Here is a 224505-nt window from a genome sequence, read left to right as displayed (position 1 = left end):
GGTGCTCGCCCGGGGAAGCGAGCGCTCGCGGCGGGTCGCGGAGCACTACGGGGTGCCGCTCTACACCGAGGTGGACGCCGTCCCCAAGGACGTGGAGGCGTGCGCCGTGGTGGTCGGCGCCGGGATCAACGGCGGCCCCGGCGCCCGCATCGCCCGGGAACTGATGGCGCGCGGTCACCATGTACTCCAGGAACACCCCCTGCACAAGGATGAGTTGGCCGAGTGTCTGCGGGCCGCCCGCGCCCACCAGGTGGTCTACCGGGTGAACACCCACTACCCGCACGTGGAACCGGTGCGCCGGTTCATCGCCACCGCGCGGCGGCTGCTGGCCCGCCAGCGGGCCCTGCACATCGACGCCGTCTGCTCCTTCCAGGTGCTGTACACCACCTTCGACATCCTCGGCCGCGCCCTGGGCGCGGTCCGCCCGTACATATTGGGCACCCTTTCCCAACTACCGTTGGGCGCAGCGCAGTTGACGGACTCGCCTGCGGTGTACCGGAGCCTGGACGGGGTGATCGGCGGTGTGCCGCTCACGCTGCGGCTCCAGAACGACATGGATCCGGGCGACCCCGACAACCACATCCATCTCTTCCACCGGATCACCCTGCACACCGAGGGCGGCCACCTCACGCTCGCCAACACCCACGGCCCGCTGCTGTGGAGCCCCCGGCCGCACATGCCGCAGGACATCCGCACCACCGTCGGGCTCGCCGAGTCGGCGGCGCCCCATTTCGCCTTCCCCAGCACGGCGCCCCTCGGCCCCGCGGCCGCGCCGGACCACCGGGGCATCCTGGGCGAGCTGTGGCCGCAGGCCGCCGCACGGGCGCTCGGGGCGCTGCGGGCGGCCGTCGCGGCGCGCGAGGACCCCGCCGGGGACGGCCAGTACCACCTGGCCCTGTGCCGGCTCACCGCCGAGGCCACCGACCGGTTCGGGCCCGTGCGGCTGCACCGGGGCAGCCCGCCCGAGGTGCTGTCCGCCGCCTCGATCGACGCGGGGCCCGGCGAACCGTGGAGCCGCCCGTGAACAGGCCGCCGCACGCGGACACCCCCTACCGCACCTGGTTCCGCTGCTACTGGCCCCGGCCGGGAGCACGCCGACGCCTCGTGCTCTTTCCGCACGGCGGCGGCTCCGCCAGCTTCTACCGGCCGCTCGCCAAACGCATGCCGCCGTGGGTGGAGCCGCTGATCGTCCAGTACCCCGGGCGCGAGGACCGGCTCGAAGATCCGCACATCGACGACATGGACCGTCTGGTGGCGCGCGTCACCGAGGCGCTGCTGCCCGCCTTCGACCGCGAGGTGTTGTTCTTCGGCCACAGCATGGGCGCGGCCGTCGCGCACGAGACGGCGGCCCGCCTGGAGGCCCGCCACGGCGTGGGCCCTTCGCTGCTCGGCGTCTCCGGCCGTCCGGCGCCCCGCTTCCACAAGCCCGGCGACAAGCACCTCGACGACGCGGCGCTGTGGTACGAACTGTCGCGGCTCGGCGCGACCCCGCCCGCGCTCCTGGGCAACGCCCAGGTCCGCAAGGTCGTGCTGCCGACCCTGCGCGCCGACTACCGGCTCGTCGAGCGGTACCGTCCGCGGCCCGACACCCGGGTGAGCTGCGCCGTCGCCGCCTGCCTGGGCGACAAGGACCCCGAGGTCACCGAGGAGGAGGCGCGGGCCTGGGCCGAGGTGAGCGGCGGCCCCTTCGCCTTCCGCCTCTTCGAGGGGGACCACTTCTACCTCCGCGGCCAGGAAGAGGCCCTCGCCGCCTGGCTGTTGACCACCGCCGACAGGGAGAGCCCATGATCGTCCGACCCAAGGTCGACGCGTACGCCGAGGCGTACTCGACCGGCGAACCCCCCTGGCTGACCGCGCTCGCCGAGGAGACCCGGAAGGTCTGCGCCGTGCCGCAGATGATGGTCGGGCCGATGGAGGGCCGCTTCCTGGCGATGCTGGTGTACATGCTGCGCCCGCGCCGGGTCCTGGAGATCGGCACGTTCACCGGCTATTCGGCCCTGTCGATGGCGGCCCAACTCCCGCCGGACGCACACCTGGTGACCTGTGAGATCGATCCCGTGCACGCCGAGATCGCCCGCCGGCACATCGCCGCGTCCCCCTGGGCGGACCGGGTGGAGGTGCGCGAAGGCCCGGCGCTGTCCCAACTCGCCTCCATCGAGGGGCCGTTGGACTTCGTCTTCCTCGACGCCGACAAGACCGGCTACAGCGCCTACTACGACGGGGTGCTGCCGCTGCTCGCGGAGCGGGGGGTGATCGCGGCGGACAACGTGCTCCAGTTCGGCGGGGTGGCCAACCCGCTCGACCAGAACGAGGACACCGTCGCGCTGCGCGCCTTCAACGAGAAGGTCCGCGACGACCCGAGGGTCGAACAGGTCGTCCTCACCGTCCGGGAAGGCATCACGCTCATCCGGCGCGTGTAGGAGGCGTGATGCGTGCGGGGCGGGCGCGTGTACAGGGCGGGCGATGGGTGCGGGGCGGACGATGGGTGCGGGGCGCCCGGACGTGTGCGGGGCGCGCGGCGCGGTGGGCCGGGTTCTTTTCGGCCACTGAAAGAAATCCGCTCCCCCTTCCGGCGGCCCCCTAGCGTAGGGCGCGACGGCACGTCCGCGGACCGCCTCTCCCCCGTGGTCCTGCCCGCCGGAGCGCACGTCGAGGGGCCGCCCGTCCACGGATCGAGAAAGTGGGCCACACGTCCATGAGCCTGCACGGAAAGAGCATGGTGGTCACCGGCGCCGGCACCGGCATCGGACGGGCCGTCGCCCGCGCCCTCCTGGCCGCCGGAGCGTCGGTGACGCTGGTGGGGCGCAGGGCGGGACCGCTCGGCGAGGCGGCGGACACCGAGGGCGGCGAGCGGGCTCTGGTGCACCCCGCCGACATCGGCGACGCGTCGGGGGCGCGGGCCGCGGTCGAGGCCGCCGTGGAGCGGTTCGGCGCGGTGGACGGGCTGGTCAACAACGCGGGCCTGGCCCGGTTCGCGCCGATCGAGAGGGCGGACCTCGCCGATCTGACGGCCATGCTCGACGTCAACCTCCTGGGCCCCGTCCGTCTCATCCGCGCGGCGCTGCCCCAGCTGCGCGAGCGGGAGGGCGCCGTCGTCAACGTCTCCTCGGTGGGCGGGGCGCTCGCGATGCCGGGCCGCGCCCTGTACGGGGCGACGAAGGCGGCGCTCAACAGTCTGACCCGCTCCCTCGCGCGCGAACTCGCCCCGCACGTACGGGTCAACGCGGTGCTGCCCGGCCCGGTGGACACCCCGATGTACGGGGACCTGGGCCTGGACGCGCAGGGCACCGACGACCTGATCGCGGGCCTGGTCGAGGCCACCCCACTGGGCCGCTTCGGCCGGCCCGAGGAGATCGCGGGCTGGGTGTGCAATCTGCTGGACCCGGAAACCTCGGGCTGGGTCACCGGTGCGCTGGTCGCCATCGACGGGGGACGTAGCGCGTGATCACCGAATCGGAAAACGGCGACGCGGAAGGAATCAGGCACATGGAAACCGCTGACAACACCACCACCGAGACAGTCATCGAGGAAAGCACCATCTACACGCGCGAGGAATTCCGCACCATCGACGTGGGCGCCATCATGCGCGACGGCCACCCCGACATCTCCGACGGTGACCGCCTCATCGTCGACCGGGTCGCCGCCCGGCGTGCGGAACTGGGCAGGCCGCTCACCGTCATGGACGTGGGCTCCGGCTCGGGCGTGCTCGCCGCGATGATCGCCGACCGACTGCCGGACTGCCGCGTCATCGCCAACGACGTGGCCCGCAACCCGCTGGAGCAGGCCCGGGACCGCCTCGCGGACCGGCCGCACGCCGAGGTGTTCGGCTCCCCCTTCGAGCAGTGGCAGGAGCCGCTCGACGTCATGATCTCCTGGGGCAGTCACCACCACCTGCCGCACAACCACCTCGCGCACGCCCGCGAACTCCTGGGCGGGGACGGCCTGTTGATACTGGGCGACGAGTTCTGTCCGGAGTACTGCACACCCGAGGACGCCGCACGGCTCAAGTCCGCGGAGGTCATCGAACTGGGCGGTGGGTATCTGCTCGCCAGCGACGAGGAAATAGCCGCCTATCGCAAGGACGGGTCGATCCCCGAGTGGTCGCGCGCGCTGGAGGACCGCCGCCGCAAGACGCTGTGGAACTGGTACAAGTTCGTCATCGACTACGCCATCGAGCGCGACAACTGGATGGTGGCGATCGCCGAGATGCAGATCACCAAGGACGACGTCGTCACCGCCTTCGAGGAGGAGCACAAGCTCTCCCCTCTGATCGTGGAGCACGAACTCGCCGTCAACGGCTTCCGGCAGCGCGCCAAGCACGTCATCGGCGACCGCGAGCCCGCGCTCCAGAGCTTCTTCGTCTACGAGTTCCTCGTCGACTCCGAGGCGGCGCGTCCCACCCCCGGTCAGGGGCGGTCGTGAACGCCGTGTCCCGGGCCGGCACCATCCCGTCCTCGTGTCTGCACGAGGTGTTCCGCTCCGCCGAGGAGCGGGAGCGGACCACGGGCCGGCCCGTCATCAAACTCCATGTCGGGGAGCCCTACTTCAAGCCTCCGCGCGAGGTGGCCGAGGCCACCGCGGAGGCCGTGCGCTCGGGCCGCACCGCCTACACCTCCGCGGAGGGGATGCCCGCGCTGCGCGAGGCGCTGGCCGTCAAGCTGGAGGTGGAGAACGGCCACCGCACCTCGCCCGACCACATCTTCGTGACCCCCGGCTCCTGTCAGGGCCTGGCCGCCCTGATGCAGTCCCTGGCCGGTCCCGGTGACGAACTGCTGCTGCCGGAGCTGCACTGGCCGATCCACCTCCAGCAGTGTCTGCTCGCCGGGTTCCGCCCCGTGTTCTATCCGCTGGGCCCGCACTTTCGTCCCACCGCCGAGGGCATCCGGGCGGCCCTGACCCCCCGGACCCGGGCGGTCCTGATCAACTCGCCCGCCAACCCGACCGGCGCCGTCCTCGCCGTGGACGAGATGGCGGCGATCCTCGCCGTGGCCCAGGAGCACGACCTCCAGATCATCAGCGACGAGGCGTACGAGCACTTCGTCTACGACGGCGAGCACACCTCGTTCGCGTCCCTGGAACGCTCTCTGGCGGAGCACGAGCGCCGGGTCTCCTCGACGTTCTCCTTCTCCAAGAGCCTGGCCATGACGGGGTACCGGCTCGGCTATGTGGTCACCCCGCACCGCCGAGCCGCCGACGCCATGCGGGTGGTTCAGGAGGCGAGCCTGGTCAGTCCGTCGACGCCGGTGCAGTACGCGGGCCTGACGGCGCTCAAAGCACGCGACAGCGCGGTCACCAATGCGGCGCTGGTCCGCGCCAACCGGGACCGGGCCCTGCCCGCCCTGCGGGAGGCGGGGCTGCTGGCCGAACTGCCCCAGGGCGGCTGGTACGCGGTCCTGGACGTCGCCGGGGTCTGCGACGACGCGGCCGGCTTCGTGCGGGGCCTGCTCGAACGGTACGACGTGGGCCTGGCGCCGGCCGCCGGATTCGCGCTGCGGCCGGTGGTCTCCGCGTCGGGCCGGACCCTGTCCGCCGAACCGGCGGCGCAGGCGAGGACCCTGGTGCGCCTGGCGTTCTGCGGCGACCCCGAGGAGCTGGACACCGGGGTCGAGCGCCTCCTCGCGTACACCGCGGATCACGGGGCGAGCGGCGGGCACCCATGAGCTCGTCCGACTACGCGCGCTACCTCGCCCTGGACGACCTGCTCGGCCTTCAGCGTCCGCTCTATCCGGCGGGCCGGGATCCGGCCGTCGAGGCGGCCGAGCGCTTCTTCATCGTGGCGCACCAGACGAGTGAACTGTGGCTCGCGCAGGCCGCGTTGGACATCGACGCCGCGGTGGACGCCCTCGCGGAGGCGGACGGCTCGCCGGAGTGGGACGGTCCCGAGCGCGCCCTGGAACACCTGGGCCGGGTGACCGGCATGGTCCGCGTCCTGGACGAGACCGTACGGCTTCTGGAGCGCCTGCCCCTCCAGCACTTCGCCGCGTTCCGACGCCATCTGGGCACGGCCAGCGGCGCCCAGTCGCGGGGCTTCCACGCCCTGGACGACCGGTTGGGCACCGCGTCCGACGGCGGCACGAGCCCCCTGTACAGCGCCTATCTGAAGGCGCTGGCGGCGGGCGCGACGCGCGTGGAGGAGGTGTGCGAGCGGGGGGCGGCGGGCGCCGGCGTCCACCACCGCGTGGCCGAGGCCCTGCTCGACCTCGGCTATGCGTTCTGGCGCTGGAAGATCACCCATCTGTCCCTGGTGGACCGCACGGTGGGCGGCCTGCGCGGCACCGGTGGCTCCACGGGCCTGTCCTATCTGGCGGCCCGGGTGCGCATGCCGTTCCCGGAGCTGCGTGCGGCGCGGGAGGAACGGCACACCCTTCAGGAGTAGCTCCGCCCCGCACCTCCCGGAGCGCGGACCGCGCCGTCCGGCTCGCGCTCCGGGGCCCGTGCACCCGAACCGGCGTCACCGGGTGCGTCACCGGCCAAACCTGTCAGGCTCAGGGCCCGCAGCATGGCGGGCAGGTCCCAGTGGTCGTACTCGGACCGGGCGACCAGCGATTCCACCAGTTGGGGCGTCAGTTCGTACCGTTCGGCCCGGTCCAGAACGTCCTGCGGGCCGCCCTCACCGTCCTGGCCGCTCTCCCCGTCCTCGCCGAGGTCGAGGGTCTCCAGGACGTCGTCGCGGTCGACGAAGCGGCTCATCCCGCAGTCCAGGCCGTCGTCGTCGAGGCCCTGCGGATAGGGGGCACGCGACCAGGCGCCGTTCTCGTACCAGTAGACGCAGCCGAGTTCATAGCCCTCGATCAGATCGCGGAGCCTGGCGAACGGCAGCCACTGCGGGGCGCCGGCCAGCATGTCGATCGGGGGTTTGTGCCATTTGACGTCGCTGGACTCGTCCTCGCCGTAGAGCACGAAGCGGCCCTCGCCCATGTCGGTCAGCGTCCACGCCGTACAGCCGCAGTCGTCGACGTGCAGACCGCCACCGTCGATCCAGGTGCCCGTGCGGTGCACGAACGGCAGCTCCTCGTTCTCGGTCGACGCCTCAAGGACCGCGAGCAGGCCCCACCGCGCCCAGAGCGTCTTCGGGCCCGGCAGATCACCGGGCAGGCCCGGACGGTGCATCGTCACTGTTTCCCCCTTGCTGCCCCCGTGAGAAGAGCGCCTGAGAAGCGCGTCTTCCTGTGCTCGGCCGAGCCTAGCGGGCGGGTCCGACAGTCCCGCCGGGGCGCCGAGGAGACCACACATCGGCGGCCCTTCCCCGTTCCGGTCCGGGTCCTCCGTACGGCGCAGTCCGGCGCGCCCCGGCGGGGGCGGCCACCTTGACTGAGGGCGTGGACACTGATTCGAAGCCCTCTGGCGCCGCGTACCGAAACCTGGTGATGGCGACGGTCGGGTTCACGCTGACGTTCTGGGCGTGGGACCTGATCGCCCCCTTGGCAGGCGATTACAAGGACCGGCTGCACCTCAGCTCACTCCAACAGTCGTTGCTGGTCGCCGTCCCGGTGCTCGTCGGGTCGCTCGGGCGGATCCCGGTGGGTGCGCTGACCGACCGCTACGGCGCGAAGCTGATGTTCCCGCTGATGTCGGCGCTCACCATCGTGCCGGTACTGCTCCTGATCCCGGCACGCGACAGCTACGGCCTGATGCTGGTGATCGGCTTTCTGCTGGGGCTCGGCGGCACGACCTTCGCGATCGGCATCCCCCTGGTCAACTCCTGGTTCCCCCCGCACAAGCGGGGCCTCGCACTCGGCGTGTTCGGCATGGGCATGGGCGGGGTGGCGCTCTCGGGATATCTGACGCCCCGCATCGCCAAGCACGGCTATCACGTCCCCTTCCTCGTGGTGGCGATCGCCCTCGCCGTGTACGCGGTGCTCGCCGCGCTCCTGATCACGGACCGCCCCGACCGGCCCGTCCCCACGGCGACGCTGGGCTCCCGGCTCGGCCGGGCGGGACGGCTCCGGGTGACGTGGGAGCTGTCCGCGTTGTACGCGATCGGGTTCGGCGGGATCGTCGCGTTCGGCGTGTATCTGCCCACCTACCTCAAGACCTGGTACGCCCTGTCGCCGACCGACGCGGGCTCCAAGGCGGCGGGGTTCGCGCTGGCCACGGTCCTCTTCCGCCCGATCGGCGGCTGGCTCTCGGACCGCGTCCACCCCGCGCTCGTCACGGCCGGGGCGCTGCTCGCGGTCGCCCTGCTCGCCATCGTGCAGGCCTTCGACCCCCCGCTGTACCCGGGCGGCACCACGGCCCTGCTGTGCATGGGCGCCGGTCTGGGAACGGCCAGTGGCAGTGTCTTCGCCCTGGTCTCCCAGGTCACCCCCCAGCCCCAGGTGGGCAGTGTGACCGGCATCGTGGGGGCGATGGGCGGCCTCGGTGGCTTTGTGCCGCCGCTGGTCATGGGGGCGATCTACAGCGCCAAGGACTCGTACTCGATCGGCTTCATGCTCCTGTCCGATCTGGCCCTCGCGGGGTGTGTCTACGCCTTCGCCCGGATGCGCACGAGCCGTCCGCCGTCCGAGGCGCCGCCGGTCAAGTCGCCCCAGACTCAAGCGAGTTCGGAGGGCAGCGGCCTGCTGTGAACGATGTCGAGGCCGGACACCGCCCGCGTCAGCACCACATACAGCCGGTGCAGGCCGCGTTCCTCGGACGCGGCGATCTCGGCCGGTTCGACGGCCACCACATGGTCGTATTCGAGCCCCTTGGCCAGGGTCGCGGGCAGGAGGGCGACCCGGGCCGCGCCGCTCGCGTCGAAGCCGGCGGCGGCGAGGGCCGCTCTCAGGGCGGGCACCTCGTGGTCGGCCGCGATGACGCCCACCGATCCCTCCCCGCGCAGCGCGGCCCGCACCGCTTCGACCACCTCGGCGGCGAGACCTTCGGGGGTCGCGGCGAGCCGGTGGCTCAACCGGCCGTCCCCGCGCAGGGACCGGCCGGGCGGCACGTCCACGTCGAGGGCGGGAAGCAGCCGGTTGGCCAGCTCCACGATCGCGGCCGGCACCCTGAAGCCCGTGGTCAGCGGCACCACGACGGCGTCCGGCTTGCCCAGATGGGCCAGTTGACGCCGCCAGTCGCGGGCCGCCCACGGTGTGGTGCCCTGGGCCAGGTCGCCGAGCACGGTCAGCGAGCCGAACACGGCCCGTCGGGCGATGGCCCGGCACTGCATCGGCGACAGGTCCTGCGCCTCGTCGACGACGATGTGCCCATAACCTTCCGGGTGTTCGATCAGGCCGGACACCTCGTCGAGCAGGATCAGATCGGCCGCCGACCACCGCGCGGACTTCCAGGAGCGCGGGGGCCCCGCCCACAACAGCGCCTGCTGCTCGGCGCCGTCCAGTACGCCCTCGGCGGCCGAGGCGAGCGCCTCGGGGTCCGTCAGCAGGTCGGCCAGCACCTCCTCGGGCTTGACCCGGGGCCACACCGTGTCGACGTACTCCGTCACCGGACGCGCCCTGGTGATCTTCTGGAGCCAGGTGTTGTTCATGGGCCCGGCCCGGCGCTCCGCCTGGAGCTGGATCGCCCGGACCGCCCGGCTGCGCACCCGCTCCCGCCCGATGGCGTAGGGCGGCGCCTCGGCGCGTACCGACGCCACGATCGAGGCCAGCTCGTCGCGTGAGACCCGCCAGGTCATCGAACCCTCGCGCAGCGCAAGGGAGTTGACGGGGTGTGCGACGCGCCCGTACAGCGCGCGGCGCAGCACCTCGGCCATGCGGGCGTCATGTTTGACGCGCGCGGTCTCCGGCGCGTCGACCGCCCGTACCTCGCGGCCCCGGGTCCCGCGCGCGACCTCCTCGTCCACGGTGGACTGGCGGATGCCGCTCTCGCCGAGCGCGGGCAGGACTTCGCAGACGTAGGACAGGAAGGTGCGGTTGGGACCGAGCACCAGGAGGCCGCGCCGCTGGAGGCGTTGGGGGTGGGTGTAGAGGAGGTACGCCGCCCGGTGCAGGCCGACGGCGGTCTTGCCGGTGCCGGGGGCGCCCTGCACGCAGATGGACCGGGCGAGCTCGGAGCGTACGAGGTCGTCCTGCTCGGGCTGGATGGTGGCCGCGATGTCCCGCATGGGCCCGACGCGGGGGCGCTCGATCTCCCCCGCGAGGATCGCACTGGTCCTATGCGCCTCCCCCGCCGTCAGGCGCTCGTCCTCCAGGCCGGTCAGGTCCTCGGCGGCCCCAAGGCTTCCCCTCGCCCAGCCGAAGCGTCGACGGACCTCGACGCCCTGGGGGTCGCGGGCGCTCGCCTGATAGAAGCGGCGCGAGACGGGGGCGCGCCAGTCGACGACCAGGGGCGGGGCAAAGGGGTGCTCGCTGATGCGCCGACGGCCGATGTGATAGCTCTGCCCGGCGTGGTCGGCGTCGGCACACGCGTCGAAGTCGAGCCGCCCGAAGAACAGCGGGCCCTGCGGCATGTCCCTCAACTCCTTGGCCCAGCTGCGGAGTTGATAGCCCAGCACCTCGGCGTCCGCGCCGGAGGCGAACGCGTTCTCACCGTTGACGACGCGCTCGTCGGCGCCCTCGGTCATCGCGGCGAGGGCCGCGCGGCAGGCGTCGTGATGGGCCCGCTCCTGAGCGAGCTGCCGAGCGAGCTCCCGGTCGGGCTTCGGGCCGAGCTCCCGGTCGGGCTTCGGGCCGAGCTCCCTGCCGAGCTCCCTGCCGGGCTTCGGGTCGAGCTCCTTGCCGAGTTCCCGGTCGAGTGACGTCATACCGACCAGGATAACGTAACCGGGTTACATTCTTTACTCGGTAACGAACTCGAAGGCCCCCCGGTGAACCGCTCCGGGGCGGGTGGCGCCCACCGCCTTCACGCCACCTCCCCGTACTCGCGCCCCAGCCCCCGCGCCAGTTGCCCGAACGCCTGATCCGCCGCGGCCACCGCTTCCTCGTACAGCGCCCGCGCGCTCTCGCCCCGGGCGATCCGGTTCCAGTTCTCCTCCGCCAGGATCCGCTGCACGGCGATGATCTGGCCGGCCGCGACGCGCGCGCCGACGCCCTCGCCGAGCTCGGCGGCGAGCGCCTCCTCGGACCTGCCCTGATACCCGTGGAGACGCGCCACCAGGCTCGGCGTGCCGTACAGCAGGGCGTGATAGGCGCGTACCCGCGGGTCGTCGCAGAGCCCGGTCACCGGGTCCCGGCGCTCAAGGCCCTCGCGGAAGCGGGCGCGCAGGGCGGGCAGCGGAGCGACTCCGGCGGCGCGCCCGGCGGCGACGACGCGGGCCGCCTCGTCCTCGTGGTCGGCGAACCGGTGCAGCACGAGGTCTTCCTTGGTGGGGAAGTAGCGAAAGAGGGTCGGCTTGGAGATCCCGGCGGCGGCCGCGACCTCCGCGACGGAGACCTTGTCGAAGCCCCGCTCCAGGAACAACCCGATCGCGGCCTCCGACACCGCCGCGAACGTCTGCCGCCTCTTGCGCTCCCGCAACCCCATCTCACTGCTCATGCCGCGAGCCTACGGGGCGGCACATGCGGCACGCGCCCGGTCAGATGCGCCAGGCGCGGATGCGGTCGGCGGCCTGGTAGACGCTCACCTTGCCGGCCTGGATGTCGCGGACGAGGTCGACCATCGCGCCGTACGGAGGGTCGATGCCCTCCCCCGAGGCGTACATGTAGGCGGCCGTCACCTGGCAGGCGTACAGGCTGTTGCGGTGGGGCAGCGGTTGCAGGCGGACGAGGGTGTGCAGCAGGGCCGCCGCCCGCCAGGAGGGCTCGGGGTCGGCGGTCGCGGGGCGCGGAATGCGGGTCTTGTGCCGGGCGACGGCCGCGACGAGGGCGGAGTAGTCGGCGACGCTCACGTCTTCGGGGACAGCCTGCTCCTGGACGTCCAGGAGCCACGGGACGTCGATGTAGAGGACCATCAGGCGGCGTCCACCCCCTCGTTGCGCGCGCTCGGTGGCGCCTCGTCCGGGAAGGCCTCGTCGAACTCGGCCCGCTGGTGTTCGCCCCAGGAGAGCGCGTAGCGGACGAATTGCAGGCGCTGCTGCTCGCGCAGGGGCAGGTCGTGGACGTACTGCTTGAGGGACTTCCCGTCGGCGGCCGCGGCGGCCCGGACCGCTTCGAGTTCCTCGTCGGTGAAGGTGATGTTCAAGGACGGCATGGATCGATGGTACCTAGTTGGTACCTGCTCGGCCATGGGGCGTCGGCGCGGGACCGCGGGCGGCGCGTCCGGTGGGAGGGCGGGGTCGGGCGGGACGGCGGGGTCCGGCGCGTCCGGTCACATTCGCGCGCCGTGATCCGTCAGTGCGATGACAGCGACAAACAAGCATTGATTGATGAGCGGGAGATGGTCATGCAGACACGTTCGATCACCACGCGGGTTCCGATGGGGCCGCGGATGTCCGAGGACCCGGGGCAGCTCGTTCCGGAGCTGGCCGAAGTGTCGGCCGCGCTGTTCAGGGTCACCGGCAACGGCTCTGTGCCGCGCTCCACGATCAGCCTGGTCCAGCTGCGCGCGGGCCAGATCGTGGGCAGCACCTATCTGACCGTGCTGCACACCGGCTTCCTGCGCAAGGCCGGGGAGTCGGAGGAGCGGATCACCTCGGTGGTGTCCTGGCAGGACTCCCCGTACTTCACCGAAGCCGAACGCGCCGCGCTGGCGCTCGTGGAGGCCGTGCTCCAGCCCGCCGCACAGGGCGAGCGGGTCCCGGACGAGCTGTACGCGCTGGCGGCCGAGCACTACGAGCCCAAGGCGCTGGCCACCTTGATGTTCGCCATCGGCCAGGTCAACTTCTTCCTGGCCGTCGCCCTCATCGCCAAGCCGGTCCCCGGCCGCGCATTCAGCGACCCCTGGAACTGACCCCCCTCCCCCCGGGGCCGGGTCGGCCGGGCCCGGGGGCTTCACGTCGAGACCCTCTTGGACGACCTTTCCCGACGCGAACATCGGGACGAAGGGTCTTCCGCGCAATTGCCCGGCATCGCAACGCATCAGCCCCGGCGCTGATCGCCTGCCTCGCAGACATACAGGCGAGGCCCGCCCATCGGCGCCTCGCCGAAGCCCCGCACCACGACGGCCACGCGCGTATGCGGGCGACGGCTTGCGAAGGAACGGCTCCCCCAACTGCGCAGCCACCGTGAGCCGTTGACATACTCCGGCCCATGGAGACGAGTACGGGGGCGGATGTGGGACGGCTCGGCCGAGAGGTGGGCGGAGGCGGCGTGGGTCGCGACGCGCGGTGGGTGCTGCGGCGCGCGGAACCCGCCGATGTGGAGCGGATCGTGGAGATCCGGGCGGTGGTGATGCGTCCGGACCTGGAGCGGCTGGGGCGCTTCGATGCGCACCGCGTCCGCCAGCGGTTCCGGGACGCCTTCTCCCCCGCGCACACCTCGGTCGTCGTGGCCGACGGTGCCGTCGCGGGCTGCGTGGCCCTGCGCGCGGCCGAGGACGGCTACTGGCTGGAGCACTTCTATCTGGCCCCGGCGCTCCAGGGCCGCGGGGTCGGTTCAGCCGTCCTGCGGACGGTACTGGGGCGGGCCGACGCGGACGGCATGCCCGTCCGCCTGAACGTCCTGCGCGGCAGCGCCGCCCAACGGCTGTACGAGCGCCACGGGTTCACCCTCCAGGCACAGGATCCCGTCGACGTGTTCATGGTCCGCGAGCCGAGCGTGGAGCCCCACCGGGCTCCTGGGCCGACCGTGCCCGCTTCGGCTTCGGCTTCGGCTTCGGCTTCGGCTTCGGCTTCGGCTTCGGCTTCGGCTTCGGTGTCGCGGAGGCTCCCGGCATGATGGACGATTGGCGAACGGATCGCATCGCCAGTGCTCTGCGCGGTGAAAACCCCACCGTTCTGCGGCGGTTGAGGGCGGGCTTCGCGGTGATCGGAGACGTGCAGTTCCTGCCGGGCTACTCGGTGCTCCTGGTGGACGACCCCCGGGTGCAACGGCTCTCCGAGATGGCGAAGCCGAAGCGACGGGACTTCCTGGCCGACCTGGACGTACTCGGTGAAGCCGTCGAGCACGCCTGCCGCCGGCTCGACCCGGCCTTTCGCCGGGTGAACCTGGAGATCCTCGGCAACACCGACGGGTTCCTCCACGCCCATGTGTGGCCCCGCTTCGACTGGGAGCCCGCCGAGTTGGTGCGCGTTCCGGTGTGGCTCTACCCGCACGAGAACTGGAGCGACCCGCGCCACGCCCTGTCCCCGCGCCACGACGCGCTGCGCGCGGCGATCACCGCGCAATTGGACCGGTTGTCCGCGCTCGATTGACGCTGTCCCACCGCGCGCGACGGAGCCCGCCGCCCCGTCACTTGCGACCCACGCCTCCCGGCCCTGAGAGCGCACGTCCAAGCCGGTCCGGCGCGCTTGTCCACCCGCGCGGCGCCGCCCTACCGTGCTGCCGTGGATCTCTTCGTACGCTCCTGGGCCGCGCTACGCGCCGCGGTCGCCGGGCTCGCGGACCGGGACTTCGAGCATCCGTCCGGCTGCGCGGGCTGGCTCATGCGGGACCTCGTGTGCCATCTGGTCATCGACGCCCAGGACGTCCTGATCACCCTCGTCACCCCGGCCGAGACGGAGCCGACCGTGGACGCGGTGACGTACTGGCACGTCGGGAACGAACCGCCGGCCGGTGACGACCCGCTCGACGCGCTGACCGTCCGGCTGGCCGCCGCGTACGAGCAACCGGGGCTGCTGGCCTTCCATTTGGACGACGTCGGCTCCGCGGCGGGGAGGGCGGCCGAGCTCGCCGACCCGGACGCCCGTGTGCGTACCCAGGGCCAGGTCCTCACCGCGCGTGACTACCTCACCGCCTACGTCCTGGAGTGGACCCTGCACCACCTCGACCTGAGCGGCCCGCTCCCGCACGTACCCGGGCCGCCCGCCGAAGGTCTGGCGCGCTCGCGCACGCTGCTGGAAGCGATCGCCGAGGCCGAGTTCCCGGCCTCGTTCACCGATACCGACGCCCTGCTGATCGGCACCGGACGCCGGGCGCCCACCCCCGGGGAGACCGCGGAGCTCGGAACGCTCGCCGCCAGGCTGCCTCTCGTCCTCGGCTGACGCCCGCCTCACGGCGCCGGGGCAGCATCCTCAACTCGCCCTCGGCGTACGGTTGTTCAGGCCAGCTTGGCCAGCAACAGGTCGACGTCCCGTGTCGACAGCTCGACGCCGAAGACGTCGGCCAGCACCTTGGGCACCTCGTTCGGTTCCAACTCCCGGGTCTCGGGGAACCCTGCGACGCCGGGCCGGATCGTGGTCAGCCGGCGGTTGTCCAGGAGGTGCAGCCGGTCGGGGTGCACGCGCTGGAGGCAGAGGCGGTCGCTGAAGGGCGAGTGCGGGCTGGAGGCGCCGTAGTGGTTGCTCACCTTGAGGTCGACCGGGTACTGCCGGTGGAGGGTGAAGGTGTGCCGGACCATCCACCCGTCGGCCGTCTGCTCGGTCCCCTCGCGCTGGTCCGCGGGCTGGTACAGCGCCCACCCCGTCTCGCCGGGCGTGACCTCCTGGCGGCGCAGCCGATACGGCCACACCGCGTCCGTGACATCCGTGGCGTCGGTCAGCTCGATGGGTTCCAGCGGGCTCGCACCGAAGCCGACGTCGCTCAGCCAGCGCCTTCCCTCCAGCTCGACGATCGCCATCGCGTGCGTCTCCGGCCGGATGGTGGGAGAACCCATGCTGACCCGGCCCTGGACGACGAAGAACTCGAAGCCGAGGCGTTCGAGGGCCGCGGCGTAGAGGGTGACGTGCTCGAAACAGGTGCCCCCGCGGGCGTTGCCGACCATCTTCGCCTGGACCGACTCCAGGTCCAGCGGACGGTACTTGCGCAGCACCGCCTCGACGTTCTCCCAGCGTACGGAGAGCACATGGGCCCGGTGCAGCGCGCGGAGCGTTGCCAGGGTGGGGGTGCGGTCGCCTCGGTGGCCGAGGTGGGCCAGATAGGCGTCGAGGTCGAGGGCGTCGCCGTTCCACATGAAATGGGCCTCCATATGTGTTGTCGTGTGGCGTCGAGTGGCGTCATGCGTCGTCGTGTGGCTTCACGCCGAGCGTGCGTCATCCGTGCCCTTCCCAGCGATCTCGCCGGCGGAGCTATTCCTTTCCTGTCCCCGGCCCCGGCCCCGGCCCCGATCCCGGTCCCGCGGACCGTGCCCGCCCCAAAACCCGTTTTCGTCCGCGGACCGTGCGGGGCTGGTCGCGCAGTTCCCCGCGCCCCTAAACCCTCTCGAACCTACGGACCGCGGTCGCTTCTCGCGCAGTTCCTCGCGCCCCTAAAAGCCCTTCGGTCTGCGGACCGTGCGGGGCTGGTCGCGCAGTTCCCCGCGCCCCTAACCACTCGGTGCTGGCCAGCATCGGCCAACCTCAGCCTGTCCGGCGATTGAGGACGAGCGCCCTTAAGGCGCGATACGGGGTCTGGGGCGGAGCCCCAGGAGGCCGGGGCCATCCAACCCCCTGCACGGGCGGGTGGGTGGGCGAACCCGCGGGGTCTGGGGCGGAGCCCCGGGAAGGCCGAGGGGACGAGCCCGCCGCACCGGGGAGGGGAAGCCGGACACGGCCGGGCTCGCTCCTTCAGCGTGCGCCTCGATTGCCCTTCCGCCAAGGGGATTTGACGACGATGTGTGAGGAAAACCTTCCGATCCGGGGCTGCGGTAGGGCAGTCTGAAGGGTGGGGCCCTTGTGGTCACGCAGAGCGACGGGCCCGGTTGCCCTCGCGGACCAAGGGACCTGACCACGCGGCAAAGTCCCAGGTCCGCAAGCTTGGCCGGGGGGTCATGGCCGCCGACGCGAGGCGCTGAAAGGCTCCCGGGTATGAAGGTCCTTCCGCGGCTGCATAAAGCCGTCCTGTTGAACTCGGCGCTCGGTGCAGTGCTCATCGCGGCCGTGGGCGGTGCGTACGCGGTGGTGGCGACCTCCGACAGCGACACGCCCCGGCGCACGGCCACCCGTACGGCCGCCGTCTCCACGGGAAAGGTGCAGGCGACCGTCGCCGGGGCCGGGCTGCTGGCGTCCCCGAGCGACGCCGGTGTCAACTTCACCACCGGTGGGCAACTGACCCGGGTCGAAGTCAAGCCCGGTGACAAGGTCACCAAGGGACAGCTGCTGGCGAAGGTCGACGACAAGACGGCGCGCGAGGCGGTCACACAGGCGAAGACGGCCCTGGCCGCCGCCAAGGCGAACCTCGCGAGTGTGCAGGCGGGTCAGCCGGCCAGCCCGCCGGCCACTCCCAACACCAACCCCTCGGGCAAGTCGAGCGCGCCCGCGTCCCCCACACCCAAGCCCACGCCCACTCCCCCGGTGTCGCCCACCCCCACGCCCTCCGCCACCACCACTCCCACGCCGACGCCCAAGTCGCTGACCGGGGCCGCGGCCGAGCAGTCGACCGACGAGGGCTCCGCCATCCGCATGGAGCCCGTCGCGCACACCGCCGTTGACCCCAATCTCCTCATCCAGGCCCAGGCGCAGGTCGCCCAGGCGCAGAGCACCCTGGACGCCGCCCAGCGCGCCCTCGAAGGGACCGTGCTGACCGCTCCGGTCGACGGCACGGTCGCCTCGGTGGGCGCCACCGTCGGACAAACGGTGATCGGCACGACATACGCCTCCGGAGCGGGTACGCCTCCGGGCGCGCCGGCTCCCGCCGCCTCCAACGCCCCTGCCCCGGGCGGCAGTTCGGCGGCGCCCAGTGGGTTCATCGTGCTCACCAACCCGACCGGGATGCAGGTGAAGGCCAATGTCTCGGAGGCCGACGCGCTCCGGCTCAAGCCGGGCCAGGCGGCCACCGTCACGCTGACCGCGCAGTCCACCACCACGCTGAACGCGAAGGTGCTGTCGGTCGGCACGCTCGCCGTGAACGGCCCGGCCGGCAGCGGCGCCGCCGGGCAGTACCTGGTGACCCTGGACATCATGGGCCCGACGACGGATCTCCACACGGGGCAGGGCGTCAGTGTGCAGATCGTCGCGGGCGAGGCGTCCGACGCGTTGTTCGTGCCGACGGCGGCGCTGATCGGCTCCGGTGCCAAGCGCACCGTGACGGTGGTCGCGGCCGACGGCACCGCGCACTCCGCGCAGGTGACGGTGGGCGTCGAGTCCGACACCAACACCCAGATCACCAGCGGCCTGACGCAGGGTCAGAAGGTGCGGATCACCACCGTCGCGCCTTGATTTCGGGGCGACTTGACGAGGGCGGGCCGTGCGGGCCCGCTCGTGGCGCCCGGCACACCCGCCGGGCCCGCACCATCCATCAGGACAAGGGAGTACCGAAGACATGGTCCGAGACCGTGACGCGTTCACCAAGACCGACGGCCAGGACCCCGATCCCGCGACCGTCGCCGCACCCGCTCTGAACACGGCCCCGTCCGCGCCCCGGGAACAGGGCGCCGCCACGGCGTCCCCCGTCGTGGACACCGCCGTGCGGCCGACACCGCCGTCGGGCGCGCACGTCCCGGGTGCGACCCCCGCCGAGCGTCGCACCGTGCCGTGGCGTCAACTGCCGTGGCTGACGCTGCTGTTGGCGGTCGGCATCGTGGCGGCGCTGGCCTTCATCGCCGGCGTACTGGTGGAGCAGCACCACCTTCAGTAGGCGGTCGCTGTCACGCCCGGGGCGTCAGGGCGCGATGGGCAGGCGGCGCTTGTGCTCGGTGAGGCGGTAGCGGTTGACGATGGTCTCCACGGCCCGCCCGTCCACCGGCTTGCCCTCCAGGAAGTCGTCGATGTCGTCGTAGGTCACGCCCAGCGCGTCCTCGTCGGCCTTGCCCGGGGCGAGGGTCTCCAGGTCGGCGGTCGGGACCTTCCACACCAGCTCGGAGGGCGCGCCCAGGGCGTCGGCGACGGCCCGCACCCGGCGCTTGGTGAGGCCGGTCAGCGGGACGAGGTCGGCGGCGCCATCGCCGAACTTGGTGAAGAAGCCGGAGACCGCCTCGGCGGCGTGGTCGGTGCCGACGACCAGGCCTTGATGGGCGCCGGCCACCGCGTACTGGGCGATCATGCGCTGGCGGGCCTTGATGTTGCCCTGCACGAAGTCCTGGTGGGCCTCGTCGCGGAAGGCCACATCGGCGGCCACGCAGGCCTGGAGCGCGGCGTCGCTGGCGGGCTTGATGTCCACGGTCAGCACGTGGTCGGGCTGGATGAAGGAGAGCGCGAGCTGTGCGTCGTGCTCGTCGGCCTGGACGCCGTAGGGCAGCCGCATGGCGTAGAAGCGGGCCTCGTGGCCGGCCGCCCGGGCCCGCTCGACGGCGAGCTGGCACAGTCGCCCGGCGGTCGTGGAGTCGACGCCGCCGCTGATGCCGAGGACCAGGCAGCGCAGACCGGTGGAGGTCAGCCGCTCGGCGAGGAAGGCCACCCGGCGTTCGATCTCCCGCTCGGCCTCGAAGGTCTCGGCGACCTCCAGCTCCCGGGCGATCTCCTGCTGAAGGGCGATGGACGCCGGCTCGCTCACGTCTGCTCCTTGTTCCGTTCGACCATGTGCTGTCGTCCCCAGCGTAACCAAGCCGGATCCGTCCGACCGCTCGGGCTCGCGACCGCCGTCCCCGCGGCGACCTGCGGCGGGACCCGTCCTCACCGCTCGGCGTCGGCCCTGTGCCGCTCCCGCAGGACGGCCGCGATCCGGCGGCACCAGTCCCGGTGCTCGCGCTCGAAGGCCAGACCGCGCAGACATGTCAGATACGGTCCGATGCGCTCGCCGTGGAGCAGGAAGTCGTCCTCGTCCCGATCGCCCCTCAACTGCCGTAGCAGCGCGCCCAGTAGCTCGATCTTCGCGTCGGCTGCCGCCGCCCGCTCTTCGAGCTGGCCGATCACCGGAGCGGTCCCGATGCGGTCGGCGGCCTGGACCTTGACGAGCAGGTCGTCCCGGATGAACGAGGGCTTGGCCGTGGCCGCAGCGAACGTCTCCAGCTCGGCGCGGCCGGCGTCGGTGACGTGGAAGAGGCGTTTGTTGGGCCGGGTCTCCTGGACCACCTGACGTCCGGCGACCAGACCGTCCTTCTCCAGTTTGGCGAGCTCGGCGTAGAGCTGCTGGGGCAGGGCGTGCCAGAAGTTCGCCACGCCGATGTCGAAGGCCTTGGCCAGCTGGTAGCCGCTGAACTCGCCGTCCAGCAGCGCCGCCAGCACCGCGTGTCGCAGAGCCATCGAAGCCCCCTTCCTTTTCCTCGCGTGCCGCTGCATCATACTCAAGAATCTGAGTAGTCACTTTGTTGAGTATGAATATGAGGAGGGGTCATGGAAACTGCCGAACGCTTCCGCGCCGCCGTGGAAAAGCGCGATGTGTCCGCGCTGGAAGGCCTGTTCACCGAGGACGTCCGGCTCTACAGCCCGGTGAAGTTCGTCCCCTTCGAGGGCCGGGCCATGGTGCTCGGCCTCTTCGGGGTCCTGGTGCGCGTCTTCGAGGACCTGCGCTACCTCGGCCGGCTCGACGGTGCTGCCGAGACGAGCGCCGACGGCGAGGAGGCGCCCTCGGTGGTCCTGCCGTTCCGCGCGACGGTGGCCGGGAAGCAGATCCACGGCATCGACCTGCTCCAGTTCGACGAGGCGGGCCTGATCAAGGAGTTCACCGTGATGGTCCGCCCCCAGTCCGCGGTGCACGCCCTGGGCCAGGCGGTACTGGCCGGCCTGGTCGCGGACGACCTCGCGCCGGCACCCGCCGAAGGCTAGGCGCCCGTAACGCCGCAACGGTGCGGGGCGGCCGCTAGAGGGGTTGGCGATCCCCCGGGTGGGCCGTCCCGGGCCGCGCGGTCCGGCGTCCCGGATGCCTCGCGCCGAGATGCCGGAGGAGGTGAGCTGTACGAGGGTGGGTACCGCGGTCAGGCCGCTGACCCGCCCGGATCGAGGAGGTCGTGCACGGTGGAAGCAAGACACGGCCGACAGGAACGCCGCCCGGGGCTCGTCACCCGGGTCTTCGGCCACGGCGTGACGGACTCCCATGTGACGCTGCGGGTCAACGACGCCGAGCACCGGGTGGAGCTGGAGCACTGCGCCACCCTTCTGGAGGTACTCCGCGAGAACTTGGGTCTGACCGCCTCGAGGAAGGGCTGCGACGACGGTCGGTGCGGCGAGTGCACGGTGCTGCTCGACGGACGGCGGGTCAACAGCTGTCTGCTGCTGGCCGTCGCCCAGGAGGGACGGGAGATCGTCACCGTGGAGGGCCTGGTGGCGGCGGATGCCGACGACGACCGTCACCCGTTGCGCCGGGCCGTCGTGGACCGGGATGTGGTCCAGTGCGCGTACTGCGCCCCCGATCAGCACCGCTCTGCCGCCGCCGGGTCCGCCGGCGCCCCTTCCGGGCCGTCCTCCGTCGTCACCGACATCGACCTGCCGCCGGACGCGCCGGTGCGGCTGACCGCCGCCGAGGTACGGGACCGCCTGAGCGGGAATCTGTGCCGGTGCGGGGCCTACCCGAGCGGCGCCGAAGCCGTACAGGATGTGATCGTGTGAAGCCAGTCGCCTATGTACGACCGCGGAACCTGGCGGAGGCGGCCGCCGCCCACGGGGGACGGCCGGAGGCCCGCTATCTGGGCGGCGGCACCAACCTCGTCGACCTGATGCGACTCGGCGTCGAGCGTCCCGACCTGCTGGTCGACATCACCCGGCTTCCCCTGGACGCGATCGAGGAGCAGCCGGACGGCTCGGTACGGGTCGGGGCGACCGTGCGCAACAGCGACCTCGCCACCCATCCTGCCCTGCGGGACCGCTATCCCGTGCTGCCGCAGGCGCTGCTCAGCGGTGCCTCGGGGCAGTTGCGCAACATGGCGACCACCGCGGGCAATCTGCTCCAGCGCACCCGGTGCGGCTATTTCCAGGACCTGTCGAGGCCCTGCAACAAGCGGGTGCCGGGGAGCGGGTGCGGCGCGATCGAGGGCGTGAACCGCGAGCACGCCGTCTTCGGCCACTCCTCGCTCTGTGTGGCGACGCATCCGTCCGACCTGGCGGTGGCGCTGGCGGCGCTCGACGCGCTGGTCGAGCTGGAGGGCCCCGGCGGCACCCGCGCCGTCCCGGTGACCGAGTTCTACCGGCTGCCGCAGGACAGACCCGAGGTGGACACCGTGATGCGGCCGGGCGAAATCGTCACGGCCGTGGTGGTGCCGTCCGCGCCCGAAGGCTCCGTCTCGCGCTACCGCAAGGCCCGGGACCGGGCGGGCCACACCTTCGCGCTGGCCTCGGTCGCCGCGCTGGTGCATCTGGAGCGCGGGGTGGTGCGCGAGGTCGCCCTCGCCTTCGGCGGCCTGGCGCACCGGCCGTGGCGGGCCCGGCGGACGGAGGCCGCGCTGCTCGGCACCGCCCCGACCGCCGAGACGATCGAGCGGGCCGTGGACGCCGAGCTGGCCGACGCGGTCCCGCTGCGCCACAACGCGTACAAGGTGGAGCTGGCCCGAGGCCTGGCCCGCGAGGTACTCGAATCCCTCGCCCAGGTCCGTCCTGCTGGGCGTTAGCGGATACCGGTGACGCGGGACGAGGGGTGTGAAGGCTCATGGACGGCATCCGGCCACCCTTGGATGTGCCACGTGTGGGGCGCGTGGAGCGGGGCACCAGAGCGGCACATCAAGAACATCGTGACCGTGTCGACTGGAGGGTCCCACCCATGTTGATGGCGCATCCGGCAGTGCTCCGCGATCTGCTCGACGAGTACGAGGCGCTGCTCGTGCTGAATGCCGCCGAGGGTGACGAGGCGACGCGACAGCGGCTGGACGACGTGACGTACACCCTGTGCGTGTCGACGGGCACCAGGGACATCGATGCCGCCGTCATCGCCGCCCGCCACCGGCTGCCCGGCGCCCGCACCTTCGACGACTCCGTCCTCACGGCCTGAGATCACTCGGCCCGCGCGGCCGGAACGCCCCGGCGCTCGCGTCCTGAAGTGCCGTGGCACACAAGGGTGTTGCTCCCCGCTGGCGCCGGGCGTGAGTCCCGGCGACGGAGCCCGGGCATCTTTCCCCGGGCTCCGTCTCGCTCCCGTAGGGTGCCGGGATGCATGCGATGGGAGAGGGTTCCGAGCCGACCGCGTCACCGGCGCCCTTCACGAGTAAGCGGCGGGGGCGGAGCCGGCCGGGGCCGGGGGAGCCGACGGACTTCGACGCGGTCCAGCGGTTGATGTGGGCGGGACGGGCGCAGGCGTACGCGTCCAGCTTCGCCGGGGTCTGCGCCCACCCGGTCCCCCAACTGCTCGACGCGGCCCGGGTGGGCGCCGGGGTGCGGGTACTGGACGTGGGCACCGGTACGGGGACGGTCGCCGAGGCGGCCTGCGCGCGGGGCGCCGGGGTGACGGGCGTGGACGCCGAGGTGGACATGGTTGACTGGGCGGCGCGCGCGGTTCCCCAGGCCGCCATCCAGCTCGCCGTACTCCCCCAACTCCCCTTCGCGGATGGCTTCTTCGACGCTGTCACGGCGAACTTCGTCCTCGACCACGTCGGCCGGCCGGGCGCCGCGATCGCCGAGCTGCGTCGGGTGGTGCGTCCGGGCGGCCGGATCGCGGTGACGCTCTGGGCCGTGCCCGAAGCGGCGGGGCAGTCCCTGCTGGGCCGGGCCGTGCGGGCCGCGGGCGTAACCCTGCCATCCGGACTGTCGGCGCCCGCCGCCGAGGACGACTTCCCCCGCACCGTGCCCGGCCTGGCCGGGCTGCTCACCTCGTCCGGCCTGCGCGATGTCACCTGCGAACCGGTCCACTGGGAGCACCGCGTCCCAGCCGACACGTGGTGGGCAGGGGCGGCCGCGGGCCTCGGCACGGTCGGGCAGGTCGTAGCGAGTCGGCCCGAGCGGATCCGCGCCGAGATCCGGCGCCACTTCGACCTGCTCAGTGCCGAATTCACCATCGGGCGTGGGGAGTTGGCCCTGCCCCACTCCGCCCTCCTCGCGTGCGGTCACCGCTGAGTGTCCCGCGCCCGCCCCCCTCGGGACGGTTGCCCGAGTGGGCCGCCGCCACGCCCCGATCCTGCCCCGCCCCGATGCCGCGCCGACCCGGCCCCGGGGGCAGTCGTCGGCACGATCCCGTCCGTGCGCGTCCCCTTGCGGGCCGGCCCATGATCGACTGGTGACGTCCGAAACCCGGGCATAGGGTCGAACGGTGGACGTGACCGTCCACCGTCCCTCTGGTGAGGGCAGGACCACCATGACCAGTTCGCAGCCGGCACCGAAGGTCGAGACCGCGCCCCCCAGTGGCGGGGGCGGTGGCAACGGGATCGCGCTCCTGGTCATCGCCGCCTGTCAGCTGATGGTGGTCCTCGACATCACCATCGTGAACATCGCGCTCCCCCACATCCAGAGCGCCCTGCACTTCTCCACCACGAGTCTGGCCTGGGTGGTGAGCGCATACACCCTCACCTTCGGCGGGCTGCTGTTGCTCGGCGGCCGGGCCGGTGACATCCTCGGCCGGCGCCGGGTGTTCATGTGCGGTGTGCTGCTGTTCGCGCTGGCCTCCCTGTTCGGCGGGCTGTCGCAGAACGCCGGGCAGTTGCTCGCGGCGCGCGCCGTTCAGGGTGTCGGCGGCGCGATCGCCTCGCCGACCGCCCTGGCGTTGATCACCACCACGTTCACCGAGGGCCCCGCGCGCAACCGGGCGTTCGGTGTCTTCGCCGCGGTCTCGGCGGGCGGCAGCGCGATCGGTCTGCTGGCGGGCGGCGTGCTGGTGGAGTGGCTCGACTGGCGCTGGGTGCTCTTCGTGAACGTGCCGATCGCCGTGCTGATCCTGCTGGCCACCCCCCGGCACATCAAGGAGTCCGAACGGCACGCGGGCCATTTCGACATCGCGGGCGCCACGACCTCCACCCTCGGCATGGTCGCGCTGGTCTACGGCTTCATCCGGGCCGCCCAGGAAGGCTGGCGCGATCCGTTCACGCTGGGGTCGTTCGCCGCCGCGGTGGTGCTCCTGTCCGCCTTCGTCCTGGTGGAACGGCGCTCTCAGCAGCCGATCACCCCGCTGCACATGTTCGCCGACCGCAACCGCGCGGGCACCTACGGCATGATGCTGAGCCTCTCGGCCGCGATCTTCGGCATGTTCTTCTTCCTCACCCTGTTCGTGCAGGACGTCCTCGGCTTCTCGGCCCTCCAGGCGGGTCTCGCCTTCCTCCCGGTCAGCGCGATCATCGCCGTGGGTGCGGGCCTGACCTCCCAACTCCTGCCGAAATACGGGCCCAAACCCTTCATGGTGACCGGTGCGATCCTCGCCGCCGGCGGTTTGTCCTGGCTCACCCAGACGGACATCCACTCCACCTATCCCGGCAGCATCCTGGGCCCGCTCCTCGTCTTCGGCCTGGGCATGGGTCTCAACTTCGTCTCCCTGACGCTGATGGCGGTCTCCGGCGTCCCGCCGCACGAGGCGGGCGCCGCGTCCGGCATGCTCAACGTGACCCAGCAGGTCGGCGGTTCGCTTGGCCTGTCCATCCTGGTCACCGTGTTCGGCACGGCCGGCCGCAACGAGGCACGGGATCAGATCCCCAAGTTCCTGGGCCAGGCCGACCCGGCGCAGCGCCTGATGTTTCGGCGCACGGGTCAACTACCCCGGCCGTGGAGCGACCAGGTGCTGACCTCGGGGGTGTCCATGGCCTTCGTGGTGGCCGCGATCTTCGCCGTGATCGCCGCGCTGATCGCCGTCCTGGCCATTCAGGTGCGCCCCTCGGATCTGGAACGCCTTCAGGGCGCGGGGCCCCCACACTCCTAGGTTCCACTCCCAACAGGCCATATGCGTACGGCACATGGCGTCCCGCCCCATGGAACGTGGGTGCACTGTGGGGCGCCGGGGCGCGTGACCGCACGCCGTTTTCCGCTGCTTCGCGCCGGGTTCCCCACCGTGGCCGAGGGGGAGGATGTTCGGGATCCGGGGACTACGAGGGTCGCCCGGCCGCCGGACTCCGCATGGAGGTGCCCCACCGTGAGCACGAAGCTTCCGTCGCGTACGGGAAAAGCCCCCGGTGCCTGGCCGTTGTTGGGCCACGCATGGCAACTCCACTCCCGCCCGCTGGAGTTCCTGTCCTCCCTGCCCGCCTACGGGGATCTCGTACGGATCGGTATGGGCCCGTGGCCCGCGTACGTGGTGTGTGAACCGGAAGCGGCGCACCGCATGCTCACCGACTCCCGCACCTTCGACAAGGGCGGCCCCTTCTTCGACAAGGCCCGTGTGCTCTTCGGCAGCAGCCTGCCCATGGCGGGCTGGCAGGAGCACCGGTGGCAGCGCCGGCAGATGCAGCCCGCCTTCCAGAGCGACCGGATCGAGAAGTACGCCGTGGTCATGGGCGAGGAGGTCGACCGGATGACCACGCGGTGGCGGCCCGGTCTGCGCCTGGACGTGACCGATGCGCTGACCACCCTGACGCTGCGCATCGTCACCCGTAGCGTGCTCGGCGCCGAGGCGCAGGACGAGGCCGTGGCCGAGGTCCAGCAGAGCCTGCACACCGTGATCGACGGGATCTACCAGCGGGTGATGCTGCCCCTCGGCCCGCTCTACCGGCTGCCCACGGCCGCCAACCGCCGCTACCGCCGCGCCTGCGACCGGCTGCACCACGCCATCGACGGCATCATCGCCGCACGCCGGGCGGCGCCGGGCGGCGACGATCTGGTCTCCATGCTGCTCACCGCGACCAACGACGACACCGGCGCTCCGATGTCCGATGTGGACATCCGTGACCAGCTCATGGTCATGATCGGCGCCGGGTTCGAAACCACCGCCAACAGCCTGGCGTTCGCCCTGTGGCTGCTGAGCCAGCACCCCGACGTCGAGGCGCGGGTGCACGACGAGGTCGACGCGACCCTCGCCGGGCGCACCGCCACCACCGCCGACCTCGACGGCCTGATCCACACCCGGCGTGTCATCAACGAGGTCCTGCGTCTGTATCCGGCGGGCTGGTTCTTCACCCGCGTCACGACCACCGACACCACGCTGGCCGGCCGCCAACTCCCCAAGGGCACCGCCCTGTTGTACAGCGCCTACCTGCTCCAGCGCCGCCCCGAGCTGTTCCCCGACCCCGAACGCTTCGACCCCGACCGTTGGGACACCCGCCCCGCCGAGTCCCTTCCGCGGGGTACTCATGTCCCCTTCGGCGGCGGCAACCGCAAGTGCATCGGCGACCAGTTCGCCCTCATCGAGATGACGCTCGCGCTCGCCACGGTGTGCGCTCGCTGGCGTTTGGTGCCCGACCCCGGCAGCACCATGACCGTACGGGTCCGCGGCACCCTCGGCCCCGGCCCCCTGACCATGACGTGCCAACCCCGGGGCAAGTCCGCGGAAGGCTGAGCCGGCCAGGGCGGGGGTCCGGTCGCGGGCGGGGTGAGCGTGTGCCCGCGCCGGGAGGAACCATGAGGTGTGCATGCCGCGTCCACCCCTGTGGTCACGTCATCCGCCGTTCCCAGGAGGGAAACACACATGGTCCACCCGGGCAGTACGCCTGTGCCCAGCCAACCCCGCAGGAGAGGGGGCTGCCTCCCCGCACTGGTGATTCTCCTGGTCATCCTGGGCCTCGGCTTCGGGGCGTCCAAGTTCTTCGGAAGTGACGGCAAGAAGTCCTCGTCGTCCTCCTCGTCCTCGTCGTCGTCCCATGACAAGGGCGAGTGGAAGGTGGGCGACTGCGGAGGGCCCGACCCCGATGACGCGCCCAACGGCTACAAGGCGTTCGACTGCGGCGCGTCGGGCGCCACGTTCAAGGCCCTCGACATCCAGGCCGCGAGCTTCATGCCGGACTCCATCCAGTGCCCGGGCGGCACCGACCTCATCATCCAGGTGAGCATCAGTTACGGCAGCAGCAAGAGCAAGGGCGGCGGCATCCCGTCCAAGACGGTGTGTGGGCGCAACCTGTCCGCCAACCACCCCGGTGATCCCGGCGCCGGAGGCGGTCAGTTGGTCAAGGGTGACTGTGTCACGTCCACGGCCAAGGAGGTCTCCTGCGCCTCCTCGGGTTCGGGCGCCTACAAGGTGCTGGACCTGACGAAGCAGACTTCGCAGTGCCCGTCGGGGACGACCGAGCCCATGCGTCTGACCATGGCCATCGGCCGGCCCTACGACGTGATCTGTGCCGCGAAGCAGTAGCCGACCGGGCCGGGACACCCGCGTCCTAGGTGAGTCGTAGCGGTAGCGAGAGCAGTCCGCGGTGGCGGGGGTTGGCCTGCCACCGCGCCTCGTGGTCCTCGCTCAGACGCAGACCGGGGTGGCGGGTCAGCAGGTGACTGAAGGCGATCTCGGCCTGGAGACGGGCGAGCGGTGCACCTAGGCAGTGGTGGATGCCGTGGCCGAATGCGAGATGCCGGGCGGCGTCCGCACGGCGGATGTCGAACCGGTCGGGTTCGGCGAACACACCGGGATCGCGGTTGGCCCCGAGGAGCGAGATCTGCACGAACTCGCCTTCCCGCACGGTCGCTTCGCCGACGCCGACAGGCTCGGCGGCGTAGCGCAGCGAGGCCAGGGCGGAGGGGGATTCATAGCGCAGGATCTCTTCGACGGCACCGGGCATGAGCGTCATGTCGGCCTGGAGCGCCGCGAGTTGCTCCGGGTGGGTGAGGAGCGCGTGGACGCCGTTGGCGATCAGGTTGACGGTGGTCTGGTGACCGGCGATCACCAGGAGGAAAGCCATCGACGTGATCTCGTCCTCGCTGAGCGCCTCCTCGCCCTCCGTGCCTTCCGCACCCTCATCGCCTGCCGCGACCAGCGCGGACAGCAGCCCGTCGTCGGGCTGTTCGCGTTTGAGGGCGAGGAGCGCCCGCAGATACGTGAGCATGGACTCGGCGGTGAACACCGACACCTCGCCGTCGCCCTGGCCGCCGTCGAGGGTGTTGCCCCGCACCCGCAGCACCTCGTGGTCGGCGTCGGAGGCGCCGAAGAGGTCGAACATGACGGCCATCGGCAGCGGCAGGGCGAACTCGCTGATCAGTTCGACCTCGTCGCGCCCCTCCCAGGCGTCGAGGAGACCCGTCACCCGGGCTTCGATCAGGGGGCGCAGGGCCGCCGTGCGGCGGGCGGTGAACGCCTTCTGGACGAGTTTGCGCAGCCGGGTGTGGTGCGGCGGGTCGGAGTTGAGCATATGCGCGAACAGGGCGCTGCCGGGACCCCGGGTGAGCCCGGTGTGCCGCCCGAACCTCTCCACCGCCCCGCCCTTGGCGAGCCTTGGGTCGGCGAGGAGGCGTTTCGCCTCCGCGTGGGAGGTGACGACCCACCCCTCGACCGGCGCGGGCCCGGGATACCGGACCTGGCGCGTCCCGCCCTCCTCGCGCCACCGGCGGTAGACAGCGTGCGGGTGGTCGAAGAACGACGCGTCGGGGGTCTCGACGTCAGCCATGGCGGACCTTGCTCCGATGGCCCAGGTGGACGGTCTTGACGCCGAGCAGCCCCACCAGGGGTACCTCGGCGGTTCGCTGGCCCGGGGCCACCACAAGTCCGGTACGGCGTATGTGGTCGAGGAGGAGCTCGGCCAGGGGCATCACCATGTGGCGACCCCAGCAGCGCTCCGAGACATGTCCGAAGGGCATATATCCGGGGGTGTTGTCCGGGTCGAGCCCTTCCCAGCGCTCGGGCCGGAACTCGTTCGGCGCCTCCCACAGGGCGGGGTCGCGGTGGGTGAGCAACGGCAGCATCAGGATGTCGTCCTCGTGCCCGATGCGGTCGTCGATCGCCGGATATTCGGCGGATCGGTTGCGCAGGAGGTTCCACGACGGGGGCAGCAGACGCATCGCCTCGTAGAGGATGTCGCGGTTGCTCGCGTCGTCGGCGAACGGGGCGCCGAGCCACAGGGCGTTGGCGACGAGGGTGGAGACGGTGAAGCAGACGGGCGCGGCCGCGCGGCGGTAGATGCCCATGGCGTAGCGCCGGTCGTGGTAGGTGCCCGCCTCGGCGAACAGGTTGGCCAGGTGGGTCAGTTGGGGCCCCGGGGCGGGCCGCCGGGGCAGGGCCGCCCCGGCCACGATGGTGGTCCAGGTGAGCCGGGGGTCGATCTCCAGCGTGCGCGACATGAGGATGCGCAGCCGGTACGGGTCGTCGCGCAGGACGAGGCGGCTCAGGAACCGGTGGCCGGTGATCGGCCAGGGCCCCGACAGATCGGTGGTGTCGGGGAGGGGGTCCGGCTGCTCCAGGGCGGCGCGCACGTCCTTGCCGATCGTGCGCATCACCGACGACGCCTCCGCCTTGGAGATCGACCGGCCGTGCAGGGGCTTGAAGGTCGGGCGTTCGGTCTCCGTCGCCCGGCGCGCACTCAGGATGCGGTCGGAGAGTTCCGCGCCGGCGATGCCGATGGTGTCGGGTTCGAGGCGGACGAGATCCTTGCCGAGGTGTTCGTCGAGGAGAGCCTGTAGTCGGGGGGCGAAAACCGTGGTGCGCCTGGTGCGGGTCATGGCGGATGGCATACGAAGAGCTCCGGAAATGAAATGCGGAGGGCCCGCACACGCGGCTGACCGGAATTCAGTCGGTTTGCTTTGTGTGCGGGCCCAGGATTGGCCTTCGACTTAGTACCAGAAGTACCAGGCGGCCTGCTTCAGGCTCGGCTCGCTCTTCGATCCACGGGTACGCAGTGCGGCAATGATCTTCGCCATCGTCAATCCCTTCCTCTCACGGATATACGGAATGAACTGCCGGACGGGACACGCCAATTCACTCACCTTGGGGGTGTGTGGAAAGTGTGTAACCGGCCGTTGAGAGGAAGTGAAGCTGGCCACGACAAGCGTTGTCAATGGTTCCGCATTCGTTTGTCCCTGTGAGTTCTTGAGTTCATGTGGAGCCCTTCGAAACATTCATTGTGGCGATTCGGGAAGGCCTGCCCGAACGGTCATGGGCCATTGCCCGGGCATACCTTTCGGGGCCGATACGCGACCTGCTAGCAACGCGGCCCTTCGGCAAGGCAATGCGGTGGCGCGGTGCTCGGAGGCGCTCCGGGCGCGGCGGCGCCGGACGGACCCTCTATCGTCGGGGAAACCGCGATCATCCGCGGCCGCCGGACGAACCAGGGACCGGTGGCCCCCGACACAGGAGAGTGCGACACCATGGTGAGCGACAGAGCCGATGTGACCGTGGCCGAACGATTTCTCGGCGCCTTCGGCTCCCACGACTGGGAGTCCCTCCGTACGGTCCTGGCGCCCGATCTCGTCTGGAGCATGCCCGGCACCGGATCCATCTCCGGCACCATCCACGGCGTCGACGCCGCCATCGACCGGCTTCGGACCATCGCCGCCCGGGGCTTGAACACCGAGCTGCTCCACGTCCTGACGGGCGCGAACGGCGTCACCCTGTCGCTGCACAACACCGCGCGCGACGCCGACGGCCGCACGCTCGACGAACATCTGGCGACCGTGCTCACCCTCCGCGAGGGGAAGGTCGCCGCGATCGACAGCTATGTCTCCGACGTGGACGGCATGAGCGGCTTCTTCAACTAGGCAGTGGCTCCGCATCACGCCGACCGGGCCCGGGGGGACCATGAACACCAGCACTGAACCACCCAGCAGGCCAAGGACGTTGCAGGCCGGCCACGTGGTCGCGATCGGGGCGCTGCTGTCTGCGGCCGCCCTCGTGGAACGGGTGCCGCGGTTCGCCTCCGGGCACCGGTATCTGCTGTGCCACACCTCGTCGACCCTGGACCATCTGACTCTCGCCGCTCTCGCCCTGGTGCTGGCGGCGGGCGTGGCGGCCCTGGCCGGCGCGATCATGATGCAGGCGAAGGACACCCACGGCGCGGCCCTTCCCGTGGTGTGGCTCGTCGTCGTGGTCGTCCTGGTGGTGGCGGCGGACGGGGTCGACGCCCATGGCGAGGCGATTGCGGCACACCTGTCGGCCACACCGTTCACCGAAGGCGCCTGTAACTATGTTCCGCAGGACTATGTAGCGACGCCGGGCTGGTTCTTCTGGTAGCCGGCCGTGGCCCGTACCCCGTGGACCGGGTCAGGACCACACTCCTCGGCGGCCCTCAGGTGATCAGGCGCGGAGCGCGGCCAGCAGCATCGGCAGGGAGCGACGCAACTCCCGTTGCCAGTACGGCCAATCATGGTGTCCCGGCCCATAGAAGTCGGTGACGGCCGGGCTGCCGAGGGCACGCAGCCGGGCGGCGAGGGCCTGGTTCTGCCGCTCCAGGTAGGTCTCGCCCGGATCCGTCGTGCCGGGCGGATCGTAGGGTCCGGCCCGGCCGTCCCCGCAGGACAGGAAGACGGGAAGCCCGCGCAGCGGGCCGGCCCGGAGAGTGGGGTCGTGCGCGGCCCACACCGCGCGCTGCTCGGCCGGGTCTCCCCAGATGGCGTACGGGTCGACGCCCGCGCCCCGGTCGAGGTCCAGGAACCAGTCGGGGCCGAACCCGCCGGGCACCTGGAGCAGCGGATGCACGGTGCCGCTGTAGGACGCGACCGCCCGGAAGAACCCCGGGTGGCGCGCCGCGTACAGCAGTGCGCCGAAGCCTCCCATCGACAGACCCGCCGCCACTCGGCGCTCGCCCGCACCATAGCCCCGTTCGACGATCTGTCGGACCTCGCCGAGATGGAACTCCTCCCAGCGGGGAGCGCCGCCCCTGCCGTAGTTCCACCAGTCGCTGTACCAGCCCGCCGCGCCGGCCTCTGGCATGACCACCAACACCTGGCGTAGCGCCGGGAGTTGGGCCACATCACTGTAGGTCGTCCAGTCGGCGTAGCCGCCACAGCAGCCGTGCAGCAGCCACAGCACCGGCCACGCGTGCCGTCCCGGTGACCAGCCGTCCGGGGTGAGCAGACGCACCTGGGCAATCGACCCCAGGGCCGGGGACTGGATGGTCAGATCCATTTCGCGCGGTCCGAGGCGCCGCTCCGCGACCACCCGGGCCCCGTCGTCGGCGCGTACGGGCCGGTCCCACGCGCCGGCCGGGCCCATGGTGAAGGCTCCGGCCAACAGGGTGAGCAGAAGGACCATGACACACGTGATGATCGACGGGCGACGCATCGCGACCCCTTTGTCCTATGGGTGAGGCCCACATGTGGTGAAGCCACATGTGGGCCAGCATGCACCCTTCGGACCGCCCGGTCTCAGAGCGACAGCCGGGAGACCTCGCTGCTCACCCTCGGCGCCGGCACCGGGCGCCCGGCACGCGGTCTCGGGGGTACGGGTCGGGTCGGGCCCCGGCGGGCGACGGAGGTGATGAGTTCCCGCAGCTGTTCCACATAGCGGTGGATGTTCTTGTGTGCGATCGCCGTGTCCGGGTAGCGGATGGCGAGTTGCAGCCCGCCGTGCAGGCGGGTGAACCACGCGCACACCTGGTCCCCGTAGGACACCCTGAGCAGGGCGTAGGCATGGAGCTCGTCCCACTGCCGGGCCCCGGGGATGTCGCGCGCGTCGACGAACGACACGATCGAGTAGAGGTCGGGGGAGGTGGGGCGGAAGTCCGAGCCGAGCAGCCGCAGCACACGGGCGATCGGCAGATGGGCGAGCGCCTTGTTCGCCCGCAGGGCGCCGTGGACCATCGTCAGCGCGTCGTCGAAGCCCAGCGCCTGGGCCACCGGGATCTCGATGGGGGCCCCGCCGACGTACCAGCCCACCGAGTCCGCCCACCGGGACTTCGCCCTGGTGTGGAGCGGCACCACCGTGCGGTAGACCGGTTCGCCCCCGATGTCGTGGACGATGAGGCTGGTGGCCGCCAGGATGCCCACCTGGCCGCCGCCGAAGGGCCGGCAGTACGCCGAGAAGGCGGCGGCGTCCGCGTCGTCCACGAGCGTTTCGTACATGAGCTTCTGCTCGGGCAGTCTGCCTCCGGGTTCGAGGCCGAGGTCGACCGGGAAGGCCGGCAGTCGGCCGTCGCAGCGGGCGATGAACTCCCGCCAGCGCGCCACGATCGCGTGGGTGTCGTCGACCTGGTCGGCGCTGGCCCGCTCGATCTCGCAGAAGTCGACATAGCTGCCGACCGGTGTCGCCTCCTCGCCGCCCCCGGCCGCCCGCGCCGAGTACAGCTCGTGGATCTCGGAGGGGATGCGCTGGATCGAGTACGCGTCGACGTTGCTGTGGTCGAAGGCCATGTACACGCTGGTGGAGTCCGGCCGGACGACCGCGGTGTACAGGAAGTTCGGCCAGCCCAGCGCGTCCGCCGCCACATCGAAACGGTCCTGCAAGTGGTGGCTCAGTTCTTCCGCGTCGGGGAAGTCGCCCACGACTTCGCGCCGCAGTGCCACGGCGTCCGGCGCGGCGGTGAAGCGGCGCATGTCGTCGTCGACCCAGCGGAAGCCGCTGCGGAGCGTCTCGTGCCGGACCGTCCAGGTCCGCAGCGCCCCTTCCAGGACGTCGAGATCGACGGGCCCGGGGATGTCGAAGGCGGCGCCCAGCCACGTCGGCACGAACAGTCCGTCCTCGCGCACGGACCGGGCGGTGCGGATATGTGATTCCTGCACATAGGCAGGGGGGCGTGAGTCGTCGGGCTGGTTGGTCGCGGCCTCGACCATGGCGGGATCCAGGCTCCACTCGACCAAACGTCCGGGACGGACCTCACAGCCGTGAATGTCGGTGATTCGCACGGGAGTTTTCCATTCACAAGCTGTTGGGGAACACGGGCGAGCGGCGGGCCGCAGGGGCTGGTCCGGCCGGGCGGGAAGGCCCGCCGCCGGTCTGCCACAGCACCTCACGGCGGTCGGCCGAGCAGGGCGAGCGGCCCGGAGAAGCGCTGGCATGGTGAGGCATCCCGCCGAATCCTTCGGATTCCTCGATCACAACGCCCTTACGTGGGGCGCCCGTTCGCGACATCACGGGGCGGGGGGCGGTCGCCGTGCACCGCAACCCAGGAAATACGGTCATGTGGTGACCAACGCGAGACGTGCGCTCCGGGCACGCGAAACCACCCCATCGAGTCGGATGCGCCCGCCCCACACGCCACCGTGCGCCGTGCGCGACGAAGCCGCCCCCTGCCGTCGACCTAGGGGGCGGCTCTTCTGAACTCGCCGTATCAGCACGGGTTTTGAGGCCCGCCGCGATCGACAACCGACTGTTCGTATCGCGTGATCGTGGTCCGATCGAGGCGTCAGCCCGCTGTGGGGAGCGCCGGGTTGGAGGTCGACGGCGCGCCGACCGCGGGCGGGTCGACGAGTGGCTTGGTCGCCGGCTTCGGCTGCGGCGAGTCCGCCTTGGTCATGTCGGCGATCTGCTTGAGGAGGGTGGCCACCTCGGCCTTGGCGGCCGCCACGTCCGCGGCCGCGTCCTTCTTCTCGTCCGCGACCATCTGGTTGACGTCCTTCAGGATCGCCGCCACTTCGCTCTTGACACCCGCGGCGTCATCGTCCCCGGCCCGTCCGTCCACCACCTCGCGTCCCGCCCCGGGGGCGGACTCGACGGGCGGCCGGTCGGCGGCGAAGGCGGGGGCCGCGGTAGCTGCGGCGAGTGCGCCGCACAGGGCGATCGCGACGGCGGTGGCACTACGGCGCATGATCGCGCTCCTCACGTTCGACGGCATCCAAGTCGCCCCCCACTCTCGATCCACTCTTCGCCACCCACGCCCGGAGGGCCAGCGGGGCCTTCCGAACGAGTGAGGCGGACCTGACGCAGCGTCGGAGAGCACGTACTGGGGGCGCCCCACATATGCGGATCGCCTTCATGGAGGATTGACCCATGGGTGAACTGGTGGAACGCGTCGACGAACAGGATCGTGTGCTCGGTGTGGTCGAGCGGGGCGATGCGGTACGCCAGGGCTGGCTGTACCGGATGGCCATGGTGCTGTGCCGCGATGCGGAGGGCCGCTATCTGGTGCACCGGCGCCCGGAGTCCGCCGCACGGTTCCCCGGCCAGTACAGCTGGCTGGTGGCCGGGGCCGTGGGGGTGGGCGAGTCCTACGAGGAAGCGGCTCGCCGGGAGCTTCGCGAGGAACTGGGGGTGGACGCACCGGTTCGCCCCCTGTTCACGTTCCTGTGCGACGGCGAGCTCAGCCCTTACTGGTTCGCGGTGTACGAGGCGGTCGTGACGGAGACGGACATCGTGGCGGACGCGTCGGAGGTCGCCTGGCACGGCTGGCTGAGCGGCGACCGGCTGAGGGAGGCCATGGCGAACTGGCCGTTCGTCTCCGACAGCCGGGACGCCTACACCCGCTACCTCGCTCTCGGCTCGCCGCCCGACTCACCCGGCTCGTTCGACTCACCCGGCTCGCAAGGCCAAGGGGTCAGGAGCGATTGACCCGGCCGGCCACCGCATGGCCGATCAGGAGGTAGACCACGGCAGGCATGCCGTAGTTGACGATCGTGCGCCAGGTGTCGGACTTGATGGTGAACATGTCTCGCGACCAGCCCGAGAGCCAGTCCGCCGCGTGACGGACCCACGAGACGATGTCGTTCGCCGTGTTGGCGTTGACCAGGAAGAAGGCGATCCAGAGGATCAGGATCAGGGCCATGACATCGGCGATGACGAGGATGCCGGTCGCGGCGGGATTACCGCCATAGCGCCTGGGCATGTCCAACTCCTTGTCTGTACGGGCGGGTTGAGGATCTGGGGTGTGGATGCGCGGTGCGCCCCGGGGGCGCCGTCAGGGCGCCCTCCGGGGCTCGGGGGGTGTGGGGCTTCACAGGCTGAGCAGACGTTCCGCGAGCCGGCGGTACTCCCGCAGAGCCATGCGCAGATCCTCCGTGGCCGCGTCGCCGGACGTCTCCTGCCAGGACGCGCGCAGGGTGCCGCGCCGCTGTTCGAGAGTTTCGAGGACCCGCTCGGTGAGGGCGTCGACCGTCGAGGCGGCTTCCTCGACCGCCGAACGGGGCTCGTCCACGAACCCGCCGACCGCGTGCTGAAGCCTGAGCTGCAACTTCTCGCGCTCCTGGGGCGGCAGAACGGCGTCGTTTCCGGCCGACCCGCCCGGTTCCGAGCCGGCGCCCGGCACCGCGTGATCGGAGAGGTGCCGCCCGGGCTCGGCCGATTCGGACGCCGACCGCCCAGCCACCGGCTGATCGGACGTCCGCAGCTCGGGCACGACGCCCTCGGAGTGCGGCGCGTCGGACAGCGGCGACTCGGTCGCCGACCGCCCCGACACGGATCGTTCGGACACGGACGGTTCGGACAAGGACCGTTCGGTCACCGGCCGACCCGATACAGGGGGCTCGGACAGCGGCCGTTCGGACCCGGGTGCCTCCGGCACGGACCCCGCGGACCCGGGCCGCTCGGACGCGGCCCGTCCCTGCGCGGGCCGCTCGGACACCGAGGGCTCGTCAAGGGGCCGGCCCCCGACGGCACGCTCGTTCGCGGGCCGTTCCGGCGTGGCGCGGCCGGTCAGGGGCTGCTCGGCCAGGGGCTGATCGTGAAGGGGACGCTCGGTCTCGTCGTGAAGGGGACGCTCGGGCTGGGTCATGACTGGCTCCCTCGGGCGATGTCGCTGTGCTGCGTGTCGGTGTGGGACGCGTGTCGGCCGCCGCGTGCCCCGAGGCGTCCGGCCTTGTCGCCGCGGCGCTCGCCGGACAGGACCGCGAAGAACTCATGGGCCTGTACGAGCGTCTCGCGGAGTTCCTCGGTGCTGGACCTGCGCCCGTCGGCACCCTGCGCCACGCCGCGAATCCGGCGGTAGCTGTCGAGGTGATGGGGGTGGTGCACCGAGAGGGCGGCCAGCTGCTCCTCGGAGGAGCCGGCCGGGAAGCCGCGCTCCTGCGCGAGCCGGCCGAGCAGAGCCTCGGCGTCGGCGACCGCGCGCGTCGGCGAATCCACGAACTCCTCCTGGATCCGGGCCCATTCGGCGGCGTACCGGCGGCGGTCCTCCGCGGACGGGGCCTCCACCTTCAGGTCGCCGTAGCGGCGGACCCGCTCGTCAAGGTCCTTCTCGGCGGCCTTGACGTCGCCATGGTGCTGGGCGACGGTCCGGTCGTACTCGGGTCCGAAACGGCTGCGCAGTCCCCGCCCGCGGCGCGCGACGAGCACGCCGAGAGCCACTGCCACGACAACGATCACCACGACCGCTATCAGGATGATGAGGACACCACTGGACATGGCCTGCCTTTCCGTCGGTGAACGGCCCCGCACTCTGGGCTGTACCTCTGCGAGTACGCGCGAAGCGGCCGAATAAACGCGCCAATGACGGAATGTCCGCGCACAGCCGCTCGGCTTCGTTCACCCCATCGGGTCACGGGATTTCCCCTTCGGCCCGACCCCGGAGACGCTGCTAGGGAGACAAACCCTCACACACAGGAGGAATCGTGCGTATCCGTACCGCACTCGCTGCAACCGTCCTGGCCGCCACCGCCGTCATAGGCACGGCCGGCGCCGCCGCCGCCGACCCCAACCCGCCGGAGGCCACCGGCGTGGCCCAGAACTCCCCGGGTGTGCTCTCCGGCGACGTCGTCCAGGTCCCCATCGACCTTGGTCTCAACGTGTGCGGCGACACCATCGACATCATCGGGCTGCTCAACCCGGCCTCCAACAACGCCTGCGGCATCAAGCAGTAGTAGTCCGCCGCACCCGTCCCACGTCTGCGCCCCGGAGCCGATCCCTGGCTCCGGGGCGCAGGCGCGCCGTCCCCGCAGGTCAGGAAGGGGATTGACCCGGCGACGACGCACTGTCAGGGTCTGGCCCATGCCCACTTTCTCCGCGCCCGACGGAACCCCGCTCGCCTACCGGGTCACCGGCGAGGGTCGCCCTTTGATCTGCCTGCCCGGAGGCCCGATGCAGGCCTCCGCATACCTGGGGGACCTCGGCGGTCTCGCGGCCGACCGGCAGCTGGTGATGCTGGACCTGCGGGGCACCGGCCGGTCCGCGGCGCCCCAGGACCCCGCTTCCTACCGCTGCGACCGTCTCGTCGACGATGTGACCGCGCTGCGCGGCCACCTCGGCCTGGACCGGGTGGAGCTGCTCGCTCATTCCGCGGGCGCGAATCTCGCGGTGTCGTACGCCGCCCGGCATCCGGAAACCGTAACCAGGCTGGTCCTGGTCACTCCGAGCGTCTTCGCCGTCGGGCTCACGATCGACGGGGAGCTGCGCCGCGAGATGGCACGGCTCCGCAAGGACGAACCCTGGTTCCCCACGGCTTTCGAGGCGCTTCAGGAGATCACGTCGGGCCGGGCGACGGACGAGGCCTGGCAGGCGATCTCGCCCTTCTTCCACGGTCGTTGGGACGAGCGGGCACAGGCGCACCAGGCCGCCGGGGACCAGCAGAAGAACCACGAGGCGGCGGCCGTCTTCGGCGCGGAGGGAGCCTTCGACCCGGAGGCCACCCGGGCGGCGCTCGCCGCGTTCGAGGCGCCGGTGCTGCTGCTCGCCGGGGAGGTGGACATGGCGGCGCCGCCTCGCACGCTCGCCGCGTTCGCCCAGCTGTTCCCCAACGCCGAACTGGCCGTACAGCAGGGCGCCGGCCACTACCCCTGGCTCGACGACCCGGACGCGTTCGCCGCCACCGTCACGGCGTTCCTCGGCTAGCGGAGTCGGCCGGGACCGCGGCGGCTTCCTGGGCAGGCTCCGGTTCAGCCGACGCCCGGTCGCGGGGTGGACGCGGCCCTGGGCATGGCCGGCAGTGGGCCGCGCGCCCGCTCCAGGAGATCCTCGGGGGTGGCCGCAGCCATCCGCTTGCGCGCCGCGAAGATCAACTCGCGGGTGGTGTCGAGTAGTTGGGCCGCTGTCATGAGGTCGGCACGAGCCGGACGCGTCGGGCCTCGACGGAGCTCCTCACGGCGGATGGTGAGGGTGAGGTGGACGGAGAGGCCCTCGTCGCCGGTCGCGGTGTGGGGCGCGCCGCGCGGCACATAAAGGACGTCGCCCGCGCCGATGACGGTGTCCAGCGCCGGTTCGCCCGGCCCGGGCATCGGGCCCGGCCGCCGGGGCACGGTGTCCAGCGCGGGCTCGCCCGGCCCGGGCATCGGGCCCGCCTGCCGGGGGCCCTCGGGCGGGACGGCGTACACCGTCCATTCCTTGCGGCCCGCGAGCTGCACGACCAGGACATCGGCGTCGTCGCGGTGCTCAGCGGGCCCGCGGTGTTCCGCCATGGTCGCGACGCAGAACGCTTCCGTCGCGCGCCGCAGGTCCTGTGAGACGAGTGCGGTCAGGGCGCCCGCCGAGGCGTTCCACTGGTCGAGTCGGGGCAACAGCAGCGTCGCCCCCTCGGCGAGCAGGGCCATGATCTGCTCGGGGTCGGCGAAGCCCTGCTCGTGTCCGCCCGCGGCGCCGGGGGCGGGGCCGAACTCCGACGCCGGCACCGTCTCGCCCTCCCGCGCCATCTCGACGTACGGCGTCCGCATCAGACCGCCGCTCAGCGCCCCGGTCAACTCGCGCAGCGTGGGCACCTCTTGGGGCAGCACGGCGGGGGTGAACACCTGGGGTAGCCCTCGACGGCATGCCTCGAAGAACAGCCCGGGCTCCCCCACGAGCCGGTCCAGCACTGCCCAACCCATCGTCTCTCCCCAGGTCCGGGGCGGTACGGCACCGCCTCGCACCCGAACCTACGGGAGCCGCAGCGGGTGGGTCCCCGGACGGCAGGGCAGTGTCTGTGGCCGCGACGCCCTCGACATTGCCCTGGAGATCATTGACCCCTTCGAAGGTCGTGATCCGGGCGAACGTTGACCTCCAGCGAGGTTGAGGTCGTACGTTCCTCGCATGAGTATGGAAGCCACCGCGTGGACACAGCTCCACAACGTCATGAACGCCCAGCAGGACAAGCGTCCCTTCAACCGCGCCACGCTGGGCCGGATCGCCGCGTTCGCCCGCCCGCACCGGCGCCGCATCGCCCTGTTCCTGGTCCTGAGCGTGGCCACCGCGCTGCTCGCGGTGGCCACACCCCTGCTCGCCGGGCGGGTGGTGGACGCGATCGTCGCGCGCAAGGAGAGCGGGACCGTCACCCGGCTCGCCCTGCTCATCGCCGCGATCGCCGTCGCGGAGGCGGCGCTCGGCATCGTGAGCCGGTGGCTGTCCTCGACGCTCGGCGAGGGGCTGATCCTCGATCTGCGGACCGCCGTCTTCGACCATGTGCAGCGGATGCCGGTCGCGTTCTTCACCCGCACCCGCACCGGCGCGCTCGTGAGCCGCCTCAACAACGACGTGATCGGGGCGCAGCGGGCGTTCAGCAACACGCTGTCCGGTGTGGTCAGCAACCTCGTCACGCTGCTGCTCACCCTCGCGGTGATGCTCGGCATCTCCTGGCAGATCACGCTGCTCGCCCTGGTCCTGCTGCCGGTGTTCGTGCTGCCCGCGCGCCGGATGGGCACCCGGATGGCGCGTCTCCAGCGGGAGGCCGCCGAGCACAACGCGGCGATGGGCACCCGGATGACCGAGCGGTTCTCGGCACCCGGGGCGACCCTGATCAAACTGTTCGGGCGGCCCGCCGACGAGTCCGCCGAGTTCGCCGCCCGAGCCGGCCGGGTGCGTGACATCGGCGTCCGTACGGCGATGGCGCAGTCGGCGTTCATCACCGCGCTCACCCTCGTCTCCGCCCTGGCGCTCGCCCTGGTCTACGGACTCGGCGGCTACTACGCGCTGCGCGGCACCCTCGAAGCGGGCTCGGTCGTCTCGCTCGCGCTGCTTCTGACCCGGCTCTACGCGCCGCTGACCTCGCTGGCCGGGGCGCGCGTGGAGGTGATGAGCGCGCTGGTCAGTTTCGAGCGGGTCTTCGAGGTGCTCGACCTGAAGCCGCTCATCGCGGAGAAGCCGGACGCGCGCGAGGTGCCCGATGGGCCGGTGTCGGTGGAGTTCCACGATGTGCGGTTCGGCTATCCGTCCGCCGACAAGGTGTCCCTGGCCTCCCTGGAGGAGGTCTCCAGCCTCGACACCCGGGGCGGCACCGAGGTGTTGCACGGCGTCTCCTTCCGGGCCGAGCCCGGACAGATGGTGGCCCTCGTCGGGTCGTCGGGCGCGGGCAAGTCGACGGTGGCCCAGCTCCTGCCCCGGCTGTACGACGCCGACGGGGGCACGGTGCGTCTGGGCGGCATCGACGTACGGGACCTGACCGCCGACTCGATCCGGGACACCATCGGCATGGTCACCCAGGACGGCCACCTCTTCCACGAGTCGGTCCGCGCCAATCTGCTGCTCGCCCGCCCGGACGCGGACGAGGAACACCTGTGGGACGCGCTGCGGCGCGCCCGTCTGGACGCTCTGGTCGCGTCGCTGCCCGACGGGCTCGACACGGTGGTCGGCGAGCGCGGCTACCGGCTCTCGGGCGGCGAGCGCCAGCGTCTGACCATCGCCCGGCTGCTCCTCGCCCGCCAGCGCGTCGTCATCCTCGACGAGGCCACCGCCCACCTGGACAACACGTCGGAGGCGGCGGTCCAGGAGGCGCTCAGCGAGGCGCTGGAGGGCCGTACCGCGGTGGTGATCGCACACCGGCTCTCCACGGTGCGTTCCGCCGATCTCATCCTGGTGGTGGAGGACGGCCACATCGTGGAGCGCGGCACCCACGACGAACTGCTCCAACTCGGCGGCCGCTACGAGGAGTTGTACCGCACCCAGTTCGAGCGGCCCGGCGGGGCGCCCGCGCTCGGCTGACCTCGCGAGGCGGTGGGAGACGGGTGGTGGTCAGTCGTCGGCGCCGAGCAGACGTTCGGCGCCGGCGACGGCGCGCAGGGTTCCCCGAAGCGCGCCGAGGGACATCTCGCGCAGCTCGGTCCGCGAGAACGTCTCGTTCGTCAGCCAGTCCACGCACAGCGCGCGGACGAAGACCAGCCATGCGCCCAGGGCGGCGCGGACCGTGTCCCGGGCCGGGCCTCGAAGGCCGGTCGCGTCGAGCACGCGGCGGCTCAGCTCGGCCAGTTCGTCGGTGATGATCCCCTGGATCACCGGGTCGCCGGCGAGGACCCGGTTGGCGGCCAGCACGGTGTTGCGGTTCGCGGCGAAGTAGTCGAAGTGGACATCGAGCCCGGCGGAGAGCTGCGCGCGCAGGGACCGCGTCGGGTCGATGGGCGTTCCGTCGAGCAACCGGTCCGAGGCCTGCCGGTAGACGGCGGCGAACAGGGCCTGCTTGTTGGGGAAGTAGCGGTAGAGCAACGCCCGGGAGACACCGGCCTGTTCGGCCACCTCCTCCATCAGTACGTCGTGGTACGGCTTCGCCGCGAACAGGCGGGCTCCGGTGTCGAGCAGCTCCGTGCGGCGCTCCTCGGGGGTCAGCCTGCGGCGTGCGGTCATGGCCGTCACGTTACTTGACGTGTGTCTACTGGCGATCCTATGGTCGCATTAGTAGACACATGCCTACTAAGGCGAAGGGGGACCCACCATGGCCCGGCTCCTCAAGTGGCTTTCCTGGGCGATGGGCGTCACCGATGTGGTGATCGGCGCCGCACATCTCCTCATCGGTATGGGGACGGTGCCCGGCGCGGGCTCACCGGGGCCGACGGTGGACAGCCTGATGCGGTTCTTCGGCGCGATCTTCCTCGGGTACGGACTGGCCTGGATCTGGGTGGCGCGGCAAACGCCGATCCCTTCCAGGATGGTGCGGGCGCTGGCCGGAATATTCTTCCTCGGAGGCGCGTCCAGGCTTCTGTCGTGGGCCTCGCTCGGCCGTCCGGACTGGTTCCAGATCGTCCTGATGGGCCTCGAACTCGCCCTGCCGCCGCTCTACTTCTGGCTGTCGACTGCCGACGAGCGCGACACGGCGGCCCGGCGTCGGAGCGCCGAGGAGACGGGGCGCGGGACGGGCCGCCCGACGCCCTGAGGGCGCCTGCGCAAAGACGCGTCCCGCGAGGGAACGGATCGCGCCGGATCGCGGTCTAGCTCCATGCGCACCCCCGAGGCGGTGCGGCTGGACGACGGCCACGCCGCCGCGTCCGGCAGAGCCGTTCGCAGAGAGTGTTCTGGACCCATGGGCCTGACGAGTACCACCACTGTGGCTGTGGCCGTGTGCTGCACGATGCTGGGGATCGCCCTCGTCGTCTGGCAGTGGCCACGACTGTCGGGCCTCGGATGGCGGCCGGTCCTCGGGCGGGTGGGCCTGCTGTGCGCGGTCCAGTTGCTGCTCTTCTCCACCGTGGGCCTCGCGGCCAACAAGTCGTTCCTCTTCTACGGTTCGTGGGCCGACCTGTTCGGCCGGCAGGACGGCGTCGGGGTGCTGGGCGCGGAGTCGGCCGTGAGCCCCGGAGTGAAAGTGGCGGGCAAGCAGAAGGTCGATGTGCCGGGCGCCGGGAAGCCCAGCATCGGCGGCGAGGTCCAGAAGGTGTCGGTGCAGGGAGAGCGGTCCCGGATAGTCACTCCGGCCTACGTCTATCTGCCGCCGGAGTACTTCCAGAAGGGGTACGAGACGAAGTCCTTCCCCGTGACGGTGGTGCTGACGGGCTTCCCCGGCACCGCCGAGAACCTCATCAAGGGGCTGCACTACCCCAAGACCGCGTGGACGCTGTCCAAGCAGCACAAGACGCAGCCGATGATCCTGGTGATGATGCGGCCCACCATCGCCCCGCCGCGCAACACCCAGTGCATCGACATCCCCGGCGGCCCCCAGACGGAGACGTTCTTCGCGGACGATCTGCGCAAGGCGATCTCGGGTACGTACCGGGTCGGCACGAAACCGCGCAACTGGGGCTTCATCGGCGACTCGACGGGCGGCTACTGCGCCCTGAAGATCGCCCTGCACCACCCGGAGGCGTACGCGGCCGGGGTCGGACTCTCCGCCGACTACAAGCCCGAGGTCGACCTCCAGTCCGGCGACCTCTTCCACGGGAACAGACACGAGGAGAAGCGCTCGGACCTGCTGTGGAGCCTCGATCATCTGCCCCAGGGGAACTCGTCCTTCCTGGTCACGACGTCGAAGCAGGGCGAGAGCAACCTCAAGGAGACCCAGAAGTTCATCGCGAAGGTCAAGAAACCCGCCCACGTCTCCTCGATCACGCTGGCGTCCGGCGGCCACAACTTCAACACCTGGCTGCGTGAGATCCCGCCCTCTCTGGAATGGCTGAGCGCCCGGCTCGACGCGAACTGAGCCGCCACCCCCGGGACGAAAACCAACCTGCCCCACGGGCCCAAGTCGCCTATGGTCGACGTGATTTCCTTCCGGGCCATGGCCTGGCCGGGACCAGGACGACGATGTGGAGGACGACGGTGCGCTACCGCGAATTGGGACGCAGCGGGCTTTCGGTGTCCGAGATCGGTTACGGCGCCTGGGGCATCGGCGCGTCCAGCTGGGTGGGTGCCACCGAGGACGAGTCCCTGCGCGCCCTGCACCGGGCCATCGACCTGGGCGTGAACTTCATCGACACCGCGCGCGGCTACGGCGAGAGCGAGCGGATCGTGGGCCGCGTCGTGCGCGAGCGGTCCACGGCCTCCGGGGACACGGTCCGCGTGGCCACCAAGGTGGCGCCGAAGAACGGCGTCTGGCCGGCCCTCGACGGCATCGACCCCGCGCAGGCCTTCCCCGGCGCGCACATCCGCGAAAGCCTGGAGACCAGTCTGCGCGCGAGCGGCCTGGATTACTTCGACGTCTTGCAGCTCCACGTCTGGAACGACGAGTGGGTGGGGCGCGGCGACTGGCTGGAGACCGTCGCCGACCTCAAACAGGAGGGCAAGATCGGCCTGTTCGGCGTCTCCGTCAACGACCACCGCCCCGACACCGCGCTGGCGCTCGTGCGCAGCGGCGCCGTGGACAGCGTGCAGGTCATCTACAACATCTTCGACCAGTCGCCCGCCGACGAACTGTTTCCCGCCTGCGAGGAGCACGGCGTCGGCGTCATCGTGCGGGTGGCCCTCGACGAGGGTGGCCTCACCGGCCGGATCACCGCCGACACGACGTTCCCCGAGGGCGACTGGCGCAACCGCTACTTCCGGGGCGACCGCCCGGCCCAGGTGGAGCGGCGGGTCGCCGCGATCGTCGCCGACCTGGGCATCGCCCCGGACGAGATCGCGGAGACCGCGCTGCGTTTCGTGCTGAGCAACCCGGCGGTGTCCACCGTCATCCCGGGCATGCGCGACGTCGCCAATGTAGAGCGCAACACGGCGCTCAGTGACGGCCGTGCGCTGAGCGCCGACCGGCTCGCCGTGCTGGCCGGGCACCGCTGGCAGCGCAACTTCTACTCCTGACCGCGCGACGGGACCGGGCCCCGGCGGGGACGGCCCGCCGGGCGCCCGACCGCGTGGCGCTACGGCGCCGAAGCGGGCCGATCCCCAAGAGGGGGGATCGCCCCGGCGGATCGACCCCGGGTCACCCCTTCCGGATCTGGACGTGCTTGATGTTCACGGGGAGCGTGGGGTACCCGTCGCCGGGGCCGTTCTGGTCGTCCTCGCCACCCGCCGCGATCTTCTTCAGGACGTCGAGCCCGGACGTGACGCGGCCGAAGGGCGTGTAGGCGGGCGAGAGCTTGGTGTCCTTCCAGACGAAGAAGAACTGGCTGCCGTTGGTGTTCGGGCCGGCGTTGGCCATCGCCACCGTGCCCGCCGGATAGGTCGCGCCGGTGAGGTTCTCGTCCGGGAAGGAGTACCCGGGGCCGCCGCTGCCCGTGCCGGTCGGGTCGCCGCACTGAAGGACGTAAAGCCGGGCGGTGGTGAGCCGGTGGCAGTGCGAACCGTCGAAGTAGTGCTTCTCGGCGAGGAACCGGAAGGAGTTGGTGGTGCAGGGGGCCTTGTCGGTCAGCGCCTTGAAGGTGATGGCGCCCTGGCTGGTGCGCAGCGTGGCGCTGAAGGGCCGGGCGGCCTTGACCGGGTCGAAGTCCGGTATCCCCTTGTAGTTGTCGGCGGGAACGGCCGGGGTGTAGGCGCAGGCGGCGGCCGGCTGCGCCGGGGTCGTGACGGCGGCCGGGCCTGCCGGGGTCGTGGTGCCTGCCCGCGCGGCCGGGGCCGCCGCACCCGCCTGGGTCGCCGTGACGAGCGGGAGCAGGACGGCGGCGGCGAGCAACGCGCCTTGTCTACGGAGCACTTGAGGGGCTTCCTTCCGGAGGAACGGGCGTGACATGGCCGCAACATCCTGCCCCGCCCGCCGACCCCGTATGCACCCATGGGCACCTCCGCACCCCTCGCCCCTGTACACCCCGAGGCACACCCCCGGGCGGTCGGCCACTCATCCGATCGGAACATCAACTGCCTTGAGATGTCCGGAAGTTACTCCATTCGTGTGGAACGGATCGCCGTCGCCATCGCTCCTACAGGGCGCACATCCCAAAGGGAACGAAGGGGAACAGCATGTACGTATCTGGCATGCGCAGGATGGTCTCGGCGTGCGCGATCGCGGCACTCGCCGGATCGGGGATCCTGCTCACGGCGGGCGGGGCCTCGGCGGCGGACCCGACGCCCGTCCCGGGCCCGGCCCAGCAGACTGCCCCCGCCGCGCCGACGGCGGAGCCCCAGGGCAAGGTCGTCGCCAACGGCGGCCTGTGGGTCCACCAGGAGGCGACCACCGCCTCCCAGCGGCTCAATCTGCTGCCCCAGGGCACGGTGGCCGCGCTGAAGTGCAAGAAGACCGGCCAGAACGTGGACGGCAACAAGCTCTGGTACAAGCTCGGAGCGGGCAAGCCCGGCTGGGTCAGCGCCCGCTATGTGCAGAACCTGTCGCCCGTGCCGTACTGCAAGTGAGCTGACGCGTCCGTGGTCGTCAACGGCCGTTCGTACGGCGGCCGTTGACCACCCGGCACGCTACTCCGAAGACCTCTCCGGCCGGGCCACGGCCCGCTCCGACCGGTCCGTGCGACGCCCGGTGACGAGCCAGGCGCTGGTGCGCAGCCGCACCGCCCCGTCGCTCTCGTGGGCCCGCAGGATCGCGGTGAGCCGTCGGCGGGCCCGCTCCCGACTCTCCTCGTCGACCTGGCTGAGGAGATGCCGCCCGGGGCCCGAGCCGAGCAGAAACCCGGCGGCGTCCTCGGCGTCGCGGCCCCAGATCCCGTACGCCCGAGCGGCCACCACCTCGACCTCCTCGAACCCGGCGGCCGAAAGCGTCGCGCGGGCGGCGTCCGGGTCCGCCAGGGAGAACATGCCCGGAGCGCCCGGGGTGCCGAGGCCGCCGATGGGCAGAAGGTCACGGAGCGCGGCCAGCGCCTGGAGCCATTCATTGCCTTCGGGCTCCCCCGAGCACAGGAACGCCACGCGGCCACCTGGCTTCAGTGCCCGAGCGATGTGGGTGAAGGCGGCCACGGGGTCGGCGAAGAACATCACCCCGAACCTGCTGATCGCGACGTCATAGGTGTCCGCCGGAAGCTCATGGACCTGGGCATCGCCCTGCTCGAAGCGGACGTGGGCCAGACCCTCGCGGCGGGCCGACTCCCGGGCCCGTGCCAGCATGGGCGCCGACAGGTCCAGGCCCAGCACCTCACCTCGGCAAACGCGACACCCCGCCTGCCGTGTCGTACTCCCCGATCCGCAGCCCACGTCCAGAACGCGGTCGTGCTCCCCGAGGGCCGCGGTGGTGAGCAGCAGGTCGTCGAACCCCCCGTTCACCGCGTCCCAGCGTTCCTGGTTCTGGGCCCAGTGCTCCCCTTCGTAACCGTTCCAGGACTGCGCCTGTTCGGTGTTGACGACCGTGCTCATAGGACTTCCCCCTACTGGAAACAGCACCAGGACGCCTAGAATGGGCGCCTGCCCAAACAGTATGGGCGGACACCCAAACCAACAACCCCCTTGCTTGCCAGCGGAGTTGGCGGCGCGGGTCGAGGCGTCACTCGACACCACTCACCCACTCGACCAAGGAGGCCCATGTCACCGCGTGGGGTTGCGATTCCCGATGTTCGCGAGCGGCTCTTCGACGCGGCGGTACGCGTCCTGTCCCGTGAGGGCCCGGCCGCCCTGACCAGCAGGGCCGTCACCGCCGAGGCGGGCTGCGCCAAGGGCATGCTGCACACGCACTTCGACGGGCTGGACGAGTTCGTCGCCGAGCTGGTGCTGGACCGGCTCGCCCGCTGCGCCCGGGAGGCCGCGGAGTTGCCCGGACTCGCCGGCCGCTCCACCGTCGCCGCCAACCTCGGTGAGCTCGCCCTGGCCCTGCTCACCTCGCTCGATCCCACCGTGGCGGGTCTGGCCCTGAGCCGCCCGGCCACCTCCGAGCGCATTCGCCGGGCGCTGGCGGCGGGGGCCCCGGGATTCACCGCGATCCAGGATTCGATCACGGACTACCTCGACGCGGAGGCCCGGCTCGGGCGGCTCACGGGCGACGCGGACACCTCCGCGATCGCCCTAGCCCTGGTCGGCACGCTCCACCACCTGGTGATGACCGCCTGGCCCGACGCCCCCGACCCCCGGGATCAGGCCCGACGACTGGTCGCCCTGCTCGTCGGGGCGCACACGGGCCACGTCCGGGGGACGGAGGACTCCTAGCGGGGTCGATGCACCGGGCGTGGCCGTGGGGGCGGGGGCCGCACTTTGTTTCCCCCAAGTTTCCTCCCGGCCCCTGTCTACATACGGCTACCCGCCAGTAGTGTGTGGCCGCGCGACCGTGCCCGAGGGCCGGCGCGCCATCAACTGCCAGTGTTACCAGGGGGATACCCATGCGCGGAATGAGCCGCCGTCAGTTCGTTTCCAGAATGTCCGCCGCGGCGGCGGGCGCCGCCCTGTGGTCGGCGGCGGCACAGGACCGGGCGCTGGCCGCCACCTCCGCACGGGCCGTACGGATCGGCGGGACCACCCTCGAACAGGCCGCGACCCCGGTCGGCGCCGGCGCGTACAAGCGTCTGGTGGCCGGGCCGGGCTGGCCGCTCGTGGTGCGCGGCGAGCTGGCCGCCGGAAGCACGAGCCGGGACGACCGCCGGGCCGGGCTCGCCTCCTTCGTCCAGTTCACCGATCTGCACCTGGCGGACACCGAGTCGCCGGTCCGCTTCGAGTATCTGGCCCAGTACAACGACAGCGCGCACCGCCCGCAGGAGACCCTCACCGTGCGCGGCGCCTCGTCGCTGGTCGAGCGGGTCAACTCGGTGCGCCAGGGCCCGTACACGGGACTGCCGTTCGGCATGGTGATGGCGACCGGTGACAACACCGACAACCACGAACTCATCGAGCTGGACTGGTACTTGACCGTCATGAGCGGCGGCCGCATCACCCCGAGCAGTGGTGACGTCGCGCGCTATGAGGGTGTGCAGAACTCCGGTAGCGCGGACTACTGGAACCCGGAGCTGTCCTTCCAGGACACCTACAAGGCCAAGGGCCTGCCGCAGATACCGGGCTTCCTGGCGGGGGCGGTACGCCCCTTCGACGCGCCGGGCCTCAGCGTGCCCTGGTATACGACCGTCGGCAACCACGACGACAGCATCGAGGGCAGCCTGCCCGACCTCGGCCTGCTCAACGACCTGTACACCGGTGACCGCAAGATCGAGGGCTGTGACGACGCCACGGCGGCGAAGCTCGCCTACGCCCTGCGCCACAACCCGGCCCAAGCGGCGCTGCTGCTCGCCCAGTTGCTCGGCAACGGCGGCGCCATCCGCAAGGTCACCCCGGACGAGCGCCGCCGGCCGTTCACTCCCGCCGAGTTCGCCAAGGCGCACCTCAACCCCGCGTACGCCGGTGCCGGTCCGGTCGGTCACGGCTTCACCTCGGACGCGGCGAGCAGCGGGCACCTGTACTACACGTTCCCGCTCGCGGGCGGGGTGCTCGGGATCAGCCTGGACACCACCAACCGGGCCGGATTCGCGGACGGTTCGCTCGGTACCGCGCAGCTCAAGTGGCTCGAATCCGTGCTCAAGTCGCACAGCAGCCGCTGGTACGACAGCGACGGGCATGTGGTGCGTGGAGGATCGACGGATTCGCTGATCGTTCTGTTCAGCCACCACACGAGCACCACGATGGGCAATCTGCTGCCCGACCCGTACCACCCGTTCGAGGGGCGGCACGACGGGAACGAGCTGGTCTCGCTGCTCCAGCGCTACCCGAACGTGGTGGCCTGGGTCAACGGTCACACCCACGAGAACCGGATCACCCCGCACGGCCACGCGGTCCCCGAGCGTGCCTTCTGGGAGATCAACACCGCGTCCCACATCGACTATCCGCAGCACGCGCGCATCATCGAGCTGGCCGACAACGGGGACGGCACCCTGTCCCTTTTCACCACGCTCATCGAGTCCGCGGCGCCCTACCGGACGGACTTCGCCGACACCTCCGACCGGGGCCTGGCGGCCCTGTACCGCGAGCTGTCCTACAACGACCCCTACGCCACCCCGGCCGCGCGGCTCGGCTCCTCCGCCGACCACAACACCGAGCTCCTCCTGGCCCACCCGGGCAAGTAGGCCCCGGCGCCGTCCGGCCGCTCCACGGGCGGACGGCGCGAAGGCACAACTCCCTTGGCCACAAGGCCAGTTGGCGCCCATCGGCGGCCGGGATCGCCAGCCGCGAGCGTCCAGTTTCGACCTGGACACCGCCCTCGGGCCGCTGTCATGGTGAGGGCAGAAGTCGCGAGCCGGACTCCTCGCCGGCAAGAGCCACTCCGTCCGCTCGGCCGACCACACCCCCACCCACCGCTCCCGGTGCGCAGCATCACCGGCAGGGCGGCCGTCGCGGGAGCTCCAGGCCGCCCACGCCGCCACCGGGAAGGCGCCCGGCGAGTGGGACGACGGGGTCCCTGGTACTCCCCCCACCAGGCGGCGCCCCGCCCCGCTCGCCGGGCTCACCTCGCGAAAAAACAGGTGCGGGCCCCGCTGTCCGCCCACTACCGTGGACGGCATGAAGGTCACCATCAGCAGCAGCGTCATGACCGCGCGAGCGACCAGCTCGCCGGTTGCCGCCGCCTGACCTCATTCACCTCTCCCCCGGCGACCGGAAACGGCCCGCCGGTTGGACCGTCGGATTCTCGTACGTGGCTGCCGCTCCGCGCCGCTCCCGTACCGGAGCCCCCTTCGCGTTCCGTGCTCGCGGTCCTTTTCCGGCTGCCCCACAGCCAAAGGATCCGCAGTCATGGAGACCGAGCACGTCGTCCGTACCTTCGTCGAGTACTTCGAGAGCCGGGGGCACCGGCGCATCACCGGCTCGTCGCTGTTGTCGCCGCCCGGTGACCCCGTCCTGTTCACCACCTCGGGCATGCATCCCCTCACGCCGTATCTGGAGGGGCGCCCGCACCCGCTCGGCCGACGCCTGGTGAACGTCCAACGCTGCCTGCGCACCACCGACCTGGACGAGGTCGGCGACGACAGCCATCTCACGGTCTTCGAGATGCTCGGCACCTGGCCGCTCGGGGACTACGGCAGCTCGCAGAGTCTGCGCTGGGGCCATGACCTGCTGGTCGACGGCTTCGGCGTCGATCCCGGGCTGCTGTACGCCACGGTCTTCGGCGGCGACGAACACGCCGGCCCGGACACCCAGTCCCTGCGGACCTGGCAGGAGCTGGGGGTGCCGGTCGAGTTGACCACCGAGGAGAACTGGTGGTCCAACGGGCCCACCGGCCCCTGCGGCCCGGACTCGGAAATCTTCCTCTGGACCGGTGACAACCCGCCGCACTCCACCCCGACCCGCGACGAGCGCTGGGTGGAGGTGTGGAACCACGTGATGATGCGCCACCGGCGCGGCGACGACGGCACCCTGACCCCGCTGCCCCGGCCGAACATCGACACCGGGCTCGGCCTGGAACGGCTCGCCGCCGTCCTCCAGGGCAAGCGGTCGGTCTTCGAGACCGACCTGTTCGAACCGTGGACGAGCACCGTGCCCTCGCTGTGGCCGCTGGACGAACCGTCCCTGCGTCTGGTCTGCGACCATCTGCGCTCCGCCGTCGTCGTGATCGGCGACGGAGTGCTGCCGTCCCATACCGGGCGCGGATACGTCCTGCGGCGGCTGGTGCGCCGGGTGCTCACCGCTCTGTGGCGGATCGACCCGTCCCGCACGCTCGGGGACCTCCCCGAGGAACTCGTCGGGCACACGCTGGACCACTTCGGCCAGAGCGGGGAAAGGGCCGGGATCCGCGGCGTACTCCTCGATGAGGAACTGCGCTTTGCCCGGCTCCTGGAACGGGGACGCCGCGTGCTGTCCCGGCCGCGCTTCTCCGGGCCGCTCGACGAAGACGACCTGCGCCATCTGCACGACACCCACGGGCTGCCCCGTGAGCTCGTGCTGGGGCTGCGCGCCGAGGGGCCGGGGGCCGAGTCCTGAGCTCCGACCGCCGGTCGGCGCGGCGCGCACCGAGCGCCCGTCGGCCCGCGGCCCGGGCCCGCGCGACCTCCTCACAACGGCCGAAACCGTCCTACCGCCGGCACGGACCTTAGACTCGGCGGATGGCTAAGTACTTCGACGTGCACCCCGAGAACCCTCAGCGGCGCACCATCAGCAGCGTGGCCGACAGCATCCGTTCCGGCGCGCTCGTCGCCTATCCGACGGACTCCTGCTACGCGCTCGGATGCCAGCTGGGCAGCCGTGACGGCATCAACCGGATCAGGTCGATTCGCGAGCTCGACGACCGCCACCACTTCACCCTGGTGTGCGAGAACTTCGCCCAGCTGGGCCAGTTCGTCCAGATCGACAACGACGTGTTCCGCGCCATCAAGGCGGCCACGCCCGGCAGTTACACCTTCATCCTGCCCGCCACCCGCGAAGTGCCCAAGCAGCTGCTGCATCCGAAGAAGAAGACGGTCGGCGTACGGATCCCGGATCACGCCGTGGTGCAGGCCCTGCTCGCCGAGCTCGGCGAGCCGCTCCTCTCCAGCACCCTGCTGCTCCCCGACGAGGCCGAGCCGATGACACAGGGCTGGGAGATCAAGGAGCGCCTCGACCACGTGGTGGACGCCGTACTGGACTCCGGGGACTGCGGCACCGAACCGACCACCGTCATCGACTTCTCGGGCGGCGAGCTGGAGATCGTACGCCGGGGCGCGGGCGACACCTCGCGCTTCGAGTAACGCCCGCGCCCACGGGCATCCGTCCGCCGCGACTTCGGTCACGGGCCGGGGCGCGGCTCCCGTCACCGCACGTCAGTCGCGGCGGGGGCCGATGACGCCGCTCCCGTCCTGCACGGTGATCGCCTGGGCGGGGCAGGAGTCGGCGATGTCCAGGATGCGCTCGTCCGGTTCGAGCGGGTCCGCGACCACCCGGGCGTGCTCGGCATCGAGCGCGAACACGTCGGGGGCGGCCCCGGCACACATGCCCGAGGCCAGACACAGACGCGGGTCCACCCGTACGGTCCAGGTCATGGCGCTCACCACGCGACCGGCATGACGCGCGGGCCCCGGACCAGCATCTCGGACTTCCAGGTGATGTCGCCGGCCAGTCGCAGACCGGGGAAGCGGGCGAGGAGTCCGTTCAGCGCCTCCTGGAGTTCCAGCCGGGCCAGCGGGGCGCCCAGGCAGTGGTGGACCCCGTGGCCGAAACCGAGGTGCTGGTTGCCTTCTCGGGCGATGTCGAGCACACCGGGGGCGGTGAAGCGCAGCGCGTCGCGGTTGGCGGCGCCGGTCGCGACCAGGACCGGGGTGCCGGCCCTGACCAGGGTGCCGCCCACCTCGACGTCCTCGGTGGCGTACCGCGCCTGGCCCGCCCCGCTGCCCAGCGGCACGAAGCGCAGCAGTTCCTCCACCGCGTTCGCGACGAGTTCCGGGTGCGCCCTGAGCTGGGCGAGCTGCTCGGGGTGGTCGAGGAGGGTGAGGGTGAAGTTGGGGATCTGGGATGCGGTGGTCTCGTGTCCGGCCACCAGGACCGCCACGCACAGGTCGACGAGTTCGAGCTCGGTGAGGCGGTCGCCGCCGTCGCGGGCCTCGATGAGCGCGGTCATCAGGTCGTCCTGCGGCTCCTGCCGGTGCAGGGCGATCAACTCGCCCATGTAGGCGCGCAGTTCCTCGCGGTTGGCCTCGAACTCGGCGGCGGTGAGCGAGCTCGTGGACAGCGCCGCGTCGCTCCACACACGGAAGCGCGGCCGGTCCTCCGCGGGCACCCCGAGCAGTCGGCAGATCACCGCGACCGGCAGCGGCAGCGCGTAGGCGTCCACCAGGTCGACCGGCGGGCCGGCCTCTTCCATGGCGTCGAGGAGTCCCGCCGTGAGCTCGCGGACCTGCGGGCGCAGCTTCTCCACCTGACGGACGGTGAACGCCCGCGCCACCAGCGAGCGCAGCCGGGTGTGGTCCGGCGGGTCCATCCCGAGGATCCCGCTGGCGGTGCGCCCCTCGGACTGCCGCGGCTCGTCGTGTTCGGCGCCCGCCGCCCGGCTGAAGCGCTGGTCACCGAGGACGAGCCGGGCGTCGGCATAGCGCGTGACCAGCCAAGCCGGTTCGCCGTAGGGCAGCTGGACGCGTAACAGGCCCGGCAGGGCGCGTACGCGCTCGTACTCGTCGGCGAGCTGGATCCCGTCGGAGGTGTTGAAGGGATAGCTGAGGGGTGTGATGTCGGTGCCGGTGCGCTTGTCGGGGTCGGTGTCCGTGTACCTGTCGGTGTCAGTGTCGGCTGTTGTCACTGCGGCCTCCCGGATGTAAGCAGCTGCTTACAACGGTAGGGACGACCCCAGGGGCGGTCAACGGCGCATTGTGGCCGTTATCCTGACGGGCCGTCTGAGAGGACCGACCCCATGCCAGAAGACTCCGAATCGTCCGCCGGTGAGCGCCGCCGCGATGCCGGAGCCACCCGCCGGCGGCTGCTCGACGCGGCCCGGGACCTGTTCGCGGAACGCGGCTACGAAGGGGCGACGGTCCGCGAGATCGCCGAGCGGGCGGGCGTCAACCAGGCTTTGCTGTTCCGGTACTTCGGGTCCAAGCAGGGGCTGTTGACGGAGGTCGTGGCAGAAGGCGGTCTGGAACGCTTCCGGGCCACGCCCCCCGAGGAGCTCTTCGAGACCGCACTCCGCTCAATGCTGACGAGCAGCGCGGAGGGCGCGGACCGCACCCTGGAGGTCTACTTGCGCTCCATCGGGCGCGGCGACGAGGCGACCGGGACCCTGCGGGAGCTGGGTGAGCGGTACCAGCGCGCCCTGGCCGAGCTCTCCGGGGCCAAGGACGGCGCGCTGCGCGCGGACCTGGCCATGGCCTGGCTGCTCGGCATCGGCCTCATGCGCACGGTCGTGGCGCGCGAGCCGCTGGCCAGCGCGGACCCGGACACCGTCTGCCGGCTGGTGGTGGGCACGGTCGACCACCTCTGGTCCACGCCGGAGCGGGAAGCGCCGTAGGTGTCAACTGGCCTGTTTGCCGGGCTGGTTGACTTCTCGTCATGTTCAGGTGGGTGCGGCGCGGGAGGGGCGGGGCCCTCGCCGGGGGCCGGAACGTTGTCGATCTCCGGCCCCCGGATGGGGCGGGGGTCATTCCTCGATCCGTACCGCGCCGTACGGGGCGGCGGGGGTCAATCCTCGATCCGTACGGCGCCTGACGGGCAGAGGCCGCCGGCCTGGCGGCCGGCCGGGCGCTGGGACGGCTCGGGCTCGGGCGTGAGCACGTCGACGAGGCCGTCGTCGTCCTGGTCGAAGACGCCGGGCGCGGTCAGTGCGCACGATCCGGCGCCGACGCAGACGTCACGGTCGGCGGACACCCGCAGGGGCCTTCCTTCCTCGCCGGTCACCAGGTGACCGGCAGCTCGTTGACGCCCTGGATCGTCGTGCCCGGACGCAGGGTGAGCCGCTCCACGGGGACGGCGAGGCGCAAGGTCGGGATACGGTCGAACAAGGCGGTGAGGATGACTTCGAGTTCCAGGCGGGCCAGGTTCTGGCCGAGGCACTGATGCACCCCGAAGCCGAAGGACAGATGGTGGCGTGCCGTACGGTGCACATCGAGGGAGTCAGGGTCCTCGAAGACCGAACCGTCCCGATTGGCAAGGGAGTTGACGACCAGCACACCCTCGCCCGCGCGGATGTGCTGCCCGTCGATCTCGATGTCCGCCGTGGCCACGCGACCGCCCGCGATGTCGGCGATCGCGAGGTAGCGCAGGAGTTCTTCGACGGCGTTGGGCACCAGCGTCGGATCGGCCCTCAGGGCGGCGTGCTGATCGGGGTGTTCCAGCAGGGTGATCACGCCGAGCGAGGTCATCGAGGCGGTGGTCTCGTGACCGGCGACGAGCAGTAGCAGGGCGGTCGAGACCAGTTCCTCGCGGTCGATCTCTCCGGCGGCCAACTGCCGTGCCACCAGGGCGTTCAGGAGGCCGGGGCCCGGCTCCGTCCGCATCCTCGTGATGAGGCCGTCCAGGTAGTGGTTCAGGTCGTCGCGAGCGGCGATCGCGGCGCTCGCGTCCGCCGACTGCACCAAGCGCCTGCTCGCGTCCTGGAAGAAGTCGTGGGCCGCGTACGGGACGCCGAGCAGTTCGCAGATCACCATGGAGGGGACGGGCAGAGCGAACTGGGCGACCAAGTCGGCGGGCGGCCCTCCGGCGAGCATCTCGTCGATGAAACCGTGCACGATGCGCTCGACGTCCGGCCGCATGCTCTTGATCCGCTTCACGGTGAACTCGCTGATCATCATGCGTCGGCGGGTGCCGTGCTCGGGCGGGTCCATGCCGATGAACGACGGGCGACCGTCGCGGAAGGCCTTGAACCGGGGGATTGTGGCCGGGAATTGGTCGTGGGTGCGGTCGGAGGACAACCGGGGATCGGCGAGTAACTTACGCGCGGCCTCGTGCTTGGTCACCACCCAGGCCCGTCGGCCGTCGAAGAGGGTCACGGCGCGCAGGGCGCCGGGATTGTCGCGTAACTCGCTGTAGAGCTGCGGCAGTTGGTAGGGGCAGGTGCGGTCGGCCGGGAAGGCGGGAGCCTCGCCCGTCTGCAACGACGCGGCGGTGTCGGTCGCTTCGGTCGCTTCGGCCGTATTGGTCGCTTCGGTCGCTTCGGCCGTATTGGTCGCTTCGGCCGTATTGGTCGCTTCGGTCGTATGGGTCATCGAATCCATCGGATCCCTCGAAACCTCAGACGTAAAGAACGGACTGTTCTCTAATTGGGAGGCTAGGCTGCCCTCTTGGAGAGCGCAACGGCCCCTGTCGGACACACTCGGGAGGCATGGGTGCCCAACAGCACCGGCCCGGCCACCGAACCACCCCTTGACCACCGCAAAGGTCCCCGGCGCCGTGGCGAGGAGCTGGAAAGCGCCATTTTGCGGGCGACCCTGGATGAGCTCACCGAGGTGGGCTACTCCGCGCTGACCATGGAGCGGGTGGCCGCCCGCGCCCGTACCGGTAAGGCCGCCGTCTACCGGCGCTGGCCCAGCCGGGCCCAACTGGTGCTTGATGCCTGCAAGTTGGGCGACCTGTCCGCCGTCGACCTGCCCGACACCGGTCGACTCCGCAGCGATGTGCTGGCCCTGCTGCGGCACATGGCGGCCATCATGGCCAGCCCGCTCGGCGACATCATGCGCGGGCTCCTCGGGGAGATGTCCCGCGATCCCGAACTGGCCGAACTGATCCGGGAGCGGGTCCACGCCGTCCGTCCGTCGACGGTCCACGTCATCCTGGAACGGGCCGTCGAGCGCGGGGAGATCGAGCGGTGGGTCCTCACGTCGCGCCGGGCCACGGTCGCGACCGACCTGCTGCGCAATCAGTTCCTGCTGTTCGGCGCGCCCGTGGCGGACGACGTCATCGTGGACATCGTCGACGACGTCTACCTGCCGCTGGTCCTGAGTCCGGCACCTGTCTTGACCCGGGGCCCGGACCCTGCGCCCGCCCCGGCCCTTGGCGCCGGCGTTGGCGTTGGTCCCGGCGCGGGCGCGGGGCCGGCGGGGCCGGGTCCCGGAAACGGGGTCCGGAGACGGGGTCCGGCGGCGGGGTCCGGCGGGCGGGACGGTCGCCGGACCCCGTCGTGATTCCGGTCAGCGCAGGCGGTCGACCATCTTGTTCATCTGCTCGATCTCGGCGTTCTGTGCCGCGATGACGTTACCGGCGAGCTTCTTCGCCTCGGCGTTGCTGCCGTTCTTCTGCTCGTCCTTGGCCATGGTGACCGCGCCTTGGTGGTGGCCGATCATCAGCTGGGCGAACTTCTTGTCGAAGTCCTTGCCCTTGGCGGACTTGAGGGCGCTCATGTCCTGGTCGGACATCATCCCGGCCATGCCGGACGAACCGTGGTGCATCCCCGGCATGTCCCCCATCGACGAGGAGGGGGCGGGCAGCGGCTTGCCCCAGGACTTGAGCCAGCCCCGCATGGTGGCGATCTCCGGGTCCTGGGCCTTCTCGATCGCCGTGGCCAGGGTCTTGACCTCGGAGTCGGCGGCCCGGCCGTCGGCGAGGCGTGCCATTTCGATCGCCTGCTGGTGGTGCGGGATCATCTGCTGGGCGAACGCCACGTCGGCGTCGTTGAACGTGCCGGTGGCGGACGGAGCGCCCGAGGACGCGGCGCTGCTCGCGCCATGGTTCATGGTCGGGGTGGCCGAGTCGTCGGACCGCGATCCGCCGGAGGATCCGCAGGCCGCCAGCGTGAGGGTGAGGGCGACGGCGGTACTGACGGCCGCGAGGGAGTGGCGGCGGGTAGCCGACGTCGAGGCAGCGGCAGTGTGGGCAACAGACATGTGTGGGTTCTTTCCATGGAGGCGCACCCCTTCCGGGCGCGCGCGAACGGGCGGGACACTTCGCCGACCCGGCCGCCGGAGGGCCGAGTCGGGGCGCCCGTCACGTCCGCGCGATGCACACCTCTAGGAGCAGCTGTCTACCGGCACGAGGGGGACCGCGCCGGGCCACGTCGCGCAGCGCCGCACGACGACCCGCGAGCCCCCATACGACGACAACCACCAGGCCGAGGACGGCGAACAACCCGGCTGCGGTCAGCGGCAGGCGATCCCTGGCGGGGGTGGACACACAGCGTTCGCCCCCCATGGAGGAGACGACAGGGCCGGCGTGCACCAGACCCCGCTCGCCCCGCATATCGGCATGACCCATATTCATGGGTGCACTCATGGGACTCATGGGCGCGCTCATGGGTTCCGCAACCGTCGTCTCGCCGTGGCAGCCCGCGGCGGCACTCGCCGGAGCACCATGCATGGCGAACAGCCCGAACAGGACGGCACACAGCACGAGGAGGCGGGAGAGTCCCGCCCCACACGTCCGCCTACGGTCCACGCTCGCCCTCGGCCTTCTCTCACGCGTACGACCCGGATGGTTCCTAGACTCGTCCGACTTGCACGGTTCCTACGCCTTGTGTGCTCGGGCCCGACCATACCCCCACCGGGTTTGTTGCGGGCGACCGCGCCTCGGCATGGCGAGCTTGCGCCGTTCGTTCGCCTACGGCGTTTCGGGCCGCGTTCCCGAACCCGCTGACCACACCGAAGTAGCCAGGTCAGTGGTGGAATTTGGGTTGGTCCGCCACAAGGGTGAGCTATGTTTTGAGCACACATGGCACGAGAAGGAGGCCGTCCGGTGTCTTCGGGGCAGCAGGTACGCGCCCAGTCGGCCGCGATCACGCCGAGCGGGGAGCCCTCGGACCACGAGCGTTTGCCGGCCGACCGGGTCCGGGCGCTGTTCGACGGTCATCGCCTCTCCCCCGGGCAGCGGCGCATCGCCCAGTACCTCATCGATCACCTCACCGACGCCGTCTTCCTCTCGATCACCGAGCTCGCCGAGCGGGTGGGCGTCAGCCAGCCGTCGGTGACCCGGTTCGCCACCTCCCTCGGGTACAGCGGCTATCCGGCGCTGCGTGACGTCCTCCAGCCGATCGCCCTGAGCGCGGTCGCGGCCACTCCCGAGGGCCGAGAGGCGAGCCGCCACAACGAGCTCCAGGCGGCGGTGGACGCCGAGATCGAGAACCTGGAACATGTGCGCCGGCTGGTCGCCAACACCACCCAAGTCCTGGAGATCGGCCGCGAACTGGCCGCCTCGGTGCCGCTGACCGTCCTCGGGCTGCGAATCTCCGTCTCGCTCGCGGAGTACTTCGCGTACGCGGCCCGGCGCATCCACCCCGATGTGCGACTGGTGACGCGCGGCGGAAGCGTCGCCTATGACGCGTTGCTCCAGTCCCGTTCGGCGGGCGGCACCTGGGTGCTGGCCTTCGCCATGCCCCGGCACGCCAAGGAGACGCTGGCCGCGATGCGCACCGCTCGCAGCGCCGGACTCCGGATCGCACTGATCACGGACACCACGCTCGGCCCGCTCGTCGACGAGGCCGATGTCGCCCTGGCCGCGGGCACCGGGTCTCGCCTGGTGTTCGACTCGTACGCGGCGCCGAGCGTTCTGGCCGCCGCGCTGCTCCAGGCCATGGCCGACGCGGATCCGGAGCGGACCCAGGCGCGGCTGGAGGAGTACGAGCAGGCCGCCGACAAGCACGGCTTCTTCCTCTAGGGCTCGTCCCAGCGCGGCCCGGACACCCGTCGGCCCCATTACCCCGTCTGACCTGCCCATGAGCGGGTCGGGCGGCTTTCCCGTTTCCTCCGTGGGGGCCGGATTCGTCCGGTCGATCGCGCAAGATCTTCACACCGTAACAGCGTATGAATTTTTTCATACCCTTGTTTACTCAACGGTATATATGTTTACTGAGCCGTGGCGGCCATCGATCTCCCCCATGCCAAGGAGAGCGACCCCAGTCCCTCTGCGAACGGACCGCCGGCGTGGCGCCCCCTCCTCACGTCGCGCCGGCTGTCCGATCCAGGCTGTTGGATCCGATGGAACGCCCATGGCGGCCTCGGCTAACCCCTGAGCCGGGGCCGCCCCCACCTCTCGGTCAAAGTTCGACAACCATCGGAAGCGACGAGAATGTCCCCTACGGCCCCCACCACCACGCTCAGCCCGGACTGGCCCTGCCAGGTCAAACCACCCGGGACTCGTGACTGGGAGCGCACCGCCACCCGTTGGCTGCGCGACCTGCTGCCGGCCCGCTACGCCGGCTACTCACCCCTGATCCGGCACCACGTCCTGTTGGCCCGGCACGCACAGATCCAGGTGCAGCACGAGATCCGCGCCGTGCGCGTCGCCCTCCAGACCAGCCGCGCCGAACTACCTCCCCTGGGTGTGGCACCGGCCGTCATCGAGAACACCATCAGGATGTACGCGATGGAACTCGAACAGCTGGGCCGACTGGCCCGGGGAATCCGCCTCATCATGGAGGCGCTGACCGACGAAGGCCCCACCCCGCGCAGGACCTCCGTACAGCGAAGGTGACGCGGACGGCAGCGCCCGGCGGGGCGCCCGTGGGCCGGAATGCGATCTATCGGGGTGCGTGCGAGCGTGGAGGTGGCTCAACCTCCGACCTGCCCAGCAGGGGGCGACCACAATGAGTAAGAAACAGACCCGCCAGAACCGGGGAGCGCGCACCGGCGGCCACGACCGGAGCGCCACCCCCGAGGCCACGGAGCAGACGAAGACCTCCACGGCGCCGACCACATCTCAGGCGGCCCATCCTGCTCCGGAGGTCTCCCACAAGCGGTCACCGAAGTTCGGTCACAACTAGCCACTGAATCGGCGTTGTTATAGAGAGCTGCTGGAGCGGCCATAGGGAGCCGACACATATGCGGCCACCCCACTGCCCCAACTACTCGCCCCGTGCGAGCAGTTGGGGCTCCCCCGTCCTCGCCCTGGCACCGTGACACTGTGACACCCTGACCGTTACACCGTCAGAACTCGGAGTTGTCCGCCCAGCGCTTAAGCAGGTCCTCGTCGCCTGAGGTCGCGAAGGCATCGGCGCTGTGGTCGAGGCGTCCGTACATGAGCAGGAGCAGATCGGCGGCGCCACCTTCGACGGTCGCGTCCGCCGTCTCCGTACCCCCCGAACCGTCCGTCAGGTACGGGTCGAGGCCGAAGCCGTCGGGGCGCAGACGGACCAGCCAGTCACCGGCCCGGTCGGCGCACCGGAACCGGATCGTTTCGCCGTGCCCGCGCAGGTGGGCGGTCTTGGGGGCGAAGGAGACGGCGAACGGCAGGTTGACCAGGAACTCGTCCACTCCGTCGGCGGCGAGTGCGGGGTCGATCTCGGGCCGAAGGCCCAGGGCGAGTTCGGCGTCGACGCGGTGCATCAGCGTCTCGAACAGCATCCGCCGCATCCAGAACCGGGCGTGGGGATCGGCGCCCCACACCCACATGGGGGCATCCGGATCGATGTCGGCGAACGCGTGGCGTGCCACCTGTGCGGAGCTGGTCAGCCAAGCGGGGTAGCCGTCGTCGCCGGCCGGCAGTTCAAGTGCGGCGTCGCGGCTCAGCGGCCGCTCCTGAACGCGCTCCCGCAGCAGCCAGGAGAACATGCGCTGCACGCTCCCGGTGTGCCGGATCAGGTCGACGAGGCTCCAGCCGGGACAGCTCGGTACCGGTGTCGCCAGGTCCGCACCCTCGACGACGGCCACGAATCGCGCGGTCTCCGCCAGCACCGCGTCGCAGTGGGTCGCCGGGGCGGACGCCCAGCGCGACCCATACGAACCGGGCCCCTCCCCGGTCCCACCCCTGGCCACGCCTCCGGCCTCGTTTCCGGTCTCGTTTCCGGCCCCGTTGTTGTCCTCACCCATGTTGTCCTCGCCCATGTCGACACCCCTGCCCATGTGGTTGCGTCCTGAAGTGGTCCCTGTGACCTCTGTCCGGGATCAGTCTGCGCTGCGGCTCGGTCCCTCGTGGCCCCGGGCTCCACCCCCGATGCGGGGAGGTCCAGATGACGCGGGGAGGTTCAGAGGTTGCTGTCCAGGAACGTCTGCAACGCGGGTCCGTCCATGACACCCGTCTCCGAGGCCGCCACCTCCCCCGCTTTGAGAAGGACGACCGTGGGAGCGCCCGTGACGCCGTAGCGCCGCACGGGTTCCGGGCAGCGGGTCATATCGACCTTGACGGCGGTGAGACGCCCCGCGTATCGCTCGGCCGCCTCGCTCACGACGGCGTCCATCTTCTTGCACGCGTCGACGGCCTTGGGCCAGGTTCCGACGAAGAGGACCAGCACCGGGCCGTCGGCCACGGTGAGGATGAAATCGAACTCCTCGTTCTCCAGCGGTTGGTGAACCCTGCGGGCCATGTTGCTGCTCCTCGTGTTCCGATCCGTACGCCGACGACCGCGACGAGCAGTACTCCGCTCGGCACCGCCACTCCATGATGACCTCCCTCCGCGACCTGCGGTGACGCGCATGCCCGGCCGTCCGGCGAGGTGCGCCGCGTGGGGGCCGAGCGGGCGGATACTGGCGGCGTTTCCGTACCCCGCGCGTCCGAGGAGCCGGTCATGGTCCTGCCTGCCCCGTCCCACCAGCGTCCGTCCGGAACCCTGGCCCGTCGTTCGGTGCTGCTCGGGGCGGCGGCCTGGTGTGTGGGGGCCACCGGGTGCTCGGGCGGGACGGCGTCGCCGCCGCCGGGCACCACGTCGTCCGCGTTCGGCTCGCGGACGCCGGGCGCCGCGACCTCCTCCGCCCCGGGCTCTGCGGCGACCACCAGTACCCCCTCCGCCTCCGACGCATCGGCTTCCGCGAGCCCCGGCGGCGCGCTCCCCCGGGCTCGGCAGTGGCATCCAGGCCCGGGCGAGATCCAGCCCGAGGTCAAGCTCGCGGCGGTGCGGCTCGTCGAGGCGCTCGGTACGTGGTCCCCGGGGCAGGGCACCGAGCGTGCCGCCGCCGGCCGGGTCGCGGCGCTGGGCATCTCCGCTGCGTCGGCGGCCCAACTGGCAGCGCAGGCAGGTTCGTTGAGACCCTCTGCGGATGCGGCGGTGGTCCGGGTGATCGATGCCCAGTACGGCGGGATCCTGTCCGACACGGCGAGCGTGCTGGTCGTCTGCGACCAGCCCACCCTGATGGGTGCCGCCGTCCGGCCCGGTGGCACCACCGTCGACGTACGGCTCGGCCGCACCTCCGACGGCTGGGAGGTCACCGACCTGCACCCGGCGGCCCCGGGCCCCGCCGTGGCACTGGGGCCGACGGCGCGGGAGGTTCTCGCCCAGTCCCGGATCGAGCTGCCACCCGCCTCGGTCGCCGACATCCGCAGCGGCGCCGTGCACGACAGTGTGCTGCGCGCGATGCTCCAACTGGCGGGCACTTACCGGCTGTCGGTCAGCGTGGTGCGCTCCGGGCATCCGATGGACGTGTTCGGCACCGATCGCCCCAGCGACCACCCACTGGGCCGGGCTTTCGATGTGTGGCGCATCGACGGCCACGCCGTCGTCGACCCGGCGACCTCCCGCACCCTGATCACCGCGTTCATGCGGGCGGCGGCCGCAGCGGGGTCGTACAACGTCGGCGGCCCGGTCCAGCTCACGGGCGGCGCCACGACGAACCAGTTCTTCTCCGACGACACACATCACGACCACGTACATGTGGGCTTCACCGCGTGACGGGGCGACGGGCTTCGCCGTCAGGGCCGTTGTAGGTGCTCCACACAACACCGCCGGCGCCAACACGGTTTCCCCACCTGTACGCGAGAGTCCCGGACGCGCCTTCAGGCAGTCGTCGTCAGGACATCGCCACGGTCAGCAGGAACGCCGAGTCCTCCAGGGCTTCCACCGTGTGGGGCGTGGCGGGCACCGCCAGGAGGTCTCCGTGCCGGCCCTCCCAGGTGTCCGCCCCCGCGACGAGCCGGATCCGTCCCGTCCACACCAGCAGCGTGGCCTCGCCCCCGTGGTCGTGTTCGCCGAGTGTGTTCCCCTCGATCAGTGCCATGACCGTCTGCCGCAGTGCGCGCTCATGCCCGCCGATCACCGTGGTCGCGCTGCGTCCCGCCTCGGCGGTGCGGGCGGCGTTGAGCTGGGCGCGGACGATTGCTTCCAGGGAGAACTTCTCCATGCCGTGGTCTCACTTCCCTCTGCGAACGTGTCCCGGGAGTGCCGTGCCGCGCGGGCCGCAGCACCATGGGGGTGTACCACGCCGACCCTGACAGAACCATGTGGCGGCGGCACGCCAGGACGCGCCGGAAGGCGGCGGTTCGGGCCGGGATCGGTGGGAACCGTCGCCGCCCGCCACCGGCAACCGATCCGCCGCCCCACCATTTCCTGTACCGCCCGACGCCGGTCCACGTGTCAGGGCGCCTCGGTCCCGAGGCCGTGGGCCAGGGCCGACGCGGTCTGGGCGATCACCGCGTTGTCCACGGCGGCGTCGGCCGTCGTGTGGTTGGTGTAGATCGCGAGGATCACGGGGTGGCCCGACTTCGGCCAGGCCACGGCGATGTCATGGGCGGACCCATAGGCGTCGGTGGTGCCGGTCTTGTCACCCACCGTCCAGTCCTGGGGCAGGCCGGCCCGGATGCGTTCGCCGCCGGTGACGGTGGCCCGCAGCCAACTGTTCAGGCGATCCCGGTCGGCCGGAACGAGGGCGCTGCCCAGCGAGGTCCACGCGAGATCGCGGCCCATGGCGGCGGGGGTCGTGGTGTCACGCCGCTCGCCGGGCTTCCAGTCGTTCAACTCCGGCTCCCAGCGGTCGAGTCGGGAGATGGGGTCGCCGAGCGAGCGGTAGTAGTGGGTCATGCCCAGAGGGCCGCCGATCTGGTGGAGCAGGAGATTTCCGGCGGTGTTGTCGCTCCGGGTGATGGCCGCGTGGCAGAGGTCAGCGACCGTCATTCCCTTCTCGCCCTGTCCGGCGGTGACGGGCGAATTGGCGACCTCCTCGCCCGCCTTCCAATGGACGACCCTCTCCATCAGCCCGGGCTCCACATGGCGCGCCTTGTCGAGGACGGCCGCGCACACCATGGCCTTGAAGGTGGACAGGGAGGGGAACGTCTCGTGACCCCGGTAGCTGACGGCCCGTCCGGTCACCGTGTCGACGGCGTACGCGCCGATGCGTACATCGTGGGCCGCTTCCAGACGCCTCAGCTCGTCCGCCACACCTTGTGTGTCACCTACATGTGTGCCACCTCCATGTGTGCTACCCCCATGGAGCGACCCCGGCGCCGTTGAGGTGGTGACGGTCGGCCGGTCGTGGGCCTCGGCCGCCTGCGCGGTGGAAGCGGTGCCGGTGGTGAGCACCGTGAGGGCGATGAGTGCCGCGGACCAGGTCGTGCGGGAGCGGCGCGGGAACGCAAGGTGTGTCGTGTTGTCTCGCATGGCCCCAGCAGAACAGCCGGGGCCCACCGCCGTCCAAGACCCCTGCGGGGAACATGGTCATAGCGAACTGCCTATGGCGCCTGCTCGGAGGAGGTGCAGCCCGGGTGGGAGTCCACCACATGTGGCCACCACATAGGACCCCACAGGGCCCACATAGGGCCGGTCAACATAGGGCGGGGAAGGGGCTTCGCCGTGTGGTGTGTTCGCCCGTGGTGCCCAAGGCCCGCGTCCATCAGCCGTTTTCCCTTCCCGTCGCCGCGCCCGGCGGCCAGGCGTGCTTCTGCGCCCCACCGCGATCGCCGTATGGTGAGGCGTCAGATATGTCTCCGTAGAGGGGAATTGATGGTGCCCAGGACCAGGATCTTCCGACATGCCGTCGGCTTCGGGGCCGCCCTCCTGCTGTCCGGCGGCCTGAGTCCGACGGCGTACGCCGCAGGCACCCCCACGGCCCCCAGATCGGACGCGGCCGGGCTCGGCGCCTACTGGACCGCCGCTCGGTTGACGGCCGCCCGGCCCGCCGACGCCAGCGCCAGCGTCGGCACCGGCACCGGCACCGGCACCGGCACCGGCACCGGCAAAGCCACGGGCAGAGGTACGCATGACACCCCGGGGGCAACCGACGCCTCCCCCAGCGGGGACGGCCCGCGCCCGGGTGAGTCCATCCCCCCGAGCCGGAGCTTCGACGGCATCCCGCAAGCGGGCACCTTCTTCTGGACGGACGCCTCGGGAGATGGACGCACCTGTAGCGGTTCCGTGGTCCGCAGCCCCGGCCGGGATCTGGTGCTGAGTGCCGGGCACTGCCTGAAGGGATACTCGGGCGACTCTCCCCGGCGTCACCTGGGGTTCGTGCCGCAATACCACGACGGGCTCACACCGTTCGGCATCTTTCCCGTGCGGGACAACGGCGTGTACGTCTCGCAGGAGTACTACGACCGGGGTGAACACGCGGGCGCCGCCTATGACTTCGGGTTCGCGGTCACCGAACCCAACGAGGACGGACAGCGGCTGGAGGACGCGGTCGGCGGGGTGCATCTGCTGACCGGGTCTGGGTACTCCCACTCCTCGGTGCGCATGATCGGCTATCCCGGCGGCGCGCAGAAGCCGCTGGAGTGCCGGAGCCGGACCACCAAGTGGGTCAGCGACGATCCGGTGGACCCCGGCGTCTTCGAACGGGTCGCCTGCGACGGGTTCGTGGGCGGCACCAGTGGCGGGCCCATGCTGGTGCCGTGGTCGGGCGGCGGATGGGCGGTCGTCGGAGTCATCGGCGGCTATCACACGGGCGGCAACACCTCGCAGATCTCGTACAGCGCGTACTTCGACACGGCCACTAAGGCGTTGTACGACGCCGCGACCACCGGCGCCCCTCCGGCCGGCCCGGATCCCCGTTGACCATGGTGGTCTCCACGCACTGAGGCGCACGTGTTCCGCGACGGTGCGGTCGGCCACTGCCGGCCGCACCGCAACGATGGCGAACCCACTTCAAGGATTGCGCAATCGTGGAACCGTAGCCGCGTGCCGGGCGTTGTATTCCGACGACGGAACCGGCACAACCACGGAGGAACGACATGGGCGTGAGCCTGGGCAAGGGCGGAAATGTCTCGCTGAGCAAGGAAGCTCCCGGCCTTGCGGCCGTCACGGTGGGCCTGGGCTGGGACGTGCGCACCACCACCGGCACGGACCACGACCTCGACGCCAGCGCGCTGCTGTGCAACGAGAGCGGCAGGGTGCTCTCCGACAGCCACTTCGTCTTCTACAACAACCTGACCAGCCCGGACGGTTCGGTGCGCCACACCGGTGACAACCTCACCGGTGAGGGCGAGGGGGACGACGAGACGATCCACATCGACCTCACCACCGTCCCGGGGCCCGTCGCGAAGATCGTCTTTCCGGTCTCCATCCACGACGCGCAGGCCCGGGGCCAGAACTTCGGCCAGGTGCGCAACGCCTACATCCGCGTCATCAACCAGTCGGGCGGTGCCGAACTGGCCCGCTACGACCTCAGCGAGGACGCCTCGACCGAGACCGCGATGGTGTTCGGGGAGCTCTACCGGCACGGCGCCGAGTGGAAGTTCCGCGCCGTCGGCCAGGGTTACGCCTCGGGGCTGGCCGGCATCGCCTCGGACTACGGCGTCAACGTCTGATCCAGGGCGCGCACTTGGGGCCAACACGGTGCGGGGCGACAGCGGCACCCGCACCGTGTTGGCGGCGCGTCAGCACGTCAGGATGCGTGCACGTCGGCGGGTCGGTCCGTGGGCTCGTCCCGTCAGCACGCCTTGACGTGCCAGGCCGGAGCGAAGTTGTAATTGCCGTTGTACCAGTTGTTGTCGGGGTCGGTGTCGGTGTCGGTGTCGGTGTCGGGGTCGGTGTCGGTGTCGGTGTCGACCAGCGTGTTGTAGTTGCGGTCCTGGATCAGGGCGTGGGCGCCGCCGGTGTTGTCGTTGATCCAGGAACCCACGCCGTCCCAGTTGTTGAGGTGGTATTCGACGCAGTGGTACATCCGGAACATGGTTCCGGTGTAGTTCGCGCCGGTGTAGATGCAGAAATAGCCGGGTGTGCAGCCTTCGTTCGGGCTGATGCCCGCGACCCCGGACACACTGGCGCCGTTGTTGTCGTGCGGTCCGGCGGAGACGACGCCGGAGGCGGCGGCGACGAATCGGCGAGGGGCATATCGGCTGTCCCGAAACAACCGATCGGAGCTTTTCTCCGGAATCCCCGGGAGATCGTTGACGTCCGCCATCGGCACGGCGCCTGCGGACGGGGCCGCGTTGTTCTGTCGTACGGGGAGACTGGGAAAAGGGGGAGATGGGGGAAGGGAAAGGAGGCGCGGGTGCGGCGGAATCGGCTGTGCGAAACGGCCAGCTCCATCCGGACCGTCGCGGCGGTGCTGGCGTGATGCCCACCTCGGGCCGCCGGGCATTGTCCGATCATCACGGTTGTCGCGCGAGCGGGTGACGCCGCCGTCGGCCGCCTCGCCTGACACCGCGATCCCGGCTACGAAGAAATCGCACGCTCTCCCCCGCCGCCCGCCATCCACACCCACCGCCCACTCCCCCTTGGAGGCGCCCCGCCATGGAGTGGTTCTCGTCGTCGGCGTACTGGCTCGGCCGACTGGTGTTCCAGCGCTCGCTCGCCGCCGTCTATGTGGTGGCGTTCACTGCGGCGGCCCTACAGTTCCGGGCACTCATCGGGGAGCGAGGGATGCTGCCCGTGCCCGAGTTCGTGCGGCGCGTGCCCTTCCGCGCGGCGCCGAGCCTGTTCCAACTGCGGTACTCCGACCGGCTGTTCGCGGTGTGCGCCTGGGCCGGTGCGCTGCTTGCCGCAGCCGTCGTGGCGGGCGCCGCCGACGCCGTGCCGCTGTGGGCGGCGATGGGACTCTGGGCGGTGCTGTGGGCGCTGTATCTGTCGATCGTCAACGTGGGCCAGACCTGGTACGGCTTCGGCTGGGAGTCGCTGCTCCTGGAGACCGGGTTCCTCGCCGTCTTCCTGGGGAACGACGAGGTCGCCCCGCCGGTGGTCCTGCTGTGGCTGCTCCGCTGGGTGCTGTTCCGCGTGGAGTTCGGCGCCGGACTCATCAAGATGCGCGGCGACGCGTGCTGGCGCGACCTGACCTGCCTGTACTACCACCATGAGACCCAGCCGATGCCCGGCCCGCTCAGCTGGTTCTTCCACCATCTGCCCAAGCCCGTCCACCGGGTGGAGGTCGCGGCCAACCACTTCGTCCAACTCGTCGTGCCCGTCGCCCTGTTCACGCCTCAGCCGGTGGCGAGCGTCGCCGCTTCCCTGATCATCTGCACCCAGTTGTGGCTGGTGCTTTCGGGGAACTTCGCCTGGCTCAACTGGCTGACCATCGTCCTCGCCGCCTCCGCCCTGGACGGCTCACTCGTGGCCACTCCTCCGTCGCTGCCGAGCCCCGCGCTCTGGTACCGGATCGTGGTCCTCATCGTCGCCGCGCTGATCCTGGCCCTCAGCTATCGGCCGGCCCGCAATCTCCTCTCCCGGGGACAGCGGATGAACACGACGTACGAGCCGCTGCATCTGGTGAACTCCTACGGGGCCTTCGGGAGCGTCACACGCATCCGGCACGAGGTCGTCATCGAGGGAACGGCGGACGCGCACATCACGGAGTCGACGGTCTGGCGGGAGTACGAATTCCACGGAAAGCCGGGCGATGTGCGGCGCCTGCCACGGCAGTTCGCGCCCTACCATCTGCGCCTCGACTGGCTTCTCTGGTTTCTCGCGCTCTCGCCGTCCTACGGCTATTCCTGGTTCAGTGCCTTCGTCGAACGGCTCCTGGACCACGACCGGGACACGCTGCGTCTGGTGCGGCACAATCCGTTCCCCGACGCTCCGCCGGTCTTCATTCGCGCCCGCGTCTGGCGCTACCGCTTCACCACGTGGCACGAACTGCGCACGACGGGGGCATGGTGGCACCGGGAGGCGCCGCGCGAATTCCTTCCGCCGACGACCCTGCGCTGACACCCGCCCCCGTCAGTCCGCGCGGGCCGCGCGGCCGGGCTCAGCGGATGATCTGGTCGCCGTCCGGTACGTCCCGCACGGTGACGAGCGGGCGGGGGCGACCCAGGCCGTCGGCCACCGCGCGAGCGAGGCCCTCCACGTCCTGGCCTGCGGGGACCGGCACCGGGTCCGCGTCGCCGTAGCTCTCGATCGCCTTGACGAAATAGCTCGGATGCCAGGCGCCGACCGCCCCCCTGACCTCGATCGCAAGCACCGGCCGGCCACCGACGCGGGCTTTCAGGGCGGGCAGTATCCGGTCGGAACGCAGTTCGCCGGGCACCTGGAACAGACTGGCATGTGCCCCGACCAGGCCGCCCCCGCGCAGCCGTACCGTCAAGGTGAGGCAGCTGGTCACACTCGGATACGTGAGGACGCCGCCCGGAGCCACCTCCTTGACCTGTCCCTCGGAAACGGTGGCTTCGAGGGGAGCCCTGGGGCTGTGCACCACGCTTTCGGCGGCACGGGTGTGTCCGGCCGACATGGGCCCCGGTGTCTGCGCCTGTGCGGACGGCCCCGCCCCGAGTTCCAGAGCGATCAGCGCCGCCGCGAGCATCGGCGCGGCCACCGCGACGGCCCGGCGCGCCGATGACCGTCCGGCGCGGACGCGGTGGTCGAGCCGGCTGGGGTGGGCGGTGGGACGGTGAGACTGCTCGGGGAACACATGAACTCCTGCTCGTGCTGGTGGGACGGGGCCGGTTCGACCCGGCGCGGAACGGCGGGTCGCGCACCATGGACGTGCTGGGCGCGACGACCGCCGTACCGCGCGGCTTGCTTACGCGCCCGACGGAGCGATCATCTCAGCGAGGACCGTATGCAGGTCTTCGCCGGGAGCCGGGCGCAGCGCCGTCGCGAGGCGGTCCGCGCGGTAGTGCCAGGGGTGGTCGAGGTCCTGGTGCACTTCTTCGCCGAACGTGACGACGCTGTCGCTGCCGAGCAGCGTCACCAGTTCGGCGGTCAGGTCGGACCAGGCCACATGTCCGCCGACCGCGTTGGCCACGCCGTGGACGGGCGCGTCGAGGCAGGAGGTCACGGCGCGGGCCAGGGCGGCCGCGTGGACCCAGGGCGCCCCGTACCAGTCACGGCCCCCGGCGCCGGACGCGGGCAGTGCGATGGGGCGCCCGGTGAGGGCGGCCTGGTACAGCAACCCCGTTGCACCCCAGCGCAGTTGATCGCGGAGGCGGTCGTGGGCTCCCCATACGATGGGTGAGCGCACGGCGCTCGCGCCACCCCGGCCTTCGGTGCCCGCCGCGCTCAACAGGAGCCGCTCGCAGTCGAGTTTGGCCTGTCCGTACGGGCTCACCGGGGCCTGCGACGCGGATTCCTCGGCGACCTGGGAGCCGGCCGGCCGGCCATAGGCGTCGACGCTGCTGACGAAGACGAAGGGGCCGCCGCGCCAGGCCTCGACCATGGCCCTCATCGCGGCGACATCGACCTCGGGGCGGGTGAAGGTGCAGGCGGCGTGGATCACGGCGTCCGCGCTCTCCACGGCCGCGCGCAGACTGTCCAGGTCGCCGAGGTCGCCCTCGATCACCTCGATGCCGTCGCCGCCGACCAGGTGCGCCGACTCCGGTCGGGTCAGGGCCAGCACCGGCCTTCCCTGGGCGGCCAGTTCGCGCAGGACGAACGCCCCGACGCCGCCCGTGCCGCCGGTCACCAGGACGGTGCCCTCGCGTGTGCGGCGCGGTCGCACGGCCGTGGCCGACGCCGTGACGGCCGTGGCCCGCTGCACCGCGCGGGTGTCGAGGAGGGCCGCGATGGCGCGGGGCGTACGGGTCTGCATGATGTCGAGGCCGACCAGCGGCAGGGTGAGCGAGGCGCGCAGACGTTCGGCGAGCTGGACGGCGGCCAGGGAGTGTCCGCCGAGCGCGAAGAAGTCGTCGTCCGGGCCGGGCCGCCGGTCGAGCAGCCCGGCGAAGGCCTCCGTCACCGCTTCGATGTGGCGGCTCTTGGGCGCGGCGGGGGTCGGGGAGACGGGCAGCCGTGTGTGATCGACGGAGCCGTCGGCGGTGCGCGGCATCCTGTCGAGCAGGACGACGGCGGCCGGGACGAGGTCGCGCTGGAGCACCGTGCGCAGATGGGCGCGGAGCTGGACGGGCGAGGGTCCGCCGGTGCGGTTCAGGACCGCGTAGGCCACCAGGGGGCCGCCCGCCGGATCCGGCACATGGGCGTCGGCCGTCTCGGGGTGGGCCAGCAGGCGGAGTTCGGCAGGGTGGGCCGAGGCGGACCGCGGCTCGGCGAGGCGGCCGGGCAGTTGGGAGAGGCGCAGCGCGGGCTCGGCCGCGACGGCGGTGAGCAGTTCGGCGAAGGAGTCGGCCAGGGCGCGGCCCGTCTCCTCGTCGAGGGCGGCCCGCCCGTGCTGGACGAGGCTCGCGGGGGTGTCCGTGTCGAGCAGTCCGAGGGTCAGGTCGAACTTGGCTTCCCCGACGCCGACTTCGACGTAACGTGCCTCAAGTCCCGCCAGGCGCAGGGCGGTCTGTTCGCCCACGATGTCCGAGGTGACCCGCAGGAGCGGGGTGCCGTCGTCGCCGCGCGCGCCGCTGCCGAGGCGTTCCAGGATGAGGTCGAACGGGACGTCGCGGTGCTGCTGCGCGTCGAGGAGTGCGTCGCGTACGCGCTCGACGAGGGTGGTGAACTCGGGGTCGCCGGACAGGTCGACGCGTACCGGAAGGGTGTTGACGCACAGGCCCACCAGGCCGCGCATCGCCGGCCCCTCGCGGTGGGTGGCGGCGCAGCCGATGACGAGGTCCAGTTCGCCGGTGAGGCGGTGCAGCGCGGCGAACGCGGCGGCCAGGTTCACCGTGAAGGCGGTCGCGCGGTGCTGCTTGCCGAGCTCGCGGAGGGCGGGCAGGACGAATGCGCCGAGCTCGGTGGTGCGGGTCGCCGCCGGGTGTTCGGCGATGTCGGCGGGAGGGGTCGCGGGCCGGGGCAGGCGCGGCGGAGTGGCTCCGGCGAGACGTCGGGTCCAGTGGTTGAGACCGTCTTCCAGGCCGGCCGCGTCGGCGTGCTCGCGGCGCGCGAAGTCCGCGTACTGGGGCGGCTCGGTCAGCGCGGCGGGGCGGCCTTCCACGAAGCTCTCGTACAGCGCGGTGAGTTCCTGTGCGACGGTGTCCAACGACCCGCCGTCGATGGCTATGTGATGGAACGTCAGAAGCACCGTGTGGTCCTGTGGTGCGTGGCGCAGGACCAGGGCGCGCGGGAGCGTGCTTTCGGCGAGGTCGAACGGGCGGCGGGCCTCGCCGGTCAGGAGGGCGTCGCCGTCGTCCGGTGTGTCGATGACCGTGATGGTGATCCGGTCGGGTGCGGGCAGGGGTTCCTGGTAGGGCTCCTCGCCCTCGCGGCCGTAGCGGGTGCGCAGGATCTCGTGGCGGCGTACCAGCTCGGTGAGTGCGGAGCTCAGGGCGTCGAGGTCGAGCGGGCCGCGCAGCCGGGTCGCGAACGGCACGCTGTACTGGGCGCCGCCGCGGCCGAGGCGTTCCATCAGCCACATGCGGCGCTGGGCGTGGGTGAGCGGAGCGGGGCCGGCGGGGCGGGGGGCCGTGGGCTCCGGGGTGGAGCGGCCGGCGGCGCGGGCGCGGGCCCGGCGCAGCAGCTCCTGCTGGAGGGCGGCGGAGGTGTCAGTGGCGGCCATCGGTGTCCTCGGTCGCGTCGGGGTGCAGATCGGTGTGGGTGGCGAGCAGGGCGCGCTCGACGAGGGCGGCGTGTCCGGCCACCGTGGGGGCGGCGAAGAAGTCGGCGAGCGACAGCTCCACGCCGAGGTCCTCCCGCAGGTCATCGGCGACGACGAGGGCGAGCAGGGAGTGGCCGCCGAGGTCGAGGAAGTCGGCGTCGGGCCGGGTCACCTCACAGCCGAGCGAGCGGCTCCACACCTCGGCGACGGCCTGCTGGAGCGGGGTGAGCGGTTCGGCGGCGCCCTTGGTCTCGGCGGCCGTGGCGAGGTCCGCGAGGGCCCGGCGGTCGACCTTGCCGGAGGTGGTGAGGGGCAGCCGCTCGACGACGGTCAGCTCGTCCGGGACCAGGTGCGCGGGCAGGACGGCGGTGAGACGGGCCAGGAGCGCCTCGGGGCGGGGCACCGGGCCGGGGCCTGCCACCACATAGGCGGCCAGGCGGGCGTCGTCGGGGGTGGGGCGGCGTACGGTGACGGCCGCGTCGTCCAGCTCCGGCTGCTCGCGCAGGGCGTGCTCGATCTCGCCGGGTTCGATGCGGAAACCGCGCACCTTGACCTGGTCGTCGGTGCGGCCGTGGAAGTCGAGGACGCCGTCGGGGCGGGCCGAGACGAGGTCGCCGGTGCGGTAGAGACGGCCGAGGGCGGGGTGGTCGACGAAGCGTTCGGCGGTCAACTCGGGCCGCCCGGTGTATCCGTGGGCCAGGCGGGTGCCGCCGATCCACAGTTCGCCGCGGGCGCCGTCGGCGACGGTCGAGCCCGCCTCGTCGAGGATGTGGGCGGTGGCTCCGGCCACGGGCCGGCCGATGGGCACCGGCCCTTCGCAGTCGGCGTCGCTGACGCGGTGGGCGGTGGCGAAGGTGGTGGTTTCGGTCGGGCCGTAGCCGTTGACCAGTTCCACCCACGGGAAGGCGCGGAGCACGGCGCGGGCGTGCTGGGAGGCCATCGCCTCGCCGCCGACGACGACGGTGCGCAGCAGGGAGAAGACGCGTGAGCGGCGGGTGGCGAGCTGGTGGAAGAGGGCGGTGGTGAAGAACGCCACGGTGACGCCGTGCCGTCCCACCTCCTTGGCGAGGTCTTCGAACGAGGGCCGCTCGGTGGTGCACACCACGACGGCCGCGCCGTTGGCGAGCGCCGACCACACTTCGAACGTCGAGCCGTCGAAGGTGGCCGGGGAGTGCAGAAGCACCCGGTCGCGTGCGGTGACGGTGACGTAGTCCGGGTCGGTGACGAGCTCGGCGATGGCGCCGTGGCGGATCGCGACGCCCTTGGGGCGGCCGGTGGAGCCGGAGGTGAACATGACGAACGCAACGTCGTCAGGGCCGGGGCCGTCGCCGGTGGTCTCCACGTCGGCGAGCTGTTCGTCGGCGGGCAGGGCGAGGACGGCGCCGGTCGGACCGGCCGCTTCGAGGAGCTTGCTGTCGCCGACGGTCAAGGTGGCGCCCGAGTCTTCGAGCATGGCCGCCGTACGGGGACGGGGGTGCGCGGGGTCGAGCGGTACGCAGGCGGCGCCGGCCCACCACAGGGCGAGCTGGGCGACCACGGTCCTGGCCGAGCGCGGCATCAGGAGCGCCACGGAGTCCCCGGCGCGTACGCCCCGGTCCTGGAGGTGGGCGGCGAGGCGGCGGGCGGCGGAGGCGAGTTGCGCGTACGTCAGGGTGGTGTCGCCGTCCGCCACCGCGAGGGCGTGCGGGGTGCGTTCGGCGTGCCGCGCCACCAGGGCGGGCAGTCCGGTCGGTACCACGGTCACGGTCGTTTCCTTCCGGTCGTCGAACAGGGGCCGCGAAGTCGTCACGTCAGGGCCTCGCGGTGTGCGCGGTGGTGCGGCGCCTGCCGAGTACGGCGGCGATCGCCCTGAGGTCGGGCTGGCGGAGCAACTCCGGTGCCCGCAGGCGTACTTGGGTCGCCTTCTCCAGAGCTTCGAGGAGCCGGGCCGCGAGGATGGAGGTGCCTCCGGCGTCGGTGAAGTTGTCCTCCAGGGTGGTCTCGGGGCGGCCGAGCAGGTCGCGTACCGAGGTGAGGACGAGGAGTTCGTCGGGGCTCGCGCCCTCGGGCAGGGCGGCCTCGGCCGCGGGGTTCGCGGGGGACTCCTCGGCGTGCTTCACCAGGGCGGGGCGGTCCACCTTGCCGTTGGCGTCGAGGGGGAAGGCGTCGACGACGCGTACGGCCGAGGGGACGGCCTGCTCGGGGAGCCAGGCGCGTACGGCGGTGAGGAGGTCGTCCGGGTCGGGGGTGGCGCCGGCCGCGGGCAGTACGTACGCGACGAGCCGGGCGCGGCCCTCGGCGTCCCGGGGGGCGGTGACGACGGCGCTGCGGACGGCCGGGTCGTGCTCGAACGCGGCCTCGACCTCGGCGGGTTCGATGCGCACGCCGCTGATCTTGACCTGGTCGTCGAGACGGCCTAGGAACTCAAGGCGGCCGTCGTCGAGCATGCGTACCCGGTCGCCGGTGCGGTACATGCGGTCCAGGTCGGGCAGGCCGGCCGGCGGCGGGGTGAAGCGGCGTGCGGTCAGCTCGGGGTCGAGGTAGCCGAGGGCCAGGCAGGTGCCGCCGATGCGCAGTTCGCCGTCGGTGCCGCGCGGCAGGACGGTGCCGTCGGTGTCGGTGACGGCGACGGTCGCGCCCGCGACGGGAAGGCCGATGGGCGGTGCGGCGTCCACGTTCACGTCCGGGTCGGACGGTCGCATGGCGTGGGTGGTGGTGACCACGGTGGCTTCGGCGGGGCCGTAGGCGTTGTGGACGGTGGCGGTCACATCGGGGCCGGGGCGGCGCCGCATCCGGTCGCCGCCGACCATGAGGTGGCGCACCAACAGGTCCTGGGGCCAGGGTCGGTCCAGGAGCGGTTCGACCATGGGGGTGGCCGCTACGGCGAGGGTGACCTCGGCCTCGCGCCACCAGTCGGTGAGGGCCGCCGGGTCCCAGCGGACCTCGTCGGGGGCGGGTATGAGCGCGGCGCCGGAGGTCAGGCCGCCCCACAGCTCCAGCAGGTGCGGATCGAAGGCGACGCCGATGAGGAGGGACTGGCGGTCGCCGGGGGCGATCCCGGTCTCGGCGCGGTACCAGTCGAGGAGGGTGGCGAGGGCGGGTTCGGCGACGGCGACCGCCTTGGGGCGGCCGGTGGAGCCGGAGGTGAGCACGGCGTACAGGGCCTCGGGCGGCGCGGTGCGGGCGCCCGGCGCGACGGCCCCGAAGGAGGCGACGACGCGGGCGGCGGCGTTCGCTCCCTCGGCCGGAAGTGTCAACTCGACCTGCTCAGCCGCCACTTGACGCTGCGGCAGCAGTTCCGGGTCGCCGATGAGGCAGACGACGCCGATGTCCTCGGTGACGGCGTCGATGCGGCGCTCTCCCGGGCGGGGGCCGAGCGGCAGATAGACCGCGCCGACGCGGGCCAGGGCGACCGCGGTGACCACCAGGGCCGCCGAGCGGTCCAGACAGACGCCGACGAGCTCGCCGGGCCGCACCCGGCCGGCCAGTGCTTCGGCGACGGACGTGGCCGCCTCGTCGAGCTGCGCATAGCTCCAGCGCTGCTCGCCGTCGATGACCGCGGGGGCGTCGGGCGTGGTGCGCACCCACTCCTCGAAGCGGGCCAGCACGGTGGGTTCGGCGGCGCCGGTCAGGGGTGCGCCGTGCAGGACGCTGGGGGCGGCACTGGCGGGCTCGGTGTTCTGACGGTCCATCAACTGCTCGGTCATCACGACTCCTTCGGCGTGGTGAGGGCGGGGGTGGCGGTTGCTGCGAGGGCGCGGGCCTGGTCGGCGAGGACCGGGTGCTGGAAGAGCAGGCGCAGCGAGGGGCGCTCGCCCAGACGCGGCTCAAGCCAGGCCGCCAACTGGGCGGCGAGCAGCGAGTGTCCGCCGATGTGGAAGAAGTGCGAGCTCTCCTCGAAGCGGTCGTGTCCCAGCACCTCGCGCCAGCCTTCCGCGAGCAGCACGACGGCCGGGTCGTCCGAGAGGCCGGGGTCGCTCATCGGCGCGGCTTCCTCGACGGGGGCGGCCGGGGTCAGCTCGGCGGCGAGGCGGGCCAGGGCGGTCCGGTTGGGCTTGCCGCCGGCCAGCGTCGGCATGCTGTCGAGGAGGACCCAGCGGCTCGGCACAAGGGCGCCGGGCAGGCGGCGGCTCAGCTCGGCGTGCAGGGCCTGCTCGTCCCACTCCTCGACCTCGTCGGCGCGTTCGCGGAAGGCGACCAGACGCGGGCCGCCGCCGGACTCCCTGTCGAGGACGACGGCGCAGGAGCGGCCGCCAAGCGCGGCGGAGGCCGCGGTCTCGACCTCTTCGAGCTCGATGCGGTAGCCGCGCAGCTTGATCTGGTTGTCCCGGCGGCCGAGGAAGCGCAGCAGTCCGTCCTCGCCGCGGTAGCCGAGGTCACCGGTGAGGTAGACGCGTTCGCCGCCGAGGGCCTCGACGGTGACGAAGCGGGCGGCGGTGGCCTCCGGGTTGCCGACGTAGCCTTCGGCCAACCCGGCCCCGGCGATGGCGAGTTCGCCGACCGCGCCGGTGGGGAGCGGGCGCAGGCTCTCGTCGAGGATGTGGATTCGCTCGCCGGGCAGTTCGCCGCCGAGGGGGATCTCGGCGCCTTCGACGAGGCTTTCCGGAGTGATCTCGTGGACGGTGGAGCTGATGGCGGCCTCGGTCACTCCGTACACGTTCAGCACCGAGAACCGGGGGCCGGTGGGGGTGTCGGTGTCGGTGTCGGCGGCCGTGTCGGTGAAGAAGGCGCGCATCACGTCGGCCGGGATGCGTTCGCCGCCGAGCACGAGCAGGCGCGGCGTCCAGCGGCCCTGGGTGAGGACGGGCAGCAGGTCCTCACGGGTGGCGAGGAAGTAGCTGGTGGGCAGGTTGGCCACGGTGACCCGGGCCGCGCCGAGCGTCTGCGCCAGCTCCCCGCCGGTGGGCACGTCCTGCTCGGGTACGACGAGGCAGGCGCCCGCGTACAGCGAGGGCAGCACCTCTTCGAGAGCGACGTCGAACGACGGCTGGGCGAACAGGAGCACCCGGTCCCCCGCCGCGAGGCCGAACCTTTCGGCCGTGCCGGTCAGATGGTTGACCAACGCCTCGCGCCCGACGGCGACCGCCTTGGGTATGCCGGTGGAGCCGGAGGTGTGGATGACGTATGCCGCGCCCGGCACGATGTCCGCGTCGCGGGCGGCGGGCAGGGTGGGGGCGTCGACGTCCGCGTGGGGCAGGGCCTCGGGGACGCGTACCGCGCTGCCGCGGGTGGTGAGGACGAGCGCGGGGGCCAGCCGTTCGAGCAGGAGCTCGAGCCGGGCGGCGGGGTCGGACGGCGACAGCGGGCAGTACACCGCTCCGGTGCGCAGACAGGCGAGCAGGGTCACCACCGAATCGACGCCGCGCGGCAGCACCGCGGCTACGGGTTGGCCGGCCCGCACCCCGGCGGCCAGCATCCGCTCGGTGAGCGAGGTGACCTGGGCGTCCAGGTCGCCGTAGGTGAGCCGGCGGGCGCCGATGAGCAGGGCGGGCAGGGAGGGGTCCTGGGCGGCGGCCGGGTCGAGCGGGTCGCGGCCCGGGGCGACGGCGACCGGGGGCGCCGCCTGCTGGGGCGCGGCGGGCAGGGCGAGGTCGGCGAGGGGGGTGGCGGGCGCGTCGAGATAGGCGCGCAGCAGGTCGAGGAAGCGCTCGGCGAGCAGCTTGGCCACGTCCTCGCCGAACAGGTCGGCGTCGTAGTCCCACACGAGGGTCATGCCGGCCGCGCCGTGGCGCAGGCTCACTCCGCGCCGGTCGTCGGGGAGCAGCACCACATCGAGGTCGAAGCGGGTGGTGCCGGTGTTGAACCCCTCGAAGAGGGTGACGTCGAGGCCGGGTACGTCCAGTTCGGGCAGGGGCGCGTCGTGGGCGCTGAACATGACGCTGAACAGCGGGTTGTCGGCGCCCGACGTGTGCAGCCCGAGCGCGCGGGTCAGCTCCTGGACCGGCACCTCCTGGTGGGGCAGCGCACGGATGAGGGTGTCGGTCACCTCGTCCATGGTGTCCTCGGCCGGGGCCGTCGCATCCAGGTCGAGCCGGAGCGGAATGGTGTTGACGAACATGCCGACGGCGTCCTCGAAGCCGCGCGGCCGGTTTCCGACGGCGGTGCCCACCACCATCTGGCTGCGTCCACTGTGGCGCCGCAACATTTCCGCGAAGAGACCGAGGAGGGTGGCGAACGGTGTGAGGCCGCGTTCGCGGGTGTGGGCGCGCAGCCGCTCAGCGAGGTCCGCGCCGATCGACTGGCGCAGCTGGCCGCCGTGGTGGCGCCGCCGAGCGCCGGGCCGGGTGAGACCGGGCAGCGGCATGTCGTACGAGGCGTCGCGCAGCGTCCGGGCCCAGTACTCCAGGCTCGCGCTCAGCTCCTCGGCCCGTACGTCGTCGGCGCGGGCGCGCACATGGTCGGCGTACGAGCTGGGAGTGCCCAACTCGAGCTTCTCACCCAGCACTTGGGCCCGGTAGACGCTGAAGACGTCCTTCAGGAGGATCGCGAACGAGTGGCCGTCGTGGATCAGGTGGTGTTCCACGTGGATGAGCCGGTGCTGGTCCTCGGCGAGTTTGACGAGGGTCCAGCGCAGCAGGGGCGCGTCGAAGGTGTCGAGGGGGGTCTCCGCCTCCAGGCGCAGCAGCTTCTCGAAGGCGGCCTCGGGGTCGGCTTCCCAGGTGACGTCCACGGTGCGCAGGCGCGGCGGACACACCTCGGCCACCCGCTGGCCCGGCATCGCGCCGGCCACGGCGACGAGTTCGAGCCGCAGCCCGGGGTGGCGGGCGAGCGTCGCGGCGAGGCCGCTGCGCAGGGCGTCGACGTCGAGGGTGCCCCACAGGTCGAGCGAGGCGGTGAAGTTGTAGGCGCGGCTGCCCGGCTGCACTTGCTCGTGCAGCCAGACGATCTCCTGCGAGGAGGAGAGGGGGAGCATGGGCGGTCCCTTGGGTTGTCGGGGCGGGTGGCGCGGAACGCGGTCGTGCGCCCGCACGGCGGCGTGCCGGCCGGTCCGCGGATCGCGCGGCTCGGCCGGATGCTGGGGAGTTCGGGGTACGCGGTGACGGGTCGTCGTCCGCGTGCGGCGGGGGTGGGTCTAGCGGGCCTGGGCCTCTGCGGGCAGCGCCGCGCACAGCGCCGCGAAGGCGGACTCGGCCGCGTCGTCGTCGAGGACGGTGCGGTCCCACACCATGCGGAGGTGGAGTTCGGGCCCCTGGGTGGCGGCCACCGCGAAGGGGGCGCGGACCTGTCGGCCGCCGATGTGCACTTCGCGGCCGGTGGTCCCGTCGAGGTCGAGGGGGGCGCGGTGGCGGGCGTCGTCCACGGTGAGCAGGCCGTCGAGCCGGCCGGACCAGGCGGAGCCGCCCGCGCGGGCCGCCCGCACCACTTCGTCGAAGGGGGTGTCGGCGCGGTCCAGGTCGTCCCACCAGTCGGTGGCCGTGACGTCCGGCGAGACGGGGCCGCGGGTGTCGGCCGGGAAGACCACGGTGTTGAGGAAGCAGCCGAGTACCTGCTCGGCGCCGGACGGGCGCCCTCCCCACGGATAGCCGATGGGCGATACGGGTCCGCTCCCGTACAGGGCGGCGGCCGCGGCGCGGCAGGCGTCGAGCAGCGCGGGGAAGGGGACTACCCCGGCGGGCGAGGGGATCCTCAACTCCGCTGCACCGCTGGGCAATCCGGCGGCGATGGAGCGGGTCCCGGGCGGCGGGGCCTGTTCGTGGGCGGTGCGCAGCCGTTCTGCCCAGTACGCGAGGGTCCGGGGTGAGGCGGCGCGGTCCTCGGCGCCGAGCTGACGCAGGACGGCGCCCCGGTAGGCGGCGAGTTCGGTGGCGGCCTCGGCGGGCGACACGTCGTCCGGCCCCCGGCGGTCGCGGTAGGCGGCGCCGAGTTCCTCGACGATGCGGGCGAGCGACTGGCCGTCGCAGGCGGTGTGGTCCAGGACGACGGCGAGCAGTTCCTCCTGGGCCCCGGGGCCGTCGTGGGCGAGGAACAGGCGCAGCGGCGGCCCGTTCGGCGCCCAGCGCGCGAGCACCCGGCGCAGCGCGTCCCGCGCGCTCTCGCCCGGCGCGCCGGGTATGTGCTCCAGCGGTACGCCGGCCGCGTCCGGCCGCAGGACGGGGGTGCCGCGTACGACGCACGGCTGGGAGCGCAGCACGGGGTGGCGGGCGGCGAGATGGTTGGCGGCGGCGCGCAGCCGTGCCGCGTCGACGGTTCCGCGCGGGAACGCGAAGAACATCGGGACGATGTCCGCCCGCCCCGCCGGGTCCAGGGAGCGTACGAGCAGGAAGCGCCGCTGGGCCCCGGTGACGGGCAGCAGCGCGGCCGCCGGGTCACCCGCGCCGAGGCGCTGGTAGCGGGCCAGATACTGGCCCGTGATGCTGGGGAGCACGTGATCCTCTCTCGGGTCGGAAACACTCGGCGTGGGGGGCGGCCGTGAACGGGCGGACGGTCGAGGGGGGGTTGACCGGGTACCGGGTAAGGGGGTCAGGCGACGGGGACGCTCTCGCCGTGTCCGGGCGCCGCGTCGTGTCCGGGCGCCGCGTCCTGCCGTACGTCGTCCTCGGGGTGCGCGGTCTCGGGGTGCGCGGTCTCGGGGTGCGCGGTCTCGGGGTGCGCGGTCTCGGGCAGGTCGCGCATGCGGCGCAGCGAGGAGAGCAGCAGCGGCAGGGGCACCACTAGGAAGCCGATGGCACAGATCCACAGCGCGGCGCGGGCGCCCGAGGCCTCGGCGACGGCGCCGCCGACGAGCGCGCCGAGCGGCAGGGTGCCCCACATGAGGAAGCGCAGCGTGGCGTTCATGCGCCCCAACAGGCGTGGCGGGCACAGGGTTTGACGGAAGCTCACCTGGGCGACGTTGTAGACCACGGCGCCGAAGAAGACCACGCCGGAGGCGAGCGCGAACAGGGCCGCGGCCGCGCCCTTGCCGGACAGCGGCCACAGCAGCGCGAACGGCCCGGACACCACGGCGGAGAGCCAGATGATGCGGGCCTGGCCGAAGCTACGGGCCAGCCGGCCCGCGCAGAGCGCGCCGGCGAGTCCGCCCACGGCCGAGGCGGAGAGCATCACGCCGACCGCGGCGGGCGCCAGGTCCAGGACCCGGACCAGGAAGACGGTCTGGGTGGCCATCAGCATGGCGGTGAAGAAGTTGCCGAGGCCGGTGGCGCCGGCGATGACGCGCAGCAGCGGATGGCCGAGGACGAAGCGCAGGCCTTCCCCGACCTCCTTGCGCAGGGAGGCGCCGGGGACCGGTTCGGGCTTGTCCTCGGGACGGCGGATGGCGAGCAGGAACAGGGCGGACACGGCGTAGCCGATGGCGTCGGCCACGATGGCCAGATGGGCGCCGACGAGCTGAACGAGCCCGCCGCCCAGGCCCGGCCCCGCCACCTGCGCCGAGGACCGTACCGTCTCCAGCGCGCCGTTCCCGGCCACCAGGTGCTCCCGGGGCAGGAGTTGGGGCAGATAGCTCTGGTGGGCCACGTCGAAGAAGACGCTCGCGACGCCCACGACCAGGGCCACCACATACAGCTGGGCCATGGTCAGCGCGTCCGCCGCCGCGGCGAGCGGGACGCTGGCCATGGCCAGACAGCGCACCACGTCGGCGCGGATCATCAGCGACAGCTTGCGCATCCGGTCGACCCAGGCGCCTGCGGGCAGTCCGATGAGCAGGAACGCGGCGGTCTCGGCGGCGGTGAGCAGTCCCACTTGGAAGGCGGGGGCCTTGAGTTCGAGCACGGCCACCAGGGGCAGTGCGACCAGGGTGACCTGGGCACCCACCTGTCCGGCCGCGGCTCCGGCGAGCAGCAGGCGGAAATCGCGCATACGGAGCGGACCACCGGAAGCGGCCTGGGACGAAGGGGACATGCACGAGACCTTCACCTCGCGCCGATCAGGAGTCAAAACAAACAGGACACTTTCGGTCGTTTCTTGTGCCATTCTGTCAATGGATCAAGAGAATCATCGGCCAGATCCGGGCAACGACCGCATGAATTGCTGGTGTTGAGGCCTGTGGACACAGGACTCCACCCCGCGCGAGGCGAAGGTTTTTGGGGGGACAGCGCACCCCCGGACCCCATGAATGCAGGTATGTCCGAAACTCACCGCTCCCACACTTGCGGACGCAACCTCAGGCGCTCTCAGCCGTCGGGGGTGGCGGGCCGGGCCTCGATCAGTCCTGCGCGGACAGCAGATTTACCTGGCGCCGGTCGGTGGCGAGGATCGCGGGCAGCGGCAGCCAACCGTGCTTGTCCAGCCGCACGAGGGTCGCCTGGACGTCGGTGGGGCCGGGCGCGATGGACACACCGGAGAGCTTTCCCTGGTTGCTCCAGGCGTGCGGGGCGCCATCGCACTGGGCCACGGTGCTCTGGAGGCCGTACCGCACGGAGCCCGTGTCGGCCGTGCCCTTCCCGACCGAGCTCGACACGAAGACCGGGCCGGTCGCCGATGACGCCGGACAGCTGTAGGTGCCGGTGAGGGTGACGGTGCCGGACGGGGAGACCTTCCCTGCCGGGTCGGCAGTGATGATGGGGCCCGTGGCGGCCGGGGTGGCGGGGGCCGGGGTCGAAGGGCCGGGTGCCGTGACGACCGCGGCGGGAACCGGGGTCGTCGGGCCGGGGGCCGCCCCGGCGGGGCCCGGTGCCGGGCCGAGCAGGGCTCCGGCGGCGGCGACGGCCCCGGCGGCGACAAGAGTTGCGCGCATCGGCAGATCTCTCCTTCATCCGTACGTTCGCGAGGTGCCGCGACGTTCCTGTGGTGCCGCGAGCGTCGCTGAGTGCACTTCGGCGCTCGCGTCCCAAGCAATACCGTGGCGGCGCCCGGGCACCGGGGATTCACCCCCGGTCGGTGGCGTGTCCGTCACGGTGGTGCGGCTGGTGCGGTAGCGGCCCGCCGGGTGCTCGGGTGACTGCTGGGACCGGGGTTTCCGGGCGCTTCTGGGTGTGACCGAAAGAGGGCCCCTCACCGGGAACCGCGGGGGCCGCGAGCCGGGCATGCTGGTGCCCCCGGCCGTTTTTCCGTGCCGCCCGGCGGCGCCCGGACAGGATGGGAGCGTCATTTTGCGCACCGTAGGCGTGGAAGAGGAACTGCTCCTGGTCGACCCGCACACCGGGCATCCCTGTGCCCTCTCCTCGGAGGTTCTGGCCCGCTTGGCCAAGTGCGCGGCCGCGGGAGGCGGTGCGTCCAGGGAGACCTTCGCGGGTGAACTCCAGGGCCAGCAGCTGGAGTTCGGCACCCGGCCGCAGACCGACATGGACGAACTCGGCGCGGAGATACTGCGCTGGCGCCGCGAGGCGGCCCGGCACGCGCTGGAGGCCGGGGCGGCGGTGGCCGCGCTCGCCACCTCACCGCTGCCCGCCCAGCCCGCCATCAACGTGAGCCATCGCTACCAGTGGATGGAGAAGCAGTTCGGCCTGACGACCCAGGAACAACTCACCTGCGGTTGCCATGTGCATGTGTCGGCCGCATCGGACGACGAAGGGGTCGCGGTCGTGGACCGGATCCAGCCGTGGCTGCCCGTCCTGACCGCGCTGAGCGGCAACTCACCGTACTGGCAGGGCAATGACACCCTGTACAGCAGTTATCGCAGCCGGGTGTGGGGGCGGTGGCCCATGTCCGGGCCGACCGGGGTCTTCGGCTCGGCCGAGCGCTACCACGCCCAGGTCGACTCCATGGTGACCAGTGGTGTGGTGCGCGACCGGGGCATGATCTATTTCGACGCCCGGCTCTCCCACCGCTATCCCACCGTGGAGATCCGCGTCGCGGACGTGTGTCTGGAGGCCACCACCACCCTGCTGGTGGCATGCCTGGGGCGCGCCCTGGTCGAGACCGCCGCCCGTGACTGGCGCGCCGGACGGCCGCCCCTGACCCACGGGGTGCAGCTGTTGCGCCTCGCCGCGTGGCGGGCCGCGCGCTCGGGCCTGGAGGGCGACCTGTTGCATCCACTGACCATGCGGCCCGCCCCCGCACCCACCGTCGTGCGCGCCCTGTTCGACCATGTACGGGAGGCCCTTGAGGACAGTGGGGACCTCGTCTGGGCCCGCAAGACGACCGCGGAACTGCTCGCCCACGGCAACGGCGCCCTCGTCCAGCGCGCCTTGTTCGCCCGGACCGGAAGCCTGAGCAGTGTGGTCGCGGCATGTGTGCGCCGCACAGTGGGCGAGCGCGAACTCCGGTATATGACACCGGAGTGACGTTCGCTGTACAGGGTGTCCCCACCTACATCCGATAGCACATAGGCGCGAGGGTGTGGGGTGTGTGCACACACCCCACACGCAACGACACGTATCTCAGGGTGGGACCTCACTCCATGTGCTCAACAAGGCCGTTGTATCGACCTGAAGCACCTTTCGCGGTCTCATCTACTGTCAAGTGGGTGCCCCCGCACACAGGAGGCGCGTAACATCCCGCAACAATCACGTACGCACACGCCCCGGAGGAACGACTCGTGCCGGACAGCACCACACTCCAGTCCCAGTACGCCGCCCAGATCCAGAGCGATCTGGACAGCAACGTCGCCGAACGCGAACAGATCGCCGCCCAAATCAGCGCGCTCCAGGAGCAGTTGAGCGTCCTGGAGAGCAACCACGCCCTGCTGGCCTCCATGCACCAGGCGATCGGCAGCCCCGCCGCGCCCACGCCCGCCAGGGCCAAGGGCAACGCCAAGCCGCAGGTCAACACCGCCAAGAACACCGGGAAGAAGACCGCCGAGGCCTCGGCCCCGCGCGTCCCGCAGGCGCGCAAGGCGGCCAAGTCCGCGGGCCGCGTCACGAAGAAGCAGTCGCAACCGGCCGTCAAGGCGAAGGCGTCCACGGGCGCGCCCACCCTGCGGGACCTCGTCGCGGCCCACCTCGCGCAGAGCGGTGAGCCGCGCTCGGCGGCCGAGATCACGGCGGGTCTCACCGAGGCACACCCGCAACGCACCGTCGCCGGCACCGTGGTACGCAACACCCTGGAAAACCTCGTGGCCAAGGGGCAGGCACAGCGCACCCGGCAGAATCGGTCCGTCTTCTACACGGCTCCCGACGGCGCCGACACCGCCGGGCCGTCCAAGGAGGCGGCGGGCGCCGACGTCAAGAAGGGGGAGGACGCGGCCACCCCCGTCACCACCGCCTGACCGTTCCGCGGCCCGTCACACGGCGCAGGATCGGCAGGACCGCTCGAAGCCACCCTCCGGAGAGGTGACACGGCAGCCCCGTGCCTCACACCACAGGGCTGCAATCCGGGTGACCCCAGCCCCCGTCGCGCTTCATGATGGGTGTGCCGGCGGCATAGGGCTGCCCGCAGGGGCAGCGCCCGGGGAACTTCGCCTTGATGGTGCGCGGGGTGCCCGAGCCGGCCGACCTGGTGGTGGACGCCGCCTTCTTCACGGGGGCGGACCTGGCGCGCGTCGCGGTGGCGCGAGCCGGTGCCGGCACCGGCAACTCCTGGTCGCCCAGGGCCGTACCGGCCGCTCGCTGGCTGGTGGCCGCGTCGCTCGCGGCCTGGTCCGCGATCGCGTTCAGCGGGTCGCCACCCACCTGGTGCGCGGGCACATAGACGAACTCCACATCACGTTCCATGAGCAACTCATCGATGCGCTCGACGAGTTCACGGTTGGCGACGGGCTTTCCGGCGGCGGTCTTCCAGCCGTTGCGCTTCCAGCCGGGCAGCCACTGGGTGACCGCCTTCATGGCGTACTGGGAATCCATCCGCACCTGCATACGGGTGCCGGGGTCGACGGCTTCGAGGAGGCGTTCCAGGGCGGTGAGCTCGCCGACATTGTTGGTGGCGGTACCGAGCGGTCCCGCACCCCAGCGCTCCGGCCGCCCCTGAGGATCGGCGATCACCCAGGCCCATCCCGCGGGGCCGGGATTGCCCTTGGACGCACCATCACAGGCGGCAACAACAACACGATCAGACATCGCGCCATCATCCCACCGCCGTTCCCCCACCAGAAATCCCCTCCGTATCGGCCGCCCCTCACGACCCGACATGCGCGGCGGGCAGCGGAGCCGAGCCGTCGTCGTGGGCCGACGCACCGAGGAACAGGGCCGCGCCGAAGCCCATCGCGGCGAAGAACAGGCCCACACAGGTGATGACCACCATCACCCCGCCGAACAGGCAGGACACCACCCCCACACCGGCCGGCGCCTCGTCCGCGATCGCGCGGTCGGGGCGCTGCGGGAGATAGCGCACGGGAACGAGGTCGCCTGCCACGAACGGCCGTCGCGACGACACCCTGGCCCGGACGTCGTACCCGTCGGCCGTACGGAATCCGACGATGAGGTGACGCTGGCTGTGGGTGAACCCGTTGGAGTGGTGGTGTCGCGACACATAGGTCTCCAGGCAACGGGCCTGTGCCATCAGGCCTTCGCGCAGGGTGCGTCTGTACGTCGACATGGTGCGGACCGACCAGACCAGCAGCCAGATCCCGACGCCGGCGAACAGCAGCCCCACACATCCGAAGACCACCCCGAAGGCCCCACCCGCAGCGAACATGCCCCATCCCCCCGTGCGAGCCCGATGGCCCCTTGAACCCCCACACACCTGCCGGTGCCCTCGGGGAAGATGCACGGCGACTCCCGTCGGTTCCCGCGCGACGGACACCTCGGCCGTGGCCGAACCACCTCCGCACCCCCACCCCACCCCCGGCCATCACGCTTCGTAATCATTCGACGCGCGATGTGTGAGGGGTCATGTCACCGTGAAGGAGTTCGATCCCCCCACACGCAGGAGTGAATCTCCATGGGCAAGGCCGAGAAGATCCGGGACAAGGCGCAGCAGGCTGCCGAGCGGACCAGGGCGATGGCGTCGGAGGAGCGGGAGCGCCGCTCCGCTCGCCCCGACGAGTCCGGCATGCGCCGCCCGGCGCAGGACCAGCAGGAGCGTATGGAGCAGGAGATGCGTGACGCCGGGACCGACCGCGGCTGACCCCGCACCCGGCACGGCACGGCACGACACAGGAGCCGGGGCGCTCACCCTCCAGGGGTGAACGCCCCGGCTCTGACGCGTCGCCCTGGCGCCCGCCCCGCACCCCGCGCGAGCCACCCCTCGCGCACACCCGCACCCCGCGCGAGCCAACCCCCCACCCCGCACCCCCGCCCTCCGGGGCAGCCGGGGCGGGGGTCACCCGCGCTCCGCCCCCTCGGGGGTCTCGCGGGTGCGGGTCCAGTGCAGGAGGGTGTCCATCGGCCAGGTCGTGATGACGCGCTCGGGCGGGACGCCGCACTCCTCGGCGCGGGCGCAGCCGTAGATCTGCCAGTCCAGCTGGCCGGGGGCGTGGGCGTCGGTGTCGATGGAGAACAGGACGCCCGCCTCGACGGCCCGGCTCAGGAGGCGGCGCGGTGGGTCGAGGCGCTCCGGGCGGCTGTTGATCTCCACGGCGGTGCCGGCGTCGGCGCAGGCGGCGAAGACGGCGTCCGCGTCGAACGCGGACTCGGGCCGCCCCCGGCCGGTGACCAGACGGCCGGTGCAGTGGCCGAGGACGTCGGCCAGCGGGTTGCTGACGGCCGCGACCATGCGCCGGGTCATCGCGGCGGCGTCCATGCGGAGCTTGGAGTGGACCGAGACGACCACGACGTCCAACTGGTCGAGCAGCTCGTCGTCCTGGTCGAGGGAGCCGTCGTCGAGGATGTCGCACTCGATGCCGGTGAGCAGGGTGAACGGCGCCCAGCGTTCGTTGAGTTCGGCCACCACCTTCAGCTGCTCGCGCAGCCGCTCGGCGCTCAGGCCGTTTGCGACGGTGAGGCGGGGCGAGTGGTCGGTGAGGACGGCCCACTCATGTCCGAGCTCGGCCGCGGTGCTGCCCATGTCGTCGATGGTGCTGCCGCCGTCCGACCAGTCGGAGTGCAGATGGCAGTCGCCGACCAGCGCGGCCCGCAGGCTCTCGCCTCCCACGGCGAGCGGCGCCGCGGCCTCCAGCTCCGACTCCAGGCGCTGGAGGTATCCGGGCACCTCGTCGGCGAGCGCCTCGCGCACCACGGTGGCGGTCTTCGGGCCGATCCCCTTGAGCGATTCGAGCCGGCCGTCCACCGCCGCGCGGGCCGCGAGCTCGTCCGGCGGCATGTCCTTGATCACCGCGGCGGCGGTTCGGAAGGCCTGGACGCGATAGGTGGCGCCCCGGCTCCGTTCGAGCAGGAAGGCGATTCGTCTCAGGGCCGCTACCGGATCCATGGACACCTCCTGCGCAAGCGCCCCTGCGGGCGGGGCGGACGGCCGCTCTCCCAGCTTCTCTCAGCCCCGCCCCGCCCGCAGGCTCTCGGACCCGAGCGGGGCCGTCCTCGTTTTGAGCCCGGTTGGCGGTCATGTCGGGGCGGCCCATGCGCAGGCCCGGGCCCTAGCCTCGCCAGAGTGCTTATGCGAAGAGATGCGCACGGGCGCCCTGGGCCCGTGGCGGGGTTCCGCGCCGTGCTGGGGGCGGTGCTGCTGGGCGTCCTCACCTGCGGGGTGACGCTCTCCTGGCCGGGCGCGCCCACAGCCTCCTCGTCCGCCTCCCTCTCCCCGCTCCCGCAGGGCCCCGGCGCCGCGAGAACCGGCGCCCCGGCCCCGCAGCCACCGGCCGCCGGCCCACAAGGAGCGTCCGCCGCGCATTACCTCGGCGGCCTCGACGGCGCCGGGACGGACGGGGCGGGCCGCCCCCGCACCGGCCCGGAGCGGTCGGCCGCCTGTGCGGTGGAGCAGCGCCGCCCCGACCCGCACGATCTGCGCTCCGCGTGCTCCTACCCGGTGGTCGGGGTGTTTCTGAGGCCCGGGGGCCGGCAGTCCTGCACGGCCGCCGTCGTGGACAGCAGACACGGCGATCTGCTGGTGACGGCGGCGCACTGCCTTCCGCTGGACGGGGCCACGTTCGCACCCGGCTATCACGACGGGCTCACCCCTCGGGGCGAGTGGCCGGTCCTCGCCGCGCTGGCGGACCCGCGGTACGCCGAGGCCCGCAAGGGTGCCGAGAACTGGCCGTACGACTGGGCCTTCGTGCGGGTGGCGCGGGTCGGCGGCAGGAGCGTCCAGGAGGCCGTGGGCTCCGCGTTCCGCGTCCCCGCGCACCCCGAGCGGCTCGCCGCCGACCTCAGCCGGGTCACGCTCATCGGGTATCCGCACGACCGGCCGGGCCAGCACACCTGCACGGTGGACGCGCAGCCCGCGTACAACGACTTCCGTCAAGCCCGGTGCGCGGGCTTCTCCACCGGGGTGTCGGGCAGTCCCTGGGTGATCTCGGCGCAGGACGGCGCGGGTCTCGTGGTCGGGGTGCTCGGCGGTGCCGAACGGGGCGGTGGCTTCGCCGACGACATCTCGTACACCGCACGCTTCGACGCGGGGCTCAGCGCGCTGTTCGAGACGGCGCAAGGGGCCGGACCCCGCGATGTCACGCTCGCCCCCTGACGATGCGCCAAACTTGACGGTGCGTCAGATGCCGTGTGTCCTCACCCTGACGCAAAGGGCCGGGCCGCCCGTCGGGGGATTCGACGGGCGACCCGGTGCTTCAGCGCGGTGCCGGGGTCAGCACTCGCGCAGGCCGGGGGCCGGGTCCTGGCCGGTGCGTACGCTCACGGCGGGGACGTTGCCCCAGGCGCCGTTGTCGAGCTGCGTCCAGTACCAGATGTCGTTGCCGCCCTGGTGCGGGTCGCCGTGGCCCCAGCACACGAACCAGTTGAACCCCGTGTCCAGCGTGCCGCGGGTCGCCGAACGGTAGGAGCGGTCGGCGTAGCCCTTCGCGCCGACCGCGTTGCCGCAGTACAGCCGGCCGTCCGAGCGGACCCCGCACTCGGCGGCGGGCTTGGCGGGTGCGGCCGCGGCGAGGGGCAGTCCGGTCGCGGTGAGACCGGCCGTCAGCGCGGTGGCGGAGAGGAACAGGGCGATCTTCTTGCGTGCGTTCACTGCGAACTCCTGCTTTTGTTTGGGTAGTTGGGCTGGTAGGGCTGGGCCCGGTCGGTCAGGCGCAGGTGGGGACGCCGTCGAGCCAGGCCGGCCCCTGGATGTAGATGTTGGTGATCCACGCCTGGTAGTCGGGCAGGTAGGACCAGGCGTCGTTGCGGTAGCCGTCGGCCTCGACGAGCTGGGCGTGCTTCTGGCAGCCGACCTTGACCCGGGTGGGCCCAGCGAACTTGCTGACCCGGGCGCTCGTGGTGGACGGCTCGACGTGCGTCCACACATCGGTGCCCCAGGTGGAGAACGTGCCGCTCGGCGCCGGACTCCCGCCGATGCGTACGGCGCCGTTGTAGTCGCCCCCGAGCCGTACGTCGCTGACCATCACATGGGTGCCGGACTGGCGGGCCTCTACCATCTTGCCCGCGCCCAGATAGACGGCGATGTGGTGGATGGAGTTGGCCCCTCCCCATCCCAGCAGGTCGCCGGGGAGCAGCGGCCCGGTGCCCTGGCCGGCGCCGAACCGGGCGGTGACGCGCGAGGAGTGGTACTGGCTGTTGGCGGTGCCGTTCAGGATGTCCTCGCCCGTGGCCTGGGCGTAGGCGTAGCGGACCAGACCCGAGCAGTCGAAGCCGCGCCGCTCGGGGTCGTGGTTGCTGGCGGGGTCGGTGGGGTCGACCTGGCCGTAGGTGGCGCCGGGTTGCGGTCCGTGGCCGCCGCCCCAGCTGTACCAGACGCCGAGTTGGGAGCAGGCGGCGCGGACCGCTGCCTCGGCCGCCGCCGAGGCGCCGGGGGCCAGGACGTCGCAGCCGCCGGCGGCCGCCGCGGTGCGAAGGGCCGTCCCGGACGAGGGGGCGGCGGAGGAGAGTGGGGCGGACGGCAGGACGGCGCAGGCGGCCACCAGGCCTGCCGCGGCGAAGGTCCGCCGCGCTCGGGCAAGGGTGTGGTGCATGTGAGTGTTCCCCGTTTCGTCGTACGTGTGCCGGAGCACTGCCCGGCGGACGCGGCGCGTTCCGGTGTGAAGCCGGCTGGTCCGCCGCGGTGTTCCGAGACTGGCCGTCGCGTCGGGGTGCTGTCGAGGACCCGGGTGTCTCCTGTACCGGCGGGAAACGGGAAACACCTGGGAAACACCGCGTCGGCGCAGCTCAGTCGGTGTCCGGGCAGAGGGGCCGATACGGCAGGTCGGGCAGCAGGCGGGCCCAGCGGTCGCGTCCCGTGTCGCCCAACAGGCGGCACACCTGGCCCTGTTGGCGGGGCACATCGGTGTTCCACAGCCGTACGGTGCCGTCGTTGCTGCTGCTCGCCAGGGTGCCGGGGAGGCCGGGGTCGAAGGTGACGCCCCAGACGGCGCCGGTGTGTCCGCTGAGGGTGGCGATGTGTTCGGCGCGGGACGGTTTCCACAGGCGTACGGTCTGGTCGCTTCCGCTGCTCGCGAGGGTCTCGCCGTCGGGGCTGAAGGCGACCGCCCGCACCGAGCCACTGTGCCCGGCGAGGACGCCGGCGGCGGTGACGCGCGCCGGGTCCCACAGGCGTACGGTCCCGTCGTTGCCGCCGCTGGCCAGGGTGCGGCCGTCGGGGGCGAAGGCGACGGAGCGCACCGAGCCGGTGTGGCCGCGCAGGACGGCGCGCGCGCCGTGGCCCGTGGCACGCACGTCCCACAGACGGACCGTCAGATCGTCGCTTCCGGTGGCCAGGGTGCGACCGTCCGGGCTGAAGGCGACGGTGTTGACGAAGTCCTCGTGGCCCTGGAGCGTGGCGTAGGGGCGCCGCGTGGCGACGTCCCAGAGGGTAGCGGTGCGGTCGGCGCTGGCCGAGGCGAGGAGGCGTCCGTCGGGTGAGAAGGCGACCGCGAACACCGAACCGTCGTGGCCGGTCAGGGTCGCTTGGAGGTGGCCGCTCGCGACGTCCCAGAGTCTGACGGTGCGATCGGCGCCGGCCGAGGCGAGGAGGCGTCCGTCGGGCGAGAAGGCCACCGCGAACACGGAGCCGTCGTGGCCGGTCAACGTGGTGCGCAGCCGGTGGTGGGGCACGTCCCACAGCCGTACGGTGCGGTCGGCCTGCGCCGAGGCGAGCAGGCCCCCGTCGGGCGAGAAGGCCGACTGCCACGCCTCGGTGAACGGCCTTGCGGTGAGCGCCGAGCGGCCCAGGTCCCACAGCACCACGGACTGGTCGAAGCCGCCGGTCGCCAGGCGTTCGTCGGGTCCGGCGGCGACGGCGAGGACGTAATCGGTGTGGCCGGAAAGGGTGGCGACCAGCCGGTGGTTGACGGCGTCCCACAGCTTGACGGTGCCGTCGCCGCCGGCGCTGATGACGGTGTCCCCGGCCCGGGTGAAGGCGACGGCGTTGACGTCGTCGCTGTGCCCGGTCAGGATCGCGCGCACCGACGCGTCGGGCAGGTTCCACAGCCGTACGGTGCGGTCCGCGGCGCCCGACGCGAGGGTGTGGCCGTCGGGGCTGAAGGCGACGCCGAGCACCTGGTCGCTGTGGCCGGCCAGGACCATCGGGGGGCCGCTGCCCGCGACGTCCCAGACCCGTACGGTGCGGTCGGCGGAGGCGGAGGCCACGCTGCGTCCGTCGGGGCTGAAGGCCACCGCCATGACCGCGTCGCCGTGTCCGGGCAGCACGGCGCGGGCGGTGGCCTCGGAGACGTTCCACAGCCGTACGGTGTGGTCGGTTCCGCCCGATACGAGGGTGTGGCCGTCCGGGCTGAACGCCACGGACCGTACGGCGCCTTGGTGTCCGGGCAGGGTGGCGGTCAGATGGCGGGTGGTCGCGTTCCACAGCCGTACGGTGCCGTCGGCGCCCGCCGTCGCGAGGCGGGTGCCGTCCGCGCTGTAGGCGAGGGAGGTGACCGCTCCGGTGTGGCCGGTCAGGGTGGCGGTGACGCGGTGGCTCGCGGTGTCCCACAGCTTCACGGTCGCGTCGGAGCTCGCCGAGGCCAGCGTCTTGCCATCGGGGCTGAAGGCCACCGCGTTGACGGGCCCGGTGTGGTCGCGCAGCCGTCCGTCGAAGTACTGGGCCTGGGTGCTGAGCAGGGCGCCGCGTGCCTGCGGGGTGCGGTCGGTGCGGTACGCGTCGGCGGCGAGCAGCATCGAGGCCTCCGGTTGCCCGGCCGCGAGGGCGCCGGAGCGTACGGCGAGGGCCTGCGACTGGGCGGTGCGGCTCTCTTGCAGGGCTCGCCGGCTCTGCTGGAAGGCGAGTGCCCCGGCCGTCACCGCGAGCGCGAGCAGTCCGGCCAGGGTGACGAGCAGGGTGCGGCGGATGCGGATCTGGCGTCGCGCGCCGCGCAGTCCGCGCCCTTCCTCCGCCTCGCACGCAGCAATGAACTCCCGCTCCTGCGGCCCGAGTTGACCGATGTGCTGGGCGTGCCGCGCGTGGTCGCGGACGGCGGCGAGCCGGCTGCCGCGGTAGAGCAGGCTCGGATCTCGCCCCGCCCGCACCCACTGGGTGGCCGCGTCGGAGACCTCTTGGCGCAGTACCAGGCCGGAGCGGTCGGCGTCGATCCAGCCGCGCAGCCGGGGCCAGGCGTGCAGGAGTGCCTCATGGGTGATCTCCACCGTTTCGCTGCCCGCGGTCACCAGACGGGCCCGTACGAAGGCGTCGAGGGCCCGGGTGGCGGGCTCGGGGTCGCCCAACTGCCGGATCAGGAACTCGCGTTCGACGGGTTTGCGGGTCTGGGCGGTGTCGTCCGCGACATGGACGAGGCGTACCAGGAGCCGGCGCGCCGCCAGTTGTTCTGCTGGATCGAGTCGTCCGTAGACGGATTCGGCGGTGCGGGCGACGGCGCCGTGGATGCCGCCCGTCGTCTCGTAGCCGGCCACGGTCAGGGTGCGGCTGGTGCGCTGCTGCCAGGTGACGAGCAGGGCGTGGGCGAGCAGCGGGAGCGAGCCGACGGAGGCCGCCGAGTCGGTGCCGAGATCCCTCAACAGGAGCTCCACCAGGCCGGGTTCGAGGCTGAGTCCCGCTCGTTCGGCGGGTCCTGTGATGGCTTGGCGCAGTTGGGCGTTGGACATCGGACCGAGGGCGAACAGGCCGTGGGTGAAGACCTCCACGAGCCGGGGGTGGTCCAGGCAGCGGCCGCAGAAGTCGGCGCGCAGACCGACCACGACGACGGTGCGCGCGGTGGTGCCGTCGGCGGCGCGGGCGGTGGCCAGGGTGTGGAGCACGGCGACGAAGTCACGGCGCTCGCGGTCGTTCTCGCAGAGGGTGAAGGCCTCCTCGAACTGGTCGACCAGCAGGACGAGGCCGCCCTGGCCGCCTCGCTCGGTGGACGCGTCGAGCAAGGCGGCGGGGCGTCGCACCAGCGCCTCGGGGGTGATCTCCGCGCCCGCCGAGCCGAGCACGTCGGCCGCGCAGCGCAGGAGTTCCTTGAGCGGGTGGGCGGTCGGGGTGCACACGACGACGGGCCACAGGCCGGAGCCGGGTACGGGCAGGGCGCCGCGGCGCAGTGCGGGCAGCAGCCCGGCCTGAAGGAGCGAGGACTTTCCGGCGCCGGAGGGGGCGACGACGGCCAGCGGCCCGCGGCCCATGCGTTCGGCGAGCCGACCCGCGAGTTCGGCCGTCGCGCTTTCGCGGCCGTAGAACCACTCGGCGTCCTGGGGGCCGTAGGCGGCGAGTCCCCGATAGGGGCACAGGGCCGACTCGGCGGGGCCGCCCTGAGCGGTGCGGGGCGCGGGGACGTTCGCCGGTTCGGGGACCAGGCGCAGGAGGGCGCCTCCCGCGTCGAGGGCGTCGTCGCAGCGGCGGGCCACGTCGAGGGTGGGGGGCTTGCTGCCGTTCTCGATCTTGCTGAGGTATCCCTTGCTGTAGTGGATCGAGCGGGCCAGTCCGGTGAGGGATACCTTGCGCAGGCCTCGCAGGCGCCGCAGCTCGGCTGCGAATCCGTCGGCCGTTTCGTCGTCCGTTGGCACGCCACCTACCTTTCCGTGACGGGCGGTGCGTACGCCGGAAAAGGATGAACTTCGTCCGGTTCCGGTCACCAACGGACGTACCCGCCGGGTTCGTTCGACAAGCCGGTGATACGTGCCCCGGCGCCGCACGGAACACGGGCGGGCGAGGCAACCTTTCCGTTCGATCTCGCATCTGGGCCGGTAAGTGCGGACGTTGGACACCTTTTGGCCACTCGGATGACCGTTGATTGTTAAATCTGGGTTCCGGGAGCACGGAATTCGATCATCCCTCTTTACATGTTCATGCCAGACATAGCAGGGTTCCGGCCGGGACCTCATGGTCCCCGCGGTGCACAACAGCACCGTGCGTACGGGTGGTTGTTGAGCCGACCGCCCCCGCACCACTAAGGACCCCCCACCGTGCGTACACCCCACATACGCAGCCTGGCGATAGCCCTGGCCGTCACCACGGCCGTCACCATCAGCGCGGGAGGCGGGGCCACGGCCTTCGCCGCACCCGCCGCTCCGGGGGCCACCGCCCCCGCCGCCACCGCCGGTTTCCAGCCGGTGATCGACGCGGCCCGCGCCGCGGCCCTCGCCCACGCCTCGGCGACCGGCGTCGGCACGGACGACACGCTTCAGGCCACCGACGTGCTGGTCGACCCGGACGGCAAGCAGCACGTCCGCTTCGTCCGCTCGCACCGCGGCCTCCCGGTCCTCGGCGGAGACCTGGTCATCCACCTCGACAAGAGATCCGGCTACGCCAGTGTGACCCGGGCGCTGCGCGGCCAGGTCGACGTCGCCGGCACCGCCGCCAAGCTGACGGCCGGACAGGCCCAGGCCAAGGCCGCCGCCACCGCCAAGGGCACCGCGGGCGCCGCCCAGCTCGTGGTGGACGCCCGCGCCGGACACTCGGCGCTCGCCTACCGGATCCAGGTGACGGACAGCGCCACCACCGAGTCCGGCAGCCGCGTCGTCGTCGTCGACGCGGCGACCGGGACCGTCCTCAGCAACACCCCGGCCGACGACTCCTTCCTGTCGCCGCGGGTGCAGGACAAGCTCCGCAAGAGCGGCCAGAAGCTGAGCCCCGCCCTGGGCACCGCCTCCCCGCCCCCTTCGCCTCCTCCCGGGCGACCGGCTTCCCGGCGGCGGCGAACGGCACCGGCGCGTCCCTGTTCGTGGGCAGCGTGCCGCTGACCACCACGCAGACCGCGACGAGCGCGTTCACCCTCAAGGACCCCAGCCGCGGCCAGACCGAGACCCGCGACGCCGGCAACAAGCAGTTGGAGAAGTTCTCCGGCGGCAAGGCGTTCACCAGCACCACCAACCGCTGGGGCACCGGCAAGGCGACCAACCGCGCCACCGCCGCCGTCGACGCGCAGTACGGGATCGTCAGCACCCTGGACTTCTACAAGAAGACCCTGGGCCGCAACGGCATCAAGAACGACGGGGCCGGCGCCCACGCGCTGGTGCACTTCGGCACCAACGTCGGCAACGCCTTCTGGGACTCCGACTGCGGCTGCATGCTGTACGGCGACGGTGACGGACAGACCTTCGCCCAGCCCTTGGTCGTCCTCGACGTCACCGGCCACGAGCTCACCCACGGCGTCGTGGACGCGACGGCCAACCTCCAGCCGACCCGCGTCGACGCCGACGACAACCAGTTCGGCGAGCCCGGCTCGCTGAACGAGTCGCTGGCCGACATCTTCGGCAGCGCCGTCGAGTTCGCGACCAACAACCCCAACAACCCGCCCAACTACCTGATGGGCGAGAAGCTCGGCCTCCAGCAGACGTTCCTGCGCCGCCTGGACAAGCCCTCCCTCGACAAGCTGGAGGGCACGGTCGACTACTGGTCGAAGGCGTCGTACGACACCGAGGTCCACGCCGGCTCCGGCGTCTCCTCGCACGCGTACTACCTGCTGGCCGAGGGCAGCGGCAAGAAGACCATCAACAACGTGGCCTACGACTCGCCGACCTACGACGGCTCCACCGTGGCCGGCATCGGCCGGGACAAGGCGACGGCGATCTTCTACCGGGCGCTCACCCGGTACATGGTCTCCACGACCGACTTCCACGACGCCCGCACCGCCACGCTGAGCGCGGCGGCCGACCTCTACGGCGCGAGCAGCACCGAGTACGCGACCGTGAACAAGGCCTGGGCCGCGGTCAATGTGACGCCGGCGAACGCCCCTGCCCGTAGCTGATCGAGTACGCCGCTGTCGCCCCGCGACCGTGGGGCGGCAGCGGCATGTCCCGGTACTACGGCACCAGGGTGTCGAGCGGCGTCATCACCACGTCGCTGGTGGGACGCGACAGGTGCAGTGCCGTGTGGAAGTGGCCGTCGCACTCCTTGCCCTCGGGGTCGAGGCCGGCCGCGACCACCGCGTCGATGGCATAGCGCCGTTCGCCCTCGTCGGTGAAGCGACGCTGGGGGTAGGTGGGCGCGGCCCGCTCGGTGGCGAGGCCGAACGCGGCGAGGCAGTCACCGACGCTCGTGTACGAGGTGGTGCGCAGGACGAAGGCGGCGACCCACACGGGCCCGCGCGCCGCCGAGAGCAACGGCCTGAAGGTGCGGTGCGACAGAAAGCTGGAGCCGCCCGTGACGGTGATCAGACGGGCGTCCCGCACCGCCCGCCGCAGGGCGGGCCCGGGCGGAGCCGACTCCAGGTTCTCGGCGAACCCGTCCGCGAGCAGCCCGACGGCACGCCCGTAGGCGACGGCCCTGGCCGCGGTGTCGAGCCCGATGACACGGGCCGGGTCCCGGCGGCGCCGCGCGGCGAAGAACTCCCGGTCCCAGTCGATCAGTTGGGACGTGCTCATCGCGGCGGCCTCGCGGGAGGTGTAGCGGTCGTACAGGTCCTCCAGGGTCACGTCGTGGTTCAGCAGGGCCGCGTTGATCCCGTACGAACAGCACAGGTCGAGCACGGTCAGGGGCGTCGTGGCCGGGCCGGTCGACAGCGCCTGTTTCAGTCGGCGGAAGATGTGCTGGGCGTGGCCGGGTGTGCGGTAGGCGAGCGGGCCCAGGGCCCGGAAGTAGGCCCGGGGGTCGGGCTGGTCGTAGATCGCGTCGAACCGGGCCATCGCCTGTGCGGCGGGGGCGTCCGCCACCTCCACCCCCACGGACGCCGCCGAACCGGTCGGCTGGTCTTCGCTCATCGCGTACCCGTCCCCTCTCACTCCTTCGCCGGCCCCCCGCCCGAGCATGGGGACGACAACGGCACTTGGGAACACGGCCCATTCGAATCAGGCCACCCCCAACTGGGCTTTGCCCACCGCCTGTTGCGGTCGGTTCGGAGACGCTCTCCCTCCCGTGGAGCGCCTCGGGTCACACTGGGCCCATGACCGCCCACGACCCCGGTGAACTGCCGGAACCCGATGACACAGCGGAACCGAACCGTCCGGACGCCGCCCCCTGGACGCCGGCCGGCCCCCCGCCGCCCACCCCGGACCAAAGACAGCCGCCACCGGCCCAGTTCGGCTACGATCCGGCGGCCCCGGGACCGGCTCAGGTTCCGGGACCGACGTCGGGACCGACACAGGGCCCCGCGCCCATACCCCCTTACCCCCAGCCCCAGCCCCAGCCCCAGCCCCAGCCGGGCGCATACGGAACTCCCTTACAGCCGGGCGCCTTTGGACCGCCCGCGCAACCGGGGACGTATGGGACACCGGGGCAGCCGGGAACCTACGGAACACCGGGGCAACCAGGACCCTACGGCGCTCCCGCGCAACCCGGGCCCTCCACAACTCCGGTGCAACCGGGTCCCTTTGGCACTCCCGCGCAACCAGGCCCTTACGCGCCACCAGGGCAACCGGGGCCCTATGGATACCCGCATGGACACCCGCAGCACCCGGAGGCCTTTACGCCCGCTGGGCAGCAGCCGGGGCCCTACAGCGCGCCCGGGCCCCCTCAGCCGGGGACGTATGCAACTCCCCATCAACCGGGCGCCTTTGGGCCCCCCGCGCAGCCAGGGACCTACGGGACGCCGGGGCAGCCGGGGATCTACGGCGCTTCCGGGCAGCCTTCCGCTCCCCCGGGCTCCCTACCGCCCCCGCCCTCCCGCGGCGGACTGCTCGGGGGCAACCGCCGGGTGATCCTCGCCGCCGTGGTGGCGGGACTTCTGGTGGTGGGCGGCGGGGTGTACTTCGCGGTCACCGGCCACAAGGGCGGGTCGCCGACCGCGGCGCCCCACGCCTCGCCCACCCCGTCAGGTCCGTCCGATTCGCCGACCGTCGACCAGGGCGACGGCAAGGGCACCGGTATAGGCGGCGGGGACTACGACCCCAACGCGAACATCAAGGCGGGCGAGGCGCGCGTCTGGCTCAACGAGAACGAAACCCCGCTCACCCAGAGCGGCGCCGAGCAGTACGGGCCCTGGCCGGTCGGTGACGTCATGGCCAGGGCGCTGTACAAGGAGGTCGCCGGGTACGGCGCGGCCGACGGCAAACAGCGCTGGAAGGTCACCTTCGACACCCCCCTGTGCGGTGTGCCGCGCGCCCCCTCCGCGCAGAACAAGCTGGTCGTCGGCCTCCTGGAGAACAACAACAAGGGCGCTCACTGCACCATCCTCCAGCAGGTCGACCTCGCCACCGGCAAGGCCGGCTGGAAGACCGTCAGGACCGAGGACCGCCGGGGCACTGCGGCGCTCACCCTTCAGATGGCGATCACGGGCGACACCGTCGCCATGGCGTGGGCGGGCGGCGCGACCGGGTTCTCAGTCGTCGACGGCCACAAGCTGTACGACGTCCAGAAGAGCGGCGGATGCTCCTCGCAGGCCTTCGCCGGAGGGACCCGGCTGATCAGTGCGGGCTACTGCTTCAACGGGGCCGATCCCCACGATCAGCCGGGCGACCTGCTCCAGGAACTCGACCCGGCGACGGGCAAACCCAAGTGGAGCTACCAGTACGACAAGAGCTGGCGCATCGGCCAGGTCCTCTCGGTGGATCCGCTGGTGGTGACCGCGCTGCCGCACGAAGGCAAGACGTGGAAGATCCTGGTCTTCGCCGCGGACGGAAAGCTCCGCTCCCAGACCGAGCCCAAGTTCCAGCTTCCCGGCGTGTGCAGCGGTTTCGGCCAGAGCGTGGACCGGCTCCAGGACTGCTACGGCGCGGTGGCCGACGCCCAGACCCTGTACCTCGCGGGCGACGGCAACGAGACCGACGTGACCAAAGAGGCCGACGGAACCCAGATCGTCGCCGTGGATCTGAACACCGGCAAGGAGAAGTGGCGCGCGAGCCCGCCCCAGACCCGCGAGGTGCGCCCGCTCGCCATCGAGGACGGCAAGCTCGTGGTGTATCTGCACGCCGGCCACGACCTGCCCGCGGCGGTCGCGAGCGTGGCGCCGACGGGCGGCGCCCCGCAGGTGCTGCTCCAGAGCCCGCAGGCCGCGTCGGGAGCCGAAAGGTATTTCTTCTTCCCCCGGCTCGCCTGGTCCGGCGGTCGTGTGTTCGTGCTCAGCACGCTCGTGAAGACCCCGAAGGCCGGCGACAGTTCGCACGCGGCGCTGTCCTTCGGCAAGTGACCCTGCCACCCGAAACGTGATCCGCCCCTTTGTGGTCCGGACCGGACCACAAAGGGGCGGATGCCGTTGGGTTCAGCGGCGCGGGGCCGTGGCCGGGGCGAGGTCCTGTGTGCGCGGCAGCGGTGCGGCCGGGGCGGCGGGCCCGGCCGTCCGCTCCCCCGTCCCCGCGGGGCACAGCGCCTGCAACGCGAATGCGTTGAGCGCCGCATCTATGGGGCTGGGCTCCAACTTCCCGTCAGTGCCAACTTTCTGATACTTCATCAAGTTGTACGTCAGGGCCAGCTGGCGTTTGCCGTCCACACTGGACAACACGTTGGCGCCCGCCCCGAAGACCGCTCCGTCATGACCCCAGAACCGTCCGCACGGCAGCTCCACGACGTAGATGCCGAGGCCGTAGTTCATCACGGTCGTCCCGGCGTCATCGAGGACGGGGACCGTGGTCTGCATCTCGTGGAGCTGGGCCGCGGGCAGGAGCCGGCCCCGCAGGAGCTTGCGGTAGAAGTCCTCGAGGTCGGCGGTGGTGGAGACCAGCGCGCCCGCGGTCCCGGCCCATGACATGTCGTACACGCTGTAGTCGCGCGGCGGATCGATCAGCCCGTAGAACGACTCGTACATCCTGGGGTGGGGGCCGGCGATTCGGGGCGAGCGCGGGAAGTAGGTGTCGCGCAGGCCCGCCTTCTGGATGACCGCGCGCGTGATGTAGGCCTCGGCGTCCTCGCCCGTGACCTTCCGGATCAGCATTCCGGCGATGACGTAGTTGGTGTTGGAGTACGACCACTTCTCACCCGGCCGGCCGGTGGGCGCCGCATCGAGGCCGAGGCGGGCCAACTCCTCCGGGGAAAAGCGCCGGAAGCGGTTGTCGTCCAGGCTCTTGGTCGACGACTGCCCCAGGGAGGGGAACGCGCCCAGGACGTAGTCACCTATGCCGCTGGTGTGATTGAGCAGCATCCGTACCGTGATGGCCCGCCCTCGTTCGCCGGGCACGGTCTCGGGCAGATAGCGGCCGATCGGGGCGTCCAGGTCGATGCGCTCCTTGGCCACCTGCTGGAGCACGGCCACCGAGGTGAACGCCTTGGTGACACTGCCCACGCGGTACTGGAGATTGGGTCGCATGGGGCGCCCGGTGCCGATGTCGGCGACCCCTGTGGCACCCAGCCACCGCTGTTCGCCGTCCCGGACCGCCGCGTTGGCTCCGTACATGCCCGCCGTGTGCACCGCGTCGAGCGAGGCACCGAGGGCCTTGCGGTCCAGGCCGCCCGAGATGGCGGCCGCGGATTCGGCGGCGGAAGCGGCGGCGGGTGTGGGAGAGGGTGCGGCCTGGGCCGGCACCACCGTCACCAGCAGCGCCGCGGCCAGTGCGGCGGTGGTGCCGGCGAGGCGTGCGCGTCGGTGGTCCGGGCGCAACAAGAACATGGAGGTCTTCCCTTCGATGGGCGAGCCGTGCTGGGTGGGCGGTGCTTGGTGGGCGGACGGTCATCAACTCTCGCAAGGGCCCGACCCGGGCAGATCATCCCGGGGGACGATCCTGCTCCTGGCGCGCTGCGCCGAACGGACGAGCCACTCTCGGCCACAGCAGCGGACGGCGACGGACGGCAGCTACGTATGTGTCCCGGCCCGGGTGGACGACGCTGCCCGGCGGCCCACCCCCTTCGGCGGGCACTCCGCATGCGTCGGAGTGGTAGCGGTGACAGTGTCGAAGAGCCGGGCCCCACCCGGCTTCCGCGGCCGGGCGGCCGGGCGCGGGCCCGAGACGGAAGAGGAGCCACCTGTGCGCCATCACATCGTTGCCGAGCAACTCCCCGATGGAGTGACCCTGAAGGAATGGCACATGGTCCGGGGTGAGGAGCAACAGTCCATGTGTGGACGCGACGTGGCCGAGGGCGCGGCCGAACTGCCCGACGACGCCTGGGGCACGGACAGCGCGCACCCGTTCTGCCACACCTGCGGCGCCCTGTATCTGCGGGAAGTTCCCTAAGGCCTGTCCTGCCGTGGCGGGCGGCGTCATCGACAGACCGCCCGCCGTCACGTCAACTCCCTGCAAATAGGGCCCTGTTGGGGACCTACGTCTCGTGCCGGGGCCCCCACCCCCCGCCTGCCGTCCCGCTCGCGGCTCCGTAACCTGGAGTCCCGCCGCCGAGAAGGGACATCGCATGACCGGACCTGCCCGCGCACCCGAGATCCGTACCACCTCAGGCACCGTCCGAGGACGCATGGAGGACGGTACGGCCGTCTTCCGTGGCATCCCGTTCGCCCAGCCGCCGGTCGGTCCGCTGCACCTGGCGCCACCCGTGCCCGCCCTGCCGTGGGACGGGGTGCGCGAGGCGGTCTCGTTCGGGCCCACTCCCCCGCAGTCCCTCGCCCTGGGGTTCGGCGCCGGGCCCGAGAACACGAGCGGCTCGGACGAGTGGCTCACCGTGAACGTGTGGTCCCCGGACCCGGGCACGACGGCCCGGCTGCCCGTCCTGGTGTGGATATACGGCGGCGCCTACCTCGTCGGGACGGCCGAGGGCCCCACCTACGAGGGCGCCGCGCTGGCCCGCCGGGGCACGGTCGTGGTGACCTTCAGCCACCGGGTGGGCGCCGAGGGGTACGGCCACTTCGAAGGCGCGGTGCCCAACCGGGCGCTCCTCGACCAGGTCGCCGCCCTGGAGTGGGTACGGGACAACATCGCGGCGTTCGGCGGCGACCCGGACCGGGTGACCGTGTTCGGCGAGTCGGCGGGCGCGGGTGCGATCGCCGCGCTGCTCGCGATGCCCCGGGCCGCGGGTCTGTTCCGGCGCGCGGTGGCGCAGAGCGTGCCGGGGTCGGTCTTCAGCCCGGCGCTCGCCTCGGACGTCGGGGCGGGCGTGGCCGCGGAACTCGGCCTGCCGGCCACCCTGGAGGCGCTGGCACCCGTGGCTCCCGCGGCGCTGCGGGACGCGGCGGACGCGGTGCTCGGCAAGATCACGCAGTACGGGGAGCGGTGGGGCCGCATCGCCCACGCGCACCTGCCGTTCTCGCCGGTGGTCGACGGAGAGGTGCTGCCGTCCTCGCCCTGGGAGGCGCTGCGGGCCGGGCACGGCCGTGACGTCGACCTGATCGCGGGGTACAACCGGGACGAGGCGCGGCTGTTCACGGTGATGTCGGGCCGCTACGGAAAGATCACCCAGGAGGAGGCCGACACCGCGCTGTCGCGGTTCGCGCCCGGCGGCGAGGGCGCGGCGGCCTATCGGGCGTCCTTCCCCGAGGCCGACCCGACCACGATGCAGGACCTCGTCCTGTCGGACTGGCTGTTCCGGATGCCGAGCCTGCGTCTCGCCGAGGCGCACACCGCGGGTGGCGGCACCTCGTACGCCTATGAACTCGCTTGGCCGGCGCCCGCGTTCGGCGGGGTCCTCGGTGCCTGTCACGGCCTGGATGTGCCGCTGGTGTTCGGGACGCTGCGCGGCGGGATCGCCACGATGCTGCTCGGCGAGGAGCCCTCGGCCGAGGCGGAGGCCGTGTCGGAGGCGATGGGCGGGGCGTGGACCGCGTTCGCGGCGCACGGCGACCCCGGCTGGGCGGCCTACCGGACCGGCGAACGGCTGATGCGCGTGTTCGCGGCGGAGCCGCACACCCGACCCTGCCCCCAGGAGGCCTCGCGCCGGATCTGGGCCCAACACGACTTCTCCGCCATGGAGTTGGTCCCGGGCGCGGGTCCCGTGCATACGGCCTGAACACGTCCTGCCGCCGGGGCGCGCCGCGTCTGATCAAGTCCGCCGACGGGCGGGCCGTTGCGGAGAGTATGTCCGGTGAACGCCGGGTACTCGCGTCCGGCAGATGTGTTTCGGCTCGCGGCGGCAGGAGGCAGTTCATGAGCGATACGGTGCGGGGCCCGGAGCCAGGGCAGCGAACCATCACCACATCCGTACCGGCCAGGCTGGACCGATTGCCCTGGTCACGCTGGCACTGGATGATCGTGATCGGCCTCGGCACCGTGTGGATCCTGGACGGTCTCGAGGTCACCGTCGTCGGGAACATCGCGAGCCGGCTCTCGGAGCACGGCAGCGGCCTTGCGATCACCGACGCCCAGGTCACCGGCCTCGGCGCGGCACTGTATGTGGGGGGCGCCTGTACGGGGGCGCTGTTCTTCGGCTGGCTGACCGACCGGTTCGGGCGCAAGAAGCTGTTCCTGGTCACCCTCGCGGTCTATCTCGCCGCGACCGCCATGACGGCGCTGTCCTTCAGCGCGTGGTGGTTCTTCCTGTTCCGGTTCTTCACCGGCTTCGGGATCGGCGGAGAGTACGCGGCCATCAACTCGGCCATCGACGAGCTGATCCCGAGCAAGTACCGCGGCCGGGTGGACCTCATCATCAACGGGAGCTACTGGCTCGGCGCGATGGGCGGGGCCCTGCTCTCGGTGCTCGCCCTCAACACGGACATCCTGCCGAAGGACATCGGCTGGCGGCTCACCTTCGCGCTCGGGGTGGTGCTCGGCCTGGTGATCCTGCTGGTGCGCCGGCACGTGCCGGAGAGTCCTCGCTGGATGTTCATCCATGGGCAGGAGGAGGGCGCGGAGCGGTTGCTCGAGGATGTGGAGCACACGGTGGAGGAGGAGACCGGCAAGCGGCTTCCCGAGCCGGGGAGCTCCATCACCATCGAGCAGCGCACGAGCGTGGGATTCCTGGAGATCGCCCGCACGTTGTTCCGCTCGTACCCGAAGCGGGCCGTGCTCGGTTTCGCCCTGTTCATCGGGCAGGCGTTCCTCTACAACGCGATCACGTTCGGGTTCAGCTCGATCCTGGTGAAGTTCTTCGACGTGCCGAGCGGGACCACCGGCTACTTCTTCGCCGTGATCGCCTTCGGCAACTTCCTGGGTCCGCTCCTCCTCGGCAAGCTCTTCGACACCGTGGGCCGGCGCAAGATGATCGCCGGGACGTATGTCCTTTCGGGACTTCTGCTCTTCGTCACCGCGTGGTTCTTCGCCCAGGGCTGGCTCAACGCGACGACCATGACGGCGTGTTGGTGTGTGGTGCTGTTCTTCGCCTCGGCGGGCGCCAGCTCCGCGTATCTGACGGTGAGTGAGATCTTCCCGATGGAGACCCGGGCGATGGCGATCGCCTTCTTCTACGCCATCGGGACGGCCGCGGGCGGCATCTCGGGCCCGCTGGTCTTCTCGGCGCTGACCTCCAGCGGTGTGGTGGGGGATGCCGTGCTCGCCTTCAGTGTGGGCGCGGCCCTGATGACGGCGGCCGGGGTGGTGGCGGCGTTCCTCGCGATCGACGCGGAGGGCAAGTCCCTGGAGGACATCGCCGCCCCGCTCTCCTCGCGTCGTTCGGCGGCGGGCGAGGGCACGACCACGTCGGAAGCGCCGGCGACCTGAGGGGTGGCCGCTCCCGCTCAGGCGGGGCGGCCGACCCTCTCCCCAGCGGGCGGTGTGCGCAAGCCACTGCCCGCTTTTTGCTGCCCGCTCGGCGGCCCCGCGTACCGGCCCACGCGGGTCCGACGGAGGTCCCAGGCAGGTCCCACGCGGGGTCCGCGGGCTCCGCGCGGGGTCCACGAGCAGGCGCGCCCGGCCCTCGCCGACCCTCGCCGCGCCCGCACCACATGCCTTATGACACATCCGCATTGCGGGCCACTATCACGAGCGTTATAGTCTCTAACTAACGGCACTGCACATAACAAAGAGCCGGGCGGAGCGCCGTCCGGATGTGAGGGGAATCGTCATGGCACACACGGACAGCAACCTGCATGTGGTCCTCGGCTCGGGTCCGGCCGGCACCGCGCTCGCCACGGAGCTCGCCCGCCGGGGCCACCCGGTCCGCCTCGTCGACCGCACGGCAACTGGCGCTGCGATAGCGGGAGTTGACCGGATGAAGGGTGACGTCTCGACCCACGAGGGGGCCGCCGCCGCCCTCCGGGGGGCCGGCGTCGTCTACCACTGCGTCAATGTCGCCTACCACCTCCAGCTCGACGTCGTGCCGCGCATCCAGCGGGCGGTGCTGGGCGCCGTCGAGGAGGCGGGCGCGCGCCTGGTCGTACTCGACACGCTTTACCCGTACGGCACCACCCACGGGGATGCCATGACCGAGGACACCCCGTGGCGCGCCACCAGCCTCAAGGGCAGAATGCGCGCCGAGCTCGACGAGAACTACCTCGCCGCACACCGCGAGGGGCGCGTTTCGGTGGTGCTCGGCCGGTCCGCCGACTTCGTCGGCCCCGGGGTCATGAACTCCACGCTCGGCGCGGCCGTCTTCCCCGGGGCGCTGACCGGCGACGAGGTGTTGACCCTGGGCGACATCGACCTGCCGCACAGCTATACGGACATCCGCGCGGTGGCCGCCGGGCTCGCCACGCTCGGCGAGAGCCCGCGCGGCGACGGCCGGGTGTGGCACCTTCCCACCGCGCCGGCCCTGACCACCCGTGAGGTGCTGGGGATGATCGAGGCGCGGGTCGGCCGGCCGCTGAAGGTCGTCACCCTGGACGAGCCGCGCCCCTTCGGCCCGTTCGACCAGGTCTTCATGGACGCGTACGCCGAGATGTTCTACCAGCACACCGAGCCGCAGATCATGCTCTCGGGCGCCTTCGAGGCCGCGTTCGGCGCCACGCCCATCGCCATGGCGGACACCCTCGACGACACCCTCGGGTGGTACCGGAGCCTGCTGGCCCACCGCGCCTGAGCGCGACCCGGTGGTCGCCATCGACCCGCGGTACTACTCGATGACGATCTCGAAGGGGATGTTGCCGCGGGTGGCCTTGGAGTACGGGCAGGCGGCGTGGGTGAGCTCGACGAGCTTCGCGCCGCTGTCGCCCTCCAGGTGCTCGGGCAGCTCGACGCGCATGACGACACCGATGCCGAAGCCGCCGTCGGACGGGTCCTTGCCTATGCCGACCTCCGCGGTCACCGAGACGTCCTTGACATCGAGCTTCAGCTGGCGGGCGACCGACCCCATCGCGCTGGCGAAGCAGGCCGCGTACCCGGCGGCGAAGAGCTGCTCGGGGTTGGTGCCCTGGCCGTTGCCGCCGAGGGCCGGCGGGAAGGCGAGCGGCAGGTCGAGCTGGCCGTCGGAGCTGACGGTGCGGCCTTCGCGGCCGTTGGCGGTCGCCACTGCGGTGTAAAGCGCGTCCATGGGATCGGTTCCTCTCATATCCATCCGTACGGGGTCGGTGCGGCTCCGTACGGGGAAGCCTCGGCTTGCCCGGAGCAACTCTGGCACACAATTAAGTTGTGCACAACTAAATGGCGTGAGTGCTAGCCTGGAACGCATGGTGACCACGCCCTCCGCCCGCCCGCACGACGAGGACTATCTGCGGCTCGACCTCCAGCTCTGCTTCTCGTTGCACGCGGCTTCGCGCGCCTTCAACGGCGTCTACCGCACGCTCCTGAAGGACCTGGGTCTCACCTATCCGCAGTACCTGGTGATGCTGACGCTGTGGGAGCACGGCGAGCTGCCGGTCAAGAGCATCGGCGAGAAGCTGCGGCTCGACTCGGGGACGCTGTCACCCCTGCTCAAGCGCCTGGAGTCGGCGGGCTTCGTCGAGCGCCGGCGCAGCCGGGCCGACGAGCGCTCCGTCACCATCCGCCTCACCGAACAGGGCACGGCCCTGCGGGAGCGCGCGCTGGCGGTGCCGCACCACATCGCGCGAGCCGTCAATCTCCCTCCGGAGGACTTCCACGCCTTGCGCACCCTCCTGGCCACGCTCACGGAGGGCCTCGACACCGCGGCGGCGACACACCCATCGTCGGACCACTAGCCATGTGCGCGGGCCCTATGTGCCCTCACCACGGGGAAGGGTTGCCCCGCCCGACAGGGCTCACCTGCGCATCCTGCACACTTGCGGCGTGAACAGCGCAGAGCTCGGGAGGCAGCACATGGCTCGTCCGGTCACCATCGTCACTGGCGGCAGTCGCGGGATCGGCGCGGCGACCTGCGTCCGGCTCGCGGCCGACGGGCACGACCTGGCCCTCGGCTACGTCAGCAACGAGGGGGCCGCACACGAGGTGGCCGATCAGGTGCGCGCGGCCGGGGCCCGGTGCGTCACCGTGCGGGCCGACACCTCCCAAGAGGCCGACGTGGAGCGGCTGTTCGACACCGCGGCGGCGGAACTGGGGCCCGTCACCGGCCTGGTCAACAACGCCGGTGTCACGGGTCCGCTCGGCCGTCTCGCCGATGCCCGTACGGAGGACCTGCGCCGGGTGGTCGACGTCAACCTCCTCGGCTATCTGCTGTGCTGCCGACGGGCCGCCCGTGACATGGCGGCCGCCGGCGGGGGCGCCATCGTCAACATCTCCTCGGGAGCGGCCACGCTCGGCAGCCCCGGGGAGTATGTCCACTACGCCGCGTCCAAGGCGGCCACCGACGCCCTGACGATCGGGCTCTCCAAGGAACTCGGCCAGGACCGCATCCGCGTCAACGCGGTCGCCCCGGGCCTCATCGACACCGATATGCACGCCACGATGGGCGATCCCGAACGCCCGGCCAGGATGGCCCCGGCCATCCCGCTCGGCCGTGCCGGCGAGGCGTCCGAGGTCGCCGCCGCCGTCGCCTGGCTCCTGTCGCCCGACGCCTCGTACACAAGCGGTGCGATCCTTCGCGTGGCCGGCGGGCGGTGACACGGCGGCCCACGCCGCGCTCGACAGCGTGCGGTGGGGGCCAGCATCCTGAGGATGGAGGGGGTGGTCGGATGAGTGAGGTTGCGGAGCCGTTCGAAGCGGCCACGGGGGACGGGCCCCTGGCGGTCGGCGCGGGCCGGACGGCCGCCGTGCGCACCGCCTTCGAGGGGCTGTTGAACATCCGGCGGGTCATGGACGTCTCGGGCCCCGCGCAGTGGGAGCGGCTCAGGCCGGTGCGGGCGGTCGCGCTCGCCCTGGAGGCCGCGGGTCTCCCGGCGTCCGCCGTCGACGGGCAGGGCGAGCGATGTGCCACCGGTTACCGCGTCAGCGCCGTCGAGGGGGCCCGCGCCGTCCGCGTGGAGTGGCTCGGGCCGCCGGGCAGTGGCGCCGAGTACGCGGCCAACGAGGAGCTGCGGCGGTGTGCCGCGGCTCCGGCCGCTGGGATGGGTGGCGCTGGAGTACCGCGGACCGCGCCGTCACCACTATCTGGAGGTCGAACCGGCGCAGTGAGCCACCCCGGTTCGCGGGGCGCCCCCGCTCCCGCTAGAGTGCGATGCTTGTTCGAATGTCGAGGGGCGACGGGGGAAGCGTGAGCGCGCAACTACGGGAGACCGCAGGCGAGTTGGCGGATTTGTTGTGGCGGGAGCACACGCTCTACCGCGAGCGCTCGGGCACGGTGGTCATCCGGGGCTCGCACGTCGAACGCTGGATCAGCCTCTCCCCCACCGGCGGCCAGGACCAGGTCCTGATCCGCGCGGGCCGCATCCTGGACGGGGGCACCACCGCCCCGGCCCGCTCGGAGACGGTGGCCGACCTCACCGGCGGCCGGCACGAACTCGCCGCCGTCTGCCGCAGGTTGCTCGCGGAGACCGCCGTGGGCGCCGCGTCCGGCGGCGCCCCCAGACCGTCGAGACCCGGCAGGGAGAAGAGGGGCACGACGAGACGGCCGAGGAAGCCCGCGCGCGGCGGCCGGCACACCGGCCCGGCGTCCTGGCTGATCATCCTCGGCCTGCTCACCGTGGTCGCCCTCTGCGCCCGCGCCGTGGTGGCGGCGCTGTAGGAATCGGCGAACGGGGCGGTGGGGCCGCCCCGTTCACACGGCCTCCGCCTCGATGATCGAGGGCAGCGACGGCGTCCGAAGGATGCGGTGGAGCCGGAACCCGGACCGGGTGAGCAGCCCCTCGAACTCCGCGGCCGTACGCTCCCTGCCGCGCACCATCATCAGCATGATCATGTCCAGCTCGACGGCGGGGTGCGGGTCGCCGTTGTCGGGCAGGACCGCGTCCACGACGAGCAGCCGCTTGCCCGGGACCGCCGCCGCCCGGATCGCGGCGAGAATGCGCAGGCAGTCCACGTCGTCCCAGTCGTGCAGGATGTTCTTGAGCAGATAGAGATCGCCGCCGGACGGTACCTCCGTGAAGAAGTCACCGCCCGCCACGCTCCAGCGTCCGCGCAGGTCCCCGGTGTCGAGTACATGGTCGCGGACGGTCTCGGGGCGGTCGAACAGCACGCCCGTCAGGGCGGGTTGGCGGCCGAGGACCGCCCGCAGGAGCCCTCCCCGCCCGCCGCCCACGTCGATCACCGTGCCCCGGGCGGGAAAGGCGTAGCTCCCCGCGATGAGGTCGACGACCCGGCCCGACTGCGCGGCCATCGCGGCGTCGAAGAGCTCCCGCGCCTCGGGCGAGGCCGCGAGGTGTCCGAAGAAGGGGAGCCCGTGGGTCTCCTCGAAGGGCGTCGCCCCGGTCCTCACCGTGTCCGGGATGCCGTCGGCGGAGCGGCGGAGCATGTCGCCGGTGAGGAACAGGGCCGCCGCGTGCTGCGATCCGGCGACGTCCGTACGCAGCGGCCGGCCCGCCTCGGTCAGGCCGAAGGCGCCCTTCTCGTCCTGGGTGAACAGCCCGTGCATGGTGAGCAGGCGCAGCACCCGGCGCAGCGCGTCCGCGTGCAGCCCGCAGTCCTCGGCGAGTTGCTCGGCGGTGCGGGCCCCTCCCGCCAGCCGGTCCGCGACGCGGTGCACCGCCACCGCCCGGACCGAGGCCGAATAGATGTGTCCGTACACCAGCTGGTTGAGCAGCGGGCGGCTGAGGGGGTCGGTGGGGGCCGTCGTGGAATCCGAGCTGGTCGCCAACGGTTGCTCCTGTCGTCACGCGAGGATGCCCGCGTCACCGTGAAGGTCTGCCGTCCCATCGTGGCAGCGCGCGCCGCGCGGGGGTATGGATGCGCGTCGGGGGCGGGGGACGTCAAGTCGGCTTCCGGTCAAGCCGGTCCCGGCCGTGGAACGGCCGGCCCCGATCGGCCCGTCGGCGGCGCCCGCCTGCTACAAAGGGCCTTCGATCTCTCTCCGCGGACCCTGAGGATGGCGCCATGCGTGGCGATGTGCTGGACCGGCTCGGCGCCGGCAAGTATCTGCTCGTCACGACCTACAAGAAGGACGGCACGGGCGTCCCCACCCCGGTGTGGGTGGTGCGGGACGAGGACGCCCTGGTGATCTGGACGGTGGCGGACTCCTGGAAGGTCAAACGCATCCGCAACCGGCCCGAGGTGCTGGTCGGCCCCTGCGACGTGCGCGGCAACCCCACCGGCGAGCAGCACCGGGCGACCGCGGTGATCTGCGACGCTGCCGCCGCCGAGGCCTGCCGGGCGCTGCTGCGCCGCAAGTACGGGGTGCTCGGACGGCTCACCCTGCTCGGCAGCCGGCTGCGGCGCGGCACGACCGGCACGGTGGCCGTCCGGATCACCCTGGACGACTGACCGGCGGCGGGCTAGGGACCCGAGACCAGGTCGGCCACGTTGGTCGCGGAGTTGGAGGGGCCACCGCGGTCGTTGATGACGTGGTTGATGGTGCCGGTGCCGCCGAGGGAGACCGTCACCATGTCGTGGAAGCGGACTCCGGAGGACGCGGGCGCCTCGAAGGCCCGCTCGGCCACCACCGAGGGGTTGGCGTTGAAGAAGCAGTAACTGCCGAGCCCCCACGCCTCGTGACTGGTCACCCCGCTCGCCACCTTGTAGGCGTCATAGCCGCGGGTCGAGCCGTTCATCCAGGAGCTCTGGCCCGGCGGGTCGTACGGCATCTCGTTCTGGAAGAAGTAGGTGCGGCCTCCGTTGCCGTTCCATATGACCTGATGCTGCTGGTAGTGCTCGACGAACAACCCGTACATCGTGACGGCGGTGCCGTTCACGATCAGGCCGTTGGCGGCGGTGTTGCTGGTCCAGCCGACGCCGCTGCCGTGGTCGGCGCGCCACAGCCACATGTGGTCGCCGATGACGTCGGAGCTGTTGACGACGAGGCTCTGGGTGGCCTTGCCCACCCCCGCGCCGCCGATGCGGAAGAACACGTCGTGCAGCGAGGTCGGGTCGGTGGTGTGCCGGGCGCCCGCTCCGCTCGGTCCGACCCGCATCAGGGTCGGGGAGTTGGTGGTGCCCGCGTCGATGAGGAGTCCGGCCACGTTCACACCGTCGACGTCGGCGACGTCCAGCGCGGTGATGCCGTTGTCCGGGACCAGCGTGGCGAGGCCGAGCCCGAGGACCACGGTGTCCGCCCGGGTCACGTTCAGGGTCTGGTCGAGGTGGTAGACGCCGGGCGTGAACAGCAGGTTCTTGCCCTGGGCGAGCGCCTGGTTGATGTCCGTGGCCGAGGCGCCCGGCTTCACGATGAAGAAGGTGTCGATGCCCAGGGAGCTGCCGGGCTGGTTTCCGCCCGCCCAGGTGGTGCCCTGGGTATTGGTCCGCACGGCCGGCACGAACACCTTGTAGGCGCCCGCGCCGTCCACGTACAGGAAGGGCTTCTCGCGGGTCACCGGTGACTGGGCGACCGTCGTGTAGGGCGGGTTGGGGAAGGTGTTGGCCGGCGCGTTGACGTCGCCCACGAACACCATGTTCCAGTTGGAGCCGCTCCAGCTGCCCCACTGGGTGTTGCGCGACAGCCACTGCTGCTGGGAACCGGAGCGTACTTGTCCGTCGATCTTCGAGTCGGCGATGAACCCGCCGCTCGACCAGCCCCCGTCGTCGAGCTGGAGGTCACCGCGTATGTGCATGCGGCGGTAGGGAGCGGCCTGGGAGACGGCCCAACGGTCGCTGCCGCCGGTGGGGTTGACGGACAGGTTCTCGGCCGAGCGCCAGAAGTTCTGCGTGGCGTTGCCCTGGAACCAGTCGGCCTCGGCGTGCACGGCGCCGTTGATGGTGACGTCGTCCGGTGAGAGGCCGAGGCCGGCGACCTGGGTGTAGAAACCCACGTTGGCGTCGGCGCTGTAGGTGCCGGGCTTGAAGAGCAGGGCGTAGCGCTCCGTGCCGAACTGGTTCTTCTCCTGTCGGGCGAAGACCTGGTTGAGCCTGCCCTGGATGGTGGAGGCCGACATCGACGGGTCGAAGACGGTCACATTGGGCCCGAAGTCCGGTGTGCCCGACGGCGGTTGGGGGTTGTCGACACCGCCGAGGCTGAAGGACTGGGCACGGGTTCCGTTGCAGGCGTACTGCTGAAGCCGGGCGCCGTCGGCCGTCGAGGCGCCCGGCACGTCCAGGCACTTGCCGCTGTTGCGGTTCACGAAGTGGTAGGCGCCGCCGGCCTCCTGGACGGGCAGCCACTGCTGGTTGGCTCCGCCGCCGTACGTCCACAGCTGGACCGGGGCGGCATCGGCCGTGGAGACGTCGGTGACGTCCCACGTCTTGCTCGCGTCGTTGCGGTTGGCGACGCGGACGTATCCGTCGCCGAGCGGCTGGAACTGCCACTGCTGTGCGGTGCTCGCGTTGCAGGCGTACTGCTGGACGGCCGTGCCGTCGGCGGTGCCGGCGGCGGCCGCGTCCACGCATTTGCCGCTGTTCCCGGCGGCCACGGCGACCCATCCCGTGGGCAGCTCGGCGGCGTGCGCGGCCGGGGCGAGGGCGGCCGCGGAGACGAGGGAGGCGAGCAGGGCGCCCAGGGCGAGCAACGGGGTGGGCCGGGCGGCACGATGCTCGGGCCTGAGCCGGGCGGAAGGTCCAGATGTTCGCATACGTCTCTCCTGTTCCGCGGGGTGAACGCGGCAAGTGGGGGGTGTACGGGAGGAGTTACGAGGGGTGGGAGGGGCGCCATCAATGACGCAAGGGGTTCACGCCTTTCTTCAAGGTGTGAAGTTAGGAGGGCCCGGCGAGCCCGTCAAGGGTTCAGGTACGGAAGAAGTTCGGGTACGCGCCCGCGGCGGCTGGTAGCTTGACGCGTCCGGAAAGCGCGTCGCAAGGGGACGATCAGCAGTGCACAGCTTCTCGCGTACCACCGCCCTCGCCTCCGTGGGGCTCGCCGTCTCCCTTGTCCTCGCGGGGTGCAGCAGCGGCGGTTCCGACCGGGCGTCGGACAAGCCGTCGGGAACGGCGTCGACGCCGGCGTCGGGCACGGCGTCGACGGGCAGCGGGTCAACGGCCGGAACGCCGGCCGCGCCCGGCGCCTCAACTCCCGCTCACGGCAAGGGGGGCGGCGCCGCGTCGGGGTCCACGGGCGGCGGGATCGACGGGGAGTGGGTCGCCGTCACCCAGGGCAAGCCGGTGGCCCTCGTCATCAAGGGAAGGACCGCGTCCGTGCTCGGCGAGCACCTGTGCAGCGGAACGGCGAACAGCGCCGCCGGTACGGCGACGCTGCGACTGACCTGCCCCGACAAGAACACCACCCGCACCAAGGGCACGGCCAAACTCAACGGGGCCAAGCTGGAGGTCAGTTGGGACGGCTTCGGCAAGGACGAGTTCAGCCGGAACACGACGACCGGCTGACACCGTCCCCGCCTTCGCCCGGGCCGCCCGGGCTCACGCGTCGGTGAGCTGCGGGCTCACGCGTCGGTGAGCTGCGCCTCCAGGTCCGCGTCCAGGGCCTGAACCCGTGGGCGCGGCACGGGAGTCGCGAGCGACTCCCCCAGCGCCTGGTCCAGGTCGCGCCACAGGTCCTCGGCGTCCTCCAGGCCGACCGACATCCGCAGCAGCCGGTCGCTGACCCCGCTGGAGGTGCGGTCGTCCTCGGGCACGATGCGGTGGCTGATCGAGGCGGGGTGCTGGATGAGGGTGTCGACGCTGCCGAGGCTGACGGCGGGGGTGATCAGCCGGACCCGGGCGATCACCTCGTGCGGATCGGCGAGCGTCTCGAACGCCACCATGGCGCCGCCCACCTTCGGGTAGTGGACGCGCAGCACCCGGGGGTCCTCGGCCAGCCGCGCCGCGAGGCCGGCGGCGGTCGTCGACGCGGCGCGCACCCGGACGGGCAGGGTGGCGAGTCCGCGCAGCAGCAGATAGCCGGCCAGCGGGTGCAGGACGCCACCGGTGGCGAAGCGGATCTGGCGCAGTCTGCGGGCGAACGCCTCGTCGCAGGCGACGACTCCGCCGAGGACGTCCCCGTGTCCGCCCAGGTACTTGGTCGCGCTGTGCAGCACCAGACGGGCGCCGCTCTCCACCGGGCGTTGCAGCACGGGTGTGGCGAAGGTGTTGTCGACAAGCAGCGGAACCGTTCCGCAGGCCTCGGCGAGCGCCGCGAGATCCACCTCCGCGAGGGTGGGGTTGGCGGGGCTCTCCACCATGACGAGAGCGGTGTCGGGACGCAGCGCGTCCGCGACGCCCTCGGGATCGGCCCAGGTGACCTCGGTGCCCAGGAGCCCGGCGGTCAGAAGGTGGTCGCTGCACCCGTACAGGGGGCGCACCGCGACCACATGGCGGCGGCCCGTGGCGTGCTGGGCGAGGAGCACGGCGGAGAGCGCGGCCATGCCGCTGGCGAAGGCGACGGCGGACTCGGTGCCCTCCAGCTGGGCCAGAGCCGTTTCGAAGCGGGCGACGGTGGGGTTGCCGAGCCGGCCGTAGACCGGCGGCCCCTCGGGGGCCTCGCCGGTGGCGGCGAAGGCGTCGATCCGGGCGGCTTCGCCCCTGCTGTCGTACGAGGGGTAGGTGGTGGACAGGTCGATCGGCGGGGCGTGCAGACCGAGGCCGGCGAGGTCTTCGCGGCCCGCGTGCACGGCGAGGGTGTCCACGGCTCTGGCGTCCACGGTGGTGGTGTCGGCGTCCATGCGTCCACTGTGAACACTCGACGGGCACCGGGCGCCGTACTCCGTGTTACGTTCGGGCCATGGCCGAATCCGTCGTACTGGACCCGGTGGATCTGCACATTTTGCGGCTCCTGCAAAACGATGCCCGCGCGACCTACCGCGATCTGGCCGCCGAGGTCGGTGTGGCTCCCTCGACCTGTCTGGACCGGGTCGCACGTCTGCGGCGCGCCGGGGTCATCCTGGGCTATCAGCTGCGCGTCGATCCCGCGAAGCTGGGCCGGGGGCTCCAGGCGCTGCTCTCGGTGCAGGTGCGCCCGCACCGGCGGGATCTGATCGGCCCGTTCGTGGAGCGGGTCAGGGCGCTGCCGGAGTCCCGGTCGCTCTTCCATCTGACCGGGCCCGACGACTATCTGGTGCATGTGACCGTCGCGGACACGGCGGACCTTCAGCGGCTGGTCCTGGACGAGTTCACCTCGCGGCCGGAGGTGGCCCGGGTGGAGACCCGGCTGATCTTCCAGCAGTGGGACTGCGGTCCGCTGCTGCCCCCGGCCTAGCCGCCGAACCGGGCCGGCCCCGGGCCCTGTTGGGGCGCCGGGAGCCGGTCGGCGGGGGTCAGCGCGCGTCGGCCTTGAGGAGGTCGGCGCACTTCTCGCCGATCGCCATGGTGGTGATGCACGGGTTGACCGTGACGAGTTCCGGCATGACCGAACCGTCACAGACCCGCAGTCCGTCGATGCCCTTGACCCGCAGCCGCGCGTCGACGGGCGCCATGGCGTCGTCGTCGGCGCCCATCTTCACCGTGGACGCGGGGTGGTAGACGGTGTTGTGGGTCTTGCGGATGTAGTCGAGCAGCTCGTCGTCGGTGCGTACGTCCGGGCCCGGGGCGAGTTCGGCGCCCGCCCAGCCGCTGAGCGCCGGCTGCGCCGCGATCTCGCGGGCCAGCTTCAGGCCGTACGTCATGACCCGCTCGTCGTGCTCGTGGGTGAAGTAGCGCGGGTCGACCATCGGCTTGTCGCGGTAGTCGCGGGTGCGCAGCCGTACCGTTCCGCGCGACTTGGCCTGCGTCACGTTGGGGGTGAGGCAGAACGCGTTCTCGGTGGTGGGGTAGCCGTACCGCGCGGTGTTCATGTCGAACGGCACCTGGCCGTAGTGGAACATCAAGTCGGGGCGTTCCAGGCCGGGTCGGGTGTCGGCGAAGATGCCGATCTCCCACCACTGGGTGGAGGCCGTCGTCATGGGCTGCTTGGCCTCCCACATGATGACGCCCTCGGGGTGGTCCTGGAGGTTCTCGCCGACGCCGGGGGCGTCCACCAGGACGTCCACGCCCACCTCGCGCAGATGGGCGGCGGGTCCGATGCCCGACAGCATGAGCAGCTTGGGGGTGTCGATCGAGCCGCAGGACACGATGACTTCGCGCCGGGCGGTCACCGTGCGGGTGTGGATGAGGTCCGGGTCGAGGTACTCGGCGCCGGTGCAGCGGCGGTTGCCGTCGATGAGGAGCTTCTTGGCGCGCACCCCGGTGCGGACGACGAGGTTGGGCCGCTTGTCCATCACGGGGTGGAGGTAGGCCACCGAGGACGACTGGCGGATGTTGTTCTCGTCGGAGTTGATCTGGAACCAGTTGGCACCCCGCACCACGGTCTTGCCGGTGTTGAACTGCGTGGTGGGGATGCCCTGTTGGGCACAGGCTTCGAGCAGGGCGGCGCCGCACGGGTCGGCCGACTTGACGTTGCGGATCTTCACCGGGCCGCTGCGGCCGTGGTGGTCGCCGGGGGCGTCGTTGGTCTCCAGGCGCTGGTAGAGCGGGAAGATGTCGGCCGCGCCCCAGCCGGTACAGCCCGCCGCCTCCCAGGCGTCGAGGTCTTCGGCGGGCGCCCAGAACGCGATGCAGGAGTTGTGCGAGGAGCAGCCGCCCAGCACCTTGGCGCGGGCGTGGCGCATGAAGCTGTTGCCGTGGGACTGCGGCTCCACGGGGTAGTCCCAGTCGTAGCCGGACTCCAACAGGCCCATCCAGCGGTCGAGTTGGAGGATGTTGTCGTCGCCGACGTCGGAGGGGCCGGCCTCCAGGACGCACACCGTCACCGAGGGGTCCTCGCTGAGCCGGGCCGCGACCACGTTGCCCGCCGTGCCGCCGCCGACCACGACGTAGTCGAACTCCTCGGTGCGGGCGGGGGTTTCAGTGGGCTGTGTGGACTGTGTCGGCATGGGTCTGCGACTCACTTTCGTTCTCCGATGCGGCGTGGCTCGACAGGACGCCGGTCTTGTGGCGCTGGACGAACCAGTAGTAGGCGAAGCCGCCGAGCAGGACGGCTCCGACGAACAGGAAGGCGCCCCAGCGCAGGTACCAGTGGTAGGGGGCGGTGGCGTTGTAGACCTCGGCGCGCGGCCAGGCGAGGTTGACGGTCATCGCGCCGCCCCACAGCACGCCGAGGATGTTCACCGGCAGGCCCCAGCGCCCGAGCGAGAACTTGCCGTCGCCGGCCGGGGTCCACGTGCCGCGCAGCCGCGCGACCAGCATGGGACCGGTGACCAGCAGATAGGCCACGTAGATCATGATGATGCCGATGCTGGTGACCACCGAGAAGATCTGCGGCTGGCGGATGTTCACCAGCAGGATCGCGAGGGCCAGGACGCCGATGACGACGGCGGGCAGCACCGGGGTCTGGAAGCGCGGGCTGACCTTGGCCATCAGGGAGGCGGCCGGCAGGTTGTTGTCCCGGGACATCGCGAACGCGAGGCGGATGGCCGCGGTGTGCACGGCGAGCGCGCAGACGGTGACCGCGATCAGGACGCACCAGAGCATCAACTTGCCGCCGGTGTCGCCCAGTACGTCGAGGACGACGTACTGGAGGCCGTCGCTGGTGATGCCCTTGCCGTCGAGGCTGCTGACGCTCATCAGGGCGAGGATCAGGATCAGTCCACCGAGCACGAACGAGGCGAGGAGCGCCCGCAGGATGGCGCGCGGCGCGTTGCGGGACGGGTCGACGGACTCCTCGCCGAGGGAGGCGGCCGTGTCGAAGCCGTACATCACATAGGCGGAGGCGAGCGCGGCGGTGAGGAAGGCGCCCATGTAGCCGAAGCCGCCGCTGCCGCCGTGGCCGTGGGTGTCGAGGACGACGGAGGGGCCCCGCACGACGTGGACGGCGAAGAGGACGATCAGGACGACGGTGGCGACGAGTTCGAGGAAGACGCCGGCGGTGTTGATGCGTGCCATCAGCTTGACGCCGAAGGCGTTGACCAGGGTGGTGAAGAGGATGAGCACCGCGGCGAGGATCACGGCGTTGGTGGCGACGTCGTAGGTGCCGGTGCCGTCGCCGACGATCTGGAAGACCTTGGAGATCTGCGGCAGGGTCGCCTGGTAGGCGAGGGCCACCGCGGCGATCGACACGATCGAGGCGATCAGCATCATCCAGCCGGCCAGCCAGCCGACATGCGGGCCGCCGAGCTTCTTGGCCCAGTTGTAGACCGAGCCCGCCACCGGGTACTTGGCCGCGAGTTCGGCGAAGCACAGGGCGACCATCAGCTGGCCGACGAAGACCAGCGGCCAGGACCACCAGTAGGCGGGGCCGCCGAAGCCGAAGCCGAAGTAGAACAGCTGGAAGGTGCCGGTGAGGATCGAGATGTAGCTGATGCCGGCGGCGAAGGTGTGGAAGTTGCCGAGGGTGCGCTTGAGTTCAGGTCTGTAACCGAACTCCCGGAGATCGTCGTCATCCTTCGTCATGCTCATGACCAGACTCCAAGTAGGCAGGGATGCAGGAGGGGCACGGTGCGGTGACCGGCCGTCCCGGGAGGGCGGCCGGTCGTGAAATCAGCCGGTCAGCTCTCGAACCACCGCTGGGGTCCGGGGGCGGTGTTGCGCCAGATGTGCTTGGTCTCCTGGTACTCGGCCAGGCCCGCGGGTCCGAGCTCGCGCCCCGTCCCGGACTGCTTGTAACCACCCCACTCGGCCTGCGGGACATACGGATGGAAGTCGTTGATCCATACGGTGCCGAGCCGCAGCCCGGCCGCGACGCGCCGGGCCCTGGCCTCGTCGGTGGTCCACACCGCGCCGGCCAGTCCGTAGACGGTGTCGTTGGCCAGGCGCACGGCCTGGTCCTCGTCGGTGAAGCGCTCGACGGTCAGGACCGGCCCGAAGGACTCGTCCCGCACGACGCTCATATCGGCCCGGCACTCGTCCAGGATGGTCGGCGGGTAGTAGTAACCGCCTTGCAGATCAGGCGAGTTGGGGCGCTCGCCACCGCAGCGCAGCACGGCGCCCTCGGCGATTCCTGCGGCGACGTACGCCTCGACCTTGTCGCGGTGGGCGGCGGAGATCAGCGGTCCGGTCTCGGCGCGGTCGTCGAAGGGGCCGCCGAGTCGGATCAGCCGGGCGCGGCGCACGAGTTCGTCCACGAACCGGTCGTGCAGCGCGTCCTCCACCAGGAGCCGGGTGCCGGCCGAGCAGACCTGCCCGGAGTGCAGGAACACGGCGGTGAGCGCGTTGTCCACGGCGGCGTCGAAGCCCGCCTCGGTCACGGCGACGTCGGCGAAGACGACGTTGGGGTTCTTGCCGCCGAGTTCGAGGGCGACCTTCTTCACGGTGGGCGCCGCGGCCGCCATGATGCGGCGGCCGGTCACCAGGCCGCCGGTGAAGGAGACGAGGTCGACGTCGGGGTGCTCGGCGAGCGGCGCGCCCGCCTCGGCGCCCGCGCCGAGCACCAGGTTGGCGACGCCCGCCGGGAGTCCCGCCTCGTCCAGGAGCTTCATGAGGTGAACGGCGGTGTGCGGGGTGAGTTCGCTGGGCTTGAGGACGAAGGTGTTGCCCGCACCGATCGCCGGGGCGACCTTCCAGGCGGTCTGGAGCAGCGGGTAGTTCCATGGCGTGATCAGCCCGCAGACACCGACCGGCTCGTGGACGACGCGGCTGTCGACGACGGGGTTTCCGGTGTCCACGACACGCCCCGCGCCCTGTGCGGCGACGAGGGTGGCGAAGTAGCGGAAGCAGTTGGCGATGTCGTCCATGTCGTAGCGGGACTCCACCAGGCGCTTGCCGGTGTCCAGGGATTCGGCGCGCGCGAGGAGTTCCTTGTCGCGGACGAGCAGTTCGGCGACGCGCAGCAGAAGCGCACCGCGCTCGGCCGGGGCCGTCCTCGGCCACGGTCCGTGGTCGAAGGCGGCTCGGGCCGCGGCGATGGCGGCGGCGGTGTCCTTGGGGCCCGCTTCGTCGACGGTGGCGACCGGGGTGCCGTCGGCGGGACACCGGATCTCACGGGTCCGCCCGTCGACGGCGGCTTTCCACTGGCCGTCGATGAAGAGTTCGGGCATGTTTCGGATCCTCCGATGCGGTGCTGGGAAAGGGCCATCGACGCCCCTTCCCCGGTATGCGGGGAACATGCCGAAAAAGTCACGCGAGGTGACGGGTGTCACTTTCCGTGGTTTACGCAGGTCAAAGAGGTGCGACTGGTAACCGTCGGTCACGGTTGATCAACTGGTGACTCGTGCGGGGCTCTTCACGTACGGAATGTGAGACCGCTCCGCCCGTTCGGGACCACTTGTGCATACTGACGCGTCTCTGATCGATCACCTCCACGATTGATCACTTCCAATCCCCGCGGGAGCAGCCATGGTTGACCGGGCCATCAGCACAAGGGCCGCCTTCAGGACGGTCGTCGAAGTCGGCCCGGACGCGCTGGACCGGGTGCGGGCCACCGAGGCGGCCCTTCAGGAGGCGATCGCGCCCGCCGTGGGCGACTTCGACTTCGCGGCCGTGCGGTCGGCGGCCCGGGCCCTGCCGAACAGCACCGTCGTCAAGATCATCCCCGGCTTCGGCCTCCAGGAGACCGCGCCCCTCCAGGTCATGGTCCTCACCCTGAAGCAGGCCGTGCGCCAGGCCCTGGTCGAACCCTTCGCCAACCCCGCCTTCTGGGAGAAGGCGGATGCCGCGCTGGCCGGGGTGTTCATCGGCCTCGACGCACAGGAGGGGGCGCCGCACCTCTCCTTCCAGGACGGCACGGACGGCACGGACTGCACCCGCTACTTCGCGCACCTCCTCTTCGCCCTCCAGGACGAGGAGACGGGCCCCCGGCTGTGTGTCGTCGCCTTCCGGGTCGAGGTGACCGTGGCCCTCGACCGGGCGAGGCTCCTGTCGCTGGGCGCCGAGGACACCGCGGGGGTCACGATCCGCCTCGACGCGATCAGCGTGCGCCAGGAGCTCGCCCCGGCCCTCTGAGGCCGTCCCTCACACGGGCAGCGCCCAGGTCTGGTTGGCCTGGTGATCGCCGCAGTTCCAGGTGTCGATCCTGGTGCCGCTCGCCGTGCCACCGCCGTACACGTCGAGACACAGACCGGATCCGGCGTTGACCAGCATGCCGTCCCGGTCGCTGGTCCAGCGCTGGCCGTCCGCGCCCGTGCAGGACGACAGGACGGCGGGGCTCCCGGCACGGGAACCGCTCGCCGTCAGACACTTGCCGAGCGCCCGTACGGTGGAGTCGTCGGCCAGGCTCCAGCGCTGGTTGGCACGGGCGGTGCAGGGCCGGAGGGCCACCGGGGTGCCGTCGGCGGTATCGCCGTTGGACACGTCCGCGCAGTTGGCGCCGTTGCCGGTCAACTGCCCGGTGGGCACGGCGGGAGCGCAGTCGGCGTCCGGGGTGAGCCGCCAGATCGCGGTGCCATGGGCCGCGATGGTCGCGGTGAGCGCCGTGGACGTGGTCGAACGCGCCCCGGTCCACAGGTTCTTGGCGCTCACCGTGCAGCCCGGAAGGCCGATCGAGGCGAGGCTCGTGGTCACGCTCCGGGCCGAGGAGGACCGGTTCAGCACCGCGACGGCACGGTCGTCGCCCGCGAGCGGACGGGCCAGGACATCGGTGGTGCCGTTGGTGGCGACCACCCCGGCCTGGCGCCCCAGACGGTCCTGGTCGACCGCGAGCAGCCCGTCGTTGGACAGGGCCGCGAGCCCGGCCGGGGTGAGGGCGGCCACGTCGGAGGAGAGGATCATCGGGGCGGCCATCATCGACCAGAGCGCCACCTGGCTGCGCGACTCCTCCGCGGTCAGACCGGGGTCGCCGGCCAGCAGGAAGTCCGGGTCGTTCCAGTTGCCGGGCCCGGCGTAACGGCCGATCCAACGGTTGTAGCCGTAGTTGTGCAGCACGCTCGCCCAGCGGCTCGCATCGGGCTTGCGCGGGTCGTACACCACGATGTCCGTGCCCTCGCGCCAGAGCTGGCCGTCCTGGCCCACCCACGAGAGCACCGAGAACCAGTCCCGGGTGCCCCACTCCTGGTCCGGCTGGAAGTAGGCGGGCGCCGACTCGGAGAAGACGATGTCCCGCCCGGAGTCCCGCAGCGCCGCGGCCTGGGTGTCGTACGCCTGGCGGTAGGCGGCTTCCTTGGTCTGGCCCGGGGCGACGTACATGTTGCAGCCGTCGAGTTTGAGGTAGTCGACGCCCCAGGACACGAACGTGTCGGTGTCCTGGGCGAAGTGGTCGGGGCCGCCGCCCTGGGGCCGGCCGCTGCCGGGATATCCCTCGCAGGTGGCCGAGCCCGCGTCCTCGTAGATGCCGAACTTCAGCCCGCGCGCGTGCAGATAGGACCCGAGCCACGCCATGCCGTGCGGGAAGCGCACCGGGTCCGCCACGAGAGCGCCCGCGCCGTCACGGCTCTTGGCCATCCAGCAGTCGTCGACGGTGACCGTGTCGTAGCCCTTGGCGGCGAGGCCCGAGGAGACCAGCGCGTCGGCGTTGCGCACCACGGTCCGTTCGTTGATGTCGCACATGTAGTGCGCCCAGTTGTTCCAGCCCATGGGTGGCGTGACGGCGAGCGGCCGGCTGTGGGCAACGGCCTCGGTCGTCGCCCGGGCTCCGGCGGCGAGAGCTCCGGTCGCGGTCAGCGGGACGGCCAGGAAGGCGGCCAGCAGAGCGACGAGTCTCCGGCGCCGGGTAGGAAGTGACGGCACGACAGATTCCTTTCCTGGCCCGGCCGTTCGCGGCCCGGGCGGGATGCGTAGGAGGCAGGGAAGGTGCCGATTCCCGCCGGCGTGAGCCTGCCGGGGGGCACCCGCCAGTGCAGTACTGACGCTCGTTCTTGTCAATGGCTCCCATCGGACGAGCAGAAACAAGCATCCGCCCCCGCCCGCGCCGGGCCCGGGATTGCCACGGCGTGTCCGCGCGGGGCGGAAAACGTTGGCGGGGTCCTGCGCCTTCTGGCAGGGTCCCGCTCGTGACTCACAGCGACGACATAGAGATCAGCACCCTCGCCGAGCGGCCCGAACTGGCCACCCGCGTCTACGACATCGACGACACCTGGCCGGAGTTCATCGCCCGGGACCTGGTCGGCTACGCCCTGCTCGCCCGGGTCCCCGAGGATTTTCCGCAGTACTGCGTGATCGCCACCGAAGGGGGCCGGGTGGTCGCCCGGGGCTTCAGCGTCCCGTTCAACGCGGCGCTCGAAGGACGTGAGGAGATGCCGGAGCGTGGCTGGGACCAGGTCCTGGCGTGGGCGTTCGACGACCACCGGCGCGGCCGACCCGTGACCACGGCGAGCGCCCTGGAGATCACCATCGACATCGCTCACCTGGGGCGCGGCCTCTCCTACCGGATGCTGGCCGCCATGCGCGAGGCGGTCGGCCGCCAGGGGCTCGCCGCTCTGGTCGCGCCGGTACGGCCGACGGCCAAACACCTGCGGCCCCGGCTGCCCATGGCCGAGTACCTGCGCGAGGTCAGGGACGACGGGCTGCCCGCCGATCCCTGGTTGCGGGTCCACGTCAAGGCGGGCGGCACGATCGAGAAGGCGGCCCCCGCCTCCATGACGGTGAGCGGGACCCCGGCCGAGTGGCGCCGCTGGACCGGCCTCCCCTTCGACCGGGACGGCGAGATCGAGGTCCCCGCGGCCCTGGTCCCGGTGGAGTGCGACACCCGCCATGACCGGGTGAGCTATGTGGAACCCAATGTCTGGGTACGTCATGGACTGCGCCCCTGAGGGAAGGGCGCCGCTCGTAGGGCGGGCGGTTCGCGGGGCGGGCGGAGGATGGAGGGGTGGACGGCGGGGCCCGCACGGTCCTTGCCGAAGCGGATCGGTCACTTTCAGAAGATTTGTAAGACAAATCCGGAACCTTTTGCCCCTTCGCGCCCATCAGCCCTGGTGGAACGAACAGGCATGCCCTTGGGCCACAGAACCACCCGGAGCGATCGCAATGACCCACCCCAGCCACGGGGCCTACCAGTCTCGGGGCCACCGCCGGGCCAGGCGCGCCAAGCGCTGGATACTCGGCGTGGTCGCCGTCACCGTGCTCGGCCTGATCGCGTGGCCCGTCCTGAACTACTTCGACGTCTTCTCCGACAAGGGCGACGCGATCAGCTTCGGGCAGGACGGCGGCGGGGGCGACAAGCCCGGCGGCGACAAGGGCAGGGCGGCCAACTCCAAGGTGCTCATGCCGACCGGTCCCGAGGCCAAGTTCACCGTGGCCGGCACGGTTCCCGAGAACGGCACCAAGATCGCCGTGACGACCCTGGAAGGCAAGAAGTCCGGCTTCACGGGCAAGGTCTGGGTCTGGGTCCCGCCGGAGTACAAGGACCCCAAGTACGCCAAGAGCGGCTTCCCCGTGATGGTCGCGCTGCCCGGCGGCGCCGGATACCCCTCCAACTACTGGATGGGCACGGACCTCAAGCTGGAGGCGAGCATCTCCCAGTGGTCCAAGGAGGGCAAGAGCCTCCCCTTCATCCTGGCGATGCCGATCCTCAACCCCCATCCGGACACGGGCGGCCTGTACTGGGACGCCAGTGACATTCCCGGCCAGCCCAAGATGGGCACCTGGCTCACCGAGGACGTTCCCGACCTCATCAAGGCCAACTTCCGTACGGTCAAGTCCCGTGACGGCTGGGCGTTCATGGGCTCCTCGACCGGAGGGTTCGCCGGCCTCAAGAGCGTGTTGCAGAAGCCCGGCCAGTTCAAGGCCGTCATCGCCTCCGGCCCCGACATCGTTCCCGACTCCCGGCTGTGGGCGGGGCACGACAAGGAAAAGGCGGAGAACAACCCAAACCTCCTCGCCCAGAAGCTGATCGCCGCGAAGAGCCCCGACGTCTATTTGGCCTTCCAGGTCGGCACCGTGGGTTCCGACGCGCAGGCCAAGCCGAAGATCGAGGAGTTCATCGCCAAGTACAGCAAGGGCCCGGTCAAGACGAAGCTCAGCGTCATCCAGGGCGGCGGCCACAACGCCAAGACCTATGTGCCGAACATGGCCAACGGCGGACTCATCCAGTGGATCAGCGAGCACATGCAGGGGCCCGAACCCGCCTCCGAGCCCGCCTCCTGAACCGCCCCGCGTACGCCGCGTCCTTCGGATGCAGGAATGCCGTCGAACACCGAGCGGGGCCCCCGGTGATCCGCGCCGCCGGGAACTACCGTTCGTCGGGCAGGTCGTGACTCCACGCGGCGGGCGCGTGGGTGAGGTACGAACGAAGGAGCGCGCGTGGGGAATTCAGCGGTCGGCGCGGACGGCGGCGCTCGGGCCGACGGCGAGGGCTCCGGCGAGCCGCGCCGTTCCCGGCCGGCCCGGCACCGCTCGTTCTGGAAGGAGCTGCCGATCCTCGTCGTGGTCGCGCTGGTGCTCGCGCTGCTCATCAAGACGTTCCTGGTGCAGGCGTTCTCCATCCCGTCCGAGTCCATGCAGAACACGCTCCAGCCCGGCGACCGCGTACTCGTCGACAAACTGACCCCGTGGTTCGGCTCGGAGCCCGAGCGCGGCGAGGTCGTCGTCTTCCACGATCCCGACAACTGGCTTGCCGGGGAGCCCACTTCACACCCGAACGCCGTCCAGAAGGCGCTGTCGTTCATCGGTGTCCTGCCCTCGGCCGACGAGCACGACCTGATCAAGCGGGTCATCGGCGTGGGCGGCGACACCGTGGAGTGCAAGGGCTCTGGCCCCCTGCTGCTCAACGGCAAGCCGCTCGCCGAACCGTATGTCTTCCCCGGGAACACGCCCTGCACCGACGACACCCGGGGCGGTCGGTTCAAGGTCACCGTCCCCGCGGGCAAGCTGTGGATGATGGGCGACCACCGGCAGGACTCGGAGGACTCCCGCTACCACCAGGCCGACAAGAACCACGGGTTCGTCCCGGTCGACCAGGCCGTCGGCCGCGCCTTCGTGATCGCCTGGCCCCTGTCGCGCTGGGCGACACTGCCCGTCCCGGACGCCTTCGACCGGGCCGGGATCAACACGGCGGCCGCCCTCGGACCGGATGCGCTCGCCCTGGTGGGCGCGGTGCCCGCGGCGCTGTGGCGGCGTCGGCGCGAGGTGGCCCGCGGAGTGTGACGCTCAGCCGCTGTGGGGTGCCCGCGCGGGGCGGCCCGCCGAGGGTGAGGCTCAGCGGCCCGGTGGCCGGGACGGCGGAGCGGACGCGGCCGGTGTCGACCCGCGCCCGGAACCGACCCTGCCCGGATCGGCCGACGGCGCCGAGGAGTTGGGGACCGGCCCCGCACCGGGTGTCCTGGAGCGGTGGACGGAGGGCGTACGGCTGGGGGCCGCGGGGGGCTCTGCCGGAGCCGGCGTCGGCGGGACGAAGGTGGGCGGGCCCGGCGTCGGCGGGGGCTGGACCGGGCCGGGCGAGCCGGCCGGCAGCGGGCGCTGTACGTCGGGCCCGGGGGCCAGGGTGAACCAGCCGGCCGCGATGGCCGCGGCCGTGGCCAGGGCGGCCAGCGGCAGGGCGAACCGGCGTCGGCGCAGCCGGGCCAGCGGGGCGCGGCGCAGCGGCGGGCCCGGCGGGGCGGCAGGGCGCAGGTCGCCGGGCGCGATGCTGTCCGCGCGGGCGGCCAGCGCGCCGCGCAGCCGCCGCTCGACCGGGCGCTCGGGGATGCCGGGCCCGTTCCCGTGGCCGCTCATGCCCGTTCCTCCAGGATCTTCTCCAGCGAGTCGAGGGCCCGGCTCGCGATGGACTTCACCGAGCCCCGGCTGATGCCGAGGGTGGTGGCGATCTCCGCCTCCGTGAGGTCGCTCCAGTACCGCAGGACGAGCACCTCGCGCCGACGTACCGTCAACTGCCCGAGGGCGGCGAGGACTTCACGGTGCTCCTCGTCGAGGACGACGCGTTCCTCCGCCGAGGGCGCGTCCGGTTCGTGGGGCGGGGTGTAGCCGCGGGCGGTGCGGCGTCGGCGCAGCACCGAGCGCGCGGCGTTGACGACGGCGGTGCGCAGATAGGCGAGGGCGTTGTCGATCTCCTCGACGCGCTCGCCGTGGCGTCGGTACAGGGCGGTGAAGGCATCCTGGACGACGTCCTCGGCGGTCGCCCGGTCGTCGACCAGCATGACGGCGAGACGCACCAGGGCGAGCCGGTGGGCGTGGTAGAGCTCGCTGACGGTCGGCGGCCCCGCATCGGGTTCGTACACGCCGGTGAACGCGCTCGGCCGACCGGGCGCCGGTGGTCGTGTGCGCAGGGCTCGGGGTTCGATCCGGCCACGGCGCAACAGCCCGCGCCACCAGGGGGCGAGCGGGCGGGGGCGAAGAGGGCCGGGCAGGGTGCGACGGTGTGCTCCATCAGTTCCTCGGGTACCGCGGGCGTGGCCCCGCTCCTCCTGCGAGGGGCGGGGTCCTTGAGTGCCCGAGTGCTCAGTTCTGCCGCTGCCGCCGCCGGACGGCGTAGAGGGCGCCGACGCCCGTCAGGATGAGCGCGCCGGCTCCGACGCCCATCGCGGTGTTGGTCGTGGACGAACCAGTATGGGCGAGCTCCTTCTGATCGGCGGGGGCGGCGGCGGGCTCGGCGGACGGGGCGCTCGCCTCGGGCCGCGTCGCAGGACCCTCGGTCGGCGGGGCGCTCGCCTCGGGGCGCGCGGTCGGGGGCGCGGGCCGGGTGCTCTTGCCCGAGCGTTTGACCGGCGAGGAGGGGGCGGAGCTCGGCTCGGCCACGACGGTCGCGCCCCGGGGCGCCGCGCTCGGTTCGTCGGCGTACGCGGTGCCGGCGAGCGCGGGGACGGCGAGGGCGAGGAGCAGACCGGTCGCCGTCGCGACGCCGGCGAGGGTCCGGGGGCGGCGGGAGACGGGGTGGTCGGGACGGTGCTGGGGGACGGTCACGTTGTGCTTCTCCACGGTCGACGGGAAGGCGCGGTCCATGCGCCTTCACCCTTGACGACGCCCGGCCGGCCCCGGGGTTGCCGCCGGTCCGGAAAAACTTCCGGGCCCCGGCGGACCCCGGATGCCGACGGCGTCTCGCCGGGGCCGCACACACGCCCCTGAGGAACCCTCGTCCCCGGGGGCCGTCGCGTTCCGGGAGGCTCAGCAGGCCCCCTCGTCCTGCCACACCCCCCACTCGCCCGTGGTCCCCGGCTCCTCGTTCTGCGTCCACCACTTGGCCTTCCACTGGTGGCCGCGGTGGGAGACCTCGTTGCCCTGGGTGTACACCGCGCCGGAGCTCCAGGCCGCCGCCGCGCAGGTGCCGCCGGGCGCGGAGGGCGTCGGCGAGGAGGGCGTCGGGGACGAGGGCGGGGGCGAGTCGGGCGGGGTCGCTCCGGCGAACCGCACCGAGTACTTGGCGAAGTCCCAGGCCGCCTGGGGAACGCTGCTGCACGTCCCGGACGTCCTGCCGTTGTTGTCGGGCGGGGTGCACTGGCGGTCCCGGTTGAGGGACCAGAAGGTGAAGCGCGCCATGCCGTGGCTGGTGGTGTAGTCGAGCACACTCTGGAAGTCGCTCTGGGTGAAGTACTCCCCCGAGTCGCTGCGTCCGTTCATCCCGGAGAAGCCCTCGTGGGCGTAGGCGGTCGCGGCGGACCAGCCGAACGTGGACTGGAGTACGGAGTTGAACGCGGTCAGCGCGGCCGTCTGGGCGGCGGCGCCGCTGAACCCGCCGTCGAACGGCATGATCGAGAAGTTGTCCGGCACGAAGCCCTGGGTCTTGGCCTCGTTCAGCATCTGCTTGCCGAACCAGCCGGTGCCGTCGGCGGTCCCGGCCGTGGTCACCGACACATACAGGCCGGGGTTGTTCTGCTGGAGGATCTTGGCGGCGCCGATCTCGTGGGAGATGGCGGCGGTGTTCTCGTACTCCGGCTCCTCCAGGTCGAAGTCGATCGCCTTGAGCTGGTACTTGGTGATGACCTGCTGGTACGCGGCGGCCGTGGAGGCCGCGTCGGAGCAGTTCTGGCCGAGCTTGGTGCCGCCGTAGCCGCCGACGGAGACCGAGACGTCACCGCCCTTGGCGCGGATGGAGGAGATGATCGCGGCGACCGCGGTGTCCGAGGAGACGGGCGCCGTGCCGCCCCAACTCGGGCTGCACCCACCGCCGTTGGGGGCGAGGACGAAGGCGAGCTGGAAGGCCTTGAGCCCGGTGGCGTCCATGATGGCGGTGGCGCTGGGCGGGTCGTTGTCCAGGGGCATCAGATAGGGCGCGGCGGCGTACCAGCGGCTGCCGAGCCCCGCCGCGTTCGCCGGGGCGCCGGAGGCCTGGCCCGCGACGAGGGCGGTGAGCCCGGCCGCGGCCAGCGCGGCACTGGCGGCGCCGCAGAGGAGAGCACGAAGTGGCTTCATGTCGGGGTCTCCTGGGGGTGGGAGGGGCTCCCAGAATTGGCCGGTGGCCGGAACACGTCAACGACTTGGACTAGACCATTGCCTTCCCTTGAACAAAGGGAACCGGCCCCCGAGAACAGATCCGGCCACAAGGGGCGGACGGTCCGGTCCGGCCGCCGCGACACGCGCCCTGTAGGCCGGACGGCACAAGCCGACCTGCGCGATGTCCGTTCTGTTCCTACGGTGGCTGAATGGTCATCAGATCCGGATTCCGCTCCATGGCAGCACTGACCGCCACCGCCGCCATCGGTCTGTGCTGCCTCGCTCCGGCGCCCGACAGCTCCGCCTCGGCGACCCAGGCGGGTCCCTCGGGGGGCGAGCAGGTCAGTCTGCGGCCGGGCGCGCCCGCCCTTCCGGGTGACGTCTCCGCCCTGGCGTACGTGGTCGCGGACGCCCGCACCGGCAAGGTGCTCGCCGCCCGCAACGCCCATCGCAAGCTGCCTCCGGCGAGCACCCTCAAGACGCTGTTCGCGGTCACCGCCCTGCCCCACCTGCGCGCCGAGGACCGGCACACCGTCTCCGAACAGGATCTGGCCGGCATCGGCCCGGGCAGCAGTCTGGTGGGCGTAGAGCCCGGGCACACCTATCAGGTGTCCGACCTGTGGCGCGGGGTCTTCCTCAGCTCGGGCAACGACGCCGTGCACGTACTGGCCGCCCTGAACGGCGGCTGGGAGGAGACGGCGGCCCAGATGCAGGCCAAGGCCCGCCGGCTCGGCGCCCTGGACACCGAGGTCGTCTCGCCCGACGGCTACGACACCCCGGGCCAGGTCTCCTCGGCGTTCGACCTCGCGGTGTTCGGCCGGGCGGGCCTGGCCCGCCCGGACTTCGCCGAGTACTGCTCGACCGCCTGGGCGCAGTTCCCCGGCGGGGGCGGCTCGTACGGCATCGTGAACACCAACCGGCTGCTCTCGGGCGCCAACGGGATCGCCCGCTATCCGGGGATCGTCGGAATCAAGAACGGCTATACGAGCAATGCGGGCAACACCTTGATCGCGGCCGCGAAACAGGGTGAGCGCACCCTCCTTGTGACCGTCATGAATCCGCAGGCCGGCGGCGGTTACGCGGTCTACGAGGAGGCCCGCACGCTGCTCGACTGGGGTTTCAAGGCCTGGGACAACGTCGACGCGGTGGGCTCATTGGAGCCGGTGCGGGCCACCAAGTCGCCCACCCGCCAGGCGCAGATCCAGGCGCATGTCGCGGCGGTCAGGCCCGAGGCGGCGGACGAGGGCGCGCCCGGCTGGTCGCTGACGAGTTCGGTGGCCGGGGGCCTCGCGGCGGCGGGAACGCTCTTCCTGCTGGTACGCCGCCGCACGATCCGGGGTCGAAGGGAGCGCAAGCGCCCGACGGAGTGAGCCCGCGCCGCGTCCCGGTCACCGCGGCGCCGGGGGCCTTTGTCCGGCGGCCGGTCCGGTGAGCGCCGGAGGTCCTGAGGGGGCGGCCGCTTGGGCGAGCGCCGTGCGAAGTCCGGCGAGCAGGGCCCGGCCCGCCGGGCCCGCGGGGCCTTGGGTGCGCCAGGCGAGGGCGATGCGGCCGCGCGGTTCCGGGTCGGTGATCCGCAGGATCCGCAGGCCCGGCGGGGCGTCGGCGCCGGGTGCGGGAAGGACGGCCACGCCGAGGCCGCGCGCGGCGAGCCGGGCCAGGAGCTGGGGCGAGGCGGCCTCGAAGGCGACGCGCGGGCGGATTCCGGCCTGCGCGCAGGCCCCGTCGAGGACCGCGCGGATCCCGCTGCCGCGCGGCAGGCCGATGAGCGGGCGGCTCGCCAGTTCGGCGAGCGTGACCTCGGTGCGGCCGGGGGTGAGCAGGGGGTCGCCCTCGGCGACGGCCGCCACCAGGGGCTCGTCGACCACCACGTCGAGCGAGAGGCCCACCGGGAGCGCCTCGTGCGCGAGGCCGATCAGGGCGATGTCGAGCCGGCCCGCGAGCAGCGCCGCCCGCATCCGGTCCGAGGTGTCCTCGGTGAGCGTGATCTCGACCTCGGGGTGGGCGTCGTGGAAGTCGGCGAGCGCCAGTGCGATGTCGAAGTCCTGGGTGACGGCGCCGGAGACCACGCCGATCGTGACGTGTCCGCGCAGCAGTCCGCTGAACTCGTCCACGGTGTCGCGCACCGCCTCGACGGCGGCGAGCGCGGCCCGCGCGTGCGGCAGTACCGCCTCGCCCGCCTCGGTGGGGGTGATCGAGCCGCCGGCGCGGTCGAGCAGGCGCTGGCCGAGCTCGCGCTCCAACTGGCGGATCTGCGCGCTGACGCCGGGCTGGGCCACATGCAGACGGGCCGCGGCCCGGGTGAAGTTGGCCTCCTCCACCACGGCGACGAAGTACCGCAGCTGTCGAAGCTCCATGCCGGGATCCTAGCCCCGCGAAGATCGAATCCCGGGACCCGCTCCGGGTGCCCCGCCGAGTCCGCGCGAACTGACCAGTCCTCAATTCGGCCTAAGATTCCCAGAATTCGTTTTGCGATTGCCTTGAATTCGACCTCACACCCGACATCATGCCTTTCTTTTGGCCGACCTTGGCGGGCGCGGCGACCTGCGTGTCCATGCGCCCGCCTGCGCCGACACGGCTTCGGTACGTGACTACATGTGACCGAATGTGTCCGGTTCGTTGCGCGGAGAGGTTCAGAGCGGTAGAGACTCCTGTTCGTTCTCCGGAATCCAACCCCAGGAGTGTTCGAAATGCGGAAGATCGCAGCAGTCAGTGCCGTCACCGTCGCCCTGTTGGCGAACGGTCTCGTCGGCACCGGGCTCGGCAGTGCGACCGCGGCCCCGGCCGGCGCGATGAAGCCGATGAGCCTCTACCCGCCGTCGGCGCTGGTGATCAGCGTCGAGCCCGGAACCGGCAACGAGGGTGCCTCCGTGCAGCGCGCGGTCACCCTCAACTGCACCCCCACCCCCTCCGGCACCCACCCGGCACCCGCCGCCGCGTGTGCCGAACTCCGCGGCGTCCAGGGCAACTTCAGTGCTCTCGCCGCGAGCGGAGGCCCCCGTCTGTGTACGAAGATCTGGCAGCCGGTCACCGTCCGGGCGGACGGCGTGTGGAACGGCCAGCGGATCAACTACGTACAGACCTACGCCAACTCCTGCATGAAGGCCGCCGGTTCCGAGGCTGTCTTCAACTTCTAGGCGGCTCCCGCCGGGACGGCCTCAACGCGCCGTCCACCGTGCCGGGTTCGCCTGAAGGGCGAGCGCACCGGCATCACGCGCGGCCGATCCGGCCGCGGGGGGTGACAGGAGGAATCCACCTCGTGTTACTTGACATGTCTTCGTCGCTTCACTCGGCGATGACAGCGTCCTGACGGAGTGTCACCCCCCTAGGAGGACCCGTGTCGGATCCCCGGCCCAGACGATTCACCCCCCGGCCGCGCACCACCCTGCTCGGCGCGCTCGCCGCTTGCCTCGCCCTCGCCTCGGCGGGCGCCGGCGGCAGCGCGTCCGCGGCGGGGCCCGAGACCCTGCCCCTGTCCGGGGCCACCGTCTCCGGACTGCACAACACCTACGACCCGGCCGCCTTCCCCTATCTGGCCCGGGCCCTCGACACCGGCACCTCGATGATCGAGCTCGACGTGTGGGACGACTTCATCACCAAGGAGTGGAAGGTCAGCCACTCCAACCCGCTGGGCAACAGCAACAACTGCGTCAACGCCACCACCCCCGCCCAGCTCTACACCGGCGGTGCGAACAAGAACCTGGAGAGCTGTCTGGACGACATACGCGTCTGGCTCTCCGCCCACCCCGGCCATCCGCCGCTCGTCGTCAAGCTGGAGATGAAGGCCGGGTTCCAGGCCACGTACGGCATGGGTCCCGACAAGCTCGACCAGACGATCGCCGACCATCTGGGCCCGGCGGTCTTCCGCCCGGCCGATCTGCTCGCCAAGCCGGGCGGCGGTCAGTACGCCACGCTCGACGAGGCGGCGAACGCGGGCAACTGGCCGAGCCGTGAGGCACTCGCGGGCAAGGTGATGCTCGAAGTGATCCCCGGCACGGTCGAGGAGGGCAACCCCACCGACACGCTGTGGACGGACGTCGAGTACGCGCGCCATCTGCGCGACCTCGCGGCGGCGGGCCGTACGGCGCGGGCCCAGGTCTTCCCCGCCGTCCACAACGCCCAGGCGGGGGACCCCCGTTCACGATACGCCGATGCCTCGATCCGCCCGTGGTTCGTGGTCTTCGACGGCGACGCGGCGACGTATCTGAACGGCACGGTCGACACCGCCTGGTACGACACCCACCACTATTTCCTGGTCATGACCGACGCCCAGAACGTGGCGCCGGCCCTCGACGACAAGAACCCGTCACCGGCGGACGCCCGGGCCCGGGTGGCCCGGCTCGCCGCCGCCCACGCCAGTGTGGCCTCGAACGACTGGAACGCCCTCCCCGAGATCCAGTCGCTCGTGCTGCCCCGCGGCGTGGGCTGACGGCTGGGCCGGCCGGGGTGGCCCCCGGCCGGCCCGCCTTCCGGCAAGGAACCGCGAGAGGGTGGCCGAAATAGGGCCAGGAACAAGGCAGTTGAAGGCGGCCGGCGCGCCAAGGCTCCTGACTGCTCATCAGCTCTCCGGGTCGCCGAACCACTCGCTGACGGCCGCCTCGAACGCCGGGCGGTCCGGTGTGCGACCGTCCGCCCAGACGACCACGCCGTCGGGCCGGACCAGCACGGCGCCGAGCCCGAGGTCGTTCCGGGCCGCGCCGGCCACGTACCGCAGCCGGCTCTCCCGGTTCTTCGCCGCGGGCCGCAGGGATTGCTCGGCACTGAAGTCGAGCACCACGCCACGACCGTCGCCCATCAGGTCGCCCAGGCGGCTGCCGTCCTCCAGGTGGAGGTCCGGCGCGTCCCGGCCGACCAGCGGATGCTCACCGCCCAGGTCGTAGCGGATCCACGCTCCCGATATCCGCTCGAACACATAGGTCGTCCCGTCGCGGGTGCCGATCAGATCGCGCACCACGCCCTGGACCGCCTGGGCGTACGGGCCCGGTCGCATCACCGCCACCTGGGCGCGCGACCAGTCGAGCACCGCCGCGCCGACGGGACGGCGCTCGCGGGTGTAGGTGTCGAGGAGCCCCTGCGGCGCGTGTCCGCGCACGGTCGCCGCGAGCTTCCAGCCCAGGTTCATGGCGTCGCCGATGCCGAGGTTGAGTCCCTGCCCGCCGAGCGGGGAGTGGATGTGGGCGGCGTCCCCCGCGAGCAGCACGCGTCCTTGCCGGTAGGTCGTCGCCTGCATGGCCCGATCGGTGAAGGTGGTCGCGAGCTGGACCTCGCTCAGCGTCACATCGGTGCCCGAGACACGGCGCAGTACCGACTGGAGGTGGTCGAGGGTGGGCTGCCGCGAGCGGTCGAAGGCGCCGCCGTCGAAGTCCATCATGGCGAGGTGTCCCGGCAGGAGCCGGAGGTACATGCCCTGCGGCGTCAGATGGAATCCGAAGTCCAGCTTCTCCGGGACGGCGACGGTGACCTGCATCGAGTAGCCGGTGAACTGCGGCTCGGTTCCCTCGAATGGGAAGCCGGCGAGCTTGCGCACCGTGCTGCGTCCGCCGTCACAGCCAACGAGCCAGCGCGCCGGATACGTGTGTCCGCCGGCGTGGGCCACCGCGCCCCGCTCGTTCTGGGTCACGTCCGTGACCGCGACCCCGTACCGGATGTCCACCCCGAGCCCGGACGCCCGCTCGGACAGCACCGTCTCGACCGCTTCGAGGTGGGTCCGCAGACTCCGCGGCGCCGGGCTGGGCAGCCAATAGGGCAGCGAGTCGACGTCGATCCGGGCCGGGTCGAGCATCATGCCCGCGAAGTGGCCCGCCCCGCGCAGGGGCGAGGCGGTGGGAGCGCCGGGATCCTCGGACATGCCGGAGGCGGACAGCAGTTGGGGTAACAGCCCCCGGCGGTAGAAGGCCCCGACCGACGCCCCGGACAGGCCCCTCATCCCGAACGGCTCGGCCTTGAACGGGGATTGGGGTTGGGGCTCGCGCTCCAGCACCAGGACCGAACAGCCCGCGAGGCCGAGCTCGCAAGCGAGGAACAGACCGACCGGGCCGGCCCCAACGATCACTACGTCATGCATGAGAGTTCCCTTCACAGCGCGGCCGGGTGGGCACCCGGCCGGACCTCTCCCACGGTGCCGAGCCCCACCGACACCGCGCCGACAGCGCCCGACAGAGCGCCGACACCCAGGCCTTGCCCCCTCGATCGCTCCTGGTAGCGCCCTGCGTCGGGGGTGTTCACCAACGCCCGCACCCGGGAGGACGGACGGGCGTTTCCGGTCACCTTTTCCGCGTGAGGCCGGACACATGGGACACGTCAACGCAACAAGATCTTCACGCTACTGGCATATTTCAGGGAGAATCTTCACGCCCGGCCCGCTGACGCGGCCCCGCCGACAAGATCCCCGTCATTGAACACTGCACTTCGAATCTGGACATGTCCGCATAGCGGCCAACCAATTGCCCGCCCCTTCTTGCGAACCGCCCCCTGCCGGTAGGGATGGAGGCGCACAGCTTCGCCGGGCAGCACGGCCGTGACCAGGCCGGTCGACTGTTTCCCGGTGCTCGCGTGCGCGCCAACCGACCGCACCACCCTGGGGATTGCGATGCCTCGACCGTCCGAACCGTCCCGACCCACCCGCCGCCAGGCCATCGGCGTCACCGCCGGCACCCTCACCGCACTCGCCCTCGCGAGCAGCGCCCACGCCGCCCCCCTGAGCACCCGCCCCGCCTCGGACGCGGCGCACGACGCGCCCGAGGCCTTCGACGAGGTCTTCCAGGGGCGCCGCATACAGGGCCTGCCCGGCGCCGGGCACATGCATCACGGCGGCGGCTACTCCGTGCGGATAGACGGCCAAGAACTGCATGTGATGCGGAACGCCGACGGCACCTGGATCAGCGTCGTGAACCACTACGAGACGTTCGCCACGCCCCGCGCCGTCGCGCGTGCCGCCGTGGTCGAGCTCCAGGGCGCCGCCCTGGTCCCCCTCGTCTGATCCGCACGCCGCCGCCCCGCCCGTATCCAGCCCAACCAGGAGCACAGCCATGGCCGTTCGCAAGAACCAGGCGGACCTCACCGCCGCCGAGAAGCGCCGTCTGATCGACGCGCTGCTCCAGCTGAAGCGCGACGGACGGTACGACACCTTCGTGCGTACCCACAACGCCTTCATCATGAGCGACACCGACACCGGCGACCGGGTCGGCCACCGCTCGCCGTCCTTCCTGCCGTGGCACCGCAGATTCCTCATCGAGTTCGAGCAGGCCCTCCAGTCCGTCGACGCGTCGGTCACCGTGCCGTACTGGGACTGGACGGTCGACCGCACCCCGGCCGCCAGCCTGTGGGCGGCCGACTTCCTCGGCGGCACCGGGCGCAGCCGCGACGGCCAGGTGATGGACGGTCCGTTCGCGTTCGAGGCGGCCAACTGGCCGGTCAACGTCCGTGTGGACGGCCGCACTTATCTGCGCCGCGCGCTCGGCGCCGCCGTCGCCCAGCTGCCGACCCGAGCCGAGGTCGACGGCGTCCTCGCCATGGCGACGTACGACATGGCGCCCTGGAACAGCGCATCCGACGGCTTCCGCAACCATCTGGAGGGCTGGCGCGGGGTCAATCTGCACAACCGCGTCCACGTCTGGGTCGGCGGCCAGATGGCGACGGGGGCCTCGCCCAACGACCCGGTGTTCTGGATGCACCACGCGTTCGTCGACAAGCTCTGGTCGCAGTGGCAGGCCAGGCACCCGCGCTCGCCGTATCTGCCGGCGGCGGGGACGCGGGACGTGGTCGATCTGCACGACACGATGCGGCCGTGGAACAACGTGACCCCGGCGGACATGCTCGACCACACCCGCTACTACACCTACGACACGGCGGCCTAGCCGCCGATCCGCGCCGCCGCCCGCGTGCTCAGCTCGGGCGGCGGCCCCATGCGGAGATCATGGGCGAGGTCGCCAGGTCGAGGCGGCCGGCGGCGACGCTCGCCAGATGGCGCTCGATCTCCTCGTCGTCCGCCAGTCCCCGCTCGACGAGTTGGTCCCTGACCTGGCGCACGGTCGCCGCTTCGAGGACCGCGCCGGCCGGCGAGGTGACCGGGAAGTACGCGTCGGCCTCCACCTCCTCAAGGCCCAACTCCCTTAGCAGGCGCGGGAGTTTGCGACCGTAGGACAGATCGGCGCCGCGTTCGGCGAGGAGTTCCCTGAAGCCCCGGCGCAGCCGGTTGGCGCGTTCCTGTTCGGGGCCGTACTCGTCGGGGCAGAGCAGCGGCTGGAGCGCGGGGTCGGCGTCCTCGACGAACAGGACGCCGCCGGGGCGCAGCGCCGCGGCCATGGTGCGCAGGGCGCGGTCCCGGTCGCCGACATGGACCAGGACCAGACGCGCGTGGACGAAGTCGAAGGTGCCCGAAGGCGCCTCGTCCCGGCCGACGTCGTGCCGCCGGACCTCGACGCAGTCCGGCAGCGTGACCCCGCCGAGCCATCCGGTGTCGAGGTCGGTGGCGAGCACCCGCTCCTCGGGCCCCACCCGCCTGGCCAGGCCGAGCGGCACGGACGGGCCGCCGGCGCCCACCTCCCACACCTGTTGCCCGGCGCCGAGGCCCAGGGCGTCGAGGTGGCGGAACGTCGAGCCGTCGAAGAGGGCGGAGAGGGCCTCGAAGCGCTCGCCCGCCTCGGTCCGCCGGTTGTCCAGGAGGTATCCGTTGTCCTCGGTCATGATCCTCATCATGGCAGCGGCCGACCCTTCGGGCCCGGCGGCGTGTGGCGAGTGGCACATGTGGCCCCGTGTGAGAACGAACCTGCGCCGCATGACATCTTTCCCCGGGGCCCCCGCGCGCTCCACGGAACGTCATTCGCATCGGGCAGGGAAACAGGAGCTGAACACACGTGCCGGCCATCAGTCAGAGGATGCATCTGATCCTGCTCTCCGCCTGGACCGCGCTCTGGTTCGCCGTCGTGGAACCCAACGGCGGCTTTTCCTGGCACTATCTGCGGGCCGGCGGCGAGCTCATCTACCAGGGCCCCTCCGGTGACGGCACCGGCGGACTCAACCTATACGCCCACCACCCCGAGCTCCAGATGGGTCCCGTCAGCTTCCTGACGGCGGGACTGTTCAACCCGTTCCCCGAGCGGACCGGCCAGTTCCTCGCGGCGCTCCTGATGTCGGTGCTCGGCCTGGTGATCGTGGTGCTCGCCGGGCGCAGCGCCGCCTGGTACTTCCTGGGCACCGGCACCAACCACCAGCGGCTGCGGCAGCGGGTCCTGATCGCGGGGCTCGCCTTCATCCCCATGTGGATCGAGGTGTCGGTGCGCTTCGGCCATCTCGACGACGTCCTCGCCCTGTTCTTCACCGCGCTCGCGGTGCGCTCGGTGACCCGTGACAGTGCGGTGGGCACCGGGGTGTGGCTGGCGCTCGCGATGGATTCCAAGCCGACGGCGGTGACGTTCGCCGCGCTGCTCTTCGCGCTGCCCCGCCACCAGTGGTTGCGGGCGGGGCTGTGGTGTGCCGCGGTGCTCGCCGTCGCCTGGGCGCCGTTCTTCCTCAGCAACCCGCACTCGATGTCGGCCGCCGGTTTCGCGATACCCAACCAGCCCGCGTCCGCGCTGCGCTGGCTGGGGGTGGCCGACGCGGAGACACCGGGTTGGGACCGGCCCGCGCAGGCGGCGCTCGGCCTGCTGCTCGGGGCCGTCGCGGTGTGGCGGGGGCGGTGGGCCGCGGTGGTGCTGCTCGGCGCGAACGCGCGGATCGTCCTGGACCCCAGCGTCTACACGTACTACACGGCGTCCGTGCTGCTCGGCACCCTGCTGTGGGATGTGATCGGGCAGCGCAGACTGGTCCCGTGGTGGAGCTGGCTGGCCCTGCTGACGTTGTACGGGAGCGTGTTCGCGGTGCCGCACGACGCGGCGCGGGGCCTGATCCGGCTGGCCTTCGTGCTCGTGTCCACGGCGTACGTCCTGCTGTGGCCGCAGCGCGACAGGACCCGTGACCGCAGACGAAGGCAGCGCTCTCCGTCCGTCGCCGGGTGACGGAGGGCCGCACCGGCCGGTGCGTCGACGACCGGACGCCCGCGGGCCACGCCGACGGACCGTCAGATGGCGGGCGGCGTCGCGTGAGACGCTGGCCGGGACCGCACCGCCAGACCTGCGAAGAGGGTCCCCCATGACTCGTCAGACGCGTACGGCCCAGGAGATCATCGCGGCGACCTCCGCGGACCTCGCCCCCTCGGCGGACGACAACCGCCTCGTGCCGCTCGTCGAGGCCGGCACGGCGCCACGGGCCGCACTCGCCCAACTCGCCCTGGAGCAGCGCCACATCATCGCCGCCGACCGCCGCGCCTTCACGCACCTGGCCGAACGCTCGGGCCGCGGCACGGCGTGCGCGGAGTTCTTCGGCATGCTCGCCGAGGGCGAGGCGCTGGCGCTCGAACGGCTCGGGGCGTACGAGAGCGCCTGCGGGCTCACGCCGGAAACCATCGGGCAGTACCGGCCCGCGGCGGGCTGTCAGGCCTATCCGGCGTATGTGGCGTGGCTGGCGCTGAACGGGGAGCCGCCGGGCGTGGCGCTTGCCCTGACCGCCAACTTCGCTGCCTGGGGCGGCTCTTGCTCTCGCCTGGCCGTGGCGCTGCGGGCCCGGTACGGCTTCGACGACGAGGCGTGCGGCTTCTTCGACTTCTTCGCGTCGCCCGCCCCGGAACTGGAGCGCAGGGCGGTGGCGGCCGTCGCCAGCGGCTCGGACGACGAGCACGGTGAGGGCGTGGGCGGCGGCGCGCACTACGGCCGGCTGCTCCAGAGGTACGAGTCGATGTTCTGGAACACCCTCGCGCCCTGACGGCCGGGCGGGTGGCGATGGGCGCCGGGCCGCGCGTCGTCACCCCTGGGCCACCTTCGGGGTGGCACACGTACCACCCCCGATCGGGGTGGTGGCGGGATCGAGACGGGGGGTGGGGGCGGTGGACGATCGATACGACCGACGCACCACCGGGAAAACGAATCCCAACGGGGAGACAGATCCATGCAGTTGTTCAGGAAGCCGGCCCGATGGGCCGCGGCCGTCGCGTGCGGGCTGCTCGCCACCGCGGCGCTGCCCGGCACGGCGGCGAGCGCCGCCACCACCGCCACCGCGTCCGTGCCCGACCGCTACCGCCTCCAGCACCTCGACTGGCAGCCGTGCGTGTCCACCACCTTGGAGTGCGCCACCATGGCCGTGCCCCGGGACTGGTACCACCCGAGCGCCGGGCCCGGCCTCAGCATCCAGGTGTCGCGGCACCGGGCGACCGACCCGGCCACGAAGCGTGGCGTGCTCATGATGGCGGCGGGCGGGCCCGGCTCGTCCGGGTACAAGCGCCCGGCGAACCTGGCCCGCCTGAGCCCCAAACTCGCGGCCGCCTACGACATCGTCAGCTTCGACCAGCGCGGGGTCGGGGCCAGCACCAACGTGGTCTGCTCGGACCAGGCCACGGTCGACGCCTTCTTCTCCAGCGGCGATCTGCGGGACCGCTCGGCACCCGCGATCCGTGCCACGTTCGACCGGGCCCGTGACTTCGTGGCGGACTGCGAGCGCCACTCGGGCGGGCTGCTGCCGTACATCACCTCCGACCAGGCGGTGCACGACATGGACCTGTACCGCGCGCTGCTCGGCGCGGACAAAATCTCCTACTACGGGCCCTCCTACGCCACCGTCCTCGGGGCGTACTACGCGACCGAGTTCCCGCGCCGCGTCGAGCGGGTCGTGCTGGACAGCACGGTGGACTTGACGCGCGGCTGGGAGGCGTTCCTGGTGGGCCAGCCGCTCAGCTTCCAGCGCCGGTTCGAGGGCGACTTCCTGCCGTGGCTGGCGAAGAACGACGCGACCTACCACCAGGGCCGCACCCCCGCCGAGGCCAAGGCGTCCTACGAGCGGCTGCGGGCCGCGCTGCGCGACCATCCGCTCGACCTGGAAGGCACCCGCGTCACGCCGAACCACCTGGACGCCGCGGCCACGAACGCGGTGTACAACGCCGGCCGGGGGTTCCCGCACTTCGCCGCGATGATGGGTCTGCTGGAGAACCCCGACGGCGCGTCCGAGGAGGCGAGGAAGGACGCCGTCGAGGACTTGCAGCCGGTCATGAGCGCGCCCTACTTCGCCGACTTCTCCGCCGTCACGTGCGGCGACACGCCGTGGAAGCGGGACCGTCGCTACTGGGTGGAGAAGAGCGCCGAGGCGACCCGCACCAACCCCCTTGCCGGGGCACGGGAGTTGACGTTCGCGGCGGTCTGCGCGAACTGGCCGCGCAGCGGCGCACCGCGGATCGAGGTGACCGGCAAGGGGTTGCCGCCCGTCCTGATGCTCAACTCCACGATGGATCCCGCGACGTACTACGAGGGGGCGCTGCGGGTCCACCGCGGTCTCGCGGGCTCGCGTCTGGTCACCGTGGACGACGGGGACCACGGGCAGTTCCAGACGGGCAACGCGTGTGCGGACGCCCACGTCGAGAACTACCTCCTGGACGGCGTCCTGCCACCCAAGGACACCACCTGCCCGGGCGTCCCCCTCCCGGCCCCCACCACCCGCGGCTGAGACGAGCCCCCTAGCCCACTCGACCCCGGCCCGCGCAGTTCCCCGCGCCCCTAACTACTCGGTGCGGGCCAGTGCAGGCCACCTCAGCCTGTCCGGCGATTGAGGACGAGCGCCCTTAAGGCGCGAACGGGGTGTGGGGCGGAGCCCCAGGGCCTTCGGCTGCGGACCGTGCGTGGCTGGTCGCGCAGTTCCCCGCGCCCCTAGGAGCTGTCCGGTCGATCACAGAGCTCCTCAAGGGGATGGACCTGCCATGCGAGGGGTGTCATGATCACGCTGGCGTCGGGCGTGGGCCCGACCCTGCAGGGAGCGACCGTGAAGCTGTACCTCGCCATACCTCTTGTGCTGATGGCGTTGCTCATCGCAGCCTCCGGCATTGCTGCCGTTTCCCGTGGATGGGTGCTCCCCATGAACCGGCGCCATGTCCGTGCTCCCCAGCTCTACGGCTGGGGGCAGCTCGTGGTGGCCTTCGCGCTGTGCTGGCAGCTGGTGTTCGGACTGGTGATCAGCGACTCCGGCACGCGACCGACAGGGACGCTGATCGGTGGCGTGATTCTCCTGGTTGGCCTCGTAGTCATGATGGTTGGCCAGCTCGCCGGTGGGAACGGCAAGGGCAGGAACACACCGTAGGTCTCGCCCGGGCACTCATGTTCGGAGCCAGATGACGAGGGCTGCTGCGGTTGCGGTTCCGAGGAAGACGTAGCCGCGCTTGTCGTAGCGGGTGGCCACGGCTCTGGCGTGCTTGAGCCGGTTGATCGCCCGTTCGACGGTGTTGCGTTTCTTGTACCGTTCTTCATCGAAGCCAGGTGGCCGTCCGCCGCATGACCCTTTGCGCAGGCGGGCGGCCTGGCTGTCGGTCTTCTCCGGAATCGTGTGCCGGATGCCCCGGCGCCGCAGGTACTCGCGGCACGGGCCGTTGCTGTAACCCTTGTCCGCCGCGAGGCTGTCAGGCTTCCTGCGCGGCCTGCCCGACCCGATCCGCGGGACGCGGATCTTCTCCAACACGGGCTTGAACTGCGTGCAGTCCGCCCGCTGTCCCGGTGTGACGATGAGGGAAAGCGGGCGGCAGCGGCCGTCTGCGCTCAGGTGGAGCTTGGTGGTGAACCCGCCCCGCGAGCGGCCCAGGCCCTCACCTCCTGCACCACCTCCACCAGGCGGGCGACGAGGCTCTGCCACGGCGTTTCGCCCTGGTGTTCTGCCGCTGCGTCCCCCTTTGAGGCGGGAGCCGGCGGTGGTTCGGTGCGGGCGCCAGCGGCGTGCTGATGCGCCCGCACGATGGTGGAGTCAACCGAGATGTCCCAGTCGATCTCTCCGACCGCATCGGCCTCGGCCTGGACCTGCTGGAGCAGGCGTTCCCAGGTTCCGTCGGCCGACCACATGCGGTGGCGTTCATAGACCGTCTTCCACGGGCCGAACCGTTCGGGCAGGTCACGCCACTGAACGCCGGTCCGCACCCGGTGCAGAATCCCGTCGATCACCTGCCGATGGTCCCGCCACCTGCCACAACGCCTGTTGCTGACCGGAAGGAACGGTCGCAGCCGTTCCCACTCGGCATCCGTCAAATCGCCCCGCCCCATGTCCACATCAACGACACAGGCGCGGAGTAGTCACATGATCGACCGGACAGCTCCTAGCCGTGCCGGCGCTGGGGCACCTTCGGGCCGTCCGGCGATCGGGGGTGCACAGGCGTTTACCCTGGGGGGTGAACGCTTGTGCACCCCGGTCCGCGTCGCCGTCGTACGGAGAGCCATGCCCCCAGCGATACCCCCACCCCGCCCCCACCCCTTCGTCGCGGTCCTCGCGTTCTGCGGCGTCGTCGTGGCCGTCATGCAGACGCTGGTGGTGCCGCTGCTCCCGCACGTCCCCGCCCTCACCGGCAGCACTCCGGCCGCGGCGAGCTGGCTGGTCACGGTCACGCTGCTGACCGGCGCGGTCTTCACACCCGTGCTCGGCCGGGCCGGTGACATGTACGGCAAGCGGCGCCTGCTGATCGGCTCGCTGGGGGTGCTGACGGCCGGCTCGGTGATGTGCGCGGTCAGCTCCCACATCGGCGTGCTGATCGCCGGCCGCGCCCTGCAAGGCGCCGCACTCGCGGTGATCCCGCTGGGCATCAGCATCATGCGGGACGAGCTGCCGCCCGCGAAGGTCCTCTCCTCGGTCGCCCTGATGAGTTCGACCCTGGGCATCGGCGCGGCCATCGGCCTGCCCGTCGCGGCCCTGGTCGTGGAGCACTTCGACTGGCACACGATGTTCTGGGCGTCGGCGGTCCTGGGGATCCTCGACATCGCCCTGGTGCTGTGGTGCGTACCCGAATCGACGATGCGCTCACGCGGCAGGTTCGACGTCCTGGGCACGCTCGGCCTGTCGACGGCGCTGGTCGCCGTGCTGCTCGCCATCACCCAGGGCGCGGACTGGGGCTGGACCTCGCCGCGCACCCTCGGCCTGCTCGGCGCGGCCGTGGTGATCTGGCCCCTGTGGGGTGCCTACGAACTGCGCACCCGTTCCCCGCTGGTGGACCTGCGCGTCTCGGCGCGGCCCGCGGTGCTGCTGACCAATGTGGCGGCCCTCTTGATCGGGTTCGCCTTCTACGGCAACTCGCTGGTCACCGCGCAGATGGTGCAGGAGCCGAGGACCACCGGGTACGGTCTCGGCGCCTCCATCGTGGTCAGCGGCCTCTGTCTGCTGCCGGGCGGTCTCGCGATGGTGGCGCTCTCCCCGGTGTCGGCCAAGATCTCGGCGAAGTACGGCCCGAAGGCGACGCTCGCCCTCGCCGCGGCCATCATGGTGGTGGGCTACGGGGTGCGCTTCTTCACCAGCCACAGCCTTCCCCTGATCATCGCGGGGGCCACGGTGGTGGCCTGCGGCACCGCGATCGCGTACTCGGCGCTGCCAGCCCTCGTGATGCGCGCGGTGCCGGTGAGTGAGACGGGCGCCGCCAACGGGCTCAACACCCTGATGCGCTCGGTCGGCCAGGCCTGTTGCAGCGCGGTGGTCGCCGCGGTGCTCGCCTCCCTCACCTTCCAGGCCGGCGGCCGCACCGCCCCGACCCTGCACGCCTATCTCCTGGTGTTCCTCATCGCCGGGGGCGCGGCGCTCGCCGCACTCGTGGCGACCCTGTGCCTGCCGGGCGGCGCGGAGCCCGGCACCGGTAGCGTCGAGCCGGAACGCGCCGCGGGCGCGACGGGACGCACCACGGCCGAGGAGAGCGCATGACGGAGCGGCGGGCCGCCGGTGCCGACACCGGGACGGGTCGGGACGCGATCGTGCGGGCGGCGCGGCGGGCGTTCACGCTGCGCCCCTACGCGGAGGTCACGATGCGTTCGATCGCCGCCGACGCGGGGGTCAGCGCCTCGCTCATCGTCAAGCGGTTCGGCAGCAAGGAGCGGCTGTTCCACACGGTCGCGGACTTCGGGCCCGCCGCCGACGCGCTCTTCGCCGCTCCGCTGGAGGAGATGGGGCGGCACCTGGTCCTGACGATGGTGCGGATGCGGCGCGAGGACCAGGGCGATCCGTTGCTGCGGGCGGTCTTCTCGCTGGGCAACGTGGACGAACGGACCCTGCTGCGGGAGCGGTTCCGCGAGCAGGTCACGTCCCGACTGGCCGGTCAACTGCGCGGCGGGGACAGCGAGTTGAGGGCCGAATTGATCGCCGGTCTGCTGCTGGGCCTGGGCGCCACTCTCAGTCTGCACCGGCCGGGCGCCGGGGAACGCGCCACGCCCGAGCAGCTGGCGGATCTCTACGCGCCGGCTGTGCAGCGTCTGATCACCGGCTCCGAGGACTGACCGGAACCGGACGTTCTCACCCGTCGTGCACGGTGACGGCCCCCACGGGACAGGCCCGGGCGGCCTCGCGGACCAGGGGGTCGCCCGCTCCGTCCTCGCGTCCGGGCAGCAGTTCGCTGAACCCGTCGTCATCCTGGGTGAAGACGGCGGGCGCGGTCAGCGCGCACTGACCCGCTCCGATGCAGACGTCCTTGTCGATGCTGATCCGCATGCGCGGCTCCTTCACTTCGGTTGGCCGCCCGCTACCAGGCGACGGGGAGCTCGACCATTCCCTGGATGGTGTCGCCGGGCTTGAACGGGATCTCCTGCGCGGGCACGGCGAGGCGCAGATCGGGCAGCCGGTCGAAGAGGGAGCGCAGCGCGATCTCCATCTCCGCCCGCGCCAGGTTCTGGCCGAGACACTGGTGGATGCCGAAGCCGAACGCGACGTGGTGACGGCTGGAGCGGTGCCAGTCGATCCGGTCGGGTTCCTCGTAACTGGCGTTGTCGCGGTTGATGACCGAGGTCGAGAAGACCACGCCCTCGTCGGCCCGGATGGTCTCGCCGCCGATCTCGATGTCCTCCAGGGCGACCCGTAGCATCCCGTCGGCGATCGACAGGAAGCGGAGCAGTTCCTCGACCGCGGCGGGCATCAGGGCCGCGTCCGAGCGCAGTTCGGCGAGCCGCTCCGGGTGCTGGAGAAGCGTGAAGGTGCCCAGCGAAATCATGTTGGCCGTCGTCTCATGGCCGGCGACCAGCAGGATCGTCGCGAAGTCCACCAACTCCTGCTGATCCAGGGCGCCTTGGTTCAGGCGTTGCTCGATGAGTTCGTCGAGCAGGCCGTCGCCGCGCTCCTTCTTCTTGCGGTCGATGAGCCGGACGAAATAGTTCTCCAGCTCTTCGAGGGCCGCCTCGACGTCCGCGGACTCCGGCCCGCGCAGCAGCCTGCGGGACTGGCCCTCGAAGAACTCGTGGTCCTCGTAGGGGACGCCGAGGAGCGCGCAGATCACCATCGACGGCACCGGCAGCGCGAACGCGCTGACCAGATCGACGGGCGGGCCCTGCGCGACCATGTCGTCCAGGAGCCGGTCGACGGTCTCCTGGATCCGGGGCCGCAGCGAGGCGGTGCGCTTGAGCGTGAAGCTGGGGATCAGCATGCGGCGCTGCGTGGCGTGGACGGGGTCGTCGACGCCGAGGAGCGCGGTCCTGCGCCGGGTGACGCCGGCGAACCGGGCCGTCGGCGACGGGAAGGCCTCGTTCTCGCGGTTGGAGGAGAGCCGGGGGTCGGCCAGCAGGGCGCGCGCCTCGGCGAGCCCGGTGACCATCCACACGGTCCGGCCGTCGTAGAGGCTGACGCGGGCCAGCGGGCGCTCGTCGCGCAGTGGCTGATAGGCGGCGGGTGGCTGGTAGGGGCAGCTGCGGTCCTGCGGGAAGACGACGCTGCCGTTGTCGGTGACGGTGTGGTCCGTGGTGACGCCGGTGATGTTGCCTGTCATGTAGACCTCGCAAGCGAAGGGTTCCGTCTTGCCGATCTCCACTACATGCCTCAGGCACCTATGCCGTCTACGCGTTCTTCGGCCTATTCCGTCCTTTGGGCGAGCGAGTGCGGGCCCGGTGCGGGGACCGCCGGACGGCGGGGCTAGCGTGTGGGCGGCCCGTCGTACGTCACGGGCCGGTGAGGAGACCGAGCCGATGTCCACCCCGACGCCCGGCGGCCCCGCGGCCGATCTGCCCGAGCTGACGACACAGCGACTGCTCACGGTGTGGCAGCCGGACGCGGCGGCCCTGCTGCTCATCGTCGTCCTGGGCGGCCTGTACGCCTGGGGCGTGCTGCGCCTGGCCCGGCGGGGCGAGCCCTGGCCGGTGGCGCGCGTCGCGGCCTTCGCGGTCCTGGGCCTGGGCGGCCTGGCGGTCGCCACGATGTCGGCGCTCGCGGTGTACGACACCGAACTGTTCTGGCCGGCCGCCGTACAGAACGTCCTGCTCGACCTGATCGCACCGCTCGGCCTCGCGCTCGGCGACCCGCTGCGGCTCGCGGCGCTCGCCCTGCCCGGGCGCGGCGCGAGCCGGCTGCGGGGCGCGATGAGCGGACGTCTGGTCCGCTTCCTCACCTTCCCCCTGGTCAGCACGGGTTTGGTGCTGACCACCGAGCTCTGTGTGTACTTCACCCCGTACTTCGAGACCGCGCTGCGGTACGGCCCCCTGCACGAGCTGATGTACCTCCATCTGCTGCTCGCGGGAAGCCTGTTCGTGCTGCCGATGCTCACCCGCGAACAGACGCTGCCCGCCTGGTGCAGCCATCCGGTGCGGGCCGCGCTCGTCTTCCTCGACGGCCTGATCGACGCGGTACCGGGCATCGTCGTCATGACCCACGGCACCCTGATCGCGGGCGCCTGGTATCTGCACCACGCGCCCGCCTGGGCCCCGGACGTCCTGCGCGACCAGCAGCTCGGCGGCGGCGCGATGGTCACCATCGCGGAGCTGGTGTCGCTGCCGTTCCTCCTTGCCATCCTGGTCCAGTGGTCCCGGGCCGACCGCGCCCAGCGCACGGTGCTCGACCGCCGTCTCGACCGGGAACTGACTCCGGCCGCCCCCGTGGAGGGACGGCCGGAGACCGCGGAACTCGTGCGGCCGTGGTGGGAGACCGACGGCGGGACGGTCGGTCAGCGGATGCGCCGACAGCCCCCCGGGAGCTGACCCGTCAGTGCCGGTCGCGGCGCCTGCGCAGCCGGCTCACGATGAACCAGATGACGAAGATGACGAGCGCGATGAAGAGGACCACCAGGATCAGCAGCACGATCCCGGCCTTCTTGAAGAAGCCGCCCTTCTTCTTTTTCTTGGACTTCTTGGACTTCATGGCCTTCGACGCCGTGACGCCGGACGTGGCCGCGACGGTGTGCTGCCCGGCCTGGGCCGCCGCCTGAGTGGCGCCGCCCAACTCGCTTGCGGGCGCGGCCTGTTGGGCCGTTGCGGCCGTGGCGACGGCGGCGCGCGGCGCGGCCTCGGCCGCCACCGGTCCCGCCGCGAGCGAGGCGCCGAGCACCAGGGCGAGCAGGACGGCCGCCCTGCGCAGCGGGCCCGGGCCGGTCTTCGACGTACGGGTGGAACGTGGTTCATGCATGGTGGGTCATCCCCCAAGGACGCTCGGTGCGGCGGACCTGCCGCAGGCTGTCTGTATCTGTTACCCGTCAGGCGGTTCGTACGCGCCGGGAGCCGTGCCGGTCAGTGGTGCACCGCGACGCCCGCCGTGGTCTCCACCTCGATGAGCGAGGCGCTGTGCCGTTCCGCCTCGAAGGCGGCGTGGCCGCCGCGCAGGCCGAACAGGCGCTTGACGAGCAGGATGTAGAGGACCGCGAGGATGTTGAGCGTCAGCGTGGCGATCTTCACCCAGCTGATCTTCTCGGTGAGTTCGTAGATCTCCAGCGGCAGGAACATCGCCGTGGCGACGACGGTGAGGTACTCGGCCCAGCGCTTGGCGCGCCACAGCCCGACGGCCTCGACGATCTCGATCAGCGCGTACACGAGCAGCGCCACCGCGACGATCACCAGCGTGGAGTGCTTGTAGTCGAAGGTCTTCTGGACGGTGCCCACGACCGGCGAGTGGTCCAGGTCGTAATGGAAGTGGCGGAAGACCGGCCGGAACACGTCGAGGTACTCGTCGAAGAACCGGCGCACCGCGTCCTGGCTGTTGCTGAACTTCCACACCGCGATCGCCACGAGCACGATGAACACGCCGCGCACGGCCCGCTCCACGGCCAGGAAGCGCAGGATGAACAGATCGCGCAGCACCTTGCCGCGCGGCACCAGCGGCGCCTCGTCGGCGGGGCCGGATCCGTGCGGCGCGCCCAGGGCGAAGTCACCGCAGCGCAGACAGCGCCAGGCCTCGCCGAGACCGGTGTCGGCGCGCAGCCGCTCGCGCAACACGTCCTCCTGCGGCGCGTACGTCACATGGCCGCGGCGCGCGCAGGTGCGCCGGTCCCAGTCGATCTTCATGCTCGTCCTCCCGTGAGGCCCGCGGGGCGGGCCGATGTGCTCACTGGGACCGTAGTGGACCCTTGTCGTGGACGTGCCACGGGGTCGCGTCCGTTGCGTAACGCCTGCGCGCGCCGACAAACGCCCCGGTCTCCTCGTGGATCCGGGCCGTCGCGGCGCGCTGCCGGGGGTCGAGGAGGCGAGAATGCGCCGATGAGCTCCGCGATCACTACTCCCTCCGCCGCCCGGGCCGACGAACGGTTCCTCCTGGTCCTCTCGGCGGCGTCCGGGGCCACCGACGCGTTCGCCTTCCTCTGCTTGGGAAAGGTGTTCGCCGGAGTGATGACCGGCAACCTCGTCCTGGTCGGCGCGTCGGTGGGCGCCGGGGACCACGACGTGGTGCCGCGCGCCCTGACCGCCCTCGTCGGATACGGGCTCGGCACGGCGGGGGCGGCCCGCGTCGCCGCGCGCTGGTCACCGCGTCCCCTGCTCGCGGCCCAGACGGCCCTGCTCGCCCTCGCGGCGGTCGGCTGGGGCCTGGGGTTCGGGCGTTCGCTCGGCTCACAGGTGGTGCTGCTGCTCGCGGCGGCGCTCGCGATGGGGGTGCAGGCGCGGGCCTGGTCCGCGCCGACCACGTACTTCACCGGTACGGTCACCGGGCTCGCGGGACGGCTCGCCAACCGGGAGGCGCGGCACCAGGACCGCTGGGTGGCGGGGCGGCTGGCGGCCGTCGTGGCGGGGGCGGCCGTCACCGCCCTGCTCGTCCAGTGCTGCTCGCGGGCCGGAGGCGGTGCCGGGGTCGCGCTGTGTCTGGTGGCGTTCGCGCTGCTGCCCCGGCGGTGAGCCGATGCGCATATGCCGGATGCCGGGCCCCGCTCAGGGACGCCGAAACCGGTCGCCGTTGGCATATGTCACGAGCACCACCGTATCGAGTGTTGCCAAATCCCTTACGGGGCATCGCTCCCTGTGCAAGAGTCGTAACCGGTCCACTTCGCCAGACCAGGCTCTACCGCGGTCGCATCGGAGAACGTCATGCCGTCCCATCTGTTCGCGGACCGTCCCGCTCCCCAACCGCCCGAGCGGGGCACGGTCGACGCACTGATCACGCAGACCCGCAGGCTGCGCGGGGGCGTGGACGCGGTGCGCCGCGACGCCTTCGTGGACGACGACGACGCCCAGGCCCGCTGGCAGCGCGCTCTGTGCGATCTGGCGGTCCATCAACTCGACGACCTGGGCGCGCACTTGGACCAGTTGCGCGACGGTCCGACCGCCGAGGAACAGGACGCGACGACGCTCGCCGTCGAGAGCTCCTTCGGCAATGGCCCGGACGCCCCCGGCCCGCTCAGCCGGGTCGGCAGCGCCGAGTGGAATCTGCTCACCGACGCGGTGAGCTGGTCCGAGGAGCTCTTCCAGATCTTCGGCCGCTCCCCCGAGAGCGGCGGCATGTCGCTCGACGAACTGCCCACCATGGTGGTCGACGAGGACCAGGCCCTGCTCACCACGATGGTGACGGGCGCCCTGGTGGACGGCAGGCCCATCGACGGCGAGTTCCGCATCGTGCGGCCCGACAGCACGATCACCACGCTCCACATGATGGGCGAGCCGGTGCTCGACGCCGACGGCTGCACCGCTTCGATGTGGGCCGTGCTGCGCGATGTGAGCGAGCTGCGGCGCAGCCAGCGCGCCGTGCGGGAGAGCCGCGACCGCCTCCAGCGCCAGCGCCGGATCGCGCGGACCGAGCACCGTCTCGCGGTCGAGTTGCAGGAGGCCGTGCTGCCGCCGTGGCGCGGCTCCCTCAGGCTCCCGCACGGCGGCCCCGGCGCGCTCGACATCGCCGCGCACTATCTGCCGTCCTCGGCCAGCGACCTCATCGGCGGCGGCTGGTACGACGCGCTCGAACTCCCGGGTGGCGCCTCCTTACTGACCGTCGGCGATCTGACGGGCCACGGAGTGACGGCGACCGGCGGCATGGCGATGCTGCTCGGTGCGCTGCGCGGCATGGCCGTCGCGGGCATCGGGCCCGGCCCCCTGATGGGACATCTCAACCAGCTCCTGGAAACGACCGTGCAGCCCGCCCTGGGCAGCGCGGTCTGTTGCCGTTACGAGCCCGCCCGGCGCAGGCTCGTCTGGTCCGGGGCCGGCCACCCAGCCCCGCTGCTGTTCCGCGGCGGGACGGGACGGGCGCTCGGCGCATCGGGCGGGGTCCTGCTCGGCGCCACGCACGGGGCCGCCTACGACCAGGCCGAGGCCACCTTGCACGCGGGCGATCTGCTCGTCCTGCACACCGACGGACTGACCCGGCGCGCCGCCTGCGACGACGGCGACCAGCGCCGACTGCTCGCACTCGCCCCGCTCTTCGACGGTGGCCGTACAGCCCAGGACTGCGTACGGATGATCGTCGAGGAGTTCGGCGAGCACGAGCGTGAGGACGACGCCTGTGTGCTGGTGGCCCGTATCGGGTCCTGACGCCCGGGGCTTCGCACACACAGGCCTACTGGCTACTGGCTTACTGGCACAGGCCTCGTGAGCAACCGCCGGCCGCAAGGGCCGGACTTCTAGATGTCCGCGACCCGGCTCCGCTTCACCGGCGCCTGAGGCAGGGCCAGTTGGATCTCCTCCCGCAGATCCTGGATCTTGCCGTACCCGGCGTACTGACTGGTGAGCCGGTACATCTCGCGCAGCCGGTCCCAGGTGCGGTGCGAGGAGGTCTCCCCCATCGACACCAGCGCCAGGCGGGCATAGCGGTCCGCCTGTTCGGGGTCGTCGGCGATGAAGCAGGCCGAGGCCAGCGAGATGTAGTCGAAGATCTTCGAGCGTTGACGGCCGCCCACCCGCAGCTCCAGGGCCTGTTTGGCGTGGTGCTGCGCGATGGTGGCCGCGGCGGGATCGTGCTCGGCCAGCGTACGGAAGGCCAGCGCCTGCATGCCGTGCAGATCCGCCTCGTCGAACATCTGCATCCAACTGGGCGGCGGCACATCGCCCTTGTCGGAGACGAAGAGTTCCTCCGCCTCACCGAGCGTGCGCCGCATCGCCTGGCCGCGCCCCAGCGACGCCTGCGCCCAGGCCTCGATGGTGTGCAGCATGGCCCGGGTGCGCGGCAGGGTCTCCTCGCCCGAGCCGGACTTGGCGAGCTTCATGAGGTCGAGGGCCTCGCCTGGCCGGCCCAGGTGGACCATCTGGCGGGCGGCCCGGGAGAGGGCTTCGCCGGCGCGGGGGCGGTCGCCGCCCTCACGGGCCGCGTGGGCGGCGATGACGAAGTACTTCTGGGCGGTCGGCTCCAGGCCGATGTCGTGCGACATCCAGCCCGCGAGGACGGCCAGATTGGCGGCGACGCCCCACAGGCGCCGCTGGAGGTGGTCGGGGTGGCGGTAGGCGAGCATGCCGCCCACCTCGTTGAGCTGGCCCACCACCGCCTTGCGCTGGAGTCCGCCACCCCGGGAGGCGTCCCAGGCGCGGAAGACGTCGACGGAGCGCTCCAGCGCGTCGATCTCCTGCGATCCGATGGGGGCGGCCTCATAGCGGTCGAACCCGGCGGGATCGGCGTGCAGGGGGTCGTGGAGGCGGGGGGCGTCGGCCGAGAGTACGGGGTCGGTGTGCAGCCAGTCGTGCATGGCGCTGCTGAGTACTGAGCCGGTGGCGAGCGCGGCGCCCGCGCCCACCAGACCGCGTCGGTTGAGCATGAGGTCCATTCCCGTGAATTCGGTGAGGACCGCTGCCGTCCGTTCGGGCGCCCACGGAACGCCGTCCGGATTCTTGGGATTCCTGACGTCGTTCCGCTTTCCAGCGCGCCCGTGCCGGTCGAACCCGAGGTCCTCGATGGTCACGACACGGCCGAGCCGCTCGGTGAACAGCGCCGCCAGCACCCGGGGCACCGGATCGCGCGGGGTCTCCCCCATGTCGATCCAACGCCTCACCCGCGAGGTGTCGGTAGCCAGTTGGGGGTGGCCCATGGCCGCCGCCTGCCGGTTCACCATTCTCGCGAGTTCACCCTTGGACCATCCGGCGAGGCCGAACAGGTCGTTCAGGCGGGTGTTGGGTTGTCCGCTCACGTCAAGCCCCCAGGTTCTCGGCTGAGTTGACAGTAATCCCCTGTCAGATGCGGCGCGACTATTCGCCAGGGTTCGCCAGGGCACGCCAGATGGTGTGCCACCCGCGGCCGGGTGTCAGGTAAGAGAGCGCCACCCCGACCCGGGGGCCGGACCTCATTCCCCAGGGTGCGGCTCGGCCACCGGGGCGGGTAGCGCACGCAACTTGTCGGCACACGAAGGGATCTGTCACCCCCATGTACACAGCATCGTCCTCCGTGTCCACGCCGCCCCGGCCGCACCGACCTCTGGGAGCGGGTGGCGGACCGTATCTGGACCCCACCCACGCGGGATCGGCCTACGGCGCGAGCCGGATGCCGCGCCGATCCGGAACGGGCACGCAGCCGCTGAGCGGAAGAATCGACCTCTCCGGCCCCCAGGGCGCCCAACTGCGCATCGCGATCGCCTCGGTGCAGCGGATCTGTCCCGAGTTCAACCCGGTGCAGGTGTTGCGGCACAGCGGACGCTCCGTGCTGATCGTCGGCACGACAGGACGGACGACGGCCGTCGCCAAGTGTTTACTGGACCACTCGCCGGCCTGGGCCGAGCGGTTCCGGCACGAAATAGCTGCATATCGCGCGTTCGTCCGGCATCGTCCGCCGGTACGGGTGCCGCGACTGATCGCCGCCGACCCCGACAACTGCACCCTGGTGATCGAGCGGATGCCGGGCCGGGCCGCGGCCCTCACCCGACATCCCGTCGAGGCTCCGCCGCGTGCCGATGTCCGGGCCGCCCTCGGTGCGATCGCCCGCGTCAACGCCTGGCGGCCGCCTGCCGAGATGTTCGGCAGGCCCCTGGACTACGCGCCACGCATCAGCCGCTACCACGAGCTCGGCCTGTTCACCGACCGGGATCTGAGTGACCTTCAGAAGCTGGTGCACGGTCTGGCCCTCTCGGGCCGGGTCGACTGGCAGTTCTCGCACGGCGACGCGCTCCTGTCCAACATCCTGCTCTCGCCCACCGGCCCGGTCCTGGTCGACTGGGAGCACGCGGGCTGGTATCTGCCGGGATACGACCTGGCGACGCTGTGGGCGGTGCTCGGGGAGGCCCCGATGGAGCGGCGGCGGATCAGCCAGGCCGCCCAGCTGGCGGGGCCCGCGTCGCGGGACGCGTTCCTGGTGAACCTGATGCTCGTACTGACCCGGGAGATCCGGACGTACGAGACGGCGGTGCAGCGCACCATGCGTGACGCGGCGCCGGCGAGCGCGGCGCAGAACCCGCCGGGCGTGCCGTCCGCGGGGGAACAGCAGCGGCTGCTGCTGCGCAGGCTGCACGACGACTGCGCGCTGGCGCGGCGTGCCGTGCGGGCGGCGGTCGGCACCCGCTGACGACCGGTCCGAGGGGGAAGCGCGCCGCGCGCCCAGTGCCGACACACTGGGCGCGCGGCGCGCTGTCATGCGGCTAGCGCGCGCGGACGACGTCCACGTCGGAGGCCTTGACGAAGGCGATCCGGTGGCCGATCTGCACCGTCACATAGCGGATGCTGCCGGGGAAGTACGTGTGGTCGTAGGGGTATGACGAGTCGATGGTGGGGGCGTAGAAGTAGCCGGAGGGTGTCGGCGCTCCGCCGGGGTAGGACTGGCCGGCCTTGATGGTGTAGGCGAGCGGGGTGCTCACCCGCGGGGCCGTGAAGTCACCCGGGTAGTCACCGGCCGCCGGATAGGCGGTTCCGTAGACCGGCACATCGGTGAGGCCCGGCTTGGGGCGTACGACATAGCCCGCGGTCGGGGTGGTGGTGCGGGTGTGGGCGGGGCTCTGGAACCAGGCCTCCTGCCCGTACCACCAGATCGCGGTCCAGCCGGGCCTGCGTTCGGCCACCACGGCCTGCTGAGCGGCGCTGATCTTGCTGCCCCAGTCGTTGGCGCAGTTGGTTCCGGGCGTGCCCGGCGGGTGGAGCCCGGGGTCGGCGAACAGCGGGGCGTCGGTGGAGGGTTGGGTGTACAGCGGGACCGCGCTGGAGGGCGCCGCGGGCAGGTCCACGTTCTTCTCGCAGTCCCGGAAGGCCTGGAGGTTCTTCTTGAACACCGGGTCCACGGTGACCAGTTGACCGCCGGGGCGACCGGTCTGCTGGGTGGGCCGGCCCAGCAGGGACATGAAGTGGTTCCAGTCCCAGTAAGGCCCCGGATCCCAGTGCATGCCCGCCGTGCCGGCCGCGGTGGTGGGCGGCACGTTGTCGTGGCCCAGGATGTGCTGGCGGTCGAGCGGGATGTCGTACTTGGCGGCGAGGTAGCGCACCAGCGCCGCCGTCGAGCGGTACATCTCCGGGGTGTACCAAGCGGCGCCGGCGGTGGCGTAGCCCTCCTGCTCGATGCCGATGGAGTCGGAGTTGATGTACCAGTTGCCGGCCTGCCAGGCGACGTCCTTGGTCTTCACCATCTGGGTGACGTGCCCGTCGCTCGACCGCACCACGTAGTGCGCGGAGGCGGCCCGCTTAGGGTCCTGGAAGATCTTCAGGGTGGTCGCGAAGGTCTCCTCGGTGTCGTGCAGGACGATGTACTTGATCTTGTTGGTGCCCGGGCGGTCCGAGACGTCGTAATTGCCGTACGTCTTCTTGTCGGCGGGATCGCCGGTCTGCTGGTAGGCCGCCGGAACCCAGTCGCAGGTGAGGGTGCGGGGGCACTCGGTGTCCGGCCCCGCCGCGCTCGCCGGGGAGGCGGGGGCCAGGGCGAGGCCCAGGGCGCCGGCCGTCGCCGCCGCGAGCGCGAGTCTGATCCTCTGCTTGGACGTCATGGACAGCCCTTCTTGCCGGGGTGCGGTGGGTTCTCTCGCCGTGCGACGCGTCGGTCCGCGCGGGGACACACTGTGACCCAGAATGACGCTTCGTCAAGTAGTCGTCGCACAAAGCGACTTGTGTCAGTGGACGAGACCTCTGGCGGGGCGCCCGACCTGCCGTTGGCGCGAGGGGTCAACGGCCGCCGGGGCGGGCCCGGTTGACGGCTCGGGACATGAAGCGGTTTGGGACATGAGGCGGCTCGGGACACGAAACGGCCCGGCACCTCGGACGGAAGGTGCCGGGCCGTGGGGCCGATCGCCGGTGTGCCGCTCAGCCCTGCTGGAAGAGCTCCGCGGGCAGCGGCTTCAGCAGGGCATACAGGTCATCGGTGATGGGCCGGTCCCAACTGGCGATCGTGACCAGGACGTTGTCGCTGCGGTCGAACTGCACGCAGGAGATGCGGCTTTCGGAGAGCTTGAGGCGGCGCACGATCAGCAGGTTGTCGCCCTGCATCACCGGCATGTCCTCGGAGCCGACGACCTCGATCGACTCGTCGTTCTCCAGCGCCACCAGGAGCTGCGCCACCTCGAAGGGGACCTGGCCCTCGGCCATCTCGCGGGCCGGGGATCCCTCCGGCAGATTGCCGATGATCATCGCGGGGCCACGGCCGCCGAACAGGTCGTAGCGCAGGAAGACACCCTGGCAGCTGCCGTCGGGGGCGGGCAGCAGACCGGCACCCAGGTTGCCGGGCCAGTCACCCGGGTCCATGGCCAGGACATCGAAGTCCGGGCCCGCGGGAGTGGCGGCGCTGCGGCGGCGGAGGAAGGACATGCCGTCAATGGTACGTGCCCGCGGCGCCCCGCCGGAGCCGGGCCCGGGGCCCTGGGCGGGTCGACGCGGAGCGCGGCCCCGGCCCCCCCCCTGCCGTGTGGCTCGGGGGGCCGGGGCCGGGTGGCGTGGCCTCAGGGACCGGGGACGCCCCGGACGCCGGAGCCCCGCGTCTGGTGGGGCAGCAGCCCGGCCAGACCGCCGCGGTCGGTGCCCAGCTTGCGGAAGGCGCCGGAGAGCAGGAGCTCCACGGTGCGCTCCTTGATGCCGAGGTCTTCCGCGATGCGCCGGTTCTCCCAGCCCTGGGCGGCCCGCTCTGCCACCGCCTTCTCCTGCGAGGTCAGCGAGTCCGAGTCCACGGCCCGCAGCTGGAGCGGGCGCAGACCGGAGGCGGCGAGTTCCTCGCGGGCCCGCGCCGCCAGCGCGTCGGCCCCGCACAGCGCGGCGCTCTCCAGGCCGCGCATCAGGAGGTCCGCGGCGTCCTGGGGCAGCCCGGCGCGGCTGAGCATCGCGCCGTGGTCGATCAGGGCCTGCGCCAGCTCGTAGGCGGCCGGGGACCGTTCGAGTTGCCGGACGGCCTCGGACATCAGGGACAGGCTGTCGGCGCCGGAGGCGACCTTCGCCGCCGCGTGCAGGGCTCGGCCGATGGCGCCGGGGGTGCCGAAGCGACGGGCGATCTCGACCCCTTCCTGCGCGATCTCGGCGGCCTCGCCGGGGTCGGTGTGGGCGATCGTCTGGGCCAGGAGCGGCCGCCACGGGCACCACATGGGGTTGCGCATCCCGCGCGGTTCGAGCCGGCGACCGACCGCGCGCAGCCGCTCCTCGGCGTCGGTGCGCAGCCCCCGGGCGAGCAGGAGTTCGCTGTAGACGGTCTCGGAGTCGGGGTAGACGACGGCGTTGGGAACGACCTGGCCGTAGTTGTAGGCGTCGGACAGTTCCTGCGCCTCCTGCACCCGGCCGCGGGCGAGCAGGATCTCGATGAGGATGCCGAGCGCGAACCACTGGGCGGGGATCTGCTGGCCGACCCGGTCGGCGATGCGCAGGCCGCTGTGGACGAGGTCCTCGGCCTCGGCGAGCCGGCCGCGGTGGAACTTGATGTAGCCCAGCAGCGTCAGGCCGAAGGAGAGGTGGGCGCCGCGCCAGCCCTTGCGCTCGCAGTCGGCGATGCCCTGGGTGAACAGTTCGTCGGCCCGGCCGGGCTGGTCGCAGTACATGAAGGTGAGCGCGACCAGGACGGGCACCTCGAAGCCCCAGTTGTCGTCGGTCCAGGGCAGCCCGCCCTCCAGCGCCTCCTCGGCGTAGCGAAGGGCGGTCTCGGCGGGCTCGCCGCGCACCATCGCGTCCCAGGCGCGCAGGCCCAGGATGTAGCGCTCGGCCTTGCCCCGGACGGTGAGGTGCTCGGCGAGCCGGGCCAGGCTGCGCGAGCGGGTCGGCGAGTCCTCCTCGTCGGCGCGGAACGCGTTCCACTGGAACGTCTCGGCCTGCATGCGGAGCCGGGTGCGGGCGTTGGAGGAGTGTTTGGCCTCGGCGGCCACGAGGGCGGCGGCCTCCGCCATGCGGTCGGTGTGGGCCAGTGCCTGGGCGAGCCGGTAGGTGACGGATTCGCGCAGTTCCGGGGCGAGTTCGGGTTCTTCGAGGGCGGCCCTGAGGTGGTTGACGGTGGTGGCGGGCTCGTTCAGGAGCGCCGAGCAGCCCAGTTCGTAGAGCACCTCGGCGCGTTCTTCGAGCGCGGGTGGTTCGCGCAGGGCGCGGGACAGACAGCGCCGGGCCGCGTCGGGGGCGCCGGCGCGCAGGTAGTCGCGGGCGGCGGAGCGCAGTTGGCGGACGGCCCAGCGGTCGTTGTCGGGATGCATTTCCAGGATGTGCCGGGCCGCGGCGGTGGCGCCGAGTCCGGCCTCGGTGACCGCGAAGGCGGCCTGACCGTGCATCGCGACCCGCATGGCCGCGGGGATGGCCCGGTAGACGGCGGTGCCGACGAGTGGGTGGAAGAAGTCGAGCCGGTTGGAGCCCTCGGTCGGCCCGGCCAGGATGCGGGCGTCGCGCAGCCGCTCGACGGCGTCGGCCATCTCCTCGGCGCCCAGTCCGGCGACGCCGGCCGCCATCTCCCGGTCGGCGTCGGTGCCGAGCACGGCGACGGCCCAGGTGAGCCGTACCGCGGAGGGGCCGAGTCGCTCCAGGCGCTCGATGAGTCCGCTGCCGCGTACGGCGGAGGCCAGTTCGCGCAGTTCGCCGGCGTTGGCGTACTGCGGCTTGATGCCTCGGTCACGGATCCTGGCGACGAGTTCGACGGCCTCGTAGGGGTTGCCCGCGGTCAGCGCCCAGCATTCGCGGGCGAACAGTTCGTCGCCGCCGTCGCCGAGCACGCCGCGCACCAGGTCGCTGACGGCGGCCGGGGTGAACGGTGACAGGTCGAGCGGGCGCGAGCCGTGCCGCATGGCGAGCCGGCGGAACTCGGCGGCGTGGCGCGGGAGTTCCTCGGGTCGGTAGGCGACGACGATCAGCAGGGGCAGATCGCCGGCGCGCAGCGCGAACGAGCTGAGCCAGGCGAGGGTCTCCTCGTCCGCCCAGTGCGCGTCGTCGACCACCAGCACCACGGGCGCGTACTGGACGGCGAAGCGGGTGACGAGCCAGTCGAGGCCGTCCCGCACGCCCTGGGGGTCGGGCGAGACCCCGCTCTGTCCCGCGACCAGGCCGACGGCGGGTGCGACGATGTCGTACCAACTGCCCAGTATCTTGCGGTGTTCGGCCTCGCTGGTCGCGGCCAGCACCGGTTGTACGAGCTGGCGTACGACGTGGAAGGCGACGCCCTCCTCCTGCTCGCTGCCGCGGGCGGCCAGCAGGGTGCAGCCACGGGCGGCGGCTTTGCGCCGCACTTCGGCCACGAGGGTGGTCTTGCCCAGGCCGGCCGATCCGGCGATGGCGAGCAGGCCGCCGTTGGCAGCGCTCCCCTCTCCGGCGCGGCGCTCCGCCCCGACCTCTCGTCTCCGCCACAGCGGTTCCCCTTCTGGCAGTAGCACCGAGCCTACGCCCCGGACACGTACCGTGACATGAATAACCTACTTCCGTCTTCTCCTTGACTCGTTAAGTTGGCTGAATTCATGGGCGGTTGGGCTCGGATTGTCCCCGAGGGGCGCCAGGAGGGACCACGTACGCCCCCGGTGCGCTGTCGGGCTCCGGCGTGATGCGACTGGTCACCGGCCCACCTCCCCTTGATGATTGAACGACGTACGGAGTACTAAGGAGGCGGTGCCGTATGGGCAGCACTGGCAGAGTCCGGTCGGCCCGGACGCGGACGGGGCTCGTCGACATTCCCTTTCCGGCTCGTCGGCATCCCCGGCACGAGCTGGCCCGGCGGCACACGCTGGACTGGCTGTACGAGTTCGGCATGTTGGCCGGAGAGCAGGCGACGGCCGAATACGACGCGATGGGCCTGGAACGGCTGATGGCGTACTTCTATCCGGACGCCTCGGACGCGCATCTCGCCCTGGCGACGGACCTCAACGCCTGGTTCTTCGTCTTCGACGACCAGTTCGACGGGCCGCTCGGGAAGCGGCCCGACGTGGTGGTGCGTCAGATCGATACGGTCTTGCGCACCATGAGCGACGAGCCGCCGGTGCCGGGCGAAGCCACGAACCGGCTGGCCGAAAGTTTTCGTGATCTGTGGCAGCGGGTGACCGCGGGCACCCCGCTCCTGTGGCAGGACCGCTTCCGGGCGCACTGGCGCGAGTATCTGACGGCATATCACTGGGAGGCCCTGAACCGGACCCGCAACGGCACGTTGACCCTGCCTCTCTTCCTACGCGGCCGCCGGGACTCCATAGGGGTGCAGCCCTGTCTCGACCTGGTGGAGCGCTGCGGGGGTTACACGCTGCCCAGGGAGTTGCACGAGGGGGCGCCGCTGGCCGAGATGCGGGTGATCACCGCCGATGTGGTGATCTTCGTCAACGACATGGTGTCCGTGGACAAGGAGCTGGCGGCGGGCGATGTGAACAACAGCGTCATCATTCTGTTACGGCAGGAGATGTGCTCCGTCGATCAGGCGGTGCGCCGGGTGGCCGCCATGGCCAACTCCCGGATCGCACGCTTCCAGGAGCTGACGGTCGAGCTCGCCGCGCAGCTCGACACGACCGAGCTTCCCGAGCGAGTGCGGGCCCAGGTGGACGATTACGTCGACGGCATGCGCGCCCTGATGAGCGGGAACCTGGCCTGGTCCCTGGAGACGGCGCGGTACGGCGAGGCGGGCATCGCCGCGGTCAGCGAGGGCCGTCAGCGGCCGTGGGCCCAACTCTTCCCCGAGCAGGCTTCCGGGGAGCGCGAGGGCGCGTAGAGGCCGGCAGTGCGCGCGTCCGGGCCGCCACCGCGCGGTGGCGGAACCGGAGGCGCGCACCGCCGTGCTCCGGCCCGGCTAGGTCAGGTCGAACTCGCCGTCACGCGCGTTGATCACGAAGGCCCGCCATTCGGCGGGACTGAAGATCAGGGGTGGGCTGCCGGGGCTGGCGCTGTTGCGCATGGCGATGAAGCCTTCGACGAAGGCGATCTGGACATCTCCCGCCCCCTGACTGCTCGACCGCCATTCGGCCTTGCTGAGATCGAGCTCCGGCTTCTCCCAGCCGGAACGGGTGTGCCCCGCAAGGGTCCCCAAGGTGTGCTGGGTGGTGATGGTGGTGTCGGCCACGTCCGTGCTCCTCCCCGGTGCTGTCGTCCGGGGGCCACACTAGCGATCGCGCGGGGGGACGGACAGGCCGCGGAAGCGGTACCGGGCCCGCCCCTCGCCCGGTGTCCTCAACGGGCGGGTGGTTCGGCGCCGACCAGCCACATCGCGAAGAACTGGGATCCGCCACCATAGGCGTGGCCGAGCGCCTTGCGGGCCCCCGCCACCTGGTGTTCCCCGGCCAGACCGCGCACCTGGAGGGCGGCCTCGGCGAAGCGGATCATGCCGGAGGCGCCGATGGGGTTGGTGGACAGGACGCCGCCCGAGGGGTTGACGGGCAGGTCGCCGTCCAGTTCGGTGACGCCGGCCTCGGTGAGCTTCCAGCCCTCGCCCTCGGCGGCGAAGCCCAGGTTCTCCAGCCACATCGGCTCGTACCAGGAGAACGGGACGTACATCTCGACGGCGTCGATCTCGCGGCGCGGGTCGGCGATGCCCGCCTGCCGGTAGACGTCGGCCGCGCAGTCCTTGCCCGCCTGGGGCGACACGAAGTCCTTGCCGGCGAACAGGGTCGGCTCGCTGCGCATGGCGCCGCCGTGGACCCAGGCCGCGGGGCGGGGCGAACGGGCGGCGCCCGCCCGGTCGGTGAGGACCATCGCGCAGGCCCCGTCGGAGGACGGGCAGGTCTCGGAGTAGCGGATCGGGTCCCACAGCATGGGTGAGGCCTGCACCTTCTCCAGGGTGATGTCGTGCTCGTGCAGATGGGCGTAGGGGTTCTTGAGGGCGTTGCGCCGATCCTTGTACGCGACGAGGGAGCCCACGGTGTCGGGGGCGCCGGTGCGCCGCATATAGGCCCGTACGTGGGGCGCGAAGAACCCGCCGGCGCCCGCGAGCAGCGGCTGGGTGAAGGGCACGGGCAGGGACAGGCCCCACATGGCGTTGGACTCGGACTGCTTCTCGAAGGCGAGGGTGAGCACCGTGCGGTGGACGCGGGCGGCGACCAGGTTGGAGGCGACGAGGGCGGTCGAGCCGCCGACGGAGCCCGCCGTGTGCACCCGCAGCATGGGCTTGCCGACCGCGCCGAGGGCGTCGGCGAGGTAGAGCTCGGGCATCATGACGCCCTCGAAGAAGTCGGGCGCCTTGCCGATGACGACGGCGTCGATGTCGGCCCACGTCAACTCGGCGTCTTCGAGGGCTCGTTGGGCGGCCTCGCGGACGAGTCCGGCGATGGACACGTCGTGCCGGGCGGCCACGTGCTTGGTCTGGCCGACGCCGACGACGGCCACGGGTTCCTTGCTCATGACTCCCCCTCCAGGACGGCGACCAGGTTCTGTTGCAGGCAGGGGCCGGACGTGGCGTGCGCGAGTGCACGGTCGGAGTCGCCTCTGTGGATGCGGGCGGCGGCTTCGCCGAGCCGCAGCAGCCCGGCGGCCATCACGGGGTTCGCCGCGAGCGCGCCTCCGGACGGGTTGACGCTGACGTCCTCGCCGAGCCGTAGCGCCTTGCGCAGGACCACCTCCTGCGAGGTGAAGGGCGCGTGCAACTCGGCGGTGTCCACCGGCCGTTCGAAGAAACCGGCCCGTTCGGCGGCGAGGCGGGTGGACGGCGAGTCGGTGAGGTCGCGCACGCCGAGGCTGTGGGCCTCGATGCGGTGGTCCATGCCGCGGATCCAGGCGGGCCGCGCGCACAGGTCGCGCGCCCGGTCCCCGGCCGCGAGGATCACGGCGGCCGCGCCGTCCCCGATGGGCGGGCAGTCCCCGGTGCGCAGCGGACGCACCACGTACTCGCCCTGGGCACGCGAACCACGCACCTGCGCATGGGAGTTGGCGGTGGCAGCGGCCCGGCTGCGCCCGGCGATCGAGGCGAGCGCCGTCTCGTCGGTGTCGCCCGCGTCGATGAGGGCCTGCGCCTGGAGGGCGGCGAGCGAGACGGAGTCGGGCCACAGGGGCGCCACGTAGTAGGGGTCGAGCTGACGGGTCAGCACATCGCGCACCTCACCGGGCGAGGACTTGCCGTATCCGTAGACGAGCGCGGTGTCGGCCTCGCCGGTGAGGATCTTCACCCAGGCCTCGTACAGGGCCCAGGCCCCGTCCATCTCCACGTGCGATTCGGAGATGGGCGGCCAGGCTCCGACGCCGTCGAGCGCCATGGTGAAGGAGAAGGCGCGTCCGGCGAGGTAGTCGCTGGAGCCGGAGCAGGTGAAGCCGATGTCGCTGGTCTTGAGGCCGGTCGCGTCGAGGACCTGGTGCAGCACCGGCATGAGGAGTTCGACCTCGGACAGCTCGTCGGTGCGGCGCCGGTGGTCGCTCTGCGCGAAGGCGACGATCGCCACGTCCCGGCCGGGTCCGGTGGGCGCCATCAGATCAGCTCCTTGTACGTCTCGTAGTCGGCGTCGGGTTCGCCGGTGGGCCGGTAGTGGTCGGGGTAGCGGCCGCCCTCGCTCCACACCGGTTCGACCCGCAGCCCCATCCGCACCTGGTCGTACGGGATTCCGCCGATCCGCCCGTGCAGGGCGAGGCCGGCGCCGTCGAGCGCGATGTGCGCGTAGACGTAGGGCACTTCGATGTCGAGGTTCTTCGCCTTGATGTTGACGATGCAGTACGTGGTGACGGTCCCGGCCGGCCCGACCTCGACCCGCTCCTCGGTGGCGACCCCGCAGGTCGGGCAGGCGCCGCGCGGCGGAACGTACACCTTGCGGCAGTCCGGGCAGCGCTCGCCGACGGTCTTCCGGGCGGACAGCGCGTTGATGTACGCGGACTGGGCGCGGCCGGGGCTGTAGGTGTAGTCGAGCCGGGCGGGCGCGACGATGCCGGTGACGGCGTCTTCGAACTCCCCGCTGTGACCGCAGGGTTGGGCCTCCTCCCCACCGTCGTCCGGTTCGAAGCAGGCGATGTCCGTGATGGCGCCCGTGCGGTCCTGCGCCCAGCGGACGCGGACCCGCATCCCACTGTGCACGGCGTCGGGCCCCGGCGCGTCCAGGGCGTGCAGGAGCGAGGTGTCGGCCCCGTCCAGCTTGACGAGCACCCAGGCGAAGGGCCGCTCCAGGGGCTGGCCGCGGCGCGGGGCCGGGTTCCAGGCCCAGGTGGTCACGGTGCCGGCGGGCGCGACCTCGACGAGCTCGCGGATCTCCTCCGCGGTGACGGGGTCGTACTCGACGGGCGGCACGAGCACCCGCCCGTCCCCCGTCCGCACCCCGAGCACGACCCGCTCGCGCAGCCCCGTAAGGAAGGCACTCTGAACGGGCCCGAGGGACCGGGTGAACGGAAACTCAACAACAAGCGGCGCACGCAACACCTCGGTCGCGGCAGATCCTGCCATGATCCAACTCCTAAATTCGGGGCCACCTACAGCCCGTCCGGCGGTTTGGGCCTTCGAGTCGGCTGGGGCCACCTACAACTCGTCCGTCGTCTGGGCCCTCGGGCCGACTGGGGCCACCTACAGCCCGTCCGGCGTTTGAGGACGAGCGCCGTCAAGGCGCGAACGGGGTCCGGGGCGGAGCCCCGGGATCGACCACCGGCCCGCACCCGACCGAGCCCCCGGAGGGTTTCGGGAAGGGGCGGGGTGGGGAATCCTCACCCCCGCCGAAACACAGGCACCCGCTTCGCGGCAAACGCCGCCGCCCCCTCCTTCGCATCCTCCGTCGCGAACACCGGCCACCCCCGCTCCAACTCCAGCGCCAGCCCCTCCGCCTCCCCCATGGACGCCGTGGCGTACACACACTCCTTGACCGCCTCCACCGCCAACGGCCCACACGCGTTGATCTCCGAGGCGATCCGAAGGGCCACGTCGAGCGCCGTACCGTCCGGCACCACCCGCCCGATCAGCCCGATCCGCACGGCCTCCTCGGCGCTGTACGGCCGCCCCGTGAGCAGCATCTCCAGGGCGTGGGTCCGCGGGATCTGCCGCTGGAGCCGCACCGTGGACCCCCCGATGGGAAAGAGCCCGCGCTTCACCTCGAAGAGCCCGAACGTCGCCCCGGCCCCGGCGACGCGGATGTCGGTGCCCTGGAGGATCTCGGTGCCCCCGGCCACGCAGTACCCCTCGACCGCGGCGATCACCGGTTTGCGGGGGCGGTGGTGGCGCAGCATCGCCTTCCAGTGCAGATCGGGGTCGGCGGTGAGGCGGTCCCGGTAGTGGTCGCCCGCCATGCCCCCGCCCGCGAGGGCCTTGAGGTCCATGCCCGCGCAGAAGTCGCCGCCCGCGCCGGTGAGGACGATCGAGCGGATCGAGTCGTCGGCGTCGGCCTCCAGCCAGCCGTCGTAGAGCCCCACCAACAGCGGAAGCGAGAGCGCGTTCTTCGCTTCCGGCCGGTTGAGGGTGAGCACCAGCGTGGCGCCTTCGCGCTGCACGGTGAGGTGTTCCGTACCACCCATTGCCGTCCTCCCGTCTCAAGACCTAGAACAGGTTGCAGTAGGGGAGGTGCCAGTTCAATAGTTTTCTGACAGTCAGTCAGATTTCTTCGGCGACGCCCTTCCCAGTTCTGCGCGGCTTTGCTCTGATGACCCCCAGTCAGTCGGGGCCGGTGTCAGGAGGAATGGTGGAGTACAACCTTGCCGACCTGTTCGAGTCCGTCGTCGACGTGGTCCCGGACCGCGAAGCCCTCGTCTACCTCGACCATCCCGGAACGGGCGCCGAACGCAGGTTGACCTACCGCCAGTTGGACACGGCGGCCAACCGGCTCGCGCACCACCTGATCGACGCGGGGCTCAAGCCCGGCGAGCACCTGGGCCTGCACCTCTACAACGGCGTCGAGTACCTCCAGACCGTCCTGGCCGCGCTGAAGGCGCGCCTGGTCCCGGTCAACGTCAACTACCGTTATGTGGAAGAGGAGTTGGCCTATCTTTATCAGGACGCGGATCTCGCGGCGCTGGTGTTCGACACCGAGTTCTCCCCCCGGGTGGCGGGCGCGCTCACGCAGGCCCGAAAGCTGCGGCATCTGATCCGGGTGGGGGCCGCCGAGGGCGGGGCGGGGGCCGTCGAGGACGGTGTGGGGTCGGCCGAGGGCGGCGCGGGGTCGGCCGAGGGCGGCGCGGGGTCGGCCGAGGGCGGCGCGAGGGTCGCCGGGGCGGTCGCCTTCACCGAGGCCGAGGCGTCGGGATCACCCGAGCGGGGCTTCGGGCCGCGCTCCGGTGACGACCTGTTCATCATCTACACCGGCGGCACCACCGGCTTGCCGAAGGGCGTGATGTGGCGTCAGGAAGACCTGTTCTTCGCCGGGTTGTTCGGCGGCGACCCGGCGGGCGAGCCGGTGAAACGGCCCGAGGAACTGGCCGAGCGGGTCGCCAAGGGCGGCGCGGGCCTGACCTTCTTCCCCGCTCCCCCGCTGATGCACGGCACCTCGACGCTCACCTCGTTCGTCGCCTTCGACTACGGCCAGCGGGTGGTCATCCACCGCAAGTACGTGCCCGAGGAGGTGCTCCGTACGATCGAGAAGGAGAAGGTGACCAGTGTGTCCCTGGTGGGCGACGCGATGCTGCGGCCACTGATCGACGCCCTGCACGGTCCGCTCAAGGGGACCGACCTCTCCTCGCTGTTCAGCGTCTCCTCGTCCGGTGCGATCATGTCGCAGACGGTCCGCGACCAGCTTCAGGAGCTGGTTCCGGGCGCGCTGATCCTCAACAACTTCGGCTCCTCCGAGTCGGGTTCCAACGGCAAGGCGACCGACGACTCGGGTCCGGAGAAGGGCTTCCGTCTGGAGGTCAACGACCGTACCCGGGTGGTGGATCCGGTGACGCACGAGATGGTGGCGGTCGGCGAGCCGGGGCGGCTGGCCCAGCGCGGACATGTGCCGCTCGGCTACTACAACGACCCGGTGAAGACCGCCGAGACCTTCTTCCAGCGGGGCACCGAACGCTGGGTGCTGCTCGGCGACATGGCGACCGTGGACGAGGACGGCATCGTCACGGTCCTCGGGCGCGGCTCGCAGTGCATCAACACCGGCGGCGAGAAGGTCTACCCGGAGGAGGTCGAGCAGGCCCTCAAGTCGCATCCGGACGTGTACGACGCGCTGGTGGCCGGGGTGCCCGACCCCACCTGGGGCAGCCATGTGGCGGCAGTGGTCCAGGTCCGTGCCGGTGCGGCGCGGCCCACGCTCGAAACGATCCAGACGCACTGCCGCACCCGGCTGGCCGGTTACAAGGTGCCGCGCCAACTGGTGATCGCCCCCGCCATCCAGCGCTCACCGAGCGGGAAGGCGGACTACCGCTGGGCGCGGTCGGTCGCCTGTGAGGCGGACACCGAAGAAGGGGGCGGAGCGGCGCTCACTTGATGCCGAACGCGTCGAGCGCGTCCAGGAAGGCGGCGGGCCGCTCGGTGTGCACGAGATGGCCCGCGTCGATGGTGACGAGGCGGGCGTCCGGTATGCGCGAGGCCATCCAGGCCACCTTCTTCTGGTCGACATGGCTGGTCGGGCCGCCCGCCACGACCAGGGTGGGGACCGCGATGGCGGCGAACCGGCCGCGCCACGACGGGTCGGGGTCGTTCAACTGGGCGTCGATCGCGGGCACCACGGCCCAGTCGAAGCCGAGCTCACCGGCGGGGCGCTCCATGGGACCGCGCGGCGGCTTCAGGGGGAAGAGCGGCGGGGTCTCCTCCAGGACGAGACGGCCGATGAAGCCGGGCTCGTCCTCGGCGAGCAGCGCCGCGGCCGCGCCGCCCATGGAATGAGCCACCAAGTCAGCCCCGTTCAGGCCGAGTTGGGTGAGGAAGCCACGGAGGTCGTCGCGGAAAGCCTCGAAGGAGTAGCCGCCCGGCCAGTCGCTCAGGCCGTGGCCGCGCAGGTCGAGGGCGTACACCCGGCGGGTGGCCGCGAGCCGTTCGGCGATCACCTCCCAGTCCCGGCTGTCGCCGCCCCGGCCGTGCACGAGGACCACGGGCGGCGCCCACTCGTCACCCCGGACGCGGTAGGCGAGCCGCACCCCGTCGACGGTGACCGTGCGGACGTCCGGGTCGAGGAAGGCGGCCACGGTACGGGTGAAGGCGCCCGGGTCGTCGAGCCAGGGGAAGTGACCGGAAGACGGCTGGACTTGGAGCTGTCCGTCGGCGAAGCAGGCCGCGGCCCTGGCCGCCAGCTCCGGGCAGGGGCCGCCGTCCCACTCACCGGCCAGCACGAGGACCGGGGCGTCGAGTTGGGCCATGGCGGCACGGGTGGCCGCGGGGTCGAAGGCGCCGTCGCTCCAGAAGACGTCCGCCGCCGCGTCGTTGCACTGCCGCTCAGCGGCGTCCGCGTGCGCCTTGGCCGCCGCGTCCCACCGGCCGTAGAGGAGCGCCTCGTACTCCGCCTGCGGCGGCTGCCCGGCGAGCTCCGCCGCGTAGGCCGCGTACGCCTCCTCGAACCACGGCTCGTCCTTGCGCAGCCGGGCCGCGGCGAGCCGCTCCTCGGGCGTCGGCGGCATACCGAGGGCCCAGGGGGTCGGGGTGATCAGCGCGAGGCGGGCAACCCGGTCGGGGTGGGCGGCCGCGTACAGCATCGCCAGGTTGCTGCCCGCCGAGTGGCCGAGCAGATCGATCCGGTCGAGGCCCAGGTGGGCGCGGAGCGCCTCGATGTCGGCCACCTGCCGGTCGCAGCGGTAGGACGAGGGGTCGTCCGGTATCTCCGAGTCGCCCGTGCCGCGCAGATCGAGCAGGACCAGCCGGCGGTGGGCGGCGAGGCCGCCCAGCTCTCCGAGGTACTGCGAGGCGCGCATCGCGCCGCCCGGCACGCAGAGCAGGGGTTCGCCCGTGCCTCGCAGATGGTAGGCGAGTCGGGTTCCGTCGTACGTCGTGAACTTCGGCATGACTGCGATCCTCACAGCCGTCCGCCGGGCGCGGCAACGCCTTTCGCTCACGGCGCGATCTTGGACCGGCGATCGGTCCGAGGGTTCGTCGCGGGTTGTCCACAGGCCTTGACGCACCCCTGGGGCTGGTGAATTACTGATCCGGGAACAGATCGACCGAATGATCGGTCGTCCGATTTCGTCACCCTTCGCGGGTGGGGCGAGGACGGGAGCGCACCCATGGCAGCTGAGCTGGACGAGGCCGAGCGGCTGAGCCGGCCGGAGCTCCAGGCCCTTCAGCTCGAGCGGCTGCGGGCCTCGCTGCGCCATGCCTACGACAACGTGGCGTTCTACCGGGAGGCCTTCGACAAGGCGGGGGTCCGCCCACAGGACTGTCACTCGCTCGCCGATCTGGCCCGCTTCCCCTTCACCGCGAAGTCGGATCTGCGCGACCACTACCCGTTCGGGATGTTCGCGGTCCCCGAGAGCGAGATCCGCCGCATCCACGCCTCCAGCGGCACCACGGGCCGGCCGACCGTCGTCGGCTACACCCAGCGTGACCTGGACACCTGGGCGGACGTGGTGGCCCGGTCGATCCGCGCCGCGGGCGGACGCCCCGGCCACAAGGTGCATGTGGCGTACGGATACGGCCTGTTCACCGGCGGGCTCGGCGCGCACTACGGGGCCGAGCGACTGGGCTGCACGGTGATCCCCGCCTCCGGCGGCATGACGGCCCGTCAGGTGCAGCTCATCCAGGACTTCCGCCCCGAGATCATCATGGTGACGCCGTCCTACATGCTGACGCTGCTCGACGAATTCGAGCGGCAGGGCGTCGATCCGCGCTCCACCTCGCTCGAGGTCGGCATCTTCGGCGCCGAGCCGTGGACCGAGGAGATGCGCCGCGAGATCGAGGAGCGGTTCGCGATCGACGCGGTCGACATCTACGGGCTCTCCGAGGTGATGGGCCCCGGTGTCGCGCAGGAATGCGTGGAGACCAAGGACGGGCTGCACATCTGGGAGGACCACTTCTATCCGGAGATCGTGGATCCGCTCACCGGTGAGGTGCTGCCGGACGGAGAGCGGGGCGAGCTGGTCTTCACCTCGCTCACCAAGGAAGCGATGCCGGTGATCCGTTACCGGACGCGGGACTTGACGCGGCTTCTGCCCGGCACGGCCCGGATCTTTCGGCGGATGGAGAAGGTGACCGGGCGCAGCGACGACCTGATCATTCTGCGCGGGGTGAATCTCTTCCCCACCCAGGTCGAGGAGATCGTGCTGCGCACGCCCGGCGTCGCCCCGCACTTCCAGCTCAGGCTGACCCGGCAGGGCCGGCTCGACGCGCTGACGGTACGGGTGGAGGCGCGGGCGGGCCTGGCGCCGGAGCAGCGCGAGGCGGCTGCCCGCTCGATCGTCGCGGCGGTCAAGGACGGCATCGGGGTCTCGGTGGAGGTGGAGGTCGTCGACCCCGAGACCATCGAGCGTTCGGTGGGCAAGTTCAAACGCATCGTCGACCTGCGGCAGGAGAGGAGTTGACAGAGGTGGGGACCTCCGGAGACCTCAACTCCCTTGCCTCGCCCGGGTGTTCAGGCGAACCGGCGCAGTTCGCGCTTGAGGATCTTTCCGCTGGCGTTCCGGGGCAGTTCGTCCACGAACCGCACCCGTTTGGGGGTCTTGAAGCCGGCCAGTGACCGGCGGGCGTGGTCGATGAGTGCGGCCTCGCTCACCTCGCCCCGCCGTACGACGAACGCGGTGACCGCCTCGATCCAGCGCTCGTCGGGCAGCCCCACCACGGCGGCCTCGGCGACGGCCGGATGCGTGTACAGCACGTCCTCGACCTGGCGCGAGGCGATCAGTACGCCGCCGGAGTTGATGACGTCCTTCACCCGGTCGACGACGGTGAAGTAGCCCTCGGCGTCGCGCACCGCGAGGTCCCCGGAGTGGAACCATCCGTCGCGGAAGGCCTCCTCGGTCTCGGCGGGCTTGTCCCAGTAGCCCTCGCACAACTGCGGTGAGCGGTAGACGACTTCGCCCGCCGTGCCGTCGGGGACCTCTTGGCCGCTCTCGTCGACGACCCTCGCCTCGACGAAGAGGACGGGCCGCCCGCACGAGTCGAGCCGCCCCTCGTGCTCGTCGGGGCCGAGCACCGTGGCCAGCGGGCCGATCTCGCTCTGCCCGAAACAGTTGTAGAAGGCGAGCCTCGGCAGCCGTTCGCGCAGCCGCTCCAGGACCGGCACCGGCATGATCGAGGCCCCGTAGTAGGCCTTGCGCAATCCGCTCAGGTCCCGGGTGGCGAACTCGCGATGACCGGCGAGCGCGATCCACACCGTGGGCGGCGCGAACAGCGAGTCGGCGCGGCCCGCCTCCACCAGGTCGAAGATCCGGCCGGCGTCGGGCGCGTCCAGGACGGTGTTCTCGGCGCCCACCGCGAGGTAGGGCAGCAGAAAGACGTGCATCTGCGCCGAGTGGTAGAGCGGCAGGGTGTGGACGGGCCGGTCCGAGGCGCGCAGGTCGAGCGCCGTGATGGCGGAGACATACGCGTGGACGAGCGCCCGGTGGGTCATCATCGCGCCCTTGGGCAGCGCGGTGGTGCCGGAGGTGTAGAGCAGTTGCACCAGGTCGTGCCGGTCACCGTCGCCCTCGTACGGGACCGGCTCGGCCAGCGCGGCGAGCAGCGAGCCCGCGCCCTCGCGCAGGGGGTGCGATGCGAAGCGCGCGGGCACCTGCTCGGCGAGCGCGGGGTCGGCGAGGACGAGGGACGCGCCGGACTGTTCCAGGATGTACACCAGGTCGTCCCCGGTGAGGTGCTGGTTGATCGGCACATGGACGAACCCGGCGCGGGAGCAGGCGAGGAACGCGATGAGGTAGGCGTCCGAGTTGTGGCCGTAGGCGGCGACCCGGTCGCCCTTGTGGAGCCCCAGGGCGGTCAGGAAGGCGGCCGCGGTGGAGACGGCCTCGTCCAGTTCGGCATAGCTCCAGGAGCGCTCCGCGTAGCGCAGGGCGGTGCGGCCGGGGGTGCGCCGGGCGCTGCGGCGCACGATGCCGTCGACGGTGCTGCTGCGTACCTCGTCCATGGCTGGATCCTGGGCGGCCGGGAGGCCGAGGTCAAGCCTCGTCACATCGCGCGCTCGTGGCCCTCCCAGTACGGTGCGCGCAACCGCCGCTTGTACAGCTTGCCGTTCGGGTCGCGGGGCATCGTCGCGATGAAGTCGAGGGTCTTGGGGCGTTTGTACGCGGCCAGCCGGTCCGCGCAGTGGGCGAGTATCTCCGCGGCGAGGTCCTCGTCCGCGGCATGGCCCTCGGCCACCTCGACGACGGCCTTGACCTCCTCTCCCCAGTCGGCGTGCGGGATGCCGAAGGCGGCGGCGTCCGCGACGGCCGGATGGGTCAACAGGGCGGCCTCGATCTCGGCCGGGTAGATGTTGACGCCACCGGAGATGATCATGTCGATCTTGCGGTCGCGCAGGAAGAGATAGCCGTCCTCGTCGAGGTAGCCGAGGTCGCCGACGGTGAAGAAGTCGCCGATGCGGTTCTTCCTGGTCTTGCCCTCGTCCTTGTGGTAGCTGAAGCCGCCGGTCGACATCTTCATGTACACCGTGCCGAGCTCCCCGGGCGGCAGCTGGTTGCCGTCGTCGTCGAAGACCGCCAACTCGCTGATGGGCCAGGCCCTTCCGACGGTGCCGGGCTTCTTCAGCCACTCCTCGGCGGTGGCAAACGCGCCGCCTCCCTCGCTCGCCGCGTAGTACTCCTCCACGCAGCTCCCCCACCAGTCGATCATGGCGCGTTTGACGTGGTCGGGGCAGGGCGCGGCGCCGTGGATGGCGTGCCGCATCGACGACACGTCGTAGCGCGCCTTCACCTCGTCGGGCAACGAAAGGAGCCGGTGGAACTGGGTCGGCACCATGTGCGTGTGGGTGCAGGCCTGTTGGTCGATGAGGCGCAGCATCTCCTCGGGCGTCCACTTGTCCATGAGGACGACGCGGTGCCCGATGTGGAGCGAGGCGCCCGCGAATTGGAGCACGGCCGTGTGGTAGAGCGGCGAGCACACGAGGTGGACGTTGTCGTCGAACGGCTTGATGCCGAAGATGGCGAGGAAACCGCCGAGATAGGTCTCCTCCGGGAGCTTCCCGGGCAGCGGGCGCCGGATGCCGCGCGGGCGCCCCGTGGTGCCCGAGGTGTAGTTCATGACCCAGCCCAGCGTGCGGTCGGCGGGGACCGACTCGGGCTGTGTGTCCAGGAGTTGGGCGTACGGAGTGAAGCCGGGCACCGTGCCGACGGCATAGCGGTGGGAGGCGGGCACGCCGGCCTCGTCGGCGGCGGCGGTGGCCGCGTCCGCGAACCGTTCGTGTGCGATGAGCACCTTGGCGCCGGAGTCGGCGACGATCCACGCGATCTCCGGGCCGACCAGATGGTGGTTGACCGGCACGAGGTAGAACCCGGCCTGGGACGCGGCGAGGTAGGCGGTGAAGAACTCGACGCCGTTGGGCAGCACCACGGCGAACGCGTCGCCGCGCTCCAGGCCGGCGGCCCGCAGCCCGTGGACGAGTTGGTTGACGGCGGCGTGCAGACGGCCCGCGGTCCACTCCTCGCCGTCCGGGGCGAGCAGGACGGGCCGGTCGGGGTCGGCGGTGGCCTGGGCCCAGAAACCGTTGGGCGGCTGGTTCATCGGGCGTCCCTCCCGGCGATGCGGTTGATGCGGTCGACGGCGCGCTCGAAGCCCCGCGTCAGCTCGTCGAAGGTGTCCTGGACGCTGCGTTCGGCGGTCATCTTCCCCACGATCTGGCCTACAGGTGTGCCGAGCAGCGGTTCGACCTCGTACTTCTGGATGCGCGAGACGGCCTCGGCGACGAGGAGGCCCTGGAGCGGCATGGGCAGGGTGCCGGGTCCCGCCGGGTCGTCCCAGGCGTCGGTCCACTCGGTGCGCAGTTGGCGGGCGGGCTTGCCGGTGAGGGCCCGGGAGCGGACGGTGTCGCCCGAGCCCGCCGCGAGAAGTTTGCGGGTCAGCGCGCGGGAGTGGAGTTCGGCCTCGGTGGTGGTGAGCCAGAGCGAGCCGAGCCAGACGCCCTGGGCGCCGAGCGCGAGCCCGGCGGCGATCTGCTCGCCACTGCCGATGCCCCCGGCCGCGAGCACCGGCAAGGGGCCGACGGCGTCCACGACTTCGGGGACCAGCACCATGGTGGCGATCTCCCCGGTGTGGCCGCCGGCCTCGTAGCCCTGGGCGACGACGACGTCGATGCCCGCCTCGGCGTGGTGACGGGCGTGGCGGGCGCTGCCGGCGAGCGCGGCCACCGGCACACCCCGGTCGTGGGCGCGCTCGATGACGTCGGCGGGGGGCGAACCGAGCGCGTTGGCGAGCAGCTTGATCGGATAGTCGAAGGCGACGTCGAGCTGGTTGCGGGCCACCTGTTCCATCCAGCCGGTGATGCGCCAGCCCGAGGCCTCTCCCCCGGCGAGCTCGGGCACGCCGTGCTTGGCCAGGGTCTCGCGCACGAAACGCCGGTGCGTCTCGGGGATCATGGCCTCGATCTCGGCCTCGCCGGCCCCCTCGACCTTCTTGGCGGGCATCACCACGTCGAGGCCGTAGGGCAGGCCTTCGGTGTGCTCCTGCATCCAGTCGAGATCACGGGCCAGGTCGTCCGGGGCCGTGTAGCGGACCGCGCCGAGCACGCCGAATCCGCCGGCCCGGGTGATGGCCGCGGCCACCGCCGGAAACGGCGTGAAGCCGAAGACGGCGTGCTCCACTCCCAGTTTCTTGCTCAGCTCCGTCTGCATGGGGCGCAGGATGCCGCAGCAGGAGCGACGAGGGAAGAGATTTTCTGATGCTGCGTCAGTTTCTTTGCGCCACGCCCTCGGCGCCCCCGACGGATCATTGACACGGCCAGTACCGGGGAAGAAAGTTTCCGATGATCGATGTGATCACGAAAGATACTTTCACCGCGTCGGGCGGCGCGTCAGGAAGAGGTGCGAGCCGATGGCCGCGGAAGTCCCGGGCATGAGCAGACGACGACTGGCCGGTGCGGCCGTGGTGCTGGGAGGCGTGCTGATGGGGGGCTCGATGCCGGGGACGGCGACGGCGGACGAGCGGGGACGCACGCTGCGGCACGGCCGGGCCGAGCGGGCCGGACTGCTGCCCGAGCATCTGGACCGTCTGGTCGAGGAGGCCGAGCGCTACCTCGGCCCCTCTCCCCGGCACCCCTGGTACGCGAGCGCCGTGCTGCTCGCGGGGCGCGGCGACACGGTGGCGCTGCACCGGGCGATCGGCAGCGCGGTGCGCTACGAGAGGTACGACGAGCAGAGCGACCGGGCCGTGGAGCTGCCGCCCCAGGACCGGATCGCGGCGAGCGAGGACACGGTGTACGACCTCGCCTCCCTCTCCAAACTGTTCACCTCGCTGCTCGCCGTCCAGCAGATCGAGCGGGGCGCGCTGGCCCTGGACCGCCCCGTCGCCGCGTATCTGCCCGAGTTCGGCGCGGCGGGCAAACAGGCCGTCACCGTACGGCAGTTGCTCACCCACACCTCCGGGTTCCGCTCCTGGATCCCGCTGTACGGGGCGCCGACCCGCGAGGCGAAGCTGAGGCTCATCTGGAACGAGGCCCCGGCCGCCGTGCCCGGCAGCGCCTACCTCTACTCCGATCTGAATCTGATCTCGCTCCAGCTGGTCCTGGAGAGGATCACCGGGCGCCCGCTGGACGTACTGCTCCACGACGAGATCACCGCTCCGCTCGGGATGCGCAGCACCCGCTACAACCCGCCCGCGTCCTGGAAGCCGAGGATCGCCGCGACCGAGGACGCCCGAAGGCCGTGGTCGGGGCTCGACCGGGGCCTGGTGTGGGGCGAGGTCCACGACGAGAACGCGTACTGCCTCGGCGGGGTGGCCGGTCATGCCGGGGTGTTCTCGTGCGCCTGGGACCTCGCGGTCCTCGCCCGGACCCTGTTGAACGGCGGTGTCTACGGGCGGGCCAGGATCCTGAACCCCGCCTCCGTGGGGCTGCTGTTCACCGACCTCAACTCGGCCTTCCCCGGCCACGAGCACGGCCTGGGCTTCGAGCTGTACCAGCACTGGTACATGGGCGCGATGGCCACCCCGCGCAGCGCCGGGCACACGGGGTTCACCGGCACCAGCATCGTCATCGACCCCGGCACCGACACCTTCCTCGTGCTGCTCGCCAACTCCGTGCACCCGGTCCGCACCTGGCGCTCCGGCTCGGCGCCCCGGGTGGCCGCGGGCGACGCCCTCGCCCGCGCGGTCCCGGTACGCCCCGCTCACGGCGGGGAGTCCTGGTTCGCCGGCATGGCGCGCGGGACCACCGCCACTCTCACCCTGCCCCGCACTCCCGCGGCCGCCAGGCTCCGCCTGAGCTGCGCGCTGTGGTGGGACACCGAGCCGGGCGTGGGCACCGTCACCTTGGAGGCCTCGGCGGGGCCCGAAGGGGCCTGGCGGGCCGTGCCGTTCAGGACCGCGCTCCCCGGGGAGACGGCCGTGGAGCACCCCGCGGGATCGGTGACGGGATGGTCCGGCCGGGTCTGGCACGAGGTCGACGCGGATCTGGGCGACCGGCCCGCGGGACCGGTGCGGCTGCGCTGGCGGTACACCACCGGCCCCCTGTACGTCGGCCGTGGGGTGTATGTGGACGGGCTGCGGATCGTCGAGGACGGCCGGGTCCTCTTCGACGAGTCCCGGCCGCACGACGCCGCCCGGATCGAGGCGGCGGGCTGGACACGCTCCCCGAACTGAGCCTGCCGAAGCAGCAGTTGAGGGCGGCGGTCGCTCACCGACCGAGCACGGCCATCGCCGCGTTGTGGCCGGGGATGCCGCTCACACCGCCGCCGCGCACCGCGCCCGCCCCGCACAGCAGCACGTTCGGATGGCTCGTCTCGACCCCCCAGCGGCCCGTGGACTCGTCGCCGTAGGGGAAGGCGAGTGCGCCGTGGAAGATGTGGCCGCCGGGCAGCCGCAGATCGCGCTCCAGGTCCAGGGGCGTCTTCGCCTCGATGCAGGGGCGGCCGTCGGCGTCCCGTGCCAGACAGTCGGCGAGCGGTTCGTCGAGGTGGGCGTCGAGTTGGGCGAGGGTGGCGGAGAGCAGCAGTTCGCGCGCCTTGTCGTTGTCGCCGGCGAACAGCCGGGCCGGAGTGTGCAGACCGAACAGGGTGAGGGTCTGGTAGCCCCGGCGGGCGAGGTCGGGGCCGAGGATCGAGGGGTCGGTCAGGGAGTGGCAGTAGATCTCCGAGGGCGGTGCGCCGGGCAGCTCGCCGCGCGCGGCCTCGGCGTAGGCGGTCGCCAACTGGCCGTATCCCTCGGCGATGTGGAAGGTTCCGGCGAAGGCCTCCCTCGGGTCCACCGCGGTGTCCCGGAGCCGGGGCAGCCGTGTGAGCAGCATGTTGACCTTCAGCTGGGCGCCCTCCGCGGGCTCGGGCGGCGCGGAGCCGGTGAGGTCGGCGAGGGCTCGCGGGGAGGCGTTCACCAGGACGTGCCGGGCGGCCACGGTGCCGGAGGTGTCGCCGGTGACATAGCCGACCTCCGCCTCGGTCCCGTCGGTGCGGATCGCGGTCACCTCGTGCCCGGTGACAATCTCCGCTCCGGCCGATCGAGCCGCCCCGGCGAGTGCGTCGGTGAGGGCGCCCATGCCGCCGACGGGGACGTCCCAGTCCCCGGTTCCCTGGCCGATCACGTGGTAGAGGAAGCAGCGGTTCTGGGCGAGCGAGGGGTCGTGGGCGTCGGCGAAGGTGCCGATCAGGGCGTCCGTGAGTACGACGCCGCGCACCAGGTCGTCGCTGAAGCGTTCCTCGACGGCGACGCCGATGGGCTCCTCGAACAGCATCCGCCACGCGGCGTCGTCGCTCACCCGCGCCCGCAGCGCGGCGGCGCTGGGCAGCGGCTCGGTCAGCGTGGGGAAGACCCGCTCGGCCACCTGCCGCGTCGTGTCGTAGAAACTCTGCCAGGCGGTGAACTCCGCATCCGATCCGGTCAGTTGACGAAACGACGCGGCGGTGCGCTCCCGCCCGCCGCCGACCAGGAGCCCGCCGGGACGTCCTTCGCGCAGGGTCGGCGTGTACGAGGACACGGTGCGTTTGCGGACCGCGAAGTCCAGCGCGAGATCGTCGACGATCTTCTTCGGCAGCAGCGAGACGAGGTAGGAGTAGCGCGAGAGCCGGGCGTCCACCCCCGCGAAGGGCCGAGTGGACACGGCCGCACCACCGGTACGGCCAAGCCGTTCGAGCACCAGGACGGACTTGCCGGCCCGAGCGAGATAGGCGGCGGCAACCAGGCCGTTGTGGCCCCCGCCGACGATGACGACGTCATACAGCTCACGATCGAACGCTCTACGCAGCCCCATACCCCTTGATAACACGCCCCCGCCCACGTCCGGGCCGGGTTTCCAGGGCGCCGGCAGGTTTCAGGGGGTTCAGGGGCGCGGGGAACTGCGCAAGGCGGTCCACTCTCGGGTGAGGCCCGCGGCGGGGTCGGCCGGGTCGGCCGGAGAAGGGACCCGGGCCGCCTTGTGCCCGGCGGTCATCCCCTTCGTCCAGGCCGGGAGCCGGGCCGCACGCGGCGCCACCGGCACCGAACCACCAAGGGAACCCCCCGCAGCCCGCCCCGCGGCAAGCCGCGCCGACAACTCCCCCGCGTCGTAAGGACGTTGGCCCGGATCCTTGGACAGCAGGTCGAGCACCACGCGATCGAGGAACCCGGGAAGCTCGGCACGGTGCTCGCGCGGCGGAAGGGGCTCGGTGTCGCGGTGCCCGACGAGCACCGCCCAGGTGTCGTCCAGGTCGAACGGTGGCGCCCCGGTGGAGAGTTCGTACAGCACACAGCCGAGCGAGTACAGATCGCTGCGGTGGTCGACCTCGTCGCCGCCGATCTGCTCCGGCGACATGTAGTGCGGGGTGCCCATGGCGATGCCGGTGCCGGTGAGCCCGCTCGTGAGGTCGATGTCGGCGCCGAGGCGGGCGATGCCGAAGTCACAGATCTTCACGGTGCCGTCGTCGAGCCGCATGATGTTCGCGGGCTTCAAGTCTCGGTGCACGATGCCCTGTTGATGGGTGTAGGCGAGGGCCGCCGCGACCTGCTCGGCGATGTCCACGACGTCCGCCACCGGCAGCGGCCGCCGCTCGTTGTCGTCGAGGCACTCGCAGAGGTTGCGGCCTTCCAGCAGTTCCATCACGAGATAGAGCCCGCCCTCGTACTCCCCGAAGTCGTGGACGACGGTCACCCCGCGGTGCTGGAGCGCGGCCGCCAGCCGGGCCTCGCGCCGGAAGCGCTCCCTGAGGACCCGGGCGAAGGACTCCTCGTGGCCCGGGGCCGGCGGCTTGAGCAGCTTGATCGCGACCCGGCGCTCCAGCGACTCGTCGCGGGCCCGCCACACCTCGCCCATGCCGCCGCGCCCGATCACGTCGAGCAGCCGGTAGCGGCCGTGGATCAGCCTGGTCTCCGCCATCTGGTGCCGTCGCCCCCGTCACTGACCCGCCCTGCCCGGCCCCACCAGTATGGCCGCCCTTCAGCGGAGTGTGTACGGCGCGGGTCGGGCCTGGGGCCCGAGCCGGGCGACCGCCTTCAGGATGTGCCGGGGCGGGAGCTGCCAGCGCACGGTCGGGGGAATGCGGCGCAGCGCCGTTCCCGCCAGGGTCAGACGGCGGTCCACGGTCCCCGCCGCGGGGGCGGGCCTGCCGTAGAGCTCGTGGGCGTACGGGGGCAGTGAGGCGTAGGCGAGGGCGGCCACGCGCCGCCACACCAGCGCACGCGCCGGGACCAGCAGGGGGCGGACGGGCGGGCGGCGCAGGAAGTCGTCGACGGCCCGGGCGTCGGAGGTGGCCGCGAGACGGGATCGTATGGAGTCGAAGTAGGCGGCGAGCTCGGCGACGGTTCCGGGCACGCCGGCCGGGTCGAGCCCCACCAGGCGGGCGTCCACCCGGTGCTCGCCGACGTATCGGTCCGCCTGGGCGTCGTCGAGACGGAATCCGGAGCGCCGGACGACGCCGAGGTAACTGTCGATCTCGGCGCAGTGCACCCACAGGAGCAGCTCGGGGTCGTCGATCCCGAACCGCTCCCCCGTCTCGGGGTCGTCCGCCTTGAGCCGGGCGTGGATCCGCCGCACCCGGGCGCCGGCCTGTTCGGCGGCCTCCTTCGTGCCGTACGAGAGCGTCCCGACGAAATCGGCCGTACGCATCAGGCGGCCCCAGGCGTCCTGGCGGAAGTCGGAGTTCTGCATGACCCCGCGCACGGCCCGTGGGTGCAGTGCCTGGAGGTAGAGCGCGCGGACGCCCGCGATCCACATCATGGGGTCGCTGTGCAGCTGCCAGGTGACCGAGTCGGGCCCGAAGTACCCCGGGTCGGCGTCCGTCATCCGCCACCTCCAGTGAGCGTGCGCTCAGCGCCGGGCGCGCCTGCCGAAAAGGCTAGTCGCCGCTTCCCGCCGGGGGTACGGGTCGGAGGGACCGGGTGTCCGATCAGGACAACGGGCGGCTGCCGCGCGGTGACCGCGGCCTAACGCCGGACCCGTGGCATCCCCAGTCCGATCCAGGCGATGATCTCCCGCTGGATCTCGTTGTTGCCGCCGCCGAAGGTGAAGATCACGGCGGAGCGGTAGCCGCGTTCGAGTTCGCCGTGCAGGACGGTGTGGGCGGAGCCCTCCTTCATCGGGGCGGCCGCCGCCACGACCTCCATGAGGCTGGCGTAGGCGTCCCGGCGCGCCTCCGAGCCGTACACCTTGACGGCGGAGGCGTCCTGCGGGGTGAGGGTGCCCTCCTGGACGGCGTTGACCATCTGCCAGTTGAGGAGCTTCATCGCGTCCAGGCGGGCGTGGGTGCGGGCGAGGTTCTTGCGGACCCAGCCGAGGTCGATGACGCGGCGGCCGTCGGCGAGCTTGGTGTCCGCCGCCCAGCGCTGCACGTCGTGCAGGGCGCGGATCGCCATGGTGCCGTGCGCGGCCAGGGTGACCCGCTCGTGGTTCAGCTGGTTGGTGATCAGCCGCCAGCCCTTGTTCTCCTCGCCGACGCGGCGCGTGGCGGGCACCCGGATGTTCTCGTAATAGCTGGCCGTGGTGTCGTGCGAGGCGAGGGTGTTGATGAGGGTGCAGCCGTAGCCGGGGTCGGACGTCGGCACGAGCAGCATGGTGATGCCCTTGTGCGCGGGGGCGTCCGGGTCGGTGCGCACGGCGAGCCACACCCAGTCGGCGGTGTCTCCGTTGGTGGTCCAGATCTTCTGACCGTTCACCGTGTACGTGCCGGTGGCCTCGTCGCCCTCGCGCACCGCCCGGGTCTTCAGGGCCGCGAGGTCGGTGCCGGCGTCGGGTTCGCTGTAGCCGATGGCGAAGTCGATCTCGCCGGAGAGGATCTTCGGCAGGAAGTACGCCTTCTGCTCGTCCGTGCCGAACCGCATGATCGTCGGGCCGACGGTGTTCAGCGCCATGAGCGGCAGGGGGACGCCCGCCTGGGCGGCCTCGTCGAAGAAGATGAACTGTTCCATGGGGCTGAGGCCGCGTCCGCCGTACTCCGTGGGCCATCCCACCCCCAGCCAGCCGTCCCGGCCGAGCCGGCGCACGGTCTCGCGGTAGAACCGCTTCTGCGCGGCCGGGTCGGGGTACCGGGCGTGGACGTCGTCCGGCACCAGGTCGGCGAAGTAGGTCCGCAGCTCGGTGCGCAACTGCTGCTGCTCAGGCGTGTATTCGAGGTGCACGGCCCCTCCAGGACGGTCGCGGTACGGCGGCGCACACAGTAGAACGTGTTCCAAGAATCCGGAAGAGAAGCACCGACCTCGCCGACCCACGCCCGCCGACCCTGCCCGCCGGGCACCGACCCCCGGGCCCCCGCTCGGCGCCGCGCGGATCGCGTCTGCCCCGCCCGCGCCGCCCGGGGGCGGAGGGGGCGAGTGGGCCGGATGCGGTCCGGGTAGACGGGGGCGAGAATGGTGCATTACCGGACGAACGTAGGAGGCGGCATGAACGACCTGTCCGATTCCAGTCAGCACGAGCCCGTGACCCCCGACGCCCTGCTGCACACGGGAGCGGGGGGCGACATCACCGCGGAGGACCTGGTGCTCGCGTCCGGGCGGGACATCAATCCGCAGAACCTGGCCTGGGCCGAGCGCAAGCTGGCCGCCGAGGGTCCCGCCGCCCTCGACAAGCTGCTGCCGTAAGGGCGCCCGTCGAGCGGGGTCCCGCGACGGCGCGCCCGGCGCCGCGCGGGCCTGTCCCGTGCCGCGCCGGGGTGCGAGTGCGCCCGTTCGGGTCCCCCTTCAGGCGGTGAGGCGGACCTGGCGCAGGAAGGCCGCGTTGTCGGGCGTGTGCCGGAGCTTGTCGAGCAGAGGCTGGAGCGCGCCCTGCGCGTCCTGGTGGTGCAGCGCCCGGCGCAGTCCACGCACCGCGCTCAACTCCCCCGGGCCGAGCAGGAGTTCCTCGCGCCGGGTGCCGGAGCTCGCGATGTCGACGGCGGGGAAGAGGCGCTTGTCGGCGAGGGCGCGATGCAGGCAGAGCTCCATGTTGCCGGTGCTCTTGAGCTCCTCGAAGAAGTAGTCGTCGGCGCGCGATCCGGTGTCCACCAGAGCGGTCGCGAGGACGGTGAGGGAGCCGCCCTCCTCGGTGAGCCGCGCGGCGCCGAAGAATTGCTTGGGTCCCCGCAGCGCCGCCGCGTCGACGCCGCCGCTCAGCGTTCGCCCGCCGGGTCCTGCCGCGTTGTTGTGGGCGCGGCACAGCCGGGTGAGCGAGTCGAGGAGCAGGACGACGTCCTGCCCCTGCTCGACCAGGCGCTTGGCGCGTTCGATGGCGAGCTCGGCGAGGGCGATGTGCTCTTTGGGCGGCCGGTCGAAGGTCGAGGCGAGCACCTCGCCGCGGACCGAGCGCCGCATGTCGGTGACCTCCTCGGGCCGCTCGTCGACCAGGAGCACCATGAGGTGGCACTCGGGATGGTTCTCGGCGACGGCCTGGGCCAACTCCTTGAGCAGGACGGTCTTTCCGGTCTTCGGCGGGGCGACGATCAGACCCCGCTGGCCCTTGCCGATGGGTGCCAGAAGGTCGATGACACGGGTGGTGAGCCGGTCGGCACGGGTCTCCAGACGCAGCCGTTCACGTGGGTGCAGCGGGGTGAGGTCGGCGAAGTGCGGTCGGTGGCGCAGCGCTTGGGCCGGGCGGCCGTTGACCCGTACGACGTGTTCGGGGGTCGGGCCTTCGCATTCGACGAAGTCGCCGCTGCGCAGGGCGAGTTGACGGATGAGTGCGGGCGGGATGTGCGTGTCGCCCGGGGACGGGGCGTATCCGGTGGTCCGGATTCTGCCCTGTCCGCCCGTGAGGTCGAGGACGCCGGCGAGCGGGGCCTGGGCGGGGTGGTCGTGGTGGATGGCGGGTTTTTCGAGCGTGCTCAGCACAGGGGGGTCCCTTCGCGCGACGGGGCGCAGGAGAAGTCCGGGCCGTACAGCGGCCGGGAGGGGAACAGCGGGCGTCGCGCTGGAGGCGGCGCCGGGAGGGAACGAGCACGGACGCCGCGAAGAAGGGGCGTACACACGTGCTGTCCGCAGAGTAGCACCCCTGGCGCCCGGCGGTCCCGAAGGATGCTGGACGCCCCAACCGATTCCCCTCAACTCTCCCTGCACGGAGCTGACTTGACCCGCACCGTCGTCGGGGCCTCTCCCTACACCCTGCGCCCCTCGTCGCCGCGCTCCTCGAAGACCTCGCGCGCCGCGGCGATGCCGTTGAGGGCGGCCGGGAAGCCGGCGTACCCCGCCATCTGTGTGATGACCTCGACGACCTCCTCGCGGCTGCCGCCCACATTGAGCAGTCCGTTGATGTGGACGCGCAGTTGCGGGGCGGCCGTGCCCAGCGCGGTGCACATGGCGACGGAGGCCAGTTCACGTGACTTGAGGTCGAGTCCCGGGCGGGAGTAGACGTCTCCGAAGGCGAACTCGACGATGTAGCGCGTCAGATCGGGCGCGATGTCCCGCATCGAGGCGACGACCTGGTCACCGGCGTGCCCGTCGACCTCGGCGAGCTTGGCGAGCCCCCGCTCGTACCGGTCGCCCGGCAGCGGCTCGGAGTCGACCGGGGTGGCGGTGACGTCCGGGCGGCGCTCGAAGACCTCGCGGGCGGCGCCGATGCCGTTGAGGGCGGCGGGGAAGCCCGCGTACACGGCGGTGTGGATCAGGATCTCGACCACCTCGGCCGGGCTGACCCCGACATTGAGCGCGCCGTCGATGTGGAAGCGCAACTGGGGGGCCGCGTTGCCCATGGCGGCCAGCGCGCCGACGGTGGCGATCTGCCGCTCGCGCAGGGTGAGTCCAGGGCGGGACAGGACGTCGCCGTAGCCGAAGGCGACGGTCATGTGCCCGAGGTCGGGGGCGATGTCGGCCAGGCTGTCCAGGACCGCCGGGTGCTCCTGGCCGCCGACGGTACGCAGCAGGGCGAGGCCCCGCTCGAACCGCTCATCGCTGGTCTCGCTGCCGGAGGAGTGGGGGGACGCGTGGTGTACGTGCTCTGCGCTGTTCATGCGACAGACGCTACGAGTTGGAGTGTGCTCCAGCACAAGCGGGTCCCCCGCATCCGGCGCGCGCCCGGCGGCCGTCTCACGTCGCCGCCCGCGCCCTGCTCGCCGTGGCGCCCGCCACCAGGGCGGCCCGCGCGGTGCGGGCTCGCTGGGCGATCTCGTCCTGGGGTTCGGCGGGGCTGTAGACCACCAGCGCCCGTTCCGCCTTGTCGAGGAGGAGGGCGTCGGGCGCGGCCGCGGTCTCCCCGTCGTACGCGAGGGTGTTGACGGCTTCCAGGCCGGTGATCCGGATCGAGCGGACGCGTTCGGCCCGGTAGACGTGGGAGCGGCGCAGCGCGCCGGCGAGGGCGGAGACGACGAGGCGGGTGCGGGCGAGGCGGGCTTCGGCGTCGACGGTGCGTACGTCCAGGACTCCTTCGTCGAGGCGCGGCCGGTGCGAAGGGGCGAGCCCGTCGGGCTGGTAGTGGCCGTTGCCGGCGAAGAGCAGCCACAGCGCACGCGGCCGGCCGTCCAGCCGGAGGCGTACGGGATCGGCGGTGCGCAGCGTCCGGATGAGGGCGATGGCGGCGGCCGGCCACTTGCCGATCCGGCTCTCCAGGCCTTCGCGCGTGCGCACCAGGTCGGGGTAGAGCCCGATGCTGAACGTGTTGAGGAAGGCGGCGACGTCCTGGCCCGCCCCGTCGCGGACGCGGGCGAAGTCGACGCGGATCGCCTCGCCGTGTTCGAGGGCGTACGCGGTGTCCTCGAAGGCGGCGACGCCCGCGTCGAGGGCGAAGTGGTTGAGGGTGCCGCCGGGGAACACGGCGAGGGCGAGCCCGGCGCGGGCGGCACGTTCGCAGGCCGCGTTCACCGTGCCGTCGCCGCCGCACACCCCGAGCACCTTGGCGTTCCGGCCCGCTCGGTCGACGGCGTCGTCGAGCAGGTCGCCCAGGTCCTGGCCCGGTCCGAGTTCGAGGATCTCGGCCTCGGGCAGCAGCAGCCTCAGATGGTCGCGGGCGGGCAGCCGGCCCGGAACTCCTTTGCCGGAGCCGCGGTTGAGGGCGACCACGAGGCCCTGGCCGCGCGACAGTTCGGCCGCCGCGACCCGCGTGTGCAGGGAGTGCGGGGGCCGGGGCCGGGGCGGCCACCAGTAGCAGGTGACCGCGGCGGCGGCCATGCCGAGCGCGCAGCCGGCGAGCACGTCACCCGGGTAGTGCACGCCGACGTAGACGCGGGAGAACGCCACGGCGGCGGCGAGCGGCCCCACCAGCGCCCCGTACCGGGTGGACTCCAGGGCGACCCCGGTGGCGAAGGCGGCGGCCGACGCGGAGTGGCCGGAGGGGAAGGAGGTGGTGATCGGCGCCTTGGTCAGGCGCCGCACCAGCGGGACCGCGTCGATCACCGGGCGTTGGCGCCGGGTGGCGTACTTCGCGACGGTGTTGGTGGTGAGCGAGGCGAGCGCCAGGGCGCCGATTCCGCGCCGGGCGGCCCGGCGGGCGGCGGGGCCGCCGGCCACCGCGAGCACGCCCGCGGCGGCGAACCAGAGCCGTCCGTGGTTGGCGGCGCGACTGAGCCGGGGCAGCACCTCGTCGGCTCCGGCGAGCCGCGCGGTGGCCACCCGCTCGAACCAGCGGCGGTCGATCGTCCCCATCCGTGACATCGGTGGCATCGGTGACATGCCCCCTGCCTAGCCCGGATGGCGAGCCGCCGCCCGCCGGGTTCACCCGGACGGGCGGCCCCGGCGGACGGCGGCGACCAGGGTCGGCACATGGCTGTGGTCGACGTCCTTGGCCGCGGTGAGCAGGGTGATGGTGCGGTCCTTGGCCAGCTCGACGAGCCGGTCGAGCGCCCGGGCCTGTTCGGCCCCGGTCAGCTCGGCCTCGTACCGCTCCTGGAACTCGGCGAAGCGTGAGCGGTCCTCGTGGTACCAGCGGCGCAGTTCCGTCGAGGGGGTGAGCTCCTTGGGCCACTCGTCGACGGCGGCGCGGTCCTTGGACAGGCCCCTCGGCCAGAGCCGGTCCACCAGGACACGCAAACCGTCGGCCTCTTCGGGCGGGTCGTAGACGCGGCGGACCCGCGGGGTGTGTCGTGCCGGCATCGTTGCCTCCTCGGGGTGGCGTCCGCGCTGTTGTCTCGCCCGCCCACCCTGTCAACAGCCCGCGGGTCGCGCGACCGTGCGCCGTGCGCCGTACGCCGTGCACGAGAGCGGCCCCGTTCAAGCGGAGCCGCCGTCGCACACGGGCGGGTTTCAGACGCCCACCGCCTCCTCGATCTCCTCTTCCTCCTGCTCGTCGACGGACTCCGCCGGCGAGGGAGCGATGGCGGGGGCGGCCGGAGCAGGTGTCCGGCGGCGTTCGACGGCGGTCGCGATCGCCATGACCGCGAGACCCAGGACCAGCCAGCCGGCGAGCACCCACACGTCGCGGGCGAGGTCGTGGCCGCCGAAGTAGACCAGCTCGCGGATTCCTTCGAGGAGGCCGGCGCCGTTCCAGAAGGCGTGCAGGCCGGCGAAGAAGCCGTTTTGCAGCTCGGGCCTGAAGAGGCCGCCGGAGCTCGTGAAGTTGAGCATCACGAACAGGACCATCACGGCGAGCGTGGTCCAGCGCTTGAGGAAGGTGTGCAGCCCCACGCCGAGGAAGAGGATGCCCGCCGAGTACAGCCAGGACATCGCCCACACGCCCCACAGGCCGTGGTCGACCAGGTGGAACAGCGGTCCCGCGAAGGCCACGCCGATCAGGGAGACCGCGAACGAGACCCCGGTCACGAGCGCCACCCTGGTGCGCGCGGCGAGCCCGGCCCCGGCGGCGCCGAGCACGGCGACGGAGGCGTACGAGCCGATGCTGACGGCGATGAGCAGGAAGAAGATGCCCGAGCCCGTCGGGTCGCCGGAGACCGGCGGGACGACATCGGTGACCTTCAGGGGGACGCCCTGGGCGGTGGCCACCGGGGTGAAGACCTTCTCGACCGCCGTGGCGCTCATGTCCGATCCGGCGGAGGCGACGACGAGCTCGGGGGTCTTGGCGTCCAGGACGTACGCGCCGGTGATGTCCCGGTCCTTGAGCTGGTGGACGGCGGTGGCGCGGTCGGGGAGCGTGCGGACGTCGAGCGCGTCGCCCGCCTTGTCCTTCACCGTCTGCGCGAACACCTTCGCCTCGGGGCCCGCTCCGACGACCGCGACCGGCAGATGGTGCGGCTCGGGGGTGACGAACGCGCCGAGGTAGGCGAGTCCCATGCCGAGGCACATCAACAGGGGGGTGACGAGGTGGGTGAGGACGTGCCGCAGCGCGGGGTTCGACGGCGCCGTACGCGCGTCGCCGGGCGCGGCGACCCGGCCGGCCTTGTGGCCTCCGGACATGACAGGACCCTTCTGATCGGACGCACCGCCGGGAGCGGCCCCGCCCAATGGTTGGCTTTTACAACTCCAATAGGTTGTACTCTACAAGCATCTCGTCGCGGAAGCCACCCGGGCGAAGCCGCCTCGGTGGCGACCGGCCCCCGGCCGCGTTGAGATGGGGCCATGAGGCGCGAGGTGGAGCGGTGGTGGGCGGAGCTGCCCCCGGCGGCCGGCGCGGCCGTGATGGCCACCGCGATCATCTCCATCGGGCTGCGCCTGACCGGCCACGAGGCGCTCTCGCTCGCGGCGCTGATCGTGGCGGGGGCGCTGTGGCTGCTGCTCGCCTGCGACTTCGTCGCGCGCCTTTTCACCAACCGGCGCCGATGGTCGGGCGAGGCGGACACCCCGGCCGCACTCACCGCCGTCGCCGCGACCACGGTGCTCGGCACCCGGCTCTCGGCACTGGGGGCGCACGGCCCGGCCCTGGCCCTGCTCGCACTCGCCGCGGCGCTGTGGCCGGGGCTCCTGGTCGCGGTCGTACGCCACTGGCGGCGCCCGATGCCCGGCGCGGCCTTCCTGGTGTGTGTCGCCACCCAGGGCCTGGGCGTGCTCGCCGCGACCCTGTCACTGGCGGGCGAGGGCGACCGGCTGGGCTGGGCCGCCCTGGTCGCGCTCGGCCTCGGCCTCGTCCTGTAGGTCGAGGCGCTGGTCCGGTTCGACGTCGGCGAGATCGTCGCGGGCGCGGGCGACCAGTGGATCGGCGCCGGGGCGTTGGCCATCTCGGCGCTCGCCGCCTCGAAGCTGGCGCTCTCCCCGCTGTGGACCGGCGCCGCACACCAGGCGCTGCGCACGGCCACCCTGGTCCTGCTCGGGCTGAACCTCGCCGGGTGCGCGGTGCTGCTGGTCGCGGAGGTGGGCCGACCGCGTCCGGGGTACGACATCCGGCGCTGGTCCACGGTCTTCCCGCTCGGCATGACGGCGGTCGCGGCGCTGTCCACCGCGACCGCCACCGGGGTCGGCCCGCTGCGCACGCTCGGCGAGGTCGTGCTGTGGATCACGGTCGCCGCCTGGCTGCTCACGCTCGCCGGGTTCGCCCGCCGGCACGCCCAACTACCCGGCAGGATCGGCTAGTTGGCACCCCGTCGCGCGGTGCGCACCCGGCGGACCAGGTCGGCGGCGGCGCCCGGCCACTCTGGGTGCTCGAAGGTGAAGCCCGCGTCCAGGAGGCGGCCGGGCACCACGCGGCGGCTCTTGAGGAGCAGCTCGGTGTCCGAGCGCAGGGCGAACGCGCCGAGTTCGGCCATCCACTTCCTCGCGGGCAGCCCCACGGGGACGCCCCGGGCGCGGCGCAGCGCGCGCATGAAGGCGCGCTGCGGCAGCGGGCCCGGCGCGGCCAGGTTGACCGGTCCGGTGAGGTCGTCGCGCTCGACGAGGAACTCCACCGCCCGGACGAAGTCGCGGTCGTGGATCCAGGACACGTACTGCGCGCCGCCCGCGACCGGGCCGCCGAGCCCGAGCCGGGCGAGCTTCAGGAGCACGTCGAAGACGCCGGCGCGGTCGGGGCTCATCACCATCGCGGAACGCAGGGCGACCTTGCGGGTGTCCGGGGTGCGGGCCTGCTCCTGTGCCGCTTCCCACGCCTTGGCGATCTCGACGCTGAAACCCCAGTACCCCGGAACGTCCGGCTCGGCGCCGCCCACGACTCCACTCGCCTCGTCGTTGGCCGCGTCGAAGCGGTGGGCGTACACGGTCGCGGTGCTCATCTGGAGCCATACCTTCGGCGGTCGCGCGGCGGCCTCGATCGCCTCGCCGACGACGCGGGCGGAGCGTACCCGCGAGTCCATCATGGCCCGCAGATTGGTCTCGGTGTAGCGGCAGCTCACGCTGCGGCCGGCCAGGTTGATGACGACATCGCTGCCGTCCACGACGTCCGCCCACGGACCGAGCGTCTCGCCGTCCCAGGCCACTTCTCGCTCGCCGCGCGGGCTGCGCGTGAGGATGGCGACCTCATGTCCCGCGGCGGTCAGCGCCCGGTCCAACACCGTGCCGACCTGCCCCGTTCCGCCGGGAATCACTATCTTCATTGCGCCCCCTCGATGTGGAAGCGACCCTACCGCAGGGACTTGAACGCGTTCAAAGTGATCTGGCGCTCACCCGGGTGGCTGGCGTGCGGTGGTGCCGGGCGGCGGACCGAGCCGAGACTGGGGACGGCTGCCGGATCGCACCGAGCGGCGTACGAGCCACCGGTCGCGACCCAGGAGGTAGCCGTGGTCGACAGCGAGGCATGGGGGGACGAGGTCTACCAGCCCGACGGCTCCGAGGTCCAGGACGACGAGGGCCTTCTCGGCGCCGAGGACACTCTGGACGACGGGCCCCCGGACCCCCTCGACGTCGGCTACTCCCCGCCGGATCGGCCCTGGGCCGTGGAAAGCACCGGGGTGACGGCCGCCGAGCGGCTGCGCGGCGACAGCCTGGAGCAGCGCCTGGCCACCGAGGTCCCCGAGGCGGCCGCGGCCGAGGGCGACGGCATCGGCGACACCTGGGACACCGACGGCGAGCCGCGCGACAACGAGGTCGGCGGCGCCCGCGCCGGGCGCCTCGTGGCCCCCGACGAGGGCGCCCACCCCGACGACGAGACCCGGCTGCTCGCCACCGACGTGGGCATCGACGGGGCCGCCGCCTCGGCGGAGGAGGCGGCCATGCACATCGTCGACGAGGACGACACCGCAGACCTCGACGGCTTCGAGGACCCCGCCGGCACCGAATCCGGCGACACCCGCTGACCGACCACCCGGAGCCCCCATGCAGCGCGACAAGCAACCCCCGTACCAGCCGGTCGTCTTCCGTGACCGGGCGGCCGGATTCGCCTTCCTCACCCGCTCGACCGCGACCAGCGACGAGACCATCGACTGGGACGATGGGAACACCTATCCGGTCATCGACGTGGAGATCTCCGCGGAGAGCCACCCCTTCTACACCGGCAAGGCCCGGACGGTGGACACGGAGGGCCGGATCGCCCGGTTCGAGCGGCGTTACGAGGGCAAGGAGTGAGCCCATCGCCCCCCCCACACTCCCCCTGGGCCGTTCCGGTTCGAAGCGGGGGCGCGAAAAAAGGGGCGCGGCAACCACAGCCGGGCTGTTAGCTTCAGCGGCATGAAGCGTGCGGCTGTGCAGTGGACGACGACGCCGGAGAGTGTCCCGGCGCGCTGACAGCTGTGTACGTCAAAGCCCCGGGGCCGAGTGGCCCCGGGGCTTTTCCGTGCGGTCACTCGTCCCCCAGAGACCGCGAGGAGCCCCCCGTGCACGACCACCGCCGACTCGGCCGCGAACTCGACCTGTTCGACACCGACCCGCTGATGGGAGCGGGACTGCCCTACTGGCTGCCGAACGGCGCGGCCGTGCGGCACGCCCTGGAGGAGTACGTGCGCGAGACCGAACGCCTGGCCGGATACCGGCACGTGTACTCGCCGGTGCTCGGCAAGCGGGAGCTGTACGAGATCTCCGGGCACTGGTCGCACTACAGCGAGGACATGTTCCCGCCGATGGAGCTGGGCGCCGAACAGGTCGTGCTGCGCCCCAGCCTGTGCCCCCACCACGCCCTGATCTACCGCTCCCGCGCCCACAGCTACCGCGAACTGCCGCTGCGCATGGCCGAGTTGGGCGGCATGTACCGATCCGAACCGTCCGGCGTGCTCGGCGGCCTGACCCGGGTGCGGGCGATCCAGCTCAATGACGCCCACGTCTTCTGCACCCTGGACCAGGCCGCCGAGGAGGCGCGGGCCGCCCTCGATCTGATCGGCCGCGCGTACGAAGCGCTGGGCATCCGCCCGGCCCGCTACCGGCTCTCGCTGCCAGGCTCCGGCGACAAGTACGTCGCGGACGCCGGCATGTGGGAGCGGGCCGCCGCCCTGCTGACCGAGGTCCTCGATGCCAGTGGGGTGCCGTACGAGGCGGTCGAGGGCGAGGCCGCGTTCTACGGGCCGAAGATCGATGTGCAGATCGCCGACGCCTCGGGCCGCGAGGCCACCTTGTCCACCGTGCAGATCGACTTCCACCAGCCGGAGCAATTCGATCTGCACTACATCGGCCCGGACGGCGCCCGGCACCGTCCGGTGATGGTCCACCGCAGCATCATCGGCAGCATGGAACGCGCCGTCGCCCACCTCATCGAGCTCCACGGTGGCGCCTTCCCGGCCTGGCTCGCGCCCGTCCAACTGGTGGTCGCGCCCGTCTCGGACGCACAGGTCGAGGCCGGGGCCGCATTGGTGGAGCGGGCCCTGGCCGAGGGTCTGCGCGCGGAGCTCGCCGGCCCCGAACAGGGCTCCCTCGGCGCTCGCATCCGGGCGGCCCGCCTCGTCCCGTACCAGGCGGTGATCGGCGCCCGGGAGGACGCGGCGGGCGAGGTGGCCCTGCGGTTGCGCGACGGCCGCCACCCGGCGGCGCTGGCGACCGCCGAGCTCCTGCGGCGCGTCGGTGCGCTCGTGTCGTCCCGCAGCGCCCAACTCTGGGACCACCAGGGTGAGTTGGCGGCCAGCGGCTGAGTTCCGGCACCCTCCGGACGCTCATTGGGCGGCCCCGGTCCGCGCCGCGCGGGCAGGCGCGGGATCCGGGCCGCCACCTCTGCTCGGAGCGGGAGCGGGTGGCCGCCGCGCCCGCTCAGATGCTCGCCCCTGGGCCTCCTGCGCGAACGGATGCCACCCGCACCGGGGAACGCGCCGGGCATCTCGGCGGATGCCCCATGGCGGGCCGCGCCGCGGCGGGGGCGGCCTGGCACCCTCGGCGGACGTCGATCCGAGCCGTCGTGAGGAAGTGCCCATGCGCCGCCGCACCGCCCTGTCCACCGTCGCCACCACCCTGTGCGGGGCGCTCGCCCTCGCCCTGCCCGCCCCCGCGGCGCAGGCTCGCGCGGCCGGGCCCGTCACCGTCTACGGGCATCGCGGGGCCGCGGCCTACGCTCCGGAGAACACCCTCAGTTCCGTACAGCGGGCCGCCGACCTCGGGGCCCACTGGGTCGAGAACGACGTCCAGCGCACCCGCGACGGCGCGCTCGTCGTCATCCACGACACCACCCTGGAACGCACCACCGACGCCAAGCGGCGCTACCCCGGACGGTCGCCCTGGTCGGTCGGCTCGTTCACCCTGGCCGAGATCAAGACCCTGGACGCGGGCGGCTGGTTCGCGCCCCGCTTCCGCGGCGAGCGCGTCCCCACGCTCGCGGAGTATCTGCGCCGACTCGACCGCACGGGCCAGGGACTGCTCCTGGAACTCAAACGGCCGGAGCTGTACCCGGGCATCGAGGGCCAGACCCTGCGCGCCCTGGCCCGGGCCGGCTGGCTCGACGGGCCGCACATCGCCCGGCGCCTGGTCGTGCAGAGCTTCAGCGCCCCCGCGCTGCGCACCACCCACCGGCTGCGCCCCGCGGTGCGCACCGGCTTCCTCGGCAACCCGCCGGTCTCACAGCTCAAGCGGTACGCCGCGTTCGCCGACCAGATCAACCCCGAGCAGCGGACGGTGACGTCCGCGTACGTCAAGGCCGTTCACGCCACCCCCGGACCGCACCGGGCCCCGATGCGCGTGAACGCCTGGACCGTCGACAGCGGGCCGGCCGCCGCCCGGCTCGTCGGGCTCGGCGTGAACGGCGTCATCACCAACCGCCCGGACGTCATCGCGAAGGCGACCCGGCGGATCCGGCCCGGGACGGCCTGATGCCCCACCACCGGACATGCGGGACGGCCTGATGCCCCACCACCGGACATGATCGGGAGCGTCGCGTGATACTGGGGCCGTCGCACTTCGCACGTCTCGCCCTGGAGGTCATGGTGAACATGCTCATCAACGTGCCCGAGACAGTCGTGGCCGACGCGCTGCGCGGGATCGCCGCCGCGCATCCCTCGCTCACGGTGGACGTCGAGAACCGGGTGGTGGTCCGGCGGGACGCGCCGGTGGCAGGGCAGGTGGGCCTCGTCTCGGGCGGCGGCTCGGGCCACGAGCCCCTGCACGCCGGGTTCGTGGGGCCGGGGATGCTGTCCGCGGCGTGCCCCGGCGAGGTGTTCACCTCGCCGGTGCCGGACCAGATGGTGCGGGCGGCGGCGGCCGTTGACGGCGGCGCCGGGGTGCTGTTCGTCGTCAAGAACTACACGGGCGACGTCCTGAACTTCGACATGGCGGCCGAGCTCGCCGAGGACGAGGGCGTCGTCATCGCCAAGGTGCTGGTCGACGACGACGTCGCGGTGAACGACAGCCTGTACACGGCGGGGCGGCGCGGCACCGGGGCGACGCTGTTCGTGGAGAAGATCGCCGGAGCGGCCGCCGCGGAGGGCGCCCCGCTGGAGCGGGTCGAGGCGATCGCCCGGCAGGTGAACGCGAGCGCACGCAGTTTCGGGGTCGCGCTGACCGCGTGCACCACCCCCGCCAAAGGCAGCCCTACCTTTGAACTCCCGCCCGGCGAGCTGGAGTTGGGGGTGGGCATTCACGGCGAGCCGGGGCGCGAGCGGCGGGCGATGATGACGTCGCGAGAGATCGCCGACTACGCCGTACAGGTCGTCCTGGACGAGCTGCGCCCCACCAGCCCCGTACTGCTCCTGGTCAACGGCATGGGGGCCACGCCCCTGCTCGAACTGTACGGATTCAACGCCGAGGTGCACCGGGTGCTGGCCGAGCGGGGCGTGCCGGTGGCCCGTACCCTCGTCGGTAACTACGTGACCTCGCTGGACATGGCGGGCTGCTCGGTGACGCTCTGTCAGGTCGACGAGGAGCTGCTGCGGCTGTGGGACGCCCCGGTCGACACGCCCGCGCTGCGCTGGGGTCGCTGAACCGATGCCTGAGGGAGGGCCTGTGCTCGACGCCGCGTTCATGTGCCGCTGGATGTCCGTCACCGCCGCCGCGGTGGACCGGGAGGCGGCCCGCCTTACCGACCTCGACTCGGCGATCGGAGACGCCGACCACGGAGCCAATCTGCGGCGCGGCTTCACCACCGTGACCGAGGTGCTCACCAAGGAGACGCCGGACACTCCGGGGGCCGTACTCGCCCTCGCCGGACGGCAGTTGATCTCCACGGTCGGCGGCGCCTCCGGCCCCTTGTACGGGACGCTGCTGCGGCGCGCGGGCAAGGCGCTCGGCGACGCCACCGAGGTCGACAGGGAGCGGCTGGCCGAGGCGCTCGGCGCCGGGGTCGCCGCGGTCGCGCAGCTGGGCGGGGCGGCCGCCGGGGACAAGACGATGCTGGACGCGCTGCTGCCCGCGGTCGAGGCGCTCGGCGCGTCGTTCGCGGCGGCGGCCGAGGCGGCCGACGCGGGTGCGCTCGCGACCGTACCGCTACGGGCCCGCAAGGGGCGGGCCAGCTATCTCGGAGAGCGCTCGGTGGGCCATCAGGATCCGGGGGCGACCTCGGCGGCCCTGCTGATGGGCGCCCTCGCGGAGGCCGCCGCGTGAGCGGGGAGCCCCTGGTGGGGGTGGTGCTGGTGTCGCACAGCGCGGCGGTGGCGGAGTCCGTGGCCGAGCTGGCGCGGGGGCTCGCGGGCGGCGGCGCCCAGGCCCCCTCGCCCCCGCCGGCGGCCTGCCCGACGGGGGCCTCGGCACGAGCGAGGAGCGCATCGTACGGGCCGCGCGGTCCGTGGACCGGGGCGCCGGTGTGGCCGTCCTGGTGGACCTGGGCAGCGCGGTCCTCACGGTCAAGGCCCTGCTCGCCGAGGGCGACGAACTCCCCACCGGCACGCGGCTGTTGGACGCGCCGTTCGTGGAGGGGGCGGTGGCGGCGGTGGTGAGTGCGTCGGCGGGGGCGGGGCTTGAGGCGGTGGTCGCGGCGGCGGCGGAAGCCAGAACCTACCGCAAGACCTAGCAGCCCCGCGCAGTTCCCCGCGCCCCTGAATCCCCGGCCGCCTGCGGCCCGTGCCCACTTCTCGCGCAGCTCCCCGCGCCCCTGAAAACCCGTTTTCGGCTGCCAGCCGTGCGTGGCTGGTCGCGCAGTTCCCCGCGCCCCTAAATGCCTCGGCCGGGTGCGGGCCGTGCCCGCTTCTCGCGCAGTTCCTCGCGCCCCTGGAAACCCGCATTCGTCCGCGGACCGTGCGGGGCTGGTCGCGCAGTTCCCCGCGCCCCTTAACCACTCGGTGCGGGGGCACCTTCAGCCCGTCATGGGGGTCCCCCCTGGCCCTTAAGGCCTTGGGGGAGATTGAGGACGAGCGCCCTTAAGGCGCGAACGGGGTCTGGGGCGGAGCCCCAGGGGCCGGGGCCATCCAACCCTGCGCCTACGGGCGGGAGGGTGGGCAAACGCGTCGGGGTCTGGGGCGGAGCCCCAGGGGGGGCCGGAACCAACCAGCCCGCTGCACGGGCGGGTGGGTGGGCAAAGGGCCTCGGGGTCTGGGGCGGAGCCCCAGGGGGCCGGGGCCAGCCAACCCCCGTCATGGGCGGGTGGGCGGGAGAACCGGGGCTGGGGCGGAGCCCCGCCGGGTGGGGTCCGGTGTCGGGCTAAGGGGCGCGGAGCCATTATGAAGGCATGAGTGCCTTCAACGACATCGGCGGCACCACCCCGCCCCACCTCCCCCACCTCCCCGAGGACTGGACCCGCTGCCTCGCAGTCGTGGCCCACCCCGACGACATCGAGTACGGCACCGCCTCGGCCGTGGCCCGCTGGACCGCCCAGGGCAAACAGGTCGGCTACCTCCTCGCCACCCGCGGCGAAGCCGGCATCGACGGCATCCACCCCGACCGCGCCGCGCCGCTGCGCGAGGCGGAGGAGCGGGCCGGCGCACGCGAGGTCGGCGTGAGCGACGTGGAGTTCCTCGGCCACAGGGACGGTGTCGTCGCGTACGGGACCGAACTGCGCCGCGACATCGTCCGCGCCATCCGCCGCTTCCGGCCCGACGTGATGGTCTCGGGCGCGTACACGATCCGGATGATCGGCGGCCTCGTCAACCAGGCCGACCACCGGGCCGTGGGGCTCGCGGCACTGGATGCCGCCCGGGACGCCGGGAACCGCTGGATCTTCCCGGAGCTCGCCGACGAGGGCCTCGAACCATGGCCCGGCGTGCGCTTCGTAGCCTTCGCCGGCCCGGAGCGTCCCACCCACGGCGTGGACGTGACCGGCGAGCCCCTTGAGCGGGGTATCGCCTCGCTGACCGCGCACGCCGAGTACACCAAGGGGCTGGGCGCGGAGGCCGGCAACTTCGAGCCGCGCCCCTTCCTGACCTGGATCGCGCGCTCCTCGGGACCGGCGCTCGGCGTGGAGGCCGCCGTCCTGTTCGACGTGCACCAGCTCGCCCCCGAGGGGCCACCGCCCTGGGTGTGAGCGCCGCCTCAGTGTTATGCAACTTGTTGCATAACCGGGGTGGGCTGGTCTACAACGGGAGCCGACGACATCGCACCCGGAGGCGCCCCCATGACCGCGTACCCCCATCTGCTGAGCCCCCTGGACCTCGGGTTCACCACACTGCCCAACCGGGTGCTGATGGGCTCGATGCACGTCGGCCTGGAGGAAGCCGAGAACGGCTTCGAACGGATGGCCGCGTTCTACGCCGAGCGGGCCCGCGGCGGCGTCGGCCTCATCGTCACCGGCGGCATCGCCCCGAACGACGCGGGCCGCCCCTACCCCGGCGGCGCCCGCCTGACCACCGAGGCGGAGGCCGCCCAGCACCGCGTCGTGACCGAGGCGGTGCACCGCGAGGGCGGCCGGATCGCGATGCAGATCCTGCACTTCGGCCGGTACGCCTACCACGAGGACCTGGTGGCCCCGAGCGCGCTCCAGGCCCCCATCAGCCCCTTCGTCCCGAACGCCCTCAGCGACGACGAGGTCGAGGCGACCGTCGAGGACTTCGTGCGGGCGGCCGGTCTCGCGCGGGACGCGGGCTACGACGGCGTCGAGATCATGGGCTCCGAGGGCTATCTGATCAACGAGTTCATCGTGGGCGCCACCAACCGGCGCACCGATCGCTGGGGCGGCTCGTACGAGAACCGGATGCGCTTCCCGGTGAAGATCGTGCGCCGCACGCGCGAGCGCCTGGGCCCGGACTTCATCATCATCTACCGGCTCTCGATGCTCGACCTCGTGCCCGGTGGCTCGACCCTCGACGAGGTCGTCACCCTCGCGCGGGCGGTCGAGTCGGCCGGGGCGACGATCATCAACACCGGCATCGGCTGGCACGAGGCCCGCATCCCCACGATCGCGACCTCGGTTCCCCGCGGCGCCTACACCTGGGTGACCCAGAAGCTGATGGGGTCGGTGTCGATCCCGCTGATCACCAGCAATCGCATCAACACCCCCGACGTGGCCGAGCAGTTGCTCGCCGAGGGCCGGGCGGACATGGTGTCGATGGCGCGTCCCTTCCTCGCCGACCCGGAGTTCGTCGCGAAGGCGCGCGCGGGCCGCGCCGAGACCATCAACACCTGCATCGGCTGCAACCAGGCCTGTCTGGACCACACGTTCAGCGGCAGGATCACCTCCTGCCTGGTCAACCCGCGCGCCTGTCACGAGACCGAGCTGGTGCTGTCCCCCACCCGGCTCCGCAAGCGGCTCGCCGTGGTCGGCGCGGGCCCGGCCGGGCTCGCCTTCGCCGTGTCGGCGGCCGGGCGCGGCCACGCCGTCACCCTCTTCGACGCGGCCGACCGCATCGGCGGCCAGCTCAACATCGCCAAGCGGGTGCCGGGCAAGGAGGAGTTCGACGAGACGCTGCGCTACTACCGTACGCAGCTCGAACTCCTGGGTGTGGACGTCCGGTTGAACACCGAGGTGACGGCCGCCAACCTGAGCGACGGCGCGTACGACGAGATCGTGATCGCGACCGGCGTCACCCCGCGCACCCCCGAGATCCCCGGCTCGGACCACCCGAGCGTGGTCAGCTACCTCGATGTGCTGCGCGACGGGGCGCCGGTCGGCGAGCGGGTCGCGGTGGTCGGCGCCGGTGGCATCGGCTTCGACGTCGCCGAGTTCCTCACCGACGGGGGCGACGCGGCGAGCCTGGATCCCGAGACGTACTTCCGGCAGTGGGGCGTGGACACCACGTACGGCGAGCGCGGTGGGCTCCGCGGGGCCGAGCGGCCCAAGCCGCCGCGCCAGGTGCACCTGCTCCAGCGCAAGACGACGAAGGTCGGCGCGGGGCTCGGCAAGACCACGGGCTGGATCCACCGCACCGAGCTCAAGCACCGCGGCGTCACCATGGTCCCGGGCGTGCGCTACGACCGGATCGACGACGAGGGCCTGCACATCACCGTGGACGGCGTCTCCTCCGTGCTGCCCGTCGACACGGTCGTGCTGTGCGCGGGTCAGGAGTCGCGGCGCGGCCTGTACGAGGAGCTGAGCGCGTCCGGCGCGACGGTGCATCTGATCGGCGGCGCCGACGTGGCCGCCGAGCTGGACGCCAAGCGCGCCATCGACCAGGGCACCCGCCTCGCCGCGGCACTCTGAGCCGGTCCGAACCTAGGATGCGGTCATGTCCCTCCCGCACGCGATCTTGACCGCCCTGCTGGAAAAGCCCTCATCGGGGCTTGAGCTGACACGCCGCTTCGACAAGTCGATCGGCTACTTCTGGTCGGCGACGCATCAGCAGATCTATCGCGAGCTGGGCAAGCTGGAGCAGCGGGGCCTCATTCGCGCGCTGCCCGGCGCCGCTCCGGCCCGTGGGCAGAAGAAGCGGTACGAGGTGCTGCCCGCGGGCCGGGCCGAGCTCGCCCAGTGGGCGGCGGCCGGGCAGGACCCCAAGCCGATGCGGGACCCCCTGCTGGTGCGGATGCGGGCGGCGGCGGTGATCGGCACCGGGGGCCTGCGGGCCGAACTGGAGCGCCATCTCGCCCTGCACCGCGCCCAGTTGGCGACGTACAGCGGGATCGAGTCGAAGGACTTCCCGCCGGGCCGGAACGGCGAGAACCAGGACGGGGAGAACGGGCACGGCGAGGACCGGAACGGCGAGCAGGACCGGCTGCGCCATCTCGTGCTGCGCGGCGGAATCGAGCTGGAGTCGTTCTGGATCGGCTGGCTGACCGAGGCCCTCGACGCCCTGGGTGAGGAGCCGCCCGGGGCGTGACCGGGGCGTGACGCCGCGCCCCGAGGCCGCACCCCGACGGCGGGCACGTTCGGCGTGGCGTCCCCGGCACCCGGAGTAGCGTTGTATTCTACAACTGATTCATCGCGAGACGAAAGGGGATCAGTCGTGCTCAGCCGAGACCGGTCGGTCGTCACCATCCAGCGCGAGCTGACCGCGTTCGCCCGGCGCGCCCGGGCCGCCGCCGCCCGGATGCACCCGGAGCTCTCGCTCGTCTCGTTCACCCTGCTCTCCCACCTGGAGGACCAGCAGGGCTGCCGGGCGACCGATCTGGCCGCGTACTACATGCTCGACAAGTCGACGATCAGCCGTCAGATCGCGGGCCTGGAGAAGCTCGGCTTCGTCGAGCGGATCAGCGACCCGGACGACCACCGCATCCAGGTGCTCCGGCTGACCCCGGCGGGCACCGCGAAGCTCGCGGAGGCCGCCGAGCTGCGCCGCCAGGCCTTCCACGAACGGCTCGCGGACTGGGCGCCGGAGGATCTGGACCGGTTCGCGGAGTATCTGCTGCGCTACAACAGCCTTGCCGAAAACGGCGGTTGAGGCCGCCGAGCCCCAGACTCCGCGCCCGGCCCTCGGACTGTCCGCCGAGCCCCAGACCCTCCGCCGAGGCTTAGACCCTCCGCCGAGCCTCAGATTCCCTCGATGTGGTCGGAGACGGCGACGACGAGGACCCGGGTGCCGGGCAACGTCGCGCGCCAGCGGTGGCGCACCCCGCCCGTGAGGTAGAGGGTGTCGCCCCGGGACAGCAGGTAGCCGCGGCCGTCCGCGTCGACCTCGGCCGCACCGTCCGCGATGTACATCAACTCGTCGTTGTGGTGCAGGAATTCGCGGTCCGCCGCCCGCTCGCCGGTGAACTCCAGGGCGTGCATCTGGTGGCGGCCCCGTACCAGCGGGCGCACCCCCGCATCGGCCGAGAGGCCCGCGTCGTCGTCGGCGCGTACGACGTCGACCGCGCGGTCCCGCGCGTCGGCGGCCGCGAGCAGTTCCACGGCGGTCGTGCCGAGCGCGTCCGCGATGCGCTGGAGGGAGCGCATGCTGGGGCGGGCCCGGTCGTTCTCGATCTGACTGAGGAACGGCACGGACAGGCCGCTGCGTTCGGCGACCGTCGCGAGCGTGAGGTCGAGCGCCCGGCGCCGACGGCGCACCGCACCGCCCAGCCGCGGTCCCGCACCCGTCCCACCTGTGTCGTTCATCCGCACCGCCCTCCCTGGGGATCACCTTACGCACCGCCCGGCACGGTTTCGTACTCCCGTCATACGGCCGACACACAACGCCTCTACCGTCGAAGTTGTTTGAGTACATCAAAGAAACTTTGAAGGAGTGACGTCGTGACCGCTCGTCCGACCGCCGTCGACCAGAACCAGCGCCGCCGGCGCGGCACCGGCCTCATCGCGCTCGACCCCGGGGCCGCCTGCCCCGGTTTCACGCTCTACGCCCCACTGACCGGCGGCGGCGAGGTGTATCTGGTGGACCTGCGGGGCGATGCGGTCCACACCTGGCACCTCCCCTACCGGCCGGGCCGGCACGCCCGGATCCTCGGCAACGGCAACCTCGCCTACAACGGCGTACTGCCGGGCCAGAAGGCGCTGTTCCCGATGTGGCACAAGTACCGGGGCGGCGTGATGCTGGAGGTCACCCCGGACGGCACGACCGTGCGGGAGCACCTCGATCCCCTTCAGCACCACGACGCCCACCACCTCGACGACGGCCGCATCCTCTACACCGGGCTGGAACCGCTGCGCGGCGCGGAGGCCGCGGCGGTACGCGGCGGGGTCGCCGGTTCGGAGGCGGCCGGAGGGACGGTGTGGGCCGACACCATCAAGGAGGTCGCGCCCGACGGCACCGAGCTGTGGTCCTGGCGCGCCGCGGACCACCTCGACCGCGCCGAGTACGCGCTGCATCCCGACTACGCCCGCGAGCACTGGCCCCTCATCAACAGTGTGACGCCACTCGCCGACGGCAACGTCCTGGCCAGTCTGCGCAGTGTGTCGGCGGTCGTCGTCATCAGCCGCGACACGGGCGAGATCCTGTGGCGCACCCACCCCGGCACGGTCTCCCAGCAGCATCACCCCACGGAGCTGGCCGACGGCAATCTCCTCGTCTTCGACAACGGCGTCTTCCGGCCGGGCCATGACGTGCCGTACTCGCGCGTCATCGAGATCGAGCGCGCCGGAGGCGAGGTGGTGTGGGAGTACCACGATCCGGCCCGCGAGTCGTTCTTCGCCCCGTTCATGGGTTCGGCCCAGCGGCTGCCCAACGGCAACACGCTGATCACCGACTCCCCGGCGGGCCGCCTCTTCGAGGTGACCCAACAGGGCTATCTGTGCTGGGAGTTCGTGGTTCCGCAGTTCGGCGGCTACGAGGAGTCAGAGGTACGCACGCTCTTCCCGGCGGAGCCGAACGCGGTGTTCCGTGCCCACCGCTACGCGGCCGAGGAGCTGCCCTGGCTGGAGGCCCGCCCATGACGTCCCCCGTCGACGAGCGCGTCCCGTTCGGGCGGCTCGTCCCGCTCGCCCTCCAGCACGTGCTCGCCATGGTCGCGGCCCCCGTCTCCACCGTCTTCCTGACGGCGGGCGCCCTGCGGCTGCCGCCGGACAGGACCGCATCGCTGCTCAGCGCGGTCCTGGTGCTGTGCGGCGCCGGCTCCCTCCTCCAGTCGCTCGGCGTCCGCACCTTCGGAGCCCGGCTGCCGTTCGTGATGCTGCCGGGTGGCGCGGCCGCCGCACTGTTCCTGGGCATCGCCCGCGACCACGGCCCGGCGGTGGCGAGCGGTTCGGTGCTGCTCGCCGCGGCGCTGCTCCTGGCCGTGACGCCGCTGTACGCCCGCCTGGTGCGGTTCTTCCCGCCCCTGGTGATGGGGGTGACGGTCCTGCTCATCGGGATCTCCATGGTCAAGGTCGCCGCCCAGCTCGTCACGGGCCCCGGCGCCCCCGCGGCCCCGCGGGCGGTCGCGCTCGCCGCGGTGACGGTGGCGGCGACGGTTCTGGCCCATCTCGTGCTGCGCGGGGTGTGGCGGCGTACGGCCGTCCTCATCGGCATGGTGGCGGGCACGCTCGTCGCGGTGACGACGGGGCTCGGCGCGTTCACTCCGGCCCCGAGCTCCGGTTTCTCGCTCCCCGCCCTCTTCCCTTACGGCGCCCCGCGGTTCGACCCGGTCGCCGCCCTGCCGCTCCTGGTGTTCAGCCTCACCACACTGGCCGAGATCACCGGCCAGACCGTGCTCAGCAGCGAGACCGTGGGGCGCGCGCCCGACCCGGGCCGCGACGTGCCGAGGGTGGCGCGCGCCGACGCTCTCGTCTCGCTCGTCGGCGGACTCTTCGGTACGTCGCTGATGGTGACCAGCGCCGAGAACATCGGGATCGGCCGCCTCACCGGGGTGCGGAGCCGGTATGTGACGGCGGCCGCGGGCGGCCTGCTGGTCCTGGCCGGGCTGCTCTCCCCGCTCTCGCGCCTCGTGGCGGGGCTGCCCGCGGCGGTCGTCGGCGGCTCCGCACTGGTCGTGTACTCGGTGATCGCGGTCATGGGCGTCGAGATGCTCGGCCGCGCCGGACTCGGCGAGCGCTCCAACTCGCTAGTAGCCGCATTGGCGTTGGCGGTGGGCCTGCTGCCTCTGCTGGCCCCCGGCCTCTACGACGGATTCCCCGGCTGGGTCCGTACGGTCGCGGGCAGCGGCGTGGTCGCCGGGACGATCGCCGCCGTCCTGGTGCACGCGCTGTTCACAACGCCCGTGACCCACAGGGGGGTTCAGCCGCCGCGCCCCGAGCCGGCGGCCCGTCGACGCGGCGCCACCTGATGGGGCAAGGTCTGGGGTGTGCCTTCACTTCCTCAACAGCCGCTTCCGTCCCAGCCATGGCCCGGCCCGCCCGTCGGACACATGGTCGTCAGCGGCGACGGCGCGCTGGCCCACCGACTCGCGGGCGAACTGCGCGAGGTGTACGGGGAACACGTCGTCCTCGTCGTACCGCCCGACAGCGGTGCCCGCTCGGCCCGGCTCCCGGCGAACGGGCGCACCAGGGCATCGGCCCTCTTCGGCCGCATGTCATCGGTGATGCTCCGCTCCCCCGCCCCGGGCCCGGACGGCGCCGGCGAGGGCGGGCTCGTCGAGGCGGTGGAGCCCAGCGACGAAGCCCTGACCCAGGCCGGCATCGAGCGGGCCGCCGCCCTCGCGCTGGTCCACCGCGACGACGAGACCAACATCCGGGCCGCCCTCATCGCCCGCCGCCTCAATCCCCGCGTCCGGCTCGTCATCCGCCTCTACAACCGCAAACTCGGCCAATACCTCCAGGAGTTGCTCGATCAGGCCGCGGCCCTCGCCGCACCGGACGGGCCCGGCCCCACCGAGGCCGAGACCTCCACCACCGTCCTGTCCGACGCCGACACCGCGGCCCCCGCCCTCGCCGCCACCGCGCTCGCGGGCACCAGCAAGGTGGTGCACGCCGACGGGGTGCTGTTGCGGGCCGGGCAGCGCCCGCCGCCGCGCCCCGGCGAGGTCGCCGACCCGGGCCTGTGCACCCTGGCCCTGCTCTCGTCGACCACCAACGACCCTGCCGGCGCCGAGGGTTCGGACCACAGCGGCTCCGAAGGGCCCCGGCTGCTGCCCGACGAGCGCTCCATGGACGAGGGCGGCCACCGCGGCCGGGTCGTCCTGGAGACCGTCACCTACACCGGCCCCGCCCAGCCCCCGGGCCGCCTCACCGACCTCGGCGCACCGCTCGGGCGGCTCTTCTCGCGACGGCTGCGCTGGTCGCTCGCCGGGGTCGTCGCCTCCGTCGTCGCGCTCGCCGTCGCGACGTGGCTCACCACCGGCGACGATCCGCTGCACGCCGCGTATCTGACCCTGCTCGACATCTTCGCCATCGACGATCCCGCCATCGGCCAGCCGGTGGAACGGCAGATCCTGCAACTCCTGTCCGGGCTCACCGGGTTGCTGCTGCTCCCGGTCCTCATCGCCGCCGTCCTGGAGGGGCTCGGCACCTTCCGCAACGCCTCCGCGCTGCCCCGGCCCCCGCGCGGTCTTTCCGGGCACGTGGTCCTTCTCGGCATGGGCAAGATCGGCGCCCGCGTCCTGGTGCGGCTGCGCGAACTCGACATCCCCGTGGTGTGCGTGGAGGCCGATCCGGAGGCCCGCGGCATAGCGCTCGCGCGGCGTCTGAGGGTGCCCACCGTCATCGGCGACGTCACACAGGAGGGCCTCCTCGAATCGGCCCGCATCCACCGGGCACACGCCCTGCTCGCGCTGACCAGCTCGGACACCACCAACCTCGAAGCGGCCCTGTACGCACGCTCGGTGAAGCCGGACCTGCGGGTGGTGATGCGCCTCTACGACGACGACTTCGCGACCGCCGTCCACCGCACGCTGCGCGCCGCCCACCCCCAGGCCCTGACCCGCAGCCGCAGCGTCTCGCACCTGGCGGCGCCCGCCTTCGCCAGCGCCATGATGGGTCGTCAGATCCTGGGCGCCATCCCGGTGGAGCGCACGGTGCTGCTCTTCGCGGCGGTCGATGTGGCGGGCCATCCACAGTTGGAGGGCCGCACCGTCGAGGATGCGTTCCGGGAGGGGGCCTGGCGGGTCCTGGCGCTCGACACGTCCTCGCCGGACGACCGGGTGCCCGATCTGGGCGCCGCCCGTCGCGGCCGGTCGGGCACCCCGGGCGATCTGGTGTGGCAGGTGCCGCCCGGGTACGTTCTGCGGCCCGAGGACCGGGTGGTGCTCGCCGCGACCCGGCGCGGTCTCGCCGAGCTCCTCGGCCGCCGCCCCTCGTCACGGGTGCCCCAGCGGCCCCATTAGGCACGGCTCAGGCCCCGGGGGGCCCTGGCCGGATCCGTACGGTCGCCCATTTACCCGGCGGCGCACGGGGTACGTCACTCCTCACCGCACTGCGCAGCGCCTCGAAGAGTGCCGCCCCGTGCCCCGGTCAGGGGCGCGGTCCGACAGCCCGCCGCCGGAACGGAGCCCGATGTGATCGAACTCTCTTCGCGCCAACTCGCCGCGCACACGCACCTGTTGGGCGACTGCGAGCCGGGTCCCGCGGCCCTGGCCGAACACGTGCTGTCCACCGGCAACGGCCGCGCCCTCGCCGACCGGGCCGACCATCCGCGCACGCTGGCCCTGGACTGCGCCGGCCATGTGCTGTTGCGCGGCGATCCGGACGCTCTCGGCCCGACGGACCTCGCGCCGTTCGCGCACCGCCGCGTCGAGGCGCCCGCCCGCTTCCTGCCGGCCCTCGACGTCGCGTTCGACCGGGTCGTGCCGTCGGAACGCATGGTGTACGTGCGGCAGCAGGCCGCCGCGGCGCCGCGTCCACCGCGCGGGGTGACGATCCGCCCGCTGACCTCGTCCGACGCGCCGTCCCTGGTCAGACTTCCGGCCGAATCGGCCTGGATCCACGCCAGTTGGGGCGGCCCTTCGGGCCTGTGCCGTTCCGGTCACGCCTGGGGCGCCTTCCGCCAGGGGCGTCTTCTGGCCATTGCCTGCACCTACTTCCGGGGTGGCGCGCACGAGGAGATCGCGGTGGTCGCCGCCCCGGGGCGACGCCATCAGCGGCTCGCCCTGAACTGTGTACTGGCTCTGGACGGGGACGTCGCCGCGCGCGGCCGCACCGCGACCCTGACCTGCTCCCGCCACGACCGGCCCGGTCGGCTGCTCGCCTGGACGGCGGGTTTCCGGCTGGTGCGCGAGTACGTCCACTACGCGACCGGCGCCTATGTCGCGCACGGCGCCCGCGTACCGGTATGAGCCCCCGGTCCGGGCGGCGATCCGCGCTCGCCCGGACACGGTGCGTGAGGCCGCGTGTTAGGTGCGCGCCCACGCGGGCACTCGTCCCGTATGAGCGTATCCAAGACCAGCATCCTCGTTCTGGACTGTGCCGAACCGATCGAACTGGCCGAGTTCTACGCCAAGTTGCTCGGTGGCGAGATCCGCACCGCCTGTGACCCCGACTTCGTCGAGATCGTCGGCACGGACGGCGTCCACATGGCGATCCGCCGCGACCACGGGTACGCGCCGCCGAGCTGGCCGCGCCCCGACGACTCCCAGCAGGCGCACCTCAGGATCGTCGTGGAGTACGGCGACATGGACGCCGCCGAGCGGGAGGCCATCACCCTCGGGGCGATGCCCGTGGACACCAAGGACAACAACGGGATCCGCGACGAACGTGTCTACGCCGACCCGGCCGGCCACTCCTTCACGCTCGCCGTGTGGGCCAAGCGTTCCGAGCAGTCCGAGAGCTAGCGGACCGGTTCCGTGGCGCGGTCGCGGTGCAGTCGGCGCGCCAGGAGCGGCAGCACGAACCAGCAGCCGATGAACCACAGGACCACGCCGGCCACCAGCCACGGCGCGAGCGCGTTGTGCAGCGCGACACGCAGGATGAGCATCAGCGAGCTCGCCACCGTGCACAGCAGCAGTACGAGCCCGACGACGGTGAGCCGCGACGCCCAGGCCACCGTCTGCGGCTTCAGTCGCTGGCCGGCCAGCATCCGGTGGAAGGAGACGGGCCCGATCAGTGCCCCGGTGGTGGCGGCGCCGAGCACCACCGTCACCACATAGATGGTCCGGTCGGTGTCGCTGAGGCTGGTGAACCGCTCCTGGAAGACGACCGCGAGCAGAAAGCCGAACAGGATCTGTACCCCGGTCTGAGCCACCCTCAGTTCCTGGAGCAGGTCGTTCCATTTGCGGTCGGCGCGTTCCTCGACCGTCTCGTCACGTCCTGAATCCGTCATGCGTACCACCTCCTCGGCATCCGGTACCCATACATATCAACTGAAACCCCAGGGGTACCGCTGCCTCATGGCGCCGCGCCCGCCGGACCCTCAGACTGGCGGCATGACGGGAAAGCGCAGCGCGGGGCTTCTGCTGTACCGCCGGGTGGGCGACGGCATCGAGGTGTTGGTGGGCCACATGGGCGGGCCTTTCTTCGCCCGGCGCGAGGCCGGTGCCTGGTCGGTTCCCAAGGGCGAGTTCGGCCCCGAGGAGCGGCCCGAGGCGGCCGCCCGGCGCGAGTTCGAGGAGGAGCTGGGCCTTCCGGCGCCCGAGGGCGCCCTGGTGCCGCTGGGCGACATCGTGCAGCGTGGCGGGAAGACCGTGACGGTGTGGGCGATCGAGGCGGACCTCGATCCGGCCGGGGCGGTGCCGGGGACGTTCACCATGGAGTGGCCGCGCGGATCGGGCACGGTGCGCGAGTTCCCGGAGATGGACCGCTTCGCCTGGCTGACTCCCGAGGCGGCGGCTCCCCTGCTCGTCCAGGGCCAGCAGGCCTTCCTCGAGCGCCTCGTGTCCCATCTGGCCTAGCCGCTCCGGGCCGCCCCGGCGAGCACTCCGGCCCGCCTGCCGCGTCCGACTGAACTCATGGCTTAATTTAGGGCATGAGTTAAGCCGCGCCAGGACGGCGCGGCACAGGCTCTCGCACCGGTATGTTGCACGCAGGGAGGGAGCCACACATGGCCACACCGAACAGAAGGACCGTCCGCGATCTGCGCCGGGACAACCGCAGCGTGGTACTGCGCCGGTTGTACTTCGACGGCCCCATGAGCCGTCAGGCGCTCGGCCCCGCGACCGGGCTCAGCTCCGGGTCCATCAGCAACGTCGTCGCCGAACTCGCCGCCGACGGCCTCCTGGAGGACGCCGGGGTGGTGGACTCCGACGGCGGAAGGCCACGCACCCTGCTCCGGGTGGCTCCCGACAGCGGCCATCTCATCGGCGTGGACGTCGGCGAGACCCGGGTGAGGGTCGAGCTGTTCGATCTCGTTCTGCGTGAACTCGCCCGCGTGGAGCTGTCGTTGGACGCGGGCGGCTACGACGTCGGTCACATCGTGGGCCACATCCGCGAGGGCGTCGCCGCCGTCCTGAGCGAGAGCGGCCTCGATCCGGCGCGGCTGCTCGGCGTGGGGGTGGGGGTGCCCGGCATCGTCGACCGCAGCTCCCCCGACGGAGCCGTGGTGCACGGCCAGACCATCGGCTGGGACGCGGTTCCCCTGGAGTCCCTGCTCCGCGAAAGCCTCCAACTGCCGTCCGGCACACGGTATTTCATCGAGAACGGCGCCAAGACGCTCGGTCAGGCCGAGATGTGGTTCGGGGGCGGCCGTGGGGCGTCCGACGCGGTGATCGTTCTGTTCGGCTCGGGCGTCGGCGCCTGCATCGTCTCCGGCGGTGAGATCTACGGGGGTGCGCACAGCAGCGCGGCCGAGTGGGGCCACACCACCGTGCACGTACGCGGCCGGCGCTGCCGGTGCGGCGCGCTGGGGTGCCTTGAGGCGTACGCGGGCGCCGAGGCGCTGATCGAGCGCTGGCGCGAGGCGGGCGCCGAACTCCCGCCCGGGGCGAGTGAGGAGACGGCGGTCACGGCGCTGCTCGCGGCCGCCCACCCCTCGGACGAGGGTGCCACCGCGAGCCCGGTGGCCCGCGCGGTCCTGGAGGAGACCGCCGAGTACCTGGGCGCGGGCCTCTCGGACCTGATCAACCTGTACAACCCCGAGCGCATCCTCATCGGCGGCTGGGCCGGGCTCCAACTCGGCCCGTACATCCTGGAGTCGGTGCGCGGGCACGCCACCGCCTACGCCCTGCGCCACCCGGCCGAGCGCGTCACCATCGAACTCGGCCGGCTCGGCCCGGACGCCGTCACCGTGGGCGCGGCCACCCTCCCGCTGGCCGACTTCTTCGCCCTGGGCGGCCACCGCGCACCGGCCGCCGCTCCGCAGGCGCCGGTGGAGCGGCCCGGCTGGCGCGCCGCGGTGGAGGAGCGGGCGGCGCGCTGATTCCGGCGGAACCTGGACGCCCTCTCTTGACATGCTCTTGTCCGATTGCTGAGATGTGGTTGTTTTCGTTCGACACCGTTCATTTGTGCGCCAACGACCCTCACCGGAGCCGCACTTGACCGCCGAACCGCACAACTTCAGACAACATCTGACCGCGACCCTGACCGCGCTGGCTCTTCTGGCGGGCGGTGTCACGGTCGCCGTGGAGATCGCCTCGGCGCCCGTGGCCGCAGCCGTGGACAACGGCCTGGCGCGCACCCCGCAGATGGGGTTCAACAACTGGAACTCCACGCACTGCCGGGCCGAGTTCAACGAGTCGATGGTCGAGGGCATCGCGGACGCCTTCGTCACCCGGGGCCTCAAGGACGTCGGCTACACCTATGTCAACATCGACGACTGCTGGGCGCTGCCCAACCGCGACGCCTCGGGCAACCTCGTTCCCGACCCGGTGCGCTTCCCGCACGGCATCAAGGCCGTCGCGGACTATGTGCACGCCAAGGGCCTCAAGTTCGGGCTCTACTCCAGCGCCGGCACCAAGACCTGTGACACCCAGGGCTTTCCCGGCGGGCTCGGCCACGAACAGCAGGACGCCGCCCTGTGGGCGTCCTGGGGCGTCGACTACCTCAAGTACGACAACTGCAACAACAACGGCGTCGACGCCAAGCAGCGCTACCGGGCGATGGGCGACGCGCTCAAGGCGACCGGTCGACCCATCCTCTACAGCATCTGCGAGTGGGGCTCCAACCAGCCCTGGACCTGGGCCTCGGGCACCGGCAACTCCTGGCGCACCACCGGCGACATCAGCGACTCCTGGTCCAGCATGATCAACATCGCGCACCAGAACCAGCCCCTCGCCCCCTACGCGGGCCCCGGCGGCTGGAACGACCCGGACATGCTGGAGGTCGGCAACGGTGGCATGACCGACACCGAGTACCGCACCCACTTCAGCCTGTGGTCGCAGATGGCGGCCCCGCTGCTCATCGGGAGCGATCTGCGCAACCCGAGCGCGGCCACCCTCGCGATCCTGAAGAACACCGACGTCATCGCGGTCGACCAGGATCCGCTGGGCAAGCAGGGCACGGTGGTCTCCTCCTCGGGCGGTCTGGTCGTGATGTCCAAACCCCTTGCGGACGGCGGCCGTTCGGTGACCCTCACCAACGAGACCACCGCCACCCGGACCATCGCCACGACCGTCGACGCCCTCGGCATCGGCGGCGCCTCCTCGTACGCGCTGAAGGACCTCTGGTCCCGGGCGACGAGCAGCACCACGGGCGCCATCAGCGCCTCGGTCCCGGCCCACGGAACGGTGATGTACCGGGTGACACCGGGCACCCCGGTACCGCCGCCGACCGGGCTCGACCAGCTCAGCGACCTGCCGTGGACGTCGGCCGTGAACGGCTGGGGCCCGGTCGAACGCGACCGCAGCAACGGCGAACAAGCGGCGGGCGACGGCAGGACCCTCACCGTCGGCGGCACCACCTACGCCAAGGGGCTCGGCACCCACGCGGCCTCGGACATCACGTACTACCTGGGCGGCGGATGTCTCTCGCTCTCCGTCGACGTGGGCGTGGACGACGAGTCCACGGCGGGCGGCTCGGTGGCGTTCAGGATCTACCGGGACGACGCGCTCGTCGCCGACAGCGGGCTGCGCACCGCGAGCGATCCACCGCGACATCTCACGGCGGATCTGCGCGGCGGCGGCAAGCTGCGTCTGGTGGTGAGTGACGGCGGGGACGGCATCACCTACGACCATGCCGACTGGGCCAACCCCCAACTGGCCTGCGGCCGGGGCCCGTCGGCGGGAACGCATGCGCTCAGCGACCTGGCGTGGACGTCGGCCGTGAACGGCTGGGGCCCGGTCGAACGCGACCGCAGCAACGGCGAACAGGCCGCCGGTGACGGCAAGGCCCTCACCCTCAACGGCGCCACCTACACCAAGGGGCTCGGCACGCATGCGGCGTCCGTGGTGACGTACTACCTGGGCGGCTCCTGCACCGCGTTCCAGGCGACCGTGGGCGTGGACGACGAGGTGGGCACCAAGGGCTCGGTCGCCTTCCAGGTGTACCGGGACGGGGCGCTCGCCGCGGACAGCGGCAAGGTCACCGGCGCCGACGCGGCCAAGGCGGTCAGCGCCGACGTGAGCGGCGCCCAGGAGCTGAAGCTGGTCGTGACCGACTCCGGCGACGGCGTCGACTACGACCACGCCGACTGGGCCACGCCTCAACTCACCTGCACCTGACGGTAGTTGGGCTTGTCCTTGCGTCGTCGAGCTCGATGGGGGTGAACCCGCCCTCCAAGGCCTGCGTATGCATGACCAGGGGCCCCGCCCCGTCCTCACCGGACGGGGCCCCTGCCACGCTCCTCCGGTTACTTCTCCTTCGTGCCCACGACGAGACGGACGCGCGGGCTGCCGTCCGGGCGCCGGCCGAACTCCTCCAGCGCGTACAGCTCGACGGAGAAGCCCGCCTCGGTGAGCTCCCGGCCCACGTCCGCCAGGCCGAACCCCCGGTAGTACATGACGAACGGGGGCCGCCACACCGCGTTGCGGACCCGCATCGCCGTGTCGAAGCCCAGCAGCGCGAGATGGCCGGGGCTGCCGGGGCGGGCCGGCGCCCCCATGGGGAACGCGAACCGGCCCCCCGGACGCAGTGCTCCGTACGCCTGGGCGAAGAGGTTCGGCCGCTCCTTGGGCAGGAAGTGGCCGAACGCCCCGAAGCTGACGGCGAGGTCGAACGCGGCCCGCAGCGGCAGCGCCCGGGCGTCGGCCCGTACCAGCTCCGCCCCCGGGTGGGCGCGGGCGGCGACCGCCAGCATCCCGGCGCTGATGTCGACGCCGGTCACCCGGTCCCGGCACACCTTGTCGAGGACGTCGAGGCCCGCCCCGGTGCCGCAGCACAGATCGAGACCCCGGTCGAAGGGGCCGAGTCCGCCGAGTACGCCCGCCACGGAGGCGAGGACCTTCTCGGGCGTGCGGAAGGGGGTGTGGTCGAACTTCGGGGCCAGGAGATCGTATCCGCGCTCGACGGACGACAGCGCCTGGACGGCGAGTTCACGGAAGGTGGGGCCCTGGGGTGCGAACATGGCTGCCCAGTTTAGAGGGCCACCCGTTCCTCCAGGGTCTTCCGTCGGGTGCGCGCGGCGGAATCCGGGGTGGGGCGGGACCCGCCGACTGTCGTCCTGACGAAGTGAGCGCGGTTCGGGGTCGCGCGGGGCGCACGGCCGGTCGGTCGGCCGCGCCGCGCGTCCCGGTGGTTCGCGGCTCCCAGCCCCTGCCGCCATCCCCTTTCAGCCATGTACGGTTCAACCGCGCGCCGCGTGGACGTCCGCACAACGGCGTTCTACGCGCGCAGACTTGGTGTCCCCACCACCTTGCCCCCACCCCTCATGGAGGTACGCAGGATGCTCGGAGCCCGCAGTTCCGCTCCCTCGCGCCGCCGGACCGCCGGCGTGCTGACCGCGCTGTGCACGCTGGTCGCCGCCGGTGGCGCCGCCGCCCAGGCCGCCACCCCATCCACCGCCGCGGCCACCACCAGCCCGCACCGGGTGCTGTTCGACAACTCCAAGGCGGAGACCGCCGGCAACGCCGACTGGATCATCGGCACGAGCCAGCCCGACCCGCTCGGCCAGAACCCCTCCCCCTCGGCCGAGAAGGACTGGACCGGCGCCCTGTCCTCGTGGGGCGTGGCACTCCAGAAGACCGGCGGCTACGCCCTGAAGACGCTGCCTTCGGGCAGTTCGATCACCTATGGCACGTCCTCGGCGACGGACCTCAAGAACTTCGACACATTTGTGCTGCCCGAGCCGAACGTGCTGCTAAGCGCGGCGGAGAAGACGGCCGTGATGCAGTTCGTGAAGAACGGCGGCGGCCTGTTCCTCATCTCCGACCACACCGGATCCGACCGCAACAACGACGGCGCGGACGCGGTGAAGGTCATCAACGACCTGATGAACAACAACAGCGTGGACAGCACCGATCCGTTCGGCTTCTCGGTGGACGCGCTCAACATAGCCACCGACAATCCGCGGGCCGTCGGCGACACCGCCGACCCGGTCCTCAACGGCTCGTTCGGCAAGGTGACCGGCAGCATCATCCGCAACGGCACCACCGTGACCCTCAAGCCCGCCGACAACCCGGCCGCCAAGGGCCTGGTCTACCGCACCGGTTCGTCCGGCACCACCGGCGCCTTCTTCGCCACCAGCACCTTCGGCAGCGGCCGCGTCGCGTTCTGGGGCGACAGCTCGCCCATCGACGACGGCACCGGACAGTCGGGCAACACCCTGTACGACGGCTGGAACGACCCGGCCGGCACCGACGCCGCGCTCGCCCTCAACGCCACCGAGTGGCTGTCGGGCGCACCCGGCAGCACCGGCGGCGACCCCGGTGGCTGCGCCAGCGCCCAACTGCTCGCCAACCCCGGCTTCGAATCCGGGAGTTCGGGCTGGACGGCCACCAGCGGCATCATCAACACCAGCGCCGGTGAACCCGCCCGCACCGGCGCGTACAAGGCGTGGCTCGGCGGCAAGGGCACCGCGCACACCGACACCCTGGCCCAGACGGTCACGATCCCGGCGGGCTGCGCGGCCTCGCTCGCCTTCCAGCTCCACATCGACACGGCCGAGACGTCGAGCACGGCGTACGACACCCTCAAGGTCCAGGTGGTCGACGCCGGCGGCGCGGTCCTGGCCACGCCGCTCACGTACTCCAACCTGAACGCGGCGAGCGGCTACGCCCAGCGCACCGTCGACCTGAGCGGCTACGCGGGGCAGACGGTGACCCTCAGGTTCACCGCCACCGAGGGGTCCAAGCTCCAGACGTCGTTCGTCATCGACGACACCGCGCTCACGGTGGGCTGACGGGGCGCCGCGCCCGGGCTCCGGCCCGGGCGGGTGCCTCAGCCGCGCAGCCGTACCGGCAGCGACTCCACGCCGTAGACGATCGACAGTTTGCGGAAGGCGAGTTCGTCCGCCGGGACGGCGAGGCGCATCTGAGGGAAGCGGCGGACGAGGGCGGGGAAGGCGGCGCGCAGTTCCATGCGGGCGAGTTCGGCGCCGATGCAGCGGTGGATGCCGTAGCCGAAGGCGAGGTGGCCGCCCGCCTTGCGCCGCGTGTCGAAGTCGGCGCCGTGCGGGGTGAAGGCGGCGTCGCGGTTGGCGCCGCTGAGCGAGCACAGCACCATGTCGCCCTTGGGTATGAGCACCCCGGCGACCTCGACGTCCTCGCGGGCGAAGCGGGGAAAGGCCAGTTGGACGACGGTGAGGTAGCGCAGCGCCTCCTCGACGAAGGCCGCGGCCGCCTCCTCGTCGTGGGCTATTCGCTCGGCGGCGTCCGGATCCTGGAGCAGGACGAGGGAGCCGAGCGCCAGCATGCTGGCGGTGGTCTCGAAGCCGCCGGTGAGCACGCCGTCGGCGAGCCCGGCGAGTTCGTCGTCGCCGACCCGGTCGCCGTGCTCCTTGACGATCATGCCGAGGAGGCCGTCGCCCGGGTTCTCGCGCTGCTTCTTGACCACGTCGCGGAAGTAGGACAGCGATGCGGACATCGCGCCGAGCGGGGCGGTGGCCCCGGCGAACAGGTCGAAGCGCTCCATGGCGAGCTGCTGGAAGTCGTGCCGGTCCTCGTAGGGCACGCCGAGCAGTTCACAGATGGTCAGCGAGGGGATGGGCAGGGCGAAGGCCTCGACCAGGTCGACGGTGCCGTCCGCCGCCTCCATCGCGTCGAGCCGCTCCTCGACGAGGGCCTCGATGCGCGGGGTGAGCCGACGCAGGCGGCGCATGGTGAACTCGGGCGTCAGAATGCGGCGCAGCCGGGTATGGACCGGTGGATCGCTGAATCCGAGGCCGCCGGGATGCTGCTCCTCCACGACGCCCGCGTTGCCCGCGAGGTGGGTGAAGTCGTTGCTGAAGCCGTCGGCCGAGCCGAGCACGGCCTTCACGGCCTCGTGTCCGGTGACCACCCAGGCGTCCATGCCGAACGGCAGCGGGACCTTGCTGACCGGCTCCTCGCCCTGCCGTACGGTCAACTCGGCGACCGGGTCGAGTCCGTCCCGGCGCAGCGGCATGAGCAGCGCGTCGGGCAACAGGGCCATCGTGCCGGGGCCGATGCCGCGTTTCTGGATCCTGGCAAGGTAGGTGCGCCCGAGCCACATGGTGACTCTGGAACGGAGATTTACCCTCAAGGCGGACTCCAAGGACAAGTTGTGCGGCCAGGACGCCGGGTATGGACTGAGTGGCTCAGGATAAGTGGCCCACGGCTCCTCCCGATCCGCGAGGGACCCAGCTCACACGTGGTTCTCGGCCGTCATGGCCTTCGCCGCCCCGGTCACGCGGTGCACGGCCGCCCCGGCCGGAACGGGTCCGGCCGGGGCGGCGGTGTGCTCAACTGTGCTCCCCCGTAAGGGAGTTGCGGTCAGGCGAGGGTGGCGATCGCCTGGTTCAGCGTCTTCGAGGGACGCATGACCGCGGAGGCCTTGGCGGGGTCGGGCTGGTAGTAGCCGCCGATGTCGACCGGCGAACCCTGCACCGCGACGAGCTCGTCGACGATGGTCGACTCCTGCTCGGAGAGCGTCTTGGCCAGCGCCGAGAACGCCTCCGCGAGCTGCGCGTCCTCGGTCTGCTTGGCCAGCTCCTGGGCCCAGTACAGGGCGAGGTAGAAGTGGCTGCCGCGGTTGTCGATGCCGCCGAGCTTGCGGCTCGGCGACTTGTCCTCGTTGAGGAAGGTGCCGGTGGCGCGGTCGAGGGTGTCGGCGAGGATCTGGGCGCGCGCGTTGTCCGTGGTCGTGGCGAGGTGCTCGAAGCTGACGGCCAGCGCCAGGAACTCGCCCAGGCTGTCCCAGCGCAGGTAGTTCTCCTTGACCAGCTGCTGGACGTGCTTGGGCGCGGAGCCGCCGGCGCCCGTCTCGAAGAGGCCGCCGCCGTTCATCAGCGGGACCACCGAGAGCATCTTGGCGCTGGTGCCCAGCTCCAGGATCGGGAAGAGGTCGGTCAGGTAGTCACGCAGCACGTTGCCGGTGACCGAGATGGTGTCCTCGCCGCGGCGGATGCGCTCCAGGGAGAACGCGGTCGCCTCGACCGGGGACATGATCTCGATCCGCAGGCCCTCGGTGTCGTGGTCGGCGAGGTAGGTGCGGACCTTCTCGATGAGGACGGCGTCGTGCGCCCGGCCCTCGTCGAGCCAGAACACGGCCGGGTCGCCGGTGGCGCGGGCGCGGGTGACGGCGAGCTTGACCCAGTCCTGGATGGGCAGGTCCTTGGTCTGGCAGGCGCGGAAGATGTCGCCCTCGGCGACCTCCTGCTCCAGGACCGTGTTGCCCGCGGCGTCGACGAGACGGACGGTGCCCGCGGCCGGGACCTCGAAGGTCTTGTCGTGGCTGCCGTACTCCTCGGCCTTCTGCGCCATCAGGCCGACGTTGGGCACCGAGCCCATGGTGGCCGGGTCGAAGGCGCCGTTGGCGCGGCAGTCCTCGATGACGGCCTGGTAGACGCCGGAGTAGCTGCTGTCCGGCAGGACCGCGAGGGTGTCGGCCTCCTGGCCGTCGGGGCCCCACATGTGACCGGAGGTGCGGATCATGGCCGGCATGGAGGCGTCGACGATGACGTCGGACGGCACGTGCAGGTTGGTGATGCCGCGGTCGGAGTCGACCATCGCGAGGGCCGGGCCCTCGGTGAGCTCGGCCTCGAAGGCCGCCTTGATCTCGGCGCCGATGTGCGGCACGTTGTCGAGACCCTTGAGGATCCCGCCGAGGCCGTCGTTCGGGGACAGACCGGCGGCGGCCAGCACGTCGCCGTACTTGTCGAACGTCTTGGGGAAGAACGCGCGCACCACGTGGCCGAAGACGATGGGGTCGGAGACCTTCATCATGGTGGCCTTGAGGTGCACCGAGAACAGCACGCCCTCGGCCTTGGCGCGGGCGATCTGCGCGGTGAGGAAGCGGCGCAGCTCGGCCACGCGCATCACCGAGGCGTCGACGACCTCGCCCGCGAGGACCGGTACGGACTCACGCAGCACCGTGGTGGTGCCGTCGGCGCCCACGAGCTCGATGCGCAGCGCGCCGTCCTCGGCGATGACCACGGACTTCTCGGTGGACCGGAAGTCGTTCTCGCCCATGGTGGCGACGTTCGTCTTCGAGTCGGAGGTCCACTTGCCCATGCGGTGCGGGTGGGTCTTCGCGTAGTTCTTGACCGACGCGGGGGCGCGGCGGTCGCTGTTGCCCTCGCGCAGGACCGGGTTGACGGCGCTGCCCTTGATCTTGTCGTAGCGCGCGCGGACGTCCTTGTCCTGGTCGCTCTTCGGGTCGTCCGGGTAGTCCGGCAGCGCGTAGCCCTGGCCCTGGAGCTCGGCGACGGCGGCCTTGAGCTGCGGGATGGACGCCGACACGTTCGGCAGCTTGATGATGTTGGCCCCGGGCGTCTTGGCCAGCTCGCCCAGCTCGGCGAGCGCGTCGTCGATCCGCTGGCTCTCCTCGAGGAACTCGGGGAAGCTCGCGATGATGCGCCCCGCGAGCGAGATGTCACGGGTCTCCACAGTGACACCGGCGGTCGAGGCGTACGCCTGGATCACGGGCAGGAACGAATGCGTCGCCAGGGCCGGCGCCTCGTCAGTGTGGGTGTAGATGATGGTCGAGTCAGTCACCGGGTGCTCCGCTCCACGTCTGCAACATTGCTCGACATCAAGATATCTCGTGATCGCCCCGGGTCACGACGGGGCCCCCGGCCACGGTCCCGGCGGGCGCGGCCCGGCACGAGGTGCCAGAGGCTCCGGCACAGGGGTGCTCAGGGGCGTACGGCCCGTGCCTCGAAGCGGCCACGGGCCAGCTCTATGACGAAGGAGACCCGCTGCCCCTCGGAGAGCGTCCGCGTCTCCCCCTCGATGTCCTCCCGGCGCACGTAGATGCCGTCGCGCTGGCCTATCGGCACGACGAATCCGTACCCCTTCTCCCGGTCGAAGTACTGGACGATCCCCTCGCACCTCTCGTTCATGGCCTCACTCCTCGGCTGATCGCTCCCCGCGGCCCGCGCCGGAGCCGAAGGAACGGGAACCGGCTGGGTTCGCGGGTTCGCGTAAAGATCCGGGTGCACTACCAGGATGGAACGGAACGCGGCATCCCGCGCCGGGACGGCCTGCCCGCGGGGCTCCGCCGTCCCGCGGGGGAACCGTCGGCGGCCCCGGCGACGGCCGGACGCCCCCGGATCCAGCCAAGTTTCCTACCGGTAGATATACCGCCGTCCCCGGCGTTTGATACCTGCCGGGCCCGGGGGCCCGCATACGGCACGAATACGGGACGCATACGACAGCGGGCCGTCCGCGGGCGCCTGGGTGGTGCCCCGCACCATGGGTGGCCGGGCCGTGCGGGGGGCGTGGCTGTGGTGCCCCGCCCCATGGTGTCCGGGCCGTGCGGGGGGCGTGGCTGTGGTGCCCCGCCCCATGGGTGGCCGGGCCGTGCGCTCCTCTGCCCCCACACCACCCGGCCCACCTGTATGGGAGCTCCGCACATGGGGCAGGATGGCAGCCCGTTCCGTGTGCGTGCCGGTGTCCGGCCGCCCGAACGAGGCTCCAGGCAAGACGATCTGACAGGTGAGAACGTGATGACACATCACATACGGCGGTCCACGGCACTCCTCGCCCACCCCCTGGCCCCGCGCCGCCGGGAGGACGTCCGTTGAACCGGAGTCTCGTCCTGCACGACTGGGTGGTGGCCTCCATCGCGATGATCGTCGGCATCGCGGCCGCGCTGCTCCTGCGCCTGGTCCTGACCTGGCTGGGCAAGCACGCCCGAAGGACCCGCTGGAGCGGGGACGACATCATCGTCGACGCCCTGCGCACCATCGCCCCCTGGGCGGCCGTCCTGGCGGGCACGGCGGTGGCGGCCTCCGCGCTGCCGCTCACGGCCCGGGTCGCGGGCATCGTCAACCACGCCCTGACCGCCCTGTTCGTCCTCATCGTCACGTTCACCGCGGCCCGGGTCGTCGCCGGGCTCGTGCAGTCCCTGGCCCAGTCGCGGACGGGGGTGGCCGGCTCCGCCACCATCTTCGTGAACATCACCCGCGTCGTGGTGGTGGCGATGGGCGTCCTGGTGGCGCTGGAAACCGTGGGCATCTCCATCGCCCCGCTGCTCACCGCCCTGGGAGTCGGCGGCCTCGCGGTGGCCCTGGCCCTTCAGGACACCCTCGCCAACCTCTTCGCGGGAGTCCACATCCTCGCCTCGAAGACGGTGCAGCCCGGCGACTGCATCCGGCTCAGCACGGGCGAGGAGGGGTACGTCGTCGACATCAACTGGCGCAACACGGTGGTGCGCAACCTGTCGAACAACCTGGTGATCATCCCCAACGGCCGTCTCGCCCGCACCAACATGACCAACTATGCCCGCCCGGAAGCCGAGTTGACGGTTCTGGTGCAGGTGGGCGTCGGTTACGACAGCGACCTCGAACACGTCGAGCGGGTCACCCTGGAGGTCATCGACGGCGTGATGGCAGACATCGCGGGCGCGGTGCCCGGGCACGAGGCCGCGATCCGTTTCCACACCTTCGCGGACTCCCGGATCAACTTCACGGTGATCCTCGGGGTGGGCGAGTTCAGCGACCAGTACCGGATCAAGCACGAGTTCATCAAGCGGCTGCACCGCCGGTACCGGGAGGAGGGCATCTCGATCCCCGCCCCGGCGCGCACCGTATCCCTCCAGCGGGACCCGGCCGAGCCGCTCGCATCCACGCCGACGCCCACCCCTGTGCCCATGCCCCCGACGGCGGTCCCGTACCAGCGCGAGGCCCCGCCGTCGCCGCTGCCGGGCCGGTCGGAGAAGCGGTCCTGAGGAGGACGGTTTCCGCAGGTCAGGCTGGCTGTCAGTGGGCGGTG

At 71.8% G+C, this 224505-nt stretch carries 198 protein-coding genes and 6 pseudogenes (1 of these 204 running past the window's edge); 109 read left to right on the top strand and 95 right to left on the bottom strand.

Annotation, left to right across the window (positions count from 1 at the left end; genetic code table 11):
* The 7 genes from DWB77_RS33795 to DWB77_RS33765 form a co-directional block, all read left to right on the top strand.
* Nucleotides 1-1024, top strand: the 3' portion of a protein-coding gene (locus DWB77_RS33795; RefSeq protein WP_120726110.1) for a Gfo/Idh/MocA family oxidoreductase. The gene continues 107 nt to the left of window position 1, outside the view; the window shows 1024 of its 1131 coding nt (coding positions 108-1131); the start codon falls outside the window, past its left edge; it ends in the stop codon at nucleotides 1022-1024.
* Complete coding sequence (locus DWB77_RS33790; RefSeq protein ID WP_120726108.1) at nucleotides 1021-1788, top strand: thioesterase II family protein; 768 nt, start codon at nucleotides 1021-1023, stop codon at nucleotides 1786-1788. The genes DWB77_RS33795 and DWB77_RS33790 overlap by 4 nt, the downstream gene beginning before the upstream one ends.
* Nucleotides 1785-2420 (top strand): O-methyltransferase, encoded by a 636-nt coding sequence (locus DWB77_RS33785; RefSeq protein WP_120726106.1) that lies wholly within the window; start codon nucleotides 1785-1787, stop codon nucleotides 2418-2420. Before DWB77_RS33790 ends, DWB77_RS33785 begins: the two co-directional genes overlap by 4 nt.
* A gap of 275 nt (nucleotides 2421-2695) precedes the next feature.
* Nucleotides 2696-3445, top strand: coding sequence for an SDR family NAD(P)-dependent oxidoreductase (locus DWB77_RS33780; protein WP_120728537.1), 750 nt, complete (start codon nucleotides 2696-2698; stop codon nucleotides 3443-3445).
* Between the two features lie 41 nt (nucleotides 3446-3486).
* Nucleotides 3487-4422 carry a class I SAM-dependent methyltransferase gene (locus DWB77_RS33775; RefSeq protein ID WP_120726104.1) on the top strand — a complete coding sequence of 312 codons (936 nt, stop codon included), beginning with the start codon at nucleotides 3487-3489 and terminating at the stop codon, nucleotides 4420-4422.
* Nucleotides 4419-5660 (top strand): pyridoxal phosphate-dependent aminotransferase, encoded by a 1242-nt coding sequence (locus DWB77_RS33770; protein ID WP_120726102.1) that lies wholly within the window; start codon nucleotides 4419-4421, stop codon nucleotides 5658-5660. The genes DWB77_RS33775 and DWB77_RS33770 overlap by 4 nt, the downstream gene beginning before the upstream one ends.
* Nucleotides 5657-6376 (top strand): tryptophan 2,3-dioxygenase family protein, encoded by a 720-nt coding sequence (locus DWB77_RS33765; RefSeq protein WP_120726100.1) that lies wholly within the window; start codon nucleotides 5657-5659, stop codon nucleotides 6374-6376. The genes DWB77_RS33770 and DWB77_RS33765 overlap by 4 nt, the downstream gene beginning before the upstream one ends.
* Here the strand turns inward: DWB77_RS33765 and DWB77_RS33760 are convergent.
* Nucleotides 6367-7110, bottom strand: a complete 744-nt coding sequence (locus DWB77_RS33760; RefSeq protein WP_246033949.1) for a hypothetical protein — start codon at nucleotides 7108-7110, stop codon at nucleotides 6367-6369. The two genes, DWB77_RS33765 and DWB77_RS33760, sit on opposite strands and share 10 nt — an antisense overlap.
* Nucleotides 7111-7367: 257 nt before the next feature.
* Here DWB77_RS33760 and DWB77_RS33755 point away from each other — a divergent pair, with 257 nt between their 5' ends.
* Nucleotides 7368-8567 carry a nitrate/nitrite transporter gene (locus DWB77_RS33755; protein ID WP_120726099.1) on the top strand — a complete coding sequence of 400 codons (1200 nt, stop codon included), beginning with the start codon at nucleotides 7368-7370 and terminating at the stop codon, nucleotides 8565-8567.
* Here DWB77_RS33755 and DWB77_RS33750 read toward each other — a convergent pair.
* From DWB77_RS33750 to DWB77_RS33735, 4 genes are all read right to left on the bottom strand, one after another.
* Nucleotides 8534-10681 carry a HelD family protein gene (locus tag DWB77_RS33750; protein WP_246033716.1) on the bottom strand — a complete coding sequence of 716 codons (2148 nt, stop codon included), beginning with the start codon at nucleotides 10679-10681 and terminating at the stop codon, nucleotides 8534-8536. The genes DWB77_RS33755 and DWB77_RS33750 overlap by 34 nt on opposite strands.
* Nucleotides 10682-10779: 98 nt before the next feature.
* Nucleotides 10780-11412, bottom strand: coding sequence for a TetR/AcrR family transcriptional regulator (locus tag DWB77_RS33745; RefSeq protein ID WP_120726097.1), 633 nt, complete (start codon nucleotides 11410-11412; stop codon nucleotides 10780-10782).
* A gap of 40 nt (nucleotides 11413-11452) precedes the next feature.
* Nucleotides 11453-11827 (bottom strand): toxin Doc, encoded by a 375-nt coding sequence (locus tag DWB77_RS33740; protein ID WP_114034648.1) that lies wholly within the window; start codon nucleotides 11825-11827, stop codon nucleotides 11453-11455.
* On the bottom strand, nucleotides 11827-12066 hold the full coding sequence (locus DWB77_RS33735; RefSeq protein ID WP_120726095.1) for a hypothetical protein: 240 nt from the start codon (nucleotides 12064-12066) through the stop codon (nucleotides 11827-11829). The genes DWB77_RS33740 and DWB77_RS33735 overlap by 1 nt, the downstream gene beginning before the upstream one ends.
* A 192-nt stretch (nucleotides 12067-12258) precedes the next feature.
* On the opposite strand from DWB77_RS33735, the gene DWB77_RS33730 reads away from it, so the two are divergent.
* The 4 genes from DWB77_RS33730 (at nucleotide 12259) to DWB77_RS33715 (ending at nucleotide 14956) form a co-directional block, all read left to right on the top strand.
* Nucleotides 12259-12765 (top strand): carboxymuconolactone decarboxylase family protein, encoded by a 507-nt coding sequence (locus tag DWB77_RS33730; RefSeq protein ID WP_174248663.1) that lies wholly within the window; start codon nucleotides 12259-12261, stop codon nucleotides 12763-12765.
* A gap of 299 nt (nucleotides 12766-13064) precedes the next feature.
* On the top strand, nucleotides 13065-13691 hold the full coding sequence (locus tag DWB77_RS33725) for a GNAT family N-acetyltransferase (protein WP_120726093.1): 627 nt from the start codon (nucleotides 13065-13067) through the stop codon (nucleotides 13689-13691).
* Entirely contained in the window at nucleotides 13688-14167 is a 480-nt protein-coding gene (locus DWB77_RS33720) for a diadenosine tetraphosphate hydrolase (RefSeq protein WP_120726091.1), read from the top strand. The genes DWB77_RS33725 and DWB77_RS33720 overlap by 4 nt, the downstream gene beginning before the upstream one ends.
* Nucleotides 14168-14299: 132 nt before the next feature.
* On the top strand, nucleotides 14300-14956 hold the full coding sequence (locus DWB77_RS33715; protein ID WP_120726089.1) for a maleylpyruvate isomerase N-terminal domain-containing protein: 657 nt from the start codon (nucleotides 14300-14302) through the stop codon (nucleotides 14954-14956).
* 56 nt (nucleotides 14957-15012) lie between these two features.
* Here the strand turns inward: DWB77_RS33715 and DWB77_RS33710 are convergent, their stop codons facing one another.
* Complete coding sequence (locus DWB77_RS33710; RefSeq protein ID WP_246033715.1) at nucleotides 15013-15879, bottom strand: arylamine N-acetyltransferase family protein; 867 nt, start codon at nucleotides 15877-15879, stop codon at nucleotides 15013-15015.
* Nucleotides 15880-16696: 817 nt separating this feature from the next.
* On the opposite strand from DWB77_RS33710, the gene DWB77_RS33705 reads away from it, so the two are divergent.
* Together DWB77_RS33705 and DWB77_RS33700 are read left to right on the top strand one after the other, a co-directional pair.
* Complete coding sequence (locus tag DWB77_RS33705) at nucleotides 16697-18046, top strand: efflux RND transporter periplasmic adaptor subunit (RefSeq protein ID WP_120726086.1); 1350 nt, start codon at nucleotides 16697-16699, stop codon at nucleotides 18044-18046.
* A 103-nt stretch (nucleotides 18047-18149) separates the two neighbouring features.
* Entirely contained in the window at nucleotides 18150-18464 is a 315-nt protein-coding gene (locus DWB77_RS33700; RefSeq protein ID WP_120726084.1) for a hypothetical protein, read from the top strand.
* Between the two features lie 24 nt (nucleotides 18465-18488).
* On the opposite strand, the gene nadE is transcribed toward DWB77_RS33700, so the two are convergent.
* Together nadE and DWB77_RS33690 are read right to left on the bottom strand one after the other, a co-directional pair.
* On the bottom strand, nucleotides 18489-19319 hold the full coding sequence (gene nadE, locus DWB77_RS33695; protein WP_120726082.1) for an ammonia-dependent NAD(+) synthetase: 831 nt from the start codon (nucleotides 19317-19319) through the stop codon (nucleotides 18489-18491).
* Nucleotides 19320-19438: 119 nt separating this feature from the next.
* Nucleotides 19439-20008, bottom strand: a complete 570-nt coding sequence (locus DWB77_RS33690) for a PadR family transcriptional regulator (protein WP_120726080.1) — start codon at nucleotides 20006-20008, stop codon at nucleotides 19439-19441.
* Between the two features lie 90 nt (nucleotides 20009-20098).
* On the opposite strand from DWB77_RS33690, the gene DWB77_RS33685 reads away from it, so the two are divergent.
* From DWB77_RS33685 to DWB77_RS33650, 8 genes are all read left to right on the top strand, one after another.
* Nucleotides 20099-20530 (top strand): nuclear transport factor 2 family protein, encoded by a 432-nt coding sequence (locus DWB77_RS33685; protein WP_120726078.1) that lies wholly within the window; start codon nucleotides 20099-20101, stop codon nucleotides 20528-20530.
* 189 nt (nucleotides 20531-20719) lie between these two features.
* Nucleotides 20720-21310 carry a (2Fe-2S)-binding protein gene (locus DWB77_RS33680; RefSeq protein WP_246033714.1) on the top strand — a complete coding sequence of 197 codons (591 nt, stop codon included), beginning with the start codon at nucleotides 20720-20722 and terminating at the stop codon, nucleotides 21308-21310.
* A complete protein-coding gene (locus tag DWB77_RS33675; RefSeq protein ID WP_120726076.1) occupies nucleotides 21307-22305 on the top strand; it encodes an FAD binding domain-containing protein in 999 nt (332 codons plus the stop codon). Before DWB77_RS33680 ends, DWB77_RS33675 begins: the two co-directional genes overlap by 4 nt.
* 149 nt (nucleotides 22306-22454) lie before the next feature.
* A complete protein-coding gene (locus DWB77_RS33670) occupies nucleotides 22455-22682 on the top strand; it encodes a DUF5133 domain-containing protein (RefSeq protein ID WP_120726074.1) in 228 nt (75 codons plus the stop codon).
* Between the two features lie 281 nt (nucleotides 22683-22963).
* Nucleotides 22964-23740: a class I SAM-dependent methyltransferase gene (locus tag DWB77_RS33665; protein WP_120726072.1), complete on the top strand. Its 777-nt coding sequence runs from the start codon at nucleotides 22964-22966 to the stop codon at nucleotides 23738-23740.
* Nucleotides 23741-23978: 238 nt separating this feature from the next.
* Nucleotides 23979-25526, top strand: a complete 1548-nt coding sequence (locus tag DWB77_RS33660; RefSeq protein WP_120726070.1) for an MFS transporter — start codon at nucleotides 23979-23981, stop codon at nucleotides 25524-25526.
* Nucleotides 25527-25736: 210 nt separating this feature from the next.
* Nucleotides 25737-27095: a cytochrome P450 gene (locus tag DWB77_RS33655; protein WP_162952661.1), complete on the top strand. Its 1359-nt coding sequence runs from the start codon at nucleotides 25737-25739 to the stop codon at nucleotides 27093-27095.
* A gap of 129 nt (nucleotides 27096-27224) precedes the next feature.
* The gene (locus tag DWB77_RS33650; protein WP_120726066.1) at nucleotides 27225-27884 is read left to right on the top strand and encodes a hypothetical protein; all 660 of its coding nucleotides are present in this window, start codon (nucleotides 27225-27227) and stop codon (nucleotides 27882-27884) included.
* A gap of 25 nt (nucleotides 27885-27909) precedes the next feature.
* Here DWB77_RS33650 and DWB77_RS33645 read toward each other — a convergent pair whose 3' ends face one another.
* Both DWB77_RS33645 and DWB77_RS33640 read right to left on the bottom strand, forming a co-directional pair.
* Nucleotides 27910-29127 (bottom strand): cytochrome P450 family protein, encoded by a 1218-nt coding sequence (locus DWB77_RS33645; RefSeq protein ID WP_120726064.1) that lies wholly within the window; start codon nucleotides 29125-29127, stop codon nucleotides 27910-27912.
* A complete protein-coding gene (locus tag DWB77_RS33640; protein ID WP_120726062.1) occupies nucleotides 29120-30187 on the bottom strand; it encodes a cytochrome P450 in 1068 nt (355 codons plus the stop codon). Before DWB77_RS33640 ends, DWB77_RS33645 begins: the two co-directional genes overlap by 8 nt.
* A gap of 633 nt (nucleotides 30188-30820) precedes the next feature.
* Here DWB77_RS33640 and DWB77_RS33635 point away from each other — a divergent pair.
* Both DWB77_RS33635 and DWB77_RS33630 read left to right on the top strand, forming a co-directional pair.
* Nucleotides 30821-31210, top strand: coding sequence for a nuclear transport factor 2 family protein (locus DWB77_RS33635; RefSeq protein WP_120726060.1), 390 nt, complete (start codon nucleotides 30821-30823; stop codon nucleotides 31208-31210).
* Between the two features lie 40 nt (nucleotides 31211-31250).
* A complete protein-coding gene (locus tag DWB77_RS33630; protein ID WP_162952660.1) occupies nucleotides 31251-31682 on the top strand; it encodes a hypothetical protein in 432 nt (143 codons plus the stop codon).
* 63 nt (nucleotides 31683-31745) lie between these two features.
* Here DWB77_RS33630 and DWB77_RS33625 read toward each other — a convergent pair whose 3' ends face one another.
* The 3 genes from DWB77_RS33625 to DWB77_RS33615 all read right to left on the bottom strand — a co-directional run bounded on the left by DWB77_RS33625 (nucleotide 31746) and on the right by DWB77_RS33615 (nucleotide 35193).
* A complete protein-coding gene (locus DWB77_RS33625; RefSeq protein ID WP_120726056.1) occupies nucleotides 31746-32732 on the bottom strand; it encodes an alpha/beta hydrolase in 987 nt (328 codons plus the stop codon).
* 83 nt (nucleotides 32733-32815) lie between these two features.
* A complete protein-coding gene (locus DWB77_RS33620) occupies nucleotides 32816-34291 on the bottom strand; it encodes a condensation domain-containing protein (protein WP_120726054.1) in 1476 nt (491 codons plus the stop codon).
* A gap of 500 nt (nucleotides 34292-34791) precedes the next feature.
* On the bottom strand, nucleotides 34792-35193 hold the full coding sequence (locus DWB77_RS33615) for a hypothetical protein (RefSeq protein WP_120726052.1): 402 nt from the start codon (nucleotides 35191-35193) through the stop codon (nucleotides 34792-34794).
* A 182-nt stretch (nucleotides 35194-35375) separates the two neighbouring features.
* Between DWB77_RS33615 and DWB77_RS33610 the strand changes: the two genes are divergently transcribed.
* A complete protein-coding gene (locus tag DWB77_RS33610; RefSeq protein WP_120726050.1) occupies nucleotides 35376-35933 on the top strand; it encodes an NUDIX hydrolase in 558 nt (185 codons plus the stop codon).
* Here DWB77_RS33610 and DWB77_RS33605 read toward each other — a convergent pair.
* The 3 genes from DWB77_RS33605 to DWB77_RS33595 all read right to left on the bottom strand — a co-directional run bounded on the left by DWB77_RS33605 (nucleotide 35920) and on the right by DWB77_RS33595 (nucleotide 37721).
* On the bottom strand, nucleotides 35920-36207 hold the full coding sequence (locus DWB77_RS33605) for a hypothetical protein (RefSeq protein ID WP_120726048.1): 288 nt from the start codon (nucleotides 36205-36207) through the stop codon (nucleotides 35920-35922). The two genes, DWB77_RS33610 and DWB77_RS33605, sit on opposite strands and share 14 nt — an antisense overlap.
* 108 nt (nucleotides 36208-36315) lie before the next feature.
* On the bottom strand, nucleotides 36316-37092 hold the full coding sequence (locus tag DWB77_RS33600; RefSeq protein WP_120726046.1) for a hypothetical protein: 777 nt from the start codon (nucleotides 37090-37092) through the stop codon (nucleotides 36316-36318).
* The gene (locus DWB77_RS33595; RefSeq protein WP_120726044.1) at nucleotides 37089-37721 is read right to left on the bottom strand and encodes a hypothetical protein; all 633 of its coding nucleotides are present in this window, start codon (nucleotides 37719-37721) and stop codon (nucleotides 37089-37091) included. The genes DWB77_RS33600 and DWB77_RS33595 overlap by 4 nt, the downstream gene beginning before the upstream one ends.
* Nucleotides 37722-37924: 203 nt before the next feature.
* On the opposite strand from DWB77_RS33595, the gene DWB77_RS33590 reads away from it, so the two are divergent.
* Together DWB77_RS33590 and DWB77_RS33585 are read left to right on the top strand one after the other, a co-directional pair.
* A complete protein-coding gene (locus DWB77_RS33590; protein WP_428985204.1) occupies nucleotides 37925-38176 on the top strand; it encodes a chaplin in 252 nt (83 codons plus the stop codon).
* Nucleotides 38177-38303: 127 nt separating this feature from the next.
* Nucleotides 38304-39143, top strand: coding sequence for an alpha/beta fold hydrolase (locus DWB77_RS33585; RefSeq protein WP_120726040.1), 840 nt, complete (start codon nucleotides 38304-38306; stop codon nucleotides 39141-39143).
* Nucleotides 39144-39187: 44 nt separating this feature from the next.
* Here DWB77_RS33585 and DWB77_RS33580 read toward each other — a convergent pair whose 3' ends face one another.
* Nucleotides 39188-40111: a JmjC domain-containing protein gene (locus DWB77_RS33580; protein WP_120726038.1), complete on the bottom strand. Its 924-nt coding sequence runs from the start codon at nucleotides 40109-40111 to the stop codon at nucleotides 39188-39190.
* Nucleotides 40112-40313: 202 nt separating this feature from the next.
* Here DWB77_RS33580 and DWB77_RS33575 point away from each other — a divergent pair, with 202 nt between their 5' ends.
* Nucleotides 40314-42197, top strand: a complete 1884-nt coding sequence (locus DWB77_RS33575; RefSeq protein WP_120726036.1) for an ABC transporter ATP-binding protein — start codon at nucleotides 40314-40316, stop codon at nucleotides 42195-42197.
* Nucleotides 42198-42227: 30 nt separating this feature from the next.
* On the opposite strand, the gene DWB77_RS33570 is transcribed toward DWB77_RS33575, so the two are convergent.
* The gene (locus DWB77_RS33570) at nucleotides 42228-42833 is read right to left on the bottom strand and encodes a TetR/AcrR family transcriptional regulator (RefSeq protein WP_120726035.1); all 606 of its coding nucleotides are present in this window, start codon (nucleotides 42831-42833) and stop codon (nucleotides 42228-42230) included.
* Between the two features lie 88 nt (nucleotides 42834-42921).
* Here DWB77_RS33570 and DWB77_RS33565 point away from each other — a divergent pair, with 88 nt between their 5' ends.
* From DWB77_RS33565 to DWB77_RS33555, 3 genes are all read left to right on the top strand, one after another.
* On the top strand, nucleotides 42922-43359 hold the full coding sequence (locus DWB77_RS33565) for a DUF4345 domain-containing protein (protein WP_120726033.1): 438 nt from the start codon (nucleotides 42922-42924) through the stop codon (nucleotides 43357-43359).
* Between the two features lie 147 nt (nucleotides 43360-43506).
* Nucleotides 43507-44619, top strand: a complete 1113-nt coding sequence (locus tag DWB77_RS33560) for an alpha/beta hydrolase (protein WP_120726031.1) — start codon at nucleotides 43507-43509, stop codon at nucleotides 44617-44619.
* A 119-nt stretch (nucleotides 44620-44738) separates the two neighbouring features.
* Entirely contained in the window at nucleotides 44739-45713 is a 975-nt protein-coding gene (locus tag DWB77_RS33555) for an aldo/keto reductase (RefSeq protein WP_120726029.1), read from the top strand.
* A 121-nt stretch (nucleotides 45714-45834) separates the two neighbouring features.
* On the opposite strand, the gene DWB77_RS33550 is transcribed toward DWB77_RS33555, so the two are convergent.
* Nucleotides 45835-46545 (bottom strand): peptidylprolyl isomerase, encoded by a 711-nt coding sequence (locus DWB77_RS33550; RefSeq protein ID WP_246033712.1) that lies wholly within the window; start codon nucleotides 46543-46545, stop codon nucleotides 45835-45837.
* Nucleotides 46546-46808: 263 nt separating this feature from the next.
* Between DWB77_RS33550 and DWB77_RS33545 the strand changes: the two genes are divergently transcribed.
* Complete coding sequence (locus DWB77_RS33545) at nucleotides 46809-47198, top strand: hypothetical protein (protein WP_162952659.1); 390 nt, start codon at nucleotides 46809-46811, stop codon at nucleotides 47196-47198.
* A gap of 60 nt (nucleotides 47199-47258) precedes the next feature.
* Here the strand turns inward: DWB77_RS33545 and DWB77_RS33540 are convergent, their stop codons facing one another.
* A complete protein-coding gene (locus DWB77_RS33540) occupies nucleotides 47259-48146 on the bottom strand; it encodes a class I SAM-dependent methyltransferase (RefSeq protein ID WP_120726023.1) in 888 nt (295 codons plus the stop codon).
* 165 nt (nucleotides 48147-48311) lie between these two features.
* Between DWB77_RS33540 and DWB77_RS33535 the strand changes: the two genes are divergently transcribed.
* From DWB77_RS33535 to DWB77_RS33520, 4 genes are all read left to right on the top strand, one after another.
* Nucleotides 48312-48929: a TetR/AcrR family transcriptional regulator gene (locus DWB77_RS33535; protein WP_120726021.1), complete on the top strand. Its 618-nt coding sequence runs from the start codon at nucleotides 48312-48314 to the stop codon at nucleotides 48927-48929.
* A gap of 170 nt (nucleotides 48930-49099) precedes the next feature.
* Nucleotides 49100-50827 carry a TIGR03767 family metallophosphoesterase gene (locus DWB77_RS33530; protein WP_120726019.1) on the top strand — a complete coding sequence of 576 codons (1728 nt, stop codon included), beginning with the start codon at nucleotides 49100-49102 and terminating at the stop codon, nucleotides 50825-50827.
* Between the two features lie 664 nt (nucleotides 50828-51491).
* Entirely contained in the window at nucleotides 51492-52676 is a 1185-nt protein-coding gene (locus DWB77_RS33525) for an alanine--tRNA ligase-related protein (RefSeq protein ID WP_120726017.1), read from the top strand.
* Nucleotides 52677-52798: 122 nt separating this feature from the next.
* Nucleotides 52799-53419 (top strand): L-threonylcarbamoyladenylate synthase, encoded by a 621-nt coding sequence (locus tag DWB77_RS33520; protein ID WP_120726015.1) that lies wholly within the window; start codon nucleotides 52799-52801, stop codon nucleotides 53417-53419.
* Nucleotides 53420-53491: 72 nt separating this feature from the next.
* On the opposite strand, the gene DWB77_RS33515 is transcribed toward DWB77_RS33520, so the two are convergent.
* Both DWB77_RS33515 and DWB77_RS33510 read right to left on the bottom strand, forming a co-directional pair.
* Nucleotides 53492-53710 carry a ferredoxin gene (locus DWB77_RS33515; protein WP_120726013.1) on the bottom strand — a complete coding sequence of 73 codons (219 nt, stop codon included), beginning with the start codon at nucleotides 53708-53710 and terminating at the stop codon, nucleotides 53492-53494.
* 5 nt (nucleotides 53711-53715) lie between these two features.
* Nucleotides 53716-54891, bottom strand: a complete 1176-nt coding sequence (locus DWB77_RS33510) for a cytochrome P450 (protein ID WP_120728533.1) — start codon at nucleotides 54889-54891, stop codon at nucleotides 53716-53718.
* A 180-nt stretch (nucleotides 54892-55071) separates the two neighbouring features.
* On the opposite strand from DWB77_RS33510, the gene DWB77_RS33505 reads away from it, so the two are divergent.
* Complete coding sequence (locus DWB77_RS33505) at nucleotides 55072-55665, top strand: TetR/AcrR family transcriptional regulator (RefSeq protein ID WP_120726012.1); 594 nt, start codon at nucleotides 55072-55074, stop codon at nucleotides 55663-55665.
* Nucleotides 55666-55835: 170 nt separating this feature from the next.
* Here DWB77_RS33505 and DWB77_RS33500 read toward each other — a convergent pair whose 3' ends face one another.
* Together DWB77_RS33500 and DWB77_RS33495 are read right to left on the bottom strand one after the other, a co-directional pair.
* Entirely contained in the window at nucleotides 55836-56027 is a 192-nt protein-coding gene (locus DWB77_RS33500) for a ferredoxin (protein ID WP_120728531.1), read from the bottom strand.
* Nucleotides 56028-56047: 20 nt separating this feature from the next.
* Entirely contained in the window at nucleotides 56048-57358 is a 1311-nt protein-coding gene (locus DWB77_RS33495) for a cytochrome P450 (protein ID WP_120728529.1), read from the bottom strand.
* Nucleotides 57359-57478: 120 nt separating this feature from the next.
* Between DWB77_RS33495 and DWB77_RS33490 the strand changes: the two genes are divergently transcribed.
* Nucleotides 57479-58273, top strand: coding sequence for a TetR/AcrR family transcriptional regulator (locus tag DWB77_RS33490; protein ID WP_216826879.1), 795 nt, complete (start codon nucleotides 57479-57481; stop codon nucleotides 58271-58273).
* Nucleotides 58274-58279: 6 nt separating this feature from the next.
* Here DWB77_RS33490 and DWB77_RS33485 read toward each other — a convergent pair whose 3' ends face one another.
* Nucleotides 58280-58972 carry a DUF305 domain-containing protein gene (locus DWB77_RS33485; RefSeq protein WP_120726008.1) on the bottom strand — a complete coding sequence of 231 codons (693 nt, stop codon included), beginning with the start codon at nucleotides 58970-58972 and terminating at the stop codon, nucleotides 58280-58282.
* A gap of 844 nt (nucleotides 58973-59816) precedes the next feature.
* Here DWB77_RS33485 and DWB77_RS33475 point away from each other — a divergent pair.
* From DWB77_RS33475 to DWB77_RS38055, 3 genes are all read left to right on the top strand, one after another.
* Nucleotides 59817-60734: a MurR/RpiR family transcriptional regulator gene (locus tag DWB77_RS33475; protein ID WP_246033710.1), complete on the top strand. Its 918-nt coding sequence runs from the start codon at nucleotides 59817-59819 to the stop codon at nucleotides 60732-60734.
* A gap of 411 nt (nucleotides 60735-61145) precedes the next feature.
* A complete protein-coding gene (locus DWB77_RS33470) occupies nucleotides 61146-61550 on the top strand; it encodes a hypothetical protein (RefSeq protein ID WP_120726002.1) in 405 nt (134 codons plus the stop codon).
* A gap of 112 nt (nucleotides 61551-61662) precedes the next feature.
* Nucleotides 61663-61839, top strand: coding sequence for a hypothetical protein (locus tag DWB77_RS38055; RefSeq protein WP_162952657.1), 177 nt, complete (start codon nucleotides 61663-61665; stop codon nucleotides 61837-61839).
* A gap of 163 nt (nucleotides 61840-62002) precedes the next feature.
* Here DWB77_RS38055 and DWB77_RS33465 read toward each other — a convergent pair whose 3' ends face one another.
* Together DWB77_RS33465 and DWB77_RS33460 are read right to left on the bottom strand one after the other, a co-directional pair.
* Nucleotides 62003-62917, bottom strand: coding sequence for a maleylpyruvate isomerase family mycothiol-dependent enzyme (locus tag DWB77_RS33465; RefSeq protein WP_246033709.1), 915 nt, complete (start codon nucleotides 62915-62917; stop codon nucleotides 62003-62005).
* Between the two features lie 122 nt (nucleotides 62918-63039).
* Nucleotides 63040-63378 (bottom strand): thioredoxin family protein, encoded by a 339-nt coding sequence (locus DWB77_RS33460; protein WP_120726000.1) that lies wholly within the window; start codon nucleotides 63376-63378, stop codon nucleotides 63040-63042.
* A gap of 201 nt (nucleotides 63379-63579) precedes the next feature.
* Between DWB77_RS33460 and DWB77_RS33455 the strand changes: the two genes are divergently transcribed.
* Complete coding sequence (locus DWB77_RS33455) at nucleotides 63580-64677, top strand: hypothetical protein (RefSeq protein WP_120725999.1); 1098 nt, start codon at nucleotides 63580-63582, stop codon at nucleotides 64675-64677.
* A 118-nt stretch (nucleotides 64678-64795) separates the two neighbouring features.
* Here DWB77_RS33455 and DWB77_RS33450 read toward each other — a convergent pair whose 3' ends face one another.
* Together DWB77_RS33450 and bla are read right to left on the bottom strand one after the other, a co-directional pair.
* Nucleotides 64796-65125 (bottom strand): LuxR family transcriptional regulator, encoded by a 330-nt coding sequence (locus tag DWB77_RS33450; RefSeq protein ID WP_120725997.1) that lies wholly within the window; start codon nucleotides 65123-65125, stop codon nucleotides 64796-64798.
* A 233-nt stretch (nucleotides 65126-65358) separates the two neighbouring features.
* A complete protein-coding gene (gene bla, locus DWB77_RS33445) occupies nucleotides 65359-66159 on the bottom strand; it encodes a class A beta-lactamase (protein ID WP_216826878.1) in 801 nt (266 codons plus the stop codon).
* Between the two features lie 561 nt (nucleotides 66160-66720).
* Here bla and DWB77_RS38050 point away from each other — a divergent pair.
* Nucleotides 66721-67767: a trypsin-like serine peptidase gene (locus tag DWB77_RS38050; RefSeq protein WP_162952656.1), complete on the top strand. Its 1047-nt coding sequence runs from the start codon at nucleotides 66721-66723 to the stop codon at nucleotides 67765-67767.
* 176 nt (nucleotides 67768-67943) lie between these two features.
* Nucleotides 67944-68519, top strand: coding sequence for a TerD family protein (locus DWB77_RS33430; RefSeq protein WP_120725989.1), 576 nt, complete (start codon nucleotides 67944-67946; stop codon nucleotides 68517-68519).
* A 122-nt stretch (nucleotides 68520-68641) separates the two neighbouring features.
* Here the strand turns inward: DWB77_RS33430 and DWB77_RS38045 are convergent, their stop codons facing one another.
* Nucleotides 68642-69064 (bottom strand): peptidase inhibitor family I36 protein, encoded by a 423-nt coding sequence (locus tag DWB77_RS38045; RefSeq protein ID WP_162952655.1) that lies wholly within the window; start codon nucleotides 69062-69064, stop codon nucleotides 68642-68644.
* Between the two features lie 383 nt (nucleotides 69065-69447).
* Here DWB77_RS38045 and DWB77_RS33420 point away from each other — a divergent pair, with 383 nt between their 5' ends.
* Entirely contained in the window at nucleotides 69448-70854 is a 1407-nt protein-coding gene (locus DWB77_RS33420; protein WP_120725985.1) for a lipase maturation factor family protein, read from the top strand.
* A gap of 40 nt (nucleotides 70855-70894) precedes the next feature.
* Here the strand turns inward: DWB77_RS33420 and DWB77_RS33415 are convergent, their stop codons facing one another.
* The 8 genes from DWB77_RS33415 to DWB77_RS33380 form a co-directional block, all read right to left on the bottom strand.
* Nucleotides 70895-71554 (bottom strand): hypothetical protein, encoded by a 660-nt coding sequence (locus DWB77_RS33415; RefSeq protein WP_246033708.1) that lies wholly within the window; start codon nucleotides 71552-71554, stop codon nucleotides 70895-70897.
* Nucleotides 71555-71665: 111 nt separating this feature from the next.
* A complete protein-coding gene (locus DWB77_RS33410) occupies nucleotides 71666-74521 on the bottom strand; it encodes a condensation domain-containing protein (RefSeq protein WP_120725983.1) in 2856 nt (951 codons plus the stop codon).
* Nucleotides 74508-76304, bottom strand: a complete 1797-nt coding sequence (locus DWB77_RS33405) for a non-ribosomal peptide synthetase (RefSeq protein WP_120728523.1) — start codon at nucleotides 76302-76304, stop codon at nucleotides 74508-74510. Before DWB77_RS33405 ends, DWB77_RS33410 begins: the two co-directional genes overlap by 14 nt.
* 46 nt (nucleotides 76305-76350) lie before the next feature.
* Nucleotides 76351-78246, bottom strand: coding sequence for a non-ribosomal peptide synthetase (locus DWB77_RS33400; RefSeq protein ID WP_246033707.1), 1896 nt, complete (start codon nucleotides 78244-78246; stop codon nucleotides 76351-76353).
* Nucleotides 78246-81452, bottom strand: a complete 3207-nt coding sequence (locus DWB77_RS33395; protein WP_120725982.1) for a non-ribosomal peptide synthetase — start codon at nucleotides 81450-81452, stop codon at nucleotides 78246-78248. Before DWB77_RS33395 ends, DWB77_RS33400 begins: the two co-directional genes overlap by 1 nt.
* A 159-nt stretch (nucleotides 81453-81611) precedes the next feature.
* Nucleotides 81612-82904 carry a non-ribosomal peptide synthetase gene (locus DWB77_RS33390; protein WP_120725980.1) on the bottom strand — a complete coding sequence of 431 codons (1293 nt, stop codon included), beginning with the start codon at nucleotides 82902-82904 and terminating at the stop codon, nucleotides 81612-81614.
* A 95-nt stretch (nucleotides 82905-82999) separates the two neighbouring features.
* Nucleotides 83000-84334 carry an MFS transporter gene (locus tag DWB77_RS33385; protein ID WP_120725978.1) on the bottom strand — a complete coding sequence of 445 codons (1335 nt, stop codon included), beginning with the start codon at nucleotides 84332-84334 and terminating at the stop codon, nucleotides 83000-83002.
* Between the two features lie 346 nt (nucleotides 84335-84680).
* Complete coding sequence (locus DWB77_RS33380; RefSeq protein WP_216826877.1) at nucleotides 84681-85211, bottom strand: DUF6299 family protein; 531 nt, start codon at nucleotides 85209-85211, stop codon at nucleotides 84681-84683.
* A gap of 355 nt (nucleotides 85212-85566) precedes the next feature.
* On the opposite strand from DWB77_RS33380, the gene DWB77_RS33375 reads away from it, so the two are divergent.
* The gene (locus tag DWB77_RS33375; RefSeq protein WP_174248662.1) at nucleotides 85567-86700 is read left to right on the top strand and encodes a glutamate--cysteine ligase; all 1134 of its coding nucleotides are present in this window, start codon (nucleotides 85567-85569) and stop codon (nucleotides 86698-86700) included.
* Between the two features lie 254 nt (nucleotides 86701-86954).
* Nucleotides 86955-87623 carry a hypothetical protein gene (locus tag DWB77_RS33370; RefSeq protein ID WP_120725975.1) on the top strand — a complete coding sequence of 223 codons (669 nt, stop codon included), beginning with the start codon at nucleotides 86955-86957 and terminating at the stop codon, nucleotides 87621-87623.
* Between the two features lie 85 nt (nucleotides 87624-87708).
* Here DWB77_RS33370 and DWB77_RS33365 read toward each other — a convergent pair whose 3' ends face one another.
* Both DWB77_RS33365 and DWB77_RS33360 read right to left on the bottom strand, forming a co-directional pair.
* A complete protein-coding gene (locus tag DWB77_RS33365; protein WP_120725973.1) occupies nucleotides 87709-88410 on the bottom strand; it encodes a ribonuclease H family protein in 702 nt (233 codons plus the stop codon).
* Between the two features lie 58 nt (nucleotides 88411-88468).
* On the bottom strand, nucleotides 88469-88987 hold the full coding sequence (locus DWB77_RS33360; RefSeq protein ID WP_120725971.1) for a DUF3592 domain-containing protein: 519 nt from the start codon (nucleotides 88985-88987) through the stop codon (nucleotides 88469-88471).
* 246 nt (nucleotides 88988-89233) lie between these two features.
* On the opposite strand from DWB77_RS33360, the gene DWB77_RS33355 reads away from it, so the two are divergent.
* Nucleotides 89234-89419 (top strand): hypothetical protein, encoded by a 186-nt coding sequence (locus DWB77_RS33355; RefSeq protein WP_120725969.1) that lies wholly within the window; start codon nucleotides 89234-89236, stop codon nucleotides 89417-89419.
* Nucleotides 89420-89614: 195 nt separating this feature from the next.
* Here the strand turns inward: DWB77_RS33355 and DWB77_RS33350 are convergent, their stop codons facing one another.
* Entirely contained in the window at nucleotides 89615-90661 is a 1047-nt protein-coding gene (locus tag DWB77_RS33350) for a PHP domain-containing protein (protein ID WP_120725968.1), read from the bottom strand.
* Between the two features lie 216 nt (nucleotides 90662-90877).
* On the opposite strand from DWB77_RS33350, the gene DWB77_RS33345 reads away from it, so the two are divergent.
* Nucleotides 90878-91867, top strand: coding sequence for a trypsin-like serine peptidase (locus DWB77_RS33345; protein ID WP_120725966.1), 990 nt, complete (start codon nucleotides 90878-90880; stop codon nucleotides 91865-91867).
* A gap of 117 nt (nucleotides 91868-91984) precedes the next feature.
* Here DWB77_RS33345 and DWB77_RS33340 read toward each other — a convergent pair whose 3' ends face one another.
* From DWB77_RS33340 to DWB77_RS33330, 3 genes are all read right to left on the bottom strand, one after another.
* A complete protein-coding gene (locus DWB77_RS33340; RefSeq protein WP_120725964.1) occupies nucleotides 91985-92362 on the bottom strand; it encodes a hypothetical protein in 378 nt (125 codons plus the stop codon).
* Between the two features lie 55 nt (nucleotides 92363-92417).
* Nucleotides 92418-93302, bottom strand: a complete 885-nt coding sequence (locus DWB77_RS33335; RefSeq protein ID WP_120725962.1) for a C40 family peptidase — start codon at nucleotides 93300-93302, stop codon at nucleotides 92418-92420.
* Nucleotides 93303-93495: 193 nt separating this feature from the next.
* Nucleotides 93496-97260 (bottom strand): helix-turn-helix domain-containing protein, encoded by a 3765-nt coding sequence (locus tag DWB77_RS33330; protein ID WP_246033706.1) that lies wholly within the window; start codon nucleotides 97258-97260, stop codon nucleotides 93496-93498.
* 399 nt (nucleotides 97261-97659) lie between these two features.
* Between DWB77_RS33330 and DWB77_RS33325 the strand changes: the two are divergent.
* Nucleotides 97660-99443 (top strand): annotated as a pseudogene (locus tag DWB77_RS33325) (M4 family metallopeptidase).
* 55 nt (nucleotides 99444-99498) lie between these two features.
* On the opposite strand, the gene DWB77_RS33320 reads toward DWB77_RS33325, so the two are convergent.
* Nucleotides 99499-100395, bottom strand: a complete 897-nt coding sequence (locus DWB77_RS33320; protein ID WP_342778013.1) for a hypothetical protein — start codon at nucleotides 100393-100395, stop codon at nucleotides 99499-99501.
* A 947-nt stretch (nucleotides 100396-101342) separates the two neighbouring features.
* Here DWB77_RS33320 and DWB77_RS33315 point away from each other — a divergent pair.
* On the top strand, nucleotides 101343-102758 hold the full coding sequence (locus DWB77_RS33315; protein WP_162952654.1) for a PQQ-binding-like beta-propeller repeat protein: 1416 nt from the start codon (nucleotides 101343-101345) through the stop codon (nucleotides 102756-102758).
* Nucleotides 102759-102830: 72 nt separating this feature from the next.
* Here DWB77_RS33315 and DWB77_RS33310 read toward each other — a convergent pair whose 3' ends face one another.
* Nucleotides 102831-104171 (bottom strand): serine hydrolase domain-containing protein, encoded by a 1341-nt coding sequence (locus DWB77_RS33310; protein WP_120725956.1) that lies wholly within the window; start codon nucleotides 104169-104171, stop codon nucleotides 102831-102833.
* 355 nt (nucleotides 104172-104526) lie between these two features.
* On the opposite strand from DWB77_RS33310, the gene DWB77_RS33305 reads away from it, so the two are divergent.
* The 4 genes from DWB77_RS33305 (at nucleotide 104527) to DWB77_RS33290 (ending at nucleotide 109396) form a co-directional block, all read left to right on the top strand.
* Nucleotides 104527-104733, top strand: a complete 207-nt coding sequence (locus DWB77_RS33305) for a hypothetical protein (protein ID WP_120725954.1) — start codon at nucleotides 104527-104529, stop codon at nucleotides 104731-104733.
* Between the two features lie 175 nt (nucleotides 104734-104908).
* Nucleotides 104909-106453, top strand: a complete 1545-nt coding sequence (locus DWB77_RS33300) for a carboxylesterase/lipase family protein (protein ID WP_120725952.1) — start codon at nucleotides 104909-104911, stop codon at nucleotides 106451-106453.
* A 137-nt stretch (nucleotides 106454-106590) separates the two neighbouring features.
* Nucleotides 106591-108099, top strand: a complete 1509-nt coding sequence (locus DWB77_RS33295; RefSeq protein ID WP_120725951.1) for an MFS transporter — start codon at nucleotides 106591-106593, stop codon at nucleotides 108097-108099.
* 343 nt (nucleotides 108100-108442) lie between these two features.
* Nucleotides 108443-109396 carry an NAD-dependent epimerase/dehydratase family protein gene (locus tag DWB77_RS33290; protein ID WP_120725949.1) on the top strand — a complete coding sequence of 318 codons (954 nt, stop codon included), beginning with the start codon at nucleotides 108443-108445 and terminating at the stop codon, nucleotides 109394-109396.
* 33 nt (nucleotides 109397-109429) lie between these two features.
* Here the strand turns inward: DWB77_RS33290 and DWB77_RS33285 are convergent, their stop codons facing one another.
* Nucleotides 109430-109846 (bottom strand): organic hydroperoxide resistance protein, encoded by a 417-nt coding sequence (locus DWB77_RS33285; RefSeq protein ID WP_120725947.1) that lies wholly within the window; start codon nucleotides 109844-109846, stop codon nucleotides 109430-109432.
* 136 nt (nucleotides 109847-109982) lie between these two features.
* On the opposite strand from DWB77_RS33285, the gene DWB77_RS33280 reads away from it, so the two are divergent.
* From DWB77_RS33280 to DWB77_RS33265, 4 genes and pseudogenes are all read left to right on the top strand, one after another.
* Nucleotides 109983-110471 (top strand): MarR family winged helix-turn-helix transcriptional regulator, encoded by a 489-nt coding sequence (locus tag DWB77_RS33280; RefSeq protein ID WP_120725945.1) that lies wholly within the window; start codon nucleotides 109983-109985, stop codon nucleotides 110469-110471.
* 118 nt (nucleotides 110472-110589) lie between these two features.
* Complete coding sequence (locus DWB77_RS33275) at nucleotides 110590-111330, top strand: SDR family oxidoreductase (RefSeq protein WP_120725943.1); 741 nt, start codon at nucleotides 110590-110592, stop codon at nucleotides 111328-111330.
* 71 nt (nucleotides 111331-111401) lie between these two features.
* Nucleotides 111402-111840 (top strand): annotated as a pseudogene (locus tag DWB77_RS39055) (hypothetical protein).
* Nucleotides 111841-111919: 79 nt separating this feature from the next.
* The gene (locus DWB77_RS33265) at nucleotides 111920-112390 is read left to right on the top strand and encodes a hypothetical protein (RefSeq protein WP_120725941.1); all 471 of its coding nucleotides are present in this window, start codon (nucleotides 111920-111922) and stop codon (nucleotides 112388-112390) included.
* Nucleotides 112391-112423: 33 nt separating this feature from the next.
* On the opposite strand, the gene DWB77_RS33260 is transcribed toward DWB77_RS33265, so the two are convergent.
* On the bottom strand, nucleotides 112424-113458 hold the full coding sequence (locus DWB77_RS33260; protein WP_120725939.1) for a methyltransferase: 1035 nt from the start codon (nucleotides 113456-113458) through the stop codon (nucleotides 112424-112426).
* A 236-nt stretch (nucleotides 113459-113694) separates the two neighbouring features.
* Between DWB77_RS33260 and DWB77_RS33255 the strand changes: the two genes are divergently transcribed.
* Nucleotides 113695-114081, top strand: coding sequence for a PPOX class F420-dependent oxidoreductase (locus DWB77_RS33255; protein ID WP_120725937.1), 387 nt, complete (start codon nucleotides 113695-113697; stop codon nucleotides 114079-114081).
* Nucleotides 114082-114092: 11 nt separating this feature from the next.
* Here the strand turns inward: DWB77_RS33255 and DWB77_RS33250 are convergent, their stop codons facing one another.
* A complete protein-coding gene (locus DWB77_RS33250) occupies nucleotides 114093-116318 on the bottom strand; it encodes an RICIN domain-containing protein (RefSeq protein ID WP_120725935.1) in 2226 nt (741 codons plus the stop codon).
* Nucleotides 116319-116556: 238 nt separating this feature from the next.
* Between DWB77_RS33250 and DWB77_RS33245 the strand changes: the two genes are divergently transcribed.
* A complete protein-coding gene (locus DWB77_RS33245) occupies nucleotides 116557-117066 on the top strand; it encodes a hypothetical protein (RefSeq protein WP_120725934.1) in 510 nt (169 codons plus the stop codon).
* A 56-nt stretch (nucleotides 117067-117122) separates the two neighbouring features.
* On the opposite strand, the gene DWB77_RS33240 is transcribed toward DWB77_RS33245, so the two are convergent.
* Entirely contained in the window at nucleotides 117123-118340 is a 1218-nt protein-coding gene (locus tag DWB77_RS33240; RefSeq protein ID WP_120725932.1) for a trans-sulfuration enzyme family protein, read from the bottom strand.
* A gap of 59 nt (nucleotides 118341-118399) precedes the next feature.
* Here DWB77_RS33240 and DWB77_RS33235 point away from each other — a divergent pair, with 59 nt between their 5' ends.
* A complete protein-coding gene (locus DWB77_RS33235; RefSeq protein WP_120725930.1) occupies nucleotides 118400-118873 on the top strand; it encodes an Lrp/AsnC family transcriptional regulator in 474 nt (157 codons plus the stop codon).
* Between the two features lie 58 nt (nucleotides 118874-118931).
* On the opposite strand, the gene DWB77_RS33230 is transcribed toward DWB77_RS33235, so the two are convergent.
* The 3 genes from DWB77_RS33230 to DWB77_RS33220 all read right to left on the bottom strand — a co-directional run bounded on the left by DWB77_RS33230 (nucleotide 118932) and on the right by DWB77_RS33220 (nucleotide 123623).
* Complete coding sequence (locus DWB77_RS33230; protein WP_120725928.1) at nucleotides 118932-120524, bottom strand: GMC family oxidoreductase; 1593 nt, start codon at nucleotides 120522-120524, stop codon at nucleotides 118932-118934.
* Nucleotides 120496-122046, bottom strand: coding sequence for an APC family permease (locus DWB77_RS33225; RefSeq protein WP_120725927.1), 1551 nt, complete (start codon nucleotides 122044-122046; stop codon nucleotides 120496-120498). The genes DWB77_RS33230 and DWB77_RS33225 overlap by 29 nt, the downstream gene beginning before the upstream one ends.
* An 89-nt stretch (nucleotides 122047-122135) precedes the next feature.
* Nucleotides 122136-123623: an aldehyde dehydrogenase family protein gene (locus DWB77_RS33220; protein WP_120725925.1), complete on the bottom strand. Its 1488-nt coding sequence runs from the start codon at nucleotides 123621-123623 to the stop codon at nucleotides 122136-122138.
* 298 nt (nucleotides 123624-123921) lie between these two features.
* On the opposite strand from DWB77_RS33220, the gene DWB77_RS33215 reads away from it, so the two are divergent.
* A complete protein-coding gene (locus tag DWB77_RS33215; protein ID WP_120725923.1) occupies nucleotides 123922-124527 on the top strand; it encodes a Type-2Aa cytolytic delta-endotoxin in 606 nt (201 codons plus the stop codon).
* Between the two features lie 9 nt (nucleotides 124528-124536).
* Here the strand turns inward: DWB77_RS33215 and DWB77_RS33210 are convergent, their stop codons facing one another.
* Nucleotides 124537-126246, bottom strand: a complete 1710-nt coding sequence (locus DWB77_RS33210; RefSeq protein WP_120725921.1) for a glycoside hydrolase family 27 protein — start codon at nucleotides 126244-126246, stop codon at nucleotides 124537-124539.
* Nucleotides 126247-126509: 263 nt separating this feature from the next.
* Here DWB77_RS33210 and DWB77_RS33205 point away from each other — a divergent pair, with 263 nt between their 5' ends.
* The 3 genes from DWB77_RS33205 to lepB all read left to right on the top strand — a co-directional run bounded on the left by DWB77_RS33205 (nucleotide 126510) and on the right by lepB (nucleotide 129600).
* Entirely contained in the window at nucleotides 126510-127268 is a 759-nt protein-coding gene (locus tag DWB77_RS33205) for an N-acetyltransferase (RefSeq protein ID WP_120725919.1), read from the top strand.
* 214 nt (nucleotides 127269-127482) lie between these two features.
* Complete coding sequence (locus DWB77_RS33200; protein ID WP_120725917.1) at nucleotides 127483-128601, top strand: alpha/beta hydrolase; 1119 nt, start codon at nucleotides 127483-127485, stop codon at nucleotides 128599-128601.
* A 156-nt stretch (nucleotides 128602-128757) separates the two neighbouring features.
* Nucleotides 128758-129600: a signal peptidase I gene (gene lepB, locus DWB77_RS33195; protein ID WP_120725915.1), complete on the top strand. Its 843-nt coding sequence runs from the start codon at nucleotides 128758-128760 to the stop codon at nucleotides 129598-129600.
* 51 nt (nucleotides 129601-129651) lie between these two features.
* Here lepB and DWB77_RS33190 read toward each other — a convergent pair whose 3' ends face one another.
* The 4 genes from DWB77_RS33190 to DWB77_RS33175 form a co-directional block, all read right to left on the bottom strand.
* Nucleotides 129652-130167, bottom strand: coding sequence for a hypothetical protein (locus tag DWB77_RS33190; RefSeq protein WP_120725913.1), 516 nt, complete (start codon nucleotides 130165-130167; stop codon nucleotides 129652-129654).
* Complete coding sequence (locus DWB77_RS33185) at nucleotides 130164-130799, bottom strand: SigE family RNA polymerase sigma factor (RefSeq protein WP_120725911.1); 636 nt, start codon at nucleotides 130797-130799, stop codon at nucleotides 130164-130166. Before DWB77_RS33185 ends, DWB77_RS33190 begins: the two co-directional genes overlap by 4 nt.
* A 91-nt stretch (nucleotides 130800-130890) precedes the next feature.
* On the bottom strand, nucleotides 130891-131391 hold the full coding sequence (locus tag DWB77_RS33180; RefSeq protein ID WP_120725910.1) for an LPXTG cell wall anchor domain-containing protein: 501 nt from the start codon (nucleotides 131389-131391) through the stop codon (nucleotides 130891-130893).
* 162 nt (nucleotides 131392-131553) lie between these two features.
* Nucleotides 131554-132798 (bottom strand): carbohydrate-binding protein, encoded by a 1245-nt coding sequence (locus tag DWB77_RS33175; RefSeq protein WP_120725908.1) that lies wholly within the window; start codon nucleotides 132796-132798, stop codon nucleotides 131554-131556.
* 230 nt (nucleotides 132799-133028) lie between these two features.
* Here DWB77_RS33175 and DWB77_RS33170 point away from each other — a divergent pair, with 230 nt between their 5' ends.
* Nucleotides 133029-134189 carry a D-alanyl-D-alanine carboxypeptidase family protein gene (locus DWB77_RS33170; protein WP_120725907.1) on the top strand — a complete coding sequence of 387 codons (1161 nt, stop codon included), beginning with the start codon at nucleotides 133029-133031 and terminating at the stop codon, nucleotides 134187-134189.
* A gap of 18 nt (nucleotides 134190-134207) precedes the next feature.
* Here the strand turns inward: DWB77_RS33170 and DWB77_RS33165 are convergent, their stop codons facing one another.
* Nucleotides 134208-135173, bottom strand: a complete 966-nt coding sequence (locus DWB77_RS33165) for a LysR family transcriptional regulator (RefSeq protein ID WP_120725905.1) — start codon at nucleotides 135171-135173, stop codon at nucleotides 134208-134210.
* Between the two features lie 333 nt (nucleotides 135174-135506).
* Between DWB77_RS33165 and DWB77_RS33160 the strand changes: the two genes are divergently transcribed.
* On the top strand, nucleotides 135507-135953 hold the full coding sequence (locus DWB77_RS33160; RefSeq protein WP_120725903.1) for a subtilase-type protease inhibitor: 447 nt from the start codon (nucleotides 135507-135509) through the stop codon (nucleotides 135951-135953).
* A gap of 200 nt (nucleotides 135954-136153) precedes the next feature.
* On the top strand, nucleotides 136154-137245 hold the full coding sequence (locus DWB77_RS33155; RefSeq protein WP_120725901.1) for a phosphatidylinositol-specific phospholipase C domain-containing protein: 1092 nt from the start codon (nucleotides 136154-136156) through the stop codon (nucleotides 137243-137245).
* A gap of 129 nt (nucleotides 137246-137374) precedes the next feature.
* Here the strand turns inward: DWB77_RS33155 and DWB77_RS33150 are convergent, their stop codons facing one another.
* The gene (locus DWB77_RS33150) at nucleotides 137375-138880 is read right to left on the bottom strand and encodes an FAD-dependent monooxygenase (protein WP_120725899.1); all 1506 of its coding nucleotides are present in this window, start codon (nucleotides 138878-138880) and stop codon (nucleotides 137375-137377) included.
* Between the two features lie 525 nt (nucleotides 138881-139405).
* Between DWB77_RS33150 and melC1 the strand changes: the two genes are divergently transcribed.
* Together melC1 and melC2 are read left to right on the top strand one after the other, a co-directional pair.
* Nucleotides 139406-139795, top strand: coding sequence for an apotyrosinase chaperone MelC1 (gene melC1 / locus DWB77_RS33145; protein ID WP_120728517.1), 390 nt, complete (start codon nucleotides 139406-139408; stop codon nucleotides 139793-139795).
* A gap of 49 nt (nucleotides 139796-139844) precedes the next feature.
* The gene (melC2, locus tag DWB77_RS33140; protein WP_120725897.1) at nucleotides 139845-140672 is read left to right on the top strand and encodes a tyrosinase MelC2; all 828 of its coding nucleotides are present in this window, start codon (nucleotides 139845-139847) and stop codon (nucleotides 140670-140672) included.
* Nucleotides 140673-140700: 28 nt separating this feature from the next.
* On the opposite strand, the gene DWB77_RS33135 is transcribed toward melC2, so the two are convergent.
* Nucleotides 140701-141501 carry a class I SAM-dependent methyltransferase gene (locus tag DWB77_RS33135; RefSeq protein WP_174248661.1) on the bottom strand — a complete coding sequence of 267 codons (801 nt, stop codon included), beginning with the start codon at nucleotides 141499-141501 and terminating at the stop codon, nucleotides 140701-140703.
* A 170-nt stretch (nucleotides 141502-141671) separates the two neighbouring features.
* Between DWB77_RS33135 and DWB77_RS33130 the strand changes: the two genes are divergently transcribed.
* The 4 genes from DWB77_RS33130 to DWB77_RS33115 all read left to right on the top strand — a co-directional run bounded on the left by DWB77_RS33130 (nucleotide 141672) and on the right by DWB77_RS33115 (nucleotide 145968).
* Nucleotides 141672-142811 carry a hypothetical protein gene (locus DWB77_RS33130; protein WP_428985171.1) on the top strand — a complete coding sequence of 380 codons (1140 nt, stop codon included), beginning with the start codon at nucleotides 141672-141674 and terminating at the stop codon, nucleotides 142809-142811.
* A 133-nt stretch (nucleotides 142812-142944) separates the two neighbouring features.
* A complete protein-coding gene (locus DWB77_RS33125; RefSeq protein ID WP_120725893.1) occupies nucleotides 142945-143613 on the top strand; it encodes a transcriptional regulator in 669 nt (222 codons plus the stop codon).
* A gap of 183 nt (nucleotides 143614-143796) precedes the next feature.
* Entirely contained in the window at nucleotides 143797-145341 is a 1545-nt protein-coding gene (locus DWB77_RS33120) for an alpha/beta hydrolase (RefSeq protein WP_120725891.1), read from the top strand.
* 264 nt (nucleotides 145342-145605) lie between these two features.
* Nucleotides 145606-145968 carry a hypothetical protein gene (locus DWB77_RS33115; RefSeq protein WP_246033332.1) on the top strand — a complete coding sequence of 121 codons (363 nt, stop codon included), beginning with the start codon at nucleotides 145606-145608 and terminating at the stop codon, nucleotides 145966-145968.
* A 15-nt stretch (nucleotides 145969-145983) separates the two neighbouring features.
* Here DWB77_RS33115 and DWB77_RS33110 read toward each other — a convergent pair.
* A protein-coding gene (locus DWB77_RS33110) for an IS5 family transposase (RefSeq protein ID WP_428985093.1) occupies nucleotides 145984-146915 on the bottom strand; the annotation gives its coding sequence in 2 pieces (ribosomal slippage) (nucleotides 145984-146535 and nucleotides 146538-146915; 930 coding nt in all).
* Between the two features lie 172 nt (nucleotides 146916-147087).
* On the opposite strand from DWB77_RS33110, the gene DWB77_RS33105 reads away from it, so the two are divergent.
* Nucleotides 147088-148551, top strand: coding sequence for an MFS transporter (locus DWB77_RS33105; RefSeq protein ID WP_120725889.1), 1464 nt, complete (start codon nucleotides 147088-147090; stop codon nucleotides 148549-148551).
* Nucleotides 148548-149120 (top strand): TetR/AcrR family transcriptional regulator, encoded by a 573-nt coding sequence (locus tag DWB77_RS33100; protein ID WP_120725887.1) that lies wholly within the window; start codon nucleotides 148548-148550, stop codon nucleotides 149118-149120. The genes DWB77_RS33105 and DWB77_RS33100 overlap by 4 nt, the downstream gene beginning before the upstream one ends.
* 16 nt (nucleotides 149121-149136) lie before the next feature.
* On the opposite strand, the gene DWB77_RS33095 is transcribed toward DWB77_RS33100, so the two are convergent.
* Together DWB77_RS33095 and DWB77_RS33090 are read right to left on the bottom strand one after the other, a co-directional pair.
* Nucleotides 149137-149331 carry a ferredoxin gene (locus DWB77_RS33095; RefSeq protein WP_120725885.1) on the bottom strand — a complete coding sequence of 65 codons (195 nt, stop codon included), beginning with the start codon at nucleotides 149329-149331 and terminating at the stop codon, nucleotides 149137-149139.
* A gap of 31 nt (nucleotides 149332-149362) precedes the next feature.
* Nucleotides 149363-150595, bottom strand: a complete 1233-nt coding sequence (locus DWB77_RS33090) for a cytochrome P450 (RefSeq protein WP_120728513.1) — start codon at nucleotides 150593-150595, stop codon at nucleotides 149363-149365.
* A gap of 196 nt (nucleotides 150596-150791) precedes the next feature.
* Between DWB77_RS33090 and DWB77_RS33085 the strand changes: the two genes are divergently transcribed.
* Nucleotides 150792-151796 (top strand): cytochrome c oxidase assembly protein, encoded by a 1005-nt coding sequence (locus DWB77_RS33085; protein WP_120725883.1) that lies wholly within the window; start codon nucleotides 150792-150794, stop codon nucleotides 151794-151796.
* Between the two features lie 4 nt (nucleotides 151797-151800).
* Here DWB77_RS33085 and DWB77_RS33080 read toward each other — a convergent pair whose 3' ends face one another.
* Together DWB77_RS33080 and DWB77_RS33075 are read right to left on the bottom strand one after the other, a co-directional pair.
* On the bottom strand, nucleotides 151801-152220 hold the full coding sequence (locus DWB77_RS33080; RefSeq protein WP_120725881.1) for a hypothetical protein: 420 nt from the start codon (nucleotides 152218-152220) through the stop codon (nucleotides 151801-151803).
* A 101-nt stretch (nucleotides 152221-152321) separates the two neighbouring features.
* The gene (locus DWB77_RS33075) at nucleotides 152322-153092 is read right to left on the bottom strand and encodes a DUF2127 domain-containing protein (protein WP_120725879.1); all 771 of its coding nucleotides are present in this window, start codon (nucleotides 153090-153092) and stop codon (nucleotides 152322-152324) included.
* A gap of 192 nt (nucleotides 153093-153284) precedes the next feature.
* Here DWB77_RS33075 and DWB77_RS33070 point away from each other — a divergent pair, with 192 nt between their 5' ends.
* Entirely contained in the window at nucleotides 153285-153914 is a 630-nt protein-coding gene (locus DWB77_RS33070; protein WP_162952653.1) for a DUF1275 family protein, read from the top strand.
* Between the two features lie 189 nt (nucleotides 153915-154103).
* Nucleotides 154104-155537 carry a PP2C family protein-serine/threonine phosphatase gene (locus DWB77_RS33065; protein ID WP_120725875.1) on the top strand — a complete coding sequence of 478 codons (1434 nt, stop codon included), beginning with the start codon at nucleotides 154104-154106 and terminating at the stop codon, nucleotides 155535-155537.
* A gap of 89 nt (nucleotides 155538-155626) precedes the next feature.
* Here the strand turns inward: DWB77_RS33065 and DWB77_RS33060 are convergent, their stop codons facing one another.
* Entirely contained in the window at nucleotides 155627-157120 is a 1494-nt protein-coding gene (locus DWB77_RS33060) for a DNA-binding protein NsdB (protein WP_120725873.1), read from the bottom strand.
* 233 nt (nucleotides 157121-157353) lie between these two features.
* Here DWB77_RS33060 and DWB77_RS33055 point away from each other — a divergent pair, with 233 nt between their 5' ends.
* Nucleotides 157354-158484, top strand: coding sequence for an aminoglycoside phosphotransferase family protein (locus tag DWB77_RS33055; protein ID WP_120725871.1), 1131 nt, complete (start codon nucleotides 157354-157356; stop codon nucleotides 158482-158484).
* A 73-nt stretch (nucleotides 158485-158557) separates the two neighbouring features.
* Here DWB77_RS33055 and DWB77_RS33050 read toward each other — a convergent pair whose 3' ends face one another.
* The 3 genes from DWB77_RS33050 to DWB77_RS33040 form a co-directional block, all read right to left on the bottom strand.
* Entirely contained in the window at nucleotides 158558-159886 is a 1329-nt protein-coding gene (locus DWB77_RS33050) for an N-acetylmuramoyl-L-alanine amidase (protein WP_120725870.1), read from the bottom strand.
* A 313-nt stretch (nucleotides 159887-160199) separates the two neighbouring features.
* Complete coding sequence (locus DWB77_RS33045; protein ID WP_120725868.1) at nucleotides 160200-160700, bottom strand: hypothetical protein; 501 nt, start codon at nucleotides 160698-160700, stop codon at nucleotides 160200-160202.
* A 131-nt stretch (nucleotides 160701-160831) separates the two neighbouring features.
* Nucleotides 160832-163714: an ATP-binding protein gene (locus DWB77_RS33040; RefSeq protein WP_428985170.1), complete on the bottom strand. Its 2883-nt coding sequence runs from the start codon at nucleotides 163712-163714 to the stop codon at nucleotides 160832-160834.
* A 236-nt stretch (nucleotides 163715-163950) separates the two neighbouring features.
* Here DWB77_RS33040 and DWB77_RS33035 point away from each other — a divergent pair, with 236 nt between their 5' ends.
* Nucleotides 163951-165024 carry an isoafricanol synthase gene (locus tag DWB77_RS33035; protein WP_120725864.1) on the top strand — a complete coding sequence of 358 codons (1074 nt, stop codon included), beginning with the start codon at nucleotides 163951-163953 and terminating at the stop codon, nucleotides 165022-165024.
* 78 nt (nucleotides 165025-165102) lie between these two features.
* On the opposite strand, the gene DWB77_RS33030 is transcribed toward DWB77_RS33035, so the two are convergent.
* The 5 genes from DWB77_RS33030 to DWB77_RS33010 all read right to left on the bottom strand — a co-directional run bounded on the left by DWB77_RS33030 (nucleotide 165103) and on the right by DWB77_RS33010 (nucleotide 169718).
* A complete protein-coding gene (locus tag DWB77_RS33030) occupies nucleotides 165103-165339 on the bottom strand; it encodes a DUF397 domain-containing protein (protein WP_120728510.1) in 237 nt (78 codons plus the stop codon).
* Between the two features lie 140 nt (nucleotides 165340-165479).
* Nucleotides 165480-166646 (bottom strand): thiolase domain-containing protein, encoded by a 1167-nt coding sequence (locus DWB77_RS33025; RefSeq protein WP_120725862.1) that lies wholly within the window; start codon nucleotides 166644-166646, stop codon nucleotides 165480-165482.
* Nucleotides 166643-167704, bottom strand: a complete 1062-nt coding sequence (locus DWB77_RS33020) for a thiolase domain-containing protein (RefSeq protein WP_120725860.1) — start codon at nucleotides 167702-167704, stop codon at nucleotides 166643-166645. Before DWB77_RS33020 ends, DWB77_RS33025 begins: the two co-directional genes overlap by 4 nt.
* Nucleotides 167704-168663 carry a Zn-ribbon domain-containing OB-fold protein gene (locus DWB77_RS33015; RefSeq protein WP_120725858.1) on the bottom strand — a complete coding sequence of 320 codons (960 nt, stop codon included), beginning with the start codon at nucleotides 168661-168663 and terminating at the stop codon, nucleotides 167704-167706. Before DWB77_RS33015 ends, DWB77_RS33020 begins: the two co-directional genes overlap by 1 nt.
* A gap of 254 nt (nucleotides 168664-168917) precedes the next feature.
* Nucleotides 168918-169718 carry a crotonase/enoyl-CoA hydratase family protein gene (locus DWB77_RS33010; RefSeq protein ID WP_120725856.1) on the bottom strand — a complete coding sequence of 267 codons (801 nt, stop codon included), beginning with the start codon at nucleotides 169716-169718 and terminating at the stop codon, nucleotides 168918-168920.
* A gap of 164 nt (nucleotides 169719-169882) precedes the next feature.
* Here DWB77_RS33010 and DWB77_RS33005 point away from each other — a divergent pair, with 164 nt between their 5' ends.
* Nucleotides 169883-171613 (top strand): acyl-CoA synthetase, encoded by a 1731-nt coding sequence (locus DWB77_RS33005; RefSeq protein WP_120728508.1) that lies wholly within the window; start codon nucleotides 169883-169885, stop codon nucleotides 171611-171613.
* Here DWB77_RS33005 and DWB77_RS33000 read toward each other — a convergent pair.
* Complete coding sequence (locus DWB77_RS33000) at nucleotides 171606-173120, bottom strand: alpha/beta fold hydrolase (protein WP_120725855.1); 1515 nt, start codon at nucleotides 173118-173120, stop codon at nucleotides 171606-171608. The genes DWB77_RS33005 and DWB77_RS33000 overlap by 8 nt on opposite strands.
* A 219-nt stretch (nucleotides 173121-173339) precedes the next feature.
* Here DWB77_RS33000 and paaK point away from each other — a divergent pair, with 219 nt between their 5' ends.
* On the top strand, nucleotides 173340-174632 hold the full coding sequence (gene paaK, locus DWB77_RS32995; protein ID WP_120725854.1) for a phenylacetate--CoA ligase PaaK: 1293 nt from the start codon (nucleotides 173340-173342) through the stop codon (nucleotides 174630-174632).
* Between the two features lie 50 nt (nucleotides 174633-174682).
* Here paaK and DWB77_RS32990 read toward each other — a convergent pair whose 3' ends face one another.
* From DWB77_RS32990 to DWB77_RS32980, 3 genes are read right to left on the bottom strand one after another with little or no spacing between them, the layout of a single operon-like run.
* Nucleotides 174683-176170 (bottom strand): acyl-CoA synthetase, encoded by a 1488-nt coding sequence (locus tag DWB77_RS32990; RefSeq protein ID WP_120725852.1) that lies wholly within the window; start codon nucleotides 176168-176170, stop codon nucleotides 174683-174685.
* Between the two features lie 41 nt (nucleotides 176171-176211).
* Nucleotides 176212-177762, bottom strand: a complete 1551-nt coding sequence (locus tag DWB77_RS32985; protein WP_120725851.1) for an acyl-CoA synthetase — start codon at nucleotides 177760-177762, stop codon at nucleotides 176212-176214.
* Complete coding sequence (locus DWB77_RS32980) at nucleotides 177759-178868, bottom strand: nitronate monooxygenase (RefSeq protein ID WP_120725850.1); 1110 nt, start codon at nucleotides 178866-178868, stop codon at nucleotides 177759-177761. The genes DWB77_RS32985 and DWB77_RS32980 overlap by 4 nt, the downstream gene beginning before the upstream one ends.
* A gap of 199 nt (nucleotides 178869-179067) precedes the next feature.
* On the opposite strand from DWB77_RS32980, the gene DWB77_RS32975 reads away from it, so the two are divergent.
* A complete protein-coding gene (locus tag DWB77_RS32975; protein ID WP_162952652.1) occupies nucleotides 179068-180831 on the top strand; it encodes a serine hydrolase domain-containing protein in 1764 nt (587 codons plus the stop codon).
* Nucleotides 180832-180865: 34 nt separating this feature from the next.
* Here DWB77_RS32975 and DWB77_RS32970 read toward each other — a convergent pair whose 3' ends face one another.
* The 4 genes and pseudogenes from DWB77_RS32970 to DWB77_RS32955 form a co-directional block, all read right to left on the bottom strand.
* Nucleotides 180866-182431, bottom strand: coding sequence for a phytoene desaturase family protein (locus DWB77_RS32970; protein WP_120725848.1), 1566 nt, complete (start codon nucleotides 182429-182431; stop codon nucleotides 180866-180868).
* Between the two features lie 269 nt (nucleotides 182432-182700).
* A pseudogene (locus DWB77_RS32965) lies at nucleotides 182701-183532 on the bottom strand (serine/threonine-protein kinase); the annotation flags it as partial.
* Nucleotides 183533-183592: 60 nt separating this feature from the next.
* Nucleotides 183593-184438 (bottom strand): oxygenase MpaB family protein, encoded by an 846-nt coding sequence (locus DWB77_RS32960; protein ID WP_120725844.1) that lies wholly within the window; start codon nucleotides 184436-184438, stop codon nucleotides 183593-183595.
* 140 nt (nucleotides 184439-184578) lie between these two features.
* Nucleotides 184579-185769: an acyl-CoA dehydrogenase family protein gene (locus DWB77_RS32955; protein WP_120725842.1), complete on the bottom strand. Its 1191-nt coding sequence runs from the start codon at nucleotides 185767-185769 to the stop codon at nucleotides 184579-184581.
* 261 nt (nucleotides 185770-186030) lie between these two features.
* Between DWB77_RS32955 and DWB77_RS32950 the strand changes: the two genes are divergently transcribed.
* Nucleotides 186031-186228: a hypothetical protein gene (locus tag DWB77_RS32950; RefSeq protein ID WP_120725840.1), complete on the top strand. Its 198-nt coding sequence runs from the start codon at nucleotides 186031-186033 to the stop codon at nucleotides 186226-186228.
* Between the two features lie 99 nt (nucleotides 186229-186327).
* Here DWB77_RS32950 and rho read toward each other — a convergent pair whose 3' ends face one another.
* The 5 genes from rho to DWB77_RS32925 all read right to left on the bottom strand — a co-directional run bounded on the left by rho (nucleotide 186328) and on the right by DWB77_RS32925 (nucleotide 191898).
* The gene (gene rho, locus DWB77_RS32945) at nucleotides 186328-187452 is read right to left on the bottom strand and encodes a transcription termination factor Rho (RefSeq protein WP_120725838.1); all 1125 of its coding nucleotides are present in this window, start codon (nucleotides 187450-187452) and stop codon (nucleotides 186328-186330) included.
* Nucleotides 187453-187715: 263 nt separating this feature from the next.
* The gene (locus DWB77_RS32940; RefSeq protein WP_120725836.1) at nucleotides 187716-188567 is read right to left on the bottom strand and encodes a carboxymuconolactone decarboxylase family protein; all 852 of its coding nucleotides are present in this window, start codon (nucleotides 188565-188567) and stop codon (nucleotides 187716-187718) included.
* A 76-nt stretch (nucleotides 188568-188643) separates the two neighbouring features.
* Entirely contained in the window at nucleotides 188644-190221 is a 1578-nt protein-coding gene (locus DWB77_RS32935) for a bifunctional phosphatase PAP2/diacylglycerol kinase family protein (protein ID WP_246033705.1), read from the bottom strand.
* Between the two features lie 42 nt (nucleotides 190222-190263).
* On the bottom strand, nucleotides 190264-190641 hold the full coding sequence (locus tag DWB77_RS32930) for a DUF488 domain-containing protein (RefSeq protein ID WP_120725834.1): 378 nt from the start codon (nucleotides 190639-190641) through the stop codon (nucleotides 190264-190266).
* 150 nt (nucleotides 190642-190791) lie between these two features.
* Nucleotides 190792-191898 carry a hypothetical protein gene (locus tag DWB77_RS32925; protein WP_428985169.1) on the bottom strand — a complete coding sequence of 369 codons (1107 nt, stop codon included), beginning with the start codon at nucleotides 191896-191898 and terminating at the stop codon, nucleotides 190792-190794.
* 162 nt (nucleotides 191899-192060) lie between these two features.
* Here DWB77_RS32925 and DWB77_RS32920 point away from each other — a divergent pair.
* Nucleotides 192061-193008, top strand: a pseudogene (locus tag DWB77_RS32920) (hypothetical protein).
* Here DWB77_RS32920 and DWB77_RS32915 read toward each other — a convergent pair.
* Entirely contained in the window at nucleotides 193005-193961 is a 957-nt protein-coding gene (locus tag DWB77_RS32915) for a TIGR01777 family oxidoreductase (protein WP_120725833.1), read from the bottom strand. The pseudogene DWB77_RS32920 and the gene DWB77_RS32915 sit on opposite strands and share 4 nt — an antisense overlap.
* A 183-nt stretch (nucleotides 193962-194144) precedes the next feature.
* Here DWB77_RS32915 and DWB77_RS32910 point away from each other — a divergent pair, with 183 nt between their 5' ends.
* The 11 genes and pseudogenes from DWB77_RS32910 (at nucleotide 194145) to DWB77_RS32860 (ending at nucleotide 204449) form a co-directional block, all read left to right on the top strand.
* Nucleotides 194145-194660 carry a DUF5709 domain-containing protein gene (locus tag DWB77_RS32910; protein ID WP_120725831.1) on the top strand — a complete coding sequence of 172 codons (516 nt, stop codon included), beginning with the start codon at nucleotides 194145-194147 and terminating at the stop codon, nucleotides 194658-194660.
* Between the two features lie 19 nt (nucleotides 194661-194679).
* Nucleotides 194680-194928, top strand: a complete 249-nt coding sequence (locus DWB77_RS32905) for a type B 50S ribosomal protein L31 (RefSeq protein ID WP_120725830.1) — start codon at nucleotides 194680-194682, stop codon at nucleotides 194926-194928.
* Between the two features lie 164 nt (nucleotides 194929-195092).
* A complete protein-coding gene (gene thrS / locus DWB77_RS32900) occupies nucleotides 195093-196418 on the top strand; it encodes a threonine--tRNA ligase (protein ID WP_428985168.1) in 1326 nt (441 codons plus the stop codon).
* A gap of 274 nt (nucleotides 196419-196692) precedes the next feature.
* Nucleotides 196693-197583, top strand: coding sequence for a glycerophosphodiester phosphodiesterase (locus tag DWB77_RS32895; RefSeq protein WP_120725826.1), 891 nt, complete (start codon nucleotides 196693-196695; stop codon nucleotides 197581-197583).
* Between the two features lie 113 nt (nucleotides 197584-197696).
* On the top strand, nucleotides 197697-198689 hold the full coding sequence (gene dhaK / locus DWB77_RS32890; protein WP_120728502.1) for a dihydroxyacetone kinase subunit DhaK: 993 nt from the start codon (nucleotides 197697-197699) through the stop codon (nucleotides 198687-198689).
* Between the two features lie 22 nt (nucleotides 198690-198711).
* Nucleotides 198712-199308, top strand: coding sequence for a dihydroxyacetone kinase subunit DhaL (gene dhaL, locus DWB77_RS32885; RefSeq protein WP_120725824.1), 597 nt, complete (start codon nucleotides 198712-198714; stop codon nucleotides 199306-199308).
* Nucleotides 199305-199714: pseudogene (locus tag DWB77_RS32880) on the top strand (PTS-dependent dihydroxyacetone kinase phosphotransferase subunit DhaM). Before dhaL ends, DWB77_RS32880 begins: the two are co-directional and overlap by 4 nt.
* 654 nt (nucleotides 199715-200368) lie before the next feature.
* Nucleotides 200369-201160 carry a PIG-L deacetylase family protein gene (locus DWB77_RS32875; protein ID WP_120725822.1) on the top strand — a complete coding sequence of 264 codons (792 nt, stop codon included), beginning with the start codon at nucleotides 200369-200371 and terminating at the stop codon, nucleotides 201158-201160.
* A 90-nt stretch (nucleotides 201161-201250) separates the two neighbouring features.
* A complete protein-coding gene (locus tag DWB77_RS32870) occupies nucleotides 201251-203272 on the top strand; it encodes an NADPH-dependent 2,4-dienoyl-CoA reductase (protein WP_120725820.1) in 2022 nt (673 codons plus the stop codon).
* 25 nt (nucleotides 203273-203297) lie between these two features.
* Nucleotides 203298-203888, top strand: a complete 591-nt coding sequence (locus DWB77_RS32865; protein ID WP_120725818.1) for a PadR family transcriptional regulator — start codon at nucleotides 203298-203300, stop codon at nucleotides 203886-203888.
* A 126-nt stretch (nucleotides 203889-204014) separates the two neighbouring features.
* The gene (locus DWB77_RS32860) at nucleotides 204015-204449 is read left to right on the top strand and encodes a MarR family winged helix-turn-helix transcriptional regulator (RefSeq protein ID WP_120725817.1); all 435 of its coding nucleotides are present in this window, start codon (nucleotides 204015-204017) and stop codon (nucleotides 204447-204449) included.
* Nucleotides 204450-204538: 89 nt separating this feature from the next.
* Here the strand turns inward: DWB77_RS32860 and DWB77_RS32855 are convergent, their stop codons facing one another.
* Nucleotides 204539-205102, bottom strand: coding sequence for a helix-turn-helix domain-containing protein (locus DWB77_RS32855; protein WP_120725815.1), 564 nt, complete (start codon nucleotides 205100-205102; stop codon nucleotides 204539-204541).
* A gap of 135 nt (nucleotides 205103-205237) precedes the next feature.
* Between DWB77_RS32855 and DWB77_RS32850 the strand changes: the two genes are divergently transcribed.
* From DWB77_RS32850 to DWB77_RS32830, 5 genes are all read left to right on the top strand, one after another.
* Entirely contained in the window at nucleotides 205238-206374 is a 1137-nt protein-coding gene (locus tag DWB77_RS32850) for an aryl-sulfate sulfotransferase (RefSeq protein ID WP_120725813.1), read from the top strand.
* Entirely contained in the window at nucleotides 206371-207702 is a 1332-nt protein-coding gene (locus DWB77_RS32845; RefSeq protein ID WP_120725811.1) for a uracil-xanthine permease family protein, read from the top strand. Before DWB77_RS32850 ends, DWB77_RS32845 begins: the two co-directional genes overlap by 4 nt.
* Before the next feature lie 81 nt (nucleotides 207703-207783).
* Entirely contained in the window at nucleotides 207784-209697 is a 1914-nt protein-coding gene (locus DWB77_RS32840; protein ID WP_120725809.1) for a potassium channel family protein, read from the top strand.
* A 171-nt stretch (nucleotides 209698-209868) separates the two neighbouring features.
* Nucleotides 209869-210645, top strand: a complete 777-nt coding sequence (locus tag DWB77_RS32835) for a GNAT family N-acetyltransferase (RefSeq protein WP_120725808.1) — start codon at nucleotides 209869-209871, stop codon at nucleotides 210643-210645.
* A gap of 90 nt (nucleotides 210646-210735) precedes the next feature.
* Nucleotides 210736-211140, top strand: coding sequence for a VOC family protein (locus DWB77_RS32830; protein WP_120725806.1), 405 nt, complete (start codon nucleotides 210736-210738; stop codon nucleotides 211138-211140).
* Here DWB77_RS32830 and DWB77_RS32825 read toward each other — a convergent pair.
* On the bottom strand, nucleotides 211137-211628 hold the full coding sequence (locus DWB77_RS32825) for a DUF6328 family protein (RefSeq protein WP_120725804.1): 492 nt from the start codon (nucleotides 211626-211628) through the stop codon (nucleotides 211137-211139). The genes DWB77_RS32830 and DWB77_RS32825 overlap by 4 nt on opposite strands.
* Before the next feature lie 103 nt (nucleotides 211629-211731).
* On the opposite strand from DWB77_RS32825, the gene DWB77_RS32820 reads away from it, so the two are divergent.
* The 4 genes and pseudogenes from DWB77_RS32820 (at nucleotide 211732) to DWB77_RS39675 (ending at nucleotide 215898) form a co-directional block, all read left to right on the top strand.
* On the top strand, nucleotides 211732-212196 hold the full coding sequence (locus DWB77_RS32820; protein WP_120725803.1) for an NUDIX domain-containing protein: 465 nt from the start codon (nucleotides 211732-211734) through the stop codon (nucleotides 212194-212196).
* 149 nt (nucleotides 212197-212345) lie between these two features.
* Nucleotides 212346-213659, top strand: coding sequence for an ROK family transcriptional regulator (locus DWB77_RS32815; protein WP_120725801.1), 1314 nt, complete (start codon nucleotides 212346-212348; stop codon nucleotides 213657-213659).
* A gap of 148 nt (nucleotides 213660-213807) precedes the next feature.
* Nucleotides 213808-215442 (top strand): annotated as a pseudogene (locus DWB77_RS32810) (NPCBM/NEW2 domain-containing protein); the annotation flags it as partial.
* Entirely contained in the window at nucleotides 215434-215898 is a 465-nt protein-coding gene (locus tag DWB77_RS39675; protein ID WP_281280098.1) for an NPCBM/NEW2 domain-containing protein, read from the top strand. The pseudogene DWB77_RS32810 and the gene DWB77_RS39675, both read left to right, overlap by 9 nt.
* 128 nt (nucleotides 215899-216026) lie before the next feature.
* Here DWB77_RS39675 and DWB77_RS32805 read toward each other — a convergent pair whose 3' ends face one another.
* Nucleotides 216027-216740 carry a class I SAM-dependent methyltransferase gene (locus tag DWB77_RS32805; protein WP_120725799.1) on the bottom strand — a complete coding sequence of 238 codons (714 nt, stop codon included), beginning with the start codon at nucleotides 216738-216740 and terminating at the stop codon, nucleotides 216027-216029.
* Between the two features lie 318 nt (nucleotides 216741-217058).
* Here DWB77_RS32805 and DWB77_RS32800 point away from each other — a divergent pair, with 318 nt between their 5' ends.
* Complete coding sequence (locus DWB77_RS32800) at nucleotides 217059-218513, top strand: hydrolase (RefSeq protein WP_120725797.1); 1455 nt, start codon at nucleotides 217059-217061, stop codon at nucleotides 218511-218513.
* Between the two features lie 38 nt (nucleotides 218514-218551).
* Here the strand turns inward: DWB77_RS32800 and DWB77_RS32795 are convergent, their stop codons facing one another.
* From DWB77_RS32795 to DWB77_RS32785, 3 genes are all read right to left on the bottom strand, one after another.
* Complete coding sequence (locus tag DWB77_RS32795) at nucleotides 218552-219802, bottom strand: cytochrome P450 (protein WP_120725795.1); 1251 nt, start codon at nucleotides 219800-219802, stop codon at nucleotides 218552-218554.
* A 260-nt stretch (nucleotides 219803-220062) separates the two neighbouring features.
* Nucleotides 220063-222285 (bottom strand): NADP-dependent isocitrate dehydrogenase, encoded by a 2223-nt coding sequence (locus DWB77_RS32790; RefSeq protein WP_120725793.1) that lies wholly within the window; start codon nucleotides 222283-222285, stop codon nucleotides 220063-220065.
* Nucleotides 222286-222425: 140 nt separating this feature from the next.
* Nucleotides 222426-222632 carry a cold shock domain-containing protein gene (locus tag DWB77_RS32785; protein WP_120725791.1) on the bottom strand — a complete coding sequence of 69 codons (207 nt, stop codon included), beginning with the start codon at nucleotides 222630-222632 and terminating at the stop codon, nucleotides 222426-222428.
* A gap of 680 nt (nucleotides 222633-223312) precedes the next feature.
* Between DWB77_RS32785 and DWB77_RS32780 the strand changes: the two genes are divergently transcribed.
* Nucleotides 223313-224461, top strand: coding sequence for a mechanosensitive ion channel family protein (locus DWB77_RS32780; RefSeq protein WP_120725789.1), 1149 nt, complete (start codon nucleotides 223313-223315; stop codon nucleotides 224459-224461).
* Nucleotides 224462-224505: the final 44 nt, after the last annotated feature.

The sequence above is a fragment of the Streptomyces hundungensis genome (assembly GCF_003627815.1).
GTDB lineage: Bacteria > Actinomycetota > Actinomycetes > Streptomycetales > Streptomycetaceae > Streptomyces > Streptomyces hundungensis_A.
Note: the sequence above shows the minus strand (reverse complement) of the source record. Positions and strands in the feature narration are given on the sequence as shown.

What these genes read in the sequence shown, in the direction of transcription:
- DWB77_RS33285 (WP_120725947.1), bottom strand. Translation starts at nt 109,846, where the DNA reads ATGGACGCGCTTTACACCGCAGTGGCGACCGCCAACGGCCGCGAAGGC.
- DWB77_RS33630 (WP_162952660.1), top strand. Translation starts at nt 31,251, where the DNA reads ATGAACACCAGCACTGAACCACCCAGCAGGCCAAGGACGTTGCAGGCC.
- DWB77_RS33485 (WP_120726008.1), bottom strand. Translation starts at nt 58,972, where the DNA reads ATGTCTGTTGCCCACACTGCCGCTGCCTCGACGTCGGCTACCCGCCGC.
- DWB77_RS32840 (WP_120725809.1), top strand. Translation starts at nt 207,784, where the DNA reads ATGGTCGTCAGCGGCGACGGCGCGCTGGCCCACCGACTCGCGGGCGAA.
- DWB77_RS33105 (WP_120725889.1), top strand. Translation starts at nt 147,088, where the DNA reads ATGCCCCCAGCGATACCCCCACCCCGCCCCCACCCCTTCGTCGCGGTC.
- DWB77_RS33635 (WP_120726060.1), top strand. Translation starts at nt 30,821, where the DNA reads ATGGTGAGCGACAGAGCCGATGTGACCGTGGCCGAACGATTTCTCGGC.
- DWB77_RS33685 (WP_120726078.1), top strand. Translation starts at nt 20,099, where the DNA reads ATGGAAACTGCCGAACGCTTCCGCGCCGCCGTGGAAAAGCGCGATGTG.
- DWB77_RS33740 (WP_114034648.1), bottom strand. Translation starts at nt 11,827, where the DNA reads ATGGTCCTCTACATCGACGTCCCGTGGCTCCTGGACGTCCAGGAGCAG.
- DWB77_RS33350 (WP_120725968.1), bottom strand. Translation starts at nt 90,661, where the DNA reads ATGGATCCGGTAGCGGCCCTGAGACGAATCGCCTTCCTGCTCGAACGG.
- DWB77_RS33470 (WP_120726002.1), top strand. Translation starts at nt 61,146, where the DNA reads ATGTCCCCTACGGCCCCCACCACCACGCTCAGCCCGGACTGGCCCTGC.
- DWB77_RS33505 (WP_120726012.1), top strand. Translation starts at nt 55,072, where the DNA reads ATGCCAGAAGACTCCGAATCGTCCGCCGGTGAGCGCCGCCGCGATGCC.
- DWB77_RS33020 (WP_120725860.1), bottom strand. Translation starts at nt 167,704, where the DNA reads ATGGCGCCCACCGGACCCGGCCGGGACGTGGCGATCGTCGCCTTCGCG.
- DWB77_RS33280 (WP_120725945.1), top strand. Translation starts at nt 109,983, where the DNA reads ATGGTGACCACGCCCTCCGCCCGCCCGCACGACGAGGACTATCTGCGG.
- DWB77_RS33175 (WP_120725908.1), bottom strand. Translation starts at nt 132,798, where the DNA reads ATGAAGCCACTTCGTGCTCTCCTCTGCGGCGCCGCCAGTGCCGCGCTG.
- DWB77_RS33010 (WP_120725856.1), bottom strand. Translation starts at nt 169,718, where the DNA reads ATGGGTGGTACGGAACACCTCACCGTGCAGCGCGAAGGCGCCACGCTG.
- DWB77_RS33295 (WP_120725951.1), top strand. Translation starts at nt 106,591, where the DNA reads ATGAGCGATACGGTGCGGGGCCCGGAGCCAGGGCAGCGAACCATCACC.
- DWB77_RS33380 (WP_216826877.1), bottom strand. Translation starts at nt 85,211, where the DNA reads ATGCGCGCAACTCTTGTCGCCGCCGGGGCCGTCGCCGCCGCCGGAGCC.
- DWB77_RS32845 (WP_120725811.1), top strand. Translation starts at nt 206,371, where the DNA reads ATGACGTCCCCCGTCGACGAGCGCGTCCCGTTCGGGCGGCTCGTCCCG.
- DWB77_RS33055 (WP_120725871.1), top strand. Translation starts at nt 157,354, where the DNA reads ATGTACACAGCATCGTCCTCCGTGTCCACGCCGCCCCGGCCGCACCGA.
- DWB77_RS32980 (WP_120725850.1), bottom strand. Translation starts at nt 178,868, where the DNA reads ATGCAGACGGAGCTGAGCAAGAAACTGGGAGTGGAGCACGCCGTCTTC.
- DWB77_RS32785 (WP_120725791.1), bottom strand. Translation starts at nt 222,632, where the DNA reads ATGAACGAGAGGTGCGAGGGGATCGTCCAGTACTTCGACCGGGAGAAG.
- DWB77_RS33765 (WP_120726100.1), top strand. Translation starts at nt 5,657, where the DNA reads ATGAGCTCGTCCGACTACGCGCGCTACCTCGCCCTGGACGACCTGCTC.
- DWB77_RS33085 (WP_120725883.1), top strand. Translation starts at nt 150,792, where the DNA reads ATGTCCACCCCGACGCCCGGCGGCCCCGCGGCCGATCTGCCCGAGCTG.
- DWB77_RS33115 (WP_246033332.1), top strand. Translation starts at nt 145,606, where the DNA reads ATGATCACGCTGGCGTCGGGCGTGGGCCCGACCCTGCAGGGAGCGACC.
- DWB77_RS33420 (WP_120725985.1), top strand. Translation starts at nt 69,448, where the DNA reads ATGGAGTGGTTCTCGTCGTCGGCGTACTGGCTCGGCCGACTGGTGTTC.
- DWB77_RS33450 (WP_120725997.1), bottom strand. Translation starts at nt 65,125, where the DNA reads ATGGAGAAGTTCTCCCTGGAAGCAATCGTCCGCGCCCAGCTCAACGCC.
- melC1 (WP_120728517.1), top strand. Translation starts at nt 139,406, where the DNA reads ATGCCTCGACCGTCCGAACCGTCCCGACCCACCCGCCGCCAGGCCATC.
- DWB77_RS33535 (WP_120726021.1), top strand. Translation starts at nt 48,312, where the DNA reads ATGTCACCGCGTGGGGTTGCGATTCCCGATGTTCGCGAGCGGCTCTTC.
- DWB77_RS32815 (WP_120725801.1), top strand. Translation starts at nt 212,346, where the DNA reads ATGGCCACACCGAACAGAAGGACCGTCCGCGATCTGCGCCGGGACAAC.
- DWB77_RS32960 (WP_120725844.1), bottom strand. Translation starts at nt 184,438, where the DNA reads ATGACGGACGCCGACCCGGGGTACTTCGGGCCCGACTCGGTCACCTGG.
- DWB77_RS33515 (WP_120726013.1), bottom strand. Translation starts at nt 53,710, where the DNA reads ATGACCTGGACCGTACGGGTGGACCCGCGTCTGTGTCTGGCCTCGGGC.
- DWB77_RS33750 (WP_246033716.1), bottom strand. Translation starts at nt 10,681, where the DNA reads ATGACGTCACTCGACCGGGAACTCGGCAAGGAGCTCGACCCGAAGCCC.
- DWB77_RS33640 (WP_120726062.1), bottom strand. Translation starts at nt 30,187, where the DNA reads ATGCCATCCGCCATGACCCGCACCAGGCGCACCACGGTTTTCGCCCCC.
- DWB77_RS32970 (WP_120725848.1), bottom strand. Translation starts at nt 182,431, where the DNA reads ATGGGGCTGCGTAGAGCGTTCGATCGTGAGCTGTATGACGTCGTCATC.
- DWB77_RS33720 (WP_120726091.1), top strand. Translation starts at nt 13,688, where the DNA reads ATGATGGACGATTGGCGAACGGATCGCATCGCCAGTGCTCTGCGCGGT.
- DWB77_RS33575 (WP_120726036.1), top strand. Translation starts at nt 40,314, where the DNA reads ATGAGTATGGAAGCCACCGCGTGGACACAGCTCCACAACGTCATGAAC.
- DWB77_RS33625 (WP_120726056.1), bottom strand. Translation starts at nt 32,732, where the DNA reads ATGCGTCGCCCGTCGATCATCACGTGTGTCATGGTCCTTCTGCTCACC.
- DWB77_RS33125 (WP_120725893.1), top strand. Translation starts at nt 142,945, where the DNA reads ATGACTCGTCAGACGCGTACGGCCCAGGAGATCATCGCGGCGACCTCC.
- DWB77_RS33355 (WP_120725969.1), top strand. Translation starts at nt 89,234, where the DNA reads ATGGGCAAGGCCGAGAAGATCCGGGACAAGGCGCAGCAGGCTGCCGAG.
- paaK (WP_120725854.1), top strand. Translation starts at nt 173,340, where the DNA reads ATGGCAGCTGAGCTGGACGAGGCCGAGCGGCTGAGCCGGCCGGAGCTC.
- DWB77_RS33700 (WP_120726084.1), top strand. Translation starts at nt 18,150, where the DNA reads ATGGTCCGAGACCGTGACGCGTTCACCAAGACCGACGGCCAGGACCCC.
- DWB77_RS33000 (WP_120725855.1), bottom strand. Translation starts at nt 173,120, where the DNA reads ATGCCGAAGTTCACGACGTACGACGGAACCCGACTCGCCTACCATCTG.
- DWB77_RS32875 (WP_120725822.1), top strand. Translation starts at nt 200,369, where the DNA reads ATGAGTGCCTTCAACGACATCGGCGGCACCACCCCGCCCCACCTCCCC.
- DWB77_RS33160 (WP_120725903.1), top strand. Translation starts at nt 135,507, where the DNA reads ATGCGGAAGATCGCAGCAGTCAGTGCCGTCACCGTCGCCCTGTTGGCG.
- DWB77_RS33150 (WP_120725899.1), bottom strand. Translation starts at nt 138,880, where the DNA reads ATGCATGACGTAGTGATCGTTGGGGCCGGCCCGGTCGGTCTGTTCCTC.
- DWB77_RS38055 (WP_162952657.1), top strand. Translation starts at nt 61,663, where the DNA reads ATGAGTAAGAAACAGACCCGCCAGAACCGGGGAGCGCGCACCGGCGGC.
- DWB77_RS33255 (WP_120725937.1), top strand. Translation starts at nt 113,695, where the DNA reads ATGCGTGGCGATGTGCTGGACCGGCTCGGCGCCGGCAAGTATCTGCTC.
- DWB77_RS32950 (WP_120725840.1), top strand. Translation starts at nt 186,031, where the DNA reads ATGAACGACCTGTCCGATTCCAGTCAGCACGAGCCCGTGACCCCCGAC.
- DWB77_RS33235 (WP_120725930.1), top strand. Translation starts at nt 118,400, where the DNA reads ATGGCCGAATCCGTCGTACTGGACCCGGTGGATCTGCACATTTTGCGG.
- DWB77_RS33015 (WP_120725858.1), bottom strand. Translation starts at nt 168,663, where the DNA reads ATGGCAGGATCTGCCGCGACCGAGGTGTTGCGTGCGCCGCTTGTTGTT.
- DWB77_RS33600 (WP_120726046.1), bottom strand. Translation starts at nt 37,092, where the DNA reads ATGACCCAGCCCGAGCGTCCCCTTCACGACGAGACCGAGCGTCCCCTT.
- DWB77_RS33465 (WP_246033709.1), bottom strand. Translation starts at nt 62,917, where the DNA reads ATGGGCAGGGGTGTCGACATGGGCGAGGACAACATGGGTGAGGACAAC.
- DWB77_RS33705 (WP_120726086.1), top strand. Translation starts at nt 16,697, where the DNA reads ATGAAGGTCCTTCCGCGGCTGCATAAAGCCGTCCTGTTGAACTCGGCG.
- DWB77_RS33080 (WP_120725881.1), bottom strand. Translation starts at nt 152,220, where the DNA reads ATGCATGAACCACGTTCCACCCGTACGTCGAAGACCGGCCCGGGCCCG.
- DWB77_RS33275 (WP_120725943.1), top strand. Translation starts at nt 110,590, where the DNA reads ATGGCTCGTCCGGTCACCATCGTCACTGGCGGCAGTCGCGGGATCGGC.
- DWB77_RS33170 (WP_120725907.1), top strand. Translation starts at nt 133,029, where the DNA reads ATGGTCATCAGATCCGGATTCCGCTCCATGGCAGCACTGACCGCCACC.
- DWB77_RS32990 (WP_120725852.1), bottom strand. Translation starts at nt 176,170, where the DNA reads ATGGACGAGGTACGCAGCAGCACCGTCGACGGCATCGTGCGCCGCAGC.
- DWB77_RS33780 (WP_120728537.1), top strand. Translation starts at nt 2,696, where the DNA reads ATGAGCCTGCACGGAAAGAGCATGGTGGTCACCGGCGCCGGCACCGGC.
- DWB77_RS33785 (WP_120726106.1), top strand. Translation starts at nt 1,785, where the DNA reads ATGATCGTCCGACCCAAGGTCGACGCGTACGCCGAGGCGTACTCGACC.
- DWB77_RS32825 (WP_120725804.1), bottom strand. Translation starts at nt 211,628, where the DNA reads ATGACGGATTCAGGACGTGACGAGACGGTCGAGGAACGCGCCGACCGC.
- DWB77_RS33570 (WP_120726035.1), bottom strand. Translation starts at nt 42,833, where the DNA reads ATGACCGCACGCCGCAGGCTGACCCCCGAGGAGCGCCGCACGGAGCTG.
- DWB77_RS33095 (WP_120725885.1), bottom strand. Translation starts at nt 149,331, where the DNA reads ATGCGGATCAGCATCGACAAGGACGTCTGCATCGGAGCGGGTCAGTGC.
- DWB77_RS33670 (WP_120726074.1), top strand. Translation starts at nt 22,455, where the DNA reads ATGTTGATGGCGCATCCGGCAGTGCTCCGCGATCTGCTCGACGAGTAC.
- DWB77_RS33540 (WP_120726023.1), bottom strand. Translation starts at nt 48,146, where the DNA reads ATGAGCACGGTCGTCAACACCGAACAGGCGCAGTCCTGGAACGGTTAC.
- DWB77_RS33180 (WP_120725910.1), bottom strand. Translation starts at nt 131,391, where the DNA reads ATGGACCGCGCCTTCCCGTCGACCGTGGAGAAGCACAACGTGACCGTC.
- DWB77_RS33610 (WP_120726050.1), top strand. Translation starts at nt 35,376, where the DNA reads ATGGGTGAACTGGTGGAACGCGTCGACGAACAGGATCGTGTGCTCGGT.
- DWB77_RS32805 (WP_120725799.1), bottom strand. Translation starts at nt 216,740, where the DNA reads ATGTTCGCACCCCAGGGCCCCACCTTCCGTGAACTCGCCGTCCAGGCG.
- DWB77_RS32870 (WP_120725820.1), top strand. Translation starts at nt 201,251, where the DNA reads ATGACCGCGTACCCCCATCTGCTGAGCCCCCTGGACCTCGGGTTCACC.
- DWB77_RS33365 (WP_120725973.1), bottom strand. Translation starts at nt 88,410, where the DNA reads ATGTCTGATCGTGTTGTTGTTGCCGCCTGTGATGGTGCGTCCAAGGGC.
- DWB77_RS33090 (WP_120728513.1), bottom strand. Translation starts at nt 150,595, where the DNA reads ATGACAGGCAACATCACCGGCGTCACCACGGACCACACCGTCACCGAC.
- DWB77_RS33665 (WP_120726072.1), top strand. Translation starts at nt 22,964, where the DNA reads ATGTGGGCGGGACGGGCGCAGGCGTACGCGTCCAGCTTCGCCGGGGTC.
- DWB77_RS33230 (WP_120725928.1), bottom strand. Translation starts at nt 120,524, where the DNA reads ATGCCGACACAGTCCACACAGCCCACTGAAACCCCCGCCCGCACCGAG.
- DWB77_RS33240 (WP_120725932.1), bottom strand. Translation starts at nt 118,340, where the DNA reads ATGGACGCCGACACCACCACCGTGGACGCCAGAGCCGTGGACACCCTC.
- DWB77_RS33520 (WP_120726015.1), top strand. Translation starts at nt 52,799, where the DNA reads ATGGCTAAGTACTTCGACGTGCACCCCGAGAACCCTCAGCGGCGCACC.
- DWB77_RS32915 (WP_120725833.1), bottom strand. Translation starts at nt 193,961, where the DNA reads ATGAAGATAGTGATTCCCGGCGGAACGGGGCAGGTCGGCACGGTGTTG.
- DWB77_RS33560 (WP_120726031.1), top strand. Translation starts at nt 43,507, where the DNA reads ATGGGCCTGACGAGTACCACCACTGTGGCTGTGGCCGTGTGCTGCACG.
- DWB77_RS33645 (WP_120726064.1), bottom strand. Translation starts at nt 29,127, where the DNA reads ATGGCTGACGTCGAGACCCCCGACGCGTCGTTCTTCGACCACCCGCAC.
- DWB77_RS33045 (WP_120725868.1), bottom strand. Translation starts at nt 160,700, where the DNA reads ATGTCCTTCCTCCGCCGCCGCAGCGCCGCCACTCCCGCGGGCCCGGAC.
- DWB77_RS33430 (WP_120725989.1), top strand. Translation starts at nt 67,944, where the DNA reads ATGGGCGTGAGCCTGGGCAAGGGCGGAAATGTCTCGCTGAGCAAGGAA.
- DWB77_RS33215 (WP_120725923.1), top strand. Translation starts at nt 123,922, where the DNA reads ATGGTTGACCGGGCCATCAGCACAAGGGCCGCCTTCAGGACGGTCGTC.
- DWB77_RS32905 (WP_120725830.1), top strand. Translation starts at nt 194,680, where the DNA reads ATGCAGCGCGACAAGCAACCCCCGTACCAGCCGGTCGTCTTCCGTGAC.
- DWB77_RS33035 (WP_120725864.1), top strand. Translation starts at nt 163,951, where the DNA reads ATGGGCAGCACTGGCAGAGTCCGGTCGGCCCGGACGCGGACGGGGCTC.
- DWB77_RS33065 (WP_120725875.1), top strand. Translation starts at nt 154,104, where the DNA reads ATGCCGTCCCATCTGTTCGCGGACCGTCCCGCTCCCCAACCGCCCGAG.
- DWB77_RS32975 (WP_162952652.1), top strand. Translation starts at nt 179,068, where the DNA reads ATGGCCGCGGAAGTCCCGGGCATGAGCAGACGACGACTGGCCGGTGCG.
- DWB77_RS32855 (WP_120725815.1), bottom strand. Translation starts at nt 205,102, where the DNA reads ATGAACGACACAGGTGGGACGGGTGCGGGACCGCGGCTGGGCGGTGCG.
- DWB77_RS32935 (WP_246033705.1), bottom strand. Translation starts at nt 190,221, where the DNA reads ATGTCACCGATGCCACCGATGTCACGGATGGGGACGATCGACCGCCGC.
- DWB77_RS32820 (WP_120725803.1), top strand. Translation starts at nt 211,732, where the DNA reads ATGACGGGAAAGCGCAGCGCGGGGCTTCTGCTGTACCGCCGGGTGGGC.
- DWB77_RS33565 (WP_120726033.1), top strand. Translation starts at nt 42,922, where the DNA reads ATGGCCCGGCTCCTCAAGTGGCTTTCCTGGGCGATGGGCGTCACCGAT.
- DWB77_RS33385 (WP_120725978.1), bottom strand. Translation starts at nt 84,334, where the DNA reads ATGCGCGATTTCCGCCTGCTGCTCGCCGGAGCCGCGGCCGGACAGGTG.
- DWB77_RS33135 (WP_174248661.1), bottom strand. Translation starts at nt 141,501, where the DNA reads ATGACCGAGGACAACGGATACCTCCTGGACAACCGGCGGACCGAGGCG.
- DWB77_RS33605 (WP_120726048.1), bottom strand. Translation starts at nt 36,207, where the DNA reads ATGCCCAGGCGCTATGGCGGTAATCCCGCCGCGACCGGCATCCTCGTC.
- DWB77_RS33580 (WP_120726038.1), bottom strand. Translation starts at nt 40,111, where the DNA reads ATGGGTTGGGCAGTGCTGGACCGGCTCGTGGGGGAGCCCGGGCTGTTC.
- DWB77_RS33025 (WP_120725862.1), bottom strand. Translation starts at nt 166,646, where the DNA reads ATGAGCAAGGAACCCGTGGCCGTCGTCGGCGTCGGCCAGACCAAGCAC.
- DWB77_RS33530 (WP_120726019.1), top strand. Translation starts at nt 49,100, where the DNA reads ATGCGCGGAATGAGCCGCCGTCAGTTCGTTTCCAGAATGTCCGCCGCG.
- DWB77_RS33710 (WP_246033715.1), bottom strand. Translation starts at nt 15,879, where the DNA reads ATGGAGGCCCATTTCATGTGGAACGGCGACGCCCTCGACCTCGACGCC.
- DWB77_RS33335 (WP_120725962.1), bottom strand. Translation starts at nt 93,302, where the DNA reads ATGCACCACACCCTTGCCCGAGCGCGGCGGACCTTCGCCGCGGCAGGC.
- DWB77_RS33410 (WP_120725983.1), bottom strand. Translation starts at nt 74,521, where the DNA reads ATGGCCGCCACTGACACCTCCGCCGCCCTCCAGCAGGAGCTGCTGCGC.
- DWB77_RS33725 (WP_120726093.1), top strand. Translation starts at nt 13,065, where the DNA reads ATGGAGACGAGTACGGGGGCGGATGTGGGACGGCTCGGCCGAGAGGTG.
- DWB77_RS33395 (WP_120725982.1), bottom strand. Translation starts at nt 81,452, where the DNA reads ATGCTCCCCCTCTCCTCCTCGCAGGAGATCGTCTGGCTGCACGAGCAA.
- DWB77_RS33300 (WP_120725952.1), top strand. Translation starts at nt 104,909, where the DNA reads ATGACCGGACCTGCCCGCGCACCCGAGATCCGTACCACCTCAGGCACC.
- DWB77_RS32985 (WP_120725851.1), bottom strand. Translation starts at nt 177,762, where the DNA reads ATGAACCAGCCGCCCAACGGTTTCTGGGCCCAGGCCACCGCCGACCCC.
- melC2 (WP_120725897.1), top strand. Translation starts at nt 139,845, where the DNA reads ATGGCCGTTCGCAAGAACCAGGCGGACCTCACCGCCGCCGAGAAGCGC.
- DWB77_RS32930 (WP_120725834.1), bottom strand. Translation starts at nt 190,641, where the DNA reads ATGCCGGCACGACACACCCCGCGGGTCCGCCGCGTCTACGACCCGCCC.
- DWB77_RS33650 (WP_120726066.1), top strand. Translation starts at nt 27,225, where the DNA reads ATGGTCCACCCGGGCAGTACGCCTGTGCCCAGCCAACCCCGCAGGAGA.
- DWB77_RS33525 (WP_120726017.1), top strand. Translation starts at nt 51,492, where the DNA reads ATGGAGACCGAGCACGTCGTCCGTACCTTCGTCGAGTACTTCGAGAGC.
- DWB77_RS33075 (WP_120725879.1), bottom strand. Translation starts at nt 153,092, where the DNA reads ATGAAGATCGACTGGGACCGGCGCACCTGCGCGCGCCGCGGCCATGTG.
- DWB77_RS33775 (WP_120726104.1), top strand. Translation starts at nt 3,487, where the DNA reads ATGGAAACCGCTGACAACACCACCACCGAGACAGTCATCGAGGAAAGC.
- DWB77_RS33745 (WP_120726097.1), bottom strand. Translation starts at nt 11,412, where the DNA reads ATGAGCAGTGAGATGGGGTTGCGGGAGCGCAAGAGGCGGCAGACGTTC.
- DWB77_RS33460 (WP_120726000.1), bottom strand. Translation starts at nt 63,378, where the DNA reads ATGGCCCGCAGGGTTCACCAACCGCTGGAGAACGAGGAGTTCGATTTC.
- DWB77_RS33120 (WP_120725891.1), top strand. Translation starts at nt 143,797, where the DNA reads ATGCAGTTGTTCAGGAAGCCGGCCCGATGGGCCGCGGCCGTCGCGTGC.
- DWB77_RS32940 (WP_120725836.1), bottom strand. Translation starts at nt 188,567, where the DNA reads ATGAACAGCGCAGAGCACGTACACCACGCGTCCCCCCACTCCTCCGGC.
- DWB77_RS32795 (WP_120725795.1), bottom strand. Translation starts at nt 219,802, where the DNA reads ATGTGGCTCGGGCGCACCTACCTTGCCAGGATCCAGAAACGCGGCATC.
- DWB77_RS32865 (WP_120725818.1), top strand. Translation starts at nt 203,298, where the DNA reads ATGTCCCTCCCGCACGCGATCTTGACCGCCCTGCTGGAAAAGCCCTCA.
- DWB77_RS33320 (WP_342778013.1), bottom strand. Translation starts at nt 100,395, where the DNA reads ATGAGCGAAGACCAGCCGACCGGTTCGGCGGCGTCCGTGGGGGTGGAG.
- DWB77_RS33495 (WP_120728529.1), bottom strand. Translation starts at nt 57,358, where the DNA reads ATGACCCATACGACCGAAGCGACCAATACGGCCGAAGCGACCAATACG.
- DWB77_RS33165 (WP_120725905.1), bottom strand. Translation starts at nt 135,173, where the DNA reads ATGGAGCTTCGACAGCTGCGGTACTTCGTCGCCGTGGTGGAGGAGGCC.
- DWB77_RS33735 (WP_120726095.1), bottom strand. Translation starts at nt 12,066, where the DNA reads ATGCCGTCCTTGAACATCACCTTCACCGACGAGGAACTCGAAGCGGTC.
- DWB77_RS33690 (WP_120726080.1), bottom strand. Translation starts at nt 20,008, where the DNA reads ATGGCTCTGCGACACGCGGTGCTGGCGGCGCTGCTGGACGGCGAGTTC.
- DWB77_RS33660 (WP_120726070.1), top strand. Translation starts at nt 23,979, where the DNA reads ATGACCAGTTCGCAGCCGGCACCGAAGGTCGAGACCGCGCCCCCCAGT.
- DWB77_RS33545 (WP_162952659.1), top strand. Translation starts at nt 46,809, where the DNA reads ATGTACGTATCTGGCATGCGCAGGATGGTCTCGGCGTGCGCGATCGCG.
- DWB77_RS33100 (WP_120725887.1), top strand. Translation starts at nt 148,548, where the DNA reads ATGACGGAGCGGCGGGCCGCCGGTGCCGACACCGGGACGGGTCGGGAC.
- DWB77_RS33250 (WP_120725935.1), bottom strand. Translation starts at nt 116,318, where the DNA reads ATGCGAACATCTGGACCTTCCGCCCGGCTCAGGCCCGAGCATCGTGCC.
- DWB77_RS32830 (WP_120725806.1), top strand. Translation starts at nt 210,736, where the DNA reads ATGAGCGTATCCAAGACCAGCATCCTCGTTCTGGACTGTGCCGAACCG.
- DWB77_RS33400 (WP_246033707.1), bottom strand. Translation starts at nt 78,246, where the DNA reads ATGACCGAGCAGTTGATGGACCGTCAGAACACCGAGCCCGCCAGTGCC.
- DWB77_RS33755 (WP_120726099.1), top strand. Translation starts at nt 7,368, where the DNA reads ATGGCGACGGTCGGGTTCACGCTGACGTTCTGGGCGTGGGACCTGATC.
- DWB77_RS33225 (WP_120725927.1), bottom strand. Translation starts at nt 122,046, where the DNA reads ATGAGCATGACGAAGGATGACGACGATCTCCGGGAGTTCGGTTACAGA.
- DWB77_RS33585 (WP_120726040.1), top strand. Translation starts at nt 38,304, where the DNA reads ATGCCCACTTTCTCCGCGCCCGACGGAACCCCGCTCGCCTACCGGGTC.
- DWB77_RS33050 (WP_120725870.1), bottom strand. Translation starts at nt 159,886, where the DNA reads ATGACGTCCAAGCAGAGGATCAGACTCGCGCTCGCGGCGGCGACGGCC.
- DWB77_RS33455 (WP_120725999.1), top strand. Translation starts at nt 63,580, where the DNA reads ATGGTCCTGCCTGCCCCGTCCCACCAGCGTCCGTCCGGAACCCTGGCC.
- DWB77_RS33220 (WP_120725925.1), bottom strand. Translation starts at nt 123,623, where the DNA reads ATGCCCGAACTCTTCATCGACGGCCAGTGGAAAGCCGCCGTCGACGGG.
- DWB77_RS33200 (WP_120725917.1), top strand. Translation starts at nt 127,483, where the DNA reads ATGACCCACCCCAGCCACGGGGCCTACCAGTCTCGGGGCCACCGCCGG.
- DWB77_RS33615 (WP_120726052.1), bottom strand. Translation starts at nt 35,193, where the DNA reads ATGCGCCGTAGTGCCACCGCCGTCGCGATCGCCCTGTGCGGCGCACTC.
- DWB77_RS32800 (WP_120725797.1), top strand. Translation starts at nt 217,059, where the DNA reads ATGCTCGGAGCCCGCAGTTCCGCTCCCTCGCGCCGCCGGACCGCCGGC.
- DWB77_RS33070 (WP_162952653.1), top strand. Translation starts at nt 153,285, where the DNA reads ATGAGCTCCGCGATCACTACTCCCTCCGCCGCCCGGGCCGACGAACGG.
- DWB77_RS38050 (WP_162952656.1), top strand. Translation starts at nt 66,721, where the DNA reads ATGGTGCCCAGGACCAGGATCTTCCGACATGCCGTCGGCTTCGGGGCC.
- DWB77_RS32925 (WP_428985169.1), bottom strand. Translation starts at nt 191,898, where the DNA reads ATGTCCGGAGGCCACAAGGCCGGCCGGGTCGCCGCGCCCGGCGACGCG.
- DWB77_RS32895 (WP_120725826.1), top strand. Translation starts at nt 196,693, where the DNA reads ATGCGCCGCCGCACCGCCCTGTCCACCGTCGCCACCACCCTGTGCGGG.
- DWB77_RS33595 (WP_120726044.1), bottom strand. Translation starts at nt 37,721, where the DNA reads ATGTCCAGTGGTGTCCTCATCATCCTGATAGCGGTCGTGGTGATCGTT.
- DWB77_RS33290 (WP_120725949.1), top strand. Translation starts at nt 108,443, where the DNA reads ATGGCACACACGGACAGCAACCTGCATGTGGTCCTCGGCTCGGGTCCG.
- DWB77_RS33310 (WP_120725956.1), bottom strand. Translation starts at nt 104,171, where the DNA reads ATGTTCTTGTTGCGCCCGGACCACCGACGCGCACGCCTCGCCGGCACC.
- DWB77_RS33760 (WP_246033949.1), bottom strand. Translation starts at nt 7,110, where the DNA reads ATGCACCGTCCGGGCCTGCCCGGTGATCTGCCGGGCCCGAAGACGCTC.
- DWB77_RS33190 (WP_120725913.1), bottom strand. Translation starts at nt 130,167, where the DNA reads ATGAGCGGCCACGGGAACGGGCCCGGCATCCCCGAGCGCCCGGTCGAG.
- DWB77_RS33360 (WP_120725971.1), bottom strand. Translation starts at nt 88,987, where the DNA reads ATGTTCGCTGCGGGTGGGGCCTTCGGGGTGGTCTTCGGATGTGTGGGG.
- DWB77_RS33730 (WP_174248663.1), top strand. Translation starts at nt 12,259, where the DNA reads ATGCAGACACGTTCGATCACCACGCGGGTTCCGATGGGGCCGCGGATG.